Source organism: Paenibacillus sonchi (assembly GCF_016772475.1).
GTDB classification, from domain to species: Bacteria; Bacillota; Bacilli; order Paenibacillales; family Paenibacillaceae; genus Paenibacillus_AQ; species Paenibacillus_AQ sonchi.
The window spans coordinates 6336715-6567400 of sequence record NZ_CP068595.1 but is presented as its reverse complement, the minus strand read 5'-3'; the positions used below and the strand labels follow the sequence as shown (position 1 = coordinate 6567400).

At 49.5% G+C, this 230686-nt stretch carries 204 protein-coding genes and 12 pseudogenes (2 of these 216 running past the window's edge); 177 read left to right on the top strand and 39 right to left on the bottom strand.

The window, feature by feature from the left end; genetic code table 11:
• Positions 1-73, bottom strand: a pseudogene (locus JI735_RS29480) (DUF421 domain-containing protein); it reaches 574 nt to the left of the window's first position.
• A 254-nt stretch (positions 74-327) separates the two neighbouring features.
• On the opposite strand from JI735_RS29480, the gene lspA reads away from it, so the two are divergent.
• Positions 328-786 carry a signal peptidase II gene (gene lspA / locus JI735_RS29475; protein WP_039837167.1) on the top strand — a complete coding sequence of 153 codons (459 nt, stop codon included), beginning with the start codon at positions 328-330 and terminating at the stop codon, positions 784-786.
• Between the two features lie 15 nt (positions 787-801).
• On the opposite strand, the gene JI735_RS29470 is transcribed toward lspA, so the two are convergent.
• Positions 802-1971 carry an alpha/beta hydrolase gene (locus JI735_RS29470; RefSeq protein ID WP_039837168.1) on the bottom strand — a complete coding sequence of 390 codons (1170 nt, stop codon included), beginning with the start codon at positions 1969-1971 and terminating at the stop codon, positions 802-804.
• Positions 1972-2123: 152 nt separating this feature from the next.
• On the opposite strand from JI735_RS29470, the gene JI735_RS29465 reads away from it, so the two are divergent.
• The 8 genes and pseudogenes from JI735_RS29465 to JI735_RS29425 all read left to right on the top strand — a co-directional run bounded on the left by JI735_RS29465 (position 2124) and on the right by JI735_RS29425 (position 12803).
• Positions 2124-2717: a TetR/AcrR family transcriptional regulator gene (locus JI735_RS29465; RefSeq protein WP_039837170.1), complete on the top strand. Its 594-nt coding sequence runs from the start codon at positions 2124-2126 to the stop codon at positions 2715-2717.
• A gap of 225 nt (positions 2718-2942) precedes the next feature.
• Positions 2943-4802, top strand: a complete 1860-nt coding sequence (locus JI735_RS29460; protein ID WP_202677708.1) for an assimilatory sulfite reductase (NADPH) flavoprotein subunit — start codon at positions 2943-2945, stop codon at positions 4800-4802.
• Between the two features lie 38 nt (positions 4803-4840).
• Positions 4841-6565: an assimilatory sulfite reductase (NADPH) hemoprotein subunit gene (gene cysI / locus JI735_RS29455; RefSeq protein WP_039837174.1), complete on the top strand. Its 1725-nt coding sequence runs from the start codon at positions 4841-4843 to the stop codon at positions 6563-6565.
• 174 nt (positions 6566-6739) lie between these two features.
• Positions 6740-7486 (top strand): type I methionyl aminopeptidase, encoded by a 747-nt coding sequence (gene map / locus JI735_RS29450; RefSeq protein WP_039837175.1) that lies wholly within the window; start codon positions 6740-6742, stop codon positions 7484-7486.
• Between the two features lie 1168 nt (positions 7487-8654).
• A complete protein-coding gene (locus tag JI735_RS29445; RefSeq protein WP_051052038.1) occupies positions 8655-10085 on the top strand; it encodes a SpoIIE family protein phosphatase in 1431 nt (476 codons plus the stop codon).
• Between the two features lie 15 nt (positions 10086-10100).
• Positions 10101-10493, top strand: coding sequence for an ATP-binding protein (locus JI735_RS29440; RefSeq protein WP_039837176.1), 393 nt, complete (start codon positions 10101-10103; stop codon positions 10491-10493).
• 21 nt (positions 10494-10514) lie between these two features.
• Positions 10515-12532, top strand: a pseudogene (locus tag JI735_RS29435) (methyl-accepting chemotaxis protein).
• The gene (locus JI735_RS29425; RefSeq protein WP_020430715.1) at positions 12525-12803 is read left to right on the top strand and encodes an STAS domain-containing protein; all 279 of its coding nucleotides are present in this window, start codon (positions 12525-12527) and stop codon (positions 12801-12803) included. The pseudogene JI735_RS29435 and the gene JI735_RS29425 overlap by 8 nt, the downstream one beginning before the upstream one ends.
• A gap of 78 nt (positions 12804-12881) precedes the next feature.
• Here JI735_RS29425 and JI735_RS29420 read toward each other — a convergent pair whose 3' ends face one another.
• The 6 genes and pseudogenes from JI735_RS29420 to JI735_RS29395 all read right to left on the bottom strand — a co-directional run bounded on the left by JI735_RS29420 (position 12882) and on the right by JI735_RS29395 (position 21515).
• Positions 12882-13286, bottom strand: coding sequence for a CBS domain-containing protein (locus JI735_RS29420; protein ID WP_020430712.1), 405 nt, complete (start codon positions 13284-13286; stop codon positions 12882-12884).
• 85 nt (positions 13287-13371) lie between these two features.
• Positions 13372-16512: a hybrid sensor histidine kinase/response regulator gene (locus tag JI735_RS29415; protein WP_233476113.1), complete on the bottom strand. Its 3141-nt coding sequence runs from the start codon at positions 16510-16512 to the stop codon at positions 13372-13374.
• A 116-nt stretch (positions 16513-16628) separates the two neighbouring features.
• A pseudogene (locus JI735_RS29410) lies at positions 16629-17062 on the bottom strand (VOC family protein).
• 73 nt (positions 17063-17135) lie between these two features.
• Positions 17136-18041, bottom strand: coding sequence for a hypothetical protein (locus JI735_RS29405; protein ID WP_085979301.1), 906 nt, complete (start codon positions 18039-18041; stop codon positions 17136-17138).
• 62 nt (positions 18042-18103) lie between these two features.
• Complete coding sequence (locus JI735_RS29400) at positions 18104-19723, bottom strand: helix-turn-helix domain-containing protein (protein ID WP_039837178.1); 1620 nt, start codon at positions 19721-19723, stop codon at positions 18104-18106.
• The gene (locus JI735_RS29395; RefSeq protein WP_039837179.1) at positions 19710-21515 is read right to left on the bottom strand and encodes a sensor histidine kinase; all 1806 of its coding nucleotides are present in this window, start codon (positions 21513-21515) and stop codon (positions 19710-19712) included. The genes JI735_RS29400 and JI735_RS29395 overlap by 14 nt, the downstream gene beginning before the upstream one ends.
• 225 nt (positions 21516-21740) lie before the next feature.
• Here JI735_RS29395 and JI735_RS29390 point away from each other — a divergent pair, with 225 nt between their 5' ends.
• The 10 genes and pseudogenes from JI735_RS29390 to JI735_RS29345 all read left to right on the top strand — a co-directional run bounded on the left by JI735_RS29390 (position 21741) and on the right by JI735_RS29345 (position 37294).
• A complete protein-coding gene (locus JI735_RS29390) occupies positions 21741-22331 on the top strand; it encodes an extracellular solute-binding protein (RefSeq protein WP_157771429.1) in 591 nt (196 codons plus the stop codon).
• Positions 22332-22593: 262 nt separating this feature from the next.
• Complete coding sequence (locus tag JI735_RS29385) at positions 22594-23304, top strand: type 2 periplasmic-binding domain-containing protein (protein ID WP_202676693.1); 711 nt, start codon at positions 22594-22596, stop codon at positions 23302-23304.
• A gap of 75 nt (positions 23305-23379) precedes the next feature.
• Positions 23380-24288, top strand: coding sequence for an ABC transporter permease (locus JI735_RS29380; RefSeq protein WP_039837182.1), 909 nt, complete (start codon positions 23380-23382; stop codon positions 24286-24288).
• A 24-nt stretch (positions 24289-24312) separates the two neighbouring features.
• Entirely contained in the window at positions 24313-25182 is an 870-nt protein-coding gene (locus JI735_RS29375) for a carbohydrate ABC transporter permease (protein WP_039837183.1), read from the top strand.
• Between the two features lie 40 nt (positions 25183-25222).
• Positions 25223-27433 (top strand): alginate lyase family protein, encoded by a 2211-nt coding sequence (locus JI735_RS29370; protein WP_039837184.1) that lies wholly within the window; start codon positions 25223-25225, stop codon positions 27431-27433.
• Between the two features lie 263 nt (positions 27434-27696).
• Entirely contained in the window at positions 27697-28800 is a 1104-nt protein-coding gene (locus tag JI735_RS29365) for a winged helix DNA-binding domain-containing protein (protein WP_039837185.1), read from the top strand.
• A 302-nt stretch (positions 28801-29102) separates the two neighbouring features.
• The gene (locus JI735_RS29360) at positions 29103-30269 is read left to right on the top strand and encodes a cytochrome c oxidase subunit II (protein ID WP_039837187.1); all 1167 of its coding nucleotides are present in this window, start codon (positions 29103-29105) and stop codon (positions 30267-30269) included.
• Between the two features lie 13 nt (positions 30270-30282).
• Entirely contained in the window at positions 30283-34155 is a 3873-nt protein-coding gene (locus JI735_RS29355; RefSeq protein WP_202676692.1) for an ATP-binding protein, read from the top strand.
• 77 nt (positions 34156-34232) lie between these two features.
• Positions 34233-35705 (top strand): diguanylate cyclase, encoded by a 1473-nt coding sequence (locus tag JI735_RS29350; RefSeq protein ID WP_202676691.1) that lies wholly within the window; start codon positions 34233-34235, stop codon positions 35703-35705.
• A gap of 120 nt (positions 35706-35825) precedes the next feature.
• Positions 35826-37294 (top strand): annotated as a pseudogene (locus JI735_RS29345) (amino acid permease).
• A gap of 464 nt (positions 37295-37758) precedes the next feature.
• Here JI735_RS29345 and JI735_RS29340 read toward each other — a convergent pair.
• Both JI735_RS29340 and JI735_RS29335 read right to left on the bottom strand, forming a co-directional pair.
• Positions 37759-38319: an AAA family ATPase gene (locus tag JI735_RS29340; protein ID WP_020430678.1), complete on the bottom strand. Its 561-nt coding sequence runs from the start codon at positions 38317-38319 to the stop codon at positions 37759-37761.
• Positions 38316-38933, bottom strand: a complete 618-nt coding sequence (locus JI735_RS29335) for a TetR/AcrR family transcriptional regulator (RefSeq protein WP_051052039.1) — start codon at positions 38931-38933, stop codon at positions 38316-38318. The genes JI735_RS29340 and JI735_RS29335 overlap by 4 nt, the downstream gene beginning before the upstream one ends.
• Positions 38934-39172: 239 nt before the next feature.
• Here JI735_RS29335 and JI735_RS29330 point away from each other — a divergent pair.
• The 4 genes and pseudogenes from JI735_RS29330 to JI735_RS36475 all read left to right on the top strand — a co-directional run bounded on the left by JI735_RS29330 (position 39173) and on the right by JI735_RS36475 (position 42274).
• Positions 39173-40284 (top strand): annotated as a pseudogene (locus JI735_RS29330) (NADH:flavin oxidoreductase).
• A gap of 459 nt (positions 40285-40743) precedes the next feature.
• On the top strand, positions 40744-40869 hold the full coding sequence (locus tag JI735_RS37095; protein WP_267919022.1) for a hypothetical protein: 126 nt from the start codon (positions 40744-40746) through the stop codon (positions 40867-40869).
• A 180-nt stretch (positions 40870-41049) separates the two neighbouring features.
• Entirely contained in the window at positions 41050-41967 is a 918-nt protein-coding gene (locus tag JI735_RS29325; RefSeq protein WP_325175553.1) for an IS110 family RNA-guided transposase, read from the top strand.
• Positions 41968-42058: 91 nt separating this feature from the next.
• Positions 42059-42274 carry a hypothetical protein gene (locus JI735_RS36475; protein WP_233182827.1) on the top strand — a complete coding sequence of 72 codons (216 nt, stop codon included), beginning with the start codon at positions 42059-42061 and terminating at the stop codon, positions 42272-42274.
• A 349-nt stretch (positions 42275-42623) separates the two neighbouring features.
• Here JI735_RS36475 and JI735_RS29320 read toward each other — a convergent pair whose 3' ends face one another.
• Complete coding sequence (locus JI735_RS29320) at positions 42624-43316, bottom strand: hypothetical protein (RefSeq protein ID WP_039835206.1); 693 nt, start codon at positions 43314-43316, stop codon at positions 42624-42626.
• A gap of 158 nt (positions 43317-43474) precedes the next feature.
• Here JI735_RS29320 and JI735_RS29315 point away from each other — a divergent pair, with 158 nt between their 5' ends.
• Both JI735_RS29315 and JI735_RS29310 read left to right on the top strand, forming a co-directional pair.
• Positions 43475-44191 (top strand): response regulator transcription factor, encoded by a 717-nt coding sequence (locus JI735_RS29315; RefSeq protein WP_039835205.1) that lies wholly within the window; start codon positions 43475-43477, stop codon positions 44189-44191.
• Entirely contained in the window at positions 44188-45552 is a 1365-nt protein-coding gene (locus JI735_RS29310; RefSeq protein ID WP_233476110.1) for a sensor histidine kinase, read from the top strand. Before JI735_RS29315 ends, JI735_RS29310 begins: the two co-directional genes overlap by 4 nt.
• 52 nt (positions 45553-45604) lie before the next feature.
• Here the strand turns inward: JI735_RS29310 and JI735_RS29305 are convergent, their stop codons facing one another.
• Positions 45605-46642, bottom strand: a complete 1038-nt coding sequence (locus JI735_RS29305) for an asparaginase (protein ID WP_051051738.1) — start codon at positions 46640-46642, stop codon at positions 45605-45607.
• Positions 46643-46853: 211 nt separating this feature from the next.
• Here JI735_RS29305 and JI735_RS29300 point away from each other — a divergent pair, with 211 nt between their 5' ends.
• Positions 46854-47696: a GNAT family N-acetyltransferase gene (locus JI735_RS29300; RefSeq protein ID WP_039835203.1), complete on the top strand. Its 843-nt coding sequence runs from the start codon at positions 46854-46856 to the stop codon at positions 47694-47696.
• Positions 47693-47842: a hypothetical protein gene (locus JI735_RS36470; protein WP_233476109.1), complete on the top strand. Its 150-nt coding sequence runs from the start codon at positions 47693-47695 to the stop codon at positions 47840-47842. The genes JI735_RS29300 and JI735_RS36470 overlap by 4 nt, the downstream gene beginning before the upstream one ends.
• A gap of 45 nt (positions 47843-47887) precedes the next feature.
• On the opposite strand, the gene JI735_RS29295 is transcribed toward JI735_RS36470, so the two are convergent.
• A complete protein-coding gene (locus tag JI735_RS29295) occupies positions 47888-48271 on the bottom strand; it encodes a hypothetical protein (protein ID WP_039835202.1) in 384 nt (127 codons plus the stop codon).
• A 177-nt stretch (positions 48272-48448) separates the two neighbouring features.
• Between JI735_RS29295 and JI735_RS29290 the strand changes: the two genes are divergently transcribed.
• The 7 genes from JI735_RS29290 to JI735_RS29265 all read left to right on the top strand — a co-directional run bounded on the left by JI735_RS29290 (position 48449) and on the right by JI735_RS29265 (position 55582).
• A complete protein-coding gene (locus JI735_RS29290) occupies positions 48449-50035 on the top strand; it encodes a methyl-accepting chemotaxis protein (protein WP_039835201.1) in 1587 nt (528 codons plus the stop codon).
• 19 nt (positions 50036-50054) lie between these two features.
• Positions 50055-50483: a chemotaxis protein CheW gene (locus JI735_RS29285; protein ID WP_231869730.1), complete on the top strand. Its 429-nt coding sequence runs from the start codon at positions 50055-50057 to the stop codon at positions 50481-50483.
• Positions 50484-50501: 18 nt separating this feature from the next.
• The gene (locus JI735_RS36465) at positions 50502-51767 is read left to right on the top strand and encodes an Hpt domain-containing protein (protein ID WP_233476108.1); all 1266 of its coding nucleotides are present in this window, start codon (positions 50502-50504) and stop codon (positions 51765-51767) included.
• A gap of 23 nt (positions 51768-51790) precedes the next feature.
• Positions 51791-52489 carry a chemotaxis protein CheA gene (locus tag JI735_RS36460; protein WP_233476107.1) on the top strand — a complete coding sequence of 233 codons (699 nt, stop codon included), beginning with the start codon at positions 51791-51793 and terminating at the stop codon, positions 52487-52489.
• 463 nt (positions 52490-52952) lie between these two features.
• Positions 52953-53558: a hypothetical protein gene (locus JI735_RS29275; RefSeq protein WP_039835193.1), complete on the top strand. Its 606-nt coding sequence runs from the start codon at positions 52953-52955 to the stop codon at positions 53556-53558.
• 117 nt (positions 53559-53675) lie between these two features.
• A complete protein-coding gene (locus tag JI735_RS29270) occupies positions 53676-54599 on the top strand; it encodes a copper amine oxidase N-terminal domain-containing protein (protein ID WP_039835191.1) in 924 nt (307 codons plus the stop codon).
• A gap of 221 nt (positions 54600-54820) precedes the next feature.
• Entirely contained in the window at positions 54821-55582 is a 762-nt protein-coding gene (locus tag JI735_RS29265) for a CPBP family intramembrane glutamic endopeptidase (RefSeq protein ID WP_039835190.1), read from the top strand.
• Positions 55583-56398: 816 nt separating this feature from the next.
• On the opposite strand, the gene JI735_RS29260 is transcribed toward JI735_RS29265, so the two are convergent.
• The 3 genes from JI735_RS29260 to JI735_RS29250 form a co-directional block, all read right to left on the bottom strand.
• Complete coding sequence (locus JI735_RS29260) at positions 56399-57358, bottom strand: serine hydrolase domain-containing protein (RefSeq protein WP_039835188.1); 960 nt, start codon at positions 57356-57358, stop codon at positions 56399-56401.
• A gap of 189 nt (positions 57359-57547) precedes the next feature.
• Positions 57548-57709, bottom strand: coding sequence for a helix-turn-helix domain-containing protein (locus JI735_RS29255; RefSeq protein ID WP_020428542.1), 162 nt, complete (start codon positions 57707-57709; stop codon positions 57548-57550).
• Positions 57706-58215, bottom strand: a complete 510-nt coding sequence (locus tag JI735_RS29250) for a sigma-70 family RNA polymerase sigma factor (protein ID WP_233476106.1) — start codon at positions 58213-58215, stop codon at positions 57706-57708. The genes JI735_RS29255 and JI735_RS29250 overlap by 4 nt, the downstream gene beginning before the upstream one ends.
• A gap of 180 nt (positions 58216-58395) precedes the next feature.
• On the opposite strand from JI735_RS29250, the gene JI735_RS29245 reads away from it, so the two are divergent.
• From JI735_RS29245 to JI735_RS29040, 42 genes are all read left to right on the top strand, one after another.
• Positions 58396-58800 (top strand): hypothetical protein, encoded by a 405-nt coding sequence (locus JI735_RS29245; protein WP_039835187.1) that lies wholly within the window; start codon positions 58396-58398, stop codon positions 58798-58800.
• 92 nt (positions 58801-58892) lie between these two features.
• Positions 58893-65693: an HYR domain-containing protein gene (locus tag JI735_RS29240; RefSeq protein ID WP_202676690.1), complete on the top strand. Its 6801-nt coding sequence runs from the start codon at positions 58893-58895 to the stop codon at positions 65691-65693.
• A gap of 127 nt (positions 65694-65820) precedes the next feature.
• Positions 65821-66075, top strand: coding sequence for a hemolysin XhlA (locus JI735_RS29235; protein ID WP_211270503.1), 255 nt, complete (start codon positions 65821-65823; stop codon positions 66073-66075).
• 43 nt (positions 66076-66118) lie between these two features.
• The gene (locus JI735_RS29230; RefSeq protein ID WP_039837816.1) at positions 66119-66910 is read left to right on the top strand and encodes a DUF1906 domain-containing protein; all 792 of its coding nucleotides are present in this window, start codon (positions 66119-66121) and stop codon (positions 66908-66910) included.
• 64 nt (positions 66911-66974) lie between these two features.
• Positions 66975-68495: a hypothetical protein gene (locus JI735_RS29225; RefSeq protein ID WP_039837815.1), complete on the top strand. Its 1521-nt coding sequence runs from the start codon at positions 66975-66977 to the stop codon at positions 68493-68495.
• 167 nt (positions 68496-68662) lie between these two features.
• Positions 68663-72664, top strand: coding sequence for an HNH endonuclease (locus JI735_RS29220; RefSeq protein ID WP_233476105.1), 4002 nt, complete (start codon positions 68663-68665; stop codon positions 72662-72664).
• Positions 72665-72671: 7 nt separating this feature from the next.
• Positions 72672-73499, top strand: a complete 828-nt coding sequence (locus JI735_RS29215; protein WP_039837796.1) for a HEAT repeat domain-containing protein — start codon at positions 72672-72674, stop codon at positions 73497-73499.
• 4 nt (positions 73500-73503) lie between these two features.
• On the top strand, positions 73504-74100 hold the full coding sequence (locus JI735_RS29210) for a hypothetical protein (protein ID WP_039837795.1): 597 nt from the start codon (positions 73504-73506) through the stop codon (positions 74098-74100).
• A gap of 283 nt (positions 74101-74383) precedes the next feature.
• A complete protein-coding gene (locus tag JI735_RS29205) occupies positions 74384-74704 on the top strand; it encodes a DUF7716 domain-containing protein (RefSeq protein WP_046504571.1) in 321 nt (106 codons plus the stop codon).
• Positions 74705-75131: 427 nt separating this feature from the next.
• Positions 75132-75317, top strand: a complete 186-nt coding sequence (locus JI735_RS29200) for a hypothetical protein (RefSeq protein WP_202676689.1) — start codon at positions 75132-75134, stop codon at positions 75315-75317.
• A gap of 20 nt (positions 75318-75337) precedes the next feature.
• On the top strand, positions 75338-76030 hold the full coding sequence (locus tag JI735_RS29195; RefSeq protein ID WP_051052102.1) for an SMI1/KNR4 family protein: 693 nt from the start codon (positions 75338-75340) through the stop codon (positions 76028-76030).
• 264 nt (positions 76031-76294) lie between these two features.
• Positions 76295-76975, top strand: a complete 681-nt coding sequence (locus JI735_RS37555; RefSeq protein WP_325175552.1) for an SMI1/KNR4 family protein — start codon at positions 76295-76297, stop codon at positions 76973-76975.
• A 185-nt stretch (positions 76976-77160) separates the two neighbouring features.
• Positions 77161-77844, top strand: a complete 684-nt coding sequence (locus JI735_RS29185) for a hypothetical protein (protein WP_202676688.1) — start codon at positions 77161-77163, stop codon at positions 77842-77844.
• A gap of 38 nt (positions 77845-77882) precedes the next feature.
• Positions 77883-79241 carry an ATP-binding protein gene (locus JI735_RS29180; protein ID WP_233476530.1) on the top strand — a complete coding sequence of 453 codons (1359 nt, stop codon included), beginning with the start codon at positions 77883-77885 and terminating at the stop codon, positions 79239-79241.
• A 7-nt stretch (positions 79242-79248) separates the two neighbouring features.
• Positions 79249-79461: a hypothetical protein gene (locus JI735_RS29175; RefSeq protein ID WP_202676686.1), complete on the top strand. Its 213-nt coding sequence runs from the start codon at positions 79249-79251 to the stop codon at positions 79459-79461.
• Between the two features lie 2 nt (positions 79462-79463).
• Positions 79464-80036, top strand: a complete 573-nt coding sequence (locus tag JI735_RS29170) for a Pvc16 family protein (protein WP_020433767.1) — start codon at positions 79464-79466, stop codon at positions 80034-80036.
• A gap of 210 nt (positions 80037-80246) precedes the next feature.
• A complete protein-coding gene (locus JI735_RS29165) occupies positions 80247-81785 on the top strand; it encodes a phage tail sheath family protein (protein WP_039837788.1) in 1539 nt (512 codons plus the stop codon).
• 75 nt (positions 81786-81860) lie between these two features.
• Positions 81861-82253: a phage tail protein gene (locus JI735_RS29160; protein WP_233476104.1), complete on the top strand. Its 393-nt coding sequence runs from the start codon at positions 81861-81863 to the stop codon at positions 82251-82253.
• A 141-nt stretch (positions 82254-82394) separates the two neighbouring features.
• Positions 82395-82763, top strand: coding sequence for a hypothetical protein (locus JI735_RS29155; RefSeq protein ID WP_039791015.1), 369 nt, complete (start codon positions 82395-82397; stop codon positions 82761-82763).
• Positions 82748-82945 (top strand): DUF6760 family protein, encoded by a 198-nt coding sequence (locus tag JI735_RS37550; RefSeq protein ID WP_197545464.1) that lies wholly within the window; start codon positions 82748-82750, stop codon positions 82943-82945. The genes JI735_RS29155 and JI735_RS37550 overlap by 16 nt, the downstream gene beginning before the upstream one ends.
• Positions 82946-82954: 9 nt before the next feature.
• Positions 82955-83431 (top strand): phage tail protein, encoded by a 477-nt coding sequence (locus JI735_RS29145; protein ID WP_020433762.1) that lies wholly within the window; start codon positions 82955-82957, stop codon positions 83429-83431.
• Complete coding sequence (locus tag JI735_RS29140; RefSeq protein WP_202676685.1) at positions 83431-84957, top strand: hypothetical protein; 1527 nt, start codon at positions 83431-83433, stop codon at positions 84955-84957. Before JI735_RS29145 ends, JI735_RS29140 begins: the two co-directional genes overlap by 1 nt.
• A complete protein-coding gene (locus tag JI735_RS29135) occupies positions 84957-85568 on the top strand; it encodes a CIS tube protein (RefSeq protein ID WP_020433760.1) in 612 nt (203 codons plus the stop codon). Before JI735_RS29140 ends, JI735_RS29135 begins: the two co-directional genes overlap by 1 nt.
• 12 nt (positions 85569-85580) lie before the next feature.
• On the top strand, positions 85581-85937 hold the full coding sequence (locus JI735_RS29130) for a hypothetical protein (protein WP_202676684.1): 357 nt from the start codon (positions 85581-85583) through the stop codon (positions 85935-85937).
• Positions 85868-86230, top strand: coding sequence for a phage late control D family protein (locus tag JI735_RS29125; protein WP_233476103.1), 363 nt, complete (start codon positions 85868-85870; stop codon positions 86228-86230). The genes JI735_RS29130 and JI735_RS29125 overlap by 70 nt, the downstream gene beginning before the upstream one ends.
• A complete protein-coding gene (locus JI735_RS29120; RefSeq protein WP_202676682.1) occupies positions 86227-86622 on the top strand; it encodes a phage late control D family protein in 396 nt (131 codons plus the stop codon). Before JI735_RS29125 ends, JI735_RS29120 begins: the two co-directional genes overlap by 4 nt.
• A complete protein-coding gene (locus JI735_RS29115; RefSeq protein WP_202676681.1) occupies positions 86619-87068 on the top strand; it encodes a phage baseplate assembly protein V in 450 nt (149 codons plus the stop codon). The genes JI735_RS29120 and JI735_RS29115 overlap by 4 nt, the downstream gene beginning before the upstream one ends.
• 41 nt (positions 87069-87109) lie before the next feature.
• Positions 87110-87340, top strand: a complete 231-nt coding sequence (locus tag JI735_RS29110) for a hypothetical protein (protein WP_202676680.1) — start codon at positions 87110-87112, stop codon at positions 87338-87340.
• A gap of 15 nt (positions 87341-87355) precedes the next feature.
• Complete coding sequence (locus tag JI735_RS29105) at positions 87356-87751, top strand: PAAR domain-containing protein (protein ID WP_039837780.1); 396 nt, start codon at positions 87356-87358, stop codon at positions 87749-87751.
• 3 nt (positions 87752-87754) lie between these two features.
• On the top strand, positions 87755-88150 hold the full coding sequence (locus tag JI735_RS29100) for a GPW/gp25 family protein (RefSeq protein WP_039837779.1): 396 nt from the start codon (positions 87755-87757) through the stop codon (positions 88148-88150).
• Positions 88151-90068: 1918 nt separating this feature from the next.
• Complete coding sequence (locus JI735_RS29095) at positions 90069-91568, top strand: putative baseplate assembly protein (protein ID WP_202677705.1); 1500 nt, start codon at positions 90069-90071, stop codon at positions 91566-91568.
• Positions 91569-91654: 86 nt separating this feature from the next.
• Entirely contained in the window at positions 91655-91786 is a 132-nt protein-coding gene (locus JI735_RS37090) for a hypothetical protein (RefSeq protein WP_267919019.1), read from the top strand.
• 237 nt (positions 91787-92023) lie between these two features.
• On the top strand, positions 92024-92896 hold the full coding sequence (locus JI735_RS29090) for a baseplate J/gp47 family protein (protein ID WP_039837773.1): 873 nt from the start codon (positions 92024-92026) through the stop codon (positions 92894-92896).
• A gap of 112 nt (positions 92897-93008) precedes the next feature.
• On the top strand, positions 93009-93641 hold the full coding sequence (locus tag JI735_RS29085; protein WP_202676679.1) for a phage tail protein: 633 nt from the start codon (positions 93009-93011) through the stop codon (positions 93639-93641).
• A 27-nt stretch (positions 93642-93668) separates the two neighbouring features.
• A complete protein-coding gene (locus tag JI735_RS29080; protein ID WP_202676678.1) occupies positions 93669-95750 on the top strand; it encodes a hypothetical protein in 2082 nt (693 codons plus the stop codon).
• Positions 95747-96520, top strand: coding sequence for a tail fiber domain-containing protein (locus JI735_RS29075; RefSeq protein WP_202676677.1), 774 nt, complete (start codon positions 95747-95749; stop codon positions 96518-96520). The genes JI735_RS29080 and JI735_RS29075 overlap by 4 nt, the downstream gene beginning before the upstream one ends.
• A gap of 15 nt (positions 96521-96535) precedes the next feature.
• Positions 96536-96721, top strand: coding sequence for a hypothetical protein (locus JI735_RS29070; protein ID WP_231869728.1), 186 nt, complete (start codon positions 96536-96538; stop codon positions 96719-96721).
• 37 nt (positions 96722-96758) lie between these two features.
• A complete protein-coding gene (locus JI735_RS29065; RefSeq protein ID WP_202676676.1) occupies positions 96759-96923 on the top strand; it encodes a hypothetical protein in 165 nt (54 codons plus the stop codon).
• A complete protein-coding gene (locus tag JI735_RS29060; protein WP_202676675.1) occupies positions 96881-97177 on the top strand; it encodes a hypothetical protein in 297 nt (98 codons plus the stop codon). Before JI735_RS29065 ends, JI735_RS29060 begins: the two co-directional genes overlap by 43 nt.
• 675 nt (positions 97178-97852) lie before the next feature.
• A complete protein-coding gene (locus JI735_RS29050; RefSeq protein WP_233476102.1) occupies positions 97853-99433 on the top strand; it encodes a bactofilin family protein in 1581 nt (526 codons plus the stop codon).
• 5 nt (positions 99434-99438) lie between these two features.
• Entirely contained in the window at positions 99439-102633 is a 3195-nt protein-coding gene (locus tag JI735_RS29045) for a tail fiber domain-containing protein (RefSeq protein WP_202676672.1), read from the top strand.
• A 232-nt stretch (positions 102634-102865) separates the two neighbouring features.
• Positions 102866-103111, top strand: a complete 246-nt coding sequence (locus JI735_RS29040; RefSeq protein ID WP_039837758.1) for a hypothetical protein — start codon at positions 102866-102868, stop codon at positions 103109-103111.
• Positions 103112-103185: 74 nt separating this feature from the next.
• Here the strand turns inward: JI735_RS29040 and JI735_RS29035 are convergent, their stop codons facing one another.
• Positions 103186-104013, bottom strand: a complete 828-nt coding sequence (locus JI735_RS29035; RefSeq protein WP_051052100.1) for an SDR family oxidoreductase — start codon at positions 104011-104013, stop codon at positions 103186-103188.
• A gap of 141 nt (positions 104014-104154) precedes the next feature.
• Here JI735_RS29035 and JI735_RS29030 point away from each other — a divergent pair, with 141 nt between their 5' ends.
• From JI735_RS29030 to JI735_RS28995, 8 genes are all read left to right on the top strand, one after another.
• Complete coding sequence (locus JI735_RS29030) at positions 104155-104700, top strand: TetR/AcrR family transcriptional regulator (protein WP_202676671.1); 546 nt, start codon at positions 104155-104157, stop codon at positions 104698-104700.
• A gap of 199 nt (positions 104701-104899) precedes the next feature.
• Entirely contained in the window at positions 104900-105388 is a 489-nt protein-coding gene (locus JI735_RS29025) for a MarR family winged helix-turn-helix transcriptional regulator (protein WP_039837756.1), read from the top strand.
• 17 nt (positions 105389-105405) lie between these two features.
• The gene (locus JI735_RS29020) at positions 105406-105840 is read left to right on the top strand and encodes an alpha/beta hydrolase fold domain-containing protein (protein WP_233476101.1); all 435 of its coding nucleotides are present in this window, start codon (positions 105406-105408) and stop codon (positions 105838-105840) included.
• On the top strand, positions 105837-106820 hold the full coding sequence (locus tag JI735_RS29015; protein ID WP_039837754.1) for an amidohydrolase family protein: 984 nt from the start codon (positions 105837-105839) through the stop codon (positions 106818-106820). The genes JI735_RS29020 and JI735_RS29015 overlap by 4 nt, the downstream gene beginning before the upstream one ends.
• 202 nt (positions 106821-107022) lie before the next feature.
• Positions 107023-107940, top strand: coding sequence for an ABC transporter ATP-binding protein (locus JI735_RS29010; RefSeq protein ID WP_202676669.1), 918 nt, complete (start codon positions 107023-107025; stop codon positions 107938-107940).
• Between the two features lie 109 nt (positions 107941-108049).
• Entirely contained in the window at positions 108050-108805 is a 756-nt protein-coding gene (locus JI735_RS29005; RefSeq protein ID WP_325175650.1) for a YkoP family protein, read from the top strand.
• Positions 108717-109367, top strand: a complete 651-nt coding sequence (locus tag JI735_RS29000; protein ID WP_233476100.1) for a polysaccharide deacetylase family protein — start codon at positions 108717-108719, stop codon at positions 109365-109367. The genes JI735_RS29005 and JI735_RS29000 overlap by 89 nt, the downstream gene beginning before the upstream one ends.
• 205 nt (positions 109368-109572) lie before the next feature.
• Positions 109573-110133, top strand: coding sequence for a polymer-forming cytoskeletal protein (locus tag JI735_RS28995; protein WP_039837739.1), 561 nt, complete (start codon positions 109573-109575; stop codon positions 110131-110133).
• A 344-nt stretch (positions 110134-110477) separates the two neighbouring features.
• Here JI735_RS28995 and JI735_RS28990 read toward each other — a convergent pair whose 3' ends face one another.
• Positions 110478-111251 carry an AraC family transcriptional regulator gene (locus JI735_RS28990; RefSeq protein WP_039837737.1) on the bottom strand — a complete coding sequence of 258 codons (774 nt, stop codon included), beginning with the start codon at positions 111249-111251 and terminating at the stop codon, positions 110478-110480.
• Between the two features lie 19 nt (positions 111252-111270).
• Positions 111271-111852 (bottom strand): LysE family translocator, encoded by a 582-nt coding sequence (locus tag JI735_RS28985; RefSeq protein WP_039837736.1) that lies wholly within the window; start codon positions 111850-111852, stop codon positions 111271-111273.
• A 169-nt stretch (positions 111853-112021) separates the two neighbouring features.
• Here JI735_RS28985 and JI735_RS28980 point away from each other — a divergent pair, with 169 nt between their 5' ends.
• From JI735_RS28980 to JI735_RS28970, 3 genes are all read left to right on the top strand, one after another.
• Positions 112022-112912, top strand: coding sequence for an AraC family transcriptional regulator (locus tag JI735_RS28980; protein WP_039837735.1), 891 nt, complete (start codon positions 112022-112024; stop codon positions 112910-112912).
• A 108-nt stretch (positions 112913-113020) separates the two neighbouring features.
• Complete coding sequence (locus JI735_RS28975; RefSeq protein WP_085979306.1) at positions 113021-113503, top strand: DinB family protein; 483 nt, start codon at positions 113021-113023, stop codon at positions 113501-113503.
• A 269-nt stretch (positions 113504-113772) separates the two neighbouring features.
• A complete protein-coding gene (locus JI735_RS28970) occupies positions 113773-114768 on the top strand; it encodes a hypothetical protein (RefSeq protein ID WP_051052094.1) in 996 nt (331 codons plus the stop codon).
• Positions 114769-114841: 73 nt separating this feature from the next.
• On the opposite strand, the gene JI735_RS28965 is transcribed toward JI735_RS28970, so the two are convergent.
• Positions 114842-115237, bottom strand: coding sequence for a hypothetical protein (locus JI735_RS28965; protein WP_039837733.1), 396 nt, complete (start codon positions 115235-115237; stop codon positions 114842-114844).
• Between the two features lie 218 nt (positions 115238-115455).
• On the opposite strand from JI735_RS28965, the gene JI735_RS28960 reads away from it, so the two are divergent.
• The gene (locus tag JI735_RS28960) at positions 115456-116046 is read left to right on the top strand and encodes an isochorismatase family protein (protein WP_039837732.1); all 591 of its coding nucleotides are present in this window, start codon (positions 115456-115458) and stop codon (positions 116044-116046) included.
• A gap of 189 nt (positions 116047-116235) precedes the next feature.
• Complete coding sequence (locus tag JI735_RS28955) at positions 116236-117000, top strand: SDR family NAD(P)-dependent oxidoreductase (protein ID WP_039837730.1); 765 nt, start codon at positions 116236-116238, stop codon at positions 116998-117000.
• 101 nt (positions 117001-117101) lie between these two features.
• On the opposite strand, the gene JI735_RS28950 is transcribed toward JI735_RS28955, so the two are convergent.
• On the bottom strand, positions 117102-117515 hold the full coding sequence (locus JI735_RS28950; RefSeq protein WP_039837728.1) for a hypothetical protein: 414 nt from the start codon (positions 117513-117515) through the stop codon (positions 117102-117104).
• A 369-nt stretch (positions 117516-117884) separates the two neighbouring features.
• Between JI735_RS28950 and JI735_RS37085 the strand changes: the two genes are divergently transcribed.
• From JI735_RS37085 to JI735_RS28910, 9 genes are all read left to right on the top strand, one after another.
• Complete coding sequence (locus tag JI735_RS37085) at positions 117885-118019, top strand: hypothetical protein (RefSeq protein ID WP_267919018.1); 135 nt, start codon at positions 117885-117887, stop codon at positions 118017-118019.
• Between the two features lie 46 nt (positions 118020-118065).
• The gene (locus tag JI735_RS28945) at positions 118066-118518 is read left to right on the top strand and encodes a hypothetical protein (protein ID WP_039837726.1); all 453 of its coding nucleotides are present in this window, start codon (positions 118066-118068) and stop codon (positions 118516-118518) included.
• Between the two features lie 104 nt (positions 118519-118622).
• Positions 118623-119531: a WD40/YVTN/BNR-like repeat-containing protein gene (locus JI735_RS28940; protein ID WP_039837723.1), complete on the top strand. Its 909-nt coding sequence runs from the start codon at positions 118623-118625 to the stop codon at positions 119529-119531.
• Positions 119532-119801: 270 nt separating this feature from the next.
• The gene (locus tag JI735_RS28935) at positions 119802-120461 is read left to right on the top strand and encodes a hypothetical protein (RefSeq protein WP_039837722.1); all 660 of its coding nucleotides are present in this window, start codon (positions 119802-119804) and stop codon (positions 120459-120461) included.
• Positions 120462-120471: 10 nt separating this feature from the next.
• The gene (locus JI735_RS28930; RefSeq protein WP_039837743.1) at positions 120472-122178 is read left to right on the top strand and encodes a GMC family oxidoreductase N-terminal domain-containing protein; all 1707 of its coding nucleotides are present in this window, start codon (positions 120472-120474) and stop codon (positions 122176-122178) included.
• A 345-nt stretch (positions 122179-122523) separates the two neighbouring features.
• Positions 122524-124077, top strand: a complete 1554-nt coding sequence (locus JI735_RS28925; RefSeq protein ID WP_202676668.1) for a spore germination protein — start codon at positions 122524-122526, stop codon at positions 124075-124077.
• A 9-nt stretch (positions 124078-124086) separates the two neighbouring features.
• Entirely contained in the window at positions 124087-124347 is a 261-nt protein-coding gene (locus tag JI735_RS28920) for a Ger(x)C family spore germination protein (RefSeq protein ID WP_202676667.1), read from the top strand.
• The gene (locus JI735_RS28915; protein WP_233476099.1) at positions 124344-125264 is read left to right on the top strand and encodes a Ger(x)C family spore germination protein; all 921 of its coding nucleotides are present in this window, start codon (positions 124344-124346) and stop codon (positions 125262-125264) included. Before JI735_RS28920 ends, JI735_RS28915 begins: the two co-directional genes overlap by 4 nt.
• A gap of 27 nt (positions 125265-125291) precedes the next feature.
• Positions 125292-126401: a GerAB/ArcD/ProY family transporter gene (locus JI735_RS28910; protein WP_039837719.1), complete on the top strand. Its 1110-nt coding sequence runs from the start codon at positions 125292-125294 to the stop codon at positions 126399-126401.
• A 111-nt stretch (positions 126402-126512) separates the two neighbouring features.
• Here JI735_RS28910 and JI735_RS28905 read toward each other — a convergent pair whose 3' ends face one another.
• Together JI735_RS28905 and JI735_RS28900 are read right to left on the bottom strand one after the other, a co-directional pair.
• Entirely contained in the window at positions 126513-127844 is a 1332-nt protein-coding gene (locus tag JI735_RS28905) for a hypothetical protein (protein ID WP_039837718.1), read from the bottom strand.
• Between the two features lie 218 nt (positions 127845-128062).
• Complete coding sequence (locus tag JI735_RS28900) at positions 128063-129949, bottom strand: LTA synthase family protein (RefSeq protein WP_233476098.1); 1887 nt, start codon at positions 129947-129949, stop codon at positions 128063-128065.
• Between the two features lie 323 nt (positions 129950-130272).
• Between JI735_RS28900 and JI735_RS28895 the strand changes: the two genes are divergently transcribed.
• From JI735_RS28895 to JI735_RS36445, 12 genes are all read left to right on the top strand, one after another.
• Positions 130273-130962 carry a response regulator transcription factor gene (locus tag JI735_RS28895; protein ID WP_039837716.1) on the top strand — a complete coding sequence of 230 codons (690 nt, stop codon included), beginning with the start codon at positions 130273-130275 and terminating at the stop codon, positions 130960-130962.
• Positions 130959-131963 (top strand): sensor histidine kinase, encoded by a 1005-nt coding sequence (locus JI735_RS28890; protein ID WP_039837715.1) that lies wholly within the window; start codon positions 130959-130961, stop codon positions 131961-131963. Before JI735_RS28895 ends, JI735_RS28890 begins: the two co-directional genes overlap by 4 nt.
• A gap of 387 nt (positions 131964-132350) precedes the next feature.
• The gene (locus JI735_RS28885; RefSeq protein WP_039837714.1) at positions 132351-133103 is read left to right on the top strand and encodes an ABC transporter ATP-binding protein; all 753 of its coding nucleotides are present in this window, start codon (positions 132351-132353) and stop codon (positions 133101-133103) included.
• Positions 133100-135034 (top strand): FtsX-like permease family protein, encoded by a 1935-nt coding sequence (locus JI735_RS28880; protein ID WP_039837713.1) that lies wholly within the window; start codon positions 133100-133102, stop codon positions 135032-135034. The genes JI735_RS28885 and JI735_RS28880 overlap by 4 nt, the downstream gene beginning before the upstream one ends.
• A gap of 217 nt (positions 135035-135251) precedes the next feature.
• Complete coding sequence (locus JI735_RS28875; RefSeq protein ID WP_039837712.1) at positions 135252-136622, top strand: extracellular solute-binding protein; 1371 nt, start codon at positions 135252-135254, stop codon at positions 136620-136622.
• Between the two features lie 274 nt (positions 136623-136896).
• Positions 136897-138486 carry an extracellular solute-binding protein gene (locus JI735_RS28870; protein WP_233476097.1) on the top strand — a complete coding sequence of 530 codons (1590 nt, stop codon included), beginning with the start codon at positions 136897-136899 and terminating at the stop codon, positions 138484-138486.
• A 65-nt stretch (positions 138487-138551) separates the two neighbouring features.
• On the top strand, positions 138552-139484 hold the full coding sequence (locus JI735_RS28865) for an ABC transporter permease (protein ID WP_051052096.1): 933 nt from the start codon (positions 138552-138554) through the stop codon (positions 139482-139484).
• A complete protein-coding gene (locus tag JI735_RS28860) occupies positions 139478-140341 on the top strand; it encodes a carbohydrate ABC transporter permease (RefSeq protein WP_039837710.1) in 864 nt (287 codons plus the stop codon). Before JI735_RS28865 ends, JI735_RS28860 begins: the two co-directional genes overlap by 7 nt.
• Before the next feature lie 26 nt (positions 140342-140367).
• On the top strand, positions 140368-141375 hold the full coding sequence (locus JI735_RS28855) for a zinc-dependent alcohol dehydrogenase (protein ID WP_039837709.1): 1008 nt from the start codon (positions 140368-140370) through the stop codon (positions 141373-141375).
• A 25-nt stretch (positions 141376-141400) separates the two neighbouring features.
• Positions 141401-141937, top strand: a complete 537-nt coding sequence (locus JI735_RS36455; protein WP_233476096.1) for an NHL repeat-containing protein — start codon at positions 141401-141403, stop codon at positions 141935-141937.
• Positions 141934-143178, top strand: coding sequence for a hypothetical protein (locus JI735_RS36450; RefSeq protein ID WP_233476095.1), 1245 nt, complete (start codon positions 141934-141936; stop codon positions 143176-143178). Before JI735_RS36455 ends, JI735_RS36450 begins: the two co-directional genes overlap by 4 nt.
• Before the next feature lie 53 nt (positions 143179-143231).
• Positions 143232-144653 carry an NHL repeat-containing protein gene (locus tag JI735_RS36445; RefSeq protein ID WP_233476094.1) on the top strand — a complete coding sequence of 474 codons (1422 nt, stop codon included), beginning with the start codon at positions 143232-143234 and terminating at the stop codon, positions 144651-144653.
• 65 nt (positions 144654-144718) lie between these two features.
• Here JI735_RS36445 and JI735_RS28845 read toward each other — a convergent pair whose 3' ends face one another.
• From JI735_RS28845 to JI735_RS28835, 3 genes are all read right to left on the bottom strand, one after another.
• The gene (locus JI735_RS28845) at positions 144719-145528 is read right to left on the bottom strand and encodes a class I SAM-dependent methyltransferase (protein ID WP_039837708.1); all 810 of its coding nucleotides are present in this window, start codon (positions 145526-145528) and stop codon (positions 144719-144721) included.
• A gap of 199 nt (positions 145529-145727) precedes the next feature.
• On the bottom strand, positions 145728-146579 hold the full coding sequence (locus JI735_RS28840) for a DUF6544 family protein (protein WP_202676666.1): 852 nt from the start codon (positions 146577-146579) through the stop codon (positions 145728-145730).
• A 7-nt stretch (positions 146580-146586) separates the two neighbouring features.
• Entirely contained in the window at positions 146587-147051 is a 465-nt protein-coding gene (locus JI735_RS28835) for a MarR family winged helix-turn-helix transcriptional regulator (protein ID WP_039837703.1), read from the bottom strand.
• 291 nt (positions 147052-147342) lie between these two features.
• Between JI735_RS28835 and JI735_RS28830 the strand changes: the two genes are divergently transcribed.
• The 4 genes from JI735_RS28830 to JI735_RS28815 all read left to right on the top strand — a co-directional run bounded on the left by JI735_RS28830 (position 147343) and on the right by JI735_RS28815 (position 151146).
• Positions 147343-148368: an ATP-binding cassette domain-containing protein gene (locus tag JI735_RS28830; RefSeq protein WP_051052090.1), complete on the top strand. Its 1026-nt coding sequence runs from the start codon at positions 147343-147345 to the stop codon at positions 148366-148368.
• Positions 148365-149177 carry an ABC transporter permease gene (locus JI735_RS28825; protein ID WP_039837702.1) on the top strand — a complete coding sequence of 271 codons (813 nt, stop codon included), beginning with the start codon at positions 148365-148367 and terminating at the stop codon, positions 149175-149177. The genes JI735_RS28830 and JI735_RS28825 overlap by 4 nt, the downstream gene beginning before the upstream one ends.
• A gap of 209 nt (positions 149178-149386) precedes the next feature.
• On the top strand, positions 149387-149653 hold the full coding sequence (locus JI735_RS28820) for a DUF6809 family protein (RefSeq protein ID WP_039837701.1): 267 nt from the start codon (positions 149387-149389) through the stop codon (positions 149651-149653).
• Between the two features lie 734 nt (positions 149654-150387).
• Positions 150388-151146, top strand: coding sequence for a carbohydrate-binding protein (locus JI735_RS28815; RefSeq protein ID WP_233476528.1), 759 nt, complete (start codon positions 150388-150390; stop codon positions 151144-151146).
• Positions 151147-151279: 133 nt separating this feature from the next.
• Here the strand turns inward: JI735_RS28815 and JI735_RS36440 are convergent, their stop codons facing one another.
• A complete protein-coding gene (locus JI735_RS36440; RefSeq protein ID WP_342364523.1) occupies positions 151280-151858 on the bottom strand; it encodes an S-layer homology domain-containing protein in 579 nt (192 codons plus the stop codon).
• A gap of 318 nt (positions 151859-152176) precedes the next feature.
• Positions 152177-153241, bottom strand: a pseudogene (locus JI735_RS36435) (serine hydrolase domain-containing protein); the annotation flags it as partial.
• Between the two features lie 209 nt (positions 153242-153450).
• On the opposite strand from JI735_RS36435, the pseudogene JI735_RS28800 reads away from it, so the two are divergent.
• From JI735_RS28800 to JI735_RS28790, 3 genes and pseudogenes are all read left to right on the top strand, one after another.
• A pseudogene (locus tag JI735_RS28800) lies at positions 153451-153929 on the top strand (DUF6530 family protein).
• A gap of 22 nt (positions 153930-153951) precedes the next feature.
• Complete coding sequence (locus JI735_RS28795; protein ID WP_202676665.1) at positions 153952-155100, top strand: AAA family ATPase; 1149 nt, start codon at positions 153952-153954, stop codon at positions 155098-155100.
• Positions 155000-156160 (top strand): vWA domain-containing protein, encoded by a 1161-nt coding sequence (locus JI735_RS28790; RefSeq protein WP_233476093.1) that lies wholly within the window; start codon positions 155000-155002, stop codon positions 156158-156160. The genes JI735_RS28795 and JI735_RS28790 overlap by 101 nt, the downstream gene beginning before the upstream one ends.
• 352 nt (positions 156161-156512) lie before the next feature.
• Here the strand turns inward: JI735_RS28790 and JI735_RS28785 are convergent, their stop codons facing one another.
• Complete coding sequence (locus tag JI735_RS28785; protein ID WP_039837695.1) at positions 156513-157145, bottom strand: type 1 glutamine amidotransferase family protein; 633 nt, start codon at positions 157143-157145, stop codon at positions 156513-156515.
• 290 nt (positions 157146-157435) lie between these two features.
• Between JI735_RS28785 and JI735_RS28780 the strand changes: the two genes are divergently transcribed.
• Positions 157436-158257 (top strand): adenine nucleotide alpha hydrolase family protein, encoded by an 822-nt coding sequence (locus tag JI735_RS28780; RefSeq protein ID WP_039837693.1) that lies wholly within the window; start codon positions 157436-157438, stop codon positions 158255-158257.
• Positions 158257-158382, top strand: coding sequence for a hypothetical protein (locus JI735_RS37080; RefSeq protein WP_267919017.1), 126 nt, complete (start codon positions 158257-158259; stop codon positions 158380-158382). The genes JI735_RS28780 and JI735_RS37080 overlap by 1 nt, the downstream gene beginning before the upstream one ends.
• Positions 158383-158482: 100 nt before the next feature.
• Here the strand turns inward: JI735_RS37080 and JI735_RS28775 are convergent, their stop codons facing one another.
• Positions 158483-159304 carry a lipase family protein gene (locus tag JI735_RS28775; protein ID WP_039837691.1) on the bottom strand — a complete coding sequence of 274 codons (822 nt, stop codon included), beginning with the start codon at positions 159302-159304 and terminating at the stop codon, positions 158483-158485.
• A 176-nt stretch (positions 159305-159480) separates the two neighbouring features.
• On the opposite strand from JI735_RS28775, the gene JI735_RS28770 reads away from it, so the two are divergent.
• The gene (locus JI735_RS28770; RefSeq protein ID WP_083886865.1) at positions 159481-160014 is read left to right on the top strand and encodes a DinB family protein; all 534 of its coding nucleotides are present in this window, start codon (positions 159481-159483) and stop codon (positions 160012-160014) included.
• A gap of 202 nt (positions 160015-160216) precedes the next feature.
• Here JI735_RS28770 and JI735_RS28765 read toward each other — a convergent pair whose 3' ends face one another.
• Positions 160217-160654 carry a DUF6376 family protein gene (locus JI735_RS28765; protein ID WP_202676664.1) on the bottom strand — a complete coding sequence of 146 codons (438 nt, stop codon included), beginning with the start codon at positions 160652-160654 and terminating at the stop codon, positions 160217-160219.
• Between the two features lie 122 nt (positions 160655-160776).
• Here JI735_RS28765 and JI735_RS28760 point away from each other — a divergent pair, with 122 nt between their 5' ends.
• Entirely contained in the window at positions 160777-161334 is a 558-nt protein-coding gene (locus JI735_RS28760) for a cysteine hydrolase family protein (RefSeq protein WP_039837682.1), read from the top strand.
• A gap of 25 nt (positions 161335-161359) precedes the next feature.
• Here JI735_RS28760 and JI735_RS28755 read toward each other — a convergent pair whose 3' ends face one another.
• Entirely contained in the window at positions 161360-162637 is a 1278-nt protein-coding gene (locus JI735_RS28755) for an ATP-binding protein (RefSeq protein ID WP_039837680.1), read from the bottom strand.
• Positions 162638-162654: 17 nt separating this feature from the next.
• The gene (locus JI735_RS28750; protein WP_233476092.1) at positions 162655-163425 is read right to left on the bottom strand and encodes a LytR/AlgR family response regulator transcription factor; all 771 of its coding nucleotides are present in this window, start codon (positions 163423-163425) and stop codon (positions 162655-162657) included.
• A gap of 135 nt (positions 163426-163560) precedes the next feature.
• Here JI735_RS28750 and JI735_RS28745 point away from each other — a divergent pair, with 135 nt between their 5' ends.
• From JI735_RS28745 to JI735_RS28690, 12 genes are all read left to right on the top strand, one after another.
• Positions 163561-164139 (top strand): accessory gene regulator B family protein, encoded by a 579-nt coding sequence (locus JI735_RS28745; protein WP_039837678.1) that lies wholly within the window; start codon positions 163561-163563, stop codon positions 164137-164139.
• On the top strand, positions 164136-164279 hold the full coding sequence (locus tag JI735_RS28740; RefSeq protein WP_157771440.1) for a cyclic lactone autoinducer peptide: 144 nt from the start codon (positions 164136-164138) through the stop codon (positions 164277-164279). The genes JI735_RS28745 and JI735_RS28740 overlap by 4 nt, the downstream gene beginning before the upstream one ends.
• 39 nt (positions 164280-164318) lie before the next feature.
• Positions 164319-164597: a PqqD family protein gene (locus JI735_RS28735; protein ID WP_039837677.1), complete on the top strand. Its 279-nt coding sequence runs from the start codon at positions 164319-164321 to the stop codon at positions 164595-164597.
• 57 nt (positions 164598-164654) lie between these two features.
• Positions 164655-165701 carry a radical SAM/SPASM domain-containing protein gene (locus JI735_RS28730; protein WP_039837675.1) on the top strand — a complete coding sequence of 349 codons (1047 nt, stop codon included), beginning with the start codon at positions 164655-164657 and terminating at the stop codon, positions 165699-165701.
• A 256-nt stretch (positions 165702-165957) separates the two neighbouring features.
• Entirely contained in the window at positions 165958-167694 is a 1737-nt protein-coding gene (locus JI735_RS28725) for an ABC transporter ATP-binding protein (RefSeq protein ID WP_039837674.1), read from the top strand.
• On the top strand, positions 167691-169451 hold the full coding sequence (locus tag JI735_RS28720) for an ABC transporter ATP-binding protein (RefSeq protein ID WP_039837673.1): 1761 nt from the start codon (positions 167691-167693) through the stop codon (positions 169449-169451). The genes JI735_RS28725 and JI735_RS28720 overlap by 4 nt, the downstream gene beginning before the upstream one ends.
• Positions 169452-169559: 108 nt before the next feature.
• Positions 169560-169919, top strand: coding sequence for a BlaI/MecI/CopY family transcriptional regulator (locus JI735_RS28715; protein ID WP_039837672.1), 360 nt, complete (start codon positions 169560-169562; stop codon positions 169917-169919).
• 25 nt (positions 169920-169944) lie between these two features.
• Positions 169945-171345 carry a M56 family metallopeptidase gene (locus JI735_RS28710; RefSeq protein WP_051052084.1) on the top strand — a complete coding sequence of 467 codons (1401 nt, stop codon included), beginning with the start codon at positions 169945-169947 and terminating at the stop codon, positions 171343-171345.
• Positions 171346-171609: 264 nt separating this feature from the next.
• Positions 171610-173658 (top strand): methyl-accepting chemotaxis protein, encoded by a 2049-nt coding sequence (locus tag JI735_RS28705; RefSeq protein ID WP_039837671.1) that lies wholly within the window; start codon positions 171610-171612, stop codon positions 173656-173658.
• Positions 173659-173826: 168 nt separating this feature from the next.
• Positions 173827-175113, top strand: coding sequence for a winged helix-turn-helix domain-containing protein (locus JI735_RS28700; RefSeq protein WP_202676663.1), 1287 nt, complete (start codon positions 173827-173829; stop codon positions 175111-175113).
• On the top strand, positions 175059-176507 hold the full coding sequence (locus tag JI735_RS28695; protein ID WP_325175551.1) for a LuxR C-terminal-related transcriptional regulator: 1449 nt from the start codon (positions 175059-175061) through the stop codon (positions 176505-176507). Before JI735_RS28700 ends, JI735_RS28695 begins: the two co-directional genes overlap by 55 nt.
• A 111-nt stretch (positions 176508-176618) precedes the next feature.
• Positions 176619-177539 (top strand): NAD(P)-dependent alcohol dehydrogenase, encoded by a 921-nt coding sequence (locus tag JI735_RS28690; RefSeq protein ID WP_039837669.1) that lies wholly within the window; start codon positions 176619-176621, stop codon positions 177537-177539.
• A 60-nt stretch (positions 177540-177599) separates the two neighbouring features.
• On the opposite strand, the gene JI735_RS28685 is transcribed toward JI735_RS28690, so the two are convergent.
• Entirely contained in the window at positions 177600-178148 is a 549-nt protein-coding gene (locus tag JI735_RS28685) for a TetR/AcrR family transcriptional regulator (RefSeq protein ID WP_039837668.1), read from the bottom strand.
• A gap of 145 nt (positions 178149-178293) precedes the next feature.
• Between JI735_RS28685 and JI735_RS28680 the strand changes: the two genes are divergently transcribed.
• The 11 genes and pseudogenes from JI735_RS28680 to JI735_RS28635 all read left to right on the top strand — a co-directional run bounded on the left by JI735_RS28680 (position 178294) and on the right by JI735_RS28635 (position 188138).
• A complete protein-coding gene (locus tag JI735_RS28680; protein WP_039837667.1) occupies positions 178294-179211 on the top strand; it encodes a ketopantoate reductase family protein in 918 nt (305 codons plus the stop codon).
• 610 nt (positions 179212-179821) lie between these two features.
• On the top strand, positions 179822-180502 hold the full coding sequence (locus JI735_RS28675) for a GntR family transcriptional regulator (RefSeq protein WP_039837666.1): 681 nt from the start codon (positions 179822-179824) through the stop codon (positions 180500-180502).
• Between the two features lie 24 nt (positions 180503-180526).
• The gene (locus JI735_RS28670; protein WP_411830005.1) at positions 180527-181723 is read left to right on the top strand and encodes a trans-sulfuration enzyme family protein; all 1197 of its coding nucleotides are present in this window, start codon (positions 180527-180529) and stop codon (positions 181721-181723) included.
• Between the two features lie 27 nt (positions 181724-181750).
• Positions 181751-182917, top strand: coding sequence for an amidohydrolase (locus tag JI735_RS28665; protein ID WP_233183691.1), 1167 nt, complete (start codon positions 181751-181753; stop codon positions 182915-182917).
• A 34-nt stretch (positions 182918-182951) separates the two neighbouring features.
• A complete protein-coding gene (locus JI735_RS28660; RefSeq protein ID WP_039837664.1) occupies positions 182952-183995 on the top strand; it encodes a methionine ABC transporter ATP-binding protein in 1044 nt (347 codons plus the stop codon).
• Positions 183970-184628: pseudogene (locus JI735_RS28655) on the top strand (methionine ABC transporter permease). Before JI735_RS28660 ends, JI735_RS28655 begins: the two are co-directional and overlap by 26 nt.
• Before the next feature lie 31 nt (positions 184629-184659).
• Positions 184660-185205 (top strand): annotated as a pseudogene (locus tag JI735_RS37075) (uroporphyrinogen decarboxylase family protein); the annotation flags it as partial.
• A gap of 86 nt (positions 185206-185291) precedes the next feature.
• Positions 185292-185693 (top strand): uroporphyrinogen decarboxylase/cobalamine-independent methonine synthase family protein, encoded by a 402-nt coding sequence (locus JI735_RS37070; RefSeq protein WP_267919016.1) that lies wholly within the window; start codon positions 185292-185294, stop codon positions 185691-185693.
• Positions 185690-186538 (top strand): MetQ/NlpA family ABC transporter substrate-binding protein, encoded by an 849-nt coding sequence (locus JI735_RS28645; protein ID WP_202676662.1) that lies wholly within the window; start codon positions 185690-185692, stop codon positions 186536-186538. The genes JI735_RS37070 and JI735_RS28645 overlap by 4 nt, the downstream gene beginning before the upstream one ends.
• A 16-nt stretch (positions 186539-186554) precedes the next feature.
• Positions 186555-187361 carry a pyrroline-5-carboxylate reductase family protein gene (locus JI735_RS28640; RefSeq protein ID WP_325175550.1) on the top strand — a complete coding sequence of 269 codons (807 nt, stop codon included), beginning with the start codon at positions 186555-186557 and terminating at the stop codon, positions 187359-187361.
• Positions 187362-187364: 3 nt separating this feature from the next.
• Positions 187365-188138, top strand: coding sequence for a VOC family protein (locus JI735_RS28635; protein ID WP_202676660.1), 774 nt, complete (start codon positions 187365-187367; stop codon positions 188136-188138).
• A 109-nt stretch (positions 188139-188247) separates the two neighbouring features.
• Here the strand turns inward: JI735_RS28635 and JI735_RS28630 are convergent, their stop codons facing one another.
• Positions 188248-189162: an arginase family protein gene (locus tag JI735_RS28630; RefSeq protein ID WP_039837659.1), complete on the bottom strand. Its 915-nt coding sequence runs from the start codon at positions 189160-189162 to the stop codon at positions 188248-188250.
• Positions 189163-189267: 105 nt separating this feature from the next.
• Here JI735_RS28630 and JI735_RS28625 point away from each other — a divergent pair, with 105 nt between their 5' ends.
• The 9 genes and pseudogenes from JI735_RS28625 to JI735_RS28585 all read left to right on the top strand — a co-directional run bounded on the left by JI735_RS28625 (position 189268) and on the right by JI735_RS28585 (position 200801).
• Complete coding sequence (locus tag JI735_RS28625) at positions 189268-189615, top strand: winged helix-turn-helix transcriptional regulator (RefSeq protein WP_039837657.1); 348 nt, start codon at positions 189268-189270, stop codon at positions 189613-189615.
• 134 nt (positions 189616-189749) lie between these two features.
• Positions 189750-192920, top strand: coding sequence for a GNAT family N-acetyltransferase (locus tag JI735_RS28620; protein ID WP_039837655.1), 3171 nt, complete (start codon positions 189750-189752; stop codon positions 192918-192920).
• The gene (locus JI735_RS28615; protein WP_039837652.1) at positions 192907-193797 is read left to right on the top strand and encodes an amidohydrolase family protein; all 891 of its coding nucleotides are present in this window, start codon (positions 192907-192909) and stop codon (positions 193795-193797) included. Before JI735_RS28620 ends, JI735_RS28615 begins: the two co-directional genes overlap by 14 nt.
• Positions 193794-194327, top strand: a complete 534-nt coding sequence (locus tag JI735_RS28610) for a hypothetical protein (RefSeq protein WP_202676659.1) — start codon at positions 193794-193796, stop codon at positions 194325-194327. Before JI735_RS28615 ends, JI735_RS28610 begins: the two co-directional genes overlap by 4 nt.
• Positions 194327-194728, top strand: a complete 402-nt coding sequence (locus JI735_RS28605) for a hypothetical protein (RefSeq protein ID WP_202676658.1) — start codon at positions 194327-194329, stop codon at positions 194726-194728. Before JI735_RS28610 ends, JI735_RS28605 begins: the two co-directional genes overlap by 1 nt.
• A 97-nt stretch (positions 194729-194825) precedes the next feature.
• Positions 194826-196285: pseudogene (locus JI735_RS28600) on the top strand (protein adenylyltransferase SelO).
• A gap of 439 nt (positions 196286-196724) precedes the next feature.
• Positions 196725-197828 carry an IS200/IS605 family element RNA-guided endonuclease TnpB gene (gene tnpB, locus JI735_RS28595; RefSeq protein ID WP_039837645.1) on the top strand — a complete coding sequence of 368 codons (1104 nt, stop codon included), beginning with the start codon at positions 196725-196727 and terminating at the stop codon, positions 197826-197828.
• Positions 197829-197984: 156 nt separating this feature from the next.
• The gene (locus JI735_RS28590; protein ID WP_039837643.1) at positions 197985-199541 is read left to right on the top strand and encodes an ABC-F family ATP-binding cassette domain-containing protein; all 1557 of its coding nucleotides are present in this window, start codon (positions 197985-197987) and stop codon (positions 199539-199541) included.
• A 135-nt stretch (positions 199542-199676) separates the two neighbouring features.
• Positions 199677-200801 carry a PTS transporter subunit EIIC gene (locus JI735_RS28585; RefSeq protein ID WP_039837640.1) on the top strand — a complete coding sequence of 375 codons (1125 nt, stop codon included), beginning with the start codon at positions 199677-199679 and terminating at the stop codon, positions 200799-200801.
• A gap of 7 nt (positions 200802-200808) precedes the next feature.
• Here JI735_RS28585 and JI735_RS28580 read toward each other — a convergent pair whose 3' ends face one another.
• Genes JI735_RS28580 through JI735_RS28570 form a run of 3 tightly spaced genes read right to left on the bottom strand, consistent with a single transcriptional unit; the run spans position 200809 to position 204602 of the window.
• Positions 200809-201432: a response regulator transcription factor gene (locus JI735_RS28580; RefSeq protein ID WP_039837637.1), complete on the bottom strand. Its 624-nt coding sequence runs from the start codon at positions 201430-201432 to the stop codon at positions 200809-200811.
• Positions 201425-203767, bottom strand: a complete 2343-nt coding sequence (locus JI735_RS28575) for a sensor histidine kinase (protein WP_039837635.1) — start codon at positions 203765-203767, stop codon at positions 201425-201427. Before JI735_RS28575 ends, JI735_RS28580 begins: the two co-directional genes overlap by 8 nt.
• A gap of 31 nt (positions 203768-203798) precedes the next feature.
• Positions 203799-204602: a CPBP family intramembrane glutamic endopeptidase gene (locus JI735_RS28570; RefSeq protein ID WP_039837634.1), complete on the bottom strand. Its 804-nt coding sequence runs from the start codon at positions 204600-204602 to the stop codon at positions 203799-203801.
• Between the two features lie 207 nt (positions 204603-204809).
• Here JI735_RS28570 and JI735_RS28565 point away from each other — a divergent pair, with 207 nt between their 5' ends.
• From JI735_RS28565 to JI735_RS28525, 9 genes are all read left to right on the top strand, one after another.
• A complete protein-coding gene (locus JI735_RS28565) occupies positions 204810-205457 on the top strand; it encodes a hypothetical protein (protein WP_039837633.1) in 648 nt (215 codons plus the stop codon).
• Between the two features lie 32 nt (positions 205458-205489).
• Positions 205490-205798: an RNA polymerase alpha subunit C-terminal domain-containing protein gene (locus JI735_RS28560; RefSeq protein WP_039837632.1), complete on the top strand. Its 309-nt coding sequence runs from the start codon at positions 205490-205492 to the stop codon at positions 205796-205798.
• 157 nt (positions 205799-205955) lie between these two features.
• The gene (locus JI735_RS28555; protein WP_039837631.1) at positions 205956-206936 is read left to right on the top strand and encodes an aldo/keto reductase; all 981 of its coding nucleotides are present in this window, start codon (positions 205956-205958) and stop codon (positions 206934-206936) included.
• Positions 206937-207211: 275 nt separating this feature from the next.
• On the top strand, positions 207212-207925 hold the full coding sequence (locus JI735_RS28550) for a response regulator transcription factor (RefSeq protein WP_039837630.1): 714 nt from the start codon (positions 207212-207214) through the stop codon (positions 207923-207925).
• Between the two features lie 203 nt (positions 207926-208128).
• Positions 208129-212880 (top strand): carbohydrate binding domain-containing protein, encoded by a 4752-nt coding sequence (locus tag JI735_RS28545; protein WP_202676657.1) that lies wholly within the window; start codon positions 208129-208131, stop codon positions 212878-212880.
• A 304-nt stretch (positions 212881-213184) separates the two neighbouring features.
• The gene (locus tag JI735_RS28540; protein WP_039837622.1) at positions 213185-213481 is read left to right on the top strand and encodes a DUF6809 family protein; all 297 of its coding nucleotides are present in this window, start codon (positions 213185-213187) and stop codon (positions 213479-213481) included.
• 153 nt (positions 213482-213634) lie between these two features.
• Positions 213635-214213, top strand: coding sequence for a hypothetical protein (locus tag JI735_RS28535; RefSeq protein ID WP_039837621.1), 579 nt, complete (start codon positions 213635-213637; stop codon positions 214211-214213).
• Positions 214214-214505: 292 nt separating this feature from the next.
• On the top strand, positions 214506-215117 hold the full coding sequence (locus JI735_RS28530; protein WP_039837619.1) for a class I SAM-dependent methyltransferase: 612 nt from the start codon (positions 214506-214508) through the stop codon (positions 215115-215117).
• 18 nt (positions 215118-215135) lie between these two features.
• A complete protein-coding gene (locus tag JI735_RS28525) occupies positions 215136-215753 on the top strand; it encodes an HAD family hydrolase (RefSeq protein WP_039837618.1) in 618 nt (205 codons plus the stop codon).
• Between the two features lie 290 nt (positions 215754-216043).
• Here the strand turns inward: JI735_RS28525 and JI735_RS28520 are convergent, their stop codons facing one another.
• Entirely contained in the window at positions 216044-217201 is a 1158-nt protein-coding gene (locus tag JI735_RS28520; RefSeq protein ID WP_233476091.1) for a nucleotidyltransferase domain-containing protein, read from the bottom strand.
• 106 nt (positions 217202-217307) lie between these two features.
• Here JI735_RS28520 and JI735_RS28515 point away from each other — a divergent pair, with 106 nt between their 5' ends.
• The 15 genes and pseudogenes from JI735_RS28515 to JI735_RS28445 all read left to right on the top strand — a co-directional run.
• Positions 217308-217622, top strand: coding sequence for a hypothetical protein (locus JI735_RS28515; RefSeq protein WP_202676656.1), 315 nt, complete (start codon positions 217308-217310; stop codon positions 217620-217622).
• The gene (locus JI735_RS28510; protein WP_202676655.1) at positions 217577-217903 is read left to right on the top strand and encodes a GNAT family N-acetyltransferase; all 327 of its coding nucleotides are present in this window, start codon (positions 217577-217579) and stop codon (positions 217901-217903) included. Before JI735_RS28515 ends, JI735_RS28510 begins: the two co-directional genes overlap by 46 nt.
• Positions 217904-217923: 20 nt before the next feature.
• Entirely contained in the window at positions 217924-219165 is a 1242-nt protein-coding gene (locus JI735_RS28505; protein ID WP_051052078.1) for a pectin acetylesterase-family hydrolase, read from the top strand.
• Complete coding sequence (locus JI735_RS28500) at positions 219166-219378, top strand: hypothetical protein (RefSeq protein WP_039837616.1); 213 nt, start codon at positions 219166-219168, stop codon at positions 219376-219378.
• A gap of 40 nt (positions 219379-219418) precedes the next feature.
• Positions 219419-220930: a serine hydrolase domain-containing protein gene (locus JI735_RS28495; protein ID WP_039837615.1), complete on the top strand. Its 1512-nt coding sequence runs from the start codon at positions 219419-219421 to the stop codon at positions 220928-220930.
• A 215-nt stretch (positions 220931-221145) separates the two neighbouring features.
• Positions 221146-222069 (top strand): ABC transporter ATP-binding protein, encoded by a 924-nt coding sequence (locus JI735_RS28490; protein ID WP_039837614.1) that lies wholly within the window; start codon positions 221146-221148, stop codon positions 222067-222069.
• Entirely contained in the window at positions 222066-223001 is a 936-nt protein-coding gene (locus JI735_RS28485; RefSeq protein ID WP_039837612.1) for an ABC transporter permease, read from the top strand. The genes JI735_RS28490 and JI735_RS28485 overlap by 4 nt, the downstream gene beginning before the upstream one ends.
• Before the next feature lie 70 nt (positions 223002-223071).
• The gene (locus JI735_RS28480; RefSeq protein WP_083886854.1) at positions 223072-223788 is read left to right on the top strand and encodes a response regulator transcription factor; all 717 of its coding nucleotides are present in this window, start codon (positions 223072-223074) and stop codon (positions 223786-223788) included.
• A complete protein-coding gene (locus tag JI735_RS28475; protein WP_051052076.1) occupies positions 223785-224903 on the top strand; it encodes a sensor histidine kinase in 1119 nt (372 codons plus the stop codon). Before JI735_RS28480 ends, JI735_RS28475 begins: the two co-directional genes overlap by 4 nt.
• A gap of 102 nt (positions 224904-225005) precedes the next feature.
• A complete protein-coding gene (locus JI735_RS28470; RefSeq protein ID WP_039837610.1) occupies positions 225006-225824 on the top strand; it encodes a hypothetical protein in 819 nt (272 codons plus the stop codon).
• 51 nt (positions 225825-225875) lie between these two features.
• The gene (locus JI735_RS28465; RefSeq protein ID WP_202676654.1) at positions 225876-226046 is read left to right on the top strand and encodes a hypothetical protein; all 171 of its coding nucleotides are present in this window, start codon (positions 225876-225878) and stop codon (positions 226044-226046) included.
• Between the two features lie 301 nt (positions 226047-226347).
• Positions 226348-227852, top strand: a pseudogene (locus JI735_RS28460) (alpha/beta hydrolase family protein).
• Between the two features lie 317 nt (positions 227853-228169).
• Complete coding sequence (locus JI735_RS28455) at positions 228170-228724, top strand: MarR family winged helix-turn-helix transcriptional regulator (protein ID WP_039837606.1); 555 nt, start codon at positions 228170-228172, stop codon at positions 228722-228724.
• A gap of 63 nt (positions 228725-228787) precedes the next feature.
• A pseudogene (locus tag JI735_RS38175) lies at positions 228788-229057 on the top strand (MFS transporter); the annotation flags it as partial.
• Between the two features lie 330 nt (positions 229058-229387).
• Positions 229388-230686, top strand: partial view of a thioredoxin domain-containing protein gene (locus JI735_RS28445; protein ID WP_411830003.1) — the 5' portion only. The gene runs 810 nt beyond the window's last position; 1299 of the gene's 2109 nt are visible here — the first part of the coding sequence; its start codon is at positions 229388-229390; the stop codon falls past the right edge of the window.

The window sequence follows — 230686 nt, the reverse complement described above, 5'->3', positions numbered from 1 at the left end:
CAAGAATTACGGCCGAGATAAAGTCGAAAGGGGTTAAGGCGGAGATTTCCTTTTTGCCCAGCAATCTTGCCATAGCCCATAACCCGACAAATCCGGCTGTAAGCTTCACCAGTACGGATACATAATCCATGGAATCATCCTCCAGGCTCAAATGTTAACTTAAGAATGTTTAACCCATGCACTATCCGCTGTAACATGAAGGATCTGGCTGGTAGATGAGAAGTGAGGGAACTGAAGGATGATTCCAGGGCCTGTAATGTGATAAGCTGTGTTTAGTTAGTATCCATAGTCTTATTTATTTTTCCGGGTGCGGAGGGGGCGGCTATAATGCTATTTTATGTGATAACGATATTGGTCATCATCGCAGACCAGGCTGCCAAATGGGGGGTACGCTCCAATATGCAGCTTGGGGAGACCATTCAGGTGTGGAGCGGACATCTGCAATTTACATATTATGAGAACAGCGGGGCAGCGTTCAGCTCATTTCAGGGTTATGGCAAATATTTTGCCATCATTGCCGTGCTTTTTGTTGCCGGAATATTTTATTACCGGCGCAAAGGGGAGCTGCGCGGCCCCATTCTGGAAGCGGCCACCGGTTTCCTGGCCGGCGGGGCTGTCGGCAACGCCATTGACCGTGTTATTTACCACCAGGTAACTGATTTCCTGGTCTTCGGCAGCCGGGGAGGCATCCTGAATCTCGCAGACCTGGCGATCAACGCCGGAGGGCTTCTGGTTGTGGTGCACCTGCTGAAAGAACCGCTCAAGCGGGTTATGATCAGACGATAAAGAGCAAGGAGGAACTCACTCCTCCAATTGCTGCAGCCAGTGTAGCATCACGTCAATAGAAAGCCCAATATTTCCTACGTGACAGTGGTTCTGGGCCTGCTCCTTGCGCGTGAACAAACGGGTGGTCAGTGACCGTACAGAGGTGAGGGAGCCGATCTGCTCGCCAAACTGGACAAGGGGGATATAATGATCCTCCTGCGCCGCCAGAAGAAGAACATCCTGTGAGAGAAGCGGAGAAATCCCCGCTGTAGTATAGAGCATCGATTGCTTCAGAAATCCATACGGTGTCTGGCTTCCGGTCACATGCATCCCTTGCGTGATGCCCCATTCCAGCATCAGATTCTCTTTCATTAAACGGCTGAAGAGCGCGTTGATTTCCGCTTCATTTTCTTTTGCCATCAGTGTGCCGATGCTGTCCTCCAGCGGCCCCGTCTGTCTTAATAGAGCTTTGTAAAAGTCTGTACATATATCATCCGCCACCACCCTTTTGACCCTGTTGGTTTCATAAGCCGCAGCCCGCAGGGCCAGACAGCCGCCGAGAGATAAGCCGATCAGAGTCACCTCTTGTAAGTTAAAAAAATCCAACACCGTTGTTACCGGCTTCTCCCATTCATGGGTCATAGGCAAATGCCAGTCCTCCAGAGCAGCTCCTTGTCCGGGCCCGTCAAAGCAAACCACATCATAGCCCGCATCCTTGAACACCAGCGCCATCAAAAAGATTTCTTCGATATAGCTGTCAAATCCGCCGAACAGGACGATAGAACCCTTTGCCGGAGCTTCTGGCGAGAAACGGTAGGCGGAGAGAATACCTTTGCCATAGGGAATGTCAAAATGCTGGTCGTCTCCCACTTGATAATGTGCTCTTGTGAGAACGATGAATTGCTGGCGGGACGTATGCTTCAAGGGGTGGCCCTCCGGCATATAAAATTCGGCACCGCGCAGATAATTGGCAGCTTTGAGCTTTTTATCCGCTGCCACCGCCTGCTGTCCCAGCTTCAGACAGATTTCGATTAACTCCGCGTAATTATGAATGCCCGGGGCCGCTGCCCGCATTTCCTCAAGCATCTCCATATCATTAGTCCAGCTGTAGAACCGGTTCATTTGAAAATTGATACTGAAATCCGGATGAAGCTCCTCATAAAAGCCTACCGGAAAATCTGCTGTAGATCTTTGTCTCTCTGCCATACTTCAATCGCCTGCTTTCTCTATCGGATATAACGAACTATAATTTTCTGAGAGGCCGGCTGCAATGATTGATTCCTGGGTTTTTGACGGATAAAGGCCAATGCGGCTGCAAGTGTGGTGTATCGCGGAGATGATAGACGGAGGGAACGAATATGTCTAGAGAAACCGATTTGCGTGTAGTGAAGACGAAAAAACTGATCCGGGATGCGCTGGTCAGCTTAATCGCCGAAAAAGGGTTTGACAGCGTGACTGTTAATGATATCGCCGGCCGCGCCCAAATTAACCGTTCAACCTTTTACCTGCATTATACGGATAAGTATGAGCTTCTGGAGACAATCACCGCTGAAATTACCGGCAAGCTGATGGCACTCATTACTCCTGCTGCTCATGTGCAAGGGGGGCTTTTGGGCGTCGGGGATTTGACCCGTGATTTGGAAAAGATACTGGCAGCCATTGCTGAAGATGCACTCTTTTATCAGATCATGCTCAGCGGGCGGGGAGTCCACAGCTTTCGTTTCGACCTGGGAAACCTGCTTAAGCAAAAGCTGGATGAAGGGTTCCGGGAGCAGCCCTTAATCTCGAAGGATTTATTTGTTGAGCTGTTGTCTTCATTGTATCTGGGGGCGATTGCGTGGTGGCTGGATAACGGGATGAAATATTCGCCAGCTTTTATGGCCGGGCAGTTGGTGCAATTGATGACTATGGGCCCGGCTAAGGTCTCAGGACTGGTTTCAGGGCAAATTTAAGTATCATTTTATCTAATAGAAGTTATCATAAATTATAATGAAGCTGGTTAAATCAGAGCTTTTTACTCTGATTTAAGCGGCTTTTCTGTGTTTTATTGAATTTATTGGTTGTGTAGTCTGAATTTGGCGGGTTTGAGGCTCGTTGATCGTTTCATATAATTGTGATAGCCTGAATTCAAGATGTTAGAGGGAAGCAGATTTCATGCTGAGGAGAGGTCGATATTGTTGCAATTACAAGTTACGAACAGTCCTTTTAACGAGGAGCAGGTTGAGCTTCTTAACCGGCTTCTGCCGACACTGACGCAGACGCAGCAAATTTGGCTTGGCGGTTATATATCGGCATTGACATTGCAGGGAGCAGCAGCGGTTTCCGCCGCAGCCCCCGCTGTGCTTGCAGCTCCGTCCGCAAGCACGGCAGCCGCAGGAGGTGCGGCGGAGCCAGCCCGTTCCCGTGAAGTTACCGTGCTTTTCGGATCGCAGACCGGCAACTGCCAGCGCCTTGCCTCCAGCCTGTCGGGCAAGCTGAAGGAGCAAGGGTTCGAGATCACCGTGTCTGCAATGAACAGCTTTAAGCCCAATACGCTGAAGAAGGTGGAGAACCTGCTGATCCTGGTCAGCACTCATGGCGAGGGCGAACCGCCGGATAATGCGCGTTCATTTCATGAATTTCTTAATAGCAAAAGAGCACCCCGCTTGGAGCATTTGCGTTTTTCAGTGCTGGCACTCGGGGATACCTCTTATGAATTCTTTTGCCAGACCGGCAAGGATTTCGATCAGAGACTGGAAGAACTCGGCGGCCAGCGTCTGAGTCCACGCGTCGATTGCGATCTGGACTATGACGAGCCGGTCGCTGCGTGGATGGAGCAAGTGATTACCGCCCTTAACGGTGCCGGGAGCGCTCCGGCTATTGCTGAAGAAGCCGTGCTTGCGGCAGAGCATGCGGAATCCCTGCAATCGGCCTACTCGCGCAATCATCCTTTTCATGCTGAAGTACTGGAGAATCTCAACCTGAACGGCCGCGGCTCGGACCGGGAAACCCGTCATCTGGAGCTGTCGCTGGCAGGATCGAATATAACCTTTGAACCGGGCGACGCCCTGGGAGTCTACCCCGAGAACCATCCCCGCCTGGTAGCGGAGATTATTGCCGCTATGGGCTGGAATCCGGAGGAACCCGTTCCCCTGAACAAAAAAGGCGAAGAGGGCCCGCTGCGTGAAGCGCTCCTCCGCCATTATGAAATTACGGTCCTGACCAAACCGCTGCTGGAGCAGGCAGCGAAGCTGTCCCCGGCTGCCGGACTTCATGAGCTTCTGCTGCCGGACCGGGCACCGCAGCTCAAGGAATACATCCAGGGACGCGATCTGCTGGACCTGGTTCAAGACTTCTCGCCATGGGATGTGCCCGCCCGCAGCTTTGTAACGATTCTGCGCAAGCTGCCGGCCAGACTCTATTCCATTGCCAGCAGTTATAATGCCAATCCCGATGAGGTTCATTTCACCGTGCGTGCGGTACGGTACGAATCCCATGGACGTGAACGTTATGGCGTCTGCTCAGTGCACTGCGCCGAACGTGTGCAGCCGGGGGATACGCTGCCGATATACATTCAGAACAATCCCAATTTCAAGCTTCCGGCGAATCCCGAAGTGCCTGTAATCATGATCGGACCCGGTACGGGAGTTGCACCGTTCCGTTCGTTTTTGGAGGAACGGGAAGAGCAGGGTGCGGAAGGCAAGACATGGCTGTTCTACGGCGACCGTCATTTTGTGACGGACTTCCTGTACCAGACGGACTGGCAGCGGATGCTCAAGGACGGCGTGCTGACGAAGCTGGACGTGGCATTCTCCCGGGATACGGAAGAGAAGGTATACGTGCAGCACCGCATTCTGGAGCATAGCCGTGAGCTGTATACCTGGCTTCAGGAAGGCGCCCACGTCTATGTCTGCGGCGATGAGAAGCATATGGCTCATGACGTACATTCTGCGCTGATTAGTGTCATCCAAGCGGAGGGCGGACTTAGCCCTGAAGCGGCAGCGGCCTATCTGGACCATCTGCAGCAGGAGCAGCGCTACCAGCGCGATGTGTACTAATATTAACAAACAGTGAGTGCGGAAGGAGACTACCAGCAATGGCGAATAATGAATCAGCGGTGAAGCCTGTCGGCGGCCCGCCTAGCGATGTTGAACATATTAAGCTGGAGAGCAACTATCTGCGGGGAGCGCTTGTCGAGACGCTCAGGAACCCGATCACCGGGAGCCTTCCTGAAGATGACAACCGGCTGCTCAAGTTCCACGGCAGCTACATGCAGGATGACCGGGATTTGCGCAGTGAACGGGAACGCTCAAAGCTGGAGCCGGCCTTTCAGTTCATGCTGCGCGTTGTGGCACCGGGCGGTGTGGCTACCCCGGCACAGTGGCTGGTTATGGATGAGCTGGCCCGCAAATACGGGAACGGCACCTTGCGGCTGACTACCAGACAAGCTTTTCAAATGCACGGTGTACTCAAGTGGAATCTGAAAAAAACGATCAAGACCATTAATGATGCATTGATGACTACACTCGCTGCCTGTGGGGACGTCAACCGCAACGTGATGAGCGGTCCGAATCCGTACCAGTCGGAGGTCCACGCCGAGGTCTATGAGTGGGCACGCCGGATCAGCGATCATCTGTCGCCGCGCACGCCTGCCTATCATGAAATCTGGCTGGACGGCGAAAAGGTCGTGGACAGCAAAGAGGGCGTTGAGGTGGAGCCGATCTATGGCCCTGTCTATCTGCCGCGCAAATTCAAAATCGGCCTCGCCGTCCCTCCATCCAACGATGTCGATGTGTTCTCCCAGGATCTTGGCTTCATCGCTATTCTGGAAGACGGCAAGCTGGCGGGGTTCAATGTTACGGTTGGCGGCGGCATGGGGATGACTCATGGCGACACGAACACTTATCCGCAGCTTGGGCGGGTGATCGGCTTCTGCCGTCCTGAGCAGATGATAGATCTGGCAGAGAAGACCGTCACGATCCAGCGCGACTACGGCAACCGCTCCGTCCGCAAAAATGCCCGCTTCAAATACACCATCGACCGCCACGGTCTGGAATGGTTCACCGGCGAGCTGCAGCACCGGCTGGGCTGGGCGCTGGAACCGGCACGGTCCTATCACTTTGACCACAACGGAGACCGTTACGGGTGGGTAAAGGGTGTGAACGGCAAATGGAACCTGACCCTGTATATCCAGAGCGGACGGATTCAGGACACAGAAACCAGTCAGCTGATGACAGGCCTGCGGGAAATTGCCAAGATCCATGGCGGAGACTTCCGGCTGACCCCCAATCAGAATCTGGTTATCGCCAATGTCAGCAGCGTGAAGAAACGCAAGGTTGCAGAGCTCGCCAAGCAGTATGGATTGACGGATGGCGCACATCATTCGGCGCTGCGGCGGAGTGCAATGTCCTGTGTGGCGCTGCCGACCTGCGGGCTGGCCATGGCCGAAGCAGAGCGTTACCTTCCGCAGCTGCTGGATAAGCTGGAGCTGATCATTGACGAGGCGGGCCTGCGGGGTGAAGAAATCATCATCCGCATGACCGGCTGCCCGAATGGCTGCGCCAGACCGGCACTGGGCGAAATCTCGTTCATCGGGAAGGCTCCGGGCAGATACAATATGTATCTGGGAGCGGGCTTTACCGGGGACCGGCTCAATAAGCTCTACAAGGAAAACATCGATGAAAAGGAAATTCTGGAGACGCTTGAACCGATCATCCACCGCTATGCCAAGGAACGCCAGAGCGGCGAACACTTCGGGGACTTTGTAATCCGCAGCGGATATGTCAAGGCGGTTACCTCAGGACTCAACTTTCATGACTGAACCGCAAATGAACCCGTTCTCCTATTCTGGAGGGCGGGTTTGTTAATTTTGGAATAAGTAAGATTAAATTTGGATTTTCGGCGGTTATCTTACATAATATAGAGAAGTACCATCAAACCATATCCAAGAGCCATTATAGTAAGTAATGTGTTCTGTACAGAAGAGGCGAAACGAATGATCATCATGAAAACAATGGAAGAGATTGAAAAAATGCGGGCAGCCGGTAAAATTCTTGCGGAATGCCACCGGCAAATCGCTCAAATGATCAAACCCGGAATTACCACGTGGGAAATCGACCAGTTTGCCGAAAAATTCATTCTGTCCCAAGGGGCAACCCCGGAGCAGAAAGGCTATCACGGTTACCCTTATGCAACCTGCGCATCCGTAAATGATGTGATCTGCCATGGATTTCCGAAGCGGGAGGAGCTGAAGGACGGGGATATCGTAACCATTGATATGGTTGTGAACCTGAATGGCTGGCTGGCGGACTCGGCCTGGTCCTACGCTGTCGGCAATATCAGCGAACAGGCGGAGAAGCTGCTGAATACGACCAAAGAGTCTTTGTTCAAAGGCATTGAGCAAGCCGTCGCCGGCAACCGGATCGGGGATGTTGCCCATGCGGTACAGGTCTATGCCGAGTCGAACGGCTTCTCGGTCGTCCGTGACTTCATCGGGCACGGTATCGGCTCCGAGATGCATGAAGCGCCTGAGGTGCCGCATTACGGGCCTGCAGGCAAGGGACCGCGCATCAAAGAAGGCATGGTCTTCACGATTGAGCCTATGCTGAACACCGGAAGCTACCGCACCAAGGTGGATGCGGACGGGTGGACCGCCCGGACCATCGACGGCGGCCTGTCCGCACAGTATGAGCATACGCTGGCCATCACTCCGCAAGGCACCATGATCCTGACCGAGCTGTAAGCCGCACAGACCGAAACCCGGGCGTTCTCCTTCCAAGGAAGGAAGCGCACGGGTTTTTACTTGAAAGATAGGAATTTATATCTTGGAGGGGAAGCGGCTTACCCCTAATTAATTGTATTAGGAAATTATACAGTGTAAAAAATGTGGTATTCTGGAAGCCTCACAGGATATAAGCGATGCAGAAGGATTGGGCTCAATCCGCGGACTGTTGCGGACCGAGGAGCCCTTATTTTGCCAAAAACCTTACTTTTTCAGCAGTTACGGACTCAGGAGTCGTTATATCATTAGATGGAGCCTGGAATAAAGAGGAAAGGGAGAAATAAAGGCATCTCTGTCCGTTGTCCTGCGGAATAGACGAATCTTCTATCAATAAGGGCTTTCCTGTCCGTAACGGCTGCAGATAGATCGTGAAGGAATAGGGCGATCCGTCTTCAGCATGCCCCCGTTGATTTTGGAGCGGTGGGGAATCCCTGCGGCCGTTAGCCGAAGGGCAGCGTGCACGGAAACAACGGCGGAAAATATCGTTGCTGGGACGGCGAAGGCCGAGTTCTGAGAGATTAGCCGGTCTAAATATCCTAATTCCAACTAGCAATTACTTACCGGTTTCTTCGCAGGTGCTAGTTGGAAAAAGGGACTTTATTTTTCCGAAAATTAAGAAATCCTGAGATTGAAGTGGAAAAAGTAAACTTAATTAGGCTACTTTTCTTGAACAATGGCGAAATGGGCTGAATTAGTGACCCTTTTTCCACTTCATCTGCCCGAGGATAGGGTACTCCGGCAAATTAGTGTACCTTTTTCCACTTAAAGAGTTGCTGTAGGATCACGGGGAGTTGTTCTCCAGGTAACGCTAGAACAAAGGCGGCTGCGCTATCCCGTGGAGGATGGCACAGCCGTCTTTGTTCTAATATAAGCATTTATATACTTCACGCAATAAGTTATCCTTCTATTTCTCGCTGAAACGGGTACCGTCCTTATAAGGACGGTACCCGTTTCCACTTCTCTATACAGGACTACATCTGTTCAGCGTGAACGGCTGATGCTTTTTTTGACACGGATCGAGCTTCTGAGAGGTTTTTTTTGCTGTATGTGTCGGAATTCACGGCTGAATGCAATTGAAATGCATATAATGGGAAGACTTCAATAGCTGAATCAGAATAGAGGAAGAAATATGGCAGTAGATAAACAGTGCAAAAATCTGTACAGGAGCCCCAGCCCGGCACAGTGCATGGAGCATTACGGCTGCATTTATGAGAACAATCATCTGATCACCTTGCTGGTGGACCCTGCGGACGGTTCCATCACCGATGCCAACCGCGCAGCCTGTGAATTCTACGGGTATCCGCTCCGCATCTTCCGCAAGCTTCATATTACCGATCTGCAGGCGGATCAAACATCCGGGATGGTGAAATTCATCGAGCACGGGATGCCTGGCGGGGAACATGGCAGAAACAGGGTTTTTATGGACAAGCACCTGCTCGCGGGAGGCCAGCTGATCGATGTGGAGATTCACACCGGGATGATGTCCATGCTGGGGAAGTCATGCATTTATACAGTGATCCACGACATTAGTGAACGGGTGCGCTCAGAGCAGCGGCTCCGGGAGAGTGAGGAGCGGTACAGGGATCTGGTCGAGCTGTGCCCTGAAGCCATCCTGGTCTACAGCGGAGGCATGATTCTGTTTGCCAACAAGCAAAGTGAAAAAATGTTTGGCAAAAAGAAAAAAGAGATGATCGGCCAGAGGATTGAAGCTTTTTTCAGCGAGGAATACCTCAAAAGCGCCAAATATAAAAAGCTCATGGCCTGGGGGTCAACGGCCAAGGAGAGATTCCGCATTGAACAGCGGCTGATCCGTTATGACAACCGGATTTTTGATGTGGAGATTTCAGGGGTGCCGATCATTTATGAGGAAGAAAAAGCGCTGCAGCTGGTGCTGAGGGACATCACGGAGAGCAAAAAGGAAGTGGAGCGGGCGGTAAAGCTGCAGAATCACCGGCATACCGTAGTTTTTCCGCTGGAAGACAAGGCAGTGCTGGAGAAGCTGTATATTCCGGCAAGAACACTTAGCGGTGATTTCTTCATTTTTCATAAGATTGATGAGGAGCGGGTGATCGGCATGATCGGTGATGTGACCGGCAAGGGGATCACGGCCGCACTGAACATATCGGCTCTCCGGGTGCTGTTTGCGGATTGTCTGGAGGTTACCGTCGATCCGCTGCAGGCCATCAAGGAGCTGAACCAGAAGGCAATGGTGCATCTGGGCGAAGATTATATTGCCGGGTGCTGCTTTCAGCTTGATTTTGGAGCGGGTGTGCTGAAGGCGGCGGGTGCAGGGATTAATGAATTCATCTATGTGCCCAAGGATCAGGAGAGCCAATGCCTTACGGTCAGGGGCGCACCGCTTGGCATGTTCGGAAACAGCGAGTTTGAGGAGATCACCGTCCCCTTTTCCTCCGGTGACCGTTTTTGCTTTTACAGTGACGGGATGGAGCTTCTCTTTGGCACTCAGGAACTGAGCCGCAGCTATGAGTATCTGACCGACAAAGTTGCTGAGGCTTCGCTGCAGGATGACTGTACCTGGCTTAACCTGAGCATTAAATGAATGAAGGAGAGTATTATGAACGCTGTTCAAAAGGAAATTCGGCTCTATGGATTGGAGCAGCAGCAGAGAATCATCGACGGGATTATTCAGGAGCTTGGACTGGAGGACTATGCGTTTGATATTCGGCTGATTCTAATTGAGGCCATCACCAATGCCTACTATCACGGTAATCTTAGCGACTGCACCAAACCGATTATTGTCCGGTACCTGCTTAGCGGCAAGCGGCTTGAGCTCCAGGTCGAGGACTCCGGAGAAGGATCAGGGTCTCTGGTGTTCCCGGAAACGATCAGCGGTGATGAACTGCTGGATGAAGGCGGGAGAGGCCTGTACCTTATACGCTGCTTCTCCGACAAGGCAGAGATGATTCGCAACACCATGTACATAAGCAAGTGTGTATGTCCCTCGTAGACTGAAAAAGGAGAGAATCCTGTGAAATTAAGCTTGAAAGTAAAAATAAGCATCCTGCTGTTTCTGATTATCAGTGTGCCGTTGGCGATATCAGGCATTATATCCCATAATCTGGCCTCTAACGCACTGCAGCAGACCATTGAAGAGGAGCTGCGCGATACTACAGCCTCGGCAGCAAAGGCGGTGGATTCTGAACTGGAGGCTGTGGGGAGTTATCTTAGCATCGCGAGCAAAAATGATACTCTGGCAGCCTTTGCCGCCAACCCTGCCGGTGAGGCGGCCAAAAAACTGGCTCACACCTACATTTCCGGGATACAGCAGGATCATGCGAAGCTGCTGGAGTCGTTAATCATCGCCGGCACTGGCGGACAGGTGCTGCTTACCAGCAGCCCGGAGAATCCTGGCTTAGATGTCCGGGACCAGGATTATTTTCAGCAGGCCCTGCAGGGGAAAGAGGCAGTCAGTGAAGTCCTTTTCTCCAAAGAGAGCAACCAGCATATTGTCGCCATCGCCCGGCCGCTGGAGCACGATGGACACATTACCGGGGTGCTGATCGGAACGGTAGTGTTCAATTCCCTGTCATCACCAGTAGCCGAGGTCAAGATCGGTGACAGCGGATATGGATACATGACCGACCGGACGGGCCTGATTGTCTATCATCCTGACCAGGGCAAGATTCTGAAGGAGACGCTGGACAACAACAGCAACAAGGAATTGAATGCTCTCGTTCAGATCATGAAAAGCGGCAAGGCCTCCGACGGCTTCTACACCTATGAAGGCGTACATAAATATATGTCCTTCCAGCCTGCGGGGAATTGGGTAGTGGCCACTACCGCCAATGTGCAGGATTATATGGCCCCGGCAACGGAAATCCGCAACATGACACTGATCATTGTTATAGCCTTCATATTGATTGCCTTGCTGGTAGCCTATTTCTTCACTACGCGGAATATTGTGCATCCGATTATCAAGCTGGAACAAGCCATGTCCCGTGCCGGTGAAGGCAATCTGACCGTTCATACCTCCATCCGCTCGGGAGACGAGCTCCAGGAGCTGAGTGAATCTTTCAATACGATGATTGACAAGCAGAAGGCTATCATTGAAAAAGTAAGGGCAGGTTCAGTCTCCCTGACCTCCATGTCGGAAGAGATGGCTGCCTCTTCGGAGGAGATCAGCGCATCAATTCAGGAGATCAGCTCCAGTACCCAGGAAATTGCTGCCGGAGCGGAGAACAACAACCAATCGGTTGTAAATGCCTCCCAGGTGCTGGTGCAGCTCTCCAGTCTGGTCCAGATGGCCCAGAGCAAGGCGGCGGCTACTTCCGGCAATGCGGATGTCACCAATCAGGCGGCCCAGCGGGGAGAGCGCAGGTGATGGACACCGTTCAAGCGATGAACACCATCAGCAGCAGCACGCAGGAGACGGAAGAGCAGCTGCAGGCCGTTAGTGAGCTGTCGGACCAGGTATCCACAATCATCGGCACGATCAACGCGATTGCCCAGCAAACCAATCTGCTGGCACTCAATGCGGCGATTGAAGCGGCACGGGCAGGGGAACATGGCCGGGGCTTCAGTGTGGTAGCCGAAGAGGTGCGGAAGCTGTCGGATGAAACCCACAGGCAGGCGACGGAAATTTCGGCCCTGGTGAGCGACATGGTTTCGCGGATTACGCAGGCGGTAGATTCCATGAGAGGGGCAACGGAGGCGGTTGAAGGCGGTGTACGCGTGGTGACCGAGACGGATCATGCCTTTGTGCATATTATCAATTCCGTGGAGCTTATTACGGGCAGTGTCAAGGAGATTCTGGATATTACCCAGGACGAGGTGGCAACCTCCGACCAGATCATCAAGCTGATTGATTCCATGGGGTCCATTTCGGAACTGGCCGCCATCAATAGCGAGAATGTATCCAGTGCGACAGAGGAACAGGCGGCAACTGTTACAAACTTTGCAGCATCAGCCCAGGAAGTAAGCGCCATGGCGAATGAACTGGAGATTCTCGTAGAGAAATTTATAATCAGGGGTGAGCAGGTTGAGTGAGATTGTAATTGACATGCCGGAGATGTTCTCCGTGGAAGAGGCCAGTGAATTCAGAGAAAAGATCAGGGGGCATATTGACGGGGGGTTCTCCAGCTTTGTGCTTGATTTTGGCGGCTGCGCCTTTATCGACAGCACCGGGCTTGGCGTGATTGTCAGCTCTTACAAGAAATGCGTGGAGAATGGCGGCACCATTAAGCTTAAGGCACTGAATGCCAATGTGCTGAAGATTTTCGAGTTAACCAGATTGACCCATGTGTTTGAAATTTTATAAAAGCATACCTGCAACAGCAGCGGCTGCGCGTCCTCCGGAGGACAACGCAGCCGCTGCTGTATGCAGACCGGACACGAACTAATCGGTGATATTCCGGGTGTAATATTCAATGATATCTTTCCGGCGGATAATGCCCAGAAAGATTCCCTTGTCATCGACAACCGGGACGAAGTTCTGGTCAGCCGCCAGTGTCAGCATATCCTCCATCTGGGCGTGGATCTCGACGCTCTCGTTGTGTACATGCTGCTGAATTTCGCTTACGGTCACTTCACGCATATTCTCAAAATTCAGGCCGGCCGTATTCTTAAATTTCCACAATAAATCACCTTCGGATAGGGTTCCTACATATTTGCCTTCTTCATTAATAATCGGGATGGCTGAATAATAATGATGCTCCAGTTGTTCAAGGGCTTCCAGCATAGAGATCGAAGAGGTAATGTACGATACTTGGTCTTTGGGCAGCAAAAAGGCGGATATTTCCATAAGCATTAGCTCCTTTGCAGCTGATTTTTGCGATAACGGTATCCTTATTAAAACACAGATTGGCATGTAAACGCATATAAAAATGCTATTTACCCGGCTCCGGTATCGTAAAAGAGACAGAGGTTCCTTGTCCCGGCTCACTCTGAATAGACAGTCCGCGGCCATACAATTGGGTCAGACGGCGGTTGGTATTGAGCAGGCCGATCCCCCTGCTGAATTTGCGGGAATTGTCCAGGAGGTGGCTGACCTGTTCCTGCGTCATGCCTTTCCCGTTGTCCCTGACCTCGAAAGAAGTGAAGCCTCCGCTGCTGCGAATGCGGATGGTCAGCAGGCCGCCGCGCGAGCGGCTCAGCAGACCGTGTCTGACCGCGTTCTCAACCAGAGGCTGCAGCGTGAGCGGCGGAAGTGAAGTGTTAATCCCGTCCTCAATGTCCCATTCGACGGCCAGCCTTTCTTCGAACCGGGCTTGCTCAATATACACATAAGCCCGGACCAGTTCCAGTTCATGGGAGAGCGCAACCCGCTGATGCGAGTTCATATAATCGAAGCTGATCCGCAAATAGGAGGAGAACGCCTCGCTGAGATCACGCATTTTGGCAGTATCGATTTCGCTTAAAGCCATAATTGAATTTAAAGTGTTGAACAAAAAATGCGGCTGAATCTGCGCCTGGAGATAGGCGGCTTCCATGCGCAGCATCTCATCAATGGATTGCTTCAGCCCCGTCAGCGACCGGACTCTGTATTTCAGCTCCAGCCCGTCAACCGGTTTGACCAGATAATCGTTCGCACCGGACAGAAATCCGGTATAAATGTCCTCAGGCCGTGTGCGGGCCGTCAGCAGCAGAATGGGCAGCTCCGATAATGAAAAACGCTCACGAACGATTCGCGTCAGCTCATAGCCGGAGATGTGCGGCATCATCACGTCGGCGATCAGAAGATCCCATTGCTCGGTTCCCAGCAGGTTCAAGGCTTCATGAGCGCCCAGCGCGGTCCTGATATTGTAATTCTCTGAAGAGAGAATACTGGCCAGTACCTTGAGGTTAACGGAATCATCATCCACGGCCAGAATATGGATCCGGCGGCCAGCCCCTTCTGATTCTCCGGTATGCGCAGCACTCCAGATCGTAGACAAGTCCGCGAGAGGGCTGTGCGCCGGAACGGAAGGTCTGAGCGGCTCCGTATTCTTCGGCATTTCTTGGCCGGAGAGCGCGGAAGCAGGCTGGTCTGTTCCCTTTGCCAAGGGGAGAGTGAAGGTGAACTCCGAGCCTTGACCTGGTTGTGAACGGACCGTCAGGGTTCCATGATGAAGCTCAACGAGCTGTTTACAGATGCTCAGCCCGAGGCCGATTCCGCCGCCATCATTAATCCCCTGCTGCCCTTGTTCATAGCGCTTGAATATACGGCTGAGTGTCTCCTCATCCATACCGGCTCCTGTATCGGCAACATGAATGAGCATTTGCTTGCCCTGCGTTTCAGCAGATACAGCTATACTGCCTTCAATCGTATATTTGACTGCATTGTGCAGCAGATTGAATAGAATCTGGACCAGACGCTTCTCGTCTGCGAACACTGGGGGAAGAGAGTCAGCAATGTTGTTTTTTAATGTGAGTGCCCGGCCCTCTGTCATAAATTCGAACATATCAATCACGCCGGAGACCAGCGACTGGATAGACAGCGGCTCCCGCTGCAGTTCAATTTGTTTATCCTGAAGCCGGGTTACATCCAGAAGGTCGTTGAGCAGATGTGACATCCGGCGGCTGATGGTCAGGAGCAGATCCATGTCCTGGACACTTTTTGGGTCCATCACCGAATGTTCCTTGGCGGCGACAGTCTGGGCAATACTGATAATGCCGTGAAGCGGTGTTCTCAGCTCATGTGAAGTATTCGCCAGGAATTGGTCTTTTAGACGGTCATTTTCCTGCAGCTGCCGGTTCAGCTTGATGTTTTCTTCCGAATTCCGGAAATAACGCTTGAACCAATAGGCGGAGAAACCGATGATTGCCGCAATAATATCAACGGGATAAAAGAAGTTGCTGGTATTTCCCCTGGATTCAACAACACCCCAAAGCACACTGGACAGGATGGCGACCGCGGCAAACAGCAGAAATACGGCGTCCTCTTGTTTCCCCAGCACCATCTGCACAATCTTCCAGACTACGCCGGCCACCGGGAGCAGATACAAAATACTGAACAAGAGAATCGTGTGAAAAATGATTTCTGCAGGCATAACCACAATAAAAGCCGAATATAGACCCAGCACCGCAGCATAACTTTTGAAAAGAATTCCGGTATGGGGTCTTCGTCTTCCAGAGAAGCTTTGTGACAGCTGCAGCATAAAATAAGACAGCCACATATAAGACAAAAGCTTGATTTTCAACAGCCAGGTATAATTAATCGGCAGCCAGAGCCTCAGCAGAATATCATTATCCGAGATAATGGAAATGCCGACTGCGACCAGAAGCAGGAAAAAAAGTAAAAAGACATTTTGCCGGTTAAAGCAATATAAGATCCCTGCATACAAAGCGTGCAGCAGCAGAATAATGAATGCGACCAGTTGAAAGCCAATGGAATACCAGCGCTCGGTGTCTATCGCAGCCTGTGTACCGAAGCGGATGGAACGGACGATGCCCCCTTTCTGGGGATGGTCGAAATTGGAGACACGGACGAGCAGCTCAATCTCCCGGTGATCTCCGGCAATATAAGTAGCAGTGTAAGAAGGGGCATCGGGTATATAATCTTCCTTGCTTTCGGCTAGCCGGCCTACAGAGGGCTCCTTCTGCCCGTTAATCTCAATCTCCGAAGCTGCCTGAATGCGCTGAATCCAGAAGCCGTAAGGCTCATCCAGAGGTGTGCCGGTCAGAATCCGCAGTTTGTAGGTGCCGGTACCAAAGGAAGCATGCCCTTCTTCCGGAAAACCGTTTCTCCAGTCCCCTGGAACCATGGCATAATGCCGCCTGGTGTCAGGCTGCGGGAAGTCCTTGTGCGTTAGTAATTCGTCCGGGTAAAATTCCCACTCCCCATCCAGCGGAATGGAACGGGAGTCCCCGATTTGGAAGCTGCGCAAATCCAGCACGCCCTGAACCGCCTGCGGATGATCCGGAGCAACATACGTGGTGAACCACAGGTAGCGTATCGCCGACAGGACGGCCAGATACAGCAGGACAATGACCATATTTTTCAGAAAAAAAGTAAAGGGCTTCTTCATCATAAATTTTTTATTCCACATTAATCGGATGTTTTCCTCTTTCTAAGTACACTTTAGAAGCCATTAAAAAAGGATACAGCATCCCTGGAATTGCCCAGAGAGCTATATCCTGACCTTAGTAGAATGAAGAATAGAGCTTAAGCGTTGCCGGCGCCCTGGCCGTTATCATGACTCAGCTGCCAGATGATCCCGAATTTGTCCTTAAGGCTGCCGTAGCATTTGCTCCAAAAGGTTTCCTGCAGCTCCATGATGACATTACCGCCTTCTTTTAGCTTGTTGAACCAGTCCTTGATTTTGCCGGCATCGTCATTGGTCAGAGTAAGGTTGACGTTGTTCCCTTCCACATAAGGCATGCCAGGGAAAACATCCGAGAACATCACGGGACTGCCGTCAATAAACAGCATGGCGTGCATCACCAGATGTTTGGCCTCCTCCGGAAGAGGGTGGGAAGGGTCTGGGGTGCTTCTCCAAAGGTCATAATCCGTGGGGCTTCTGTTCCAAATACTTCGGCATAAAACTCCACAGCTTCACGGGCATTCCCATTAAAATTGAAATACACATTAATTGCCACAGCCTTCACTCCTCTTAGATTGTTAATGTAAGGCAAGCGCTTGATTTCCACATTGTATCATGTGCCTGTCCATTTAGAAATATACAGAACCTTTGAGTATGCCGTCAACCCATTCATAACACTGCTGCAATTGATCCTCAGTGATCAGGTCGGAGCGGTGCTCGAACATGATTTTTACCCGGCTGTTTTCCCCGCGGATGATCTGCAAATACTCGGCAATAGGTGCCCAGCCGTCCTGCACACTAAGCTCCGGCAGCACCGGATAATGGGAGTTCTGGACCGTTGGATTGACTTGAGCCGTGGAGAGATGGATCAGCCCGGCATATTTGGCATATTTCCGTAAGACAGCTTTCGCGTCAAACCGGGGATCAAGCTTGTCCTGCAGATGCAGTCTGGCGGTATCCAGGCACAATTGAATCTGCGGGTACTTCAGCAGCAGCTTTTCAAAAAAATCATGTTCGTAAACATAACGGTTCAAGGCATCGAATTCAAGAATAGGTGTAAAATGATATTCCCTGCTCCTGAGGTCCAGCCACTCAAACAAGGATTCACTGCGTTCAATCAGCCCGCTTAAGGTGCACTCACTTTCAAATATGTATTCGCGGCGGTCCCCGAACCTCCACAGCTTCCAGTCTACGCGGTCATCCAGAATGACCGGCTTCGGATAATGAAACAATATATATTCCGGCTTCAGCACGGTTAAATATTCAAGCTCAGTCCGAATCTGCTCAAAGGCAGCCTCGCGTTCGTCCGGGTCAGAAGAGAGGAACAGAGCATCCCTTATGGCTGAACCGTTCGCCCGGAACGGAAAATGAACGCCTACACGAAAGCCTTTACTTTTTGATTCCTCCATTAAATGGCGGCAGTCTTCATCTCCCGGGAAGGAGCAGGCTTCAATGCCGTAGAAGGCAGCCTTGAAATCCCGGTGATATTTGTGGAAGTCATATCCCCCGTATTGCCCAATCATGAACTGGTGCAACCCGATTCACCTCGCATAAAGTTAATATCATCCAAGCCGAAGCGCGCCCGCCCCGGCTTGATTCATCTGGACGTTGCCGCCCCGTTCCGGCGGTAATCGGAAGGGGAGACGCCAGTCTCTTTTTTGAATATCCGGTTAAAAGACCGGTAATTCTCAAATCCGATGGATTCGGAAATTTCGAAGGTTTTGTGATCGGTGGTGAGCAGCAGCAGCTTCGCCTTCTCAATGCGCAGGCGGGTCAGATATTGAACGAAGCTTTCGCCAACGGCTTTTTTGAACATGGAACTGAAATAGGGGACGCTGTAATTAATTGAAGCGGCCAGTTCCTCCAGCCTGTAAGGATAGCTGAGATCTTCCCGCATGTGCTGGATAATCCTTGAAATGGAGGAGTCAATTTTTTTGCCGCCCTCCTGCAGCTGTTGAAGCTTGTGGAAGTAGGCGCAAGTCGTGTCGTGTACGGAGCCAAAGGTTTGGCACAGCTCCAGCTTTTTGCGCAGGGCCGCTTCCAGCTCCGCACCCCCTTCGGCTCCGGTGACGGTATGGCTCATGTCCAGAAAAACTCTCAGGTACAGAGACTTAATCTGCTCCGGTTCCCAGCCATGCTCTATGGCCTGGCGGAATAAAGAGCTGCGTTCCTGCTCCAGCGCGGCAGCGCTCAGATGCGGCTCCAGCAGCGCCTTCTTGAGCACCTTGCTCCAGAACCGGCTCACCGGTTCCGGGATGCGCTGAAAGAAAGCCAACTGTTCCCATTCCTCGATGGCAATGCTCTCATCGGAGCGGTAAAAGAAAGGGTAGGGGGCAGAGGCTAAACGTTTGAGCGCCTCCGGCCGTCCCTGCAGTCCTTGCTCGAATCTGCACTGAAGGGCGAAGCATTTCATTTTGAGATTCGCGGCAAAGGACTCCAGCACCTGCCCTAGAAATCCCGGGCGCTCCAGCTTCAGGGCATCGGTATAGACGGCCAGGAAACGCCCTTTGTCGAGTGCGATCACCTTGTGTGCGCCTATGCTGCCCAGCAGCTCTTTCAGCACGTTGACGCCGGCGAACTGCCACAGCTTCAGTTCCTCGATCTGGCCGATCGGGAAGCGCAGGGAGCCCCGGTCCAGCTCCAGCAGCAGCACCTTGAACCGGCCTTCCTTAAGCGGGAGCTGCGATTCCTCCAGCGTGCGCAGCCATTTGGCTTCGGCTGCGGGATTCAGCAGCATGTCCAGAAACAGGCTCTGCTCAATCTCAACTTCGCTCAGCCGGACCTGCTGTTCCAACTGGAACTGCTTTTCCCGCGTTTCATCAATCGAATGAACCTGGGAAGCCAGCTGCTCCATCGTCCTGGTCAACAGTCCGGGATCAGAAAGGCAGTCATCCTTGATCAGGTAGGAGGCAGCTTTCAGATGAATGGCCTGCTGGGCGTAATGGAAATCCTGATGACAGGTAAGAATGATGATTTGCGGCGGGCGTTCCCCGCTTTTTTCAATTTCACGGAGCATCTCCAGCCCGTTCATTCCCGGCATCGTGATATCGGTTACGATTAACTCCGGTTTATGCTCCAGGAACAGCTCCAGTCCGTCCTGCCCGTCTTCCGCTTCGCCGACAAGGGTGAACAGGTCGCCCCGCTCTTCAATGAAATGGCGGAATACGGTTCTTGCCGGAATCTCGTCTTCCACGAGGACTACTTTATAGTGGTTCATGATGCTCCTCCTTCACAAGAACAGTCTCCAGCGGCAGTGTGATACGGATGGTCAGACCTTCTCCGGGGGGGCTGAGGAGCAGAATCTGCGCGGCATTCCCGAACAGCAGCTTCATCCGCATCCATACATTCTGCAGCCCGATATTCTCTGTGGACTCTTCCCGGAGCAAGTGAAGCTGCAGGGTCCCCAGCCCGGCCTCCTCCAGTCCAACACCATCATCGCTCACTTCAATGACGATATGATTTTGTAGAGAATCGGTAAAAACATGAACCTTAATATGCCCTTCAGCCGTTTTGTTCGGAAGAATGCCGTGGAAAACGGAGTTTTCAATCAGCGGCTGAAGGCTGAGCTTCGGAATCTGCATGCTCCGCAGCGGCTCCTCAATTTCGGCCTCCAGATGGACTTGGCACTTGTACCGCATATTGAGCAACCCGACGTAATCCGCGAGATAATCAAGCTCTTGCTGCAGCTGCACCGTCTGCTCATAATTTTCCATGGAATACCGGAGCAGCGCAACCAGCCGGCCCATCAGTGTGTTGATCTTTTCATAATCCTTCATCATGGCGAACATGCGGATAGTGTTGAGAGTATTGTACATGAAATGCGGGTTGATCTGCGATTGCAGCGCCCGGATTTCCAGCTTGCGCTTCAGCTCCTCCGAATCATGGAGATCTGCCAGCAGATCCTGAATGCGGACAGCCATGGTATTAAGCATCCGGCCCAGGTCGCCGATTTCATTGTTGGCAAAATGAGTGACCCGGGCATCGAAATGGCCTTTTTTGATCGCATCGACCTGCCGTTTCACCGCCTGGAGCGGCCGGTATAACTGATAACCGAACCCGACAACGCATAGCGCGCCGAGAAACACCAGAATCCCCAGAAAGTAAGCTACGGTTCTGCGGATGATTTCGGCGCTGGCGGTCAGCTCCTTGGACGGTATCTCTGAAACCACAATCCAGTTGTCATAGGTGGATGTCTGCTTGACAGAGACAATGGAAGAGCCGACCGCGAATTGATTCGGCCGGTCCAGCTCTTTCCAGTGCTTGAGAATATTCTGCACCCGCCCGGTATCTTCCTTCGGCTCCAGTCTGCTGGTCGTGGCAATTGTCATCCCGTCATCGGTCAAAAGGGAGATAGACCCCCGGTTGCCCAGCTGAATGTTCTCAATCTGCCGCTGGTATTGGTCATTGCTCATTGAGATCAGCAGAACCCCTTTCAGATCCTCATACAAGTCAAAGGGGACGCGTGAAATATAATAGGTTGAAGAATCCAGAATCGCAAGGTCCGGCAGAGCGTGCTTGTCCAGGAACAGATTAGCCTTCCCTGAGGACAAATAGGCTTCGATCAGCGGCCGGTAGGGAGAATCCTCAAGCATGGCCGGGGCTTCCGTGGAAGAGAGGACTTCCCCCGTAATGGCTGAATACACCTGCAGCCCTTCCACGTTCCCTATAATCGCCGAGGCGTTGCTGAGCACGGAGATCAGTTCTTTTTTACGGACAACCTCTTCGAAATATTGGGCCGACGGCGACACCAGTGCGCTCTGAATGGAAGAAATGCGTGAATACTGCTCGCTCAGCTCCCGCAGCCTGGTCATGGTTAATTCAATCCGGTCCACGACCTGGTTGACGAGCTGGGCGTTCAAGCGGTTTACCTGTTTCTCCACAGTATTACTGGAGACGCTTACAGAAATAATGGACAAGACAATCAGAGGAATTACTGAAATGGCGAGCATCACCAGAATCATTTTGAAATAAAAGCTCCGGCGCAGAAAGCTGAAGAAGGTTGAACTCACAGGAACCACTTCCGTTACTTGGTTTTAGACTGGGGATGGCGGATAAGCTATCCTGTAATTATTATAGTACATTGAAGGATGGCTATGGAACACAGATTCCGGCGGATCTTAAAAACGGTTACACATTGGCGCGAATCCGGCATGTTCACAAGATACGCTGTCTTCTATAATCCAAAGTGTAAGGACGATGTAAACGCAAACAATACAAGCAAACGGGGGATGACAATGGATTTCAAAAGAAAGCTTGTACCGCTTGTGGCAACAGCGGCATTGATGGTAACCACACTTGCAGGCTGCTCCGGCAGCAATAATTCCGCAGCGGAAAGCTCTGCTTCACCGGAAGGGACCGCTAAGTCAGAAACCGGCAGTCAAAAGGCCAGCATTAAGGCGATGACCATACTGTTCGGGAACCCGCCTGCAACGGAAAACAACAAAGCCCTGGAGGATCTGGAGAAGCGGGGCAATGTAGACCTGGATGTGACCTTCGTGCCGTCCGAGGCTTACACTGACAAGCTCTCCGTAGCCGTATCGGCAGGCAACTCTTATGATTTGCTGCTGATGGATGGCGGAAAGGACGACAAGTTCAGCAACCTTGTGAAGATGGGGGCCTTCCATGATCTGACTCCTTATATTGAGAAAACTAAGAATATCAGCCAGATCGATGATACAGTCTGGAATGGAATCAAAGTCGATGGCAAGTTATACGGAATTCCCCGGCCGCGGGGCCTGTATGGCGGAGGGGAAGCCAATATCCTGATCGCAAGGACTGGCTGGACAAATACAACCTGGCTGTACCGAAGACAATGGATGAGCTGACCAATGCCCTTGCAGTATTCAAGGAAAAGGACCCGGCGGGCGGGGGAAAACCATAACGTTCTCAATCTACGCTGTAGATGGCATCAACAGCCCTGGACCATTTGCCGGTGTAGCGCCGATACAATTCGCCTTCGGCATCCCGAATATCTGGAAGCTGGATAACGGGAAGGCCGTCCGCGACTTTCAGACGCCTGAATACAAGGCTTTTCTGGAATGGCTCAAGGATTCCTGGAGCAAAGGGCTGATTGATAAAGATGCGCCGGTGCTCAAAAACCAGGGGCAGGCGCGCAGCAAGTTTTTGGCCGGTACGGCAGGCGCCTTTGTGGGGAATGTGAGCGATATGGCTGAGACCAATATTGAAAAGCTGAAGCAGACTGATCCGAACGCCGAAATCGCCATTGTCGATGTCCTGGAAGGTGCAAACGGGCAAAAAGGTGTCGCGGTACTTGGCGGATACTACGGCCTGTGGGCCATTCCAAGTTCTGTAAAGGAGGACAAGGTTCAGCAAATTGTGGATTTCCTCGATTTCTCAGCCTCCGAGGAGAATGTAGCGTTCTCCAAAGCGGGAGTGACCGGAATCCATTCCAGTGATTTTAAAGAGGGAATTGCTGTGCAGACAGAGGAACAGAAAAAACAGTACGATTTGGATAAACCGAGCCAATTTGTGCTGGAAAACAGAGTCGACCCTTACGTATATGCCGGCTCCAAGGATCCGGAGATTCTGAAGGCTCAAAAGGCTACTCTGGATGTCATCAGCAAGGCTGGAATCGAAAATCCGTTCCTCAGCTACAACTCGGCAACCGCGAGCAAAAATCCGGACAGCTACAAAAAAATGAGCGCCGTGATGACGAAGTATGTGCTGGGCGAAGGCACTTGGGATGATGTGCAGAAAGAAATTGATGCCTGGACGAACGGCACAGGTGCGCAGATTACCAAAGACCTGCTGGACCAGTACAATGCAGAGCATAAATAAGTAAAACTAAAGATACACGGAGGCGAAGGAGGGGGACTCCCCTTTCTTTTGCCCATGGATAAGGAGGTTTGACCTGTGCAGAGAACTTTGCGTCCTAAACGTTTCAATCAATTGTGGCCCTTTTACTTACTGGCGGCACCGGGAATTCTCTATTTTGTAATTTTCCATTACATCCCGATGTCGGGATTGGTGCTGGCTTTCAAGGAATACAGCCCGTTTAAAGGCATTATAAACAGCCCTTGGGTAGGGCTGGATAATTTCAGACAGTTTTTCGGAACTTCCGATTTCTATATTTTGCTGAAAAATACACTGCTGATCAGCCTGCTGAACCTCGTTATTTATTTTCCCTTTACGATTATTCTCTCCCTGCTGCTGAACGAACTGCGGCTGAAGGTGTTCAAGCGGGTGTCGCAGACCATTGTGTATCTGCCCCACTTTCTGTCCTGGGTGGTTATTTACGGGATTACCATCTCCTTCTTCGGCCCATCGGGAGTGATTAATCACTACTTAACTGAATGGTTTGGCGGCAGCGCCAATTTCCTGGTCAGCAACGAATGGTTCCGTCCGCTGGTTATATTCCAGTCCATTTGGAAGGATGCGGGCTGGGGGACCATTATATTCCTGGCGGCGCTTGCCGGGATCAACCCTGAACAGTATGAAGCAGCCAAAGTGGATGGCGCGAACCGGTTTCAAAATATCTGGCATATTACGCTGCCCGGCATCAAAAGCACTATCGTCATTTTGCTGCTGCTCCGTCTCGGCTCATCCATGGATTCCAACTTTATGCAAATCTTCCTGATGACCAACAGCCTCAACCTGGATGTCTCCAATGTGTTCGATCTGTTCGTCTACCATATCGGTCTGGAGCAGTTCAACTACAGCTTCGCGATTACGGTAGGCATGTTCAAATCCGTTGCCAGTCTGATCCTTGTCCTCGGGGCCAACTATGCGGCAAAGCTTCTTGGAGAAGAAGGCATATTCTAGAACTAGAACAGGAGTGGAGACGTTATGAAGCTGCGCGTAACATGGTTTGACAGCCTGATTGTAGTGATTATCTGCTTGATCAGCTTGCTGGTGATATTGCCTTTTCTGTACATTATCGCGGTATCCTTTAGTCCGCCCGGCGACTCGCTCGCAGGGAACTTCTTCATCTGGCCCAAGCATTGGACGCTGGATGCGTACTCCTATCTGCTGAATGCGGATACCTTCCTGACTTCGGTCAGAAACTCTGTTGTGATTACAGTGATGGGAACCCTCTTAAGTCTGTTTGTATCGATTACACTGGCATATGCACTATCCAAAAAGTTTTTGCCCGGCCGGCGGATTATGCTGCTGTTCATTTTCTTCACTATGATCTTCCACGGCGGCATGATTCCCAGCTATCTGGTGGTTAAAAATCTCGGTTTGATTGATTCCTACTGGGCTGTGGTGCTTCCCGCGGCGTCCAGTGCTTTTAATATCATGGTTATCCGCTCCTTCTTCCAGAGCCTCCCTGAAAGCCTGGATGAAGCGGCCAGAATTGACGGTGCGGGAGAGTTCAGAATACTATACTCGATTGTGCTTCCGCTGTCCAAACCGATTATCGCCACATTTACGCTGTTTTTTATGGTGCAGTTCTGGAACGAGTTCTTTTCCGCCGTTATCTACTTAAATGATACGTCGCGCTGGCCGATTCAGCCGCTTCTCCGGCAGATGGTGGCGATCAGCGCCTCCAATATTTCGGCAGAGGCCGCAGTGGATGCGCAGCTGGCCGCTAATCTCGGGCCCAATGTGCAAAATGCTGCAATCCTGCTGGCGATGCTGCCGATTGTGATCGTGTACCCGTTCCTGCAAAAGTATTTTGCCAAAGGAGCTATGCTGGGCTCGATTAAGGAATAAATGCGGATAAGCTCCGCTGGACAAAAAGGTGATGATCCCAATGACTGTTGGTTATAAAGATTTGCGGCACAATCCCGCCTACACAAGACCGCAGATGTCTGATGATGAATTCTTAAAAACGATGCTGGATCTGGATAGACCGGAGCTTGCAGAGGTGGCCGCCCAGCTGCATGAGGGCAACGTCTCTGGGGCAAGGGATGCCTATCTGGAGGTTATTGCATCCGGTAACACCGGAAGATATTACTTTGATGTGAGGGATGTTCCCGGCCTCATGGCATACGCGGTGAACAGCTACAGCCAAGAGGAGGAAGCCAAGCTAGACATTGCTGAGGCCGATCGGATTGCCGAGGGCGATATCCCGCTGTTCAAAGGCAAAAGAGTGGCTTTTCCGAAGGGAACCTATGATTGGAACAGCTGGCTGTACGACAGCTCGCAGTATCAGCTGCATCTGACGCGGTTTGTCTATGTCAAACGTCTGGCCAGAGCGTATGCGCTGACCGGCGATGCGAAATACGCCAAATGCTTCAATGACATGATGAGCCATTTCATTGACGATAACCCGATGCCGGTGGACGGTACCTTCCGGGCCGAGCATTCCACCTGGGACCCTCTTTCTGTCGGGGTGCGGCTGTTTATGCTGCCGGAAGCCTTCATCACGTTCTTCAGTTCTCCTTCATTTGAGCCTCAAGTCAAGCTGAAGCTGATTAAATCTTTTCATGAACACGGCCAATATGTCCGCAAATATCATGCCACTCATGGCAATCATGTCTGCATGCAGCTTCGCGGATTAATCCAGACGGCTCTGCTTCTGCCGGAGCTGAAGGATTCGGCAGAATGGCTGGAATACGGTATGCGTGAAATGCCCGGGTATATCCGGCAGAATGTGTACCCGGACGGTGTGCAGTTTGAAGGCAGCCCCAACTATCATCTGGTTGTGATGCGTGATCTGTATGAGCTGGTGGCGCTGTTCCACAAGCTCGGCATCGCTGCCGGTGAATATCAGGAAATTCTGGAGAACATGTTCGTTGTCATGATGCATCTGCTGGCTCCGGACGGACAATTGGTCAAATTCGGCGATACCGACCAGCAGGTAGCCAGTGAACTGCGCAATGTTATGAGCCTGGGGGCATACCTGTATCAGCGCAGCGATTTCAAGGCCCTTGGACATGAGCGGCTGCCGTTCTCCCTAATCTGGAGAGTGGGGCCGGAAGCTGTGGAGAACTATAATCAGCTGAAGGCGGAGGACCCGGCAGAAACGGCAGCCTGCTTTCCAGCCGGGGGATATTTGACCTCCCGGCAGGGCTGGAAGCATACCGACATGTACATGGCGATGCGGGCGGGCGTTGGAGTAGGCGGACATGCCCATTCCGATGCGCTCAGCCTGGTGCTCTACGCCGGCGGGCGTGAGTTGCTGGCGGATTCAGGAATGGGGCTGTTCGAATGGAATAAGGAGCGTAAATATGTAGTATCTACGCGTGCCCATAATACAGTGGTTGTAGACGGACAGGATCAGCATGTCCGCAGCTTCCACTGGAATACGCCGGCTACCGCTGCCTGCCGGATCTGGGATTTTCAGACGAATGAACAATATGACTATACCTTTGCCAGCCATTACGGCTATACCCGGTATGATGACCCGGTGGTTCATTCCCGCAAGGTTCTCTTCGTCAAGAACAGCTACTGGCTGATCGTGGATCTGTTTGAAGCGAAAGGGCAGCACCGTTATGAGCAGTACTTTCATCTGCCGCCCGGCGGAGTGGCGTACGATTGCCGCACCGGGGAGGTATCTACACAACTGGAGGATGCCAATCTGCTGCTGGTGCATCCGTCTGCCGGACAGGAAACGGATCAGCTGTCCGTGGAGCCGGGACTGGTCTTCAAGCAGGGCAATTATTATGATCATCCGGTGGTGAAGCGTTCCTTGACCGCTGCGGGAAGAACGGTCATTGCAACACTTGCCGTTCCGTTCGGAACCGCAAAACCCAAAGTGAAGGTCGAACGCCTGCCCGCCCGGAGGAACGGGGCAGAACTATCCGCTGTAGAGGCAACCGCCCTGCGTATTGTAATGGAAGACAGAGTGGATGAAATCTGCTTATACCATAACAGCTTTAACGTGGAGGGATACCTCGATCATACCGGCAATATTATTGCGGAACCGCTGCTGCCCCGCAAGATCGAGCCGGAAGCATTGGAGTTTGCCGGTGCCGCCTACAGCCAGGATGTTATTGTTATATCGAACCGAACAGAATAGCTGAGCTTAACTCAGGCACACCCATTCCGCTAAGGAGTGGGTGTTTGCATTTTTTTGCGCGAAATTACCTCTGATGGCGCAGACGGTCGAACTGGCGGAATGAGAGGTAGAATTAACTGCACCCGGCTGTAACTTTATCGGTTTCCGCCGGATTTCCGATGGACAAGCTGCGGATGGTTTCAATATACTGGAGGAAAGTATTGGATGGGTACGGAAAGCGGCCATTTCAGCTTAGGTTGTATCCGGTAAAGGGGATTAGAAGGATGAATACTAACATCGCATACCGCAGGCTGGCTAACCAGCTGATCAACAGCCCTGGCTCTCTTGAGCCGGAGGAAGTTGTCCGGAAACTGGGTGCGCTTCAGGCACAGGATTATCTGCAGGCAGTATGGGCCGTTGGCCTGCGCACGCCTTCAGCAACCCTGGCCGGGGTTGAACGGGCGATCGCTGATGGAAAGATTGTGCTGACCTGGACACTCCGTGGAACGATACATTGCGTGCCGCCGGAGGATGTGAAATGGCTGCTTCAGCTGAGCGGGCCCCGTCTGCTTAAGCAAGCTGTGCGGAGAATGGCGCAATTGGAGCTGGATGAAAGAACGCTGGAGCGGTCAAGAGAAATCATCTATAACGCACTCAAGAACGGCGGAAGTATACGGCGTCCCGATTTGCTTGCCCTGCTTGAAGGCGAAGGCATCCGCACCGATGGACAGCGGGGCTATCATATTTTGTGGCACAGCGCGTACAGCGGTCTGATCTGCTTCGGCCCCCGGAGCGGCAAACAGCAGACCTTTGTCCTGCTCGACAAGTGGGTGGAGCACTCCCGGGAGCTGTCCTTCGAGGAATCACTATCGGAGCTGGCCTTGCGCTATTTTACTGCCCATGGACCGGCGACCGTCAAGGATTTGGCCTGGTGGGCCGGAATCACGCTAACGGAGGCCAGGGCAGGGCTTGACGCAGTAAAGCCTGAACTCATATCTGAAATCATTTCAGGCACTGAGTACTGGATGCCGGCGGCATCTGCGGCCGAGACACAATTCCCCTCTAAAGAGGTTCATTTGCTGCCCGGTTTTGATGAATATATTCTTGGCTACAATGACCGCAGTGCTGTGCTTGAACCGGAGACGGCACCGCGCATTGTTCCTGGCAATAACGGTGTATTTCTGCCGACGATTGCCGCGGACGGCCAGATCCTCGGCACCTGGAAACGGACCGTCAAGTCAAAGGGCGTTGAGCTAAATTTCAGCCCGTTTGAACCGCTGGAACGCAAATGGGAGGAGAAGCTTATGCAGGCCGCTGAACGGTATGCCGCCTTTTTAGGACTCCCTGTGTTAAAGACAGTATTTGAAAAGGAGTACACAGCCCGATGACCCAGTTGGTGGAGGTGTAACGATGGTCGCAGTGAAAGCTGCCATCTGCGGCCAGCCGATGGGACGAGGTTGTGAAGCTGCTCCGGGCTCCCGGAAATACTGGCAATTCTGAAGCTAAATAAACCGGCGTTCCGCAGCCATATTTCTGGCATCTGGAACGTCTTTTTGCTAGTTTGGCTGACAGGTCCGCCGGAAAAAGGTAGAAAGGCAAACTAACCAGGCAGGAATAATCTGGGCGGACATCGAATAGTTCCGGTTATCAACACAACTCGACTTTTCCATACATAAGAGGGGTTATGGCCATGCTGAGAAAAAACAAGATATTGTTCCTGATTGTGACGTTTGGTTTGATTTTTCTGCTCCCTTTGATCGGCAGCTTGTCCAAGTGGAAGGGGCTTCCGCCCGGCTATGGCGATTTTCCCGCACAAAAAGTGGAGGCAGACCCCGGCTTCAGCCTGCTGTACTTTTCCCTGGCTTGTATTGTCGCACTGGTAATTACGCTGATTCTGGTTTTTCCCCGCTGGTTTGGCTTTAAAAAGATCAAGGAGGAGCCTGCCCCGAAAGACGGTGCAACCCCATTCCCGGTCTGGTTCTGGTGGAGCCTGCCTGTGCTTGCTGTGAGCTGGTTCCTGATGTGGGCACGGGTCAAGCTCGTCATTTCCCTCGAATATTACACCTTTGTCCCCTTATGGTGGTCATTCATTCTAATTCTGGACGGGCTGGTGTACAAAAGAAATAAAGGGGCGTCCATCATTTCACGCAAGCCTCATCTCATGCAGCTGCTGGCTGTGGTGTCCTGCTTCAGCTGGTTTGCTTTTGAATTTCTGAATTTTTTTGTGATCGAGAACTGGTACTACCCGAATGATAAAGTATTCTCGGGCTTCGGCAATGTGTTCTGGTTTTCCCTCTCCTATACAACGGTACTCCCTGCTATCTTCGAGTGGTACCTGCTGCTCAAGACCTTCAGTGCATTCAGGAACCGCTATAAAAATGGACCGAAATTTAACGTCTCCCGGACATTTCTGATCCTTTATTATGTGCTGGGGCTGATTTTGGCTTTTGGTATGGGGTATTATCCTTATGTGCTGTTCTGGGTGCTGTGGGTAGCGCTGGTCCCGATGCTCTCTGCCGCCATGGCGCTTGCCGGTTTCTGGACACCCTTTACTCCGGTTAAGAACGGAGACTGGTCCAGTGTCATCCTGATTGGACTTGCCACGCTGTTTAACGGATTTTTCTGGGAGTTCTGGAACTTCGGAAGCGAGTGGTTCCATGATTCCCTGCCGACCAATCCCAACTACTGGAAATATTCAGTCCCTTATCTGGACAAAATTCATATTTTCTCCGAGATGCCGGTACTGGGCTATTTCGGGTATCTCTTTTTTGGACTGAACTGCTGGATTATCTGGCTGATTGCCGCCTATATTTTTAAATTTAATGCGGATATTGATGTGACGGGAGATCAGAGCTAAAGGTGGAGTGGGTATGGTTGCTTTGGGCCAATATGAGATAGTGGAAACGATTTCCGATCAATATACAAAATCCATTTACAGAAGCATCGACCCCTTAACCGGTGAATCGGTAATCCTGAAGGTTCTTAAATCAGAGTTTAGCGGAACTGAAGAAGTGATGCGTTTTAAGCAGGAATACAAGCTCCTTATGGAGCTTAGTGCAAGTATACCGGGTGTCATCAGGCCCTGCAGGCTGGAGGAGCAAAACGGCTCTTATGTAATGGTGCTGGAGGATATCCGCGGCCGGTCGCTGAAACGGATTATGGCGGAAGACCCGCCGGACCAGGAGGCGCTGCTGCAGCTTGCGGTGAGAATCGTAGATATTCTTGGGGCGATTCATGAACGGAGCGTCATCCACAAGGATATCAAGCCTTCCAATATCATCTGGAACAGGGAAGAAAACCGTGTACAGATCATTGATTTTGGTCTTGCCGTGAAGCTGTCCAGGGAAAAACGGGATTACCAGAACAGCGGTGTGCTGGAGGGGAGCCTGCAGTATATTTCACCTGAGCAGACGGGCAGAATGAACCGCAATATCGATTACCGCAGCGATTATTACTCCCTCGGAGTAGTTCTCTATGAGATGATGACGGGAATGAAGCCTTATGATGCCGGTGAGATGCTGGAGCAGATCTACTCCATTATTGCCAAAGAAGCAGTACCGCCCCATAAGACAAGCGGAGGCAGGGTCTCAAAAAGTCTGTCGGCGGTGATTATGAAGCTGATGGAAAAGTCCTCGGAGGACCGGTACCGCAGCGCATATGGCATAAAGGCCGACCTGATGAAATGTCTGGCTGGCCGGGAGAGCTTTGTGGTTGGTGCCGAAGACCGGATGAACATTTTCCGGATTCCGCAGAAATTATACGGGCGGGAGCAGGAGCTTGGACGCCTCGTGGAAGCTTTCCGCCGGAGTGTCAGGGGCAGCTCGCAGCTGATGCTGGTGACAGGTGAGGCCGGTGTGGGCAAAACCGCTTTGGTGCATGAACTGCACCGGCACATAAGCCAGGAGAAGGGTCTGTTCGCGGAAGGAAAGTTTGACCAGTACAACCAAAACATTCCCTACAGCGCACTGATCCAGGCTTTCCGGCGGATGATCAGCCAGCTGATGGATAGTCCCGATGAGGAGTATAAGGCGCATATCCAGCGTTCCTTAACCAGAGCGCTGGACGGAAATGGCAACCTGATTGCCGCTCTTATCCCGGAGCTGGCTGGCTGGATTGGCGTTCAGCCGGAGATGGAGCCGCTGAATCCGGCCGAAGAAACGAACCGCTTCTATCTTACTTTTGCCAGGTTCATCGAAGGGATTACCCATAATGAGAGACCGCTGGTCCTGTTCCTGGATGATGTGCAGTGGGCCGATTATTCCAGTCTGCAGCTTGTCGGGAAGCTGGTGCTTGAATCTCAGCTGCACAAAGTGCTTATCGTCTGCTCCTACCGCCAGCATGAAATCCATGAGGGCCATCCGCTGTTCGGGGTCATCGCTGCCATTGACAAAAATCACGAGGCTGCCCAAATTGTTTTGAATTCTTTAAGCGCAGAAAAAGTAGGCTGCCTTGTAGCTGAAACCCTCTATACTACTCCCCTCCGCGTGCAGGAGCTTACAGAAGTGATTTTTAAGCGGACCAAAGGCAACGCCTTTTTTGTAAATGAAATTATGAAGGATTTGTACAAGAACGGTTATTTGTATTTCGATGAGGTTACAGGGGGCTGGAACTGGCAGCTTGAGCAGATCATCGGCTTGCCGGTCAACGACAGCGTTGTGGATTTCCTGATGCTGAAGCAGCAGGAGCTGCCGGGGAACGTGCAGAGAATTCTGATGCTGTGCGCTGCTGTGGGGAATGTATTTGATTTTGGTCTATTGGCGCTGATTGCTGACGAACCTCTTGAAGTGGTTGCCCAGGCCATTGCAATAGCCGTTGAGGAGGAATTCATAATTCCTGAAGAGCACCGCTATGTACTGATTTCCAGCTTCCTGGCAGAGCCGGGGGAGGAAGGCCTGCGGAATCTGGATCTCCGGTTTAAATTCGCCCATGACCGGATTCAGCAGGCCTTTTACCAAATGCTTGACAGCGGTGAAAGCGGTGCTCTGCATCTGGCTATAGGCCGGCTGCTGCTGGAGCGGCTGGCTCCGGGGGAAGCGGACGGTATTATCGTCGATATCGCCGCCCATCTGAATAAAGGACTGGACAAACTGGTCTCAAAGGAGGATTTCGGTCAAGTCACCGGGATCAATCTAAGAGCCGCCCGGAAAGCCAAGGCAGCTTTTGGGTATGACTCGGCTTTTAAGCTGCTGGAAGTGAATATCAGCCTCCTTAAGGAGGAAGCCTGGGAAGAGAATGGGCCGCAAACGGCGGAAATTTATCAGCTGTATGCGGAATGCGGATATCTGACCCATCAGGTGGAGGCAGCCGATTCGGCGTGTGCGGTGCTGATCCGGCATACCCGGGACCGGCTTGCCCTCGCCCAAATCTATGAAATGCAGGCTAATCACTATATGTACCTGGGAATGATGAAAGAATCTATTGCGTCGGGCCGGCTGGGGTTAGCTGTAATGGGCGTTCCCATTCCTGCCCGTGTGGGGATGGCTTCTGTCCTGGGGGAGCTTGTGAAGATCAAAACCGCGCTGCGGGGTAGAACCGCCGAGAACCTGTTCGAAGCGGGCGAGATGAAAGATCCGGAGATGAAGCTCGTGATGCGGCTGCTGATCAACTTTATTCCGCCAGCCTTTATTTCCGGAGAAACATCCCTGTTCGGGCTGGTCGTTCTGAAGAAGGTGGGACTAACGCTGAAGTATGGAAATGCTCCGGAGTCAGCTCTTGCGTTTATCGGCTATGCCATGCTCCTGTCCGGTTTTGGAGATTCCAAGGGAGCTTTTGACTATGGGCGTTTGGGGATCCGCATCAACGACAAATTCAATGATCTGCAGTGGAAAGGGGCAGCGTATGTATTATACACCTTGTTCTGCCATACTTGGACCGAGCCTTGGGACACTCTACAGGAGTGGTATACCACTTCTATAGATGCCAGCCTGCGGACAGGAGATCTGCTCTATCTGGCTCATTCCTGCTTCTATGTGAATCTCTGGAATCCGGGGATGGATATTGCGGCGAATCTGCAGGAAAGCTCCAGAATGACCGCTATGATTGAAAAAACCAAATACAAAGAGTCCCTCGCCACCGCGCAGCTGTCCCGCCAATATCTGCTGAATCTGGCAGGGGAGCTGGACAACCGCCTTTCCTTTGACAGCGCAGATTTTAGTGAAGCGTCCTATCTGAGGGAGCTGGAAGCTGCCAAATATTATTCAGGAATTGCCATTTATTATATTTATAAAATGAAGCTTTTGTTCACCTATGAGAACTACAGCGAGGCACTGGCCTGTATCGACAAAGCTTACCCGATCATCGGCACGCTTGCCGGGTCTGCTTTTATGGAGGAATTCGCCCTCTACACCTTCCTGAACTTGGCCTATGCCTATAAGGATTTAGGCGCAAACCGGAAGAGACAGGCCAAAGCCAGAATGCGCAAGGAATACCGCCGGATCCGTAAGTGGGCCAGACACGCCCCGCAAACCTTCCGCCAGCACGAAATGCTGATGAAGGCGGAATGGGCCAGAATCGCAGGCAGGGATGATGAAGCGGGGCAGTATTACGATTGTGCCATCGAGGCCAGTGAGCAGAGCGGCTTCGTGCGGTACAAGGCGCTGACCAGTGAGTTGGCCGCCCGTTTTTATTACCGGAAAGACTTCAAGGAATTCGCCGGCTATCTGCTGAGACAGTCAGAATATTATTATTCTGTCTGGGGGCGAAGGGGAAAATTGCGTTTATTCATGAGCGCTACCCGGATCTGATCAGAAGGATCAGCACCAAGGAGTTCCTGCATGGCCGGACTGTTACGGATTATACTGAAAGTCTGGACATTAACTCCATGCTGCTGGCTTCGCAGGCCATCTCCAAGGAAATCGGGCTGAGCAATCTGCTGGAGGCCCTGATGGAAATCGTCATCAAAAATGCCGGAGCGCAAAGAGGCTGCATCCTCATGACCTCTAAGACGAACCTGCTTGTGGAAGGCGAATATCGTCCGAAGGAGGACAAGATTACTGTAGCGGTGCATGACCGGACCAGATACGATCATCTGCCTTATGCGATCCTGAAGCAGGTGGAAGAGAGCCGTGAGAGTGTGATCTACAACGACGCGTTTTCTGAAACTCCATTCGTCAATGAACCTTATATTGTAAAACACCGGCCTAAATCGATGGTCTGCATGCCGCTGATCAACCAAAACAAGACCATTGCGGTCATTTATCTGGAAAACAACCTGGTGACGGGCGTGTTCACCAAGGAGCGGATGAAGATTATCAATCTGCTGTCCCGGGAAATGGTCTTTTCACTGGAAAATGCGACGCTCTATTCGGAGCTGGAGCGGTCGGAGGAGAAATACCGCGAGCTGGTCAATAACATGCAGGACGGTATTTTTATTACCCAAGATCAAATCTGCAGATATGTCAATGAGGCTTTGGCGCAGATGCTCGGCTATGAGACCGAAGAAATGGTGGGGCAGCCTTTTGAGCAATTCGTCAGTCTTCCAGAGCGGGAGAAGGTGACACATTACTATACCCGCCGGATGGAGGGGAAACAGGCCCCTTTTGAATATGAAACGAAATTAATGCATAAGGATCAGGTCCGTGAGGTGATTGTCATCCATAAGGTCACACGGATTAACTATATGAACCGGCCGGCTATACAGGGTACCGTCAAGGATATCACGGAACGGAAAAAGGCGGAGCAGGAGCTGCTGCGGCATAAAGAGCATCTGGAGGAGCTGGTCGCCGAGCGCACCAGGGAGCTGGAGCTGAACAATGAGGAATTGAATAAGTACATTGAGCTGATCGAACAGATATCCATCACCGATGAGCTGACTGGCTTGTACAACCGCAGATATTTCAACAAGCTGTTCCTGGAGGAAGTGGAGAAGGCTGCAGCAAACAAGCGGCATCTGACTTATCTGATGCTCGATATTGATTATTTCAAAAAATACAATGATACCTATGGCCATTATGAGGGCGATTCGGTATTGCGGCGGGTCGGAACCCTCCTGCAGGAGCTGGCGGCGCGTGCCAATGGGTATGCCTTCCGGCTCGGCGGTGAAGAATTCGGTATCGTCGTCAGCGGCTTCACCCCCCGCCAGTCGCGTGAATATGCCGAGAGCATCCGGAGAAGCATTGCCGACCTGCGGATAGAGCACGCGCTTAGCACGGATTATGGAATCATTACGGTATCAATTGGTGTCGCTGCCGTCTATGTGGACAATGTCCGTGAAGAGGATATTTACAAGCTTGGCGATGATGCCCTGTACCAATCCAAAGCCCAAGGCAGGAACTGCGTAACGATGTTTCAATAGCCTGAAGGAGACAAACTTCTAATGGATATAACGTCATCAGTCGGCAGCTGTTAAATTTCCATGGGTAAATTCCCCGCTTATTGCAGATACTCTCCATAAAAAGAGCGGGGAGGCAGCTGTATGGGGAAAGAGGAAAAAGGACTATCGGTGTGGGGGCTGACGATGCTTGCGCTGGGAACGGTGGTTGGCGGCTCATTTTTTCTGGGCTCGTCGGTGGCGATCCGCGCAGCAGGGCCGTCTGTGCTGCTGTCCTATGTGATTGGAGGCATACTCGTTTATTTCATTTTGTCCGCCCTGTCGGAAATGACAGTGGCGAATCCGGTAGCGGGGTCCTTCCGGACCTATACCGAGCAGGCCTTTGGCCGGGGGCGGGCTTCACGGTCGGGTGGGTCTATTGGACAGGCCTTGTACTAGCTATGTCCAGTGAAGCTACAGCGGTGTCCATCCTGCTGCGCGGCTGGTTTCCCGCTTTGCCGCTTGTGCTGCTTGGATCAGGGATCATCGCGGGAGTGACGCTGCTCAACCTGCTGGGCGCCAAACGGCTGAGCAGGCTGGAGAGCGGACTCGCTGCGTTTAAGCTGCTTGCCATTGCCGCTTTTGTGCTGATTGCTGCGGCTCTGATCACAGGCTTCGGCACCAGAGGCGCTGGTGGAGTAGGCCTTGATGTTGTGCGCGGGCAGAGCTTATTTCCGGGCGGGATTGCCGGAATCGCCGGAAGCATGCTGATGGTCATGTTTACCTACGCAGGCTTCGAGGTGCTTGGACTGGCGGCCTCGGAGACGGGGAATCCGGGTGTAACGATTCCCAGGGCGATCCGGTATACCATTGTGCTCCTGGTCGGATTGTATTTGGCAGCCATCATTGGGCTGTTCCTGCTGCTGCCTCCGGCCCGGGTATCCGAGCAGGTTAGTCCGTTCGTGTCGGCGTTAAGCCTATACGGGCTTGGCTGGACCGGGACGGTCATGAATATTGTCCTGGTATCCGCTATCCTGTCCACCATGCTGGCTTCAGTATTCGGCCTGGGCCGGATGCTCCGCTCCCTGGCGGAAGAAGGGCATACTCCCGCATGGATGCGGGACCATGCAGACATTCCCTACCGGGGAATTCTTATCTCCGGCGGCGCGATGCTGGCGGGACTCTGGCTCGGAATGCTGCTGCCGCAGGGCGTATATCTCTTTCTGGTCAGCTCCGGAGGCTTCTCGCTGCTGTTCTCCTATGTCATTATCATGGCCAGCCACTACCGGCTGCGCAAGCGCCATGGCGGTCCGCTGATCAGGCAGCATGGGCTGCGCGGATATCCTTACACCTCATGGATTGCCATAGTAAGCCTGGTGGCGATTCTGGCCAGCATGCCGCTGATCCCCGGCCAGGGCGGAGGACTTGCTGCGGGTGTGATGTTTGTTGTGTTGTTTGCAGGAATCTATGGGCTCGGAGCCTTGCGGAAGGCCAGGGAAACCGGCAGGTATCAGAGACGGCCCCTGCAGGTGCCAGCGGCAAGGGCGCAGATGGAGGCTGCAGAAGAGCTGGAAGGGAAGCAGGAGCGGGGACAGGGGATAAAAAAAGGTGCGGGGATAAAGCAAGGAAAGTAAAAAGGTGCAGGGCCGGGAGTGTGGTCAGTAAGAGGTACGCACAAATGTGCGTGCCTCTTTACGGTGAGTAGGAACTCATGATTTACTGCCAGGGCGGGAAATTTAAAGGGGCCAAATGGGATTGCAATCCAATCGTGCTGTTATCGTGCTTAACCTGTGATTCGCAGAGGGCCTTGGTGTTCAAAAGGTTGAAGGGGGAGGAAGACAGGGCTCTGCGGGAAAGTGGAGTGGAATAAGTAAACTTAAATTAGCCTCTAAGCGCTCGACTGAGGAAATAGTGGGAATTAGTAAACTTATTTTAAGTGAATTCACCCGTAAGGATGGAAATCAGCCGGATTAGTTGTCCTTTTTCCCACTAAAGCTTGTCGGGAACCGGGATGGGGAAGATTTAAGTTCCCTTTTTCCACTTGGGCTCTGCCACGACGGAGCTGAAGGAGAGGATGGAATGGGGAAGCGCCACTTCCTCACAAGTTTTGAGCAATATCCACAATTTTTTGCAAAGTAGCTGGAACTTCACTACTATCCTTAATCACAAACAAATAGTCCGCTTCATCTTCTGCCGGTGCTATAACATCCCCATGATCAGTTTCGGCTTGCTGCCGGAGAAGCACTTCTTCAAAGGTAGACGCACTCCTGAAAATAGCTGTACTCCGCTGACTGCCGGCTACCCGGGCTTCAAGAATCTGATCGGGAATATCAAAATGAACAAGTACGCGCACAAAACCTTCGGGTTGAAAATATTCGAGCAAATCCAAACGGCCTTTGCGGCCGCGGTTTGCGTTGCATAAGATGAGATGCAAATCGGTTTCGTGGACTGCATAATCAATAATTGTCCGAGAGATGGCGTTTTTAAGGGTGTTGGCTCCTTGTTTTGGCAGCATGCTCTTATAATAGGTGTTGATAAATTCAGCATGGGTATCCCGGTCAATTACGACTGAGTTGTGCAGGTGCTGCTCTAATTTTTGGGCAAAAGTAGTTTTTCCGCTATGTGTTTTCCCGACAGTAATGATCACTAATCTCTTCATTTGTACCTCTCCATTCCCGCATGATTGCCCAAGGGATGCAGGAAGCGGACTCCACCTGCAATCAGCTGCACTATTCTTTGGGCCAAGGCTGCCGGAGATTCTTTTCTTCCTTCCATATTCCAGCGGTAGGTTAAGCCATAGACGGACCAGCTTATCATGGTTGCTGCCGTTTCGACCTCTTTCAGATCCGCAGTGTCTGCTGCTCTAGTGAGTAGCTGAAGCAAGAGGCTCTCCAGCTGGAGCTTAATATTTTCTTCGATCATCAGGGCTACTGAATCATATTTCTTAACGCAATGGCGGCTTGATTCATGATAAGCACACAAGGCAAGGATCAGCTTCTGAAGCGACTCTTCTGTCAAAGGTGCCTCTGCATCAATTTTGTCAAGCACAAGCTGGCTGAATGCTTCCGAGAGCATGGCTTCAAGCAGTGCATATTTATCCGAAAAATGCGCATAAAACGTAGCACGGTTAATAGTAGCGCTGCTAGTTATATCACTAATTGTTATGGAGTTGAAGTCCTTGCTGTTTAACTGCCGGATGAAGGCGTCCAGAATTAATTGCCGTGTCCGGATGACGCGCGGATCTTTGGGGTTGGGCGGCAGCACACTGGCCATCTTCTGAACCCTCCTTTCATAAAAGAAAATATCCCTTCTTATTATAAGCATCTGTTGTTTTGACAACAAATGATTTCTTTGTGTGCGACAGTTTCTTTCAGCTTTTGCTTAAACAACAAATCCGGCGGATTGTTGGTTGAAGGGCAGTCTGCTGCTTGTTACACTTGCTTTCATATCCCGCCGGGAATCAACTTTTACATTGATGCCTAGGCACACAAAACTTGTAGGAGGCGTTGTAATTGAGCAATGAGCAGCAGCACATTCATTCACTGGAAGCCTTGTTTGAACCGTATAAGGTTCAAAAATTAACCATACCTGCCCGGATCGTAATGTCGCCGATGGCGCGGGCTTTTTCACCCGGGGTGTTCCCGGAGAGGATGTCGCCGCATATTACCGCCGCCGTGCGGAGAATGAGGTGGGACTTATTATCACGGAAGGTGTCGTTATTGACCATCCGGCGGCCAGCAGTGAGCCGAAACTGCCGAGCATCTATGGGGAAGCTGCTATGAACGGCTGGAGAGAAGTCGTCCGGCAGGTGCATGAAGCCGGAGGTACTATTTTTCCGCAGCTTGTGCATATGGGAATGATTCGCCCAATGGGAGCTGAGCCCTTCCCGGAAGCCCCGTCAGTTGGCCCGTCCGGGCTGGATCTGGAAGGCAGACAGGTGACCGAACCCATGACAGAAGAAGAAATTGCGGGCGTTATTCAGGCATTTGCCAATGCGGCAGCGAATGCCAAGCAGATAGGTTTTGACGGTGTTGAGCTTCATGGTGCGCACGGTTTTCTGATCGACCAGTTCTTCTGGGAAAAAACCAATCAGCGCACAGACCGCTATGGCGGTGATTTTCTCAAGCGTACCCAATTCGCTGTCCAGGTAGTTCAGGCCGTCCGCGCCGCAGTAGGGCCGGATTATCCGGTCTCTATGCGGCTGTCCCAATGGAAAATGGGGGATTACGCTGCGAAGCTGGTAGATACCCCGGAACAGCTGGAGCAATTTCTGAATGTGCTGGTGAAGGCAGGTGTGGATATTTTCCATATCTCAACGCGCCGTTTCTGGGACCCGGAGTTTGAAGGTTCAGAGCTTAGCTTGGCCGGATGGGTTAAGAAACTCAGCGGGAAAACAACCATTACGGTTGGCTCCGTCGGGATGGAGGACGAGCCGTCAGAAGATGGAGAGGCGGGCCGGCATGGGCTGGAAGAGCTGCAGAAACGGCTGGAGCGTCATGAATTTGATCTTATCGCCGTAGGCCGTGCACTGCTCGGCGATCCGGCTTGGGCCAAGAAAATACGCGAAGGACGGATGGACGAGATTAAGGCTTTTACACCGGAAGCAACTGCTGTACTGTTCTAATTTGTACGCAGATCAGCGTCTGAAATTCGCCGGATTTTGACACAGCGAGCAACTGTTAATAACATAACAAGCAGATCAATGCACCCAGCCTTGATCTGCTTTTGTTTTTTTTATTGTATTAGGAAATTATACAGTGTAAAAAAGTATGGATATCTTGGAAGCCTCACAGGATATAAGCGATGCAGAAGGATTGGGCTCCATCCGCAGACTGAAGCGGACCGAGGAGCCCTTATTTTACCAAAAATCTTGTTTTTTCAGCGGTTACGGACCGAGGAGCCGTTATATCGTTCAATTGAGCCTGAAATAAAGGGGAAAGGGAGAAATAAAGGCAACTCAGTCTGTAGTCCTGCGGAATAGCCGAATCTTCTATCTATAACGGCTCTCCTGTCCGTAACGGTTGCGGATCGATCATGAAGGAATAGGGCGATCCGTCTTTACCGGCTTCTTCGCAGGTGCTAGTTGGAAAAAGGGAACTTATTTTTCCGAAAATCAAGAAATCCTGAGATTGAAGTGGAAAAAGTAAACCTAATCACCCATGGCCTGGCGGCCACCGTCGGTCATGAAAATCAGGTGAAGTCAGAGTGAATATTTGGTAAAATAGTGCCGTGGATCAGAGGTCGATTCAATATTGGTGAAACATCCCGAAACCTAATCTGACCCACTGCAACGACGAGGATCGCCGAGTGTTGCCACGAGCACGTGTATAAAATTTTATCTCTTTAGGTTGCATGATCCACGCATACTTTTGGCTTGGAGGTAGGGAATATGGATGCCATTCGTGAACGTTGTGCCGGGTTGGATATTCATCAGGAGACAGTGGTGGTTTGTCTGCTGAGTGGCCCCCTGGAGAAGAGACCCAGGTCGGTGACCGAGACGTTTGGAACCACAACCCGTGAGCTTTTGAGATTACAGGAGTGGCTGGAGCAGCAGGGATGTACCGAGATTGCCATGGAAAGTACAGGGGTCTTTTGGAAACCCGTATGGAACATTCTGGAGAGCACCTGTACGATCACGCTGGCCAACCCGCATCGTATCCGCAATATGCCCGGGAAGAAGACTGACGTCAAGGATGCCGAGTGGATCGCCAAGCTCCACCGTTGTGGCTTGATTGAGGGAAGCTTTGTCCCGGACGAGCCCATCCGCGATTTGCGTGACCTTACCCGGTATCTGCGCAAACTTAAGCAAAACGCGACGCAAGAAAAGAACCGGATTCACAAAATTCTACAAGATGCCAACCTTAAACTGACCACGTATGTCTCCGATCTTTTTGGCGTTTCCGGGCGTGCGCTACTGGACTCGATGGTGAATGGCGAAGTGCTGGATGTGCATGAGGTCCGCAAGCTGGTTCATACCCGGCTGAAGATGAAGGTGCCTTCCCTTGTGGAGGCATTGAACGGCCGACTGCGCCTGCATCACCGGAAGATGATCCGGCGTCATTTGGAACATTTGCAGTATCTGGAGAGTGAAATCCAGACGTTGGAAGCTGAAATTGAGGAGCTAGTGCAGCCATACATGAAGGAAATTGAACTGCTGGATACCGTTCCAGGCGTGAGCACCGATGCGGCGGCGAGCATCGTGGCGGAACTGGGTACCGACATGTCTCCTTTTCCAAGCGAAGCCCACCTGGCCTCTTGGGTGGGGGTGTGTCCAGCCAACCATGAGAGTGCCGGTAAAAAAAAGTAAAAAGAACAAACGCGGGAACCGAGGTCTGAAAGCCGTACTCGTCCAGTGTGCTTGGGCGGCGAGTAAGTCCAAGAATAATCGGCTTTCCGCCATGTACAGTCGGATCGTGAAACGGGCAGGAAAACAGAAAGCCATCATCGCATTAGCCCATGCGATGATCCGAATCATGTATGTGATGCTTCGGGATAAAGTCCCCTATACAGAGCTCGGGACGGAATATCTGAACACCCCAGAGCAGACCGCAAACTACCTGATTAAAAAACTTCAAAAGCTAGGCTACCAAGTGGAACTGACACCTACCACATGATAACCACTTTTTAAAAAAATGAAGTTCCGATTTAGGGAATCTTTAAAGCGAAATTCACTTTCGAGCTGTGAAGCGGAAAAGTTATTTTCGTATAAAAGCGAAATTCACTTTCGAGCTGTGAAGCGGAAAAGTTATTTTCGTATAAATTGGGTCACTCCGGCAAATTAGTGTCCCTTTTTCCACTTAAAGAGTTGCCGTAGGATTCACAAGGGGTCGTTCTCTAGGTAACGCTAGAACCAACCAAGACGGCTGCGCTGTCCCGTGGAGCACGGCACAGCCGTTTTGGTTCAAATATAATTTATATGCTTCACGCTAATAAATTATCCTTCTACTTGTTTTCCGCTATAGCTTAGCTCTTACTTGTTGGCTCGATGCCTTCCAGCTGGCTGACCAGTATTTTGTACTGCTTCAGCAGTTCGCTCAGGGATTGCTTAATCGCGGCGGCATCCTTGGACTCTATGGCTTCGGATAGTTCCGTTTGTGCGGTAATGAGGGCAATATCTGTAGCGGAAGGTCCTGCAGCCTCAGTTCTTGTTGCAGTTCCCCTTTCGCTTACATCGACGGCAGCAGACACCGCTTTATGCATACCATTCTCAGTACGCTCTATGGCAATAGGGGCAGGGATCAGGTTATCCGGGTTCACTCCAGGAGTCGCAGCAACTGCCTGACCTGTAACAATAGCTTTTGCCTGCGGATTTGACGAAGCATCCCCATCGGGCAGCGGAATTGCATTTACAACCTGCGGGTTATTAGTAACAACCACGCTAAGCCCGGTAATTTTTTCATATTTGGCCAGAACATCCTTCCATGCTTGCGCGGTATCCGGTGCATAGGTTGCGACCAGGTCCAGTAGTCCCGGAAATGCAGCTGTGATAAAAATCGAATCGACTGGTTTAACCGCGCTCACTGTAACAGAGATTTCCGTGTTCTTTGATCCGCCTGTTGGTGTTCCGTTATCCGCATCTGCGAATACCGGACTGGCTACTGCGGAGAGCAGCAGGGTGGAAAGGGCGATTTTTCTCAGCTTCAAGTTGTAGTTCATGTTCTTAACACTCCTTGTTCGTGGTTTGTCTTACAGGCCTAACTATACCGGGCGGCTGTGGCACAATATTGGTGGCTTTGTGGAAAAAGAATGGCATTCCTCTCCATGCCCGCAGGGCTTGATATAATGAAGCAGAGAAACCCCTGGAGGTCTATGAGATGAACAACAATGCAGTGATTGCGATTGTGGAGGATGACGAGAATATACGCCATTTAGTCGAGGCATATTTGCACAAGGAGAATTACAGTACTGTGGGCCTGGGAAGTGCTGAAGAGGCGATAGAGTTCTGGAAAAGCAGTCCGCCGAAGATGTGGGTTCTGGATATCATGCTGCCGGGTATGGATGGCTACGAGCTATGCCGGAGAATCCGGGATGAAGCTGAGGTGCCGATCATCATGATCTCTGCCAAAGATAACGAGGTCGATAAAATCCTCGGCTTCGAGCTGGGCAGCGACGACTATCTGGTGAAGCCTTTCAGTCCCCGGGAGCTGGTAGCCCGCATCAAGCGCCAGCTGGAGCGCTGGGACAAGCTGGGTCAAGACGGAGGGCTCGACACAGGCAAACGGGCGGAAGAGATGAAGATCATGCTTGGCAGGCTCCAGATCATGCCGGAGGAGCGGCGTGTGTTCTGGGACAAGACAGAAGTAGAGCTTACGAGCAAGGAGTTCCAGATGCTGAAGGTGTTCGCGGAGCATCCGAACCGGGCGTTTACCCGGGAGGAGCTGCTGTCCTGTGTATGGGGGGATGATTATTTCGGCAGCGACCGGGCGGTGGACCATCTCATTAAACGGATGCGCAAAAAGATAGACGGCCTGCCGCTGGAATCCGTCTGGGGACATGGCTACCGCATGCGGGAAGGGCAGGTGCAGGAATGAAAATGAAGCTGGTTCATCAGATCAACTTGGCTTTTGCAGCGTCCATGATCCTTGTTCTTTCAATTACTGCTGTGCTGATTCATTATGTTCTGCTGGATCATTTTATAGGCGTGGAGCGGGATGGGCTGCGTACGCTGGGCGCATCGATGACAGCCACTATGGCAACTCAGCCTGATGCTTATTTGGAGGCTGCGGTACCTGCTTCAGCTGTTACTGTTCCCTATTCTGCAGCTTCTACGGACGTGGCGGCGATTTTCACCGATCAGCAGGGGAATATTATATCCGGCAGCGTCCCTGCGCTGGCTGCTCCGTCCGGAATCGCTGCTAAAGCGAGGCCTGTCCAGACGATAAATATGCAGAGCATATGGAGCGGCGAGGATTCCCGGTTCCTTGTTCAAGTCAATGCCATTCCGCAAGGCAAGCTGACACTGCTGACGCCTATGAGCAAAATAAAGACGATTGAGCAGGCGCTCCTAAAAAGAATGATTCTCGTATTTGCTGCAGGCGCTGTGCTGATGCTCTTGTTCAGCCTGTTCATTACCCGTAAATTGATTAATCCGCTGATCCGCCTGCGCGAGGAACTGAAAAAAGTCAAAAGCCGCCGTTTCTCCGAGGTCGGACTGATCAGAGCCGGTGGAGAAATCGGAGCCGTTGCAGAGACCGTATATGAGATGGCAGGAGAGTTGAACCGGTTCAACCGGGTGCAGAAACAGTTTTTTCAGAATGCTTCTCATGAGCTGAAGTCTCCGCTAATGTCTATATCGGGTTATGCGGAAGGGATTCGGGACGGAGTATTTGAAGGCGAAGCGGTTGTGAAAGGACTGGATATTATCCTCGGCGAGACCAGCCGCCTGCGGAATCTGGTTACAGAAATGACGCTGCTGGCCAAGCTGGATAGTGAAGAGGATATTTACCGGCCCGCTGAGGTCTGTCTGCAGGAGCTGCTGGAGGATGCGGTAGAGCGGATCAACCCTTTGCTGGTTAAAAGGAACCTCGTACTGCATACGGCTTTTTCCGGAGAACCTCTGATTGTTGCTGCCGACCGTGATAAACTGCTTCAGGCGCTCCTGAATGTACTGAACAACGCTGCACGTTATGCTGGCGGGTCTATTGAAATTCAAGCTGTCAGAACAAATGGAACGATTATCCTGCAAGTTACGGATGACGGCCCAGGGATTCCGGAGGAATTGCTGCCTTCGCTGTTCCACCGTTTTGTCAAAGGCAAGGATGGAGAATCCGGGCTGGGTCTTGCGATCTCGCGGGCGATTGTGGAGCGCGGAGGCGGAAGGATACAGGCGGGCAACCGCCAATCTGGGGGTGCCCTGTTCTCATTTGAATTCCCGGTTGCCCATTCAGCGTGAATATACAACAACCGCCCGTGAGTGTTCACGGGCGGTTTGCTATTATCTTAGCCTAGTATTCGTTGAACATTGCAGCGATTTCCTCATAACCCGTTGTTTGGGTCAGCGCCAGCGAGAGCAGGATTCGTGCCTTTTGCGGCACGAGGCTGTTGCAGGGAATCGAATTGGCAGAAAGGTCGATATAGGAATCCTTCAGCGTAATGCCGCTGGAAATCCGCGAGCAGCGGACAACGGGGATATCGTTATTTTTGAGCTCGCCGACTTTATCGATCCAGGGTTTGCTGTAGAGGCCTCCGCCTGCTCCGGCAATGACAATGCCTTTGGAGAGGGTAGCCAGATAATCCAGAATACCCGGATCAGCATCTACATGGAAATAGGCTACGGACACCTGCGGCAGCTGTTCCAGGGCAGAAATGTCGAACTGGGCGGCGGTGGTATGCTTTTTGAGCGATCTGGTGTAGAAAAAAGCCTCGCTGTCCCGCATATAGCCGAGACATCCAAAATCCCGTTCATCAAAGGCATTGGCCTTAAAGGTGTTGACCTTCTGCACATCCCGGCCACTGTAGATCCCTTCGGCAAACACAACCATGACGCCTTGGCCGGAAGCTTCCGGGTTGGCCGCCAGAGCTACCGACTGGTACAAATTCAGCGGTCCATCCGGACTGATGGCCGTAGCCGGGCGCATGGAGCCGGTAATGATGACCGGTTTGTCCGTTTTGATTACGAGATTAAGAAAGTACGACGTTTCGTCCAGGGTATCCGTGCCGTGTGTGATCACAAAACCATGCACATCTTCACGGAGTGCCAGGGTGTTGATCAGGGCCGCCAGGGTCAGCCAGTGCTCACTGGTTATATCGGCGCTGCACAGATTGCTGACCTGTACTCCTGCGCAATTGGCTACACGTTCAAGATGGGGGACACTGTCCAGCAAATCCTGTATCGACAGAGCACCAGGCTCGTAATTCAAGGTTTTATGCGCTTCGCCGCTGCCTGCAATAGTACCCCCGGTGGCGAGAATGACCACATTTTTGAGGCTCGGATTATAGGAAGGGGAGGCTGTAAAATTCACTTCTGGAACTGGAATAATCATCGCTTATATCCTTTCAAGTCAGATCATTTTTTAATAGAACTAATTAATAGAAATTGGCTGAATGTATTATAACATACGATTAACGGTGTAAGGCTGTTTTTTAATCCCATTATTGATATGAGACGTATCCTTCCAAACTTTCCAACCCATAGTGCAAATCAGAATATAGTATACTGAGGAAAATTACTAAACTTCTGAAAGGGGCTAAAAGATGATTGAACTGGAGGTTCAAGACTATTACAAAGGGTTGCCTGCGCTGGATCAAGTGAAAATAAATACACTTTTTGCCAGGGCTGTGCTGGAGCAGCGTATTCCGGGGAAAGTGTATGCCGACAGCAAAGAAAAGCCGGGTGCGTTCTATGTCGTCCATCCTTATGGAATGTCATTGGTCTATGGAGCTGCTGCGAATCCGGATTTTCATCACCGGTTGTCGGATTACATAACGGGCAGAGGGGAAAACCGCATACAGGCAGAGTGGCTGCAGGGAGACCCGGCCGGAGACTGGAGTGAGCGGATCGATGCTATAGCTGCTGCGCATAACAGCACATTGCCGGCAGGCGGCAGGGAATCCGGTCAGGACAATTACCGGGCCATAGAAAAAAATACCAGAGTGAATTTCAGCTTTGACCGTGAAGCCTATTGTGCAGCACGGGCGCAGTTCTTCAAGCAGGAGGCAGACCTGGTACGAACGGGAAAAGAGCATTTTTTTGCTCAGACCGGTTCAGTGCTTCCGCGTTTTTTTTGGCGGGATGAAGAACATTTTGTGGCTGAAGGCGCCGGCTACAGTATCCTGGAGGATGGCGGGGTTGCTTCTACTGCATTTTCGTCCTGTATCACGGCGGATCAGCTCGAAATCGGGATAGAGACAGCGGAAGCTTCACGGGGAAAAGGGTATGCATTTACCGTATGCGCCGCGTTGATCGATTATTGCCTTGACCATCGTCTGGAGCCGGTATGGGCCTGCCGCCTGGAGAATCAGGGGTCTTATTATCTGGCACAGAAGCTGGGCTTCAAGCCGTCGCTGACGCTGCCTTATTACCGGCTCGCATTGTGAAGGGACTGACAACGGATCATGCAAGAAGACTAGAATTTATCACAACTACCCATTTTCTGGATACGTACCTCAAGGGGAATTCGCAAATTCTGGATCTTGGTGCCGGATCAGGATACATGCATCCGGGAATGTCTGAGGGTTCTTAGACCGGGCGGTCTGCTTGCCGCAGCATATGTGAATAGATTGTTTATTTACCCGCATCTTGTCAAAAGTGATCCCGGCTTCCTTAACACCAGGTGGATACAATCGATTTTGGAGGAGAAACAGATTTCCTCGACGGAAGCGGATTGCTTTTGGACAGACGCTTTTTTTTCACACTCCCGGTGAAATTGAGGCATTAATTGAAGCCGCCCTTTCTCCATGAAATACAGCCGGTATAGCGCCAGCGTTTCCCCGCTGAACTGGCTGCTGTGCAGCGCCATGGCGGCCAGCTTCTGATCGAAGCAGCTGGTAATATCGATGACCGTATTCGGTTCCGAGGTAAGGTAGAATCCCAGCGCTTGTTTATTTATAACTTTTTCGCATTTATTGTAAAGAGAAATATCAATAATAATGTAACCGTTTACAATATACATATGGGATACACAATAGGGTAGACTGGGGGATTAATTAAATTTTACTATAGTTAAAATTAACTATTAAAATTTTTGCGAAAAATGTCGAAAGATAGCTAAGATGTCTCGGTGGCATGCCAGGGGAGGAGGTATGTCCATCAGCTGGACGCAACAACGTTAACCTTAGGGGGAATTCAAATGAAATGGTTCGGTAATTTGAAGACAGCAACAAAAATCATTTCCGCGTTTTTGATTGTATCCTTGATTCTCGCGGGACTTGGCGTGTTTTCGATCTTCTCGCTGCGCAGTGCCAACGCGAACATGAAAGAGATGTATAACAACAACCTGATTTCAGTCCGGGATTTATCGGCTGCCCAAATCAAGTACCAGAGCATTAGAGTAGCCCTGCGGGATATGAGCATTGCAACAGCTGTTGAGGAAATATCCGGCTACAAGGAGCAGATCGAAAAAGCAACCGGGGAAATTGAGAAGTATTTTAACAATTACCGGCCGCTTGCTACTACTCCGAAAGAGCAGGAGCTGCTGGGTAATTTTGATAAAGAATATGAGATTTACATGAAAATGTTTAGCCAGGGGCTGATTTTAGCAGAGAAAGAGGACCCGACTGAATTTAATGCATTTAGATTGCATCTGGCGCAGCAAGGAGAAAAAGTCGTTGTCTATATGAATGGTTTAATTGATGAGAATGTGCGGCTCGCAGACGAAACGAACAAACACTCCGAGGATACGTATTCCTCCGCGCTGGTCTTGACCATCTCTGTAGTGATCGGGGCGGTAATTGTCAGCATTCTTATTGGTTATGTTATTGCCAGATCGATCTCAAGACCGCTGATAGTGATGCTGGGATTGGCTTCCGAGGTGGCAAACGGCAATCTGACCCAACAGGCAGAAATCACAACCAAGGATGAAGTGGGACAGCTGGCCAGTGCGCTGAACCGGATGGTTAATAATTTGAAGGATCTGATTAATGGCATCGTGATGAATTCGCAGAGTGTTGCCGCTTCTTCCGAGGAAATTTCCGCGAGCACCCAAGAGATCGCCAGTACCAGCACAACCCAGTCTGCGGCATCCGCAAGTATTACCGAATTGTTCAAAGAGCTGTCTCTGGCAATCAACTCAGTGGCAGCAAGTGCGGAGGAAGCTGCCGAGCTGTCCAATGATACGGTAAGAACAGCACGTGAAGGCGGTTATGTGGTGGAAACCTCGCTGCAGGGAATGCAGGCCGTAAATCACCAGATGACACAGCTGGAAGAGGACTCCCGCAAAATCGGCGATATCATCGAGGTGATTGACGATATTGCCGAGCAGACCAATCTTCTGGCACTGAATGCAGCCATTGAAGCTGCCCGTGCCGGGGAGCAGGGCCGCGGCTTCGCAGTTGTAGCAGATGAGGTGCGCAAACTGGCGGAGCGGAGCAGTGACGCAACCAAGGAAATCACCAAGATCATTAAAGCCATGCAGGAGAATACCAAACAAAGTGTCCGGGCTGTTGCCGAAAGTGTTGAGCAATCATCGATGACCAGTCAGGCTTTTGAGCAAATTATCAGCATGGTGAACTCGTCCTCGCTCAAGGTGAATGAAATTGCTGCGGCTTGTGAAGAGGAATCCGCTCAAGCGGCCGAAGTGATGAACTCGGTTGAATCCATCGCGGCCTCCAGTGAAGAATCAGCCGCTGTATCGGAAGAGACGGCAGCGACCTGCCAGTCACTGGCCCAGCTCGCTGAGGAGCTTGCCCAGTCCGCAGCCGCGTTCAAAACCCACTAACCTACAGACTGAAGGTGTTATGATGTCAACGCTGCAGAAGGAACAATATATAGAGCTTGCCGTAGGCCAGGAAACGTGCGCCATCCGCATCGAGGAAGTGCATGAAATTATCAAAATGCTCACCATTACGGACATTCCCTTCAGCCGGAATGAAGTGAAGGGGGTCGTCAATCTTCGCGGCAAAGTAGTCTGCGTGATGAGTCTGCGTAATCTGCTGGGCATGTCTGATGAGCCGTATACCCGGGCCACACGGATTGTGGTGGTCCGTTACCGGGATGAATTTGTGGGACTCATTGTAGACAAGGTGAATAAAGTTACCACTTATGGAGAAATACATCCTCCTTCCAGTGGACAAGGCCGGGGCCGGGAAGGGGTATTTCTGGGCATCGGTCAACGAGAGGACCAGCTGATCGGCATTCTGAAGCTTGAGGAAATATTGGGCGGTTAGGAAGGAGAAGGATTGATAATGATGGAGCTGTCTGCCTACCGCGATATTTTTATCGAAGAGTTGAACGATCAGCTGGAACGGATGGACCAGTCGCTGCTGGCCTTGGAGCAATCGCCGTCCGCAGAGCTGATTCAGACCATTTTCCGTGCTGCGCATACCATTAAAGGGTCTTCTTCCACCATGGGCTTCAAGGAAATGAGTGACTTGACCCACGAAGTGGAATTTATCCTCGAATGGGTACGGGAAAAGAAACCGGAGATCACCTCCGTGCTGATTGACACCTTGTTCCGTGCGCTGGATGCGATGAAGCTGCTGCGGACAGAGTATATCAGCGGCAGTGAATATACCAACTGCAGCAGTGTGGTGTCCGAGATCAAGGCACTGCTCGGCAAGCCTGCCGAACCGGAGCGGTACAGGCTCCCGGTTCTGAACGCTGCGGAGACGCTTCTGGCGGAGGCGGCTGTGGGCGCAGGAGAGCAGCTGATCGCTGTAAGCATCACGCTGAAGGAAGACTGTCTGATGAAGGCTGCAAGACATTTTATCCTGCTGCAGCGGATGGAGGCCCTGTGCGGAACGGTCATATCTGTCTCTCTTGCCCCGGTGGTAACTCCAGGTACCGATGAAGATGAACGTTACGGCCAATTTACCGTTGTGGCTGCCACGCTGAAGGAGCTCCAGGTGATTCAGGACCAGCTTGGTGACGATTCAGATATTCAGCATTTGCACATTGCTCCATATAAGATCAAGCTGTCCAAAGAAGCGGAAAGGATGCTTGATGCTCCCGATACGTCTGCCCAGCAGGCGAACCCGAAGGCCGAGGAGCGCGGGAAAGGCACCCATCCAACGGTGAGGGTAAACGTGGAGCGGCTGGATCATCTGATGAATCTGGTTGGTGAGCTGCTGATTGAGCAGACCTCCCTGGCCGATCTCAGCGCAGCCGGCCAGCGTTCAGACCCGGCCAGAGTTCTTCCGGACATTAGCAGCGTATCGGATCACATGGGCAGTATTATCAAGGAACTTCAAGAAGGTGTCATGAAGACGCGAATGCTGCCCATTGATCAGCTGTTCAGCCGTTTCCCCCGGCTTGTCCGGGATCTGGCCCAGAAGCTGGACAAGGACATTGAGCTGGTGATCCAGGGCGGTGAAACTGAACTGGACCGGATGATTATCGAAGAGCTAAGTGATCCCCTGATCCACTTGATCCGCAACAGTGCGGACCACGGGATCGAGAGTCCCGGGTACGCATCTCTGAAGGGAAGCCGGCTAAGGGCAGGATCACCCTGACTTCTTTCCATGAAGAGAACCATGTGGTCATCCGCCTGGAAGACGACGGGCAAGGCATCGACGCGGGGAGAATCAAAGCATCGGCACTCGGCAAAGGAATCATTACCGAAGAGCAGGCCGGTTACTTGACCGCCCAGGAGGCGGTCCATCTGATCTTTGAGCCCGGATTCTCGACGGCTTCAGCGGTCAGTGAAGTCTCCGGCCGGGGGGTCGGCATGGATATTGTTCGCAGTCAGATCGGACGGCTGAATGGTATTATCGATATCGAAACAGAGCCGGGCAAAGGGACCGTCTTCACGATCCGGCTCCCGCTCACGCTGGCCATTATCAAGGGACTGCTTGTGAAGGTTGCCGGCCGGGTCCTGATTCTCCCAATGTACAATGTTGCCGAAATTGTGCGCATTGCCCCGGAAGAAATTCAGGTCGTTCAGGGAGAGCAGGCGATAATCAACCACGGGCGGATTGTGCCGCTCTCCTGGCTGAGGGACAAGCTGCATTATCCCCGGGCGGAACGGAGCACCAGGACTATCCCGCTGGTCATCGTCAGATCTGTCGATAAGATCGCCGCTTTTGCTGTAGATGAGATTATCGGCAACCAGGAGGTTGTCATTAAGTCTCTAGGAGCTTATCTGGGAACCCTGAACCATCTCTCGGGAGCGACTATCCTTGGAAATGGCCGGGTTGCGCTCATCCTGGATGCCGCTTACCTGGTAAGCCATTAATTCAATAGACACTTGGAGCTGTCAGGTAAATAGCCGGAAGGACGCAGTGAAATGCTGTGTTATCCTTCCGGCTTTTTACCGTTTAGGAATTTATGCAATGCTAAATAATGTGGATATCTTGGAAGCTTCAGGTGCTATAGGCGGTGCAGGAGGAGCTTGACAAGAACCTTTCGCATGTCTGACGGCAGCGGGGTGACCGGGCACTGGAAAGTATATGTCACCACCGAGGACGGGCATAAGATCGATATCAATGTTGAAGCGGGCCAGCACTAGGCAAGTCAAGAAACGGGCAGTTCCTCTACCTTTTAGAGGTGAATCCTGTAAGTGCCAGCAAAAAAGTAGGTTGTATTATGATTACTAAAATTTCCCTAATAATCGAGAGGATGATTAGTGGTAACGAAAGTGAGGACACACAATCGTTGCTTTGTCCTTAATCCTCATCTCATATTATGGAGGAATTTATATGTCAACACCCAGACCCGAGACAACACTTCGTGTATTTGCTACAAACGCTAGCTATATTGGCATCAAAGGCAGTATAAAGATTCCAACAACCTTGAATGTTTCAGGAGGTTATGTCGATTGGTATTTTGGGCTTGGTAACGCGATCGTAGAGGCTGGCATTTCGTATACAGGTACCAAATTCCGTACACCTATTAAGATTACATCTCCTGGCGGAGAACCAATAATTGGTACAAGTCAAGATGATATCACTGGTATTATTCCAGGTGCTACTGTTCCTATTCAGTTGTTGCATGACAGAGTGAATCATACTATTTCTGTCTGGATTAATGGTGTGAAGATATGGAATTCCATTTCTATTCTTGACTCACATGGGAATGACGTACTGGGGAGTGCCAGCACTGCTAAAATGGTTTTCGGTCTTGATGACCAAGGGGCTTCCAGCTATAGCTTAGGAAGCTTCACATTGCTTAAACTCCAGAAGACGGATGGTACTTGGATTGATTGGAATAGCAGCGTTCCTTATACTCCATTGCCCAGCGGTTCGGCATCTAGTTTTAATCTGAACTCTTATGTCCCACTGAGTGCGTCTTTAAACGCAAACTAAATAAGTAATAATAACAATACCTACACAGAAATGTGTAGGTATTGTTATTTAATGAAACTTTTTACCATAAATAAGCGTCTAATAAAAAGTGACAATAAAAACAAGGAGGTCCATTGTATGAATAAAAGACAAATCCTATCAGGAACTCTTGCTGCATTTTTAAGCTTAATGCCATTGACTGATGTATTTGCTGCGAACACTCCTTCAATTATCGTTAATAGTAAAGCTGTGAAGACAGAGGTCATTCCAATACTTAAAAATGGGGTTACATTAGTTCCAGTAAAAACTATAAGCGAACTTCCCAATACAACAATATCCTGGGACAATGCATCAAAGACAGTAACTGTAGTCAATAAGATAACGCAGCAGAAGTCAACATTCAAATTAAATAGCAAATATGTCATGATTGGTAATGAGCGCAAAGAAATTCAGGTTCCTGTTTCTATTATTAATGGCAGAGTCTTTGTTCCGCTTCGGGTTATCAGTGAAGCATCTGGAGCTGTTGTCGTTTGGGAACAACAAAAACAAACTGTGTATATCGCTAAACCAACAAATCAAACCATTAAAGATCTGGAGTCGAGCGACTTGTCCGTCAGAAGAAAAGCTGCAGTTTCCGGGACACCAAAAGTTGATGCCCTGACCTCTCCTTCTGCTGATCGTAAGGTAAATAACAATGACGTTTTTTATTTTCCAAAAGGTGAATCTAATCAATACTTCTATTTATACGGTGATGTAATCGAATATCATCAAATAAAAAACAACATCGATTACAAGACTTGGCAGGCTAACATTGGTACCTCGAATGATTCCATTCAGCTCATAAATAACAAAGAAGGCTTAGCTTTCAAAGGAAATGTTGGTGTTTTATCGGAAGAGGGAATACGGCCTAAAATTACTGGTGAGTACGTATACTATAACATGAACATTATGGGCGGGATTGCTAGGTACGGACTAGTCAATTCGGAAGGCAAGGTTACTGAGCTGGGGATGAACGATGATATCACTTCAATAAAGGACTTTTTTATAATACCTAATGAATAACACTTTTAGAATCACTGGAAAGTATATGTCACCACCGAGGACGGGCATAAGATCGATATCAGTGTTGAAGCGGGCCAGCACTAGGCAAGTCAAGAAACGGGCAACCCTGCCTGCATCTTGGCTTTTTTTAATAGAATAATTTCAAGGGAAGTATTACAATTAATCCATTATTGACCTCATAGGCCAATAAAAACAGCAAATGATTATAAAGGAGACGAGCTATGAAAGAGCACTTGGCAAAAAGAGGACATCCGGTTTTATTTTCACTCATGCTGGGCGTAGTACTGACACTGCTGGTATCGGTAGCTTCAGCGGCAGCGAGCATCATGGAGCTTGACGACACGGGGGTCCGCTTCGCCCAGGCGTGCGCTTTTTTCCTTATGGCCGTGATTGTTACGGTGTACATGAGCAGAAGCAGCAGGCCGCGTGGCAGCTACGGATTCAAAAGGTTCGATGGGGTAAAGGAAAAGCGTGCGCTTTATTACATTCCATTGCTGGTCATCGTGCTGATTCAGCCGGCCATGGCCGGGATTAACACCAGGCTTTCCTGGATCGAGGTGGGGAGTATTCTTCTGCTGACCGTCTGTGTCGGTTTTACAGAAGAAACGATTTTCCGGGGGATCATCCGGGAGAAGCTCCGGTTCAAGGGACCTGTATTTTATATTGTTTTTTCTTCAGTGTTTTTTGGCATCCTGCATATGGCCAATGCGCTGAACGGAACCGATCTTATACATATTGTTCTTCAAGTGATCAATGCGCTGCTGCTGGGCTGTATTCTGGCGCTGTTAATTGAAACAACGGACAACATCATTCCTTTGATTGCATTCCATTTTATTTATGATGCGTTTGCTATGGTTTGCAATGAAAATCCGGATATGGAAATTCCGGCAGTTGCTCTATTAAATATCCTGTATCTGCTGTATGGAATCTATCTAATTGCCGTGCTATTGCGGAGAAACAAAGCTCAGAGCTTGTCTATGTAAAAAAATAAAGCGGTCAGCAGACAGGAGTATTCCTGCGGGCTGGCCGTTTTTTCTGGACTTAGATTTTGGAAATGAAAACGCAACCAAAACGAACTAAACTTCAGCAATTCTTAGGCTTGGGAAGATCAGGCAAGGAAATGGCGAATTTTCAGGAAATAGGAGGGAATATACAGGCTTTTGAAGTTTTAAATTTTATCCTTTATGCGCTAGAATGTAGACATCACCACAGGAACCACCTAAGCAAAGATCAGGGGTTACCCGGGTGACTGTCTCATTCCTGAAATTTAGAAATGAATGTAGGAAAGGAGAGAATCCAATGTACTGAGTTAGCGAAGCATGCCGGAATCGGCTGCGGGTAGAAGGGTGGACGTGACAACATCTTTCGGCAGACCGTGGGGATGCGGGTAATCAAACAGCAAATCTTTAGTAAAGGAAAAAGCTATTCATTCAAGCAAGAGCCATCTTGCCGAAGAAAGAGCGTGATTCCGTTGAAAAAGGTTAGCGAAGCGTACAAATACGATATTCACAACAGGAAAAACGCCGGTGAAAACGTTTTTCGTGGAATCGTGTACGCGGGAATTCACCCCCATATGCAGGACATGGATTAATGCTCCGGACAGGAGAGTACGGGTAAAACAGTAAGTTAATATGAGAACAATTACCATGTCAGGGATATGGCTTGTTACTTGGAGGAAATGATAGAAATTGAATACAGGAGTCAGCACATAATCCCCGTTGCCTTATTACTTAAGGTTAACGGGGATTTATGCGTACATAGTGAGGATCAACCAAAGGAAACGGCGTGCACACAGGCATCTACAGCCAGTCGGGATTCACAAGCAGAGGCGCAATGTGTTCGCTGAAGACATCCGCAGGCGGATTGTTTTTGCCGCGCTTGTTATCCTGAGTCAGAACGACGACCATCTGTGGCTCCGGCAATACGTATACAAATTGTCCGGCATACCCCCTGGCGTAATAAAATTGCATGGCGGCTGGAGGCTCCCCGTCACTTGCAGCATGAGGATAGGAATCTGTCCACCAATGCCAGCCGTACCCTCCGCGGCGGGGAGCTTCTGCATGCATTGCCGTTGTCACTGAACGTGCAAGCCTCTCCCGCGAAATCAGCTGCGCCCCGTCCCAGCGCCCTTGCTGCAAATAGAGCTGTCCAAATTTCAACAGAGCTGACGGCCGCAGCTGAAGCCCGAATCCGCCTGTATGAATGCCTTGAGGATCAGCCTCCCATTGATATTCCTCAATTCCAAGCGGTCCGAACAAATATTGCTCGGCAAACCGTGCCGTAGTCATCCCCGAGGCTTGAACCAGAATGGCGGATAAGAGCTGCGATATGCCGGAGTTGTACTCCATGCGTGTCCCCGGAGTATCCGCGAGCGGCTGTTCCAGCACATATTCCACCCAATCGGGGGAGCGGGTCATCTTGGGGAAGGAATTCAGCCCGCCGAATTCACTCCAGCGGAAACCGGCAGACAGGGTCAGCAGATGTTCCAGGGTTATCTCCTGTTTGCGCGTGTCCGTGTCCCGGCGGAGCTGCGGGAAAAATTCGGCAACCCTTGACGAAGGGTCCGGCAGCAGCCCTTGATCCATTGCAATGCAGATCAGCGAGGAAAGCACGCTTTTGGTACAGGAGTTGATCTTGGCAATCCCGGAAGCGGTGCGGTCATCCCGGTAATGCTCAAATCTAAGCTCGCCCCGGGTGCTGATCAGGCAGCTTCTCAGATTCAGCGGGGCAATGGCTTGTTGTAATGTCATCTGATTCATCCGGCTCATCCTTTCATAAGACGTATCATACCATTGGTTCATATAATACCCCAATAGGCTTGCGGACAACCGGCATCATAGTAAAAGCTGCCCGGAGCACCTCCGGACAGCTTTGTATAATGAATTTCCAGTCGCACTGACAGCTTCAGGTGGAGAGCGTGTACGAAATGAATATTCTTGTTTTTAGCTTCATAGATCCTGATAAACAATATTTATAAGTTCGATCTTCAAGGTCTGGATGGCCTCTTCCCGGGGCAGCATAATGAACTTGGACAAATATTCGATATCTACCGAGAAAAGACTTAGGATATCCTCCATGGATTCTTTGTCACCGTTTTGCGCTTTTTTCACTGTTTCGACGAAATGATGAGATATTCCTTCAGGATTTCTAGCCCCTTGCGCTTCCATTTGCTAACCCCCTGTTGAGTCATATGTAACTCTCTCGCAACCTCGTGTTCCGCCATTCCTTCAATCACCGTTTTTTTAATGATATACCTGCATTTCTCCCAAGGAATCGTTTCCAGAAGCTCGTCCACAAACAGCTCTGAAATCACCATGGTCTCAAAGCTGCTGTCGGAGCCGCTGTCATACAGCTGATTGTCATACAGCGGGCTGCTTTCCCGAATCAGCTGAATGCGAGTTTTGTACTGGATTCTCCATGCTGAACGTTTTAACAGTTTTCTGCAGGTTTCAAGTAGCTCGTCATCATAGGTAATCATGACTACTCCCCCATTTCCAGTTTTGCAAAAATAGATTGGCCAGTGCAGCCTGTTCCCCCAGGCCTGATCCCCGTATGCCGCCGCAGAGTACAATGCAACTATAGTTGCACTCCCGCTTGCAGCTGCATGGCGGATCAACTGATTTCTCTCCTTATATAACAAGTAGAATATTCCATAGATTCCACAACTATCAAAAACATAAATTTACATGATTACTATTTTTATTCGAATAGTTGTAAAAATAATCTTTCAATTACCATTATTTACGATGGTAAATAAGATTCGATTGTCGAAATTTCATTTTTGGAGGCGATAGGGATGGAGGACTATTTTACACCGGAAATCATCAATACCATTCTTACTGTGCTGGTTATTCCGCTGCTGGGTTTAATGGCAAAAGCAATGGTGTCATATACCAGACGCGAAATAGCCCATCTGGAAGAAAAGATAGGAGCCGAGGCCGTGAACACGCTGCTGAACCGGGCAGGGGATGCGATTGAGTCCGCGGTGATTGCGGTGAACCAGACGTTCGTGGAGGCGCTGAAACAGCAGGGTTCTTTTGATGCGGCGGCGATGGAGAAGGCGTTCAAGCTGGCTAAAGAAAAGGCTATGGCCCTATTGGGGGAAACGGCCAAAACGGAGCTGAGCCTTATCCTCGGTGATCTCGAAGCCTGGATTGAAACCAAAATAGAAGTTTATGTGAACCGGAATAAACAGTTGTAAAAACCTGTCCGGATTTCCCTTTGATTAGTAAAGGAGGGGCAAATCTTCGCCAGGATCGATAGCTCATCACAAAAAAAGTTAGGGGATGCATGATGAAACATTCGAAAAGAAAAGTAAAGCATGTGCAGCAAGGAAGGTTAGGCATCATCACCAAATGGCTGTGCCTTTTGCTCCTGATCTTGTTGCTGGCTCCCGGGGCTGTGTTTGGATCAGGGAAAATGTTCCTGAACGGCCCGTCGGGTGCGGAGGCAGGAAAAGTGTATGCAGCGGTGTATGATACAGAATCTCCCGCTAAACAGACGGTCAGAAATTCAGTCTACCAATCCGTATATGATTCAGTGTACGGGCTGGACCCGACACTCGGAGTCATCCTGCACCACGGTGCCTATCAGATGAACCTGCTTGCCGTCCGTGATGTGGAAGGGTCAATGACCGCGGTGTCACCGCTGCTCCAGCAGATCCGATTGTCCCAGGCTTCGGGTGTCATTCCGGGCGGACGCGGGTTTATGCTTCCGCAGGTGGTAGCTGTCAAGGATCTGGCAGGCAACCCGCTTGCCGGGGTTCCTGTTACTTTTACAGCTTCTGAAGACAGCACGATCACAGCAGTTATGCGGGGGCTTAACAGCACTGGAATCACAGTTTTAACGGATGACAACGGGTATGCCTCTGCAGCCAACACTTTTACGGGTTATGCGGGGGAAGGGTATCAGGTCTACTCTAAGAGTACCGGTGTCATTAAGACACTGGATGTAAAAGCCACGGTCCCGGGTCTGCAGCCGGTCACCTTCAAGGTGGAAATCGGTGCCGTAGGCTCCAATCTGATCGATACCACGCCGCCCGCGATTATGGCAACGGCGCGAACCGATGCCGGAGCTCCTTACATTGCCGGAACATGGACCAACCATTCCGTGACGGTTCATTACTCGGCAACCGATACTTTATCCGCGATTAAATCGTTGACCCCCGATCAGAGCTTTACCGCTGAAGGAGCGGGGCAGATGGCAACGGGTAAAGCTGTCGACAGCGCAGCTTCGAGTGATGAGGATAAGAACCATTATTCCACCACGACCTTTGGACCCATTAACATTGATAAAAGCGCCCCGGTTACGACGGTAACTGCGCCGGGAGCGGAATCCGGCAGCTGGAGCCACGATAAGGTGCAGCTTCATTTGGCCGCAGAGGACCCGTATTCAGGTGTCGACTCCCTCTATTATAAGCTGGGTGAGAATGACGCCGTGAAAACGGCAGGCAGCAGTGCAGATGTTGAGATTAACCAAGAAGGAACAACTACGGTCACCTATTGGGCTGTGGATAAAACCGGGAATGCGGAAGCTGCCCAGACAGCAACCGTTAAAATCGATAAAAGCGGTCCGGTCATGTCCAGCATTCTTAGCCCTGAGGCGAATGCAAAAGGCTGGAACAGCACCGATGTTACGGTTTCCCTCACGGCCTCGGATGTAAACTCGGGGGTTAAGGAAATTCACTATACTCTGGGTGCAGCCGGAGAAGAGAAGATTGTTGCGGGAACAACGGCAACATTTGCTGTCCAGACTGAAGGGATCACGCCACTTGCGTTCTGGGCTGTAGACCAGGCAGGAAACAGTACTCCTGTACAAAAGACTGAAGTGAAGATAGACAAAACGGTTCCGGTAGTCACTGTACCGGCAGACATCACGATGGAGGCAAAGGGGATTCGAACGTCTGTCGATATTGGGCAAGCCTCCGTGAAGGATATTTCGGTCCCTGATGTATCCATCTCAAACGATGCCCCGGCGGATTATCCGATCGGAACAACAACCGTGAAATGGACTGCTGTGGACCCGGTAGGGAACACCTCCTCGCAGGTGCAGAAAATCACGGTGAAGGATACCACCAAGCCTGTGCTTACCGTGCAGGGGGATATTGTGGTTGAAGCGACTGCTGTAAAAACACCGGTTGTGGTCACCGGGGCATCGGCAACCGATATTTTCCCGGTCATTGTGGTCAATGATGCTCCGAAGGAATTCCCTATCGGCACGACAAAGGTCACATGGACGGCTACAGATGCGAACAGCAACGTTATTACAGCTACGCAAAAGGTAATTGTCGTCGATACGGTTAAGCCTGTACTGACGATACCTGCGAACATCACCAAGGAAGCTGAAGGCAGAAGAACTGCGGTTTTCATGGGTACGGCGACAGCGGAAGATATTTTTAAAGTGAATATCACCAATAATGCACCGGCAGACTTTCCGGTAGGGACGACCGAAGTCAGCTGGACGGCTAAAGACGAGAACGGGAATGTCTCTACAGCCAAGCAATTGATTACGGTTAAAGATACAACCAAGCCTGTAATGGTCATTCCGCAGGACATCACCATCGAGGCAACCAGTCCGCGGATGGAGCTGGAGATTGGAAAGGCTCAGGTTACAGATTTGTTCGATGTGCTGGTCATCAATAATGCCCCGGAATATTTTAAGGTAGGGGTTACCAAGGTGACCTGGACGGCTACTGACGAGCATGGCAATATCACGAGTGCGGATCAGAATGTTACCGTTATCGACAGTATTGACCCAGTGCTCACCGTGCCTAAGGATGTCTCAGCAGAAGCCACTGGAATCAAGACGCCGGTGGAACTGGGAGAGGCAACAGCTACGGATATTTTTAAGGTCATTGTTACCAATAATGCCCCGGATAGCTATACTGTCGGAAAAACGATCGTGACCTGGACAGCTACCGACGAGAATGGCAACGTCACCAAGAAAACGCAGACAGTTACCATTACTGATACCACCAAGCCGCTGGTTACGCTGCCAAGCGATAAGACGGCAGAAGCGACCGGGGAAAGAACAAAGGTAGACATCGGCAAGCCGGTGGTGACGGAAATATTCCCGGTGACCATTACCCATAATGCACCGGCGGATTTCCCGCTGGGAACGACGGAAGTGACCTGGACGGTTACCGATGAGAATGGCAATGCGACCATAGGCACGCAAAAGATCAAGATAGTAGATACGACTAAACCTAAGCTCACAGCGCCTGCGGATCTCACCGTAGAGGCGACGGCGGTCAGATCCAAAGTCTCCCTTGGCCAGCCCGTTGTGACAGATTTGTTCAAAGTTACTGTCATTAATGATGCGCCAATTGACTTTCCGGTAGGGGTTACCAAGGTGACCTGGATGGCTACGGATGCGAGCGGCAATGTGGCTATTAGCACACAGAATGTAAAGGTTATAGATTCTACCAATCCAAAACTCTATATGCCTGAGGATGTCCGGGTTGAAGCCACTGCCGTTAGAACACCGGTCCAGATTGGCATTGCCACGGCCACGGATATTTTTCCGGTTGTGATCACCAGCAATGCGCCGGCAGATTATCCGGTCGGTACGACTGAAGTCACCTGGACGGCCACGGATGCCAACGGAAATATGACAGCAGGCAAACAAAAAGTGACTGTGGTCGATACAACACTCCCGGTGCTGAAGGTTCCGGCAGATATCAGCACAGAAGCTACAGCGGTTAACACACCTGTCAACATTGGACAGGCGACGGCAACCGATTTGTTTGCAGTAACGATTACAAGCAATGCTCCGGCAAGCTATCCGCTGGGCAAAACGATTGTGACCTGGAAAGCCACCGACGCGAATGGCAATATCAGCAGCGAAACACAGACCATAACAATAGTAGATACAACCGCACCCTCAATCGCAGAAATCGCGGATCTGACGGTGGAGGCAAGCGGCCGGGAAACGCAGGTTCAGCTCGCGGTCCCGGAAGTAACGGATATTTTCGGAATTGCTGCCATGACTAGTGACGCTCCGGCTGCATTTCCTATCGGTGCTACAGAGGTGACTTGGACGGCTAAGGATAAGAACGGCAACCTGTCGACCCGCAAGCAGAAGGTTATTGTGGCGGATACGACAAAGCCGGTTCTGAGCGTGCCGGAGGATGTGCAGGCAGAGGCTTCAGCATTACAGACACCTGTCGAGATCGGGACGGCGACAGCGACGGATTTATTCGCTGTTACTGTAAAAAGCAATGCCCCTGCGTCCTATCCATTAGGCGTAACCGAAGTGATCTGGACAGCTACGGATGAGCATGGCAATGTGTCCACAGGCGTGCAGAAGATTACTGTGACAGATACCACGAAGCCGGTGCTGACTGTGCCGGAAGATCTGGAAGTGGAAGCCACGGCCGTGAAGACCCCTGTAAAGATCGGTCAAGCGGCAGCGACAGATATTTATAAAGTTACGATTACCAGTAACGCTCCGGAAGCCTATCTTTTGGGGGTAACGGAAGTCATTTGGACCGCGGCCGATGCGAACGGAAATGTGTCCACGAAGGTGCAGAAGATCAAGGTTGTAGATACGACGAAGCCGGTGCTCACCGTGCCGGAGGACCAGACTGTAGAAGCTACGGCGGTCAAGACTCCAGTGGAGATTGGTATGGCGGCGGTGACGGATATTTTCAAATATACTCTCGTAAATAATGCCCCGGAAGCCTATCCGCTGGGTACAACCGAGGTCACCTGGACGGCCACGGATGTGAACGGAAATGTGTCCACGATGGTGCAGAAGATCAAGGTCGTGGATACAACGAAGCCGGTGCTTACTGTGCCGGAGGACAAGACTGTAGAAGCCACGGCGGTCAAAACTCCAGTGGAGATTGGTCAGGCGTCGTCGTCGGATATTTTCAAATTTACGCTTGTAAATGATGCCCCGGAAGCTTATCCGCTGGGTACAACCGAGGTCACCTGGACGGCCACGGATGAGAACGGAAATGTGTCCACGAAGGTGCAGAAGATCAAGGTCGTGGATACGACGAAGCCGGTGCTCACCGTGCCGGAGGACAAGACTGTAGAAGCCACGGCGGTCAAGACTCCGGTGGAGATTGGCATGGCGGCGGCATCGGATATTTTCAAATTTACGCTTGTAAATGATGCCCCGGAAGCTTATCCGCTGGGTACAACCGAGGTCACCTGGACGGCCACGGATGTGAATGGCAATAAGACCACTGGGGTGCAGCGCATTACCGTTGTGGATACCACACAGCCAGTGCTGAAATTCAAAGGCTCCCTGAATCTGACCAAGGAAGCAACCGCCCTGGCAACGCCAGTGGAGCTGGAAGTGCCTGAGGTGCTGGAGCTGTTCCCATTCACATTAACTACAGATGCTCCAGGGTATGGCGATGAACATCCGGTCACTTCAGGGGATCACATCACAGCGAAGTTCCTGCTGGGAACAACAAAGGTCACCTGGACGGCTAAGGATGCCAACGGAAATGCCATGATTGGAATTGTAACGGTGACCATAACGGATACGGTCAAGCCCGTGCTCAAGCTGCCGGCAGACATCACTTTAGAAGCAACTGCAGTGAAGACACCGGTTGAGATTGGCCAAGCCACAGCAACAGATATCTATGATGTGACCGTCACCAGCAACGCTCCAGAGGATTACCCGCTGGGGACAACGGAAGTCACCTGGACGGCAAAAGATGCCAACGGCAATGTAACCACAGGCGTGCAGAAGATCACGGTGGTGGATACCACGAAACCGGGTCTGATCTTACCGGTTGATAAGACGGTCGAAGCGACCGCGCTGAAGACACCGGTGGAAATTGGCTTGGCGACAGGCACGGACATTTTCAAGGTAACCGTCACCAGCAACGCTCCAGAGGATTATGCGCTGGGCACTACAGAAGTGAAGTGGACGGCAACCGATGTCAACGGCAATGTAACCACAGGCGTGCAGAAGATCACGGTGGTGGATACCACGAAACCGGGTCTGATCTTACCGGTTGATAAGACGGTCGAGGCGACCGGACTCAAGACACCGGTGGAAATTGGCTTGGCGACAGGCACGGACATTTTCAAGGTAACCGTCACCAGCAACGCTCCAGAGGATTATGCGCTGGGCACTACAGAAGTGAAGTGGACGGCAACCGATGTCAACGGCAATGTAACCACAGGCGTGCAGAAGATCACGGTGGTGGATACCACGAAACCGGGTCTGATCTTACCGGTTGATAAGACGGTCGAGGCGACCGGGCTTAAGACTCCGGTGGAAATTGGCCAAGCAAAGGGAACGGACATTTTCAAAGTAACCGTCACCAGCAATGCTCCAGAGGATTATCCGCTGGGTACTACAGAAGTGAAATGGACAGCAACTGATGAGAACGGCAATGTAACCACAGGCGTGCAGAAGATCACAGTGGTGGATACAACGAAGCCGGTGCTGAAAGCACCAGCGGACATAGCTGCCGCAGCGACAGGGGTCAAAACTCCTGTATCCTTGGGTCAAGCCACAGTGAGCGATATTTTCGGATACACATTAGAGAATGATGCTCCTGCGGATGGTTTCCCGGTTGGAAAAACAGCTGTTACCTGGACCGCTACCGATGCGAACGGAAATGTATCTACGGCAGTCCAGTACGTAACCGTTACTCAGGTATTCAAAGTCCAATCGTATAACGGCAACAGAAACAGTGTCACAAGTAAGATTTCACCAAGAATCTCCTTCGAGAACACCAGCGGCAGCACCATTCAGCTCTCAAACATTAAGATCAGATATTACTACACCATTGATGGAGAGAAAATGCAGGGCTTCTATTCCGATTATTCACGGGTATCGGGGTCCAGCAGCAGAAACATTCTATCCTACACCGAGGGAAGCTTTCAAAAGACTGCAAGCAGGAACGGAAGCGATTATTATCTGGAGATCAGCTTCTCCAGCGGTGCCGGAAGCTTGAAGCCGGGTGAAAAAGTGCAAATCCAGTGCACGTTCTGGAAATCTAATTTTTCCGCCTATACACAGACTAACGATTATTCCTTCAACACATGGGCTACAGATTATACAGACACCAATAAAATCACGGTTTACTCCTCAGGCAAGCTGATTGCAGGTATGGAACCGTAAGCATGTAAGTGCATTATTGTAACAGCATCCAGGCTGCTGTCCGGCACAAATGGCTGCAGCCTGGAGTCTATATTCATTATTGAGAGATCAACCAGCTCCATTCCGGGGGTACGATATGCCAGATGACATGAACGAAATTCTTCAACGGTTGACCCGCGTAGAAACAAAGCTTGATATTATGAACAGCGCCAGGGATATCGCACTTGAAGCGATGCAGAGCAGTAAATCGGCGCATCTGCGTGTGGATGAGATGCGGGATGAGCTGGCCAGATTGAAGGTACGGCAAGGGGAGAGCCAGCGGTGGCTGGTGGGAACCATCATCAGCAGTGCCGGGCTATTTATTGCGGCTGCCGGGCTTTTGCTGAAAATAATAATCGGATAGCAGGAAAAGACAGCCAGATGTTGTGAAAAGGAGATGCTGGAGAATGGCCAAGGGGTTTGATTGCGCGGCACCGCTGACGAAGACATTAGCGAAGAAGTTCCGGGAGGGCGGATATGAATTCGCCTGCCGTTACCTCGTGCCGTCGGGCTGGAAAAGACTTACCAAGTCAGAGGCAGCGGCCATCAGCGCAGGCGGACTGCAAATAGTCTCTGTGTTTGAGACGACCGCTAACCGTGCGCTGGGCGGCCGCGCTGCGGGTCTGACTGACGGGGCGGCCGCTGCTCAAACGGCGCTGGCTGTAGGACAGCCTGCAGGAAGCCGGATCTACTTTGCCGTAGATTTCGATGCTTCAGCGAAGCAGATGGACACGATAATTCAGTATCTTAAGGCAGCAGGTGAAGCCGCCCGGAATTTTCGGACTGGCGTTTACGGCAGCGCGGCGGTTGTTGAGGCAGCGATGGCGGCCAAAGCCTGCACAGGGTTCTGGCAGACCTATGCCTGGAGCAAGGGCCGGAAGGCGGAGGGGATTCACATCTATCAGTACGACAATGGCCCCAAAGGGCTGGGGCAGCCGATTTATGGTGTGAATGTGGATTTGAATCAGTCCAGCGGCGATGTGGGGTGGTGGAACACGCTGACTACGATCCAACAGCCGGACGGCTGCGCCGGGGAGGTGAATGATTACATGCTGAATAAGGAGGATGCCAACAAGATCATTGCCTTCATTCAAGCCGCCTACATGGCTGCAGGCAGTGCGGAGTCCAGAACAGAATTCCACCGCCTGGCAGATGAACTGCGCAAAGCATCGGGACAGGCAGTGGACGGGGAGAAGTAGGAGGCTGGCGTTTATTTGTTAGTATTTATCTTTTATCAGACTATAAAAAGAAAGAGGTTAACCCATGGACGATACTTTAGGAGTGTATATTTCACTATATGGAGTTAAACCAAACGGAGAGGATCAATCCGCAAATATTAATCTGGCGCTTGCTTCGGGCAACACTAAATTTATTTTTCCAAAAGGCATCATAAGAGTCGATAAAAAAATTCAAATTAATAATCGGGCTGTAGAATTTATCGGCCACAACAACGGAAGAAGTCAGGAGAACGCAACCATTCTTGAGTTTTATGGAGAAGGTGAGTTTATTAGTCTTGGAAATTCATCTACTCCTGGTTTCTCTGGTCAACAGGGATTTACTTTAAGACAGATTTCTCTAATCTATAAAGGCTCAAGTAGAGGCAATCTAAAAAACCCGTTCGCTGTGAGTGCATCAAACGGATGGTATGGAACAGGAACCTATGGAATACGAGATTGGAGAGGCGGAGGAATAAAGTTAATTGATGCTCAAATTGAACACTTTGAATACGGGGTATGGGGTACTCAAAGTGATATCAACCGGTTTAACAATCTCCAGCTTTTTTATAATAAGTGTGCAATTTATATGGAAGAAAAAAGCGACCAGTTTCTAGGCGAAGGGCTATATACTTTCGGTAACGATAATACGATTACTATGGTGAATTGTACGGGAGGAAGGTTCTTAAATTGTCAATTTGTTAAGGAAGGTTCTCAAGGCACCTATCCGGTTGAGCTTAACGGATGTTTCTCCATGCTGTTTGCCGGAAACTGGTATGAATCCACAGGGAATTATGGGGCAACCGTTCCTGCGTATATTAGGCTGGGCGCAAGTTCAGAATGTAGAAATATTGTAATTCGGTCAAGCACATTAGCTGTTGGTGATAAAATAAACGGGACCGTACCACAAGTGAACTATTTTATAGAAGTTGTTACAGGCAGATCAATAGTGATAGATGAGGCAGGCGGCTATCTAAGAAATTTAAAAAAATTAGTGGGCTTTTCAGGAGGATCTTCAATCCAAGATGTATATGTTAAGTTAGCTAATACGGTTCCCTATTCTGATGGGAAATACCATGACGAGAACGGGACTGGAAGAGCAGCTATTTTAATTGAGCAACACGATGAGAACGGCAAAACTGTAATGGGGCTAACCAGAACAAAAGCTCAAGCTGGTTCGGTTCAACGTTTAACAGGCGGCTTATGGACAAGGATCGCATTAGATAAAAGCGCCTTTGATGAGCTTGGTGAATTTGATAACGTCAACTATCAATGGACAGCAAAACATACCGGATACTATCGCATTACATCGCTGCAGATGACAGGTGTTCAACAGGCTGGAAATAGACTTCAGCTTGCTTTATTTTTAAATACGGGTGATTCAACGGGTGGAACACCTTGGACTTTTCTGGATGACCGAACGAGTCCGGTTACAGGAGGGGGAGCCGTATCCGGTTCAGTAGAAGTAAAAGTTAATGCAGGGTATAAAATTGATTTAAGAATGTTATCTACTAATGACACAACTTTGCTGGGCGGAAGTTCTAATTATTTGATTATTACTCGGATTTAGTTCGAAATCAGTTACAGATAAATATGCCCGCTTACGGCCACCTGGGGGTGGCTTTTATTATTTTTGTTATGAAATAAAAATAGATTTATTTGTCATCCCGGCTGTAAAAATCGCTATAGATTTTACATCTTCTATAGAATCGATTTTTTACAGAGGGGGGACTCAGCTTGCAGACCCAAGCAACCGCGACCAAGGAGAAAGAGAACACTTCGGGCAGCCACAAACCTTACAGCAATCCACTGACGTTCGTACGGCCAGCCGCAACAAAGCTACCGGACCCGGTAGAGATTATCCGGCGTGTCCGTCAAAATCCGGCTTCTTTGAGCCGGGAAGACAAGCTGGCGCTCCAGCGTACCTTAGGCAACCGTGCCGTGGTTCAATTGTTATCCAGCCTGAAGGATGGGCCTAAGGATGAGAAAAAAACAGATAACTCAGCAGAGGCGTCAAAGGGCGGACAAGGACAGGGAAGCCCGGAAAATACTCCGGCTGAGCGGGAGCCTGCTTTTACGGAACCGGCACAAGCAAAGCTAAAACCGCTTAGCGCTCAGACTGAACCGAAGGCGCAGCAGAATGAAAAGCCCCGCAATATAGCAAAGGTTAGCTCTGCACTCAAAGAGCAGAGTAAACCTTTGGCGAAAAGTTCACCTTCGGGCGCTAAAGCGGGTAAAGGAAAAGCAGATGAAGAGCGGCCGGACGGAAAAGAGAAAGCAGCAGCTCCTCAGGCTACAGAAACTGGGAAAGCGCAAGCGGCCGAAGCCCAAGATGCGAAGAATGTGAACGAAGGCAAAGAGTCCAAGGGAGCAAAGGAAGCAAAGTCAGAAAAAAAATCCAAGGCGGAGGATTCCAAAGGGGAATCCGCACAGAAGGGAGCACCGAAGGAACCATCCTTGGGTGAGGCCTTGGGCGCGTTGGCGGGAGAGGGGAAGGAAGAGCCGGCCAAGGCTAAGAAGGTGAACATCCACGGGGAAGATCCGGGGCAAATTCTCGGTCAGCTGACCCATGTTCAGCCCACAGAGCTCGGGGATGCCTATGCCCAGGCTGTGGATGTATCCGCAGGCGCATTAGCGAAGCAGAAGCAGAAGACCCGGCAGGGGCTGCCGGTGATTCCGACCCCTACGGGACTCAAGGGAAAAGTGCTGCAAGCCCGGAGAAAAATAGCGCCGCTGAAACATGACGTTCCGGACGGCTATAAGAGCGAACGGTCTGGCGGAAGCGCGCAACCAGGAAATCTTGGGCGAATGGACATCGGGTCTTCAGGATCAGGCGGGAATCCGGAAGCCATGTTGGGCGAAATCCGTTCTGCTGCAGCGGTGCCGCCGGAAATCAGCCTGACAGGCGAGGCGGACCCGTCCCAGCTTGAAGGCTTCAGCCAGGAGGCCTCCCAGCAGGTAGGAGCAGCCAAGCGGGCGGAGATGGGCCAGATCAGCAGTCCGTTTGGTGAAAATGACATCTATCCCGAGCCGGACGGCTCCACCCTGAAAGCCGCAGAGCTGCAAGGAGGCCATGCCCCGGGAGCCAAAAAGCTGCCTGTGCTGGGAGTGCCGGCGGACATGACTGCCGGGCTGAATCACAGCCTCGCTCCGGAAATGAAAAAGCAGCTGGGGGCCAAGCAGGCTGAATACGGCAAGGAGAAAGCAGCGTTCGACAGCAAGGTGCAGCGCTCCAAAGCAGACAGCCACGCCCAAATCCAGCAGGCGGAGGCCGAGGCCAAGGACAAGCAGCTTAACCAGCAGGCCGGGGCGAAGGCGGAAGTGGATCATCTGCGCGGCGAATGGAAAAACGAGCTGGATGCGGCCGAAGCCGACTATGCCGGTCAGGCTGGAGCCGCAGCGCAGCAGAAAAAAGGCGAGATCAACAGCGTCCGGGCGGAAAAAGAGCGCGAAGCGCAGAAAAAGCAGTCCGAAGCTGAACGGGAAGCCACCCAGGCCTACAGCAAAGCCAAGAAGGAAGCCGACGGAAAACACGAGGAAGAAAAAGCGAAGGAAGAGAAGAAGGGCGGCTTCCTCGGCTGGGTCAAAGACAAGCTCGAAGCAGTGGTCGAAGTGGTTAAAAAGGCAGTTACCTTTATTTTCGAAGGCCTCCGGAAAGCGGTTAAGTTTATTTTTGACAAAGCCAAGCAAGCCGTGCTGGGCATTATTGAACTGGGCCGCAAGCTGATCACCACGCTGATTAAAGGCCTGGGAACGCTGCTCAAAAAGCTGGTTTCGGTTGTTTTTGCCAAATTCCCTGGCATCGCCGCCAAAATATGCAGCAAAATTGACGGAGTCGTCAACAATGCGGTAAAGGCTGTCAACCAGCTGGCGCAGAAGCTCAAAACCAAAGTCACACAGGTTATGGATTTCCTGGCCGCCAAGGTGGATCAGGCGCTGGCTGCGGTGCAGAACTTCTACACCAAGCTGATCTCAACGTTAGGCCATCTTCTCATTGCTACCTTTCTGGATGTACTGTCACGGATTGGGGCGCTCGGCAAGGCGGCCAAGCGTTCGCTCAGCCATTTGGAAGGCAAGATGTGGGAGTATTTGCTGGGTGTGGACATCTCCAAGCCTATGGGGGCAGGAGCGGCCGAAGGCGGCGCCGGGCCACAGGCACAGGAGGAAGGTCAGGCTGCGGACGAGAAGCTTACGGCAGATGACATCGAAATGGAGTCGGTTGAAGAAGGAGAGCTGGACCCGGCGCTGGTGCAGGAAGCGAACCTTAAGGACGGGGAAACGAAGCAGCTTCCAGGCAGCAGCAAGCCGGCTACGATGGACAGCATTATGGCGGATTTTGATACCGGAAAAGCGGAGCAAAGCGTTGGCGGCAAGATCGCCGACGGCGCGAAGCTTCGTGCCAGCAATGCGAAAATGTTGTTTGACCAGATGAAATCGTATGTAATAAAATGGATGAAGAGTAATGGATTGAAGCTTTTGGCGGCCATCGCGGGGATATTGGTTGGCGTCGTCGCTGCCGAGATCCTCACAGGCGGGGCGATCACTGCCGCCCTTCCGATGATTATGAATCTCATCACCCTGTACCTGCAAGCAGATGCGATCAAATCCGTCGCCCAGACCCTGGTCCAAGCCTCTGGTTATATTGGCACCTACCTGAGCCAGGGCTGGCAGAAGATGATCGAGCCTGCGGCCATCGCGCTCGCCACCGCACTTGCCATGGGACTGGTTGAGCTGGCGATGGAGCTCGGGTTCAAGGCGATTGGCAAAGGGCTGAACAAAGCCGGAAAAGCCGTAAAAAACAGCATCGGAGCCGCCGGTGCGGGAGTGAGGAAGGCAGCAGGTGCAGGAGTAAAGGGCATCAAGAGCCTGCTGAAATCCGGAGCCAAGCTTGCCTCCAAGAGCGGCAGCATGATCATCCGGAGCGGCAAAATCGTGATCAAGAGCCTGCAGAAAGGGCTCATGAAGGGGGCCAAAAAGCTCAGAGTCCTGCTGGACCGGGTTCTGCAGAGGTTTAAGTTTAAGAAGTTTAAGCTGGAGCGTAAGGGCAAGCATATCCGTCTTTATGGCGAGGTTAATCCTTGGGTGCTGCTGATTGACGGTGAGTTGCGGGACATCGATGAGAAGCAACTTGAAAAGGAATTAAAGCAGCTTGAACTCGATGGTAAGAAGCCGATCAGTCTTAACGATGCGGAATATAGTAAACTTAGCAACCTAGAAGATTCAAGGCTTAAAACTATCTCAAATAGTGCAGATGGGGATAAGAGCAAAATTGATTTTGATAGTCTTAACGATGCTGTAGACGGCAACAGTAAAAAGAAGGTTACTGGGGAGACTAAAAGCACTAAGACTGGTAAGAAGATTCACAAGGAACGTGCAGACGAGCGTCGTACAAGTGGTGAGTACGATACAGTTAATGAGCCATTGAAGGATAAAGACGGGAATGACATTAAAGTTCCAAAAAGAATTGACGAAGAAGGTAATCCTTCAATTAAATATCAAAAAGCTATACCTGATGCTGTTCAAGGACCTCCAAAAGGAAATATTATTGATGATAAACCATTAGGGCGGCCAATTTCAAAAGACAAGCAAGAGATTCGCAGGTTTATTGATGCGTACACTATAAAATATGGAGAACCACCTAAACAGATAATTATAGAACGTTATGATCCACAGACAGGTGCTTCGGCAGGACAAGAGTTTTTTAATCCAGATGATTTTATGACGCACCAAAAAGGATGAGATACTAATGTACCTAGTATATGATAAAAATAATATGCAAGTAACAATCACCGATGAACAATTATTAGAAGCCTATAAACAAAAAGGTGAAGAGTTGCCCATTGAATTAATAATTGCTATGGGAGCTTCACACAATAAAATGTATGTTCCTAGATTACAAGAAGCTCTATATCATCAAACGATGCGAGTAAGAATCAAAACTATGCATAGCCTTCTCAGTATAGGTGATACTGATAGTCTCGACGCATTAAGAATAAAAGAGCAATCCATACCAGAAGAAGATTTCCTTTCATCTATCAGCGAAAAGGCAATTCTTCAATCTATAATCATCCGACTGGAGAATGGGCCTGAAGGTGCTGAAAAAGCATTTTTTAATGAGGGGGTTCATCCTGCAGTTAAAAACAAATTATTGTATAACTACTCAAGTACGATGATTCTAACACTTGAAGATGTACAGTTTGTAATTAAGGCACTAGAAGCATATGTGAATAAAAGTGAATCCTGGATGCTAAAGTTGAAAAAAACGAGCTATGAGGATGCTATTATTAAGGGTTTAGAGTCACTATGGAGAGCTTCCGAACAAAAAAAACCACTAATGGATTATGTCAGCAGTGTGTTTATTGAGAAATTAGTTGGAATAGGTTCTCAAATTTTAAAAATGAAAATAGATTCTTACGCAAAGGAGGTTATAGTAATATTTGCGAAATACTTAAAACCCCCATACGCTTATAGCATGTTAGAACCATTAGTAAATAGTAGCATTAGGGGCGACATAAAAAGGGAACTGGAAAAAACCCTGCAAATCCTTCAAATGGATAAAAGGAAGGAGGATTGAGTATATGGGGATGGAGCACAAGTGTTTTTTATTTGATACAGTTAATTTCAATAAAGAACTAAGAGAAATTATTATCCTATCTGGTGGAACAAATAATTCAGATGTCCTTATAAAATTTATAAATTCAAATCTTTCTAAAATCTGTTCGCCATATACGGGTGAGTCACTGACAGTAGATTGGGAGGATGAATTAGAGAACGGTAGCATTCAAGAACTATGCGATTTTGCAATGACAAAGTATTATTCACCAGATGAGGAAGATGGACTCTCTTATGCATGGGATGCCTTACTAGAATCGTTACGTAATTTGACTATGAATTTTAAGACGGAAATTTACATTCTCGGCAGTCCCTTAGAATCGGAGTCCTTTATACTTGATCCTGGTGGGATGGGGTTAGGGTTCGTGTATTTAGAGGATATTCCTGTTATTTACTCGGAACTAGTCGGACTAAAACAATGTTTTATGGAAAATTGCTTGACAAGCTTAAGCAACGTACTATACGAAATAGATGAAACTGAGTTAATCCATGCTTATGATAAACTTGTATTTATCTATAAAACAGCCAAAGAGATGGAGCGCGGTTTGTTAATAACTTTTTAAGGCAAACTCCAGTGCAACATGCATCAGAGACTCAGTCAGATATACACTAGGCCACAAGGTGCCCTGCACCAGACTCGGTCTAGTTTTTTCTTTCTCATGGCAACCTAAGTAGCTGCTGAGATCATCACTGCCGCCCTTCAGATGATTATGAATTTTATCACACTGTACCTGCAAGCAGATGCGATTAAATCTGTCGCCCAGACCTTGGTCCAAGCCTCTGGGTTAGATGATTTCTACAATAATTCAGCGCTTTTCTAGAAGAGTGCATTTAGGGGAGAATAAAATGGAGAAACTTATTACATTGAAAAAAATACTAAATAATATTGAACAATTCGAGTGGTCAGATGCTTTATTTCTTCCAGCTGATGAAACATGGGATTTAGATACAAAAGGTGCTATAATCGATCCAGATGATGTAGAGGATGACAGTGATGAAGTGCCTGAATTTGCTAAGAAAAATAATTTAATGTACGCTTTAGACATTCAAACTATAAAAGGAATAATTAAAAATGCTTTAGTACAAAAGGTTGAATGTACAGATGAAGATTTAATCGAGGCCTTTTTATATTATTATGATAATGACGCTTTTATAGTAACAAAATAAATAATAAATCGACTTTGAAAATGATTAGGATATTATGCTTATGTGGAGTTTAAATTGACCTTGGTTGGCTATAGGCCTTCCAAGGTTTCTTTTTTGTCGGGGCTAATTAGTACAATTCCTGACCAACAACGATTATAAGTAAAGCACTATCAAAATTCTCTCCCCAGTTGTAATCCCTCTTCCCAAAATAAGCTCGGTACTTCATGCTCCGATATCTGGAAGCCAATAAAAGTAAAATCCGATTTGTCGTGGGGTGAACTGCCAGGGATTTGTATGACAGAGAGGCGGAGCCATCTTTGTCACAGAGCTTTAGCCAGAGAAGCATCACATTATTGAGATTGGCTGCAAGCTGGATTTTGATACCCGGAAAAGCTGAGCAAAGCCTTGGCGGCAAAACGCCGACGGCGCGTTGCTACACGCTAATAATGTGAAAATGGTGTTTGACCCGTTTAAATCGCAACTAATAAAATGGATGATGAATAAAGGATGGAAGCTTTTTCCGGCCATCACCGGGATATTGGTCGGCGTAGTCGCTGCTGAGATGAGAAATTCTAATAATCAAAAAGAGTTAAAAAGATCTGTAAATGAAAATAGTAATTATTCAAATAAATAATAAAGGAGCTAAGATATCGAATGAAAGAGATAAGCGAACAGTTTAACCTTATAGAAGAACATTTATATACTATTGGATTACCAAGTAGAGACGTAGTTTACTCTGAAGTTGATATTACAAAAATTGAGGAAAAATACAACATTTCATTTCCTGAGATATATAAACTTTTTGTACTTAAATACGGAAATTCTAAATTTGAACAAGAAGTGATTTATAAATCATTAGAATTATCGCCTTGTACAGATAAAAATGGTTTTAATGCTTTTGATTCATTTTTTGGTTTTGATGGTGGCTTGGATGACGTGAGTAATAAAATTAATCAGTACTATGAAAGGATCCCCAGTTCTTTAATACCAATTGCAGACGATGGTAAAGGGAATCTTATATGTATTGGTGTCAAGGATGGGTTCTATGAGAAAATTTATTTTTGGTATCACGAAAATGAATTGATTGCAAATCTAATGCTGAATGAAAAAAAATACGGAAATATTAGTTTAGATGATTATTGGGAAAACGTTTTTTTAGTTTCAGATAGTTTTGTTGATTTTATAAGAAGTTTTGAAGTTGAACAGGTAGAAGAAGGCCAAAAAGTTGAATTGAAAATTGTAAAAGAAAGAATGAATACTGACTTTATAGCTAATATGTTAGCCGCTAGAGCAGAATTGGAGGCTAAAGAAAAGGAAAGAAAGGATAAGAAAAATGGCAAGGGCTGAAATTAGGCTATAGGATGCTCTATAAGATTTTCTCAACCTTAACCTTTGTTAGTGCTAATACTCACAGGTCGATTCCAGTCCAATGACTGAATAATCGACCTTATTTTTTCTTTTTCGTCTAAATAACTCTTCAGGGGGAATCTTCCAATTATCATCAACCTGATCACCCTGTACCTGCAAGCAGATGCGATCAAATCCGTCGCCCAGACCCTGGTCCAAGCCTCTGGTTATATTGGCACCTACCTGAGCCAGGGCTGGCAGAAAATGATCGAGCCTGCGGCCATCGCGCTCGCCACCGCACTTGCCATGGGACTGGTTGAGCTGGCGATGGAGCTCGGGTTCAAGGCGATTGGCAAAGGGCTGAACAAGGCCGGAAAAGCCGTAAAAAAACAGCATCGGAGCCGCTGGTGCGTGAGTGTAATTTTAGAGCTAAGTACTGGAGAAAGAGAGCTAAGGAAACTACAGTTACTGAGCATGATGATTTTATACTCTGGAGGGAAAAAAATGATTTATGAAAAGCTAGAGAGTTTAATTCAAGAGAATTCTGACGAGGGCGATTTTACGGGTGGAATTACTGCAGAAGAAGTGATAAGAATTGAATACGCCTTAAATGTTGAATTCCCACAAAGCTACAGATGGTTCTTGGAAAACTATGGTTCGGGCGGGCTGTTTGGCGTAGATATACTTGGTTGTGGTAAATCTGCTCCTTCAGTTGTTTCAAAAACAGAAAAACTTCGAAATCTTGGAATGCCGTATGGATATATTGTCATTGAGGATTGTGAAGAGTTTTTTTATTGTCTTGATACTACTGATATTTCGAATGAGGAGTGTTCTGTAATATCTTGGGATAGAATGTCAGGGTTTAATGGAAAACGCGCCGATAATTTTTATGAGTTCTTGTTCGAAAGACTTAGTGACGCTAAAGAGAATTGGGAGGAAGACTAGCAGATTAATAACATGAAACTATAGTGGTTTGGCCACCCCGGTGTGAACGCACCGGGATGGCTTTTCTTTTGCTTTTTTTCTCCGAAATAACACTATTAAAATTCCCCTCCCCCAGTTGTAAACCCCCTCCCCAAACTTACTTTATATATGAACAAGAAAATATAGAGTGAGGACATAAACAGGCGATGAAATTCAAAAAATTGGCCAGAACCTTTCGTCAGGAAACACCGGAAGCCGGGTGTGCAGAACGAGAAGCTGCACCTGTCCTTGATCCAGCGCCCGCTCATACTCTGGTTCTTGACGCCTCTCCCGGACAGGAGAGCTGCGAGCCCGCCCAACCCTACACCTCCAACCACGAACATCTGGCGGAGGAGCTCCAGCGTCTGGATCTTCGGCTCAAGCTCAGCATGCTTGAGGCTGGGCAGCTTGACTCCGAGCTGGCTCTCATGAACGGGGAGATCCGCAGCCTGCTGGATGCCCAGTCAGCGGATGAGGACGACGGGAATCTCCTAACCGTAAAGCTAAGCATGCTGGAGCAGCGCATCGCTGCCAGGCTGGAGGCCAGCAGCGGGCAAGAGGTCCAGCTGATGCTGCCGCAGGTGGCCTCCTCGCTGAACCTGTCCGGGCTTGAGGTAAGTATCCTTGTGGCTTGCCTCGCGCCTGAGCTGGACCGGAAATATGCGCGCATTTACGCTTTTCTGCAGAATGATATGTCAGATCAGCGTCCTACGGCCGGCTTTGTCCTGGGATTGTTTACCGGGTCAGCGGAAGAGAGACTAGCGGCACGTCTGCTCTTTGACGCGAATGCGCCGCTGATGAAGCTCCTGCTGGAGCGGAGGGGGAATACGGCGACAGCCGCATACCGCTGATTGCCAGACCCCTGAAGCTGGAGGATTGGACGGTGAATATGCTGCTCGGCTATGAGGTGCTGGACGAGCGCTTGGCGAAGGTAGCGAGCCTCAGCACTCTGGCGATTCCGCAGCAGGCCGGCTTTCCTGAAGAGCTGGAGCAGAGCCTGCTGCGGTTTGTGAAGCATTACAGCAGCGGCAAGGAACGCAGAACCGGCAGCCTGCTGTACTGCAGCGGCCCGGATGAAGCCGGAAAGCTGAGCGGCATCAGAGAAGTCTGCGGCAAGCTGGGGTTATCCGTACTGGTTGCCGATATGGAGAAGCTGCTGCTTCCCGAGGCGGATTTCAGCGAAATACTGAGGCTGCTTGGACGGCATACGCTGCTGGAGAACGCGGCCCTCTGCTTCACAGGTTTCGACAGCATAGTGACAGAGGATGACCGCCACCTGCTGAAACGGCGGCTTTTGATGGAGATGCTGGAGGCTTATGTGCCTCTAACCTTTATCCTTGGGGAAGCACAGTGGGGGATAAGCTTAACCGGGGTCCAATTGAATTTCATGCAGATTGACTTCCCTGTTCCCGATGAGGCAGCGCGCAAGCAGGCGTGGACCACCTTCGGCCAGGAATACCGGCTGTCTCCACAGATGGATCTGGCAGATATCAGCGGCAGCTTCCGCTTTACTTCCGGACAGATCCGGGCCGCGCTGGCCGGTGGCGAGAATATCGCCGTATGGAATGGCTCCAGCGGGGCCGAGGTTAGCGTGAGTGACCTGTACCAGGCATGTTACTTCCAGTCCAGCCGCAAAATCCAGGCGCTGGCGACGAAGATCCGCGCCATGTATACCTGGGACATGCTGGTGCTCCCCGGCGAGCAGCTAAGCCAGCTGCGGGAAATCTGCCGCCAGGTGAAGTACCGTCCGCTGGTCTATGGAGAGTGGGGCTTTGCGGGACGGCTGTCTCTGGGCAGGGGGCTTAACATCCTGTTTTCCGGACCTCCCGGCTCCGGGAAGACAATGGCAGCCGAGGTGATCGCGACGGAGCTGAACCTGGAAATCTACAAAATCGATGTCTCGCAGATTGTGAGCAAATACATCGGGGAGACGGAGAAGAATTTGTCGCGGATTTTTGACGAAGCCGAGACCTCCAACGCCATTCTCTTTTTTGATGAAGCCGATGCCTTGTTCGGCAAGCGTTCAGAGGTCAAGGATGCCCATGACCGGTATGCGAATGTGGAAATCAGCTATTTGCTGCAGAAGATGGAGGAGTATACGGGGATCGTGATTCTGGCGACCAATTTGAATCAGAACCTGGACGATGCCTTTGCGCGCAGACTGCATTTCAAGCTGGAGTTCCCGTTCCCGGAAAAAAAGCAGCGCGGGCTGATCTGGCGGGGATGTTCCCCGGGGAGCGCCGCTTGATCCTGACATGGACTATGATTTCATGGCCGACAAGTTCATCCTGGCCGGCGGCAATATCAAGAACATTGCCTTGAACGCCGCCTTTTACGCCGCGCATGAGGGCTGTCCCATCGGGATGAAGCAGATCATGCTGGCCGCCAAGCGGGAATATCTCAAGCTGGGCAGAACCTTTTTGCAATCGGATTATGCCCCGTATCACAAACTGATCGAGGTGAAATAAGCATGGCCGTGGATACCGGTACGGTAATAAGAGATGTCAGCACCAGCCTGAAGGCACTGCTGAAGGCGAATGTACCTGAGCTGAACGATGACAGCTTCATCAGCTTCGGCTCTCCAAGCGACATTGACAGCTCGACGATGAAGCTCTCGATGTGCCTGTATTATTTGAGCCACAGCCCGAGCATGCGCAACAGTGAGAAGGAAGAGATCGGCGGCACGAACGAGTTCTTGTATCCGCCGGCTTATCTGGATTTATATTATCTGCTCACCCCCTATGCCAAGGACAGAGAAACCGAGCAGCTTATACTGGGCAGAATCTTTCAGCTGTTCCATGAGCACCCGGTGCTTAGCGGCTCCGACCTGAGAGGCAATCTTGCCGAATGCGGCAATGAGAAGATCCGGATCTCCTATAACAACCTGACCATTCAGGATATTAAGCAGCTATGGGAGGTTTTTCCCGGGAAGCCGGCCAAGGTGAGCCTGTCCTATCTGGTATCGCCGGTAAGGCTGCCTGCGGATAAGAAGATCATAATTCCACGGGTACAGGTAAAGGATCTGGGCATTCACCCCATTTAAATAGACAGGCCCAGGTTTCTTCTTTGAAAGGAGTGATTCATGGAGGGAACCCGCTGCAAGGCATCCAAAAAAGCGGATTTTCCGCAAAATTCAGCAGATGCTGCAAAAGAAGCATATGCGAACAAAACTTAGGCATATGCTTTCGAAGCGAGTTTTGCCGAAGCAATCTCAACGCAGCATATGCGAACAAAACTTTTAGGAGGGTATGAGATGGCAAATTATTTATCGCCAGGCGTGTATGTAGAGGAAGTCTCAAGCGGTGTCAAGCCGATTGCCGGCGTAGGCACATCTGTAGGGGCGTTTGTAGGGATCGCAGAAAAAGGTGTGATCGGCAAAGCGGTGCTAATCACGAATTGGAGCCAATTCGTCAATGAATTCGGCCAATTTATCCCGAATGGCTATCTGGCTTATGCCGTGTATAACTTTTTTGCGGAAGGAGGCACCTCCTGCTACGTGGTAAGAGCGGCTTCTAAGGATATTCAGCCTGCATCTCTAACCATCAAAGACACGGATAACCTGGATCTGTTCAAGGTGGTTGCACGCTCGGAAGGAAAATGGGGCAACCGGATTTCGGTGAAGATCAGCCAGTCCTCCAACAAGCAGCAGTTTGGCTTCAAAATGGTTGTCCAGTATTTGCTGGACAGCAGCTTCAACGATGAATACACCGGGGAAGATGAAGACGGCAAAATCGTCGAGGTTTTTGATAACATGCTGCTGATCAATTTTGAGGAGAAGGTGAATCAGGTTTCCGCATTTGTCAGTGTGAAGCCGCTGGTCGATCTGACCATTCTGGAAAATATGGAAAAAACACCGGCCTTCAACGAAACAGCCCTGTCGCTCAGCGGCGGTGTGAACGGAATGTCTCCGATCGATTTCCTGGGGGATTCAGCCAGCCGGGCGGGTATCCACGCTTTTGACACCATTGACGGCATCAACATTGTGGCTGCTCCGGACCTTGCGGATATGGCTTATAGCCGGGGCACGATCCTGGACATGCTCAATTACTGCAAGCTGAGAAAAGACTGCATCTTCATTGTTGACCCTCCGCACGGGCTGAGTCCGCTGGAAGTAAAGGATTTCAAGGAAGGTGCAGGCAACTATTCCGGCAATTCGTTCAATACTTCTTACGGTGCCCTGTACTATCCTTGGGTCTACATTAACGATCCGCTCACAGGCAAGCAAAAGCTCGTGCCGCCGTCAGGCGCAATTGCCGGTACTTATGCTTATGTCGATTCCGTGCGCGGTGTCCACAAAGCACCCGCAGGTACAACGGACGGCTATCTTGATTCCGTGGTTGGCATTGAGAAAATCATCACCAAAGCGGAGCAGGAGCTGCTCAATCCGGACGGCATCAACGTGATCCGCTCCCTGCCGGAAGGCATTTGCGTATGGGGGGCCAGAACCCTGTCCTCCGATTCCGAATGGAATTATGTCAACGTCCGGCGTCTGCTGATGTATATTGAGGAATCGCTGGATGAGGGCAGCCAATGGGTTGTTTTTGAACCGAATGATCCCAGCCTGTGGGGCAAGGTGAAGCGCAACCTGACAGCTTTCCTGACGCGGGTCTGGAGAGACGGAGCCTTGTACGGGACTACGCAGGAAGAAGCCTTTTTCGTCAAAGTGGACGAGGAGAACAATCCTCCTTCTGTGCGGGATGTCGGCCAGCTGATTATTGAAGTCGGCGTGGCACCGGTCAAGCCTGCGGAATTCGTAGTCATTCGGGTCAGCCAAAAAACCCTATCCAAATAAGAGATTGAGAGGAGATTTATTCTATGGCAACCGGCAAAAGATTGGACCCCTGACCGCAATTACCGCTTCCGCGTTGTGATTGACGGCATTCAAACCGCAGCATTTGCTGACGCGACAATTCCGGATACCTCTACAGAAGCTGTGGATTACCGCGAGGGCATAGATGCTCCGCATGCACGCAAGCTGTCGGGACTGACCAAATTCGGGAACATCACCTTGAAAAAGGGTCTTACCGACTCCCTGGAGCTCTACAACTGGCGCAAGTCGATTGAAGACAAGGGGGCACTGAAAAACCGCAAGAGCTTGTCGATTATCCTGGTGGATGAAGAAGGCAATGACAAGGCGCAGTGGGATATCCTCGAAGCCTGGCCGATCAAATATGATGTCAGCGCATTAAGCGCCAAGGGAAACGAAGTCTCCGTAGAATCGATGGAACTGGTGCATGAAGGTGTGCGCAGAGTGAAATAGTTTCCTTCCCTCATTCTCGCTTAGAATTTGATGCAATACGCCAAAACATGAAATGGACGGTATGGGGATCAAATTCACCGGTGGGAATGCCGGACGGAAGCATAGGCACGGGAATTTTCAGAAGAAGAAGCGAGGGAGAACATGGAACTTTTGCAAACGGAATTCAGCTTTACGCTGCCTAAAGGATATGTGGATGAAGCAGGCACGCTGCATAAGCAGGGCACCATGCGTCTGGCAACTGCTGCGGATGAAATTACACCGCTCCGGGATTCCCGGGTCCAGCAGAACCCGGCTTATCTGACGGTGATTCTGCTCTCCAGAGTGGTAACCAGCCTGGGCGGGCTCAGCATGATCACGCCGAGAGTAATTGAAGAGCTGTACACTTCGGATTTTGCTTATTTGCAGGATATGTATAACCGGATTAATCAGAACGGCTCCAATACGGTTCATACAAAATGCCCCAAATGCGAGCAGCCGTTTGAGCTTGAACTGGAATCGCCGGGGGAATAGTCGGCTACCCCCTTGACCGCCTCTACGAGGAGGTAGCCTTTCTAACCTACTATCTGCATTGGGACTATGCGGCTGTGCTGAACCTGGAGCATCCTGAACGGAACCGCTGGTGCAGTGAAGTCAGCAAAATCAACCAAAAGCTGGGTGGCGGGGAAGAGAAGAAGAACTTCTTTGAGGCTTAGGAGGATAACATGAAGGCAAATATTTTAAATATCGGCGCGAAAAGCAATTGGGTGCCCGGTTACAGGGAAGATCCCTATCTTGCCTTTAACTTCATTGTGGAGATCGACGGGATCTCTGTCGCCGGGTTCTCCGAGGTTTCCGGCCTTAGTATTGAGACCCAGGTGGAACGCAAAACATTCGGCGGAGAGAATCATAAGGAATTTGTTTTTCTCGGACAGACCAAATACTCAGATCTGACGCTGAAAAATGGGGTCACCAACGACGAATATCTGTGGAACTGGTATCAGAATGTGGTTAATGGAGTGGTCAAACGGCGCAGCGGGTCCATCTGTCTGCTGGATCATTCTGGCACGCCAAAAGTGTGGTGGAACTTTATCGAGGCTTGTCCCATCAAGTGGGAAGGACCGGCATTCAGCGCCAGCAGCAGTGCGGTGGCGGTGGAGAGTCTGGTTCTGACCCATAACGGGCTGTACAGGTACCGGTAATGATCCGGAGCATTCGGACAACGGCTTCCCCTGCCAACGACAAGCAAATGGATTTCATCCAGGCCATTCTGGGGAAGTACGGCATAACCCGACGGCGGAGCCGGTTTCAGAGCCTGATCCTGCGGCAATATCCTTTGCTGTTCGCGGAGCCGGAAGCAGTCAAGCCTGCTGATACGGTTATTAATAACATTCATCCTGTTAAGGAAATGCATATTCATCATTCCATTTATCCTCCCATAACGCAGGTTATGACGGGTCCGGGGACAGTAAACCGAGTGCTGTACACCACTCAAGGCAGCGGTGGAGCTGGAATCGGCAGTGTACAAGGCAAAAGCCGCCCGGCTGCCGGAAACCAGAACCTCATCCATGGATTACAGGGGAGAGTGTGGAAGCAGCAAAACACTGGACATCCTGTAACAAGGGGATATCGTACTCTTGATCCTGCCGGAAGTGCAGTGGAGTCCGTAACCGTTCAGGTTGCCAAGAGGAATCAGGAGCGGACAGATGGCACGCCGTTGTCTTACCTTCCGCCAATGCCGGCAGCGGCTCCGGCCGGAACGGATCTGGCAGGACGGCGCATTGGAAGCAGACTTGTGCCTTATTCCGGAGATTCCCGGCAGAGGGAATCCCTTACGGGCAGGGTGCCTCAGCATATGCCCGCAGCTCATGGTCAGCTGCAGACGCTGCGGACCTACATCCTGCATCAAAGCGTTGACACTGTAAACATTGAGCAGCCTATGAGGCAGAGGCTTGATCCGGCGGCGATCCGGCATGATCAGGCTGGGCCGCCAACAATGGCGCTGAGCCATCGCGGGGCAGGCTCAGGCTTAGCCGGGGCAGCAGTGGAAGCACAGCCTGGCACTCCATCCTTCAGGCCAAGTCCAGGCCCCCGGTCCTTGGTAAGCCCCAATCTTCACCTGGGCTTAGGACAGAGGCTGGCGGCTGCGCTGGACAAGCTGGAGAGCCGGTCTGAGCGTCTGAACCCGCTGTCCGCTGAACCTGCGGCAGTGCATGACGGGCTGCAGCAGCCGGACGTCCTGCCCCTTCAGCTTCTTGCGGTTCCGTCAGAACCCCGGTCGATGGTTCAGCGGCATTCTTCCGCCCGGTTAAGCAGCGCAGTACGGCCAGCATATACAGGGGGCTTACTTTCAGTTGCACCACAGAATGGCTTGATCCACATAGCCAAGGGGCAAGCGGTGCCTTCGCCTCCGAAGGGAAGAGGTCCCGGAGGCAGGCTCATCACAGCCAGGCCTGAACAAGAAGAATACCTTCAGCCCGCAGGCAGATACAGCAGCCTTATTCTGCGGAAACCAGCACCCAAGGCTGCCCGGCCGGAGCCGGTTCAGCAGTGGCCGGAGCCGGTTCCTCAGGAACGGGCTGCCCCGCCTGCTTCCCAGTCTTTCCCCAAGGCAGCGGCCCCTGCTGCAAAAATGGATGCTGCGGAGCTGAGTCAGCTGGCTGAACGGGTCTATCAGGTGCTCGAAAAGAAAATGGCGGTCCGCAAGGATCGGAGGGGGCTTAGATAATGGCGGAGAAAGCGAAGATTATTCCTCTGGATATGCCCGTTGGAGCCATTGAGGTGATGTTCAACCCCAATGAGTACACCGTTTCCTTCGAAGGGAAATATACCGGGGAGAAGAATAACAAGCAATTCCAAATCACGGAAACCCCTGAACTCAAGGTTTCTTTATTCTATGACACTTATGAGAAGCGCACGGATGTGCGCAAGAAGACCAAGCTGCTAACCTCGCTGCTTGACCCCAAAGTAAGCGGAAAAAATACGAAAAAGCCGCCGGTGTGCCTGTTTGTGTGGGGCGGGTTCACCTACCGCGGCCTTCTCAGCAAGATCGAGCAGAAGTTCACGATGTTCATGGAGAACGGCACACCGGTCCGCTCTCTGCTCGATGTTACCTTTATCACAGAAGAGTCGGACAAAACCGTTGAAGACAACCGGGGTCTGAATGCCTGCCGGAAGCTGTGGGTAGTCAAAAGCGGGGACCGGCTGGATCTGATCGCCAATGAAGCGCTGAAGGAGCCTCTGGCGTGGCGCAGGATTGCCGAGCTGAACAAGATTGTCAATCCAATCGGCTTTCCTGGAAAAAACGATATCGGGAGGACCTTGGTCATCCCGGATTAAGGCGGGGATTGCATGGGCACCAGTGTAGCGAATTATAAGGTTGAGCTGAATGGAAGCAAGCTGTCCGCAGAACTGGCTGCGGCGGTGGAGGGGGTCACGCTGGAAGATGAGATTAATCTGCCGGCTTTATTTTCCATTCAGATGAATATGGTCAATTCCGGGAGCGGCATGTGGCGGGGAACCGATCTCAAGAGTATCAAGCCGGGGGACAAGGTGAAGCTTTCACTTGGACTCGACAAGCTCCAGCCGATGATCAGCGGGGAGATTACCGCGCTGGATCTGAATTTTGGGAGCATTCCGTGCTGGACATCCGCGGGTACGACCTGCTGCACAGGCTTCGCATGGGAACGAGAAGCAAAGCTTTTCTGAAGAAAAAGGACAGCGACATCGCTTCAGAGATCGCCAAAGAGCATGGACTGACCCCTGTGGTAGACGATACTGGAACCGTGTATCCCTACATATTCCAGAATAATCAGAGCAATTACGAGTTTCTGCTAGAACGGGCGGCCATGCTCGATTATGAGCTCTATGCGGATGACAAGAAGCTGTATTTCGTCAAGTCAAGGTCGGTGAAAGCCCCCGGTCTGCCGGAGCTGAGCTTCAAGAAGGATTTTGAACGGCTGAGTCTGGAGCTGCGGGCGCTTACCCGGGGAGCAAAGTGAAGGTAAAGGGCTGGGACGTGAAGGAAAAGAAGGAGCTGGAAGCCGAAGCGAAGACCGGAGACGAGACGACCAAGATGGGCGGGACAGAATCCGGCTTTTCTTTAAGCGCCAAAGCTATTGAGGAATCGCCGGTCGCCATCATGGCGGAGCATCTGCTCGATATGAGCGAGGCCAAAACATTGGCTTCCGCCGCCTACAACAGCCGCCTGCGCGACTTCATCGCCGGTGAGGGCATGTGCTGGGGAAATCCGCAGCTCCGGGCAGGCCAGACAGTGAAGCTGCTCGGCCTGGGCGACCGCTTCAGCGGCATCTATTATATTGTATCCACGGTTCACAAGATAGACAGCAAGGGTTATACAACGACTTTTAGGGTAAAGAGGACTGGCCTATGAATGAGGGACCTGGAATTACCAATTTTGCCGACAGCATGATTAACGAGGGACGCATCTTCGGAGTGATGGTGGGAATTGTCATTAACAATGACTCCGCGAACCATGCGGATAAACCCGGACCCGGCCGGGTAAAGGTAAAGATCCCGCTGATGGGCATGCCGGAATCCAACTGGGCCCGGATGGCTTCATGGATGGCCGGGAAGGAGCGGGGGGCTTTTTGCCTGCCTGAGGTGGATGATGAGGTGCTGGTGGTTTTTGAGAATGGAGATGTCAACCGCCCCTATGTGATCGGGTCCTTGTGGAACGGGAAGGATACACCGCCGGAGACCAACAAGGACGGCAAAAACAATATCCGTATGTTCAAATCCCGCAGCGGACACATTCTGCAGTTTGCCGATACCGAGGGAAAGAGAACATTACGCTTACTTCCGCCAAAGGTCATGTAATCAAGCTGGATGACAAAAGCGGCGCCGAGCAGATCCAGATCATGGATAAATCAGGGAAGAACAAAATCGTCATCGATTCCAAAGCGAATAAGCTGTCGGTCCTGTCCGGACAGGATATCGAAATATCCGCCCCCGGCGGGAAGCTGTCCCTCTCCGCGAAAACGATTGAAATGAAATCATCGGCGGACACCAGGATTGAAGCTTCGGCGGGGATGGATGTCAAAGCAGCGGCCAGCATGACGATCAAAGGGGCTACGGTCAATATCAATTAGAGAGGAGCTTCATACATGGGACAGCCTGCCGCGAAAAAGGGCGACCGCATTCTGGCCACCGATACGCATATCGTGATGCTTCCTGCCGGTCCGGCGCCCGTTCCGACGCCGTTGCCCCATCCTTTTACGGGCATTCTGGACGGCGCGCTTAGCGCAAATGTCAAGATTATGGGGCAGCCGGCAGCTACAGTGGATTCCACGGCCACGAATACACCGGCACATGTTCCGCAGGGAGGCCCTTTTCAAAAGCCTCCAACCAATCAGGGGAAAATCATCGCCGGAAGCGTTAGCGTAAAAATCAACGGAAAAATGGCCGCCAGAAACAGCGATCCGGCGCTGACATGCAATGATCCGGCCGATCTGCCGGTAGGCAAGGTGGTTGCGGCAGGAACGGTCTTAATAGGAGGCTGAATTATGGAAGTTGTAGATTTTTTGGGACGGGGCTGGAAATATCCCTTCGCTGTCCATAGAGGGAGCATCAATTCTTCAGATGGAGAAGATTCCATCCGGGAATCCATCCTCCTGATTCTTTCAACCGCCCGCGGCGAACGGGTCATGCGGCCGGATTTCGGCTGCAGGCTGAACGAGCTGGTGTTCTCGCCTAATACGATGAGCACCGCTACGCTGCTGAGGAGCTTTATTGAAGAAGCGCTGCAGAACTGGGAGCCGCGGATCGAAGTGGACGATATTACCGTCACGCCGCGCTCCGACCAGTCTCAGCTGGAGGTGTCCATTGACTATTCAATCAGGGCCAGCAACAGCAAATATAATCTGGTCTATCCATTCTTCCTTGAAAGCGTGGGGAAATAATGCCAAACAAAGTGCCTACCATTGACAAGCGGAATCAGGAACAGCTGGTTCCGGAGCTAAGACGCTTAATCTACCAATACTGCAGCAGGGAATGGACGGATCTGACGGAGCTGGAAGCAGACAAGAAGGTGGATGCGCTGGTCCATATTTTTACCCAAATGATGGGCAAAGTCATCGGCCGGCTGAACCAGGCGCCCGAGAAAAATTTCATTTCCTTTCTGAATCTGATCGGCATTCATCCGACACCGCCCAGATCAGCCAAAGTACCGCTGCTCTTTAAGCAGAAGCCTGATGCGGATACCATCAGCACGATTCCGGCAGGGACGCGGGTATCCGCCCAGCCCGAGAATCAGGCAGAGGTGATTTTTGAAACCGAAAAGGATTTGACGGTCATCCAGCCCCGGCTGGTCCGGGCCGTAAGCCTTGATCCCGAAGAAGACCAGTGGAGCAATCAGGATTATCTTTTTGCTGAGGAGCCTTCCGGACAAAGGGCCAAGTTGTTCAAAGGCGATTCGACGGTGGTCCACAGGCTGTACCTGGGACATTCGGAGCTTCTCGGGTTCGAAGAAGCGGGCAGCCGCTTGTCGGTTTACTTCAACAAGCCGGAAGCAGCCCTGGCTCTGGCTCCGGATGCGCCAGGAGGGGCCGGAGGTCTGCCCGATATGGACTGGTTCTGCTTCGATGAAGAGGGGAATACCGTACAGCTGTCGCCGTCAATGACCGGGATTAAGGAAGATTCTGCCTGGAGGGCGGTGGTTCAGTTTGATCATCTGTCCGGGGTTCATGCGAAGACAATTGCCGGGTACGAGCAAGCGGAGCGTTTGCGGGAATGGTCCAATAAGTGGATATTTGCCGAGCTGAAGACACCCATAACCGCCGCCGCTCTGATGCCGGATATCGAAGATATCCGCTTGGAGCTGAAGCTGGTGAGCCCGGTGCCGCTGATGCCGGATATGGCGGTCAACAACGGCACTTCGCTGGATATGGGCAAGGATTATTATCCATTTGGAGACAAGCCCAAAGTGAACGACACCTTCTATATCGCGTGCAGCGAGGCCTTCTCCAAACCGGGTTCCCGGATTACGCTGAAGATTGAGCTGTCTGATCCGGAAATCAGCAAGCTGCCGGATACCCCTTATGTGAGACTCGGCTGGGAGTACTGGAACGGCAAGGAATGGCTCGGTATCGGCAGCCTGGAAGAGACGCTGGACGGAGAAGCTGCGGCTGCAGGCGGCAGTACGCGCAGCAGCGCCTGCCTTACCGGAAGTGGAATGCTCAGCTTCCAGTGTCCGGGGATCAAGCCGCTGACGCTGAACGGGGAAGAGCGCTACTGGATTCGTGCCCGCATCACCGGCGGGAATTATGGTGAGGAAGCGAAATATGAATACCAGGATGAAGAGGTCAAGCTCGGGGAGGGAAGCATCAAGGTAGCCCAGCTGAAGGTTACACAAGCAACCTATGCTCCCCCTTCCATCCGCAGGCTCAGCATTGCTTACAGCCATACGCTGGAGGGGCACCCGCAAACGGTGCTCACGGAGAACAATTTCAGCTTTGCGGACAAAACGGCTGCCTGTCTGGCGGAAGGGGAATATTTCAAACCTTTTTACCCTTGTGCAGAGCTTGAGCCTACGTTCTATCTGGGCTTTGACCGTGACATCAGCAACCTGCCGGTATCGCTCTTTTTTCCGTTAAACGGGGAACAGCTGAGGCGTCCGGTTGTGGCTTGGGAGTATTGGGACGGCAGAAGATGGCTGACGCTAAGTGTAAATGACGAGATCAGGGGCTTCACCCGGAGGGAAATTCTGCAGTTTGCCGTTCCAACGGATATCGCTAAACGCCCGCTGTTCGGAACAGAGCAGTATTGGATCCGTGCCCGGCTGGATGAGGGACGTTTTGAGATCTTTCCCAGGTCGATGCTATCTTTGCTAATGCGGTATGGGCCCGCAATTCCAATTCGGTTGCCGGTGAGATCCCCGGCTCCAGCAACGGCGAAGAGAACCAGAGCTTCCAATTATCCAAGACGCCTGTGCTGCCCGGACAGTGTCTTCGGGTCCGGGAGGCGCCGGGGCAAGGCGAGTGGGTGCCGTGGGAGGAAGTCGACACTTTTTCCTTGTCTGCCTCGGACGGAAGGCACTATATGCTGGACAGAAGCAGCGGGACGATCATCTTCGGGGACGGAAGAAACGGCATGATCCCGCCGACCGGAACCGGCAATATTGAGTGCGACTATAAGTATGGCGGCGGATCAGCCGGTAATGTTGCCGCAGGAGCGGTAACCAAGATATGGGACAGCTTCAGCTGGCTGGATTCGGTGACTAATCCGGTGGCGGCGGACGGCGGCTTTGACCAGGAGGCGGCGGAGCAGGCTCAAATCCGCGGGCCGCATACGCTGAAAAGCTGGGACAGAGGCGTTACCGCCGAGGACATAGAATGGCTGGTGCGTGAGGCGATGCCCCAGATTGCCAAGGTGAAATGCCTTGGCGCCATGAACCGTGATCTGGAATTCGTTCCGGGCACAGCCACAATCATTGTGGTGCCGGAAACGGATGAGCCAAAGCCGGTCCCCAGCCAGGAATTGCTCAGTGAAATTGAAGCCTATCTGTGCGAACGGACCTCGGCGCCGCTGGACACGAGTGATCCGGGAATTGAAGTGATTGGCCCGGATTACGTGCGGATCGGAGTGGAGGCCGCTGTAGCATTTACCTCCGTAGAACAGCGGAAGGTGGCGGAGGGACGGATTATTGACAACCTGAAGCAGTTTTTTCATCCCCTCTATGGCGGAGACAGGGCTGCGGGTTGGGAGCTGGGACAGAACCTGTATGTTTCCGAGGTCTATGCTGTGATCAAAAATACACCGGGTGTGGATTATGTATCCGGCATTGTCATCAAGGCTTCGGTACAGTGCTTTACGGCAAGTCTTGAACCCCTGGAAAACGGGCCTTATAAACCTCTGGCTGCTTACCCGAAGTACAGTGCGGTCCGTTCTGACGACAACTCTATTCAATTTGCGCTTGCCGAGCGGGTAGAGGCCGGAAGCGAAGTGAAATCGCTGGTGCTTAAGGGGTTCAAGGAGAATGGAAAGATCAGGCTCCGCTACAGAACTTATGAGCCGGTTGAGCTGATTGTCGTATCGATCGACGGGGACATCCTGGAATGCCAGACTCTGGACGGGCAACCGCTGGAGTACAGCTATCCTGAAGGCAGCGACCTTGAATTCGACATCACCGATGATTTAACAGTCCGCACCTATATACTTAACGGGCTGGCTTCAGGTGCTGAATCGTTTTTTGTGAAAATCGCCGTCTTTGAGCCGAAGGATATTGTCTTCTTAAGCAAGACGGATGAGTATGTCAACACCACCCCCTCAAGATTCGCAGCATCCACTCTGATAACATTTTCCTTGAAGAGGATGAGCTGATCTATGGCGGGACGCATCTGATCAACAAACCGGAAGAGCACATCTTCCCGTATCTTCTGGATAAGAACACAGGCCTGCTGCATGATTTGACCGGAACCACGGAAGACTGCCAGCTTGCAGCCATCCTTAAGGAGGAGCGGAAGTTTCTGACCGGCCTTAAGGAAGCGCCAGGGACAGCGGCACGGTGCCGCTATTGTTTTCCGGAGGAGCAGCCATAAAAAAACCTGTATAAGTTGAACTTGAAAAATAAAAAGGGCAGAAGTGACGGAGGGGAAGTTTGGAACTGTAGGAGCGAACGCGTCCGCCTTTGTCTCCGGATTTCAACCGCTAACAGCAGTATGAATCAGGAAATCCGGAGACAACAGTGGCCGGAAGTCCAAACATTCCCCGCAGTTACGACCCTACCCGATATAAAAATCTAAACTTTAACTTATACAACAAAGGAGGAAGAACCCATGCCGCTTCCAGTACCCAACCTGGACGATCTTGGCTTTGATGAGCTAGTGGCGGATGCCAAAACGCTGATCCCGCTCTACGATCCGGATTGGACGAATTATAATCCCTCCGACCCCGGCATCACACTGATTGAGCTGTTTGCATGGTTCAGCGAAATGGTTCTCTACCGGATTGACCAGGTGACGGAAGAGAGCCAGCTGCAGTTCCTCAAGCTGCTGGGTGTTGCCCTGGCAGAAGAGGAGGAGCTGACAAGCGGGATACGGCGCGGGGTGAAGCAGTTCTCGGAGTGCTACAGAGCCGTAACGGCAGCGGATTTTCAGCTGTTGGCCAAGCAGAGCCTGCTGGATATTCCGGGCATTCTGGACACCTATCCCGATCTTGCGGTGCGCACTCTCTGTCTGATCAATACAGATATGGAGAACGGCACCGGAGTGAACAAAGAGGCTTTCGGTCATGTCTCTGTGGTATTGATTCTCCAGACGGATAATCAGAAGGATCTGCTGCGAGAAATGACACAGATCAAGCAGAGGGTCAAAGCTTATCTGGACGCCCGCAAGCTGCTGACCACGCGTGTCCATGTGGTCGAGCCCGATTACCGGGATATCGTGATCGAGATGACGGTGTCCGCCAAGGACAAAAGTATCGGCAGCACGGTTATCGACAGTATTACACGTTTTCTAGATCCGGTAAGCGGGGGAGAGGAAGGCCGGGGCTGGCTTCCGGGCAGAAAGCTGTATGCCTCTGATCTGTACCATCTCGTAGAAGGCATATCCGGGATCGATCATGTTACGAGTGTAGCGCTGGACTCCCCCGACCTGCTGCCGTTCCAGTTATTTAAGCTGAAGGACCTGAAAGTTGAGGTGGAATCGTGAGCAGCCAGAACGATTATAGCTACGTGCAGTACCTTCCCAGAGTATTTCAGCAGAAAGCAGGGGAATCGGACGAACAATTTTTCTGGGCCGGTTCCTGAAGGCCTTTGAAGCCATGCTCTCCGGTAAAACAGGAGCGGCCGGGGAAGAGTCGGTCGGGATTGAAGCACTGCTGGATGGACTGCATCAGTATTTTGATCCCGGCAGGGCCCCCTCCCAGTTTCTGCCCTGGCTCGCAGGCTGGGTAGGCCTGGAGCTGGAAGAAGGCCTCGAATATGACGGGGAACAGGATAACCGGGACCGTGCGCTTGCCCCTATGCAGATTCTCCCGCTTCCTGCGGCCCGCAGCACCGTCAACCGCAATCTGATCAGCAGCATTGTCCAGCTCTACAAAAAACGCGGAACGCTGGACGGGCTGGCGGAATATTTGCAGGTCTACGCGGGAGAAGAGGCCGCCATTCAGATCAATGATTACGAAGAGCCTGTCCGCTGCGGCATCGGGCAGCGTGTAGGAATCAATACCATGGTGGGGGCGGCGGAGCCGAGCTATTTCTCCGTTCATGTCATCCTTCCCGCATACAGCCGGAGCATCCTGCAGAACAAAGTGCAAATTCTGCAAGAGGTGATCCGGAAGGAAAAACCTTTTTACACCAATTCCAGCTTGAATATTGAAGTTCCGAAAATGTGCCTGGGGGTGTACGGGCGTGTTGGAATGGAGACCTTGCTCGGGGGTATGACAGAGAATTAGAAGATAGAGAACGGAGGCAAGTAAATCATGGGAAAAGAATTTGCAAGAATGCGTTACTTTGACGGGCTCTTCCTGAATGCGGAAGATTACAAGCTGGACCAGAATTTCTACCTGCGTTTGCAGCGGCTGCATAACCGTTACCTGCATACCTGGGGCATTGTCTGCGGGCTGAAGGTGCTTCCTGTGCTGGATCCCGGAGAATACATGAAGGTAAAGATAGCCGAAGGGCTGGCTTTGAATCAGGTAGTGATTGAAGATGCTGCGACGAAGAAGAAAGAGAGCATCAGCCAGGAAATCCTCATCTATGAGGGACATCCCGACAATCCGGTGGATCTGTCCGAATATAACGCCAACGAGACCATCTATATTTGGGTCAGCTATGAAGAGATGGAGACTGACCGCAATATTGAGCGGGGCCAGGGAGAGAAGATTCATATCTGGGAGCGGGGACGGATCAGCCACGGTACCAAGAAGCCTGACAGCTCTGAACATATTGTTCTCGCCCGGATCGTCCCGCGCAAGGACAGCAATGGAATCGTAATCGACAGCGCATGTATTTTCGACTACGACAGTGACGTTGCCCGTACGCCGCTCCGGACCTACGCAGGTGCAGCGGGCAAAAAGATGGTTACAGAGAAGCTGATTATCAAAGCAAAAAGCGAAGACAGCATCGACAATATGGAGCTGAATGAAGAAACGCTGGCTGGTATGCCTGCGGTATATACGCTCCAGGAAGGCAAGGTGCTGGAGGTCAGCGCACCGGAGACGCGTTTTACCGGGGCGCTTAACATCGCCGGAGATTTAACGCTCCAGGGTGAGCTTATTCTGCAGAGCAAGGATAAATCGCAAAGTGAAATGCGGATTATGAACAGCTTCGTGGAGGTCAACAGTCCCAACACGGATGATCCAGATTATGAGTTTCCGGGACCGCGGGATGGCGGGCTTGAGGTATACCGTGGCGACGGAGGCATCCATGATGCCCGGATTGTATGGGTGGAGGCCGATCAATGCTTCAAGGCCGGACTTGGCACCGATCTCAAAAAAATTGCCTACGGCAACGAGTGGGACAGCCTGATCAAATATGAGTTCGCCGACCTGCTGCACAGACACAGCAAGCTGTCGTCGCCGGGCGGATCGTCGTTTGGCTTCAACAGCTCCGGCAAGCTGTTCAGCGATGCGGATCTGGCGCTCAAGGACGGGGCAACCTTCTGGCTTAAGGGTACGAACCCGGACACGATTGACAGCTCGCATGGTCTCGGCTGGTTCGGAGCCGGCAAGCCTTTTGCCGCATCTGAAGTGGACGGGCCTGTATTATTCGGGAACAGCGGCGGGGTTCTGGGCACTAGAACGGCCAACAGCGACGGGTCCCGGACCGACCGGCCGGTCCTCTCCTGGAACAAGGCCGGCTATGTCGGAATCGGCCCCCGGAAGGCGCTGGAGGATTCCCTGGATATCGACGGCAGCCTGCGTATCCTCAGCGGCAGGAATCCTGTCCGCTTCACCTCTGTGTGGTCGGGATTTCCGGACAATCAGATTAACGGCGCAGAGATCAGCAATGACATTACCAATCACAAAGCACTGATGATTGTAGGCAACCAGTCAGCCGGACAGGGAAGAAAGGTTGCCATCTGGGACCGCCTCGATGTGAACGGATTTCTGTACGTGAACGGTGTTATGCAGACTGCCCAGGAAATCATTCCAAGTGCAGGCAAAGGCGAGCACAACGGCATCATCTTCCCGGCGAATCCGGGCGGCGGCGGTGCAGATCTGGCATGGATCAAATATTATCCCCGCATCGGCGAGGATTGCACGCTGGAGATTGGCACCTCCAATGATGCCAATGACCACATCTCGCTGAATGCCTCCGGCAATGTAGGCGTCGGAACACTGACCCCGGCAGATAAGCTGGATGTGGCCGGGGAGCTGCGTGTCCTGAGCGGCAAGAATCCGATCCGCTTCACCTCGGCCTGGTCGGGATTCCCGGATCAGGCTCATAATCAGGCGGAGATCAGCAATGATACCACCACTTACAAATCCTTGATGCTGATCGGCAACTCGTCCTCCCGGACGGCAAACGGAAGGTTGCGGTCTGGGATCAGCTGGATGTGAACGGATTCCTGCAGGTGAACGGAAGCGCCCGCATTGCAGGGGATCTGCAGATCACAGGAAGCATCAAGACCGATGTGTTCAACTTCGACGGAAGATTTAAAAAGCTGGATGTAGCAGATAATTTTGCGGCGTATGTACGCTGTGCTGACTTCTACATCGGCTATTCCGGACGCCGTGGAGCTCCCGGCAGAGCCTTGGTGGATAATGGAAACCACCTGGTGCTCAATTATGGAAATGACTGGTCGTACGCCTCGGTTCACAGCAGCCTTGAAGTGAAAAATGCCCTGATCCCCAGTGCGGGCAGCGGCAATAACGGGATTATCTTCCCTTCCGATCCCGGCGGCGGCAGCGGCGACTCGGCTTGGATCAAGTTCTACCCGACCAGCGGGGAAAACTGCGTGCTGGATATCGGTGTATCCAATGATGCCGGGGACCGCATTTATCTTCATGCCAGCGGCGGTGTCTATGCCAACGGCAGCATGTACTGGTGGTCCTCACGCGAGCTGAAGGACAACATCGCCGATATTCCCGTCAAAGAAGCGAAGCAGCTGCTCGACGGGCTGAACCCGGTTTCTTTTAAATACAAAGGAAGCACGAAGGAAAAAACGCTTGGTTTTATCGCTGAAGAGGTGCCGGCGGTTCTGGCCGACCCTGACCAGCGGGCCATCAGCGGGATGGATATCATCGCCGTTCTGACCAGTGTGGTGAAAGACCAGCAGAAGGCTATAACCAGAATGCAAAAACAAATCGCAACCCTGCAGGGTGCCTAAAAATTGGAGGATGAAATGATGAAGGAACAACTGGAAGCGCGCATGAATGAACTGAAGGCAGAACTCGAATCCGGCCGGCAAATGATGCAGGAGCTGGATGAGAAACGCAGCAATCTGGGGTATGCCATGACACGGATCAGCGGGGCCATCCAGGTGCTGGAGGAATTGTCTGCCGGCGAAGAGGAGTCCGTTCAAGACTGAATAAGCTGTAACTATGAAAGCCGGGAGGAGTGGGATTGTGCCAAAGGATATGAAACGCATGAATTATTTCAACGGGCTGCTGCTTAAGGAAGAGGACTTAACACTGGATCAGGATTATCATAAGCGCGCACGCGGGCTGCATAACCGTTATTTCCATAATTGGGGGTCGTCACCGGGCTTAAGGTCAATCCAAAAGAGCTGACCAAAGTAGAGATTGATCCGGGGTTTGCCCTGAACCGGATCACGGACCCGGACAACAATGAAGAGATCAGCCAGGAAATTCTGGTCAGTGACACCCATCCGAATCGTGTGCTGGATCTGTCCGGATACAGCACCTCGGATCAGATCTATATTTCAGTCAGCTACATGGAAGAGCTGGCAGACCCCGACCTGCTCAAGGGGGGCGGGAAAAAATTCATGTGTGGGAAAAAGCGGATATCAAGGCCAGCTCCCTGAAGCCTAAGGATGTGCGCAAGGACATCCTGTTAGGCCGTGTAACCCTGAAGCATAATCAGGACGGAGCGCTTAGCATCGACCAGATTTATGATACTGACGTGGACGGAACGCAACTTGTAACCAGAGCCATAGGCGGAGAAACGCTTAAGGCTGACAAAATTATTGTCGGATCCAAGGATGATCCGGACCAGCCCTTCTTGAGCAACTCCGTTAAAGAGGATGGAAAAGAGGGAAACAAGCTCAATGTTCACGCAGCCTTGACTGAATTTACGGGCAATCTGAGAACCGGTGCGATCAGCTCCTACGGAGCCTTGGATGTAAACGGCGAGCTTGCTGTCACTGCCGGCAGTGAGCAGGTGTTCAAGGTTAATGATTCCGGGGACGTGGATATGTCGGGTTCCGTTGCCGTAGCCGGATCTTTCTCTGCCAAAAGCGGGATTGAAGTCAGCGGAGGCATGGCTGTACTGGATGTGCCTCAGGTCATGGTGGGCGGAAATATGGTTACGCTCAACAAAAATGCCAGTAAGGAGAACAATAGCGGCTTTGAAGTCATCCGCAAGGACGAGCCCAGCGCCAAGCTGCTGTGGGATGAAAAGAGCAAAGGGTGGATGATTGGAACCGATGTGAAGGAGGGGATGCGGCCAGCGGCATGTTCCATGTCGCCTATGGAGCAGAGTGGGAGCAGCTGCATGGCGGCTCACTTGCCGATGGCCTGCATTCCCACAGTCAGCTGCATTCGGCGGACGGGAAGCCGGCTCTCCGCACCGATGCGCAGGGCAACATCCAGATCGACCAGACACTGACCGTGTCAGGGAGCCTGGTGTCCAAGCAGGACGGGCTGGAGGTCTTCCGGGAGAGACACTGCCTAATGCCAAGATTGCCTGGAACGAGAAGGCGAAGTCCTGGCAGATCGGCACGGCAAACGGAGACATGACGGATATCCCGGACGGGAAGCAGTGGGAAGAGCTGACCGGCGGAACCGGCAACGCGGATGCCCTGCATACCCACAGACAATTCCATAATGAGGATAAAAGCCTGCTGGCCCTGGAAATTGGTGCTGACGGAAATGTAAATATTCCGCATGAGCTGATGGTCGGCGAGACGCTTACGGTCAACAAGCTGATTGTCAGGGAAGAAGAGGTAGTCGTCAAGAAAGTGGAGCAGGAGGTGGCGGACAGCTTCCTGACCGTGAACAAGGCAGACAATGATGCAGTGCTTGGCAGTAAAGGGGGCCTGGACGTATACCGGGGCATAAAGAATCCGAAAGCCCGTATGGAATGGAATGAGGCGGAGCGCAAGTGGAAAATCGGACTCGAAGGCAGCATGTCCGACATTCCGTATGGAACCAAATGGGATTCACTGACGAACGGCTCGCTGGCCGATGCGGCACACAAGCACAGTGCGCTCAGCACACCGTCAGGGGGAACGATCCTCTCCGCCGATGAACAGGGGAAGGTGTCTGCTTCCGGGAGTCTGGAGATTGGCGGAACCCTGAAGGGCCAGGGCAATGCTGAGCTCAAGGCTGATCTGAATGTGGGCGGCTCTGCTACCATCGAGGGCAACCTGACGGTAAAGGGCAAGACCACCTATGTGGACAAAGTAGATCTGGTTGTCGCCAGCAACCGGATTGAACTGAACAAATCCGAAAGCAACGGCTCCATCTTGAACCAGAGCAGCATTGACGTCTACCGGGGGAAGCAGAAACCGAGCGCCAGGCTGGTCTGGAACGAAACGGACGGCAGATGGAAGCTGGGGCTGGGAGATGAGCTGTCCAATATTGCGTACGGCAGCAATTGGGATGCGCTGACCGGAGGCGTGAGCTCGGATGCGGATGGCCTGCACCGGCATAATTCTCTAAGTGACAGCAAGGGCAACACTGTAATCCAGGCTACTGCCAAGGGCGATATTGAGATTACGAACAGCGCGGAGGTACAGGGAACACTTACTGTCGACAACGGTGCGGATATCAGCGGCGGGCTGGCGGTGCAAGGTCAGCTTAAGGTCGACGGCAACCTGATTGTCAAAGGTACCACGACTACTGTTGAGCGTGAAGACCTGGTCGTTACCAATAATGTGATCGAGATTAACAAGTTCAAAGGCGAGACGCCGCCCGCGAATGAGAGCGGGATTGAGGTCTACCGGGGGAATCGCAGCCTGCCGCCAGAATTATCTGGAACGAGAGTGAACGCAAATGGAAGGTTGGCACAGGCAGCGCTCTGGAAAATATCGCAAGCGGCAGCTCCTGGGACAAGCTGACGCAAATGGCGAGTGCGGATTCCCTGCACACCCACAGCCAGATCTACAATCCGCAGACCGATATACTGGCACTAAGCGCCAGTGCCGAGGGGGATGTGGATGTCCATCATGATCTGACCGTCGGCAGCAATCTTACAGTGGCCGGAGATCTGGAAGTCCGGGGGACTTCTGCCAGCATCACTACGGACGAGTTGGACATCGGCAGTCCATGGGTCACGATCAATAAGGATGGCGGTGAGGTCTCTTCACTTTCCGGCGGCGGATTGGAAATCTACCGGGGACCCAACCAGCCTGCTGCCAAGATTTCCTGGGACGAGACTAAGGATGAGTGGCAGCTTGCAACGCCTACAGAACCTGCTGCAATGGTTGTTGATACATCAGGTAATGTCAATGTATCCGGTGGACTGAAGGCTGCCAACGCCAGTGTCCTTGGTGCGGTGACCGCTGCCAGTGCAGCTATTGCCGGAACGGTGACCGTTGGTGATGGTCTTGAAGTACTCCAGGGAACGGAGACGAGTGCACAGATCAAATGGGCAAAGGACCGCTGGAAGCTGGGAACCGCAGGCAAAACTGTACTTAGCCTGACCCGCAGCGGCAAAGTGGGTGTGGGCACAGATAATCCTACTGAAGTTCTGGATGTGGCCGGCAAGGCTGTTTTCCGGACAGAGGCGGAAATCGCCGGAGCAGCAACGTTTTCGGGCAAGGTCACTGCCCATGGCGAAGCGACATTCGAAGGAGACGCTGCATTTAATAAGGCGATTCATGCGGCAGATCTTGCGGTAAGCAAAAATGCAGTCGTGGCCGGCAATGTTGTTGCGGGCGGCTTCGAGGCTCCGCGCGGGCTGGACAGCAGCGGCAAGGAACTGCCGAATGCGCGGATCGTCTGGAATAACGTGCAGAAGGCCTGGTTCTATGGCGACGGAGTTACGCTCTCGGAATTCGGCACGGGCAAAGGCGGCCAGAACAAGCTCTACAACGCGCTTGGTGATACCATTGCCCTGTTCGCGGATTCGGAAGGCAGAGTAGGGATCGGAACCAATACCCCGCTGGCACTTATGGATGTCAAGATTAAGGGGGGGCTCACGGCTTTCAGCGTAACCGGAGCAGGAAATGTCGGTATCGGGACCTATGATCCGAAATCAAAGCTCGATGTGCAGGGCGACACAGCGGTTGCGGGAACCCTCACAGCGGTTAATGCCGTCATCTCCAAGGATCTGACCGTAACAGGCAATCTGACTGTGAACGGCGATACAGTGATGATCAATGCAGCTACCCTGGAAGTTGAAGACAACATTATTAGAGTGAATAAGTATGCACCCCAAGCAACGCCGGTTGTCAAAAATGCCGGGCTGGAGGTATTCCGCGGCGGGACCGCGCTCCCGGCCCAACTGATCTGGGATGAAACTGCCGATGAATGGCAGGCCGGTGTCCCGAATGCCCTGAAGGCTATCGAGTTCAAAGGCCATACCCATCCGGAGTTCGCCGAATTGTCCGGCGCATTTACCGTAGTTTCCGGAAATGTCGGGATCGGCACCCCGGCGCCGGCCGCCAAGCTGGATGTCAACGGCAATGTGGCCGTTTCCGGCAAGCTGACCGCTGTAGACGCCGCTGCCAGCGGGACATTAACGGCCAAGGATGCCGCAGTTACGGGAACACTGACTGCTAAGGATGCGAATCTGAGCGGTACGGCAGCATTTAAAGACGCCGCAGTCAACGGCACATTTACGGCGAAAGATGCCGCAGTCAGCGGTGTATTGACCGCGAAGGAGGCAACGGTCAGCAATGCATTGACGGCGAAGGATGCAACGGTCAGCGGTGTATTGACCGCGAAGGATGCAGCCATCAGCGGCAGCCTTACCCTCGGCCAGGGCATTGCCGTGGACAGGGGAGCCGACCCGAAAGCGCAGCTTCTCTGGGACGAATCCACAGATGCCTGGCAGGCTGGGGTAGCCGGAAGTATGAAGCAGCTTTCGTACAGCGGCCACACCCATCCGGAGCTGACGGCTCTGACCGGTGTGCTGAAGATAGCCTCCGGGAATCTCGGGATTGGCACCGCAGCGCCAACCGCCAAGCTGGATGTGAACGGCAATGCGGTTGTCTCAGGTAAACTGACCGTTGTTGACACAGCCATCAGCGGTACCTTGACTGCCAAAGACGCAACGGTCAGCGGCAGCCTTACCCTCAGCCAGGGCATTGCCGTGGAGAGGGGAACCGATCCGAAAGCACAAATTCTGTGGAATGAAGCGCTGGATGAGTGGCAGGTTGGCGTAGCAGGCAGCCTGAAGCAGCTTTCGTACAGCGGCCATACACACCAGGAGCTTTCAGACCTGAGCGCTGTGCTGAAGATCGCTTCCGGCAATCTCGGGATTGGCACCGCCACACCGGCTGCCAAGCTGGATGTCAACGGCAATGCGGCAGTGTCCGGGAAGCTGACGGTGGCCGACGCGGCAGTAAGCGGTACCTTGACAGCAAAGGACGCAGCACTAACCGGAGTGCTGACCGTGAAGGATGCATCTCTAAGTGGAACATTGACGGTTCCAAATGCAACAGTGTCCGCCACGCTGACAGCGAAAGACGCTGCGGTTAGCAATAAACTGACCGCCAAGGATGCTGTCATCAGCGGCAGTCTGGCGGTTAGCCAAGGCATTGAAGTCGGCCGCGGAACGGACAAAAAGGCCCGGATCGCCTGGAACGCAGCTAATAATGTATGGCAAGCCGGAATCGAAGGCGATTTGCAGACCTTAGTCTGCAAGGATCACGTTTATGATGAGCTGATTCAGGTAGCGGGCGCGGTGACCGTGGACTCCAGCAGCAATGTAGGGATCGGCAAAACCCCAACCGACGATTACAAGCTGGATGTGAACGGCAACCTGCGGGCGACCAATTTCGCCCAGACCTCTTCCAGAACCTTCAAGGAGAACATCGCCAGCCTTCCGGTGAAAAAAGCCCTGGAGCTGCTGAACAAGCTGAAGCCTGTTACCTTCAACTACAAAGCGGAAAATGCCAAGAAACAGAATATCGGCTTCATCGCCGAGGACGTTCCGCAAATCTTCTCGACCACGGATCACAAGTCCGTTGTTCTGATGGATATCATCGCTGTGCTGACTACCGTTGTGCAGAAGCAGCAGAAGGAAGCCCAGGATATGCGGAAGCAGGTTAATGAACTTCAGGTTCAGGTAAAAGCCCTCGCAGGCGCATAACCGATAGGCGCTTGTAAGAACAGATTAAGCAGCTCCTTCAGCCATAGTGCTGTGGGGCTGCTTTGTTTTTTTATAATTAGTAAACACGCAGCCTACTGAGCGAAAAATACCTTTGAATTATGCACAGGCAGGCTTCTCATAATATTCTCACCAGCTAATCAGCCCTGGACTGCCATTTTGCAAAGTTGAAGTGTAGAATGGTCAGTAGATGAACGCCGCAGGAGGAACAGGGATGTCAAAAGAGTATTCGCGCACCTATATTGAGAGTGTAAAGCTGGAGCTGCTGAGCAGGCTTGGCCTGAAGCAGGTCTATTATAAGGGTCAGGCAGGCGATGATTTGCTCTATGAAGCCACAGGTTTTGACAAAAAGACCCAGCATCGATTCTGCGTCAGAACCAGAACCGGGACCGTTGACGAATTCGTGGCCGGGAAATGGATGAAGGTCCGCAGCTTTGAGATCAAGAGCAAAGAGCAATAAGACTTGAAATCCGAAAACAACAAAGCCGCCTAACCCGCGATCTAATGGGATAGACGGCTTTTTTATGCTGCAATCTACATAGAGAAATCGTTGCCGAGATACACGTTCGGCGCAGTCAGATACAGCTCACGGACCACTACATTCTGCGGCTGCTGCAGCGCGTAGACTACAGCTCTTGCTATATCATCGCCGCTCAAAAAGGTCTGGCCCATGGCCCCGCTAATCCGTGCAATCAGCTCTTCCGGCAGGTGGTCCCCCTGCTTGTATTCGACCTCCATCCCCAGCTTGCGGGCTAGCTGTACAACTGCCTCCGGTTCAAGGTTCCGTCCAAAGTTGGTGGCTACAGCACCGGGAAGAATCGTTGTTATCTGAATCGGCTCTTGGGCCAGCTCACGTGTCAAGGCTTGTCCGATTGCATTCACCATATGTTTGGTGGCGCTGTAGAAATCCCTTCCCGGTTCGTAGGCGTTGCCTGAGGAAATATTAATAATATGGCCTGGGGCGCCGCCTTCATTCAGCCGCATGGCCTGGACAGCTGCCTGCGAGCCGGCCAGAAGTGCCAAGATATTGACATCGATCATCTCCCGCCAGTCCTCCACCTTCGTATCGACAATATTCCCATGGATATGCAGGCCGGCATTGTTGACCATGATATCCAAATGACCGGTCTGCGTCCGGGTTTGGCGGATAAAATCCTGCAGCCTGCCGGTATCCCGGAGATCAAATGCGCTGCAGGTGGCTTGCCCGCCTGCCACTTCGATTTGCGACTTCACCTCTTCCAGTTGTTCCCGGCTTCTTCCAGTGATGAAGACATGCACACCTTGTGCTGCAAGCCGGGTGGCGATGGCGCGTCCAATGCCGCTGGATGCCCCGGTAATGACGGCTGTTTTATGATTTAACATGCTGTTTCCTCCTTTATGTTATGAACAATGTGTTGATTTATGAACCATGTGTTTATTATAATCAGGGTAAAATACACTTACAATAATCACTATTTTGAATAGTGTTCATTAAGGTTGTAGTGGAGAAATGGAGGGGCTTTTATGGAAAAAGCCGCTGATCTGCGGGTGATCCGCACGAAGAAGCTGATTGATGAAGCGTTTCTGTCACTTGTTGAGGAGAAAGGGCTGGAAAGTGTGAATGTTAGAAGTCTGACCTCTAAGGCAGGGATTAACCGCGGCACCTTCTATCTGCATTATCAGGATATTTATGATCTGATGGAGAAGATGGAGGATCAGATTATTGAAGAGATGAACGCTCTGCCAGCCCGGAGCATACCTGAACAGCTGCTTGGCAGCGGAAGTGTAGAAGAGCCTTTTCCCTCGATTGTGGAATTTATCCGCTTTATGAACGGGCGGCACCGGTTTTTTGCTATTTTTTTCGCCCAGGAAGGCATCTCATTTGGAAAAAGACTAAGAACACTGATTCACAGCCGCATGTATGAGAAGCTTCCCCGGCAGGCCATGAATCCGGACGCCTTGGCGGTCCCGGACGAATATATTGTCGCATATTTCAGCTCAGCGCATTTTGGGGTCATCCGGCACTGGTTTGAATCGGGGAGAACACTCCCCCGGAGCAGGTGGCGCTGATCTTAACCCGCCTCGTCCGCGACGGCCCGCTGCTGACCGCGCTGAACCGTAAGCCGGAACAGCCACAGAAGTGAATTCCCTTCACCAGTACAGGATAACCGCCTCTATTTATCTGGAATAATATTCATAAAAATAAGTTGACTGAATCAACTTATCGGAGTATAACATAGTTGACTGGATCAACCATGGAGGCGGTAAAATGGAGCTTTTAACACTCGCAAGAAATGTAGGAATACTCCACAGGCAAACTCAGACGTATATTGCGGCTATTGGCAGCACTCTGGATATCAGCTTCTCGGAGTGTATCCTTCTGATGAACATTTACGGCAATGAGGGTATCACCCAGGAAGAACTGTCCGCCCTGTTGTTTATTGATAAGGCGGCAACGGCTAGATCGCTTCAATCTCTTGAGAAGAAGGGGGTGATCAGGCGGGAGACGAAAAATGAGGATAGAAGAGCCAAGAAACTTTTTGTTACGGATAAAGGAACAGAATTTCAAGCGTATTTCTTCAACCGTCTGGAAGCATGGGAGAAGGTTACAACCGGAGGAATGGATGAAGAGGCAAAGGACCAGGTCTTTAAGGGGCTGAAGAGGATGGCGGAGCAATCCATGCGGGCAGACCTAAGTGACTGTCAACAATCCAAGGAAGAAGGCCATAAGTATGCCATTGAACCCGAAACTGAATAAATTGCTGGAGACTGATTTTGCACAAATTCAAGCTTGTGTATCAGGTCATCATTAACGCAATGCTGGATTTGCCGGGAGTCACAGAACCTAAATCGCGCGTGGAGAATGCGGAAGGCTATAGACTGACCACCAAAGGCATCGAATGGTTTGTGTCCCGGTACTTGAATGAAGCAAGCGAGGCCCGGAGCCCTCTGGCTTCACCGCTGCTTGCTGAGTATCTTGGAGAGCTTCCTCCCGCTTGCGTGATTACCTCAGAATATGATCCGTTGAGAGATGAAGGGGAGATGTATGCGCAGCGGCTCATTGCGGCAGGAGTTGATGTTTGCTTAAAAAGATACAACGGGGTCATTCATGGTTTTTTTAACATGCAGGAGACTTTGGAGGAAGCGCAGGATGCCCTGGCGCTGGTCTGTGCGATGCTGGCGGAAGCATTCGGGAAGGAGCTGCAATGATGGCTGGTATCCAGGAATTGCGTGCAAGTAAAATCGATCTTCACAGCCATTATCTGCCTTCAGCCTACAGAGAGGCATTGCTGAAACATACCGGACCCAATCCCGATGGGTTTCCAACTCCCGTCTGGAATGCGGACCTTCATTTGGAGGCGATGGAGCAATTGGGGATTGCGGTCTCGCTATTGTCTTTGTCTTCTCCCCATATTCATTGGGGAGACAGAGAAGCTGCCAGAGAATTGGCCCGGAGGGTAAACGAGGACGGTGCGGAGCTTGTGCGGAAATATCCCGGGAAGTTTGGCTTGCTGGCCTCATTGCCTGTGCCGGAGATTTCCGATTCCATTGCAGAGATTAAATACGCTATGGATGTGCTGCATGCTGACGGTTTTACACTGCCTACCCATGCGCTGGGAGTATATCTGGGCAATCCCTGCCTGCATGATATCTTTGACGAGCTGAACACACGTAAAGCCATTGTCGCACTTCATCCCAATAGACCCACGCTTGTCCCGGAGCATGTTCTGGAAAGATTGCCTGCCCCGATGATGGAGTTTTTCTTCGATACGACCCGCACAGTAATGAACCTTATCTTCACAGGGACCTTAAGCCGCTTTCCCGACATCACTTACATTATCCCGCATGCCGGTGCGTTCCTGCCGGTACTTGCCGACCGGATTGCACCGGCGCTGCATATGATGCCTTCGATATTCGGTGAGCACACGGAGGATGCCGGGTTGGATATCTACGCCTCACTAAAAGGACTTTATTATGACCTTGCCGGCGCTTGTCTGCCCAGACAGCTGGGCAACCTGCTGCAATTGATTGGGACGGACCATCTCTTGTATGGCAGCGACTATCCGTATACCCCGGCTGATGCCTGCAAATCTTTAGCGGACGGTCTGGAGGGGACTGGTTTGCTGACGGATGAAGCGCGCTGTCAAATCTATGGTGAGAATGCGTTGCGTTTGTTTCCAGAGCTGTAACGGCTTCTTCTGAGATTCCGGCTTGTTTTGCATGTATCCGCTTTGATCATAGGATCAAGGCGTTTTTTTATTGTATGGGAATTTGGCAATGTCATCTCTCCAGCTTAAGAATTATGTAAGGTTCAGGTAATAAAAAAGAAAATTCTGCTGTGTACAATAAGAGCCAGGAAGACAAACGAAGAAGCCAAAGGGGATATCGGGAATGACAACCATATTGCGGACATGGGAGCTAACCAAGGAGTATCAAGGCAAAGAGGTTGTTAGCGGCGTGAACATGAATATTAAGCAAGGCGAAATTTACGGGTTCCTGGGACCGAACGGAGCGGGTAAAACCACGGTAATGAAAATGATCACCAATCTGGTGAAGCCGACAGAGGGGTTTATCGAATTTTTTGGAGTGAGCATGACAGACCATTCCTATGAATTGCTGAAGCGCATGGGCTGTATTATTGAAAATCCGGTGTTCTACGACAAGCTGACGGCGAGAGAAAATCTCCAGCTGCACGGGGAGTACATGGGGTACTACAATGTGAAGGCCATGGAAGAAGCACTGGAGCTGGTCAAGCTGAAGGATGTGGACAAAAAGCCGGTCAAGCAGTTCTCCCTGGGGATGAAGCAGCGGCTGGGCATTGCCCGGGCGCTAATGACCAAGCCGGAGCTGCTTATTCTGGATGAGCCGATCAACGGGCTGGACCCCATGGGCATCAAGGAAATGCGTGAAGTGTTCCGCATGCTGAGCCGGGAATATGGAATGACGCTGCTGATCTCCAGCCACCTTCTGGGGGAGGTTGAACAGGTTGCCGACACCATCGGCGTGATCTTTGAGGGAATTTTGCTGGAGGAAGTGGCGATGGACAGAATCCGCAGCCGGAACACGCCATACATCGAGCTGATTACCGGAGAGAGCGGCAAAGCGGTGTATGTGCTGGAGCACAAGCTGGGCCTCACCAACTTCAAGATGCTGAACCCCCGGACGATCCGCATTTACGATGCCGTGCAGCAGCTTGAACTGAATAAAGCCCTGATAGAAGCGGATGTGGAGCTGGAAAGCCTGAGTAAAAAAAATCATTCGCTGGAAGATCATTTTGTGGAACTGATGGGGTGGGGAGGCATTGCTTAATTTCATTTTTTAATTTTCAGGCAGTGAATAATCATCCGTAAGCGTCAAACAGAGGAAAGGTGAATATTGAAAATAAAATATATTAGTTGTTATAGGAAGGATGAATGAAGTGGAACTAAAAATCGGAAAAAGTATGGTGCAGTCCCTCTGGATGGCCTGGGAAAAGGTGTTTGCGCTGGGCTCACATTTTCGCGGAGCCGGTACCTCCCGTTTTGGGATTTGCAGCGTAATGCTCAAAAAACACAGAGGGAAAGCTATTATATGCCAGGACTCTACAGTGATTCATGACGGGGAATGGGTAGGAGAGCTGCACCTTGATAACGGAAGTATTCTGAAGCTGATAAAGTCCGAAGGTTCGGACCGGGCTGCACTGCGGACGGCAAGAATGCTGCGGCAATCCATGCGCCAGATCAATGAAGCCTTCGAATCGCAGTCAGAGTTCAAGCAGGTCAAGGCGCTCCTGGGGATTACGCTGCTGCACCGGGGAATCACGCATGGTCTGGGCTTTGAGCAGCAGGCGATGCAGCCGGGATTGTTCAGACGGATGACCACGATCTATCTCCGCCTGCTGTTGTCAGCATTGCACCCGGAGGGGAAAAACAGAATCGGCCAACGCACCGATCAGCTCGTCCCGATGCTGCTGATCCATTCGCGCGCTTCACTGAAAGACCGTTTTTCCCCGGACAGAAGCTGCCGGGATAAATACATATCCGCTTTAAGGAGGAACTATGCTCTCACATCTGACTATTGGAATCATCAGCATCTTTATTCTATATATGTTACTCCCCAGTCTGATTACACGGCTGGCGGGGTATGGCGTCATGCGCCGGGGGACGTCTCCCAGGGAGGTGGCTTTCACCTTTGATGATGGGCCGCATCCGGAATATACCCCCAGATTGCTGGATCTTCTGGCACAGCATAAAGTAAAAGCCACCTTTTTCGTCCTTGGTTCGCAAGCGGAACGATATCCTGAGCTGATCAGGAGAATGGACCGGGAAGGGCATCAGATTGGCATTCATAATTATATACATACCTCCAACTGGCTCATGCTGCCCGGCACCATCCGCAGGGGGCATCTGAAGCGGACTGCAGATATTGTGGAGTCAATCATCGGGACCCGGCCTGATTATTACCGTCCGCCTTGGGGATTGATCAATATGTTCGACTTCTTTCGCCTGAAGCAGTACCGGATTGTGCTGTGGTCGCTGATGGCACATGACTGGAGCCGGAAGAAATGTCAGACTTCCCTCCGCTCAACACTGTTAAACCGTATCCGGGACGGGTCTATTATTGTGCTGCATGACAGCGGAGATACGCTGGGGGCGGACGGAAATGCTCCTCATTATATGCTGCAGGCTCTGGAGGAAGTGCTGAACCAGCTGAAGGCCAGAAACCTGAAATGTGTCCGGGTGGACGAAATGGCTTAACCTGGGACAAGTGTTCCGTTTGGATGAATAAGATCATTCGCTGCGTAGGATTTCATAATTTTTGCATAAAAGCGACTTCACTGCCAAATATATTGAATTTGCATAATAAAAAAATGATAGACACAAATTTGTGAAATTTATCACGTTGTTATTATTAAAATTTTAATATATAATATGAATATACCAAAAAACAGGGGGAATTGTTGTGAAGCTAGTAAAAGGATTGATTGTTGCAGGTGTGGCGGCAGCGTTGCTGTCGGGTTGTGGAAATAATAAGGATAAAGCCAATGAAGCGGCAAGCGCAGCACCGTCTGCAAGTGCGGCGGCTGAAACTACAGATGCACAAAGCACAGCGTCCATCGTAAACCAAGCGGATGCTTTTACCAAAGCAGTAAGTGCTGAAGGCAACTGGATCGTAGCGATTCTGAATGACCTCACCGTAGACACCGATGTGGTTGTCGCCGGGGAATTCCATGACAAAGGCAAAGCAGAAAATGCCATCTACCGCAAACTGGCTCTGTATGCTCAGGATGCAGATCACAAAATCACTGCCAGCTACACACTGACTGCCCCTAAGGTGACTGTTCAGAGTGAAAACTTCAAAGTGCAGGGCGGAACAATCAAAGGTGACGTTTATGTAGAAGCCAAAGGCTTTACGCTCGACAAAACCGCAACAATCGACGGCAACCTCTACTTTAAGAGCGATGATCTGAAAACAAGTGCTGTCCTCGAAGGTAAAGTAACCGGCGAAACAGCCGTTAAATAATTCAGGTTCTGAACAACAGCTATCATTTCATCTTCTAAAAAATGCCTGTAGACCGTACCCGATTAGGGTTCAAATCTGCAGGCTTTTTTTGTATAAAAGGGACCCTCAGGTGAAATGAAATATAAGTATACTACAGAAGGCGGTCATAACGGGAGCGGAACCCTGTCAGATGCCCAGTCGCCATCCCCTATATATAATCTGGGTTCCTCCGGGGGAACGGGTCCATCGCCGACCAGAATTCTGTGGTGAACATGCACGTGGAATGGGATGGTGGTACGGAAGAAATGGAGTTGATGCCTGTAAACCCACGGAAGTAGGGCTTGGGTATCCGGGTAACAAGAGGGCTAACTAAGCTGCGACATATATTCATAAGCCGTGATTCCGAACATGCTTTTGAAATGACGGTTGAGATGGGTCAGATCGGCAAAGCCGTAATCCGCCACAGCTGCATATATATCTCTTGAATGTTCAATAGCCTGTTTGGCACGCTCCACCTTGCAGTTCAGAAAAAATTGATAAGGGGAGATGCCGGCATGGCTTTTGAACTCACGGATAAACTGATATTTGGACAGGCCAAATTCTTGACAAAGGTCATCGAGCTTCAGCACTTGATCCATGTGGGAGTTCATCATTTCTTTCGCTTTTTGCACAAAAGCATTGTTCTTCCTCCTCGGTGCGGCGATCTCCGTCTTCGACAGAAGTCCTCCCAGCCTGAACAGCAGCTCACTGGACCAAGCATCATCTGTGCCGTTGCGGATCGATTGGTTCAAGCTTAGGATGCAGGAAGCCAAATCGGCATCGTAGACAATTGGGGAGTTGAAGCGCAATTCCTGACCCCCGAGAATCTCAGCGAACAGGTCCGGTTTGATGTACAGCATTACATAATCAATGCCCTCCCTGTCATAGGAGCTGCCGTCATGATACTGTTCACGGTTGAACAGCATGACGCCATTTTTATGGGAAGCCTGAAAGCTGCCCTCCAGGTTATACTGCTGAATCCCGCGCAGGGTTACTCCGACGGCATACTCCTCATGGCAATGCTTTTTGTAAGTGAAATCGGTAAAGCTTGCTGACAAGGACAGGATATCTGCCGATTTGGCATAGTTGAATTTCTCCACGGAACTCACCTCCAAGGCTTTATAGAATCCCTGACACCATCACTGCGGAATACACGAGAAACAGTGCCATCAGGGTATTGAACAACCGGTGATGCTGCTGCAGCAAATTTTTGAAGACAGCGCCGCAAACCACCCAGGTTACAAACGCCAGAAATCCGATAACTGTAATCATCACCACAAACAGAAATGAAGCCGAAGCCGAAGGATAATAAGGCAGGACATAGCTGGGAATAACGGTTAAGGTGAACAGCAGCACCTTCGGGTTGATTAGCTGCATAAGCAGGCCTGAGGCAAAATTAGCAGTCTGCACAGGTGCGGCTTCCGCACGCCCCATCCGATAGATTTGATAGGCCAGGTAGAGCATATACAGACTGCCGACAATCTGCATGATGACCAGTATATCCGGTATTATGCCGGCAAGCACATGATTAAGCAAGGCAGAAGCGGCAAGCAGCAGACCAAAGGCGATCGTTGCTCCCCAGACGTATTCCATGGTTTTTTTGGCACCGTGATGCTGCACAGATGATAAAATAACTATATTGGTAGGCCCGGGTGTGAATGTAACCACAATACAGTAAATAATGAAGGATGCGATGTTCATAATGACCCCCTATACAAGTAGTCACATGAATATACACCCTGTTGCGGAATGGCTATAGTATATTATTGCAGCGTCCAATAAAGGAAGCACCCGTCAAATCTGTGCACGAACTGTCGGAACCGGGTCCTGAAAGGCTGTTATTCTAGGTTCGAGGGGAGGATTCAACAGCATGAACGTACTTGAGAACATGAACGATGCATTATCCTACATTGAAGATCATCTCACAGAAGAGATTGATTTTAAAGAGGTGACAAGGCGGGCATTATGCTCCGAATATCATTTCAAGCGGATGTTTTCATTCCTTGCCGGGGTGCCGCTCTCGGAGTATATCCGCCGCAGACGCCTTACGATTGCCGCATTCGAGCTGCAGCAAAGCCAGCTGCGGATCATCGACGTGGCGGTGCATGTCGGATACAGTTCACCGGATGCGTTCACGAAGGCGTTCCAGCTTTTTCATGGAGTGACTCCCTCTGAAGCGCGAGCGGGCAGTCCCTCTCTGAAGTCCTTCCCCCGGATGACTTTTCAGTTGACCATAAGAGGAGGCAGTGAAATGAATTACCGTATCGAGGAAAAAAAGGCGTTTCGTATTGTCGGGCTGAAGAAAAGGGTTCCCATTCAATTCAGCGGTGTGAACCCGGAGATTGCCGCCATGGCGCAAAGCCTGAACCTGCAGATGATCACCGAGCTGAAGCAGCTGTCGAATACCGATCCGGCGGGGATCATCAGCGCATCGGTCAATTTCTCCGAGGGCCGTATGGAAGAAAAAGGGGAGCTGGATCATTACATCGGGGTTGCTACAACACTGGAAGGTCCGGAGCCTTATGCGCAGCTTGAGGTTGCCGCTTCTACATGGGCTGTATTTGAAGCCGTCGGGCCTTTTCCGGATACTCTCCAGAATATTTGGGGCCGGATTTACTCCGAATGGTTCCCTTCTTCCAGCTACGAGCTAGTGGAGGGGCCGGAAATATTATGGAATGAGAGCCAGGACACGGCCTCGCCCACGTACAGAAGTGAAATATGGATACCTGTTCAAGCTTCGGGCCTGAATTCAGGTATCTAACCATTGGCGGTATTCTTTAACTAAAAACATTCTTTGGCTCCAGCCCTCAAGCTCAGTATGGTATGGTTAGATTGTAATCATCAACAGCAAGAGTGAGGTGTTATGGGATTGGTTCAAGCCAAGGAAGTATTGAGCAACCAGTTGCTCGCGAACGCAAATGACCCCAGCTGGTATGTGACCTTCACAGCATCCGTGCAGGGTTTAAGTGAAGAAGAGGCTGCATGGAAGGCGGATGAAGACAGCAACAGCATTGCCGAGCTGGTCCAGCATCTGCTGTACTGGAATCAGACCTGGCAGACCCGGTACCGGGAGGCCAGTGTTCATGCCGTGCCATCTGTGGAGAGCAACAACCATACGTTTGCGGTTCCCCCGGATCTTTCATTTGAGCAGCTTCAAACCCGGTTGCTGGCGGTGCTGTTGGATTGGCAGAGCCTGTTAACCGAAGCGCAGCTGGCAGAAGATGTACGCGAATTCCCCGGCAGCCAGTGGTGGGAAATCGTCGGGAATGTGACCACCCACAATGCTTACCATATCGGGCAGATCGTATTTATACGCAAGCTGCAAAAGAGCTGGAAGCGGAGTGGTCGATAGAATAAGAGATACATGAAAGAGCATCTCGATTTTACGAGGTGCTCTTTTTATACTGGTACATATCATAATAATACTTGAAAAAAATATACACTCTACCACTCAGGAAAACTTTCCTTAACCGTGATATGGAGTTCATATCCTCGATTTAAATCCACATATTTCCTCAATAACCCTTAAGTGTAATGTAAATTTCTGTCGAGAAACAGACTGTTTGTTCGCCTTTATTTAGTGTAGGCTTGATGCATACATATTGAAGGAGATGAAGGTTTGTGAAGAGTTGGAAGAGAAGATTAGGGTTGAGTGGTCTTATTTTAATTATAGCTATATCATTTTTTGGAATTCAAAAAAATACATTTGCTGCTACTGTTGGTAGTAGCCAATTAAAAAAGCCTGAGACCGGATGGAAGCGAATAATTGATTCTAATCCCCTAATTACTTATAAAGGGACATGGATACAGTATACCAATAAAGAGTACAGTACAGGATCGGCACACGCCACATTAATTGATGGATCATCGTCGTCTTTCTGGTTTAAGGGTAATAAACTGAGAGTTCTTGGATCAAGGAATTTAAATAAGTCTAAAACTATGAAAATACAGATTGATGATGCTACATATTTTTACTCTGCCTATGGAAAAGCTCAAACAGATACTTTATTATTTGAAAAGACTGGATTAGATAATACGGATCACCAAGTAACAATAACCTATCAAAAGGAGACTTCTCAAGATTTTGTTTTAAGTGCATTTGATATAAGTGATAGTGGAGCATTAATTCCAGAGCCTACAAAAGCCCCAGAGCCTTCTGCGACACCTGAACCAACTATCGATCCAACAGCGACACCAACGCCAGAACCAACCGTTGAGCCTACGGCTACACCGGAACCGACATCTGCTCCGACTACCGAACCAACTGTTGAGCCTACGGCTACACCGGAACCGACATCTGCGCCGACTACCGAACCAACCGTTGAGCCTACGGCTACACCGTCCACAACCCCGTCACCGACTCCAGAGCAGCCGACAGGCCACCGCGCAATCCTGGTTGTGACGATGAACACCGGTCTTGAGAAAGAATTTGACCTGAGCATGGAAGAAGTGAGTTCTTTTATAGATTGGTACGAGAAAAAACAGTCCGGTACAGGAACGGCATCCTATGCGATAAATAAACACAATAATAACAAAGGTCCGTTCACCAGTCGCAAAGAATATGTGATATTCGATAAGATCCTCACGTTCAGCGTGGACGAATATTCTGCAGAATAGCTTAACACAGTATTCTAACAAGAAAATAACGCAAGCACTGTGCCCTGCCAGTATTGGCGGGGTATTTTATTTATCATTCAATCATCCCCATCTCACGCAGCCGGTGCTTGATCACTTCGATTTTCCCTTTTCGTTCTTCTTTCGTTATATATTCTTCCTCCAATAATCTCAATATTTCTAAATTAATTATAAGACTGGGATTGTTTGAAATTCGCCGTAGCAGCCCAAAGAGCAAATTACACTCACTGCGCTCAAGTCCATTAATAATGCCAACTTTACTATACTGAATGTCCAGTATATCCCCAATCCGCTCATATCCTGCCAGGGTGAGACTTTTTAACATTTTGTTTACGGGAGTCCTTTTTTCACCGGGTTTTACTGCTAATTTGATATGACTAACTGGGAGTCCTTCACACGCTTTATGTATCATGAACCTGTCTCTTAAGGTGCCTTGGAGTTCTTTGGTCATCTGATATCACCTCAATAAAAATATATGGTCAACATAACATTCTCAATAAGTGAATTAATAGTTGTAAAATATTACAGTTCGTTATCGCTCCAGAATGGAGGCGCCTGCTGGATCATGAGCAGCGGACGCTGATATAATGTGAATACCTGTCATCCTGAGGGAAACCATGAAGCTGTTATTGATCAAATAAAGAGGACGAAAAGGAGCGTGTAACGACAATGGAAAATGTAAAAGAGCCTGAAGAATTAAACGCGGCAACTACTGCGCTTGTGGTGATTGACTTGCAGAACGGGATTGCCAGCATTGGTCGGGAGCTGCATCCCTATCCGGTGGAGCAGGTGATCCGTAATGCAGACAATCTGGTGAGGGCTTTTACGGAGAAAGGTGCTTTTGTGGTGCTGGTAAGAGTCTCTACACTTGACGGGAAAGATATGCTTAAACCCAAGACGGATTTGCAAGTAAGCCCGCCGCAGTACCCTGAAGGCTGGGACCAGATTGTGCCTGAATTAGCCAAATATCAGGGGACGTACACCCTTACCAAACATCAATGGGGAGCGTTTTTCGGGACAGACCTCGACCTCCAGCTCCGCCGGCGCGGGATTCGTACAATCGTACTTTGTGGTATATCTACCTCCATCGGTGTGGATACCACCGCAAGAGAAGCTTATCAACTGGGTTATGACCAGGTTTTTGTCGAAGATGCCATGGGTGCTTCCAGCCGGGAGGAACATGAGTTTGTCTGCAAAACGATCTTTTCCCGGATTGGACGGATTCGGACGAGCGCAGAAGCGGCTGCCTCATTAACATAACACGCTGGTGGAGAGGATAAGACTTTTATATGAGAACGGTCGGTAAAATAATTCTTTACTGATCGTTCTCATTATGTTAAGATGATTTCGAGAGCAGGAGATCAATTTTTTTTGATGATAATAGAATGATCGTTCCCATAAAGACCTCAATCGGCTCTAGAGAACGAATCGGAAAAGGAGAAATGGACAATGGGTAAATTGGACGGGAAAGTAGCTTTTATTACCGGAGGGAATAGCGGTATCGGGCTGGCCACTGCAAAATTATTCGTAAACGAAGGAGCTAAAGTAGTGATTACCGGACGGAACCAGGACACTCTAAATGCGGCAGTTGAGGAGCTTGGCGCTGCGAACGCACTTGGGGTTCAAGCAGACACTACTGACCCTGCAAGTCTGGAACAGGCGGTTGCGGCTGCGGTAGAGAGATTTGGTGCGCTGGATGTGGTATTTGCAAATGCCGGGATTTCAGGCTACACCCCTGTTGGGGGAACGGAGTTCTCCCTTTTCGAGAAGGTGCTGAGAACGAACGTCACAGGCGTATTTTTCACCGTTCAGGCGGCTGTTCCTCACTTGAAGGAGGGGGCTTCCGTGATCTTGAACAGCTCAGTCATGGCGAATGGGGGCAGTCCGGGCAGATCTGCCTATGCAGCCAGCAAAGGAGCGGTCAGCAGCATGGCAAGAGTGATGGTGTCAGAGCTGGCACCGCGCGGAATTCGTGTGAATACAATCTCTCCCGGGGCCACGAGGACGCCAATCTGGGGAAACTCTGAAGGTTTGGCCGCCAAAGAAGCAGGACTCACCCGTTCAGTTCCGCTGAAGCGCTTGGGCGAACCGGAGGAAATTGCTGAGGTAGCCGTATTTTTGGCATCAGATGCGGCTTCTTACGTCAACGGAGCGGATATTGGTGTCGATGGCGGTTCAGGCTCTTCTCCATTCGGAGCTCCTATCTATCAGTAAGGGATTGTCGTTCTAATGAGCACAGAACAATAAATCCGGGGATGCCTATAGGGCATCTCTTTTTGCTATTATGGGAATAGAGTGGAAGGGCTACCCACCGCCTACTCTATGCTTTTGAGAGCTTTTTCTATTTTAGCCCCGTATGTTGTTTCATTTATTTCTGGTGTACGGAATTTCGAAGCAACGCTGCTGTAATAAAAAACTAAGTAATTTCCAGCTTGATAAACAATAGGCGCGTGGGAACTCAAAAGCTGGGTGCTCTCATCAAAATGCTTTTTTCCAGCATCTCGTTCTTCTGTGGAATCAAATTCGTAAACGCTTATTATCTCCTCGTTAGGCAGTTGGTAGCTGCTGGGTTGAATGCCTTCAAGGTTCATGTTCGAAGATGAATCCGTTGGAGTAACGTTCTCTTCAATTGAACTGATGGCTTCATATGCAGAAGAATATCCTTGTTGAGATGAACATGCACTCAGAAATAAGAAGCTTATAAGTATAACAAAAAAGAATTTCTTCATGGTCTCCCCCCCATAGCAACGTTATTATTAATATAGCCAAATACATAAGCATGATCAAACAAATGTTATAATAAGGTAAATCACAGTGCAGGAGGCGAAAGGAGCATGATTACCGGGTTGTCCAGGCATTACCGCTGCTGGCCATATGCTGGGTGGCAGTGTCTTGTGACCCAGGCGGGACGCCTGAATCCGTATCTGTTGCGTTGCCCCACAAGCTGACTTCTGAGCAGGCGGGCAAGTTGATTACGGCAAACATAAATGAAGCCTCTTCCCGAAATGGTACGGCTCATTGGACCGACATCACACCCCCGGATATTTGGGAGCAAACCGGGCATCAGCTTTTTAAAAATATAGAAGAGACTTAAAGGCATGGATAATAACAAAGCCAGTTTCGATGTATTGCGTACATACCCCACGACTAAGGATATTGAGAAAATGACTCTAGTAAAAGAAGGGGAACTGGTATGGGAAAATAGTGAATTCTTTAATATTCCTGAAAAATGAACCTAAGTGAATGAGAGAATAACGAATGCGGATTAGGGGGATATCCTTGTTTCATCCTGTAAGTCTTTTGGTACCGCTGTTGATTCTGCTGCCCAATCTGCTGTTTTTCCAATTTGAACCTCAGAACATGCCTGACAGGACAACAAGAAATCGCCTTTTTACCGGGGCTGAATTCATCGGGCGGATGGGAGTGATTATTGTTCCGCTTTTTTATTCCCTGCATATGCAGATCGGGTTGGAGGTCCTTGCACTGATTGTTATGCTGCTTTCGCTGGGCATTTACTATTACGGTTGGGGCAGATATTTCAGGAATGGAAGACCATACAGGCTGTTGTTTACACCGCTTATGGGGATTCCCGTACCTCTGGCGTTAAGCCCGGTTCTTTATTTTCTGTCTGCTTCCGTAATCCTGCACTCCGGCTATTTATTAATCTTCAGCCTTATTCTTGGAGCGGGGCATATTCCCGCCAGTCTAAGTGACTATCGAAGAAATGCGTAAAACTTAATAGAATAGTAATCCGGCTGTGACCCGACTAAGAGCTGCACATTTCATGGTTTAGTTTATCTTTACAGTGACATGGGAATAGATTGGGAGGAAAAATGATGCGGAAAGGTTTACTTTTGAAAACACACTGGATTGCAGCAGTTGTATTGATGGCCTTGGCAGGGATATGGGGCTCCGGCATAAGCGAAGGCAGCGGTTCAAAAATCAAACCTGGCACTGTCTACACACGCAACTCGGCAGGAGAGCAGGTGATTGCCTATAATGCGGGCCATTTGTATACGCAGGATAAGGATGGTCATGTCATAATTTCATACAATAACGGCAAATCCAAGGTGAAGGCTCCGCTAACCTTGAATCCGGGTTATGACGAGGAGTCGGGTATGAGCGCAGATGGATCAGGGTTCTTTATTTCCACGGATAAAACAGCCATTGTGTATGGAGGCTCCAGGGCAATTCCGGTTCAGGTGCTTATTACCAACGATCAGGGGAAGACCTGGAATACCTACCCGGTGACCAAAGAGATCACAGGCACCACCAAAAACATCGGGTTCATTACCCGAAATGACGGCTGGATGGTACTCAGCAGCTTCAAAGGGATGGGCAGTGAAGACCATTATCTCTACAAAACGAGGGATGGCGGGAAGACCTGGAGCGAAGTGAAGGGAAACGCCAATGAAGTGTATGCAAGAGTATTAACCGGAGCAGGCTTTGCAAATGACAAGATCGGTTTTATGGGGTTCAGATATGAGACGGACTTCCAGCCGGCCGTTTGCTGGACGCAGGATGGAGGTAAAAGCTGGACCAAGCTTCATCTCAAACTGCCTGGCGGCTTTGAAGAGTATAGCCTGACGCCGCTGTCTCCGGTATTCGATGGTGCACGGGGACAGTTCCCGGTACAGCTCAGCAAGGATGGCGCGAGTAACGTTGTGGGTACGATATATTTGACCAGCAGCAATTACGGCAAGACATGGAAGTATCAAAAGCTGGTGCGAAACCTGAGTCCATAGGGTAAAGGGGCTGTCCCAAAAGTAGTTTTTCTACTAGTAGAGACAGCCCCTTCTCATTTTCAAAACCACATGTTCATAAAAACGGGTACCCGACAGGTAATCACCTGCGGATACTCGTTTTTTGTTTAACTATAGGATTGGAAGCGTTAGCTGAGCTGTTCTAAGCTGCTGATTGCTGAATCGAGTCTGAAAGATCCTCCTGGCGAATAGATATAGGTGATGCGGGTTTTAGTTGAATGACCCATACCTGTCACTAAAGGGGGAATTAGTATGCATCCGTCTGCAATCTATGCTGCAACAGTGGATTCCCATACCTTTGCAACATTTAGAGCACTTGTTGAGGCAATTATTCCTGATTCACCAGTGTCTGCCACATATTCGCCAGAGCTGACTGCAGGAGCAGCTGATTTGTGCATTCACGAGTATATGATCTGGGAGCTGGACCACAGCCTTTCCCTTGTACTGGGATTTGGTTTGACGGACATTCCATTGTCTTGTTCCACCGCAGGATTGCTTAATGTTGGTGCCGTCCATTTAGCCGCCTCAAGACAGCTGCAGCATCCTCCTAATCCTCTTCTCTGGGAGAGCGGACCATTCACTGCAATATCCCGGAATGACCGGATTAGTGTTCTCGCCATGCTGGAGCAAGGGAATATCGATCCTGGAGTTTTGCCTCCTCCATACCGGAACGATTTGGGGTTTACCCGGTATATGATTGACTTTCTTAACCGGCAAACGATGTTTGGCAACTATTCGGAGTGGTCGGCATACGGGACGACCCGGCTAAGGACACCGACCGAACGAAGGCTGGAATATTTCCCGGTCTCATGGAAGCAGGCGGAATATCCCGGAGTTGTGCCGGGCTACAGGGCGCTCCTTGGCTACATGCTGACCATCGAACGCAAGGGAGGGGAATCCACCATTGTATGATGCAGATGCAATGTTCGATGCCGACGTAATCGTTATTGGGTCCGGCGGTGGAGGCGCCGTTGCGGCGAAGGAGCTTGGAGAAGCAGGATTGAAAGTGCTGGTATTGGAAGCCGGCCCATGGTACGGAAACAAACAATGGGCGAATCCGAACAGCGAGCGGGGCGGAGAGTGGAGCTCCGATTATAAGGATTTGGATGTAGGGATATACAAGAAGATCTTCAATGCATATGAAAACAATATGAATGATTTGGTGTCCGGCGTATTCCGTTTTGGGCCTGCCGACCGCCGCCGTACACCTTGGCACCGGGTCATGCGCCAGAAAGGTGAAATCTGGCAGCTATCTGGAGTAGGGGGAACGACCCAGCTTTATTGGTCGCAGTCACCGCGCGCTTTCCCCCTTGCGGTCGACAATATTTGGCCGATCAGCTATCGGGAGCTGATTCCTTATTACGAAAAGGCCGAAGCCACGCTGCCGGTCCAGTTCGCGCCTACAACGCCCAAAGAAGAGCTATTTTACTACGGTGCCAAAAAAGCAGGCTGGCCGCTGATTCCGACGTTGAACGTTACGACTCCGGGGTACCGCCCGAATCCGAATGCCATTCTGCCAACCAACGAACATCTGATGGACCAGAGTTACTCGCTCGAGCAATTATCCAACATGGAAGGCTGCACCCTGAAGGGAAACTGCGTCAACGGATGCACGACCGGTTCTTCGGTAGACAAAATTGCCAAACGAAGTACCCTTGTCAGCTACGTTCCACTCGCACTCAAAACCGGAAACGTTGCAATCCGGCCGAACTCCTTCGTGATCAAGCTCTTGACGGCGCAAGATCCGAAAGAAGGACTTCGCGCAACTGGTGTGCAGTTTCGGGATACATGGACGGGAGAAATCGGCGAGTTAACGGCTAGAACGGTTGTTATGGCCGCTGGCTGCATCGAATCTCCGCGTCTCTGGCTGAATTCGGGATTACCCTATAATGAATGGGTGGGAAGAGGACTAACCAATCATTGCTTTGACTGGGTTGCAGGCGTTTTCGATGAAAAGGATCTAATGCGCATTATGGGCCTGCCGGCTGTCTATCCGTACGCCGGACATACTTCGGGGGCCAGGGTTGATATTCCGGGAACCGGTATTTTTCAAGTCTCTTGCCTAAGCCCGGGGCTAATGTCCTTCTTGACCTATGGGTTCAGTGAAGCGGGATATGACGCTCTTAATCCGCCGGAGCCGGGAGCGCCGTGGGATATTCACGGCCGTGTCGTCGGTCCTCAGCTCAAAGAGCTGATGATGAACTATTCCCGGACGATGAGCATACTGATCCTTACGGATGACGAGACACTCTATCGTAACAGGGTACAGGTCGATCCACTCCTGAAAGACGAGAACGGTCCGATTCCGATCATGTATTATACCCCTAGCCCGAAGACACTGAAGAGGAGGGATCAACTGGCGAGATACGCTTCGGAAACGCTGAAGCAAGCCGGTGCCAGAAAGATTATCCGTTCAGATACCCCCTTTGGCTCCATGATCCATCTCGAAAGCACGATGCGGATGGGATATGTCACCGATACGAACTGTGAGGCTTATCAAGTGAGGCGCCTGTTCATAGCCGACAACAGTGTGCATTTCAATGGCATCGGCGGCCCTAACCCTACTCTCACGACACAAGCGCTGGCTACCCGGACGGCAGAGAAGATTGTCACTAAGTATTTCAGCTAACCACCCATTGCGGTGGCATAATACAGGACGGCTCCTGATAAAGCGATAATAAGCAAAAAGGCGGCTGCTTTTCCGAGCACTTTCATTTTTCTTGCACCCCTTCCATATGCATTCTTTTGTTATGCATGAAGTATGCACAGCGGCAGGGAAAATATACCTTAATGGAGCCCCACCAAGGGACTATCTCAAATGCTTTGGAAAAAGCATAAGGGGATAGCCCCTTTTTTGAAATTCAATAATTTATTTCTGTATCGCTGCTTCGGAAGCATATGCTCCTTTTTAAGGACGGCATAGCCGTTTTCACTTGCCTCTAACTCATGGTATTTTATTCCGAATAATCCAATAATGGATGGGGAAGATTATGTTTTGATAGGAGGAGCATATGAGAACGAAAAAAGAGTAACTGATCCTTTCGGAAACAAACTGAAAGAATTAGATAAAATAATTGAGTTGAAGATTTCCAGCGAACTGGATGACAATGAAACGGCCCTCGCTCAATTGTTTGCCAATTGCTCCGATCTAGTCGTGCGCAAACTTCATATGTTTGGCTCCATTCCGGGTATGGTCGTTTATCTGGATGTATTAGTTGACGATCAACTTTGGGATGACGGTTTCTTGGAGCCTTTGATGCAGCCCGAAGCAGCGTCCAGCAGCAGCTCCTCCCACATCTATGAAATACTGAACTTCAAATTGGCTTCCATCGTACAACCCCGTATCGCCGCGAATATGAATGAAGTCGTTCAAAGCATCGTTAGGGGAGAAGTCGTTCTATTCACCCAATCCTCCACGGAGGCGTTCTCCTTTGGGCTCAAAGGCAAGCTGCATCGTCCGCTTGAGGAACCGGCAACGGAGGCAGTCATTCGCGGTCCGCGATACGGTTTTATCGAGAAACTCGACATCAACCTTGCCCTCATTCGCCATCGGCTCCGGACGCCCCGGCTAAAGACGGAGAAGCTCTCTGCAGGAAGGCTTTCCCAGACTGACGTGATGATTGTATACATTGAAAATCTAGCAGAACAAAGCGTAGTTGAAGAGGTGAAAAAACGGATATCCAGCATCGATATGGACAGTGTGCTGGAATCCGGCTATATCGAGGAAATGATTAGCGACCGTCCCTATTCACCCTTTCCCCTGATGCAGGCAACTCAACGGCCCGATTTGGTTTCAGGTTCTCTGATCGAAGGTAAAATTGCGGTCCTGATTGACGGTTCGCCGAATGTGCTCGTTCTCCCGATCACATTCTGGTTTGGTTTTCAGACAGCCGAGGACTATTATACTAATTTCATATACGTTACGATGCTACGATGGCTCAGATATCTGTTTGCCTTTTTAGCGATGGCGCTCCCTGCCATATTTATTGCGATCACGACCTTCCATCAGGAAATGATCCCGACAAGCTTGGCCCTCAGCCTTGCAGCGGCGCGGGAAGTTGTCCCCTTTCCAGCAATAGCGGAAGGATTGATCATGGAAATTACCTTTGAGGCGCTGCGCGAGGCAGGTATCCGCCTTCCCCGTCCAGTAGGCCAGACGATCAGCATTGTGGGCGCACTTGTCATTGGACAGGCTGCCGTTCAGGCAGGTATTATTTCCGCTCCCCAGATCATCGTCGTATCCGTTACAGGTATTGCTTCCTTTCTCATCCCGAACCCGGGCATGAGCCAGGCGATCAGTATTATACGGTTTCCGCTTATGCTTCTCGCTGCAAGCTTCGGTCTGTATGGAGTTGGGATTGGCTTGATTTGCGTCTTGATCCATCTGGTAACCCTGAAATCCTTCGGTGTTCCCTATATGACACCAATTGCACCGTTTAACCCCACAGGACTAACGGATACTTTGATCCGTGCCCCATGGCGGGTAATGCGGAGGCGTCAAAAGCAAACACAGCGAAGAATGGAGTGAAAGGAGCAAATGACCAGAATACTCCGGACATTCAGGTTCCTGGTTATTTTCGTTATTCTCGGATTGACGACCGGCTGCTGGGACCGCAATGAAATGGACGATCTCGCTTTGGTTATAGCAAGCGGAATTGATCTTACAGATGACGGACAGCTCGAAATCACCCTTCAGATCGCCCTTCCAACGGGAATCCCCAGTGCCGTACAGTCCGGGGGAGCGGCAAGAAATCAGTCATCGTCATCTCGGCCAGCGGGAGGAACTCATCGGAAGTGACAGGGAAACTGCAGCAGCAATTGTCTCGTGCCATCTATTTTGGGCATAGAGGCGTCATCATTTTCGGAGAACAATTCGCCCGGCATGGTATCAATCAGGTAGTGGATACATTTACCAGATTTCCTGAGAGCCGCTCCAATAGTTATGTGCTAACAACTTATGGAGGGACAGCCAAAGAAATTTTGAACACCCCCTATCAGCTTGAACTCATTCCGGGTATCGGTATCAACAAAATTCAATCCAGCAAATTAAGCTTTCCTGTCAAAATCGACGAATTCTTGAATGCTCTATCCTCACAAGACAGATCACCGGTTACCGCTGCCATAAGGGTCATTCATAAAGATACTGATAAGGAAACGTTCACGATTGACCGGGCTGCAGTTTACCATAGAAATCAACTATCCGGATACTTGTCATCCGACGAATTAAAACTATTGCGCTGGTGGACAGGGCGGGGACACCATTTGAGGTTTACTGTGCAAGTGGAACCTGAGAACGAACAATACGGAGGGGCCGTAGGTGTTGAACTGCTGCAAAGCGGCATGAAAATGCACTTGGTAATCAAGAATGGCCTCCCCGAAGTAAAGGTCTCGTTACATGCCACCGTCCGGGTGATCGATAACGATTCGAAGCTGGACCTGAGCAAAGTGAATCATATGAAACATGTCGAAACCTTGTTGTCGAAGCAAATTCAAAGCGAGGCAGAGAGCATGTTAACGCATGTGCAAAAAGTGCTCCAGTCGGATATCCTCGGCATCGGAGAGGATGTCCACATCGAGTATCCGTATGCCTGGAAAAAAATGAAGGATGAATGGCTTGATATTTTTCCTGAGGTTCCCGTGACTGTCGATGCCCACATCAAGATTGAACGAACGGGCAAAACGCACTCCCCCGCACATAAAGAAAAAACGGACTGACTATCAACCGGAAGAGGGCTCTTTGCGATGAAGATGAAATTGAAGGGTATACAGGTTTTCTGGATCATCCTTATCATGGATCTCGGGATGACATTGGTCATGACGGTCACCCCAAGCCTACAGGCAAAACAGGATGCGTGGATTTCCGTTATCGTTGCCGGAGGTATCGCTACGCTGATCGCACTCTTGGCGACGCAAGCCGCAAAGCTATACCCTGGGCAGACGTTTTTTGAATACAGTCATTTGATTCTTGGAAAATGGATCGGCAAAGCTGTAATCGTAATTTATTTGGTTCAATGGTATACGATTACTCCGATAATTCTCCGCCAATTCTCCGATTTGGTCCAAGTCATGCTGCTTCACGGGACACCGAAAGAAGCGGTCATGCTTCTGATGATCTTCGTGATTGTCTATGCAAACTACGCAGGCGGAATTGAAGGCATTGCCCGCTGCGGCGAGGTTCTGGGGCCGATCATCTTGCTCATGATTGGCCTTGTCCTGATCGCTAGCGCCAACAATATCCAATGGAGGAACATCCTCCCGGTCTATGCGGATAGCGGAATGACGGGAATACTGGGTGGAGCGCTGGCACCAGCCTCCTACCTCGGTCATTCTGTTGAATACCTTATGTTTGCCGCATTTTTGACCCAGCAGCGCAAGGGGGCGTTGTACACGTTCGGGGCCGTCTTGGCCTCGGTATTCTTTGTACTGATAACAACGCTGATGGTGATCTTCACTTTAGGGGTCAATCTTTCCTCTAACACGTGGTACCCTTTTTTCGAAATGACCAAAAAAATATCACTGTTCGGCTTTATCGATAATTTCGATGCGATTCCGGTCGTCATATGGCTCGCCAGCGTATTCGTCAAATTTGCTGTAATGCTCTTCCTGATGAGCTATGGCACCGCCCAATTTTTGCATGTCCGCAACTGGAGGAACCTGATTTGGTACATTGCCCCGGTTATGTTTGTATTTGCGTTAATTCCCCAAGATGTAACGGAGGCGACTTCAAATTATTTGCAGCGTTACTGGGTGCCGTTTGCGATGCCGGTGAATATGCTCGGCTTGCCCTTACTCTTGCTTGTAGTAGGTAAATGGAGACAAAGGAAACGGCCGGCTGCTGCGGATCATGCTTAAAACCGTATGTTCAGAGGAGAACAGAGGGCTATCCCAAGCAGCCATTTCATGGCTTTTGGGACAGCCCTTTTACTTTTAACAGCTTAATTTTTCTAATGGAGTTTCATAAAATCAATCACTGCCAAACTTAAGCAGGAGGACGTCATAATCGTTGTTGGACAGATACGAACCGGTAACAACATATCCGCCATCACTGGTAGCTGCGACGCTTCTGCCTATTTCGCCTGTGTCGCCAAAACTATAGGTATTCGACCATTGCGTGTTTCCGGCGCCGTCAATTTTCAACATCAGCAGATCTTCCTTGTACACGGCAGGAGTAATAAACCCTGTCACTACAAAGTTGCCATCCTTTGCAAGCTTGATGTCATTGGCAAAATCGCCGTTGGTCGCATGGAACTGCCGGCTCCAGCTTTGACTGCCGGACGTACTGACTTTGGTAACAAAGATATTATAAACTTGAGGATTATTGGGTAGATCAATATTATTGATGGACCCGGCTGCCACATAACCGCTTGAGGTTGCAGCAACGCCGTTCAGCATGGAATAGCGGTCCAGCGTAGATTCAAATACAGTGTTTCCGCTTCCATTTACTTTCACCATTAAGCCATACATCCGTTGAGCCGTTCCCGGATTAATAATTTCGGAGACCGTTTTATATCCGACTGCTACATAACCGCCATCCGGTGTCACAGCCACCCCGTAAAAACGGTCCTCAAGGTTATCCTTGCCGAAGGTCCGGGTCCATTGGATATTGCCGTTTGTATCTACCTTCAGCATATAAGCGTCGTTGGAATTACTGCTGCTTTCCTTGGTGCCGACAACGATATATCCACCGTCAGTGCCAAGCTCCATAGCCTGGGCCTCTTCCTTGACCGGCCCTCCGTAGGTTTTCGACCATTGAACCGTACCGCTTGCATCGGTCTTGATCAGAACGACATCTGAAGAGCCGCTGGCATTGCTTGTCCCGGCAATCATATAACCGCCATCGCTGGTTGCCCGCACTTCAGCTCCAGATTCGGCTCCTTTTCCCCCGTAAGCGTATGCCCACTGCAGAGTTTGAGCAGCGTCTGTCTTGGCAAATATGATATCTTCATTTCCATTCACGGTGGTTGAGCCGGTGTACACGTAGCCGCCATCGCTCGTTTGCACGACGGAATAACCGAAATCACGTGGCGAGAAATTATAATTTTTGGCTGCTTGCAGCTGAGGCGGCAGCAGACTTGCCGCTTGCTGGGATGGTATTGCCTTTTGGCCCGTATCTACTGAATTGCTCTGATCCAACAAATCAATAACTTTAATATCAGCCTTCTGTGCAATTTCTTGACTTTCGCTTTGTGGAAGAATGTTGTTGGCTGGAAGTTGGGCTTCCTCTGCAAATGCTAATTGCGACGAAAACAACATAGTGACGGCCAGTGACGAGATAACAGAAATTGACTTTCGCATAACCAAACACCTCCAAGTTTTATTTTTAACACTAAGGGAAATATTCCCAAATCAATTCTATTCTTTTTTTATGATAAATCTACCATCTATATTATAATAATTGAATATTTTGTTAAATTTACAAATATAGAGGTGTCGTTTGGACAATAAAAAAACCACCTCGATTACGAAGTGGGCTTTGCTGCGCTATGTATTGCTGTTTTGGCCAAAAGAGAGACTTAATTTTCTTCGCCTTTTACTTCTCTGTCAGGCAATTGGGTTACATAGCTGTCAGACAGGTGAAGCAGCTCCAGCGCGCGGTTGAATTCATCTTCTGTAGCTTGCAGAGGTTTCGTGCCGTCACCGGATAACGTATAATGCTGGCCATCCTTGAATCCGCTGCCGGACAGAAAAAGCTCTTCATTATTTACAAATGAGCCTGTCGGCAAATAATAGCGCTGTGGAAGCAGGTTATATGCGGATTGATTCAACAGATCCTGTCCGAAATGAATATGGCTGTCAAGGGATACCCCTAACAGATTGGATACCGTTGGTAAAATATCCACCTGCCCGCCTAATTGTTCCTTCACGCTAGGCGCCGTTAATCCCGGGGAGGCGATGATCAGCGGAATATTAATCAAATCGCGTTCCGTATATTTATGATTCAGAATTTCCTCCAATAAGACATGATCCTCTTCCTTGAGGGAGAAAATGGGCAGTCCCCGGTGATCGCCGTACAACATGATTAAGCTGTTATCCCATACACCATTTTGCTTAAGCTCATCGATAAACTGGCCAAGTGCATAGTCAGCGTAATTCTGGGCACGAATGTAATTTCCGACAAGCGTTCCTTCAAAGCGTTCCGGCAGCGCCATCTTGTATTTATCTTCGGGAATGGAGAACGGATTATGCGATGACATCGAGATCACGTGGGAATAGAACGGCTGGCTTCTCTGGTCCATTCTCGCCAGTTCTGCGGATGTCTTCTTGTACAGAATTTCATCGGAAGCCCCGTAGAATACCTTATCGTCTTCACCAAAAAAGGATTTGTCATAATAACGGTCAAACCCCAAAGCTTTGTACAGCTCTCCACGGTTCCAGAAGTCTACATCATTGGTATGAAACGTTGCCGTGTCGTACCCTTGCGCCTGCAGCAGCTTGGGCAGGCTGGGAAGCTCCTTGGGAGCATAGATGTCGGTAGCCGGTCCATCCGGTGGAACATAGAAGGAAGTGTTCACGATAAATTCCGCATCCGAGGTATTGCCTTGACCGACCTGCTGGTAAAAACGCGGAAAGTAAAAGTTTCCTGCGGCCAGCTTGTTCATATTAGGAGTAATCTCTTGTCCATCGATGGACAGATTAATCAGGAAATTTTGAAAAGACTCCATTTGAATGATAATCAGATTTTTTCCCTTGGCAGCACCGAACAGGGCCGGGTTGGATTGCGCCTGAATGCCCTTTTTTTGATCGATGGCAGCTTGTGTGATTTGGGAGAGTTCAATTTGCTCTTCTTTATGCTCTGCAAGCAGGGCGTAGGCTTCATAATTAAGAATTCCCATTTGCTCGGCTTGAACCGTTTCATTCATACTGGCCTGATTCGGGAAAATATTCATCATACAAATGATCAGGGAAATGCAGAACAGGGCAGCAACCGCTTTGCGGTTGCTCTGGCGCGACATGGCTTTTTTCCAGGCGACGGCCTTTTTCCGGCTGAACATCACCAGGCTAATGATAATGATGTCCAGAAAAATCAGCATATACTGCGGGTGGAGCACCGAAAATATGCTTTTCTTCACCGCTCCAACCTGTTTGGCCTGACCGATGACCTGAGAAGTGGCAATAATGCCAAAATGATTATGATAGACAATCAAAGAGAAAAACAAAACCGTAATCAATAAATTGACAATCATGTAGATAGCGATTTTCCGTTTGGTGGCGAACCATTCAATCAGGCAGAATATCAGCAGGATGAACGGGATTTCTTTCAGCCATGTTGTCCAGGTAGGACCATCCTCGAACAAGTAATACCAGGCAAAATAGCTTTTCGCAAGCATGATCAGCGAGAAAAAAGTATGGATCTTTTGCTGAGTGTACGTCGTTCCTTCAACCGCATTTCTTATGCGCATCCTTTTCTATATAATTAGTTCATTCTATTACATGAAAGCGATCAAAATCAACTAGATTAGGAGCCAGATTTTGCATAATAAATGACTATTGTTCGATTACAATATGTGGAACATATGTTACAGCATCACTCTTCAAAAGAATATTGCAACAATACACATACATGCGGAGGGAATGGCAGGAATTCCTTGGCAGAACAACGGGGACCGCAGCAGCAAATTGGTTAATTGCGAAACAAGGAGGCCTAACCCAATCTACAGCTTCTATGTTAAAATAACCCTGGATTCAATATCTGCGCTGGAAGATTTGAAACGAGGTGGCTGTATTGTTCAAAATAATGCTGATTGAGGACGATGTTACGCTGTTTGGCGAGATTAAGGAGCGGTTGTCCCAATGGTCGTATGAGGTATACGGCATTTCCGATTTCGGGAAGGTCCTTCAGGAGTTTACGGCGGCGAAGCCTGAACTGGTCATTGTTGACATCCAGCTTCCCCAGTTCGACGGGTTCCATTGGTGCCGGATCCTGCGCGCGCATTCCAATGTGCCGATTATTGTTCTGTCCTCCCGCGACCACCCGAGCGATATGGTTATGTCGATGCAGTTCGGAGCAGATGACTTTATCCAGAAGCCGTTCCATTTCGAAGTGCTTATCGCCAAAATCCAGGCCACGCTGCGCCGGGTGTATAACTACAGCACCGAGCGGACCGAGCTGAAGACATGGCGTGGGGCAACGATTGAATATGTGAAGAATACGATAACGGGGGAACGCGGGTCTGCCCTGCTGACGAAGAATGAAATGTTAATCCTCAAAATACTGGTGGAGAGTAAGGACCGGATCGTTGAGCGTGAAGAGCTGATCAGAAAACTGTGGGATAATGAGCATTTTGTGAGCGACAACACCCTGACCGTAAATGTGAACCGGCTGCGTAAAAAACTGGAGCCGCTGGGTCTGGATGCATATATAGAAACCAAGGTGGGGCAAGGCTATATGGCTACCGAAGAGGCGCTGGTATGATAAGAAAATACATAAAGGAGAAGTTAAGCTGGCTCCTTCTGCTTGCCGGGCTGCAGATCATTTTTTTGTTCGTGGCTTATGTGGATTCTTCCATTCCGTTCTTGTCCGTATTGTACATTGTCGGACTGAACATCATGGTATGTACAGCTTTTGTGTTTCTCCGGTATCACAAGGAAACCCGTTTTTATCAACGGATGTGCGCTTGGGACGAGGTATATGATCTGAGCACCTTCAAGGAAGCGAACAGTCCATTCGAAAGGATGGTGCAGGAGGCAGTAAATGCTCAAACCGAACGTTACAGACGGGAGTCCTCAGCAAATTTTCAACTGCTTGAACAGGAGAAGGACGATTTGCTGTCCTGGATTCATGAGGTCAAAACTCCGCTTACGGCCATGCAGCTGATGATCGAACGGCTGACGGATGAGACGCTGAAGCCGAAATTAATGTACGAATGGCTGCGGGTTCATCATTTGCTGGACCAGCAGCTTCATCAGAAACGGATTCCGTTCATGCGCAACGATCTGTATATCGAGATGATCCGGCTTGAACCCGTCCTGAATAAAGAGATTCAGGCGCTGAAATCCTGGTGTATCCCCAAAAGAATCGGTTTTGATGTTGACCTTGCCGTCGAAGAGGTACTTACGGATGGCAAATGGCTTGGGTTTATTCTTAGGCAGCTGCTTACAAATGCCGTAAAATATAGTGAAAACTCCGATATTCTCATTCAGAGCAGAGAAACGGCGGGCCACACCGTGCTAATCATTGAAGATCATGGTAGAGGAATTGACCCCAAAGATTTACCGCGGATATATGATAAAGGCTTTACTTCTACCACCGGGCGCCAAGAGGGAGCCGCCACAGGCATGGGACTCTACCTGACCAAACAGGTGGCGGAGCCGCTGCAGATCGGCATTCATGCAGATTCAATGCTTGGCGAAGGCACTGCGTTTACCTTGACTTTTCCGCGTAAAAATGACTTTTTGCGCATTACGGGCATGTGACAACAATGTCACATGCCTTTTCGTTTTGTTCGGCGAAACGCAGGATAATATAACGCAACCCGCTTATGATAGATTTAAAGAGATCAGACATAGTGCAACATCAGATGATCGAGGTGTTTTGATCTTAATCTTTTTAGATCAGACATAGTGCAACATCAGATGATCAAAGGGTTTATCCAGGTACCGCTGCAGTTAAGCGGGTCCCGCAGGGACGGCAAGCGATCCTGCTCCCCACATTCCCAAGTCCAGCCAGTCTGAACGCCTACGCTAATTGCACTTCACCGGGTGTCCAGAGGGCGGAGCCCTTGGGGCCCTCCCTTGGCTAAGGGAGGGTTTGGGAGGGATCGAAATTTTTAGGGATCGAAATTTCTTTAGGAGTGAACACCAATGATTCTGGAAGCGAACAAAATTTATAAAACGTATGGCAACAAATTCAACAGGCAGGAAGTGCTGAAAGGAATCGACCTTCAAGTCAGCAAAGGCGAGTTCGTCGGCATTATGGGGGCTTCCGGTTCGGGAAAAACCACCCTGCTGAACGTCCTTTCCTCCATTGACCGGGTAAGTCAGGGAACGATTGAAATCGAAGGCAAGGAATTTACGCGGATGAAGGAGAAGCAGCTGGCGGAATTCCGCAAACGGCATCTGGGCTTTATTTTTCAGGAATATAATCTGCTGGACACCTTGACCGTCAAAGAAAATGTGCTGCTGCCGCTCTCGATCACCGGCATATCCAAGAAAGAAGCCCACCAGAAGTTCGAGCAGGTGGCAGGCGAGCTGGGGATCTACGAATTGAAAGATAAATACCCGGCGGAAATCTCCGGCGGACAGAAACAGCGGACCTCTGCGGCACGGGCGTTTATCCATGATCCGAGCATTATTTTTGCAGATGAGCCTACCGGTGCGCTTGATTCCAAGTCTGCCTCCGACCTATTGAACAAGCTTGCCGACATGAATACGAAACACCAGGCCACGATTGTGATGGTCACCCATGATGCGATTGCTGCCAGCTATTGCAGCCGGGTAGTGTTTATCCGCGACGGTCAAATTTATACGCAGCTGAATAAAGGCGATGAAGCACGGCAGTCCTTTTTCAACGATATTATGAAGACCCAGAGTGTATTGGGCGGTGTCCAGCAATGAGCCTGAACTATATTATCCTGCGCAATCTGCGGAAAAACATCAAAAACTATTATCTGTACGTCTTCGCGCTGGTCTTCGGGGTGGCACTGTATTTCTCTTTTGTTACACTGAAGTATGATCCATCCATGGATGAAGTCGCCGGTTCGATTAAAGGGGGAGCCTCCATCGGCGCATCTTCGGTGCTGCTGGTGGCCATAGTCGCCATTTTCCTGTTGTATGCCAATACGATCTTCATTAAGCGGCGCAGCCGCGAGATCGGGCTGTTTCAACTGATCGGACTGACGAAGGGGAAAATCTTCAAGCTGTTAAGCGCCGAGAACCTGATCCTGTATTTCGGGTCCATGCTCCTTGGGATTGGTGCCGGGTTTGCGGTGTCGCGGCTGATTCTGATGATTTTGTTCAAAATTCTGGCGATTGAATCCGTGGCCAAGCTCCGTTTTTCACTGGATGCGCTGCAGCAGACCGTGATCGTCTTTGCCGTGATATATCTGCTGATCATGCTGATGAACTACACATTTATTCAAGCACAGAGCATTCTGTCCCTGTTCAAGGTCAGTTCCACCGCACAGGAGCGCGTCCGGAAAATGCCGCTGTGGGAGATTGTCTTCGGCCTGCTCGGCATCGGCTGTATCGCGTCTGGTTATTATTTATCGACCCTGCTCTTCAACGGAAAAATAAACGACATGACCGGGCTGATGATCTCGATGATAGTTATCCTGGGACTGGTTATTATCGGCACGTACCTGTTCTACAAAGGCTCGGTCAGCTTTGTGTTCAACGCCATCCGCAAGAGTAAACAGGGCTACCTCACCATTAATGAGGTGCTCTCGCTCTCGTCCATTATGTTCCGGATGAAGTCAAATGCGCTGCTGCTGACGATCATTACTACCGTGTCCGCGCTGGCTATCGGTCTGTTGTCACTTAGTTATATCTCGTATTATTCGGCGGAGGCGACAGCCAAGGAAAGCTCACCTCACGACTTCGGGTTTGCCCGGGTAGAAGCCAAAGAGCGGTTTGTGCAGGCACTGGATAAGGCGCAATTCAAATACAGCGAAGTCCATATGCAGCCCGTCCCGGTGGAAGTCGATGCTTCGCAAATTATGGAGAAGGATTTCAAAGACACGATCATTTCTACTCTCGTAGTCAGTGACAGCAGTGTGGAGGGGATCGATCTAAAGCCCGGGGAAGCACGGCTTATGGGATATAACAGTGCTTTGAATACTCTTATGTCTCTGAAGGAAACTGGTGAGATTGGCTTTAAAAGCAGCAACGGTACGGTAAAGCAGCAGCTCACAGGTATCTCCAAGAAAGCGATTTTGCCTTATTATTACAGCAAAGGCGCCGGAGTGTTTGTGGTCGATGAAACGGTTTATGAAGAGCTGGCTCAGGGGGTGAACCCCAAGCTGCAAAGTGCTGAGGGAGCGCCAGCAGCAGATTACTTCGGGATAGAGCTTGCTGAACGTTCGCAGCTAAAAAACGCAAATCAAATTTTTGTGGATCAGAAGCCGGATGAGATGAGCATCTCGCAGTATGAATATGAAATGAACCAGCGGAGGAGTATGGGGCTCATTATGTTTATAGTCGGATTCCTGGGTTTGACCTTCCTGATCACCTCCGGCTGTATTCTGTACTTTAAGCAGATGGATGAGGGGGAGGAAGAAAAGGCAGGCTACACCATTCTGCGGAAACTGGGCTTTACCCAGGGTGATCTCTTGCGCGGTATTCAATTCAAGCAATTATTCAATTTTGGCATCCCGCTGGTCGTTGGCCTGAGCCACAGCTATTTCGCCGTCAAATCCGGCTGGTTCTTCTTCGGCACGGAAATGCTCACCCCGATGATCATGGTCATGCTGCTGTACACAGTGCTGTATTCCATTTTTGGCTTCCTGTCGGTTCTGTATTACAAGCGGGTCATTAGCGAGTCGTTGTGACCAAAAAGCATATATTGGGAAAGAAAAGTGGAGGAGCCCGCCTTGCAGCGGCTCCTTTTTCGTTTGTTCCACAGGAATAGTTGATTTAAAAGTGAACTAATTTACGCACAGAGTGGAAATTTGGTTCATATCTGGTATAATAAAAAATAATATTCAGGAAATATATTGCAATACAGCTATAACACAATTGATGAAAAAGGATAGGTGGAAACAGCCCATGGCGAAAATTGATCGTCATACTTTTCAGACCAAAACCAGACATATGTCTGCCGATCTGAAGCAAAAAATCAACTCGGGGGCTTACAGTCCGGGAGAATACCTGCCTTCCGAGCTGGCACTGACAGAGCTGTACAAATTAAGCAAAAATTCCGTGAGGTACGTTCTGGATGAGCTTGTCCAGGAGGGATTGATTATTAAAATTCCCCGGGTGGGCACACAGGTGGCAAAATCTATTGCCAAGGAAACCATCCGCTTTGGCGTATATCCCTCGTTGTATAAGGAAGCAGGGATGGAGGAACTGATTAAGCGGTTCCACGAGAACTATCCGCATATTCATGTGGAAACGATTGAGCTTCCATATGTGAGTTCAGACAGCATCGCCAATCTCATCAAGCTGGGGATTGTGGATGTGTTAACCGTCAACCTGCAGGATATGTACCAATTCAAGGAGAGAAAGTCCCTGGATTTGTTTGCCGGCCAGGATCGGCACGACAATATATACCCTTTTCTTACAACTTATTTTGAGAAGGAACCGGGGGTTGTGGCAGCCCAGCCTTTCGTGTACTCGCCCGTTATTTTGTGTTACAACAAGGAGCACCTGAAGGAGAAAAGACTGGGAGAACCGAACAGCAGCTGGAGCTGGGATGAGCTGGCAACGCTGCTCCGGGAGCTTAAGGCGCCTCATCGCTACAGCATCGCTTTTCAGCTGTTTTCCATGAACCGGTGGCCGATTTTCTGGATGCAAAATGAGGACGATCCGGCTTCGGCTGATTACAATCCGCCTCAGGACGGAACCGGCTTGCCTACAGAAGGGTTGCGCTGGCTCAGGGATCTTGTGACGGAGGAAGGAATATTTCCCCTGGCCCTGGCTCAGGGTGAATTCGAAGCTGAGAAATTGTTTAGAGAGCAGAAGGTATCGGTCATGCTCACCACGTATTACATGCTGAATGAGCTGAAGAATGCGGATTTTTCCTTTGATATTGCTCAGCTGCCGCATTTTAAGAATGATAAGACACTCCTTCTGTCCACAGGCATTGCTCTCAGTTCAGAATCGGGGCATAAGGAACCGGCGGCCTGTTTTGTGAATTATCTCACTTCTGATGAGGCGCAGACCTATATCAGACAGCACACCTACAGTTTACCTGCGAGCAGATACATTACGGAAACGGTTTCCGTAGATATGATTAACAAACCGTCCAGGCTGGAGCTGCACCGTGACTACAGTTCAAAATACACGACGTACCACGACCTGTCTATGTCCATTGAAACCCTGATCCGATTCGGAGAAAGCCTGAAGCAATATATGTCTTATTTAACGGATGAAGAGGGACTTGCTGAAGTACTGCTGCCCGCCAAAAGCCTTAATTGATAAAAAAACGCATAGCAGCTTCAATAAAAGCACTGCCATTGGGGAGTGCTTTTTTTGAATTTATATGAACCACAAAAGAACCAGTTGACAGATATCGTGGTGTATGATAATTTCTTATTGAAAAATATGAACCACACATGATCCAAATGACTGAGGGTTAATAAGGAGCTAATTAACGGCTTACCTGAAGTGGAGGGGGAGAGTTTTCGTCGTCTTTTCTTAAGGAACCCTGTATCCGTTTTCATTGGTAGTTTACATGAAGGAGGAACGTTTAATGATGCTGAAAAAAAGGATTTCCATCGTGCTTGCGGCCACTCTTTTTTCCTCGATTCTTGCCGCATGCGGCAGCAGTACGGACAAAGGCGGTTCTGCCGCCCTGCCTTCACAGGAGCCCGGACAATACGGAGATACGGGCACTTTGACCCTGCCGCTGGTAGATAAACCGACCACTATTACTTACATGCTGCCCAGCAATGCCAAAGATCTCGGTCCGGGCAAGCTGGTGGTCCAGGAGCTTGAGAAGCGGACCGGCATTAAAGTGGATTTTCAGACCTATTCCCCGCAAACCTATCAGGACAAATTAAAAGTCATTGTCGCCTCCGGCAAGCTTCCCGACATTTTTACAGGGTTAAAACCGGCCGAACTCAAAAAAATCGGTAAACAAAACGGCGTGGTTGCCATCAATAAATACGCCGATCAGCTCCCTAACTTCAAAAAGCTGTATATGGAAGAAAACGACTGGGTCCTCAAATCCTTTGGCGATGAAGCCGGCGATATATACACCTGGCCGATATATAATCTGAACCGCAAAGTGAATCACGGATTCATGTTCAGAAAAGATATCTTTGATGAACTTGGCATTAAAGAATGGACGAACACCGACGAGTTTTACGAAGCTCTGAAAAAAGTAAAAGCAGCTTACCCCGATTCTTACCCGTACGCGTCAAAAAGCCTGGCCAATATTTTCCGGGATTGGGCCTTCGGCTGGGGACTCGGCAACACGGATCAGTACCCGGCCTATTACGATGAAAAAGACGGCACCTGGAAGTACGCCGCAGTCCAGCAAGCGCATAAGGACATGCTCGATTTCATGAAAAAGCTGTACAACGAAAAACTGCTGGACCCGGAATTTTTGACGGATACCCAGGACTCCTGGACCACCAAGATGACGACAGACAAATCGTTTGTCACGTTTGACTGGATCGGCCGCCTTGATCTCTTTTACAACCAGATCAAAGAGCAGAATCCGGACTATGACCTCAGGTATGCCAATCCCGTCGGACCGACCGGCAATGTCAGAACGCTGCCTGAGGTTTCGGATTTCAGCGTCGCCGTGGCCAAAAACAAAAATACGGAAGCCTCGCTCAAACTGCTCGACTACCTGACCAGTCCATCCGGAAGCGAACTTATGACCATCGGTGTGGAGGGGGTTAACTTCGAATGGGGAGAGGACGGATTTCCGGTATACCCTGAACTGAAGGATCTTCCGCTTGTGGATATCACCGTGCTGGAGGACCGTTATGCGATGTGGCTGGAAGGAGCGTACCTGAGACCGGACCACCGGAGCATTTACTATCGTTTCTCGGAAAAAGAGCAGGAAGCCCAGGATAAAATCGTGAAGGCGGATCGTTTCGAGCCGCTTGATCCGATCCTTAATTTTACCGACGAGGAAACCTCCAAGATCGCCGAGCTGCAGACCTCACTGCAAAAATCCGCCGAGGAATTTAATGCGAAATATATCCTTGATGCGGGTTATGGAGAAGCCCAGTGGGCGGATTTCCAAACCAAATTGAGCCGTAGCGGCGTGGAGGAACTGATGTCGATCTACAATGAAGCCCAAAAAAGATACGATGAGTCCAAATAAAAGGTCTTAGGTCTTGAATTAAAGGGAGGGGACAAGGCATGGAACATCCGGCAGCTAACCAAACAATGCACAAGAAGAGCTCCAGAAGCCGTCTTGGAACGACGTGGAACCATATCAAACGCGACAGGCAGCTGCTTCTGCTGTTTCTTCCCTGCATCCTGTTTTACGTCGTCTTTCGTTACGGGCCCTTATATGGACTGATTATAGCCTTCAAGGACTACAGCGTATTTTCGGGAGTGCTTGGCAGCGAATGGGTGGGATTTGAGCATTTCATCACATTTTTTACGAACCATGACTTCTGGATGCTGTTCCGCAACACGCTGCTCCTTGGGCTGTATACGCTCATTTTCGGTTTTCCTTTTCCAATCCTGCTGGCCCTTCTGCTGAACGAAGTCAGAAACAAATGGGTAAAAAAATCCGTTCAAACCTTCAGTTATTTTCCGGCATTTTTGTCCGTTGTCATCATCAGCAGCATGATCATTGATTTCCTGTCTCCCAATCACGGTATTTTGAACCAAATGCTGGCCGCGTTCGGATTCGAGAAAAAATACTTTCTGGTTGATCCGGGCTGGTTCCGTCCGATTTACGTCATTTCGGAAATTTGGGCAAATACGGGGTACGAATCGATCATTTATCTGGCAGCGATTGCGGGAATCAGTCCTACGCTCTATGAAGCGGCCAAGGTGGACGGCGCCAGCCGGTTCCATATGATCCGTCATATTACGCTGCCGGGGTTGTTTCCCACGATGCTCATCATGTTCATCCTCAAAACCGGCTCCATGATTCGTGTCGGCTATGAAAAAGTACTGCTGCTGTACAACCCGATGACATATGACGTAGCGGACGTATTTTCAACTTATGTATACCGCAAAGGACTGCTTGAATCCAATTACAGTTACGCAGCCGCGGTAGGGCTGTTTGAAGCACTCGTGGCAATGGTGATGCTGCTGTCCGCGAATGCGGTCAGCAAACGGCTGGGAGGGAACGGATTATGGTAGGAGAACGCAAAATATCTTGGTTTGGTGTCATCAATACGCTGATCCTCGCTCTGGTTGCTGTAGCCACACTCTATCCCATCCTGTATATTACGGCCATCTCTTTAAGCGATACGGTGTCGGTCGTTCAAGGCAAGGTTTTTCTATTTCCGAAAGGGCTTAACTTTGAGGCCTACGGCGAGGTGCTTAAGAATGACACGATTCCAAGAGCCTATCTGAATTCTGTCTTTTATACAGCGCTTGGCACGTTCGTGAACTTGCTCTTTACTGCGGTGGCAGCTTATCCCCTGTCCCAAAAAGGTTTTTTTGGAAGAAAGTTTTTTATGACAGCGATTGTGCTGACGATGTTCCTGAATCCCGGCATTATTCCGACTTATGTGGTCGTACAGCAGCTGGGGTTGACGGATTCGGTTTGGGCCCTTGTGCTTCCCAACGCCATCTGGACGATGGAACTGATCATTCTGAAAAGCTTTTACGAAAACATGTCCACCCAAATACGGGAAGCTGCCCTGATTGATGGAGCGTCCGAATACCGGATTCTGTTCAATATCGTCATTCCCTTATCCAAGCCTGCGCTTGCGTCCATCGGTCTTTTTTATTTCATGGGGCACTGGAACAGCTTTTTCCTGCCGCTGATTTACTTAAACGATGCGGATAAATATCCTTTGCAGGTCGTGCTGCGGGATATGCTGATCTACAGCGCAGAAAATGACGCGGGACTCGTGGATCGTTCGGCTCTGGCCCCTCAATCGATTAAAAACGCAACCATTGTGCTGTCCATGATCCCTGTTCTCCTTATCTATCCATTTGCCCAGAAGTATTTCGCTAAAGGGGTGATGCTCGGTTCAGAAAAAGGCTGAATAGACATAAGGAGGAGCCATATCAAATGAAAATCGTTGCTGCGAAGGAAGGAAAAGTTGCCATACTTCAAGCGGATATACCGGACCTGAACAAACGGCATGTCCAAGTGAGAACCGAATATTCGGGGATTAGTCCGGGTACGGAGCTGAGCTCAATCAAGAGATCCGGATTATCTCCCGTATCTCTTGGCTATAGTGCCGTTGGGATTGTGGAACAGACGGGAGGTGAGGTCAGGGATTTTCATCCGGGAGACCGGGTAGCTTGTTACGGTGTGCCTTACGTCAGACATGCAGAGGTGATTTCGGTGCCCACCAATCTAGTCACCAAAGTGCCGCATCATGTCAATCCTGAGGAGGCGGCATTTACAGGGCTCGGGGCCATTGCCATACATGCGTTGCGTACAGCTGACGTGAGGTTCGGTGACAAGGTGCTTGTCGTCGGACTGGGTATCCTCGGTAATCTTGTGGCCCAAATTGCTTCTGCCGCTGCATGCCATACTGCTGCATATGATCTGAGCGAAGACCGGGTGCAGCTGCTTCAGGGACAAATGGGCATTACATCAGGCTTTTCAAGTGAAGCGGAAGTGGAACATTTTGTGATGAACGAGACGGGTGGAGCCGGCTTCGATTCCATCCTCCTATGTGCTGGCGGCCCCGGCGAAGCGCTGATTAACAAGTCGCTGGAGTGGCTTCGGGACCTGGGGAAAATCGTGATCGTCGGGGATTTGTCCATGGAGTTTTCAAGAGATCTGATGTTTCGCAAGGAAGCGCAGATTCTTATCTCAAGAGCGGGCGGCCCGGGAAGATACGATATGCGTTACGAGGAAGACAATCAGGATTATCCTATCGGTTTCGTGCGGTGGACGGAAGGAAGAAATATGGACGAGTATGTAAGGCTGCTTGCTGATAAGCGGATTACGGTAAGTCCTGCGATCACGCACAGGTTTGCGCTGGAAGAGGCGCCTGCAGCCTATGGAATTTATCAATCCGGCCCGGCTCAAGGAGCCCTGGCCACGTTGATCAAGTATGTTTAATGACATGAAGAAGGGGAGATAAGTGATGAAAAAGCCTTTTTTCAACCTGATCACCATGTTCATGAGCTGTTTCCTTGTATTAGTGATGTATCCCGTACAGCCTGCTCCTGCCGCAGCGGAGGAATCCAGACTTTCTCAAAAAAACTTCGGCGAACCCGAAAAATTGCTTGTTCCCAACAACTACACGGTAGCTGTGTTTAATGGAGCTGTCGGCTACGAGGACGGCAAGCCTGTAATGTATGCGACGAGTAAAGGAAAGCCGGGTTATCTGAATGTGATTGACCTCGAAGAGTATAAACTGCTCCGGACCGTTTCTCTTGCGCCATCCGAAAGCTCTTGGGCTCATACCGTTGCCCCAAACGGTACGCTCTATGTGGCGGCCGAAGGAGCGGGTGCGAGATTATGGGAGTATTCTCCAGTCACGCACGAGGCCGTTCAAGTGGCTGAATTTGCGGGGCAGTCCGTCTCCAACAGCATAACGACGGATGAACAAGGAAGAGTCTACGTTGGAACGTACCCCGGGGGAAAGTATGGCAGTATGACCCTGCCACCAAGCAGGTGAGGGATTACGGACGCGTCATCGGCGCGCTTGATCAAGAATACGTCCGCTCCATTGCTTATCAGGGAGGATATATTTATGCCGGAACGGCCCATAAACAGATCGTGCGCGTGGACCTGAACACGGGAGAAAAAACGGATATTGCAGCTTCACTAACCGTTAAAAATGATACGGTATACGATTTAAGTACGATTGATAACCGTTATTTGTTCGCCCGTTATACGGACGGAAGCGGCATACCGGGTGAAGGCTACATCTACGATACGGCAACAGGATCATGGCTTGATGTAGAGCTTCAGCAGGTCACCGGCCTTCATGCAGCCGACTCGGTGGGTGGAAAGCTGTATTATATGTCAGAGAAAAAACTGAAAACCTTTGACCTGGCAACGCATCAGGTAGAAGAAACCGGTATGATCTATGAAAGCGGATTCAGAGGGGCGGATTGGGTAGAGTTCAACAATCCCGAGCTTCCAGGAAAAACGCTGGTCACCGTCCGCTATGACGGCGGGGTAGCTATGCTGAATATCGATACAAAAAAGGTAATTGTAAAGCCGCCGATTATCCCGGGATTGCCGGGCGTGGTCAACCGGCTTCAAAGCGTATCGGATACACAGCTGATCACAACGGGTTCTCAAGCCAGATCCTCGCTGGTGGATTTAGAGAGCATGACGGCAAAACCTTTCAGCATAGGTCAGGCGGATAGTGTGTACCCGATTGGAAACAAAGTCTATATGGGGGTCTACCCGGAAGGCGGCTTATACGTTTATGATCTGAATCAAGAGCCGGGAAGCACGAATCCGCAGCGGCTCGCGGTACTCGGAAATGATCAGGAACGGCTTGTGCATATGTCTGAAGGGGAGGGTAAACTGTTTATTTCTACTATCTCCGGTTACGGTACGCTGGGAGGATCGCTTACGGTCCATGATACAGCGACAGGGGAAACCAAAGTCCACCGTAATGTGGTCCAGAATCAGAGTGTGCTCAGTACCGCTTATGTAAACGGAAAGATTTTCGGATCTACGACCATCAGGGGCGGACTGGGTTCCACGCCAAGCGAGCAGGAGGCCAAGATCTTCGTGTGGGATGTCCAGAAGGAGCAAAAGATCACGGAGTTTACCCTGGATATTCCCGAACTTACCGATCCTATTTTCATAGGGGATCTGTCTCTCGGACCGGATGGGCTGATCTGGGGGCATCCTATGAATATATTTTTGCGATCGATCCGGACACGTACAAGCTTGTAAAATATAAAAAAATCTATCCACAGCTTTATTACACCCAGTGGCACCATCATCCGATGCGCTGGTCTGAAGACGGGCTTCTGTATGTGCTGTTCAATAACAAACTGACAGTGATCGATCCCGAAACCCTTGAATTCAGAACACTGACAGATGCATCAAGATTTGATCTTGGAAGAGACGGGAATCTTTATTTCACCGATCTCGCAACGAATACTATTCTCTATAGAATCAAGATCGATGGAGAGATTGTGCCTGAACCGCCGGGTCTGCCTTTGCCGGTCAACAATGCCGGAGTGGAGCAAGCGCCGGAGGGAAGCGGCAAACTGCCGGGCTGGACTTCTTTGTTTGCGACCAGCGGGGATGTGCATTTTGAGCGGAGCGGCGATAAGAGCTATGCGGGTGATTACAGCCTCCACACCACGGATCTGATCCGTACCGCCTCTGTGGCGGTGCAAAGCGATCCAATCGCTTTGTCTCCGGGAAAAGAGTATAGTGCAAGTACTCAAGTCTACATCGAATCTGGCCAGCCCGGATTAATGTTCAGATTCTATAATGCTGAGGGGCAGACGTTGTCCACTTTGGAAACGCATCTGGATGAATCGCGGCTCCGCCAGTGGCAAAAAGTAACTCTTCGAGGTACAGCACCGGAAGGGGCAGCTTACGCCAGAATTATCGCGGTTACAAGCCGTTATAATATCTCATCCGCTTACTATGACGACTTTTCCGTAGTTGAAAAGGATAATACTGCTCCCTTGACGGAAGCTGCCGTGAATCCACAGCCCAATGATCAGGGCTGGCACAATGAAGATGTTTCCATTACGTTGAACTCGGAAGGGGCAACCTCCCTTTTCTACGAGTCTAAGGGGGCTGAGAGCATTGATCAGCGTGAGGCTGCAGGCAGCAGCACGGAGTTCACAGTAAGCGCAGAAGGTGTAACGGAAGTAACTTATTGGGCAAAATCCGCTTATGGCGTGCCCGGGGTGCCTTCTACTATTGAACTCAAGATCGACAAAACAGCGCCCGTAATCGAATTTTCAGGAGAACCCGTTTATGAAGTAGATGATGTGATCCGGATCGAATGCTTCGCTCAGGATGCATTATCAGGAATTGCTTCAAGTGATTGCGATGCTGTGCTTGCAGACAGCCCCGCCTATCTGGCGGGTATTGGGGAGCATTTGGTTGATGCATCCGTGAGTGATATCGCCGGGAACTCTGTACAATCCTCTTTTTCTTATGAAGTGATCCTGACCTATGAAGGCATTGCAGGGCTTATTGACCAGTTCCTCGCTCATGATCCATTGCTGGCTGGGCGGCTTAAGGAGCAGCTGACGTTAGCACAAAGCGCGGACGAAGCGGGTAACGAGGGAGGAAAAAAAGGTGCAATCAACGGATTTATTTATCAAGTGCAAGCCATGAGTGGCAAGGGATTAGCTCAAGATCATGCCGGGCTGCTGGTACAGTTCGGAACCCAAATTTAACTTCATGTGAAGCCGCCGCAATGGCGGCTTTTTCCAACTTTCGCTTGGAGTTGCTGAAGGAACCTTTATAGTTTTCTTGCTTTGAATACAAAAGTTACAGGAAGCATCTTTGCTTTTTTTGCAAAATCACTGTTATCGTTCCGCGATTGCATAATTTCCTCATCAGATTCCTCAATCATTTGCTCAATTACAAATCCCGCTTTAGAGAGCGCATTCACATAGGTTGAAAGTTTACGGTCCGATAAGGTTAGCGTACTTTCATCAAGGGATACCGAATACCAGGATTCATCAAAATAACTTTTCTTGAAGACTAGCCTATTATTTTCCGCAACAACACATTTATGAATAGGATGAGACCAGCTGAAAATAAATACGCCGTCTTTTTTCAGGTAAGAAGCGATCCGGCCAAAAGTGGCCTCAAGGTCGGTGGTCCAGCCTATGGCATAAACCGAATAAACGAAGTCAAAATAATCCTCCGGTATACCACATTCTTCCTCCATAGGAGAACAGATCAATGTTGCTGAAAGGCCGCGCGACTTCAAAAGCTGCCGGGTTTTTTCGATTTGTTTTTCTGATATATCTGTACCCCAAAGCTCAGATGCTTTGCGTTCCCCCAGATATTGCAAGGATTCACCGCTTCCACAGCCTATTTCCAGCAGCTTTTTTCCTGCGACATCGCCAAAAAGCCGGCATTTTTCTTCGGAGACAAATGCTCCATACAAAGGAAGCGCGGTTGCTCCTAAGATTTCATTTCCTTTTGTATCCCAAAAGCTGCTGTTTGTTTTATGTATAGCATTCTTGTCCATGTCGACCGAAATGGCGCGGCCAACCTCGCCAGCACCTATAATGTTTGTTCTAACCGTATTGTTGTCCATGCCGGTACCATCCCCCAATATAAATAATACATAAGCCTAAAATTGAACACGAACAGGCTGCGTTGTTAATCCCACAGTAATGTACCATTTTCCTAAGAATAATTCTACCTAAAATCTTCCATACACCCCTATAAAAACTGATCAAGCGGCTTAAGTTGGAATGGTTTGCCCTATACCGTTTTGTCCTGGCGGCGCTTTTCTATTTAATCGTCATACTGTAACTATACTCCACCCGAAAATTCCTGCTGTCAAAATAGACGAGATCTCCGCTGTCATAATGCCACACTGCCTGCAGGCGGGTAGGTTGTCTAATGCCGTCAATCCGCTTGTAATCCTTCATTAGCGCCGACCATCTCACCCGCTGTTTGGAGCCGTCCATTCCGACGGCGGTGCGGTCGTCCGTCGTGAAGGACAGGCATTCCCCGTTGTCGCTGAAACTGAAGATGCCGCCTGCGGTAGTGCCGTAACAGGCAATCGCCGCGCGGGCATGAGTATCGTCAATGGGCTCCCAAGTAATGCAGCTCTGTATAGCGGCGCTTGGCAGCAAGAGCGCTTCCGACAAAAAGGTGACCAGACACGCCTGATCCATCTCTCCGCCCTGCTGGTTGAATAGAGTGAACATCTTCGCCAGAACGCCCTTCATGCTGCCTTTTCCCTCGACATAGGTATCCAGGCCTTGAAAAGGAATCCCGTACATAGAAGTTTCTATCAGGGCAATTCTGGCTGGATGCTCACTGAAATTATACTGCGTGTAATCTATCTGAATCGCCGGTTTCTTGGGGGACAGGATGAAGTCTACCCCTTTGAATACGGCTTTCATCGAGGACATTTGGGGTGTGCCGGTCCATCCGCTGCTTTCGAAATATTTCCGGACAGGGGAAGGCAGAGGCTTCCAATCTTCGCTTGTGAACACATCGTTAGAGGCGGCGGCAGCAGAGAGGCCGTTGTCTGCGAGCCGCAGAAACTCGGCTTTGGTGCGCGAATAGGGAATATGGAAGAATATCGTCACACCAACAGTGATGCTGACAAGGATAACCAGTAAAAGAATCATCAAATATCTACTCCTTTTCCGGATCAGATGCGTCCGTTTCCATGCGGGCGATGTTCTCTGTAAGCCGGGTCAATCCGCGGAACAGGCCACGGGTTAACTCTGCGTCGAAGGATTGAAACAGAGCCTTCATAAACTGGGCTTCCCGTCCGCTTCTCCCCGCAAAATATACCCTGCATTTATCGGTAAGCTGAATCCGAAGAACGCGTGCATCCCGGCTATCCTTGGTCAGCGTTACAAATCCCTGCTGTTCGAGCAGGAGAGCCATCTTCTTCACATTCTGCCTGGAGCTTCCGATCATCGCGGATACATCGCTCAGGGTGGGAGCGGGTGAACCGCTCTTCAAAATGACTGCGATCAGCAGCCACTGCTTCATGGTCATTTGGTCATCCAATTGATCGCCTAATACCTGCAGGCGGTTGGCAAGTGTGAGAACAGCGCCAAGGATGTAAGCCTGCTGCTCTTTTTCCTCCATATGATTCATCTCCTTACATCAGAATGGTAACCTATTACGTTTTTATTATATGTAATAGGTTACCTTTTTGTCTATATACAAACCAAATCACATAACTGTCTTATCCCCAGCCCATTGTGGTCTGCTCTACATCCAGAGACCGAGATGAAAATGCGTTTGGAGACCGTTAACCGGCATATCCGATAGGATTATAATGAAGCAGCACTGAACGGAGTACATACCAAGTTTATATTCAGTTTAAAAAGGCGGTTTATGATCCATCTATATTAGCTTTCTAGGAGGAATGGCAAAATGAGTCAAATCAAGAAACAACCGCTGCAAACCAAAGATTGGGCCATTGAGGCGCACGGGCTTGTCAAAGTTTTTGGAGACAACCGGGCAGTGGACGGGGTAGACCTGCAAGTGGCCACGGGTTCGATTTACGGAGTGCTGGGGCCAAACGGCGCAGGCAAGACTACAGCGATCCGGATGCTGGCGACATTATTAAGACCGGATGGCGGTTCCGCGAAGGTGTTCGGGCATGATGTGGTGAAGGAGCCGCAGATTGTGCGCCAGCTGATTGGAGTGACCGGACAATATGCGTCAGTGGATGAGTCGCTCAGCGCAACCGAGAATCTGGTGATTTTCTCCCGACTGCTGGGTCTGGGGCGTGCGGAAGCACGCCGCAAGGCTGAGGAGCTGCTGGAGGAATTCGGTTTGACCGAAGCTGCCAAACGTCCGCTCAAAAATTTCTCCGGCGGGATGCGCCGGCGGCTGGATTTGGCCGCCAGCCTGATTGCGCAGCCGCCGCTCATTTTCCTGGATGAGCCGACGACTGGCCTGGACCCCCGCACCCGCAACCAGATGTGGGAGACGATCCGGCGGTTGATCCAGTCCGGTTCAACGGTTTTGTTGACCACACAATACCTGGAAGAAGCAGACCAGCTGGCTGACCGGATCGCGGTCATTGATCATGGCCATGTGGTTGCAGAGGGTACGGTAGATGAGCTGAAATCATCAGTAGGCACTTCGTCCCTGCAATTAAGAGTTCAGAATCTGCGGGACATTGGCATTGCCCGTCAGACGGTAGAGCGGATGCTGAGAGTACAGACCAGTATATCAGCGGAAGCCGCGAAGATTACGGCACCTCTGGGAAATGTTGACCGGGTGGCGGATCTGCTGATTGCACTGCGTGAGGCAGGGATTTCATTGGCGGAGCTGAGTGTGCAGAAGCCAACGCTCGACGAGGTTTTCCTGAGCATCACGGGCCACGGGGTAGAAGAAAAGTCAGCTCCGGCTTCGGCCGAATTCATTCAAGCGGAGGGTCAAACCGTATGAGTACAATGATAAAACCAGGCGCCCAGCGCCAACTGAAAAACCACACCAGCTTCGGACAGTCGGTACGCAATTCACTGACAATGGCCTACCGGGGGATGCTCAAAATCAAACGCACACCCGAGCAGCTGTTCGACGTCACGTTTCAGCCGATTATTTTTACCCTGATGTTTACGTATATTTTTGGTGGGGCCATCTCTGGAGATGTCCAGAATTATTTGCCGATGATCATCCCCGGAATCCTCGTTCAGACCGTCATCACGACCTCGATTGTGACAGGTGTTCAACTGCGTGAGGATATGGAAAAAGGGGTCTTTGACCGCTTCAAGTCCCTGCCGATCTCGCGGATAGCCCCGCTTGCCGGAGCCTTGCTGGCGGATACGGTCCGGTATACGATTGCAACTGTGCTTACTTTTGCGATGGGGTATGTGATGGGACTGCGTCCTGAAGGCGGACTCGGGCATGTTGCCATGGCCGGTGTGCTGGTCATTATCTGCTCCTGGGCGATCAGCTGGATCTTTGCTTTCTTCGGCGTTATTGCACGTACAGCTTCCAGTGTACAGGGAATCTCCATGATTGTGCTGTTCCCGCTCACCTTCCTCTCCAACGCTTTTGTACCGGTCGATACCATGCCCGACTGGCTTCAGTGGTTCGTCAAAATGAACCCGATCTCGCATTTGGTCACAGCCGTCCGCGATCTGGTCAACTCGGGAACCATGGGCTCGGACCTGGTCTTTTCCCTGGCCGGCGCCGCTGTCATTGTGGCGATCTTTGCACCGATCACGGTGCGTGCATATATGCGCCGTACGTAAGGGATAAAAATATCTATGGAGAAGAAAAGATAATATCTGGTTATTATAAGAAAACGGCTGCAGCCTGATTGCTCAGTCGTTTTTTTGTTGCGCTCGCTCTGTTAGTATTGGTCCAACTATGCTGTATGCGAAAATCGCATAAATATCAATATATTTATCCGTAAAAAGTATACTTGGAGTAAACTGCTGTACGTCAGGAGGTTGTAGAAGTGAAAAGTATCTTGGAGGATATGTATTACGGGAATTTGCGGCCTGATGAGTCTATAAAATCTGCTGATCCAAGAGCCAAGCAGCTTCATCAGGAGGTCATGATGTTAATGGACAATTACCAAAAGAAGCTAGCGGCGGCAGAATTCGAAGAAATCGAAAGACTGCTGGATCTCGTTGGTGAGCTTAACTCCATGCATGCGGCCGCAGCTTTTGTTCAAGGATACCGGATGGGGGCATTAATGATAACGGAGGTATATTGCGGATAAGAATATAAAATAAGGAGGGAAGCGGGTTTATCCAAAAGCTTCCCTTGTCCGAAACGATTTAAAGTTCAAAGCTCAGACAGCGCTCGCCGGCATTCAATTGCACTTTATACAATAGATGATCCTTATATCAGCGGAAAAATGGGATCTGTTGCACTCTGTACAGCAGAATCGGGCTAAAAGGGCGCTTTTGACTCCAAATCAAGAAATCTACTGCACGAAATACAGCAGAATGCGTTTCACCGTAAAACTCTCAGCTATCTATTGTACAAAGTGCAATCACTGAAGATTTCCAGTTCAACTTATATAAGTTGGCTAAACTTTCGTACCTGAAAAATTGTCTTAAACCTTTGAATCGTCGTGGAACACCAGGAAGGAGCTAACTATCAAATTAACTCATCTAAAAATATGGTTTAAAAAAACCCCGGAGACGTATGTCGACAGCCTTCAAGGGAATTTTTGCGCTGCTTTTCTGCGCTTTTGACCTTTTATGACAAAATAACCCTTATATTTACATGTTAAAATTGTTACTTATTTACTATATACATATATATTTACTAAAGTTATCCTATAAATAGGAAATGATTAACATTTCCGCAAATTACAGCTTGGTTTCGAAGTGTCAAAGGAGGAATGAAAAAGACAAAAAAGTGTACAAAATGTATGTGTCTCATCCTAGTCGGCTCAAGACTCTGCTGTAAAAATTTGAAATTAGAGGAGCGAGAACTGTGAAAGCAATGAAAAAACTATTTGCTGGATTGATGATGTTTACTCTGATTTTTGGTGTATCCTTTGTGGGATCGGCATTTGCCAGCGGTGATGAGGTTAAGCTTATTGACTCGGATGTTAGCGTTATTTATAAACCCGGATATGTCGGATTCAGCGGAAATATTGATGTAGCGAATCTGGGACCCGTGAAAAATGTCACTGTCCATTACACGACAGATAACACCACTTGGTATAATACGAGTGCGAATTATGTAGGACCGTCGGATGGAACCCGTGAGAAATGGCATTTTGGCATTTCCAGAACTGATGCTTCAACAGATCATAACGAGTTGAAGAATCTGAGCTTCATTAAATTCGCAATTGAATACGAAGTGAATGGCCAGGTCTATTGGGATAACAACGGGGGAGCGAATTATTACAATGAAGTCAATCATAATGTTCCCCTGAGTTCCGTGATTTTGGGAGCACCAAATGTGGTTAACGCCAAAAGTACTCTGAACAAAGGTGAATTTAGCGGAACCATCTATGTGAAAAACCTGGATCCGACGAAAACAGTAAAAGTAACGTACACAACGGACAACTGGGCAACGACTCAAGAGGGCTTCGCTACTTACAATGGCTCCTTGAATAATTTCAATAGTGTTGAAAGATGGAGCTACAGTATTAATGTTCCGGGTGCCACAGATGTTAAATATACGGTTTCGTATACAGCTGGCGGACAAACGTATTTGGATAATAACTATGGCCATAATTACGAGGTCAACTAATTCATTTTAAAATGCAGCTGAAAGAGGATCACGGGCGGATTATTCCGCTTTGTGATCCTTTTTTTTGCGGATGACCAGCAAGCAGACCGTCTTGATCCGCTTGTTTTAATTCGCCTCAGCTATATATCAGTAACTAAAAAAGCTTTTGAACAAGCTTGTAGATCAATTCCGCTGCTTCCTTGTTCAGCATTGGATCCTTCGGTCTATACTCCAGCGGTCCGCCTGCGGCCTGGACGTCAGGGCCGAATAGTTGTTGTCCCGCAATGTACTGTACCCCTTCGGATGCCCAGGGGGAGGCGGGGGTTTTCAGGTCGGCTTTTACGGGATCAGCATTCAGCGAGATCTTGACCATCCGCCAGATGAAGGTAGCTGCTTGCTCGCGTGTCAACGGCTGGTTAGGGCCAAAGATGCTGCCGGGGAGTCCCTGAACAATCCCGTAATCAACCGCCGTCTGGATTACAGCTTCATAGGGGCTGCCTTTCGTGTCAGAAAATACAGATGGCCGTGTAGAAAGCTGGAACCCCGCCAGTGGCATAATTTGTGAGAGAAACTGGCCTCGCGTTACCGCCTTGTCCGGTTTGAATTCGTTTGTGCCGCCCGGAATAGCCCCAAGCTGAACCAGGTAATAAATAGATTTGGCATAAGGATAGTTTACCGGGACATCGCTGAATATGGGGGGCACGGGGATCTTCTCCGCCCAGCTGTCTGTCATGTTGTAGGAAAAGTAGGTAATGTTCCCGTCCGCATCCGATTTAAAACCGGTAGGGGTTCCTTCTTCGTCATAGAACAGCAAATCGTCCGCCTGGCGCAAGGTATGGGTGCCCAAAGCATCGCGCACGATCAAGGCACCGTCTGTTGCCGTAATGTCATAACGCAATACAGGTGTGCGCAGATGGCGGTACAGTCCCTCAAACCGTAGGAGCTGCTGCTTATCCGGTGCCGGCTTCAGAAAAGCCGGTCCAGCATCCGTTCTAGGGAAATAACGGCTCATGAACTGCTCAAAGAAAGGAAGCCGCAGGTTGCCTTTGTCACTGTTCAAGGCAAGGAACATACCGGTGTTCTGCCCGGGCAGCAGCCATAGATTGGAATGGAAGCCCGATAAATCGCTGCCTTTTTCTACGACTGTATACCCGTTGTAATCTTTCGGATAGTTCATCTCAAAGGCATAGCCGGCACCCGGAATGTCCGGATGGATCGTGACGCTTGTATGCTCCATTGCTTTTACTGAAGCTTCCGTCAGGAACCGCCCATCTCCGGCTTGCCCGTTGTGTAGCATTGCGAGCATGAACCTGGCCATATCGCCACCCGTAGAGAACATCCCTCCTTGCGGAGAGTTGTCAGGCACGTTCTTGATTTGCTCTAGCTGCTCAAGATTGTTGTCATAGGGAGTGGCGATGGCTTGCTTTACCTCGTCGTTGAAAATAAAGCTGCTGCTGTCCATACCGAGCGGGTTGAAAATATTTTTGCTGACATAATCCTGAAAAGGCAGTCCGGACACTTGCTCGATGATTTACCCCTGCAAAGTAAATGCGAAGTTGTCGTAACGGAAAACTTCCCCCGGCTTGCGCACAACAGTAGGCATCATGTCATTCAGGTAATTCCTAAGTGAATAAGACTTATCGGAATCAACGTTGTCCGCATTGTCAAAGCCAGTCGTATGGGTCATCAGATGCTTCAGTGTAAGCGGTGCTCCCGTTGTATTCGGGATTTTCATATCCGGCAGGTAGGTTTGGACATCCTTGTCCAGATCAACCTTTCCGGCTTCAGCCAGCTGCATAATGCCTGCAGCAGTGAACAGCTTGGATACAGAAGCCAGGCGAAAGAGTGTTGTATCCGCGTCAACCGGCCGCTTTGCAGCAATGTCTGCATAACCGTAGCCTTTGTTCAGGAGCACCTGTCCGTCCTTGACGATGACCAGCAGGGCGCCTGCCAATTGTTCTTTGACCTCCTTTTGTTCAAAAAATTGCGTTGCAAAGGCTTCGATCCCGGCTTTGTCCAGCTTTACGGCCGAAGGGGACGCTGGCGGGTCGGCCGCAGCAACTACAGACGGGAGGAACAGGGTGGTAGTGAAGATGAGTATAATGAGTTTTTTCATAGGTAATCTCCTTTTTTATGATTTGACGATAGGAAGATGGGGACGCACTGCATCATAAAAATTGCGGGTTGTACTCCTGTTTTTCTCGGTGCGGATCAAGAATTTGAAGTCTCGCCGTTGACAAAAGCAAAACAGAGGATTATTATGGTTTTAAATTTAGTAAATTAGTAATTTAGTAAATTAGTAAATAAAAATTGGAGCGTGTACAAATGAAAATTCCAACAACGTTAAAACATAAACCTGTAGTCGTATCAGAAGATTATGAGCAAGTGGACGGCCGGTATGCCCGGAATACGGATGCGAAGGGTCTCTCTCTGGGACTGGCCCAGTGGAATGACCGGGGGAAGGTTGATATTTCAGCAAAAGTATGGAGACATACGGGGAGAAATGGTCGAGACAGTCCGAGGAGCTGCCGATGCACCGTGTTCTGGACCTTGCCATTCTGATCTGCAGCAGCAGCTTATATTTTCAGGATGCCTACCGGTTTCCGAAAATGTATGACCCGGAGAACCCGGTAATTGACCGTATCGGGCTGCAGGGGGATGCCATGAGTGTATCCGTGTGCGCGGACAATCCCATGATTGATAATGATATCAAGCTGTTTGCCCAGGCGCTTAGTGATGATGGAGAAATGATTGGAGAACGGCTGCGCGTATTGTCCCGGCTGTTGAAAGACATGGGGTATTAAAGCCTTAAAGAGGTGAGAGGGTATGAGCAAGCAAGAAACAACTATGCTGTCTCCAGCAAGACAACTGACCCGTGCAGAGCAGGAGCTGGTCTGGAATAAGCCGTTGTCTCATAAAGTCAGCGAAGAAGAGAAGCGAATCTGTAGTGAAATCAGGCGCAACTGGAACCGCGGGGAACTGAAAATCGCCAATATCCTGCTGGAAGGGGATGCCGGCTCCGGAAAAACACAGCTTGCAAAGGCACTGTCCGCTGAGTTGGGATTGCCTTATACGAAGGTGACCTGCTTCGCGGATATGGATAAATCGGATATTATCGGGGCGATTCTGCCGGTCATCCCGGAAGAAGATCTGCAGAAGCTGGAGCCTGCGGAGCAAGCCGTCTGGAACGCATTATATGAAAATGACGGTTTTCAGAGCACCGCTGAAATCTTGATGAATGTGCTGGGGATCAGCCGGGAGCAGGCCGCCTCTAAGCTGAAACTGCTGCTGGCGAATGCCGGGCAGAACAGCGGTGACGAAGCGGTTGAATATCGTTTTTACCCTTCGGAGATCGTCAGAGCCTATCAGCAAGGTTATCTTCTGGAGATTCAGGAACCTACCGTTATCCGGGATGCCGCGGTGCTCATGGCGCTTAACTCGGCCCTGGAACTGGACGGGAGCATTAATCTTCCGACAGGAATTATACGCCGGCACCCGGATTTTATCGCGGTCATTACGACCAACCGCAGTTATGCAGGAACCAGGCCGCTGAATGAAGCTCTGCGTGACCGGGTTCAGCATACCGAGAAGATGGATCTGCCCGCCAAAGAGATCATGATTGAACGGGCCGTCTCCAAAACCGGCTATACGGATGAACGGGTGTTGGGTGTACTGGCAGAGATCATTATGGTTCTGGACAGCACAGCCCGGGCGAATGCGATTAAAGGTGTGGCGGGGATGCGTTCTTTTTTCTATTGGGCGGATGCGGTTGCCGGCGGAGCTTCAGCCACAGAATCCCTTTATCATAAAGTCATCTACAAGATCACAACCGATTCCGAAGAAATCAAGCTGCTGGAAGAAGCCTTACGAAGCCATGGCTTGTTCTCGGGTCTTGATGAAATCGAACGGGAAGGTAAAAAAAAGAATCGTTGCGGAACTGGAGCTAAAAGCATGGGGGGACATCGGCGATACTGATTTTGACCCTGGCAAGGAGGAAGAGGAACAGGGGGTTGCGCTGAAAAAATCTGCGGACAGCGACAAAAGCACAGCCGAATTTCCTGATTCTTCAACCGAAATGGAACGCTCAGATACCGAAGAAGACGGTGCTCCCAGAGTTCATCAGGCAAACCCTGAGCTGAAGTCAGAAGAAGCGAGACAGCAAGAGCGGGACTTCCGCAAAAAGCTGAACCGCGAGGCCAGAGAGACAGTGTCTGCTTCCATCCACAGCAAGATCAAACTCATTGTTCACCGTCCGGATTTTGATTTGGAATCCAAGCGTGAATATCAGAGTCTGAGCAGGGAGCTCTTGCCTGTTGTCAGAGAAATTGCCAGGAAAACCATGCCGCTGCTCGCACATGATGACTCTTTTGATTTTGGGAAACATCAGTATTATGGCAGTAAATTTCAGGCGGACAGCATTGCTTACCGTGATTTCAGGTATTTTGCGAAGAAACGGCCGCCAACCGACTCTCCCTCCCTGGCGGTCGGTGTTAGAGTGGACGAATCGGCATCCATGTCGGCTTTTGGAAGATTGGAGGCTGCCAAACAGGCGGTCATCGCCGTGTACGAGTTTTGTCAGCTTTGCCGGATTCCGGTGTTGATCTACGGGGATACAGCAGATGTCTCCAGGCTGGAGCAGATGTCCATGTACGCCTATGCGGATTTTGAGCACCCGGATGCCAATGACCGGTTCAGACTCATGGGAATTCGTGCCAGAAGCAATAATCGTGACGGGATGGCATTGAGAGTTATGGCAGACCGGTTAGCTGGCTCAGCAGCGCAGACCCGGTTGCTGATCAGCATCAGTGACGGACAGCCCAAGGCCATGGAGGATTATACCGGTTCCTTGGCCGTCCAGGACATGCAGCAGACCTTGGCCTACTATGAACGCAAGGGAGTTACATTTCTTGCAGCCGCCATTGGCCAGGACAAGGATGTCATTCATGACATCTACGGGAGCGACAGATTCCTGGACATCTCCCATTTGCCGGAGCTGCCCGCACAACTGGTCCGGATGATTGCCCGGTATTTATGATTTTATTCTATATAGAGTGAACTTGAAAAACGAACAAAAGGGCAAGGGCTGGAGGGGAAGTTTGGATACTTACGGAGCGAATGCGTCCGCCTAAAAGCTTTCCGTAGGAAAGCTCGCTATCTTCAGCATAGGCAGTCTGCGGATTTCCACCGCGAACAGCGGTACAAATCAAGAAATCTGCAGATGGGCAGCGGCCGGAAGTCCAAACATTCACCGTAGTCCCGACGAAGTCCCTAATGTAAAGATCTTAAGTTCACTCTATATACTGTGGAACTAGACAACGGCAGAAATGCCGTTGCTGAAGTTCCTGCTCTGGTCTATCCAGAATACCCATATAAGTCTATTTCATAAGCTATCTATTAATTGAACTCATTAGCTGGAAGAAGTATTCAGGTTGATGAGTCTTATTCAGGTTATACCATGAATGCAGTGTATCCGGCGCAAATACATCTAATTGCTTCAGGACTTCCACCGCAAATTCCAGGGGAGCTACTCCTGAGGCAGTAACCAGATTTGTATCCGCTGCTGCAGGTCCCGGCTCATAAAATTTTTCTCCTTTATACTGAGGACAAACCATTTTCAAATACTCTAAGTCATTGCTTGTATGCGTTCTGGAATCCAGGTACCCCATATTCGCCAGTCCCTCGGTTGCACCGCAAATGGCAGCAACAATAGCGCCTAGCTTTAAAGCTTCGCCAACTTTTTTCAAGACAGGTTGATGAACAGGTTCTCCCCAAGTATTTCCCCCAGGTAAAATTAATAGATCTTTACTCTCAAAAGTGCACTCATCAAGGGATATATCCGGTTGTATGCGCAGTCCTCCCATCGTAGTAATAATTTCTTTATCAGCTCCTACGGTAACTACTTTTATAGGGGCTACATCTGTTTTGAAATATCTTCCTGTGTTTAGCTCAGCAATTAAATATCCATACTCCCAGTCTGACATTGTATTCAATACATAGAGATAAGCTTTTTGGGTTTGCATCCAATAACACTCCATTCACATTTGATATAACCTATTATAAAATCACTTCCCTGACAGCTAACGTCAGGGAAAAGATTTGTTTGCTGAAATTTTTATCTCCAACAGAGCTTCATTATGTATCTTGTTGGGCAGATTTATTTTCCCGATTGGGAGGTACCATTGATTAAAGTGACAACGATCACTTCATGAAATGGAAAAATAAAGAATAATTAGGAGGATAACTCATTTTTAAAAATAACCTACCGAAAATTGTGTGCATATAATTACTATTATTAAAGGAGGAAGAGGGATTGAAGCTGGATTTAGATGGCATCCAAGCTGACTCTCTGGTGGATATGTTGAAGGCATCATTCACCCTAGAGAATTGGGACAGCATCATCCTGATTGCAGATAAGCTTCACGAGGAGATTAATAACATATACCAGACAAACCAGCAGAAACGTGCATCCGGCAGATCAGTGAATATATTTCAACTGAAGAGGAGTGTGGTGTACTATTTCGGGTACAGTATGTGCCTAAAGGGGATTGCGCTTCAGAAACTGGGCAAGTATGTAGAAGCAAGAGCGTGTATTGACAGGTATTCAGAATTAGGCTGGATTAATGGCATGGATGCAAGAGGTTTGGATGAGGTAGAATATTACCGGAATATAGCGGTAGCTAACAGATATGTAGTGGATCTCAGCGAGGGAAATAAAGATGTGCTGGAATACTACGTATCCTATATCAGACAAAATAACGATGAAATTCTCCCTGGGATTATACATATTTTGGAATCATCTATTCTCCATAATTTTAGAGTCGATGTGATTCTGGAAGAATTTATGGATAAAATTTTTGAAGAAGCTGAATATTATAAACAGAATAGAAACATTCGGTACTTTATAGATTGTGTATATCTTTTGTCTCTATATTATTCTAAAAATGGGAAAATAAGTGATTCCATAAATAACACTCTGTATGTTTTGACAACAAGTGTTAGTCTTAATGATAACAAAGGGTTCCGCAAAGCTGCTGCCCTCTACGAATCATTAAGAGGACAAGCAACAGCTGAACAACAGGAGCAATACAGCAAGCTTATGAATAAAATTCTTGAAGAGAGGGAGTTAAGCTGATGAAAAGAGGATTGCTCTTAATGATCGCTTCACTTATTCTTGCCGGTTCGGGTATTGTCACTTCCACTGTCAGCGCAAAGGGCAGTACAAACGGGAATACAAATATCGGGTATGTTACCCCCTGAGTCATGGCGTCGATCACTAATCCCGTTTAGAATGGACACAAAAAACGTAAAGCTCTGCCGGCCGCTAGGGTCTGCAGGGCTTTTTTAATCCATGCAGGGGTTAAGCCCTAATCGCTGCTTGAGGGGGCACTTCCAGGACCGGACAAAAATCCGGATTTGAGGTGCAGAGCTGGCGGCTGAATTCCGGCCGGAGCATGGAGAGCTCTTCGAAATAACTGCCGAGTGCATGATTCAGGCTGACGGAACCTTTTTGAAACGAAAGGGGGTAGAACTCTCTGACATGACTGTAATAATACCGTTTGTCCCGCTTGGGCAGCTTGAAGATCGAGGGCGGAACATAGGCGGCAGCGTCAAAAAGATTGGCAATACGGTGGCTGTTCGGTACATAGCGGGTACTGGCTTTTGCGAAGGCTGGATCACCCGCACGGGGTGAACCATACGTATACAGATGCGGTGTGCGGAAAGAAGTGTTGGCAGCAACATCAGGCGCGCATAGTGTGGCCAGTGCTCCGCCGAGGCTGTGACCTGTAATATATAGTCTTTTGCCGGAGGATAACCGGGAGAGTGCGGAGTGAATCCCGCTTCGGGCTGAGGTATATATGTTGGTGAAGCCGCGGTGGGTCAGACAGTCTTCCTTGATATATTTGAACTTTTTTTGCGTGGCATTGGCGTTGGAGATCCAGTTGGCTGTTGAGCTGCTCCCGCGGAAGGCGACTATGATCTCTTCTGGAGATTCGATAATGAACCCGAACCGTTCCCACACTTGTCCTAACGATTTTGCATGAATGGTGTGAGTGACCGAATAGCCAGCTGGAACGGTGAATGAACCGTCCGCATGATTAAACTGGGCATAGGTCTGTCCGCAGACAGCTGCCAGAAAGATGGCCCGTTCTTCAAAAGCCTGATTATTGCTCACATGCATCCCGCCCTTCCCTCTAATCTATGTATGTCAAGAGCACAGGATGGGTGCCTGTCGCTGGAAGAAAAAATGTTCTAAAAATGTTTCTACCATTTTCTGTATCAGTCTATATGGTAAAATGATTGCAATGACCCTACAGGTTATGTGGGGAGAACAATGCTATCAAGGGAGGATATTAAATGATGCACAACGATAAGCTCTATCTAATTACAGATATTCCCGGGTATTCACCACAAATCAGCCGTTTGATCTCTATGATGAATTACGCAAGATTTACAACTATTGAATCTGTTAAAGGACTGAGTGTTGACCAGTTGGATTATTTGATCGATTCTCAGAGCAATTCAATCGGTGGGTTATTATTACATTTTGCCGCTGTAGAATATGCTTATCAAGTTGAAACCTTTGAAGGAAGAGACTTAACTGAAGAAGAACTGGCCAGATGGGGAGCGGCGTTAAATTTAGGTGAAGAAGGACGAGCGCAAATTAAGGGCAATGAATTGAGTTATTATATGGACCAGTTGGATGCAGTAAGACGGACGACGCTGGAATGGTTCCAGACTGTGGATGACGAGTGGTTATACAAGGAAGAACCATTCTGGGGTGATCAACCGGCAAACTACTATTTTATGTGGTTTCATGTTTTTGAAGATGAGATTAACCACAGAGGACAGATCCGAATGATCCGTAAAAGATGTGAGGTTACAGGATAAAAGGAGAAAGCTCAGGCTGTATGTTACAGTGACGAATTTGGCTGAAGGCCGGTGATGCTGTGGAATTCGAACTCAGCATTTGACGCAGACCATTCACCGATGGATAGGAGAAGGGAGTAAATAAGTGGAAATAGAGCTGCTGCTGGCAAAAAAACGCTCAAGACATGTACTGCCATGCCTTGAGCGCTCATATCTGCTGTTATTACGGGGTCAACTGGGTGATCTGATTCAACAGCTCGCTTACCTTGTTGATCGTCTCGGGAATGCCTGTTGATTCAAAGGCGGCTTTTCCTTGTTCCAGGTTGGTTATTGCCTGATCCAGTCCTTGCTGCAGCGTTTCATTGTACCCCACAATCGATTGGTGCAGGTCTGCTGCATATTCAGGAACCTGAAGACCAGCATATTGGACGACCTGTTCCTTGAGCGCAGCGAGCCTGTCTGTCAATGCCTCCCTGGCCTGCGGATCTGTAGCAGCATCGGCAGCCAGTGTATCCATTTCTTGTCCGAACTCTGTTAATGTTTGCATATAAGAAGCTGTATCGGTGGCAAAATTAACGCTGTTTCCCACCTTTTCCGCAAACCCGCAACCCGGTACAACCAGCAAGATGAACAGCAGAAGACTTAACCCGTATTTCTTCATTAGCATCACTCCTCTTGAGTTATCGTATGTGCCAAGTTTACTGTAGTTCATACGGCCTGGGGCGCTCCAGGTTGCGGGAAATTTAGGCGGATCTCAATTTGTGCTTGAAAGGGGAAAACCACTTGAACCAGGTATTATTAATCATCGATGCGCAGCAGGAACTAATGGATGGGAACCAAAAGGAAAGTGCGGTATTTCATAAAGAACAGCTTATCCAAACGATCAATAAAGTGATTGAAAAAGCCAAACAATCCGGTATTAAGACTGTATTTGTCAGGGATCTTGATGTCGCCGGGGGAAAAGATGCGGGTTTTCAGGTGCACAATGAAATTCATATGCCTGCTGATGCCAAGGTGTTTGATAAAAAGGCAACGAATGCTTTTCACGGGACCGGGCTTCTGCCTTATTTAAAAGAGCAGCAGGTTGAACATGTAGTCATTATGGGCTGTAAAACACAGCATTGTATCGATACCGCTGTCCGGACGGCTACCGTCAGTCATTTCGATGTCACCTTGGTTGGCGATGGACATTCTACAACAGACAGTGATGTCCTGAGCGCAGAACAAATCATCAGGCATCATAACAGTACGCTGCACGGACACTATAATGTCGAACACTTTTCGCTGGTCAGAGGGTCGGAGGAAGATCTGTTCCATCCAACCCATGACTCATACAGATAATGTATTATGATGATGAAGATTTTTATTAAATAGAACCGCTGATCTTTGGAAAAGGAAGCACCACCACGGTTTCGAATTTTCCGTTTTTGGCCGTGGTTTTTAAATGACCGCCATATTTGTCGGCAGTCCGCTGCACATTGCTTAAACCGATTCCGTGCAGCCCGGGATTTTCTTTCCGGGTTTGGGTCTCTGGCGTGGAGGGATCGGCCATGGAATTGCCAACATAAATAACGAGTGCATTGTTGTTGGAATGGATATGGAGATGAATGAACCTGTTTTCGGTCCCGCTGACCTGCTGTGCGGCTTCTATGGCATTATCCAGAAGGTTTCCTAAAACAATGCATAAATCATAGCGGTCAATGTTAATTTCTGCAGCGGTAATATGGATTTTGTGTTCCATGGCAATCCGGCGGTCATAAGCGATGCTAAGTGCATTGCTGATTAAGGCATCAATCGCCAGGTTGCCGGTGGTCACTTTTTGGCAGGAAGCTTCTATTTGAAGCAATATCCTGTTGATATGTTCAATGCCTTCCTGAGCATGGCCTTCTTCAATACAGGCACGTATGTATACTAAATGCTTATTGGTATCATGAATAATTCGTTTGATGCCCATAAATGAATGTACCGTCTGCTTGTAGCTGATATCCTGGGCGTCCATTTGTCTTTGCAGCCGGTAATTCACCTCCGCCAGCCTGAAAATTTCAATCATCCTGTCGAACAGGAAGATGATCAGAAAATTGATGCCGAGAATACCGATAACGGACAGGATGTACCAAAGATTTATTCTGGAGTAAAAAAACAGCGTATTCAAAATGAGCAGGCTTATTAAGATAATCAGCGTCATGATGAAGTAGTAGCTTTTACTGATTTTATAGTCCTGCCCCCGCTTGATAAAACGGATGACGGTGATGAACAGCAGTATAATCAAAGCGGAAATGAACAGGATGAGCAGGCGCTGCTCCAGCCTGGATAATTGGTTCGCCCCGTGGGCCGGGCGGATGGCAAGGATCAGGCAATAAGACAGCGATTCCGCGATGAATCCCAGGATAACGTACAAGGCGCTGAAAATCATCTGGGAACCGGGCCGGACAGGGTAGAGCCGGGCAATCAGAAAGGTACTGGTCATGGACAAAAGTCCGGTGATGGGCATGGGGAAAAAGGAAACGGACGATGTGAACAAGATCGCTCCGGCCAGTACATAATGAAGTATAATGATCTGCAGCTTCCGGCCCGGAGTATGAAAGAGAACCGAAAAGTAACGGTTCAACAGAATCAATTCCAGCAAAGTTGTCCCCGTAAACAATGCAGTAGGCAGTATGGCTACCCTCTCCCTTGTAATTCTTCCAGCACGTATTGAGCATAGACATCCTTGATGGCCTTCGATTGGGAACGGCCAACGGGGTATTCTTCATCATTGGACATCACAACGGAGGTGGCGGTAAATCTGCGGACATGCTCCAGATTAACGATAATGGAACGGTGAATCATCAGGAACAGGCTGCCCAGCTTATCCGAATACTCCTGTAGCGTGCCGTTTATGATGTACTCTTGAGTTGCTGTTATTACTTTAAGCTTGTTTTGGGCCAGCGAATGCTTGATTTTGACCATGGCGATAATTTCGGGCTTTCTTAATACGATTTGCCCGTCTTCCACTTTGATGGTGAAAAAACGGTTCAAGGAAGAAATGATGTAGCTGCACAGCTTCAGTGTTTTTTTCTTGAACAATTCATAGGTTACCGGTTTGAGCAGGTACTGAAAGGTTTGAACATCAAAGCTTTCCATCATGTATTCGGGATAGCTGGTCAAAAACATAATTTGTACGTCACGGTCTGGTAAGGAACGGATTTGCCGGGCTGTCTCAAGCCCGCTAATGCCGGTCATTTCGACATCCAGAATCAGCAGATGATAGGCATACTCCCCTTGCATTGCTTTATAGTGCTGCAGGAGCATTTCGCCGGAGGGAAAATAATGGACATCAAATGAATAGTTTGTCGTTACCGAAAGTTGTAAAAAATACCGCTGCAGCTCGTTGCGGACCCCGACTTCATCATCGCACACCCCCACGTGGAACAAATCTCTCTCTCCTCTCATCTCATCTAGTAAAGTTATGTAAGATTTGGAAGCATATCTGACAAAAGAATGCGTTTGCATGTCCTATTATACCATTAACATACATAATGTTCCATTTAATTAACAAATGCGCTATATTCGATTTGGGGGATGTGAATGATAGAGTATATTGTGAAACTAATCACGCTGCGAAGCGTCCAGCAAGGCATTGTGGAAGAAAAGAATGCGCCGGTCATCCGCTACGGGCTGCAGGCCATGATCGAGGTTACAATCATCGCCATGTCCATGATCGCCATCTCGGTCTGGTTCAGCCGGATACCTGAAGCGCTGGCCTGGCTGGGAGCCGTTATCGGGTGCCGGAGCTTTGGCGGAGGTTATCATGCGAAATCGTTCAAGGCCTGTTATTTCATTTCAGTCACTATTTTCATAACAACCCTGGCATTTGTGGATATACTGCCTCCCCTGTGGGTGAGCTCTATTGTGATCCTGTTTATTGGGGGCTCTGTGGTTCTGTTTGCCTGCTTGAACGTGATGTCCCGGCAGGGTGGACAAGCGGATACAAACGGCCGCCGCACACTGCAGAAGATATCTGTTACTGTACATATTTCATTTTATGCTTTTGTCCTGTCTATGATTTTGCTGCAGCTGGCCGGCACCGCCGTTTTGGCTAGTCTATGCGGCTGCCTCATTTCTCAGCTTTCCGCGCTGATCCAATTAAAGGGGGAGAATCAATGAAAATGGTCCAATGGCCTTTGAAATCGCTTACGATGCTGGCCGGAATGTTCGCTGTGCTGGGTGCCAACACAACCTGCTGGTGGATTGCCCATGAGCCGGAAATGCCGGAAGAAGTAAAAAAATTGCAAAAGCTGCAATAAAGCAACATTTCGTTTAATTACCTGTGAGGATGTGAGTCAATGAACGCAAATACGCTATTGTCCAAAGTGAATGTGATCAATGAGGATTTAGGCGAGGAATCGCTGGTGCTGGACCGCAATAACGAGATGTTCTTTTTGAACCAGACCGCCAAATATTTATGGGAACACTGCAACGGGAGAACTGTTTCTGAAGTAGCCAGCTTGCTCTATGACCAATGCCTGGATAAGGATGGACTAGAGTTAAGCGATATTATCACGGACTGTCTTGGCGCATTTGAAGAACTGGAGCAACGAGGATTTGTGAAAATCAGGAAATGAGGTGCTAGTGTGGAATTTTTGTCGCCAGCCGAAAGTTTTAAATTAGGCGGTTGTTATTTGGAAATCACCTCCAATTGCAACCTGCGCTGTCTGCATTGCTATAACGAATCCGGTGTATTGCAAAGCCAGATTGATAAGCCGACCTTCATGAATATCATTAATGCTCTGCCGGATGATCCCGATACAAGCATTACCATTTCCGGAGGAGAGCCGACCACGCATCCTGAATTCTGGGATTTTATGGATGAACTGCAAAAAAAGCATTTTGGCATGGTGCTGGTGATCACGAACGGCACCTTTATTACAAAGGAAGTAGCCGAGAAATTTGCCTCCTATAAAGTTTCCATTCAATTAAGCTTAAACGGCTCGCGCGCTGAAATACATGACCAATTATGCGGACGCGGCAGCTTTAACAAAACGATGCAGGGCTTGGATCATTTAATCGAAGCCGGCATGAGCGAACGCATTCTGATCCGCAGCGTGCTTACCAGCTTCAACAAAGATGATATCGTGAATCTGCTGAAAATGGTCGCTGATAAAAAGATACCCCAGGCCGAGATTGCCGGCTTGAGCAGCCTGGGCCGAAGTGAAAATAATAAAAATGACTTGTATCTGGACATCCTGGAGAAATCCGCGCTCGTGGAGAGTCTGGAGATAAATGCGGAAATTGTGGACCTGATCAACAGCGGTGTCAAAATTACCCTACCTGATGATTTTACAGGAGGCTGTCCTTTGTTGAACAGCATTACCGAAGAGGATGATAGAATTCCTTTAACACCACGAATTGACTCTTCCGGGAATGTATTTCTGTGCCAATTATTTACCGATGTCCAGTATGCGATCGGAAATGTCAATCAGACCAGCCTGTCGTCGATGCTGCAATCCCCTGAGATGATTAATCTGATCCGTTTTTTTCAAGTAGGCCAGACCTATATGAACAAGTGCCAGACCTGTATTTGGAATCACAATTGCGGCAAAGGCTGTGTGGCAATCGCCGTGGCCAACGGGGGATCCATCCAGGATACCGATGGCTGCTGCAAAGCGAGAACGAAATATTATGTATCCGAGCTGAACAAAAACAGAAAAACATTGGTGCCCCAGTAATAATAGGGAGCCACTTGAAAGGAGGTGAATAAAATGAGCTATATCAGACCGTTGATTGAAAAAGCAAGCGCTGATTCCATGATCACTCCTACTGGGTGTACTTCAGGCTTCAGTTGTCCAAAAACTTTCAATTGCAGCAATTATACTTGCAAGAATAACTTTAAGTGCGGTAACTGGTCGTAATATCCATACTTTCAAAAGAACATGGTTATTCTACATAATCATGTTCTTTTCTTTGAAAGGCAGGGGATACCCCTTGAAAGAATACATATGGTTCTTAAAGATCTACTTCAGACATCAGCCGGTGACTATGGTATCCATTCTCCTGCTCTACATATTAATGTACTCGCTGCAGCCTCTGGAGCTGCTTCTGATCCAGCGGATCATTGTCAGCCTTGGCCATCAGTCTGAAATTCTTGCCATCGCCGGACTTATCCTCGCCTATATCCTCGTATATTCATTGAAGAATATCCAATATTCTTTTTCACTTCTGTTCATAGAATTGCTGGAGAACAAGGTCGGTGCAATGCTGCAAAGAAGTCTGTTCGATGCAATTGCCAAGGCAGATTTATGCAAATTGGACCAGGCGGATTATCTGCTTCAAATCGAAAGGGCTAAAGATACGGTATGGTTTAAACTTACCAATGCCGTTAATGACGTGTTTCATTTTCTGGGGTCCGTTGCCGGCTTTTGTATGTCTGCGCTGATTATCGTCAGGCTGGGTGTTCTCTATTTACTGGCATTTATTGTGCTTGGACTGCTCTACAACTATTTTGTGAAGAAAAACACGAAAGAACATATCGATTTGATGAAGAAGCAGGAGCACGAGGACCGCAAATTGAAGTATTTGAGCAATCTTATGCAGGACAGAAGCAACCAGAAAGAAATCAGAAGCTTCAAAATTTTCGATTGGCTGGAAGCGAAACGGCTTAGCAAATTTGACGAGATCAGGGACATCGATCTGGCCTTCAGCAAAAAATGGACGGTAATCGGCTGTGTATGGTCGGGGCTGATGATTGGTCTGGAAAATAGCATTTTGCTGGTGATGTGTTATGGTGTGGCACTGACAACGCTGACAGTCGATCAACTGATTGTGCTGAGCCAGGGCCAGGGGCAGATCATTGTTGGCATCAATGCCTTTGCGGAGTTTTTCTCCCAAGCCCAAAAAAATAAAATCTATATCAAAGAATTCAGAGAGCTGATCACACCTGAGGAATCCGGGATTCCGGCCGGGCCGGACGCTGCCTTAGCCAGAGCCAAAACGGTTATGGAGCTGCAGCATGTGTCTTTCTCGTATGGCGATCATTCCGCTGCATTAAAGGATATCAATCTGCGCGTCGGCAAAGGCGAAAGCATCGTGCTCGTTGGTGAGAACGGCAGCGGGAAAAGCACCTTGGCCAAAGTTATGGCCGGCCTGCTTAAGCCTGCTGAAGGCATCGTCCGGAAGAATTGTGCGACCGCCACCGCTGCATTTCAGGATTATGCCAAATTTGAATTTTCTGTACGGGATAATGTCGGTATAGGCGATGTAACCCGTATTAATGACAACGATAAAATCAAAGAAGCAACCATAAAAGGCCAGATCAACCATGTCATTGAGCAGTATCCTAAGCGGCTGGACACGGTATTGGGCAAAAAATTCGATGCCGACGGCATCGACATGTCGGAAGGGCAGTGGCAGAAAGTGGCGATCAGCCGGGCGTTTATGCGCGATGCTGATTTTATCATCTTCGATGAACCGTCTGCCTCTTTGGATGCGTTGTCGGAGATCCAGCAATTCAACAATATCGGTAAATATTTTCGCGGCAAAAGTGTTGTCCTGGTCTCGCACAGAATCGGAATCGCCAAGCTGGCCGACAGAATCGTATTTATGAAGCACGGGGAGATCGTAGAAGAGGGCACCCATGCCGAGCTGATGCAGCTGAATGGCGAATACTGCAGTTTCTTTATGAATCAGGCCAAATGGTACGATACGGGAGATCAGGTCATATGAAAAATAAATTGCTGATTCATGTCCGCAACATTATGATGATCGTCAAGCTGTTTTGCACCAAAGAGCTATACTTTTCATTGGCGCTTATGGCGTTCAGTGCGCTGCTGGCCCCCCTCGGTACCTGGCTGTATAAGCTTTTGATCGATGACCTCGCTTTCGTTCATTCGGCATCCGCAGTGACACAAAAGCTGGTTGTCATTATCGCCGGTTATACCGTGCTGAAGATCATCCTTGAATGGTTTGAGCATATTACGGCACATATCAATAACCGCCTGAAATATAATATTAACCGGGAATTTATCAGACAAGTGAACAAGAAGCTGTCTGTTATTTCGATGGAGCAATTGGAGAATCCGGCAGTGTATGATCTGCTCGACAGGGTGCAGTCCAATGTCAATAAAGGGATATTATCCTACATCAACAACTCTTTATCTGTGGTCCTTCCTGTATTCTCCATCATCTCCTACATTCTGCTGCTGATTAACATCAATCTGTATTTCCCCTTGATCGCGGTGCTCGCTACGGTCCCTTATTTGCTGCTGATGAATGCACAGGGAAAGAAGAGCTATTTTCAAGCCGTTGAACAAAGCAAGCCGCTGCGCCGTTTAAACTATATGTACGATGTGCTGACAAGCAGACGTTATGCCAAGGAGATCCGGATGTTCGGGCTGATTGACTATTTCAATGACCGGACCGAAGCGATCCGGAAGGATGTATGGAAAGAGAAGTTCAAATTGCTGCTGCATTATACGCTGGGAGGCGCTTTTATTGATATATTCCGGAACGTTGCGCTGGGAATCTGTCTGTTGATGACCTGTATAGGCGTTCTGGAGAACCGGATGAGTATTGGTGATGTGATGCTGGTAATCACTTCAATGCAAGCCATAACAGACGGTTTGAGCGGTATGGTCAATAAAATCAGTTCGATGAACAATTATACGTTCTATATAGAAGACATGATGAACTTTTTGGATCTCCCTGAAGATACCGGCAGCGGACACAAGAAAATTGTTGAGTCACCAACCATTCAATTCAGACATGTCGATTTCAAATATCCCAATAGCCAGACCCGTACCTTGAAAAATATTGATATCACGATAAAAAAAGGCGAGAAAATTGCCCTGGTTGGGGAGAACGGATGCGGCAAGACCACTTTTATTAATGTGCTTCTGGGCCTGTACAAGCCGACTTCAGGTGAAGTATTGGTCGGAGGTGAACCATTGGCTGACGTGATTGATGATTTCCGGACGATGACGGTCTGCGTATTCCAAAATTTCATCAAATATCAGCTTTCGGTAGCGGACAATATCAAAGCGGGGAATTTCGGAGAAGATTTTCACAAGCAATCTTTGCAGATCTTCAGTATGGATTCCTTTATTGATAACCTCCCGCAGGGGCTGGACACCCAGCTTGGGCAGCTGGAGAATAACGATGTGGAGTTGTCTGGCGGCCAATGGCAGAGACTGGCCATCGCAAGGGCGCTCAGCCGGGCAGAAACAGAAATTCTGATTATGGATGAACCTACAGCCAGCCTGGACCCCAAAGTGGAAACACAGATCTATGAGGAATTCTCGGCGCTGTGTGAAAATAAAACGGCGATAATGATCTCACACCGTTTAGGCGTGACCAGACTGTGCGATACAATCTATGTATTTGACCAGGGTGAAATCTGTGAATTTGGATCGCATGCCGAACTGATGAACCGGAGGGGGAAATATTATCAGATGTATTCGGCACAAAGCTATTTATACGCCTGATCCTTTTGGAATAAAAAAGAATTAACAGGATATAATTGACAATTGGTGACTACTGGAGTAGTATTGACTCGTGACTACTTCAGTAGTCAATTCGAGGGAGGCTGGTACATGGAGCTCAAACTGTATGATTCCGAGTTAAAAGTGATGGACATTTTGTGGAGAGAAGGGATGCTGGCGGCAGGCGATCTGGCGGCGGTCTTGAACCGGGAAACGGGCTGGAACAGAAATACGACCTACACGGTAATCAAAAAGCTGATCGTCAAGGGAGCCATCCAGCGGACCGATCCGGGCTTTGTCTGCACAGCTCTGATTCCCAAAGAACAGGTGCAGACTTATGAAACGAAGGAATTGATCAACAAAATGTACAATGGTTCGGCGGGGATGTTTTTTTCGGCGTTCCTCAATGAGAAGAACCTGAGCAAAGAAGACATCGACAAACTGAAAAAAATTGTGGAAAGCTTAAGCTGAGGCGGCGATGGTGGATATCCTACGGATGAGTATTTCGGCGAGTGTGCTGATCGTTCTTGTTATCCTGCTGCGGTCTTTGGCTATCCACAAATTACCCAGGCTGCTATTTCTCATTCTGTGGGGAATTGTGGTCGCCAGACTGCTGGTCCCAGTTTCTTTTCCTATTCTTCCGCAGTTATTCCCGCCGGCTGAAATTGCTGATCCGACCATCAGTGTGAATGCACATACAGCAGCAGTATTCCAGTTGCCCGGTCCAACTGTCCTGAACAGCGGGATGCTGACCCGTGAGGTTGAGGTCCCGGCAGATTCAGGCGGGGGGCCGGAGCCGGAGCCGATGCCGGAGCTTCTGAATACCTTGTGGCTCGGGGGTGCTGCTCTACTGCTTATGGCGATAGTGGTGATCTATTACAGAAGCAAAAGGGAGCTGCGGACAGCGCTGCCTCTGCAGGGGAGCCATCCCGTTATCGAAGCCTGGTTAGCCAAACATCCATTGCGGCGGACCTTGACGATATTGACCTATGACCGGATGGATACGCCGATCACCTTCGGAATATTGCACCCGAAGATTATTTTGCCCAAATCACTCGATACCGGCAACGAATCCGCAATGGATTATATTCTCACTCATGAATACATGCACATCAGACACTTTGATGCGGTGTGGAAATTGGCCGCGGCCGCTGTCCTATGCCTGCACTGGTTCAATCCGCTGGTCTGGCTGATGTATCTCTACCTGAACCGGGATTTGGAAATGGTGTGCGATGCCAGAGTGATCCACAGGCTTGGTGCCGAACACAAGGCGGACTACGCTTTATGTCTCTTGGCGGTGGCAGAACAAAAAGGGAAATTCACTCCCCTGTACAGTGGCTTCAGCAAAAATGCGACTAAAGAAAGGATCGTGTCAATCATGAAATTGAAAAAATTGACGGTATTGACGGCAGCTATTTCGCTCGTTTTAATATTGGGAGCGGTGTCTGCATTTGCAGACCAATCCAGCGGGGCAGAAAGCAGCGCCAATACTGAAAACTCTGTTGAAATGAACGCTGTAGAAAGCGAAGGCAACGCCGGCGGGCCTGATTCTGCCGCTGCGTCAGCCTCTTCGCAAGACGGAACCGTGAGCGACTTTAACTACGATGCACTGAAGGATTATGTGGCCTATGGACTGGCGTATGACAAAGCCCAAGACAGATTTTTGTACAATGGCAAGCATATCCGGCTGTTCCTGGACCAGGATCTTAAAAATGAAGGAAAGTTCAATAAATTTTATTTTGACGGGGACGGTACGGCCGATTTCAAAGTCGTCAGGGATAAAGACAACAAGGTAACTAAAATTACTGAAGTGGATGAACATGAACTCCAGGTTTTAGCCAAGGGGTACGGGTTTGAACTTACTCAGGATGGCCTGAAATTTGAAAATGCAAACTAAGGCAGCCTCCAACAGCTTGCCGAAGGGATTGGCGCATAACATAAGGTAAGCACTGTTTCTTGAATATACAGATCATTGCCGGGGGAGTTTTCTATAGCTGCTCCGGTTTTTTTATGTATCAACCGAGGACACTCATAACTTTAGTCGTAAGCTGAATGGGAAGGTTGAAGGAAATGTTAAAAAGTACCTCTAAAAAACATGTCGGACAATGTCGATGTATTACATAGGTTAGTTAACTATCATCAGGAAATGAGGCCGTAATAGATGCAACTAAGAAGCATTAAAGCAAAAACACTACTTCTCATTATGCCGCTTTTACTTGTAATTGTTATTGGAGTATCTTCTGCAGTAATCTTTAAATCCCATAGTTTATTGCTTGATCAGACGGAGAACAGCATGGAGGAGCAACTGGCAAATACCAGTCAAAGCATTCAGAATCGGATAACCTCTCACGGTAGAGTGCCGGAAACAATAGCAAAATCCATTCAAGGTCATTACAGCAAGCTGAGCCTGAAGGATTATGATGCGACTCTCAAGAACTCACTGGAAATCAACAAAGATACCTTCGGTGTAGGCATTTATTTTGAGCCTAATTTATATAAGGCTGATACAAAGTTTGTTTCTTCCTATGCCTTTCGCGATCAGAATCAATTAACCATTACACATGACTATAGTGACCCCAGCTACAATTATCCAGCACAAGCATGGTATAAAATTGCAACCAATCAAAAACAAATACAATATACTGCCCCTTTCTATGATGAAAAAACGAAGTCAACCATGGTTACGGCGTCAGTTCCTGTATATGATGATCAAGAACGGTTCGTTGCAGTAGCAACTGGAGACATAAATTTGGATACAGTGCAAAATATCATCTCAGAGACACTTGTAGGTGACAGTGGATGGGCGTTTATGCTTGATAAAGACGGTACTTATTTAGCCGGACCTGAGACAGATAAAATCATGAGGGTAAAACTTCAGGACGAGCAGGACCCAGTCGTATCCGCTTTAGCGAAAACTATTTTGCAAGATGGAAAGGGCGCTGCAACCTATACCTCTTCAGAAGGACTCGTTCATGTCTATTTCACAAAGCTGGAGCAGACAGACTGGATCGTTGCTCTAGCTTTGCCGGATCAAGAGCTTAAAGAAAAAGTGAATTCATTGTTGTTGCAGACTCTGATCTTTCTAATCATTGGCATGGTCCTGATTGTAGTGGTTATTCTACTCTACACTCGTAACTTGACCGCTCATACGAATCGTGTAAATTCTATGGCCGAGCATTTGGCTCAAGGGGATTTCACATATTCCATTGAGGTAAAAACGAAAGATGAATTTGGTAAGATGGCAGAAAATTTGAATTATACAAGCGACCTTCTGAATAAAATGATGGGTAAAGTCACCGAACATTCCTTGCACGTTGCCTCTACAGCGGAAGAGTTGATGGCGAGTGCAGACCAGACAAGTGTAGTGGCTGAGGATATTGCCAATACGATTCAAGCAGTGGCTGCCGGTGCCGAGACGCAGCTTGCGGGAACACAAGAAAGCGCTAGGTCTCTTGAGGAACTGGCAATGGGCATCCAACGGATTTCTGAGTCTTCGTCCGTTCTGCATGACGCTTCACAAAACACCTCACAGCAGGCGGAGCAGGGGAATAAGATCATTCAGCAGGCAGTCCATGATATGAACGAAGCCAATCATTCTGTCTCAGTCACGGCTTCGCATATGGAGCAGCTCAGAGAGCGTTCCATAGATATAGGCAATATAATCAATGTGATAAGCGGGATAAGTACACAAACCAATCTGCTGTCCTTGAATGCCGGGATTGAAGCAGCGCGCGCTGGCGAGCATGGCAAGGGATTTGCTGTAGTTGCTGCGGAAATTCGTAAGCTATCCGAACAAACCAAAGATTCTGCTGGGAAGGTTCGAGAGATTATTGAAGAAATGCAAGGGGAGACGCAAGCTGCGGTACAATCGGTTGAAATCGGAACGAAAGCGGTTCATTCCAGCACTGTGCTCGTGGAACACGCAGGAAAAGCATTCAACGGAATTGTACTGGAAATTCAACAAATTGTTAACCAAATTCAGGAGGTCTCTGCAGTTTCCGAGCAAATGTCTGCCGGCTCCCAGCAAATAAGCGCTACTATGGATGAGCTTGCCCGCATTTCTGGAGAAGCGTCAGATGCCACCCAAAATGTTGCTGCAGCCAGTGAACAACAGCAGGCTTCCATGGAGGAGGTTTCATTCTCCGCTAAATCATTAAGTTCCATGGTTCAGGAACTGCAGAACTTGCTTGAGCAATTCAAGATTAAATAAACTTGAAGCAACGGCAGAATCCGAGAACCCGGAAAAAATAGAAATATTCCTCCTTGTGAAAATCGGCCTCCCCTTCAATTATCCGCTGATGCAGATCATGCAGGAATAACGCCTCAAATGAAAGCTGCTTTGTTGACGCTGTAGGAAGGCAATTATTATAATCTAGCTATGACAATAACCATCGTATCTGCCAAACTGTTTATCCCCCCGGCCAGGTTAAAATCCGTTGTCCGCCCGCGTCTGCTGGAGCGGCTTAACGGGAGCCTGCAAGGCAAGCTGACTATCCTCTCGGCCGCTGCCGGTTATGGTAAAACTACACTCGCCAGTGAATGGCTCGCTGTCTGCGGACGCAGAGCCGCTTGGCTGTCGCTGGATGCGGGAGACAATGATCCTGCACGTTTTCTCACGTATCTGTTCGCCGCTTGCCGGTCAATCGGGGTGAACATCGGGGAGGGGGTATTTGCTGTGCTTCAATCCCCGCAACCACCGCCAGTCGAATCACTGTTGACGGCACTCCTGAATGAAATTGCCTCTGTAACTGATCCTTCCGTACTTGTACTTGATGATTACCATGTGATTCATGCCGAACCCGTTAACCAAGCCGTTGCTTTTCTGCTTGAACATCTGCCGCCGCAGATGCATCTGGTCATCGCCACACGCGAAGACCCGGCGCTGCCTTTGCCAAGACTCCGGGTTCGGCATCAATTGACTGAGCTGCGCGCTGCAGACCTGCGGTTCAACGCCTCCGAAGCTGCTGAATTTCTGGGCGGGGTGATGGGTCTCACGCTTTCCGCTGAAGATGTCATGCTCCTTGAATCCCGCACCGAAGGCTGGATTGCCGGCCTGCAATTGGCCGCTCTCTCCATGCAGGGGCGCAAAGACACCACCAGCTTCATCCATTCGTTCACCGGCAGCCATAAGTTTGTCCTGGATTATCTGATCGAAGAAGTGCTGCAGCAGCAGCCCGCAAGCATTCAGGCTTTTTTGCAGTTCACATCGGTTCTGGACAAAATGTGCGGCCCGCTGTGTGATGCTGTTCTTGGTAATGACTCCGAAGGAGCACCCCGTTCTACCGGACAACGGACCTTAGAGTATCTTGAACATGCGAATCTGTTCCTCATCCCTTTGGACAATGAAAGACGCTGGTACCGCTATCACCATCTCTTCGCGGATTTGCTGCGGGAGCGGCTGTATCACGGTCTCTACCCGTCAGAAGGGGGAGAGGTAAAAACCGTTTCTGAATTACATCTCCGGGCCAGTCAGTGGTATGAGGACAACGGTTTTGAACTTGAAGCGTTTCATCATGCAGCCGCTGCCGGAGATACCAGACGCGCCGCCCGGTTGATAGAAGGTGAGGGGATGCCGCTGCTTTTTCGCGGAGCAGTAACTCCTGTACTGAATTGGCTGCAATCCTTGCCGGGGAAGAACTGGCTGCGATTCCTTCATTGTGGGTGATGTATGCCTCCGCACTCCTGATGACGGGGCGGCTATCCAGTGTTGAACAGAAGCTGCAAGCCGCCGAACAAGCGCTGCACGGTGCCGTGCTGGACGAGAAAACCCGTGATCTTATAGGACATATTGCCTCCATACGTGCTACGCTCGCCGTCAGCAAACATCAGGCTGGTCCCATTGCTGCTGAGTCGCGCCGCGCCTTGGAATATCTGCACCCTGACAATCTGCCGGTCCGCGCAGCGGCTGCATGGACGCTGGGGTATGCTTATCAGCTCCAAGGAGAGCGCGGCTTGGCCGGTGCAGCTTATAACGAAGCCTTGTCGGTCAGCAAAAGGATTGGACATGTCATGATCACGATTATGGCGACTCTTGGCCAGGGAAATATACAGGAAGCCGAGAACCGGTTACCGGCTGCGGCTGGGAGCTATCTGCAGGTGCTGGAATGGGCAGGTGATCCGCCGCTCCCGGTCGCTTGCGAAGCGCACCTGGGATTAGCGCGGATCTATTATGAATGGAACGAATGGGACACGGCTATGATGCATGGTCAACAGAGCATTCTGCTTGCCGGGCAATTTGAAGACAGTGACCGGGGGGTTGCAGGAAAAGTATTGCTCGCAAAGCTGAAGCTTGCGCGGGGAGCGGTGAGCGAAGCGGCCGCGATTCTGGAGCAAGCGGACGATTCCGCCCGCCAGCGTCAATACTGGACACAGATTCCCCATATTGCGGCTGTGCAGGTGCCGGTAATGCTTCATCAAGGGAATCTGGAGGCGGCCGCTATCCTCGCGGAGCAACACGGGCTTCCCCTTAGCCAGGCCAAGGTAAATCTGGCTCTCGGAGACACTGCTGCCGCATTGGCGGTGCTGGAGCCGGTGCTTAGGCAAACGGCGGTCAAGGGCCGCCAAGACGAACGGCTGAAGGGCATGATTCTCTATGCGGCTGCACTTTATAAGTGTGGAGATAAATCCGGGGCGGCGCATACACTGGCCGATGCTATGAGGATTGCTGAGCCGGGCGGATGTATCCGGAGCTTTGTCGATGAGGGGCCGGAAGCCGAAAGGCTGCTGCGCGGGTCAGAGGTTCCTGGGGAAATGCTGGACTACCGGAGGAAGCTGCTGGCTGCATTTGCAGCGGAGACACCGGAGACACCACCCTCCAGCCAAACGGGGGCCTCCCGGCATCAGGTCCGGCCAGATCAGCCCCTTTTCGAAAAACTGAGCAGGCGGGAGCTCGAAATACTGCAGCTCATTGCCCAAGGCCTCTCGAACCGCGAAATTGGGGACCGGATGTTTCTTGCACTCAGTACCGTTAAGGGCTATAACCGCAATATCTTTGACAAACTTCAGGTTTCGCGGCGCACGGAGGCGATAGCGCGGGCACGTATGCTGGGTTTATTGTAAAGTCCGCAATTGCTAATCCGCAGCTTTTTAACTAAAACCATACTTTAGTATCTACATGACTTTCCCCGCTGAAGCTATACTTATTGAAAATCGACATCCGGGAGGAAACTCATGAAAGCCATGGTATGCTCAAAATACGGTTCACCGGAAAATCTGCACCTCATAGAGATGGAAAAACCCGTCCCGAAGCGCAAAGATCTGCTGATCAAGGTTCATGCGTCAACTGTAACCGCAGGGGATATTAGAGTACGGACGTTTAAGAGTCCTGTCCTGCTATGGCTGCCAATGCGTCTTGTTTTAGGTCTCAGCAAACCCAGGAAACCTGTTCTGGGTGTGGAATTAGCCGGTGAAGTTGTAGCCGTAGGCAGTGAAGTCACGCGCTTCAAGCCAGGCGACCCGGTTTATGCCTTAACGGGGATGCGCTTTGGCGGACACGCTGAGTATGCCTGTCTGTCTGAAGACGCAATGGTGAGCATCAAACCGGCCAATACGACCTTTGAGGAAGCTGCCTCAACGCTTTTTGGGGGAACCACGGCACTCTATTTTCTCAGAAAAGCGAACATCCAAAAGGGACAAAAGGTTCTGATCTATGGAGCATCAGGCACAGTAGGGACATTCGCGCTGCAGCTTGCAAGGCACTTTGGGGCAGAAGTTGACGGGGTATGCAGCACAGCAAATCTGGAATGGGTGAAATCGCTGGGTGCCTCTCAGGTAATTGACTACACGGCTGAAGATTGTACCCAAAGAGGTCAGCAGTATGACATCATCTTCGATGCCGTTGGCAAACTCCCCAAATCCGGCTGCAAAAAAGCGCTGAAGCCAAACGGATCATACGTCACCGTAGATGGGCAGGGAATGGCCAAGGTACGCATCCAGGATCTGCAGCTTCTCACAGAACTGATGGAGACGGGGAACATTAAATCGGTGATCGACCGGTACTATCCGTTAGAACAACTGGCTGAAGCTCACCGGTATGTGGAACAAGGGCATAAGAAGGGCAGTGTAGTCATCAGGGTAGGTCACAATGTGTAAACTGGCTTATGCGAGCTTTTTTTGTTGTACTACAATGATTGGGTTTGAATGGTAAATTTATTATTTAGAATAGGGCGTAACGCCCTTTGTATACAGGTTGTCCACTAACTTGAAAAATTCTGCTGACGATAAATCCTTTTCTCGCCGGAGCCAAAGACGAAATAAAGAAAGGGATGTGGAGAGGTAAAACTCAATCAAGTACGGCGTGATGGAATGGTTTTGCGGAAAATTAAAATCCAATCTACCCAAGGTGATTTCTCTTTTTAAGCGTTCTAAAAAACGAGTGCTTCCGTAATCGCCCAGGAGGGCATTGAGAATCGAAAGATACTCCCTTTTGTCCAAACAATGGAGCGCATTTTGGACCGTGTGCATAGATAACTCTTTTTTCGCCAATTCTTCTTTTATGTAGTTCAATAAATTATTTTCAACAAAGTCTAACAGTTCGTAAATATCAGAAAAGTATTGATAAAATGTACTGCGGTTATATCCTGACTTATTCGCAAGCTCTTGAATGGAGATTTTTTCAATCGGCTTTTGGCTGTATAACTCACAAAAAACATCTATAAACATTTGTTTTGTTTTCTCCGTTGTTTCGGGCTGTTTTTTCATTTTATCCTCCTATTCGAACAAGAATATCATCCGACAAATAATAAAAAACTGATGGTTGATAAAGGAATAATAAAGATCTATCATCGCATTATACAACATGTTGTCTGATGATTAAAAGAAAATGTTGAAAAATAGGGGGGGTTTTATGTCAGCAAAATATAGAGTTTTAATTTTTGGTGCAGGTGTTATAGGCAGCGCATACGCAATCAAATTCATTGAAGCAGGGATTGACGTCACTCTGTTTGCGCGTTCTAATAGATTTACAACATTGAAAGAAAATGGCCTGCAATATAATGAAAAAGGTGCGGTTAAATCTATAAAAGTAAATGTCATTGATACGCTTGAAAATGATGATGTATATGATTTTATTTTCATTACAGTTCGTTACGATCGATCCGAATCAGCGTTGTTAGCATTAAAAGACAATCAAAGCAAAAATATTGTTACGATGATTAGCAATTCAAATGGATTTTCTTCGTGGCTGGATATTGTTGGAGATAGACTTTTACCAGCTTTCCCTGGCGCCGGCGGACAGATTAAAGATGGAATTTTGTATGCCCGGTTTCCACCAAAAGTTCTAGTGGCTACTATGTTTGGAGAAATTAGTGGTTTAGTGACAGAACGTACAGAAAACCTCGCAAAATTATTTAAAACAGCAAAACTTCCCTACGCAATTAATCAGGATATGAAAGCTTATCTAATCACACATTCAGTATCTGACATTGCTATGATTAGTGTTTTACATTCTGAAGATAAGATCATTGATGAAAAAAAAGCTAAAACCAGAAAAAAGGCACATAAAATAACAATCACTTTAAAAACGTATTTAAAGGCAATCCAAAAAGCCGGCATTGCTATTAATCCATCTGCACTTAAAATTGTGCTAAAATTCCCTAATTTGATTTTGGATTTTTTCTTTATGATATGGCTACGGACTAAAATGGTTAAGGATATGATGTTGCCGGATTATGCGATTAGCGCAAACAATGAAATGGTGCAGTTGAATAACGACTTATTGAAGTTTTTAAATCAAAATGATATCGATCTGGAAATACATGCTTAGTGATTTCCGTTCGTCCAGGATCAAAAATGACATCATAACGGTCATCCATGAGCATCAATTGAAAAAAATAAAAATGAAAAGAGGGTGTCCGGGAACTGATTGTCGCCAACGGATTCGCCAACACACAGGGTGGTCCGGCGCAGCGGATGCACCTCGATGTCACGCGTGCCAGACCTTGAACTCATTTAGAGATTTAAAACTACCCAAAAGGAATAGGCAATATCGCCCAAAGACACTAACCCTTCGTTAGTGTCTTTTTATGCTTCGCACTTTATTTTCGCAGGATGCACAGTACCTGAATAGCAAGCCGGAACATAAGCCGCTATACATTCCGACCCGCTTTTAATGTTACTTTATATTACATTATTTTCGAGGTTATGAGTTAAAAGAGCGTTTTCTAAAAAAAATATGGCGAAATGTGACGAAAAATGACATGAAAGTATAGACAAAATGATTTTCAATCGGTATTATAAGCCTAAATCTACAAACCGCAACGAAATAGGAAAGAGAGAGGTGGGACTTCAGCAATAATTGTATACAATTATACAATTACACAAATGCACAATGAAGTGCTTGGAGTTAGAAATTGCGATATAGAGGAGAAGCGCCGATGAGCAGCTCAATGTTACGGACACGCAGGTTGTCCAAGGATAACACCTATTTTGAACTGAAGCAGAAGATCATTGACAATGAACTGAAACCAGGCCAGAACGTGCATGAAGAAAACCTTGCCGCACTGCTCGGCGTCAGCCGTACTCCCTTGCGGGAGGCGATTCAACGATTGGAGAATGAGGATTTTCTAGTCCGCCAGCCAAACGGCAGGCTGAAGGTAGCGCCGGTTACTGTGGAAGAGCTGGAAGAGATCTTTCTTGTCCGCGGCATGCTGGAAGGGCATATTGCCAAAAATGCCGCCAAAAACGCCACTCCGCAAGATATTCAACATATGACGGCGATGGTGGAAAAAACGAATCAATCCCTGCATTTAGGCTCCGATAAGGATGCTCTCCCGTTTGGCTTTGAATTTCATGATTATTTATCGGAAATAAGCGGCCTGCATACTTTTGAAAGAATATTGAGCCAGCTCCGGGATCATACGCTCCGCTATTGCCGCTATGTCTCCCTGCACGGAGAATGGAATTCGCAGGCCTATGAAGAGCATAGCCTGATTCTGCAGAGGATCGTTGAGCGGGATGAAGAAGGCGCGGAAAAAGTGATGCAGGACCACATCTCGAACAGCTTGTCCACGGCGCTGAAACGTCTAAAAACGGTGGACGAAACCAGAAAGGACTGAGCCACAATGCAAGCAGAATGGAAGATGGACACAAGGATTATTCATGAGAGCCAGTCCCCCGATCCCCTGACAGGCGCCATTTCCCAAAGTGTTATCCCTGCGGTTGCCTATGCGTTTCCTGATGCTGAAACAGCGGCATCCGTGGTGGCAGGTGAAGCGGAAGGCGTGTATTACGGCAGATACGGGAATCCGACCTCGCGCACGCTGGAGAAAAAGATCGCCGCACTGGAAGGCGGTGAAGACGCGTTGGGAGTTTCCAGCGGAATGGCCGCCATCTCCATTGCCCTGCTTGGCTTCCTGAAGCATGGAGATCATGTCCTGGTAACAAAGGATGTGTACGGCGGCACCTATAACTTCTTAACTTCCCTCGCACCACGTTTCGGTATCGAATGCGACTTTGTTGACTGTACGGATACTGCCGCAATGCTCCAGGCGATTAAGCCCAATACGAAAGCTGTCTATATCGAAACACCCTCCAACCCGAAGCTGACGATCCTTGATATCAAGCAAATTACCCAAGCCTGCAAGCTGCATAAGCTTCCCGTTATCGTTGACAACACCTTCATGAGCCCTTGTCTGCAAAAGCCTTTGGAGCTGGGAGCCGATGTTGTGGTGCATAGTGCCACTAAATATATCAACGGCCATGGGGATGTGCTGGCCGGATTCGTCGTAGGCAGCAAAGACGTGATCCGTTTTATGCGAAAAAGGCTGATGGGCGATTTGGGGCAGAATCTGAACGCCTGGGATTCATTTCTGATTCTGAGAGGGATGAAGACGATGGCCCTGCGGGTCGAAAGGCACTGCAGCAATGCCCAGACAGTCGCTGAATTTCTGGAGGCCCATCCTTCGATAGAAAGAGTATACTATCCGGGTCTGGAATCCCACCCCCAGCACAAACTGGCTCTTGCGCAGATGAAAGGCATGGGCGGTATCGTCTCGTTCGAAGTCAAGGGAGGGCTGACAGAAGGGAAAAAGCTGATCAACTCGCTTAAGCTGGCGATGATTTCCTTCAGCCTGGGAGATCCGGAGACGCTGGTGCAGCATCCGGCCTCTATGACCCATGCTTCCATTCCGCAGAAGGAGCGGGTTCAATTCGGGATCACGGACGGGTTGATCCGTGTTTCGGTCGGGCTGGAGGATGTGCACGATATTATCGCAGATTTCGAGCAAGCGCTGGCGGCGTTGTTTCCTTATTCGGAGCAGAACTCCATTTCTAAATAAAATATGGCCTATACAAGGGGAAAAAGGATGCCGGTGAAACCGCAGGATGAAATGATGCAAGTTCTGGAGCAACACCTGATTGACGTTCGCAGAAGTCTGCATCGCGAGCCGGAATTATCTTACGAAGAATTTATGACAACGGACAAGCTGCGGACATGGCTGGCCGAGGCTCATATTTCCGTCTTGGATCTTCCTTTGCCAACGGGGCTTATTGCCCAGGTCGGGCAGAACGAAGGGCCGACGGTGGCGATCCGCTGCGATATCGATGCCCTTCCGGTTGAGGAACAGACCGGGTTGCCGTTTGCGTCGGAAATTCCGGGGAAAATGCACGCTTGCGGGCACGATTTTCATACAGCGGTCATTCTGGGAGCTGCGATGCTGCTGAAAGCCCGTGAAGCCGAGCTGCCGGGCAGAGTGAAGATTTTGTTTCAACCAGCAGAGGAAACAGGTCATGGCGCCGAGAGCGTGCTCGCTTCGGGAGGACTGGGCGATGTGGCCGCGATATTCGGGCTGCATAACTCGCCGGAGCTGCCGACGGGAACCTTCGGAACGAGAACTGGGCCTTTAACGGCGGGTGTCGACCGGTTTGAAATTTCGGTGGAAGGGATAGGCGCTCATGCCGCCACTCCGGAGAATGGAGTGGATGCGATCGTAACGGCAGCTCAGATCATTACCGCCCTCCAAACCATCGTCAGCCGTCAATACGGTGCCAGGGAAACGGTAGTGCTGAGTGTCACCCGGATCAATGGCGGCCATACCTGGAACGTACTGCCGGAACGGGTGGAACTGGAGGGAACCGTCCGCACTTATAATGAAGAAATTCGTGCAAGCATGCCGGAGAAGATCACCCGGATCATTGAAGGCATCGCCGGAGCCGCCGGAGCGAAGGCGCGGCTGCATTGGGCTCCGGGGCCGCCGGCGACGATCAATGACGGCGTCTGGGCAGACTTCACCAAAGAGATCGCCGGTCAGGCCGGATATGAGGTACACGATATCCCGCCGCAAATGGGTGGAGAGGATTTTGCGCTGTATTTGCAGCAAATCCCGGGCGCTTTTGTAAACATCGGCACGGGTCCCGCTTATGCACTGCATCATCCGCGTTTCGACGTGGACGAAGCCGCTCTGCTGCCTGCCGCCCGTTATTTTGCGCTCCTGGCTGAGCGGGCGCTGGTACAGCTGAAGGAGCAGGCTTAGCCCCAGAACATTTAATGAAAGGAGCGGAATGGTGATGATCGAATTAAGAGACGTTTACAAGACGTATCTTCGCAAGGGAATCTCGAATGATGCCATTAAGGGAGTTCAGCTGAAGGTTGAGAAAGGAGATATCTTCGGAGTGATCGGCTATAGCGGCGCAGGCAAGAGCACGCTGATCCGGCTGGTCAATTATTTGGAAAGGCCGACGAAGGGACAGGTGTTCGTCGACGGGCATGATTTGGGAGCGTACAGCGATAAAGAGCTGCGTGCCGCCAAAAAAAATATCGGCATGATCTTTCAGCATTTTAACCTGCTGGAATCTAAAAAAGTCTTTGACAATGTGGCAATCCCCCTTGTGCTGCTGAAAAAGAATAAAAACGAGATTCACCAGCGCGTCATGGAACTGCTCGAGTTCGTGGGCCTGAGCGACAAGGCCGGCAGCTATCCGAGCGAATTGTCGGGAGGACAGAAGCAGCGGGTGGGAATTGCCCGTGCGCTGGCTTCGAACCCTTCAGTGCTGCTATGCGATGAAGCGACCTCGGCGCTGGACCCGCAGACGACCCGCTCTATTTTACAATTGCTCAAGAAGATTAACGCGGAATATCATATTACGATCATGATTATTACCCATGAAATGTCTGTAATACAGGAGATTTGCAATAAGGTGGCGGTGATGGAAGGCGGCCGGATCATTGAGCAGGGCAGCGTGCTGGAGGTATTCGGGCATCCGCAGCATCCGACGACACAAAATTTTGTGAGCACGGTTATTCAGACCAGCATGACAAGCAGTATGCGAAAAACATTGACTACAGATGAGGGAAGCCGCATGTACAAGCTGGAATTCTTCGGGGAACGCGCCTCGGAGCCGGTATTGTACGAGCTGATCCGGTCCAGTGATGTCAAGGTCAATATTCTGTTTGCCAATATGACGGAGATTCAGGACACCACCCTGGGGACGATGATCATTCAACTTAAGGGGAATTCAGAGGAAATGGACAAGGCACTGGATTTCCTGAAGCGTAGAGAAATCGATTTGGAGGAGGTGGACAAACATGTTCTCAACAACAGTGACCAGTGAGCAGTTTATACAAGCGATCATCGATACGGTCTATATGGTGGGGATGTCCTTGTTCGCAGGCTCGCTGATCGGGATCCCCATCGGCATCCTGCTCGTCGTTACCCGTCCCGGGGTGTTCTGGAGAACAAGCTGCTGTATACCTTGCTCAATCCGGTCATTAACATCATTCGTTCTCTGCCCTTTATCATTTTGCTGGTGGCGATTATTCCGTTCACCCGGATGATTGTCCACACGTCCATCGGGACGAACGCCGCAATCGTGCCGCTCATCCTGTATATCGCGCCGTATATCGGACGTCTGGTCGAAAACTCCCTGCTTGAGGTGAATCCGGGCATTATGGAAGCGGCGGAATCGATGGGTGCCACACCGTTTCAGGTTATCCGCTTCTTCTTGCTGCCGGAGGCTGTCGGCTCACTGGTTCTGTCCTTGACTACTGCAACCATCGGATTGATTGGCGCAACGGCGATGGCCGGAACGGTCGGCGGCGGCGGTGTCGGAGACTTGGCGATTGTGTACGGGTACCAACGGTTTGACACTGTGGTTGTAGTTGCGACAGTGGTGATACTTGTTATTTTCGTACAGGGAATTCAATCTTTGGGCAACTCGCTGGCGAGAAAGATCCGCCGGTATTAGGAACTGTCCTAACAAAAAGGAGGCAAACAAAGTGAGTACATGGAGCAGACAGGAACGGTTTCAGGCCATTTTATCGGGGGAGCGGGCGGACCGGCCCATCGTCAGCGGCTGGCGCCATTTTATTGACAAGGAGCAGAACGCGGATGATCTGGCCGGGACGACCATCGCTTTTACCAGGCAATATGATTGGGACTGGGTGAAGATCAACCCCAGAGCCACCTATTTGGCTGAAGCTTGGGGAAATGAATATGATTTCGGCCATTATCAGACTGTATTTCCCCGGCAGCTTACAACGGTGGTTCCGGCAGCAGCCCGGCTGTGGCAGCTTGAAGCGAAAAAAGCCACACAATCACCTCCGCTATTGGAGCAGCTTGAAGCTGTAGCCAAAATCCGCCGGGGGCTGCCGGATACCCCCTTAATCCAGACCGTCTTCTCCCCGCTGACAGTGCTGCTGTTTATTGTCGGGCGTTCCGCTTATGTGTACCCGACCGTGTTCGGCATCGAACAGCCGGTGACCCTGGAATCGCTGTTCCAAGAGCACCGGGCGGCGGTGCATCATGCACTGCATGCGATTGCCCTGACCATGGCCGATTATGTGCAGGAGCTGAAGCGGGCCGGATCAGACGGCTTGTTCTATGCGGTGACGGGGACTGCACACCCGGGATGTTCGATGAGCCGTCATTCAACGAATTTTCGAGACCTTATGACAGTATTGTATTGGACGCTGCCGGCTACGGAAAAAATGTGCTCCATACCTGTGGGGCTTATGCACATCCCGAGCGGTTCAACGACTATCCGGTGGACGGGATCAGCTGGGATACGAAGGCTGAAGGAAACCCGGGTCTGGAAGCTGCTGTGACAGCGACGAAGGTTGGGGGAGTCGATCACGCTCTTTTTGCCGCAAACGACATCGCGCAAATTCAGCAGCAGGCTTCGGAAGCGCTGCGTCAGATGAAGGACCAACCGTTTATACTCGCTCCCAACTGCGCGATTCCGCTGAGTGTTACCGACGAAGCACTGGTACAGTTAAAAAAATCTGTATTTGAAGGAGAGATCCGTGTATGAAAAAAGCAATGTCCCTGTTCCTGATTGGTTTCGTTCTGGTACTGACAGCTTGCGGTGCCAACAATGCGGCGGATAACTCGAAAGCCGGAGCTGCAGAAGATGAGAAGAAGGAGATTGTTGTAGGGTTTGGGGTCGGCACTTATGAAGAGCAGTTCCGCCAAGCGATTCTGCCGATTCTGGAGAAGCAGGGCTACAAGGTGGATATTAAGACCTTCTCGCAAAATATGCAGGTCAACCCGGCTATGAAGGAAGGCACCATCGATGCGAGCATCTTCCAGAGTACAGCGTATATGGAAGCTATCAACGGCGAAATTGGCGCGGATATGGTAGGAATCGCTTATGTGCCTGGCGCACCGCAAGGGATCTATTCTGTCAAGCACACTACGCTTGACGATGTGAAGGACGGCACAACGGTGGCCGTTCCCAATGACCCTGTTAACCAGGAACGGGCGCTCCGCATTCTGGAAGAATTGGGCTGGGTCAAGATTAAAGAAGGCTCGAACCTGGCGGACTTCAACATCAACAACATGGAGCCGGATAAATATAAGATCGATATCAAGATTCTCGACCCCGCGCAAATTATGGTGTCCCTGCAGGATGTGGATTACGGCGTGATTAACGGGAATTACATCGCCAGCGCCGGCAAGAAGATTACCGACGCGCTCAAAATTGAAAATACGCCTATGCAGCACCGCATCATCGTATCCGTGAACCGGAAGGACGAGAATACGCAGTGGGCCAAGGATCTGAAGGCTGCCTATGAGTCCAAGGAGTTTGAAGAATATATTACCGGTTTGGAGAAATACGACGGATTCATTCTGCCGGAAGCGTGGAAGAACAATTAATCAGAGGGGGAAGACATTGATCGAGCAACGGATTCATTTTATCGGAGGCGGACAGATGGCCGAGGCCATTATCCGGGCCATCACGGCCAATCAGATCATTGCCGCCGGCCGGATCAGTGTTACGGATATCAATGAGGCACGTCTTCAGGTGTTGACCAATGCTTATGGAGTAGATACGGGCCGGAGCCAGGAAACGTATCTTGCTGAAGCCGGGCTGATCGTACTCGCCGTCCGGCCGCAGGATACACTGGACGAACTGGGACAAGCTGTAACCCGGCTCGCTGCGCCCGATGCCGTGATCGTTTCGATCGTGGCCGGCTTGACGCTGGAAAAGCTGGCCGGAGTTTTCGGGGCCGGACGGCCGATCGTCAGGGTCATTCCAAATACGCTGACGGATACGGGGTACGGCTACAGCGGGGTCGTCCTGAACGCTAATGCATCGCGGGAGCAAGTGGACGAGTTCCTGCTTGGCTTCGGCAAAGTCCAGTATATGGAGGAAACGTTTCTGGATATTTTTACCGGATACGGTGTGGCCGGGCCCAACTACATCTATTATTTCATTGAATCTCTTGTGGATGCTGGTGTACTGGCGGGATTGCCGCGTGAGCAGGCCTGGAATGTCGCGCTGGAGAATATGGCTGGAGCCGTGCTTATGCTGCGGCAGACGGGGCTGCATCCGAGACAGCTGCTGGACATCAATAACTCACCGGGCGGGGTGGGGATGCACGGTCTGTACGAACTGAACAACAGCGATTTCGCGGCCGGACTGCAGCGCAGCGTAATGGCAGCGGTCAAGCGAACGACTGAACTGGGAGCGAAATAGACGATGGCGAGCAAACAATGGGATCACTTGGTTCATTACATCAACAATTTAGACCATGTCATCGAGGTCTTCGGGGAGAAGGGTCTGATTGCCTTTAAGGGAGGTTCCCATAAGGACTGGGGCACTTTCAATACGTTAAGCTACTTCGGTCTGACTTACATCGAGTTTCTGGGGATTGAATCGCCCGAATTGGCCCGGTCCACCGGGTACAACCTGGTTGTCCGGGATGTCGTTGCCGCTTTGCCTGAGCATGAAGTGCTGAGCCGGGTGGTGATCCGCACCGACGATATTGAGGAAATGGCAGCATCGTTAACCGCAGAGGGCTTAAGCTTGTCGCCCATTATGGACGGCAAACGCCTGGATATGTCCGGCAGCTTGATCGAATGGCGCATGATGACCATTGCCGGAGATTTCGGCGGGCTGGTCTATCCGTTTATTATTCAGTGGAAAGGAACGGATGAAGAGCGGTTGGCCAGGCTGACGGCTTCCGGCATTGTCCGGCCTCATCCTGCAGGCCGGGTCGGGATCAGGCGGGCGGTCTTCCGCGTGTCGGACCCCGCCGCTGCTGCCGGACACTGGGCGGATTTGTTTGGCCTGGAGGTTGTGAAGTCAACGGATACATCCGCTGTCTTGCAGATCGGAGACAAGTTCTACGATTTCGTCAAAGGGGAGGAGAACCGGTTCATGCAGGTGATCCTGGACACGGACTCTGAACTTCTGGGGGGACAAACTATCCGGATTGGCGAAGGGGAGTATGTGTTCCAGACTTCGGATTAACAGACGGATGTACAACAAAGCGCGCTCCAATGCCTCGGCAGGGAGCACGCTTTTGTTGTATTTTCATAATTAAGCAGATGATTGTTCTATACAAATCCGGTATATGACCTTACGTATTCAGAATAGGTATTTCTCTGAGCAGATTTTTCAGGTTAATCGAATCCCATGGCATATGCTCCGTTATCCCTAATCCAACTACATCTGTTGCTTCCGATAGTTCTTTTATCAGTTTCAATAGCAGAGGCATTTGCATTGTTCCCGCAGGAGAATAATTATAAGGAGCTTCAGGATTGGCAAATAATAAAGAACGGAATGCCTTTGGATCAAGCACATCCAGATCGAGGTGGATAGCCAGGTGCTTAATACTGTTTTCCTTAATCCACTCTTTTATAGATTCAGTACTGTTCGTTAGCTCTTGGGTTCCGGCAGTTTGTATGCCCAGTCGCTGAATCATCTCTGTATCTTGTTCTTCAGGAGCTATGCCCAGTCTCTGAAACGCCTCTGAAATCACTTCTATTTCTTTCTCTGTAGGAGCAGCTAATCCCGCGATAAAGACATGTTCAGGTTTTAGCGGAATTTTCACATGCCTTGCAAATTCCTCATCTCCTTCTCCCAAAAGATTCCCGAGAGGCAAAGTATGTCCGTTGTCATACCCGGCATATCTGACTAAGTCACTGTGAGCATCGATCCAGATTAAACCCAATTCCCCGCCATACCGTTCGTTTAAATAGGCAAATGGAGCTTGTTCGACTAAGCAGTCGCCGCCAAACATTACAATACGGTCCGGCTTATGGGCATCGATGAGATGCCGGGCAGCCTCTAATTGCTCAAGCAGCTGTGTTCTTCCATACATGCCGTTCTCGTTGTGCAGAGGGGTTCCATCATAGGCTTGAACGGGTACTTGAATAAGGGGTTGCTCATTGTCCGGAGCCAGCCAGGCAAGCAGTTCGGCACCAAAAGAGTAGTTTGGATTGTTCCCTCCTTGCCACTCTGGCATTAACAGACGGATTGTTTTTTTGGTCATTTCTTGCTCTCCTTTACATCAAAGTATGGTTAGTATAAACTGGGCACAAATAAAAAAGTAGTACGCACTAATATGATAGGTACTACCCGAAAGGATAGTGTGAATATGAGTATGGCCGAATATAAAGGCAAAGTTAAAAATGTTCAAGATACACCCTTTGGTTATACATTGTCAGTTATCGGCGGCAAATGGAAGATGGTTATTATATACCTCCTGGCAGAAAATCAACCGGTCCGATTTAATGATCTGAAAAGACAGATAGGTGCTATTACTTATAAAACTTTGAGTTCACAGCTCAAAGAATTAGAAGCGGATGGTATGGTGATCCGGAAGGAGTATCCTCAAGTGCCGCCTAAAGTTGAATACAGTCTCACAGATAAAGCGGAAACGCTATTACCCGTCTTGGAGGGATTGTGTGAGTGGGGAACAAAAAACCAGAATAGGGGAGAATGAGAAAAAGTAGAGTTACTATGAGCTTGGAGCAAAGTTAGTCATATTCTTCCATCCCATAGTATAATATGATCTAGCACCACAGAACCAATCTGTTATTTTTGACATTGTGTAATTGAAAATAAGGAGATGAATGCATGGCAAATACCGTTGCGGAGCAAGTCCGGATTATCGAATATGACCCTTCTTACGCGGGAGCGCTTGCAGAAATGTGGATACGCAGCAGTGACAGCTGGGGCGGCGGGACCATCCAGAAAACAAAGGACAGCGTCCTCCGGATGATGGAGGTATCGTCTCATCTTCATGCCTTTCTTGCTGTTGACGGCGGGGAGGTTGTCGGCTTTTGCAGCTTCTCGCACTACCATCAGGATGAAGGCGCGATGTATGTACCGTTGTTGAATGTCCGCCCTGATTATCACGGCTGTAAGGTCGGCCGCAATCTGATTCTGAAAGCTGTCCGCCAGACGGTAGAAGCGGGCTGGCCGCGGCTCGATTTATTTACCTGGGCAGGCAATACCAAGGCTGTACCGATGTACAAGAAATGCGGGTTCTTCTGGGAAAAAAATGACGATTACGTCCACCTCATGAACTTCATTCCGACTATTTTACAGACTGAAGCCCTGGCTCCTTACTTCGAGGTGCTGGATTGGTACGCCGACAGTACGCGTGAGCTGAGGATTGAGCCGGATGGCCGCTCAGCGCACGGTTTTGATTTCCTGGATTACACTTGGCGCAAGGGAGCGCTTGCCTTACGGGCAGAATTTGAGAAGACCGGACGCGGGCTGACCGCGCTGGATACGCCGGATTATGCAATTTCTACACATATCGATGATCATGATCTCGTATTCGGTTCCGCCTATAAGGTTCAGTATCGTATCGAAAACCGCTCGGCCGCTGCCATGACGATTGAGATCAAGGGCCAGAATAATAAATGTATCCGTTATGCCCTGGATGTCTCCCAAACGATTGCTCCGGGTGAAACCGTAATGATAGAAGGAGAATTTGAGCTGGACCCGGTCCTGGAAGAGCAGAACAACAAGAAGACCCATCCTGTGGTTATGAGCACATGGGCCATCAATGGCAAGCGGGCCGAATTCCGCATTGGCATCGCACCGAAATTCCCGGTCAAGATGAAGGTTGCACTGCAAGCGGGCGAGCTGTATCCGGGTACTCCGGCCATGCTGTACCTGAATGCAGAGAATCATTTTGCCACGGAAGCAGAGTTCTCCTTCGACTGGCCGGAGACGGATATCGTGGAATGGGCGAACCGTACGGTGCGCTTCACGGTACCGGCGAAAGGCAAGGCGGCTATACCCGCACCATTCAGACTGCGGTCCTATGGACTTTTATCACATGAGGTAGAGGTAACGGCGGTCCCCGCCGGACACAAAGTAGTCACCTTCACAAGCAAGCTCTCCGCTTTGCTCAAAGGCACGCAGGGCCGGTACGGAGGGCAGAACGGGGATCAGTGGGTCGCCGTAAACGGGGCATTCTCGCTGCATATGAACAAGCTGGATAACAATATGTGGATCGAGTATCCCGGTTCCAGCCACAATTTCCGGTGGAGCTATCCGAAGCTGGGCAAGCCGTTCTCACAGGAATTCTCCAAAAAGCAGGCTGCAGAAGTGAAAATCTATGCCGAAGGGGAGAGTCAGGTTCTTGAAGCCCTATACGAGTCTGAGGATTTCTCCGGCCTGCAGATCAAGTCGGTGGCCAAGCTGTCCGCAAACGGTATTGCCAGATTCCATTATGAAATTTGCAATACCAGCAGCAGAGTGCTGGAAGAGAACATGCACTTGCTGACGAATTTTATTTTCTTCGGGAGCCGGTTCATCCTGCCGTACCAGGGCCGTTATGTCGATATGGGCAACTCCTACTCCAGCGATCCTGCGAATTGGGATAGCGCTAAAATTACAGAAAACTGGCTGTTCTCCAAGGAAGAGAACGTTACTTGCGGGATCTGTTGGGACCCTTCCCTGAAGCTGCTCCGCTCAGATTATCCGCTCGGCTTGGAGCATGAGCTTGGCCGGATTGCTGCCGGAGCCGCAGTGAAAACGAACCCGGTTATATTTGCGCTGAATTCCTTCCTCAAGTGGTCTGATTTCCGCTCCTTTGCCCGGAAATTGTCCACCCCGGTTGTTCCGCTGCTGGACAATCACCTGGAACTGGTAGTCGGCGGCGGCAATCCGTTTGCAGCAGGGTTGCTGAGCGCGGAGCTGATCGAACGAAAGATGGCACCGCTTGCCGGGAGACTCGAACTGCATGTACAAGAAGGTGGGGAACCTGAACGGCAACTGGCTGTGGTTGAACTGGACCGGGAACAGCACCTCCATTCAGCCCATGTTGAGATTTCTACTGAGAACAAGAATGGCCACGGGCAAGGCGAACCGGTCCGGAAGCTCCGGGCCGTCTACCACGGCGAGGATTGGATTCAGGAGCGTTCGGGACTGTGGTTCCCTCAGACAGACGGTAACGTCACTTGTGAAATAGAAGAGAGCGCAGCAGGTCCTGTGTATACGGTGAACAACGGGATTCTTTCCATAGCGGCTGCGCCAGGCTTTGGCAGTGTGGTGCATTCCTTGAAGCACAACGGCGCAGAATGGCTGGATACTTCGTACCCGGAACCGGTCCCGCATTCCTGGTGGAACCCTTGGCATGGCGGGCTTGGTGTGGATATCCCCCGTTTAGGCGGATTCAGCCGGGAGCAGGAGCCGAGAAACACGGATTGGGCAGAGCGGGAGGACCGGTACGGCAATGTCTGGAAGGGCCTGCGTGTTACTACCAGCATCACGAAGCACGAAGTGAACCGGGGAATAGTCCTCCATCAGCATTACCTTATGCTGCCGGGTGTTCCTGTGCTCTGTGTGCAGCATTCCGTGACCAACGGAAGCGGCGAAGCGCTGCCGCATTATTCGTTCGCCGATGATAACTTCTTCAAACCATCGCCTGAGGTCTTCTCAGAAGGATGGGTAGAAGTCCCGGGGCAAGGGCGTTTTTTGCTCGGCAAACTGGAGGCACAGCTTCAATCCAAGGGGCTTTTGCGGATCGGCGCGGCTTCCCGTCAGGATATGCTGCAGGTGGTGAGCAGTTATCCTAATCAAAGCTCAGCAGTTTATGTGAATAACAAGGGGATCTGTCAGGGTGTAGATTATCAGCTTTCTCTTCTGAACGGGGAAACGCTTTGGACACAGCCGACCTTTCTGGTCTTGGGACCCGTTGCATTGAACCCGGAAGATGTCCGGGGTTTGCTTAATCTAAGCTTTGCAGATACAGCAGACGAAAAGGAGGCTTTACATGCCGATCATTGATATTCATATCCATCTGTCAGACATCGACAGCTTCCATCGGACAGCAAGTGATCTATCCAAAGTTGATTACACTGCGGCCGGCCTCAAGGCCGAGTTTGACAAAAACGATGTCATTCTCGGCATCGGAATGGGGGTCACGGAGCAGACGAAGGGAGCTTTTCCCGATTCCGGTTCACCCAATCCTATGGGTCTTGATCTGGAGGAAGAGGTTCCTTCATTCCTGATGGAATGTGTCGGCATCAATCCAAACCGGCTGGCCGGGGGGCAGGCCCAGGAGGAGCTTGACCGGATCGAAGCGCGGATGCAGGCGCCGGAGGTAGCGGGAATCAAGCTGTATGCCGGATATTACCATTATTATGTCCATGACAAGATCTATGCTCCGGTCTATGAGCTGGCGGCTAAGTACAGCTTGCCCGTCGTGATTCATACCGGCGACACCTACTCGATGAACGGATTGCTGAAGTACTCGCATCCGCTCACTGTAGATGAATTGGCCTATCAGCAGCGCGGCGTTAACTTTATGATCTGTCATCTGGGAGATCCCTGGGTGATGGATGCTGCTGAAGTGGTGGCCAAGAACCCCAACGTGTACGCCGATTTGTCCGGCCTCGTCGTCGGTGACCGGCCTCATTTTGAACGGTTCATGAAGGAAGCGCTGTTCATGGATCATTTCCGCCGGGCGCTGGTCTATTGTGATCATTATGAGAAAATGCTGTTCGGAACCGACTGGCCGCTGGCGCCAATCGGTCTGTACGCAGAATTTATCCGCAGGCTCGTCCCCGAGCAGCATCACGAAAAGGTATTCTACCGGAATGCCTTTGAGCTATTTCCGCGTATCGGCCAGCGGATCGCGGAGCTTAGGAAGGAGTCCTTATGAAACAAACAACGTTCACCAAAAAAATAGCTGCCAGCCTGGGTGTCATTCTGTTCCTGACGAGTGCCGGAATTGCCGGTTCCGGGGCCCTCCCGAACCGGACTGCGGCCGCAGCAGCGAAGTCTTCTTCAGCGTTCCTCCTGTTTGAACAGAGAGTGAAGCAGCCTTCCTCCCTAAGTCTGGCCCAAGGCACCTTGGTTAACCGAATAGATGAAATGACGCCCGGAGAGGCTAATATCGCGGTCCTGCATTTGGAAAATGGCCTAAAAGCCTATCTGCCCACAGCCGCCAAACGTATGAATACACCCGCTATTCAAAAGGACATCAAGAGCATTTATACCAAAGGGATGCCCATGGTGCTGGCACGTACCAAAGTGAAGCAATTGCAGACCCGCATTGTTCTGCAGGACTTGTCTGCCATGGACTATAAGCTTGAAGCCGGGGGGGCCGCTTTTATCCGGTCATGGAATACAAAAGCTTCAAAGCGTTCAAGCCTTATCTCACCAAAGATTTGCAGGCTTATTTTGAGCTGATGGCTGCCGGGTCGGAGCAGCCGTCCGCAGTGGATGGGACTTTGCTGATCGACTGGTACAAAGTCGCAGACCGGGCGCTGGAGTACGAAACCTTTCTGCAAACCTACCCAACCTCCAACCGTGCTGCGGCTGTGAAGGAAGCTTTTGGCGTGGCGAAGAAATATGTTTTTTACGGCTCCCCGAACACGCCGCTGTTTGACAATAAGACACAGATGATAAGTGAAGAAGCGGCAATCGCTTATGAGAATACACTGTCCGAAGCAGGGCCTGAGCAGATTGAGGCCAGTCCGCTGTTGACCCAGCTTAATGATTTCCTGGTGCTGCTGGAGAAGAACGGCGATAAAAAAACTCAGGCTGTTAGGGATTATTTGAAATCCTTACAGGTGCCGGGAACCCCTTAAAGATAAGAGAACAGTTCCGGATTGGGAAGGGCATAATAAATGGGCACCAGTGCAAACTACTAAGAAATTGAAGCACAACAGAAAAAAAGGAGACATTATGACGGTGGATACAGGATGGAGCTTCGACAACAGCTATGCCAGACTGCCGGAATCATTGTTTACACGAGTCAAGCCAACGCCAGTCCGTTTACCGGAGCTGATCATTTTTAATGACCCGCTGGCGTCAGCCCTGGGGTTGAACGGCCCGGCGCTGCGCAGCGATAAGGGCACTGCGGTTTTTGCAGGCAATGAGATTCCCGAAGGGGCGGAGCCGCTTGCACAAGCATATGCCGGGCATCAATTCGGGCATTTTACGATGCTGGGTGACGGCAGAGCCGTGCTGATTGGCGAACAAATCACTCCACAGGGAATGCGGGTTGACATCCAGCTTAAGGGGTCAGGCAGAACGCCTTACTCCCGGCGGGGGGATGGCCGTGCGGCTCTTGGGCCCATGCTCCGCGAATACATGATCAGTGAAGCCATGCATGGGTTTGGCATTCCAACAACCCGCAGTCTGGCCGTAGCCGCTACCGGTGAGCCGGTCATCCGGGATACCGAGCAGCCGGGAGCTGTTCTCACCCGGGTGGCTGCCAGCCATCTGCGGGTCGGGACGTTTCAATACGCTGCCGCAAGAGGCATTACCGGGGATCTCCGGGCCCTGGCAGATTACACTTTGCAAAGACATTATCCGGAAGCTGAAGGTGCAGCTAACCGTTATCTTTCCCTGCTTCACGAAGTGGTTAAACGCCAGGCGGCACTGATTGCCAAATGGCAGCTCGTTGGTTTTGTTCACGGGGTAATGAACACGGACAACATGGCCCTTAGCGGAGAAACCATTGATTATGGCCCGTGTGCCTTTTTGGACACCTATGATCCTGAGACGGTATTTAGCTCCATTGACCAACACGGCCGGTATGCCTATGGTAACCAGCCCCAAATTGCTGCCTGGAATCTCGCAAGGTTTGCCGAAACTCTGCTGCCGCTGCTGCATGACGACGAGTCCCAGGCGGTCCGGCTGGCCGAGGAGGCAATTTCCGATTTTACTGAGCGGTATTACCGGAACTGGCTCGCGGGAATGAGGGCAAAGCTGGGACTCTATAACGAAGAACAGCAGGATGAAGCTTTGATTGAGGAACTTCTTGGCATGATGCACAAGCATCGTGCGGACTATACCAATACCTTCCGTGCCTTAACGTTAGGCAAGCTGGCAGACAGAGAGCTGTTTGACAGTAAGGAATTTGCCGGGTGGCATCAGCAGTGGGAGGCCAGACTGGGCAGACAGAAGGAATCGCAAGACGCTTCCAGGCAGCTGATGCGCAGCAGCAACCCGGCCCTGATCCCCCGTAACCACCGGGTAGAGGAGGCTCTGGAAGCGGCGGTAGAACGTGAAGACTTCAGTGTGATGGAGCGTTTTCTGGGGTGCTTTCGAACCCTTACGCCTACTCTCCCGAACAGGAGGAGTACTCGACACTGCCAGAAAGTTGCTCCAGTCCTTACCGGACCTTCTGCGGTACCTGATTCAAATTTTAGTGATTTTGATTGATCTGTAAGCCGATATGTTCGCCAGCCCATACCGGAGCAGCAACATGAGAAGGTGTTTCATTCTAATGCCATTGGGCTGTTCTTGCGTATACTTCATCTTGAGATGAATCGGTGCTGGACACGACGAACCCTTAGATACGTCGTGTCCGGCATTTTTCTTTGAAAACAAACAAAAACACCGATATTTAGAGAGAATAACTCGAATTAATTTTTAACATCTGTTATCCTTTAACTTGTGATGGACAACATAGGATAGGGTGTGTAAAGTGTTACTGAGTGATATCAATATCTGCTAACAGAAATGCTGGATCAGATGGCTACAGGTATCATTTTTAACTATGGGTTGATTACTTAGCAAACATAGAGAGGAACAGATCCGGCAAAACATTCTACATCAAAAAGTTAGGTGAAAATGATGTTAGTAAATAAAGCCTACAAATTCCGTATCTATCCCAACCCCGAACAAGAAGTCCTCATCGCTAAAACTATTGGATGCTGCCGGTATGTGTTCAATCACTTCTTAGCCAAGTGGAAGGATACCTTTGAAACCACAGGGAATGGATTAAATTATCTTTCCTGTTCTTCTGAACTGCCGAATTTGAAGAAGGAACTCCCTTGGTTAAAAGAAGTAGATAGCATTGCGATTCAATCGTCTGTGAAGAACCTTGCGGATGCTTTCACTCGGTTTTTCAAAAAACAAAACGATGCCCCCTGTTTCAAGTCCAAAAAGAACAAGGTTCAGGCGTATACCACCAAACACACCAATGGAAACATTGCAGTGAACGGGAACCGCATTAAGTTACCGAAGCTTGGCGTGGTTCGTTTCGCAAAGTCCAGAGAAATTGAAGGCCGGATCCAATCCGCTACGATCCGGCGCAATCCTTCAGGAAAATACTTTGTCTCGTTGTTGGTAGAAACCGAGGTGCAAGCCTTGCCCTCAACAAACCTAGAGGTCGGAATTGACGTGGGGCTAAAGGATTTCGCTATTCTATCGAATGGCGAAGTGTTTGTAAATCCTAAATTTCTACGGAAAATGGAACAAAAACTCATTCGGGAGCAGCGGATCTTATCCAGACGGTCAAAAGGCTCTTCAAACTGGAATCAACAACGTGTTAAAGTAGCTCGAATCCATGAACGTATAGCCAATGCAAGAACAGATTACTTGCAAAAGATTTCAACACAACTTGTCAAAAACCACGACCTGATTGTGATTGAAGATTTGCAAGTCTCTAACATGATGAAAAATCATAAGCTGGCGAAAGCGATTAGCGAGGTCTCCTGGTATCAATTCCGAACCCTGCTTGAATATAAAGCCAAGTGGTATGGACGTCAGGTCATTACTGTAGGTAAAACCTTTGCCTCCTCGCAGTTATGTTCGTGTTGCGGATTCAAAAACAAAGACGTAAAGGATCTGAACCTGCGTCAATGGACGTGTACAAATTGCGGAACCCATCATGATCGGGATTATAATGCAAGCCTGAATATTCTAGCTGAAGGAAAAAGACTGCTTACGGTGTAATGATTACACAAACTGTCGGAACGACAGGGATAGCTTGGTGGTACATCCTGTACTCATTCTGTTCAGTAGAACGGACTACCCAAGAATCTTGTGGCTCTAGCCATAAGAGGTTCAAAATATGACGAGATACTGTATAAAGGAAAAGGTGTTTAACTCATGAGTATACTAAATGTAGAACGGCTGAGTCACGGGTTTGGCGACCGCGCGATTTTCAGCGATGTATCCTTCCGCCTGCTAAAAGGCGAACATATCGGCCTGATCGGCGCAAACGGTGAAGGGAAATCCACCTTCATGAACATCATTACGGGCAAACTCCAGCCGGACGAAGGCAAAGTCGAATGGGCAAAACGGATGCGGGCGGGCTACTTGGACCAGCATGCGGTGCTGACGAAGGGACAATCGATTCGCGATGTTCTGCGCGGGGCGTTTCAATATCTCTTCGATATGGAGCAAGAGATGAACGACATGTACGGCAGAATGGGAGATGTGTCCCCAGAGGAACTGGAACAGCTGCTGGAGGATGTCGGAACGATTCAGGACACACTGACAAGCCAGGATTTCTATATGATCGACGCCAAAATCGACGAAACTGCCCGCGGGCTGGGTCTTACGGACATCGGTTTAGATAAGGATGTGCATGATCTCAGCGGAGGTCAACGGACCAAGGTACTCCTGGCCAAACTGCTGCTGGAGAAACCGGACATATTGCTGCTTGACGAACCTACGAACTATCTCGATGAGCAGCATATCGTATGGCTAAAGCGCTATTTGCAGGAATACGAAAATGCCTTCATTTTGATTTCACATGACATTCCATTCCTGAACAGCGTCATCAACCTGATCTACCACATGGAGAATCAATCGCTGACGCGGTATGTGGGGGATTACGAGTATTTCCAGCAGGTGTACGAGGCGAAAAAGTCGCAGCTTGAATCCGCCTTTAAACGTCAGCAGCAGGAAATTGCCGATCTGAAGGACTTCGTTGCGCGGAACAAAGCCAGCGTGGCTACGCGGAATATGGCGATGTCCCGGCAGAAGAAGCTGGACAAGATGGAGGTTATCGAGCTCGCCAGGGAGAAACCGAAGCCGCAATTCAACTTCAAGGCCGCGCGCACTTCCGGCAAGCTGATTTTTGAAACCAAAGATCTCGTGATCGGCTACGATTCCCCGCTGTCCAGACCGCTGAACCTGCAAATGGAACGCGGACAAAAAATTGCGCTTGTCGGTGCCAACGGGATCGGTAAGACCACGCTGCTGCGCAGCATTCTCGGCCAAATTCCGGCGATTTCTGGTTCAGCCAGACTCGGCGACCTGCTGGAAACCGGTTATTTCGAGCAGGAAATCAAGGGAACGAACTACAATACCTGTATTGAAGAGATTTGGGCGGAGTTCCCGTCCTTTACGCAATTTGAAATTCGGGCGGCACTTGCCAAATGCGGTCTGACGACCCAGCATATTGAGAGCAAGATTGCGGTCCTGAGCGGCGGCGAGAAAGCCAAAGTCCGTCTGTGCAAACTCATCAACCGCGAGACGAATCTGCTTGTGCTGGACGAACCGACCAACCATCTCGATGTGGATGCGAAGGACGAGCTGCAGCGTGCGCTTAAGGCGTATAAGGGCAGCATTTTGCTAATCTCCCACGAACCCGAATTTTACCGCGATATCGTAACGGATACATGGAACTGCGAGTCTTGGACGACGAAAGTGTTTTAACGGCTGGCAATAAGGCTGGTCTGGACGGTGACCCGTAAGAGGAAGGCTTGAACAAGTGACCTTCTTACGGGTCATTTGTGTTGAGTTATACGGGAAGTCCGGCCACATATAAAGCAAAGAGTGCAGGGGGAAATTATGGAAGTACATAATCAGGAAACGTCTGTAGAGCAGTCAAAAAGGAGTGCGGTCAATATCATTATTGACGGTATCTCCGGCATCTTTCTTCCAATTGTCAATATTCTGAGCGCGGCGGGCATTATGAAAGGGCTATTGGCCGGTGCGGCGGCGCTGAAGCTGGTCAGCACAACGGAGGGTACTTATACTGTGCTGAACGCGATGGCGGACAGTCTGTTCTACTATCTTCCTATGCTTCTGGCGTATACAGCAGCCCGTAAATTCAAGGCCAATCCTTATACCGCCGTTGTGATTGCCGGGGTGCTGCTGTACCCGAGTCTGACCACCCGGTTTGCAGACCATGAGACGATAAGGTTGTTCGGCATGGGAGTGACTTCCGTCAATTATCCGGCGAGTGCCATTCCCATCATTCTCGCAGTAGGCTTTCTGGTATATGTCGAACGTATCTGCATCAAAGTATTGCCCGAGGTCATTCGGGAGTTCTTCACTCCTTTGATCTCGATAGTTGTGGTGTCATCTGCTACGCTGCTGGTGTTCGGGCCGGCGGGCTCGCTTGCCGGGGACGTGCTCGCCCAAGGCTACCACCTGGTGTATCATTTCAGTCCGGTTGGAGCGGGAATAGTTCTGGGCGCAATGATTCAGCCGATGGTTATCTTTGGCTTGCACTGGAGTCTGGTGCCCCTGGCGATCAACAATATCAACTTGATCGGTTACGATACCATTCTGGCCCTGATGGGCCCGGCTGCCTTTGCGCAGGCGGGGGCGGCGCTCGCGGTTTTCTTCAAAGCCAAAGACAAGAAGTTCAAAACCTTAAGCTTATCCGCCTCCATCTCCGCTTTATTCGGAGTCACCGAGCCTGCAATGTTCGGTGTGAATTTGCCTATGCGCAAGCCGATGATTGCCGTCTGCTGTGCCGGAGCCATCGGCGGCGGAATGGCCGGGATGTTTGGCTCGTCTGCGATCTCTTTCGCTTTTCCGGGACTGGCAACCTTGCCCGCCTACCTGGGAGACGGGTTCGGCGGCTTCCTGATTGCCTGCACGGCAGGCTTCCTGATCGCACTGATTGCCACGCTGCTCGTGAAGCTGGGGCCTGAACTTGAACGGATGCAAGCACTAAGTAAATGATGAGGATTCATAGCAGGGAAGGCCCCAAGATCCCCAATTCATAACCTTTGGCGACAGCGCCAACCCGCGACTTCACCCCCAGCTTCTGAAGAATGGCTGTCAGGTGATATTCAACGGTTCGCTGGCTGATCGCGAGGTCCCGGGCAATCTCCCGGTTGTTCATTTCTCTGGCCACCCGCAGCAGCACTTCCCGTTCCACCGGCGTAAGTTTGTCTTGTGCAGTAGTGTTGAATATCCGTTCCGGGACCAGCAGATGTCCGGACATACTCTGCCTTATTGCATTTATAATCTGCGCATAGGAAGCTTGCTTGGACAAATAAGCGTTCACCCCAAGCTCGTAAGCCTTGCGGTAAAATTCATCGTAGGTATAACCCGACAGCATAATAATTTTTAGAGAGGAGCCATAATCCTTTTTCAATAATTTGGCCAGACTGAAGCCATCCAGGTGGGGCAGAGACACATCAAGGACCAGCACATCCGGCTTCAAAACACCGATTTGCTCCAGCAGGTGCCGCGGGTCCGCAAAGGCTTCAATCACACGGATATCCTGTTCCTGCTCCAAGCGGGCTCGCAATGAATCCATAACCAAGGGATGATCATCGATTAATATAACCCGGATACTGTCATCCATATTGTTGTACCTCCTGGGAGTTGTAATGCTGCGGCCGAAGCCGTATGGTGATCACGGCCCCTTTTCCGGGCCTGGACTGGATGTCCAGCTCGCCGCCCAAATGCCCGATCTGGCTGCTGACGGAGATGAGTCCGAGATGACTGCCATTCATAAAGCTGCTCTGTTCTGAAAAAGCGGTGGCGTCAAAACCTTTGCCATTATCGCTGACGGTGCAGCATATGCCTTCTGCCGGTATATGTATGAAGCGGATATCGAGCTGACTGGCTTCGGCATGTTTTTGTACATTAAGAACCAGTTCGCGTATGATCCGGAACAGGTTGGATTTTAAGATGGAGTCGGGCGGGGTTTCGCCGCCCCAGCGATAATCAAGCGATACGTTAAGCCCGCTCTGCTCTTTGACAGTCCGCAGCAGCCAAAGCAGGGAGGCTTCCAAATCGGCTTTGTCTACGATGTGGGGATACAGTTCATCGCACAGCTGCCGGATTTCCTGCTGCGAAGTGTACAGGCACTTGAGCCAGGAAGCCATACGCCTGGCGTTCACCGTTCCCTGATCGGCCAGCTCCTCCAAGTCCCGGGACAAGAAGATCAGGTTCTGAAGCAGATGATCGTGCAGACGGTACGAGAGGCGGATACGTTCAGCTTGCTGGGCTTCCAGCAGCAGGTAATTCGCTGCGCGGATGCCGCTGACATCACGCTTATACGCTGCATTTTGCTCCTTAGTATGTAGAAATTCCTTGTATATTCCAGACAACAGCCCAGCATTCAGGAGCAGCCGGACGCATTCATGGCCAACCTCTTCAATCAACTGCTTCTCCTCGGCGGAGAACATGGACAGATTCCGTTTGGGTCCCACGCACAGATAGCCTTCTCCGGCATTTTCCTCCCCGCCGGCAAGAGAAACCACATGTTCAAAATCATAGGTTCGTACCCAATGGCTTCGATCCAATAAGCGGTTGTCTTGTCCGGTTGCGGGATTCCCGTGCACCATATCCCCGTATTTCTTTGTACCATGAAAGATCGGCTGCTTATCTTGAGCCTCCTGCCAAACCATAACAATCCCTTCCACATCTACAATATGGTGCAGCATTTCACCCATCATACTGAGAATATCCTGAATATTCCGCTTGCTTGCTGCTTGAATCGAGAGTTTATAGGTTTGGTGTTCCAGCCATTTTTTCCGTCCCTCTGCGTGCCTCTTCGACCTTTGGACAAGGTTCCGGTACACCCAGGTTCCGGCAACGAAGCAGATAAATAAACCGGAGACTCCAAAGGGATCCCTGACCAGGTGCGCCAGAGCCAACAGTACAAATACGCCTCCGAAGTAGACAGTATGAATGAACAGGCGGGGCAGGTACAACTGCATGTCCAACATGCTCCGTTTGTTCAAAATATACAGGAGAATAACAGACAGCGGTACGAGGCCGATGAGGGCATACTCAGGGGCAATAACATACCTGTCACCCCATATATTCGGGAGGGCATACAGCAACAGAAAAGGCAGAAGGCTGGTGACCAGTCCGGCAGCGAGGACTAACGCATGGTTTTTCTCTACCCTGTCCAATGATCTCCAATATAATGCGACTGTCAACAGGAGCAGCAGCAGCACCAGCAGAAGGACAAGATGGAGTGTTCCCCGGAACCAGCCGGGAATCTGAGGCTGAGCTACCGCCCAGAGGGCACAGCAGGAGAGCAGCACACTAAGCACCCGGAATGCGGTCAGCGCCCTTGCCCAGGTCCGGGGTACAGCACGCAGCACAAACGATACGCAGAAAGAAAAAAGCAAATAAGGCAGCCAGAGAGAAGAGAGGGCAAGAATCCAATTCGATACAGCCATCTCTGTTGAATACACGGCCAGAATAACCAGTGCCATGACATAATTCATAAGAGAGAACTTGCGCACCGTGGAGGAGCCGGGATTTGCCCGGTAGGCCAGCCAGGAAATGGAGAGCAGCAATACTTCAAGCAGCATGGAAAACAGGCTTTTCCAAACGTCGGTGTTCGATGCTGTAAATTGCAATTCATAGACCGAACCATCCCTGTGCAGGAGGGTCGCCGTGCTGACATTGGTGAGGGAGGTTTGGGTGTGGCCTGTGTACTTGGCTTCGGCGGCAATGCCGTCAACGGACACCATCCGGTCTCCCTGCTGCACTTGTCCCAGCGCTGCTTTGCCTGAAGGGTCCACGCGGATTACCCGCCAGCCTGCTTCGCCGCGCCCCAGGACTGCTCCAATATAGGGATGCTGAATCGTCTCCCGGTGAACATACACGGCTATGAGTAGAAAAAAAGCGGCAAGCGTTGCGGCGAGTAAAGCGGGCTTTCTACGGTTCGGATACATGAGCATTTCCTCTTTCGTTCATCTTTCAGAATTATACGCCAACGAGATAAAGCGTAACTGCACCCCAGACGGTGTTGATGTAGATATGAAATAAAATAGCTCCATACAAGTTCTTGCGCAGCTTCACCAGAATCTCACAAGGAATCACTACGGCGAGCGGAATAAAAGCCCAATTCATCGGCGCTTGCCACATGTGATAAAACTGGAACAGCACACTGACAATCAGCCAGTCAAAGCGGAGGCGGCCGATCTTCTTCAGCAAAAATCCGCGGAAATACATTTCCTCTCCGATAAAATTCCCAATCAGCCCGATTACCAAGAGCGGCCAGGGAAAATCATAGTAGCCTTGATGATAGATATGCCATTCTCCCATCCGCAGCGCGGGTATAGAATCCAAGAAGGCGGACAAGGGCGGGAACATCCATTTCATATAGGGCAGGGAGAGGACGGTGAAAATAATAGTGATTATTGGAAGAATCACGAGAAGCCCCTTGGCATCCCCTTTTCGGAATCCGAGATATGTAAACGTCTGCTTCCAGGTCAGCTTATCCACAAATTTTAGCATGAATAATGGAAAAAAAATATGCCATCCGCTGGCCATCACAGCCAGCACAAGAAACTGGATGTAGTGACTGGATAGACCTGTGAGTTCCATGAGCCGGGGGCGGAGCGGATAGATCAGCAAATACGCCAAGAAGCCGGGCAGGATGGCGCAGGATAAATAAAACAGAATGCTTCGGCGGCTGGCTGCTTGATGCTGGCGAAGAAAACTTTCATATTCAGGGTCACGATTTACAAAAAAGGCGGTAACTCTACGGGTCCAATGGGTTGTCATAACGAACGCTCCTTGTGCCAGGTAATGTGGTCACAAGGAGAATAGCATACGGCTGATATTCCGGTATCCGTATCCTGCGCCGTATTCGAGGGGAGTCACGCCTTATTTTTGCGCGGTCACGCAAAATGTACAGCATTTTCCTATAAAGGATATTATGAAATAATAATAAGCGAACGATTGATTATTATGGAAAAGAGCTGAAGTCATATGAAGCAAAACATCGGCGTGATCAGGTTCGGTGGAATTGCCTTGATTCTTTCCGGCATACTTTTTTTGGCCCAATATTTGTTTCTTCTGCCCATGCCCAGTCCCCCGCTTACGGATGCAGAGCTGATGGCATGGCTGCGGGAATGGCGGTTCAATCTATCCATGGCGGATGAATTGTTGTTCTTCGCCACATTATTGTTGATCCCTTCAATTGTTGCAGTGTACCGGCTATTGGTGAAAGTGGAACCTGTCAAAGCATCGCTGGGCTGCGGTCTGCTTGCGGTTGTCATCCCTGTCCATCTATTCCTGGTCATTATCCTGGGGCGGCTGGTCTATCCGGTGTATGATCTTGAGCTCCCGCCAGACATTTACAAGCTTGTTCTAAGCATCTACTATGGGGGTATGCACTCTGCAGCTCTTATATTAGGTGCAGCAGCCATCGTATTGTGTTTTGTAGTCAGAAAAAGTGTAATGGGCAAGCCTGTAGCCTATTTAGGGCTCGTGGCAGGGATCTTGGAGCTCGTCAGCTCCTATTCCTGGCTGATTGGCACCGCATTGATGGTTGTGTGCCAGCTGGTGTTCTCCGCATGGCTGGTCCTGCTCGGGTTAAGAATGCTGGGCAGATCGAAGGAAGCTTTAGGATCATAGCAGCCTATCTCCAATACGAGAGGAAGATTTCCATGCCAGATCAACAAGGAAGCTTAAGGACCTGTGAGAAAGGGCATACCTACCGTAAAAAATCAGATTGTCCCGCCTGCCCGGTCTGTGAGCAGGAACGGAAGCCGAAGGATGGTTTTATGTCCCTGCTGGCCGCTCCGGTGAGACGGGCGCTGGAGCGTGAGGGCATCGCAACGCTGCAGGAGCTTTCCGCTTATACCGAGAAGGCTATTTTGAAGCTGCACGGAATTGGCCCATCCTCCATGCCGAAGCTCAGACAAGCGTTGGCGGAAGAGGGTCTGGCTTTTAAGAAAGCTGATTCTGATAATTAATAATCTTCTGTTGCTGGCTTCGGGTCCTTAAATCTTAATGCAGATTTTCACTAATCGCTCTATTTATGAATTTATTAAAATGCTTGCCTTAGAGTTCACTTTAAGGAGTAAACTGCTTTAAGAAGGAAACATCTCAACGGGAAAGTGAGGAACTCTAATGGAAATTGTAAAGCTTGGAAATACGGGCCTGGATGTCTCCCGGCTGTGCCTGGGCTGTATGAGCTTTGGTGAAGCAGATCGATGGGTCCATCCCTGGGTACTGGATGAAGACCGCAGTCGTATTATTATCAAACAAGCCCTTGAACTGGGTATCAATTTTTTTGACACGGCGAACGTATATTCAGATGGAACAAGCGAGGAAATTGTGGGCCGGGCTTTGAAGGATTATGCCCATCGGGATGAAATTGTCCTGGCGACGAAAGTACATTTCCGTATGCATCAAGGTCCTAATGGGGCCGGACTTTCCCGGAAGGCGATCATGAGTGAAATCGATAAAAGCCTGAAGCGGCTGGGAACCGATTATGTGGACCTGTACCAGATTCACCGCTGGGATCACCATACGCCGATCGAAGAGACGATGGAAGCCCTGCATGATGTAGTTAAGGCCGGGAAGGCAAGATACATTGGGGCTTCAGCCATGTTCGCATGGCAGTTCCTGAAGGCACTGCATGTTGCTGAAAAACATGGATGGACCCGGTTCGTATCGATGCAGAATCATTTGAACCTCTTATACCGTGAAGAGGAGAGGGAGATGCTCCCGCTATGCAAGGAAGAAAAAATCGCTGTCATTCCCTATAGCCCGCTGGCCTCTGGCAGATTGACGCGGGACTGGTCCGAATCCACACACCGCTCCGAGACTGACCAGGTCCAGAAATCCAAATACGATGCAACGGCAAATACTGACCGCCTGATTGCAGAACAGGTTGCAGCAATCGCCGAACAACGCGGCGTTCCACGCGCTCAAGTTGCCCTAGCCTGGTTATTGCAGAAAGAACCCGTGACCGCCCCCATTATCGGCGCTACCAAAAGCACCCATCTCGATGATGCGGCAGCCGCGCTGTCCATCACGCTAACACCCGAAGAAATCGCTTCGCTGGAAGAGCCGTATGTTCCGCATCCGGTGGTTGGTGCTCTATAAAAGAATCAGCGGCAGCCATGGACGTGAAAACCAGTCCCGGACTGCCGCTGTTTTTTTGGAGGCTAACGTTATCAATGGAAACAATTGAAAGCCGGTTTGTCAGGTTATAATCTTAATTGTGGTTTATATAGTTGCATTATTCGACAGAAAATGATATTTATGTATGTATATAACAGGACTTTATGCACGCTCTAAAGTTCACCTTGTAATGTTAATATCTACAATAAGTTATTATTTAGAAAGCGCTTTCTAAAATAATGAAAGGAGAAAAATGAATGCGGGAAAAAATCATAATCATTGATGATGATACTGAAACTCGCAAGTTATTGGTTCAATCCTTACTAAAGCATGGATATGAAGCTGTTGGTTATGCCCATAGCGGACAAGCATTGGTCAGCTTCATTCATTCTCACGATCCTGATTTAATTATTCTTGAACTGTCAATGCCAGGGGCGGGCGGCTTGAACTTATGCACGGAATTGCGCAAATTCAGTGATAAACCAGTGCTTTATACAAGTCATCAAACCGATGATTATCTCAGGATTGAAGCCTTGAACCGGGGGGCAGATGATTTTATTGCCAAACCCTACAGCTTTGAAGTATTGCTTGCCCGAATCAGAGCACACCTCCGCAGGTATAAACGGGCTTTTCCTGTTAATCAGCGTCATTTGATACTCTATCCAGGCCTGCAGATTGATCCTACTACCCACTCAGTAATCGCCTATGGCAGGGAAGTCTCTTTATCTTCTAAAGAATTCCGACTCCTTGTTGTTCTGGCAAAAAATCCGAACCGCGTATTTCCCACCGAAACCTTATATGATCTGATTTGGAATGACATGAAGCAAGGGGACATACGAACCGTCATGGTTCATATTTATAACTTGCGGCAAAAAATCGAGAAAACCCCGAGTGAACCGCTATATATCCATACGGTCAGAGGTGCTGGCTATAAATTTAACGGATCGGTTTTTATAGAATCTGTGGATTAAAACACCGCTTATTGAATAATCTATAACTTTTCTTAAAAACAATTTCATTACTTTAACTAGACTTTAACATAAGTTGGTAATATGGACTCAAGTGCAAACGGTTGCAATCCACAAAATCCAGCTTTTTTAGTAGTATACCGCCGGCTGGTTTTCGGATCACGCCACTCGTTTCATACCAAAAGGTCCAGGAGGAGAAAAAGCTAATGGTAAAAAAAAGTTGCAAAGTTTTACTAAGCATGATGCTGCTCTGCTCAATGCTATGGAGCGTTGCAGTATTGCCAGCGGGCCAAGCAACAGCAGCCACAGTATCCCCCACAGCAACGGACACAGCGCCAGCAGCAGCAACCAGCAGCGGCGGACAGCAGCAAGAAGCAAGCCCATTCAGCTGGGATAATGCAAACGTTTACTTCGTCATGACAGACCGTTTCAACAACGGTAATACCAGCAATGACGGCGCTTATGGCAGACCTAAGACAGATGCCTGGGGATCGGATGTGGGTACATTCCACGGCGGAGATATTAAAGGTTTGACCCAGAAGCTGGAAGAAGGCTATTTCACAGACCTGGGTACAAATGCAATTTGGATCACAGCGCCTTGGGAACAAATGCACGGCTGGGTAGGCGGTAAAGATGGTGACTTTGCTCACTATGGCTACCATGGCTATTATGCACTTGATTTTACTGCAATGGATAAGAGCATGGGTACCATTGCTGAAATGCGCGAGTTCGTTGACCTCGCTCATGCCAAAGGAATTCGTGTTGTCCTTGACGTGGTTATGAACCATGTTGCTTATCCGACACTTGTGGATATGGCGGAATACGGATACGGTGACCGCGGCGGACTCGCCGGGAACTGGACTCCGAACAAGGGCCAGGGCCAGAACTGGCACACGCATAATAACATTATGAACACCAATAATTCCAGTGCATGGGCTTCCTGGTGGGGCAGCAGTTGGATTCGCGCCAACAATATTGCGGGTTACGATCAATGCGGCGGCAGCGATCAGACGCTGTGCGTAGGGTTCCTGCCTGATATCAAGACCGAATCCACTGGTGGCACCGGCTTGCCGCCGGTACTGAAGACGAAGTTCAACAAAGAAGCAAGCGGTTATGACAACTGGATCGTTCCGGCTGCCAAGCAATACCGCAAAGACCTGAACATCGCCCCTAAGGATTACATGATCAAATGGCTGTCTTCATGGGTTGAAGAATTCGGAATTGATGGTTTCCGTATCGATACTGCGAAGCATGTTCAAATAGATAGATGGAAAGAACTCAAAACAAGCGCAAGCAGTTCCCTTGCGAAATGGAGACAGAACAACCCGACGAAACCGGGAGCAGATTGGACAGATAACTTCTGGATGACCGGGGAGGTTTGGGGTCATGGCCTTGGAAGAAGCAATTATTTCGATAACGGGTTTGATTCCTTAATCAACTTCTCCTTCCAAGGCTCAAATATGAGCGACCTGGAAGGTCTTTTCTCCCGCTATGCAAGTGAATTAAACGGCGATCTGCCTAATTACAATATGCTCAACTATCTTTCTTCCCACGATAAAGGGTTGTACAACCGCGGAAACCTGATTCAGGCAGGTACCGCGCTTCTGCTTCTCCCGGGCGGAGTGCAAACCTTCTATGGAGATGAAACAGCAAGACCGTTCGGGCCTACCGGCTCTGACCAGGATCAAGGCTCGCGTTCACAGATGAACTGGAGCGGCATGAACCAAAGTGTTCTGTCACACTGGCAGAAGCTTGGACAATTCAGAAACAATCACATTGCGGTAGGCGCAGGAACGCATAAGAAAATTGCGGACGGTCCGTATACGTTCTCACGCACCTATGAGAAAGATGATGTTCTGGATAAAGTAGTCGTGGCTACAGGAGCTTCGGGAACTGTGGATGTGAATGTATCCGGCATCTTCCCGGATGGGACTACTGTGCGTGATGCTTACACGAAAAACGAAGCGGTTGTAAGCGGAGGCAAGGCCAAATTTACCGCTGGAACCAACGGTGTTATTCTGATTGAAAATGTTGGCGTAAACAAGAAGTTCCCGGTTCTGACTGCTTCACCCGCAGGCGGCAAATTCAAAACCGAAACGACCACTGTAACGCTGTCAATCAAGAATGCGGACAGCGGCAAGTACACGCTGGATGGCAGTAATCCGGTTAACGGGACTGCATTTACCAATGGAACAACAATCACGATTGGCGCAGACATGGCCATTAATGACACGAAAACGCTGAAGATGTACGCTGTGAATGAAAATGGCGAAGGTACTGCTTCGTACGAGTTCACGAAGGGCGATCCTAACGCCAAGCTGGATGTCTACTTCAAGAAACCGTCCGGATGGGGAACACCATCCGTCTACTTCTATGACACAGCACCAAAGGATAATGACCCAACCTGGGCTACAGCTCCAGCTATGACAAGTGCTGGCGGAGACTGGTATGTCTACAGCTTTGACAAAGCTGAACAAGCTAAGATTATCTTTAAAGACGCTACTGGCAAACAATGGCCTGCCCAAAACCAGGCTGGATTCACCAGAACAACAACAGGCTGGTATGACGGAAGCGTGTGGTCCGATACAGATCCGCGTGTCGTAACTAAACCGACGGCTCCATCCAACCTGGCTAGTTCTGTGAAAACAGACAAGACAGTAACATTGACGTGGAATGCGTCCACCGACACCTCCGGAATTGCCGGATACGACGTATACCGCAACAATGCGAAGGTTGGATCGTCGACAACAACAACGTATAAGGATACAGGCTTGACTGCAGAAACAACGTATACCTATAAAGTGATTGCTAAGAGCCAATCCGGCGGCACATCCGATCCAAGTAATGAGATCAGCGTTAAGACTTTGCCGTCTGGACAAGGCAATGACAACACCGCTACGATTTACTACAAAAAAGGATACGCAACTCCTTACATTCACTACCGTGCTGAAGGTGGCAACTGGACAGCCGCTCCTGGCGTGAAAATGGAGAATTCCGAAATTCCTGGGTATGCTGTGCACACGATTGACCTGGGGACCTCGGCAGCACGCGCAGAGGTTGCTTTCAACAATGGCAGCGGTCAATGGGACAGCAACAATCAGAAGAACTATTTCTTCAACAAAGGCGACAATACCTATGATTCGGGTAAAGTGACTGCCGGTAAACCGGGAACTCCAAATCAGGGCAATAAAGTTACCGTTTATTACAAAGAGGGCTGGACAAATGTTAACATCCATTATCGCGCCGAGGGTGGTACATGGACATCCGCTCCAGGCTTGAAGATGGAGAATGACCCGTTGAATCCTGGCTACAAAAAAATAACGGTCGATATTGGAACCGCCAGCCGTCTGGAAGCTTGCTTTAATAACGGAAGCAACGTTTGGGACAGCAACGGTCAGAAGAACTACTTCTTCAACACAGGCGACAATATTTACATTCCCGGCAACAACAATGCCGCTGGGCAAGTGAAGCTTGGGGAGAAGCCGGCAGGTTCCGATTCGGCTGCTCCTTCAATCCCTGCTAACCTGGCTGGCAATCTCAGCAGTGGAACTCCAAAGACGGTCACTTTGACTTGGAGTGCTTCTACTGACAATGTTGGCGTAGCAGATTACCAAATTACCCGAAAGGCTGGTACAAGCACGGAGACATTTACGGTGAAGGCGACAACTTTTATCGACAGCACAGTGAAGGAAGGTACGACTTACAAGTACCAGGTCCGCGCCCGTGATGCTGCAAGTAATTTCTCCGCTAACAGCAATGAAGTAACCATCGAAGTACCGGGCGCTGGTGATATCATCGCACCTTCGGCGCCAACAAATGTAAAAGGTACAGCAACTTCTGCCAGTGTTGCCCTTCAGTGGACCGCTTCAACGGATAATGTGGCGGTAGCAGGTTACGAGATCTATCGTGGCGCAGTAAAAGTAGGAACATCAACAACGCCTGCATTCACGGACACCGGTTTGGCTGAAGAAACATCGTATAACTACACGGTAAAAGCTTTCGATGCTGCAAATAACTTCTCAGCAGCAAGCGCTGAGCTTACAGTGGTGACATTGAAAGGAACGATCGTTATTCCTGGCGGGGACAAGCCATATTCCACTAACCCTTCATTTGGTAAACGCGTATCCGTTCCAATCACAATAGATGGAACCAACAGTGGTGAATGGACAGATGACATGCTGATTGCGATCGATATGGCCGGTGATGATCCGCGTACGCTTGGCAGCAACTGGTCGCTTCATGAATCGCCAATGGACCTGAGCCATCTGTGGGCAGCATGGGACAACGAGTTCCTGTATCTGGCTTGGCAGTATGTAGATGTTACAGACATCGTTGATCCTGCTAATGCTGGTTCGGCAGGCGGTACACCGATCCGCTCCATGGATATGCCGCAGACGATTGCTATGGATACGATTCGTGGTGCAGGTGCAACACATGATATGTGGAAGAAAAATGGAAAACAACCGATCTGGGGCGGGCTGGACCTTCCCGATTATCAATTCAACATCGCTTCGAATATGTTCCACTCGGGTTACCTTTCCAGAGCCGTAAACGGTGTGTTCCCGGTCGACGATGGCGGGGTGAACTATAAGACAGGAGCTGCAGCAGGCATTACCGTTAAATTTGCTAAAGGTAAAGGTTATACTTCCCTGTGGGGAGTAAAAGATGCTGATGATGTTAATGATCCAAGCAAGCTCTTCAACTTCATGGCGCTTGGCCACGATTCCAATCGTGACACTTTCTATGAAGCGAAAATTCCGCTCAGCGCACTCGGAAATCCGGATATGGAGAACGCGGGTATCGGCGTAATGCTGCACCAAGGCGAATTCTCGCCAATGGATACCCTTCCAAATGATCCAGCGACTTCCGATACGCCAGGGATATCGGATTCCAACTCCCCTAAAGAGTGGAGTGACATCGATTTATTGACTGCTCCGTTCGCACGTATCGGCAAATAATCGCCGACGGCTATTATTGAATTACAATTCCCCGCAACAACACAAAGAGGTCAGCCAGTATTTTGGCTGATCTCTTTTCTAGTGGCAGCACTTTAATGTGGCAAGCGGAGTATACGGAGATAAGGCTTCACGCGAGAAAAGAGTACATGTTAATCGGCCAAACGAAGTGGATTTTACCATGGAATAAAAAGTATTAGTGATTACATCGCTAAAATGCAATGTAATGCCTCTTGATAAAGTATGCTACAGCAAAGGGACACTGTTTGTCCGAGAGCATATTTTAGCTAAACATAGGAGGAAAATCATGGGCAGTATATTGGAAGCCTTGTTCTATGGCAACATCAGGCCTGACGAAGGCATACACCCTAAGCATTCCGAATACCACGAGCTTAACCTAAAGATTTCTTCGTTAATCAATGCCTATCACAAGAAGTTGTCCCCGGAAGAGTACGATGAGCTGGAAAAGTTAATTGACCTATTGGGGCAAAGTACCTCCATGTATTCAGCTGCCGCATATAAGGAAGGGTTTCGGCTGGGGACGTTAATGATGATTGAGGTGATGGGGGCCGGGGAGAAGGGTGCTGGAGGTTTGGGAGAATAGACTAGAAGACTCATGTTGTGAGGGAGTAATAGTGTTAAGCAGGAAATATGATATTATCATAGTAAAGACTGCAGTAAATGTAAGATGAAGGATAAAACTAATGATTAAAATCATTGGGCGATTAACAAGATTGGATTATGCGAGGTGTGAGTAATGGATCAAATCACAGCACAACGTTATTTTTATTACTTCATTAGAAATAAAAAAGATGAGCAATCCCTTGTAGCATTTGAGCAGTGGGTGTATGAACATGATGAATTAGAAGAGATTTTTGGTGAGAAGGAATACTTCGAACTAATCTCCAGAAACTACAAGGACAAATATGCATTTGATGAAACGGAGAAGCAAATCAGAAGAATGATCCATTTTGGCCCGTTTGAACAAGAACGAATCATCTTAAAGTTAGATGACCTATTAACGAATGAGGATGAAACAGAGCAATTGGAAACGTTGGAAATATTGTATGATGATTATTGTGACGGCTACACCTTTCTGAGGTATATTGCTTTAACCTATATTACAACTTCGGATGAATACAAGGAAATTCTTAAAGAAGAGTCTTTGGAAAATCAAAGTTACATGGACAGCATAAGGAAAGAGGCAGTCAGATTGCTCGGGTTCTTATGTAGTAAAGAGATTCTTATTGACGAGGAACACGAATATTATGACTACCGGGCAGAAAAAGATAGGATTGAAATACATAGTATTGATGAGATGCTTGGGGCTCTGTAGAGTTGAAAGTCAATGCATGGAGATGAAATGACTGGCCGTTTTCCTGAAGAACATAGGAAGGGACAACTATTTGCGGTTAAATTCTTTTGGTTTTTACAAGTATTATCTAAAATTGGTATACTAAAGCTGTTGGCGGTTTTTAAAATTTTTCCTGGTTTCTCCAAGACCATAACATACATATTGAGAACCCGCAGGTGGTTATTGATTCAATAGTTGAAATACTTAAAAAACAGAGAAAACGGGCCTATTAAGCTAAACACTATCAATTATGGAATGAGCTGATCAGCGAAAGATGGATAAACAGCGGTTGATAAATATTTTTGACAGACAGGCCACCCAATATGACAAAAAAAGAGAAGATCCCAAACAACAGCGCTGGCGGCAGAATCTTATTGGTCATGCGAAGGGCAATGTGCTTGAACTTGCAGTAGGCACAGGTGCTAATTTTCCGTTTTATCCTCCGGAAGTCAAGATTACTGCAGCGGACTTTAGTAAGGCAATGATTGACAAAGCACGGCAGGCAGCAAACTACCATCATCTGAACGCCGAATTTATCTGTTCCGATATGGAGGAAATCAACTTTTCCGATCAGTCGTTTGATACCATTGTTTCTACATTATCCTTTTGCAGCTATAAGAATCCGCTAAGGATGTTGGATAAAGTCAACCGCTGGTGTAAACCGGACGGGGTAATCCTGTTCATGGAGCATGGGCTCAGTTCTAACTTTATGGTAGCTGTTATGCAAAAAGCACTTAATCCGCTGCTATATCGTGTTTATGGATGCCATCATACAAGAGATATTATTGGACTGATCCAGGAGTCACGTATGCAAATCGACAAAGTGGAAAGCCACTGGCTGGATATGGTTCATCTGATTTGGGCGAAACCAACAATAAATAACTAAAAGTTAGGAGAATTTTAAATGGATAGCATGATCTTTGATCTGGATGGAACGTTATGGGATTCCTTGGATGTTGTTGCAGATGTATGGAACAGAGTACTGAGCGAAAATAAAGGGAGCATAGGGGTAGTAACAAAGGAAGATTTAAGAGGAATTATGGGTCTGCAAGCAGATGAGGCCGGCCGAAAAATGTTTCCTGGCTTAGATGAAGAGGCACAGCAAAAGATTTTAGGACAGTGTTATGATGCGGAGTGTGTGAGCCTGGCTGAACAAGGCGGAAGGTTATTTGAACAGTTGGAAGAGGTCCTTAAAGTTTTATCTGCAAAATATAAGCTGTTCATTGTGAGTAATTGCCAAGAGGGATATATTGAAGCTTTTTATGAATATCATCAATTACAAAAATATTTCGTAGACTTTGAGAATCCGGGGAGAACCGGCCTGTCCAAAGGGGAGAATATCAAACTGATTATGGAAAGAAATAACTTAACGAGCCCTGTTTATGTAGGGGATACGGAGGGAGATCTGAAGGCTGCAAGATATGCCGGGATTCCTTTCGTATTTGCAAGCTACGGGTTTGGAGAAGTTAGTGATTATGATTATATCATTAATAGTTTCGAGGGGCTTTTGGAGCTGTTTTAGCTAGCGTTTTTGTACGAAAGGGAGATAACCTTGAAAATTAGCACACAGGTTTATGTCAAAGGAAGCATAGAAGCTGCTGATTTCTATTGTAAAGCCTTTGGTTTAGAAAAAAGCGTGAAGAAGCTGTTCGAAGGGCATTTGATGTATTGAGCAACGGGGGAAGGTTATTGATTCTTTGGGTCCATGCGACTGGAACAGGTATTGTGCAAATCTGATTGATAAATATGGCGTGTTCTGGTGGATAGCCATTTAACAAAGGGAAGCCGGGTAGCCGGCTTCCCGAATCTATGTTATACGCTGCCGCCCATAAAACTTTTGGTTAACTCTTCAATAGATTCATAGCGGGCAACTTCCCTGCCGACTTTTTTATATTCATCAAGGTATTCGTCCATAATTTCCATAAAACGTTCCTGAAAAGTTTCCAGCGCATCCGCCGAGAAATGCTTCATGACATCGAACTTCGCGGTTCCCCGGCTAACCAGCATCTCATCCAGAAAATCCTGAGCGCTTAGCGCGGTAAGAAAGGCGTATGACTTATCCTTGGCCTGTGTGCTGGCAATGATCTTATTTCTCTGATTGGACCACATTTCTTCATATGTGCCTTTTAGATTATCATAGGTTGGAACCGGAGGTTCAACCAGTTCCGCTTGCATTTGATCATAAAGCACTGTTGTATTTTTCAATAGACGGAAGGCCATACTTCTGAGTTCTTCCACCGACCGGGCATTTACCAGGTCCAGATAAGTTTGTTCGAAATGATGGGGCAAATATTTCAAGGGGCGCAGTTCTTCCAGATATCGCTTGATCCCTTGCTGAAAGAAAGTATTATTGAGACAATTAATCGCGTTGAAAAGCTCAAGAGCCAGATTGCCTGCCGCATAACGGACAGCACCGGTTTCCTCTGCCAACAAAGCTTCTGCATAGGATTGCTTTGCCATACAGATATACGCCTGTGCCCTGGCAAGGGAGGTTTCGCCAATGGGCTTGGCCAGTTCATCAAGCGCCTTTTGCTGATAACCTTTCAATCTCTCCAAAAATTCGGGTTTTGCACAGTAAAGCACCTTCATATGGATAAGCGAAGAAACCATGGGACTTTCCAGATTCGCCTGCTGTTCAATGCGCGTATTCCACGGAGAGCAGTATAGATCATAACCGACATCGTCCAAGATAAAGCAAGATGATATCTCCCAGCCTCTGTCGGTATTGTTGATGATGATCAGATCCAGGTCGCTTTTTTCATGAAAATCACCCGTTACAAATGAGCCCGAGAGCGCTATAATGGCGATGTCTTCCGGAAAATCACGTCTTACGCGCTCAATGACCATGTTGATGAGCCGTTCGTTTTTTTCAAGCAATTTATGTTTCGTATGTTCATCCATAGTGTATAACCCCTTTAGTATGTTCGCCAGTATTTGCCACTCCAATATAACATGAGATGGATGCATCATACCGATACTAAATGGTTATAGTTAATTTTGGTCCATAGGCGCATTGATACGGCTGGTGTTCCCGTAAGAAGCAGAGAGGAATTGTTGAAGAGCGGAGATGATGGGGATGATGAGGATTCAAAATATAGAATTTAAAAGCTTAAGCCTGGATGATTTGCGGCCGGGCCTGCTGGATTCCTTCAACAGATTTCAACGGGTGACCCGTGCCTGGCGCACAGTAGAAGGGGAGCGGAAGCTGGTCGATGCACCGTTCATTGACAACTGGGACGCTGCAACCAAAAACGAAATCATTGCCGAGGATTTTCATAGATGTATTCATAATGGGGGAAGGTCATATGTGCTGTACATAACGGGCAAATCGCCGCGTTTGCCGCATTGCTGCGCAAGCTGTTCGGCAGTGCGCAGCAGTATGCGGATTTAATGCAGCTGCATGTCTCCATGGATTTCCGCCATGCCGGGCTTGGAAGAAGCTTGTTTATGATGGCGGCACAGCAGGCTGAAGCGTGGGGTGCGCAGAAGCTGTATATCTCAGCGCATTCCGCGGAAGAAACACAGGCTTTTTACCGGGCATTGGGCTGTGTTGATGCGGTGGAGATTAACGCGCATCATGTGGCGCTGGAGCCGTTTGATATACAGATGGAGTATGTGATTGGCCGGGATAAGGAATTCAGAATTAAGTTGGGTTATGTGCAGCAGCTTTAAGCAAGGAGGGATCAGGGGAAATGAAGAGGAAAACCGGTAAATGGCTGAAGATTTCATTGGTAGCGCTGCTGGCCATAATCCTGGCGGGAGCGGGCGTAGTGTATGCCTTTGTCATTAAACGGCCGACACAGATTGCCGAGTACGCCGATACGAAGCCTCATAAGTGGAACAGGGTGGAATTGGGCGGAAACGTCCGTTCAAGCGACGGCTCGGAATATTATCTGCTGACCAAAAAAGGGAGCAGCCGCAACTGGATTATTTTTTTCTCCGGCGGCGGGGTTAGCTGGGATGCCCCCAGCGCGGCTAACCCGATGAAAATTACCAACATTCTCACGGGAAAAGATCCCGGCAATTACTTTGCGAGTGTGCCTTTTTACATGCTGACCCTGCTGGACGGCATCATGGCGGACCGGCCGGAGAACCCCTTCCGGGAGTGGAATGTCGCATATATTCCTTATTCGACCGGCGATTTCCATATCGGCAACCGTATCGCCAAATACCCGGAGAAGGATGGCAGCAGCCTTATTGTCAATTATAACGGCAAAAATAATGTGCAAAGCAGTCTGGACTGGATTTACGAACATGCCGTTCAGCCGGATAAACTGCTGATTGCCGGAGAGAGCGCCGGCGGCTTCGGGTCGGCCTTCTGGGCGCGCGAAATCGCCGGGCATTACAAAGATGCCGAAATTTATCAATATTCGGACAGTTCTTTTTTGTACAGCGACAAATGGCCTGGGATCGTTGATAACGAATGGCATGCCGATTTCAAGGAGAACTTCGGTTATCCGGCGGCTGCGGACCTGATCGGCGCGGCGGTTAGAGGCAATAGCCGTCAAATGGCGGACGGGACGGTGTTTTTGCAATCCTATTCTTTGTACGATGAAATTTTGACCCATTTTGAGAATAAAATCAACGATAAAGCCCCGGTCTCCAGCCAAAGCGATGCAGCCGCCTGGTCTAGAAGGATGACGTCAGCGGTCCGGGAATTGGCCGAAACCCTTCCGAATTATGTTTATTTTGTGACCGATGACGGGCTGGATGCCAAAAAAGGAACCACCTCGCATACCTTCGCGACCCGGGACGTATTATTCAAGACAGAGGAAGACGGGGTGCGGCTGGCGGATTGGCTGGATGATATCATCAACAAACGGCAGAAATATTCCGTTGGCGGTAAGTTATTGTCTGCTCCGGCGGATGAAGGGGAGCGGACGGAAAAAAAGGGCACTCCAGAAGAGAACGGTGGTACGAAAGGGGGCGAATAGGTGGGCGGATTCAGGGAACCAGGCGGATTTTTTGACTTTTTCAGTGAAGTACCGGTGTTCTTCAGGCTGATTATCGTCGCTATTTTTTTGGTGGTAATCAGTGTATTCGCCTGTTTTTTAATGAAACTTCTGCTGATGTTTTGGCAGGAGTTTTTGATTTGGAGGCAAGATGTATATTTGAAGGGAATGGGGGAGATCGAACGTCTAAATTAAAAAGAGCACTGCGTGTTTAGAAAAGAGGGGGATTTTGAACTTGAAGATAATTAGGAGAAAAGGAACTATAGCTGCAGTAGGTATAATCCTGCTGATCGTGATTATCACTACTATTGCCTGTTGGCATGGGATTGGAACTTTATTTGCATCAGGGAAATATGATAATGAGCAAAACATGGTGGAAACCATCATGGACAAAACAGCGACTCCAGGCGTAGCTATCGTATCATCTAAGCAGGGCAAATCAGAATTTAAGGTATACGGCTACGCCGATGTTGATCAAAAAAAGCAGGTCACTGAAGAATCGTTGTTTGAATTGGGCTCGACCACCAAGGCGTTTACGGCTCTGGCTATAATTTTGTTACAAGAAGAGGGAGCCTTAGCTTATTCCGATTATATTTCAGATTATCTTCCATGGTTTGCGCCAACCTATAAAGGAGAGAAAACTAAGATTTCGATTAACCAGCTGTTGGCTCATACAAGCGGTATACCGTCATGGAGCATCAGGTTAATTCCAGAAGGTATTGCTGAGGGAATGCTTGGAACAACCATACATAAGATTTCAGACATTGCATTAGATACATATCCCGGGACTGAGCATCTGTATGCAACTGTTAATTATGATATTTTAGCAATGATTATTGAACAAGTTACAGGCATAAGCTATCAGGATTATGTGACTCAACACATACTGGTTCCGCTGGGGATGACAGACAGTTATTTTTCAACAGGACAGGAAAAGAAACCGGATCAGCTTACCCAAGGCTATCGCGTGTTTTTTGGAAAAAGCTTAGCATATAATGCCCCCAGATATTACGGGAATATTGCTGCGGGATATTTGGTAACGAATATAAAGGATTTGGAGCATTGGATCAACGCCCAGATGGGAATAAGCGATGTACCGGATAATCTGAAGAACGCCATTCAACAATCTCATGAGGTTGACATCCGGGCAGCCGGATATGAAGCTAAGAACCAATACTATTCCTTCGGATGGAACAATGACCGGGTCAACCGGGTGATTAGTCATAGCGGAAGTAACCCGAATTATTCCTCTCAGGTCATTATCGACCTGGAGCGGCAGGAGGCGGTATTCGCACTGGCTAATTTGAATTCAACTGCACCCTCGCTGATTGCTAAGAATAAGTATGAGCAAATGAATGGGAATCCAATGCACAACTTCAAATATGACGATAGCTACATAATAATTGATTTGGTATCATCGTTCCTGGTCCTGTTAGCCGCTATTGGCATTACTCTTAAGGTTATTAAACTAACCGGAGTGAAAAACCAAAACATAATAGATGAAAATGCTAGACGCAGGAAAAGAATCAGGGCTCGTATTACTCTGCTCTTTAGAGCACTGCTGTTGGTAGTGGTGCTGATCTGGCCTTATCTGTTGAACTACAATTACAATATGATTAGCGTATGGATGTCCTATTCAGTATTGTTGTCGATGGGGCTTGCTGCTATTAGCTGCATGTTATCCATTATCTTGGCTTGTATCAACTGCTCATGCTTGAAAAAAAGTTGTTATAAGTTGATCGACTGAATGAAGACTTCGTGTTCTCCTTTGAGCCTTTCCCCGCCTGAAAACAGAAAAGGAAAAATAACTACTTCGGGTCAAGTTGACTCGAAGTTATTTTCGCTCTTTGCAATGTTTATGGCATGTTTGTTCCCCGTTTACCTTCCGTTTATTTTCGCTTTTTATAATTTGCTTGAAATTGCCGGAAAGGTTTTTTAGCCCGATAGAAAGGAAATGAATTTATGAATCAGACACTGGTAGTACAGTTCCAACACGCAACAAAAAGAATCGGAAAAAAGACGATCGTGGACGATCTTTCGTTCGATATTCCAGCCGGAGAAGTATTTGGTTTCTTAGGCCCCAACGGAGCAGGGAAAACGACCACTATTCGCATGATGGTAGGACTGATCAAGATCAGTCAGGGAGAAATTCTCATTATGGGACACAGTATTATCAAAGACTTCAACAAGGCGATTCGGAATGTAGGAGCTATTGTTGAAAATCCGGATTTGTATAAATATTTGACAGGGTATCAAAATTTAAAGCATTATGCACGGATGGCTCCCGGCGTTACCAAAACCCGTATTGAAGAAATTGTGGAGCTCGTTGGGCTAAAGGACAGAATTCACGACAAAGTAAGAACCTATTCTTTAGGCATGAGGCAACGACTCGGTATCGCTCAAGCCCTTCTGCATCGTCCATCCCTTCTTATTTTGGATGAGCCGACGAACGGGCTTGATCCCGCCGGGATTCACGAATTGCGTAACTACTTGAAAAGACTCGCTCATGAAGAAGGCGTAGCTGTTTTTGTTTCAAGCCATTTACTTTCCGAAATGGAATTGATGTGTGATCGAGTGGGTGTTCTGCAAAATGGAAAGCTGGTCCGTATTCAAAGCATACGAGACTTTGTCCATAGCGGAAATTCTCATGTTTGCGTCACCATTGAACCTTCCCAAATTGAACAGGCAAAAAGGCTGATAGCCACTTTAAATAAGGCAACCCTGCCGGCAAGACAGCCGGGGCAGTTATTGATTCCGTTGAACAAAGATGAAATACCAACCGTCAATAAGCTCCTCATGCAAGCAGGCATCCAAGTATACAGCATTCAAGTACAAGAGCAGTCTTTGGAAGAAAAATTTTTAGAGATAACGGAGAGAAAAAAATGATCGGACTGGTTGCCAACGAAAGCATGAAAATATACAGTCGAAAATTGACATGGATTTTTCTGTTGTTGCTTTTTGCCATCACTACTGGTTCTTCGATCTTAGGTAAAATCAACAACACGAATTCCCAAGATTGGCGGGCTGAAACAACACAAGTCGTCCAGCAGTATGAAGAACGTTTAAAAATTACGGAGCTATCCCCTACGTTACGTGCCGATGCAGAAAACAAGCTGAAGATTGCAAAATATCGCTTGGAAAACAACTTACCTGAACCCTCTAATAATCCTTGGGCAGCTTTGCTCACTTTCTCCGGCTTAATCGAAATGGTTGTCGTTTTCGCAATTATCATTGCTGCGGATATGGTAGCCGGCGAATATTCAAACGGAACGATGAAACTCTTGCTGATCCGCCCGCACAGCCGCGCTAAAATTCTGTTTTCCAAATATATCGCTGTGTCTCTGTTTGCCATCGTTATGCTGATGCTATTGGTTATATGCGGTTATGCTGCGAACGCTTTGTTTTATGGATTGGGCAACATCCACACGACTGATTTATTTTTGAACCAGCATGGACAAGTTGTACAACTGAATGTTTTGGTACAGATCATAAAAATGTACGGTTTAAGTATTTTCCCGGTCATGGGCTATGTCACCCTCGCTTTCGCAGTATCGACGGTTTTGCAGAGCAGTGTCTTAGCGCTCGGAATATCGTTATTTATTATGATCGTGGGCAATTCCATGATTGAAGCAACAGCAAAAATGGAATGGTTAAAGTACCTTCCTTTTGCTAACAGCGACATAAGCCTGTACATTTACCATCTTCCAGCCAGACCCGAAATGACGCTGAACTTTTCCATCGCCGTGTTGCTTGTATACATTGCTGCACTGACACTTCTAAGCTGGTTCGTATTCAAGAAACGCGACGTATCGATCTAGTGGTCATGTAATACATTTCGTTAGATAATAGAAAATAGAGACCACCCTAGCGAGAAAGGAGGAAGGAAGGTTGCGTTTACAAAAAATACTCATCATTGATGACGAACCCGGCATTGTCAAGATGCTGGAAACCATCCTTCGCAAGGAGGGTTATACGGCCATCAGCAGTGCTTTTACGGGTCAGGAAGCCTTGGAAAAAATAAGCCATCATCCGTATGACCTGATTGTATTGGATGTTATGTTACCTGATACGGACGGATTCCAATTGTGTCAAAAAATCCGTCAGTATACCGCCGTCCCTATTCTATTTCTTACTGCCCGCTCAAGTGATTTGGATAAATTGACCGGACTTGGGATTGGAGGGGACGATTATATTACAAAGCCGTTTAATCCTTTGGAAGTTGCCGCACGGATCCATGTCCAGTTTCGAAGGTTAGAACAATATCAGGCTGCTGCCCAGACAACAGAGATTTATCGCTTCGGTTCTGTTGTCATTGATAAGAAAGCTGCTCAATTATGGGTGAATGGAGAGGAAATTTCTTGCCCGGCTAAAGAATTTGAGCTTCTCCTATTCATGGCTGACCACCCCAATCAGATATTTACCGCAGGGCAATTGTATGAGCATGTATGGGGCTACGACAGCATCGGAGACGAGAAGACGGTTGCCATTCATATCATGCGCCTACGTAAAAAAATCGAGCAAGATGCAAAACAGCCATCTCTGATCGTTACTCTAAGAGGTATTGGCTACAAGTTTGTCCCTCCCAAACAGGGTGACTTGATATGAGAGTGAATTTTACAAATGGCAAGTTGGTGGTCCGTTTTACATTGAGCTTTATTGTACATCAGATCCTGTTGTTCCTGACCGTCTCGTTGCCGGCGGTTTTCTATATTGTTGTGCTGAGGCAACCGGAAAAGCTCTTTTTCGTTAATCTGACAACAGGAATCATTATTACGGCTTACTTTCTGTATTGTTTGTTTTATGGCTATTATGTTGCGCGGCCGATGGCTGATATTTTAGTAAAAATCAAAAAGTTATCATGCGGGGAGTTTCTGGTTCATGACAGGAAAAAACGTTATTTCTCCCTTTCCAGCCGTCTTTACAGGGAGGTCTACGCCAATCTTGAATCTCTTTCCCTGACCTTGCAGGAAAATGAACGTAAACGGCAAAAGTTTGAACAGTTGAGACAGGATTGGGCGGCAGGCGTCACTCATGATTTGAAGACCCCATTGTCTTATATCTCGGGTTATACGGACATGCTTTTATCAGATGAACATGAATGGAACAAAGATGAGAAAAAAGAGTTTTTGCAATTGATTCGGAATAAGTCAACCTATATGGAAGAACTTATTAATGACCTTGGAATTGCCTTCCAGATGGATCAGTCAACTGGTTTTAAGTTTTCCTCACAAAAAATTGAGCTGGTGGAGTTCATTCGCAGAACGGTTGCTGAAGCAGCAAATATGCCTCTGAATAAGGCAAATCACTTTGAAATATTGGGTGGAGAAGAGCCCCTTTATGTAATGGGGGATGCCGGGTTGCTGAAAAGAGCCTTTTCAAACCTTTTTGTAAATGCAGTTGTTCATAATTTAGCGGGTACATCCATAATTGTACACATACATGGTAATTCTCATGTCCAGGTACAGATCACAGATAACGGACAAGGAATGGATGAACAAAGTATCGCCTGTCTATTTGACAGGTATTATCGGGGGACTTCAACGGATACCCCCACAGGCAGTACCGGATTAGGAATGGCGATTGTAAAGCAGATCATCACCGCACATCAAGGAACCATCGATGTCAAAAGTAAAGTAGGTCATGGCACTTCGGTTACCGTTCAATTGCCTCACAGTAAATGTGAAAGGCAGTTCGTACCATACCCAAATGGTATAATATAGGTGTAATGTGATAGGAAGGAGGACAAAGATATATGGCTCATAAGTATGTCTTTAACCAAATATCGGGAAATGAAGTAGAAATAAATTTAGGAGGAAACCATTATGACAAACCCTAGCATGAAAAAAGCCGCAATTATTTTGAGTTTTTCAATTGTTACAGCTGTATTTTCCGGTCAAGCCTGGGCTGAGCAAGGTACAAGTACTTCAACTCCTGCTAACGTAACGAGTTCAGATCGCAGTAATCCTTATGAGGTTGCGGGCATCAACGATCCAGCGGAATTTACGACTTATTTTGCAAAATTACAGAAAGCAGTTAAGGGCAACAACCCAGCAGAAGTGGCAGATTTGATCTCCTATCCACTGAATTTAAACAAAGACAACAAAAAATATGTTTTTTATAACAAAAATGAATTTATTAAGAAATATGATCGTATCTTTACTTCCCGTGTACGTGAAAATCTGCTGGCTCAAAAAGCCGATAAGGTGTTTGTGAACTACCAAGGGATTATGGTTGGAGATGGAGATTTGTGGATTGGTAAACAAAACAATAAACTTGGAGTTATTGCGGTTAATATCATTAACAATCCATATGAAGTCGCAGGCATCAACGATCCAATCGTATTTGAGCATAACTTCAGTTTGCTCCAGAAAAACGTTAAAGAAGGGAAAAAATCCGAAGTAGCCAATTTGATGGTGTACCCGTTGAAAGTGAATCATAACGGAAAAACCATGCAAATCAAAACCAAGAAGGATTTTATTGCCAAATACGACAAAATCATAACTGCTAAAGTTAAGAAGGCATTATTAGCGCAAAAAGCCGATAAAGTATTTGTCAATTGGAAAGGTGTCATGATTGGTAAAGGAGAACTGTGGATTGGACAGTTTGGGGAGCAGGTTGGTGTGTTTGTTATAAACCAGTAATTGAAAACTCATAATCCGGTGAACTGGTTCCCTTGGTCGGAGGAAGTTCTTGTGTTTAATATAGCAATAAAAGAACTTCCTAAAAGGAGACAAAATATACAGTTTGCTAATCCAAGTTGCAACATTGCAATCTTCCATAATGAAGGATTTGTAGAACACGAAATTGATGTAGAAGTTCAGCGGGCCGTTGTTCTTTGTCAGTTCAGCATAAATACCTTTTGAGCATCTTCAGGGCGGATTCCGGATTGCGGCAATGATAAACCCGTTCACCCATGTTGTCCATGGCCTTAGAATGTTGGCACAAAGAACAACGATAGATTGGCATCAATTGTTTTCTACGGGAGGACTTCTCTTTGTCTTTGGTGCAATTAGCTTTATTGTAGCTGTCCATTTTTTAAAACAATTGTGTGAAACAAACAACCTTACAAGCGTGTAAGGCAATTGTCATCTAGATCAATAGTATCAACCTAGCTGCTTCTCTATACTAATCCATTGAAAGGATTATTTTTAAGGGGGAGTTGGCGTGAGGTTTTTTGAGATTCTGTTATTCTTTTCAAGTGCTTGTTTATTTGCACTTCTGTTCATTTTCAATCAACGTATCCAAAGATCAGCTTTGCTCCTGACAAGCGGAGCAGGCTCCATTTTTTTAGTGATACATTTGCTTGTCGAAGGATACAGGGTTCAGCTTTTATTTTTATACGGGTTTACGATCCTGATGCTTCTGCTTTCGCTTAGAGACGTTTTCATAACGCCGAAAGCCGTTCGGACTGCCTCGCGAATCCGTAGGGTGCTGGGCCGTCTTTTTATCGTGATTGGGCTAATCGCAACGGGGTGCTTCCTCTATGTGTTTCCCGTATTCGACATTCCGGCGCCAACCGGCAAGTTGAAGGTAGGCACGCAAGTCTTTCATTTCACTGATCCAAGCCGGGAGGAGACATTTGGCAAAACCGCGACAGGCAAGAGGGAGTTGATGGTTCAGGTATGGTATCCGGCTCAAGCTGGCACCGGCAAATATGCTCCCTTTATTCCCGATACCCCAATTTTATGTTATATGGCCGCGAACTATGGCCTTCCCGGGTTTACTTTTGAACATCTGAAGTACGTATCCAGTCATGCTTATTCAGGGGCCGAAGTCTCTTCGGCACAGACTTCATACCCGCTGATCCTTGCGAATCCCGGCAACGGCTCCTCCAGGTTCCTCCACACGTCGCAAGCCGAAAATCTCGCGAGTCACGGATATATCGTGGCAGTGATCGACCACACCTACAATACATTTGCAACCGAGTTTCCGGACGGCCGAATCACGACCAGCACAACCGACGACTTATTCTCGCCCGACCATGACTACCGGACGGAAAGCGGAAATCGCGACAAGTTGGGAAAAGTTTTAACCGGCGATGTGGTGTTTGCGCTGGACCAATTCGAGCTCATCCAATCGGGGCAGATTCCAAGTCATTTAAAAGGGAAGATTGATCTCGGCCATGTCGGGGTGTTCGGTCATTCCATCGGCGGAGCGACGGCCTATGACGCATCTTACGATCCGCGAATCGCGGTTGGCATAGACTTGGATGGAGGGCTTTATCGGCTGCGTGACAGAGAGGGTCTGCAAAAGCCGTTTTTGTTCATCAACTCGGAAAGCGAATTCGAAAGATTAAAAATGGTGATGGATAACCGGGTCTACACGGATGCAGAGCTTAAGCGTATGGGCTCAACAAGAGAGTGGAATGACCAGGTAACGGAAGATAAAAAGCTGGAGCTTGAACGGATGCGCGAAACGGTCGGCGAAGGGGACAATTCCTCTATATCGAAAAAACGGAGCATTTAAACTTTACCGACGTACAGTTCATTTCTCCAATTTTCAAAATGCTGGGCATTACAGGAAAGATTGCGCCCGAAAGAGCGGACTCCGTTATCAATGCCTATATACTGGATTTCTTTGATATGTATCTGAAAAATCAAGGCGGAAGCTTAATGAAAGGACCGGATAGCCGCTTTCCGGAGGTGAAATTCGTAACCTCGCTTTTATAAATTACAGAATAAGCTACCGATTTTGATATGCTCCCCTTCAAGCAGACAGGTTTGATAAATAAACCGGTACTTGAAGGGGAGTTTTTTTATTTCTGTTTAGACCAAATGAGAGTTCTTTGTGAGGAATTAGAGCCCTGTAGATATATTTTTTGAATGTTATCAAAATCATTATTAATTGAAATATTAAAATCTCCAGCTGATCCATTCAATGATAATGGACTTCCTTTTATTTCTTAATCCGGTTTGCAAAAATAAAGAAATCAGTTATATTCAATGTAATTAGATAATCTAACTATAGGAGTAAGGAGGTATACAAATTGAAAAGAAAGCCTGCCAAGGAATATATGACTGAGCAACAATTACCGAGACTTGGAACGTTCCCTTATCTGAAGTTGATGGAGCGTACAGCCTCATCCGATACTAATCTAAAATCAGCGCATCTTGGACTGCTTATGCTGTGGCTTGGAGATAATATTTTAGACATGGTGGATATTGATTTAGCTGCTTTTGACATCACGGAGAGCAAGTTGGATCTATTACTCCTATTATCCCTTCACGCAGATCAGGAGTTGGTTACACCTTCATCCTTAGCAGACCGATTGGGGATTCGCCGGTCGTCCGTAACGTCCTTGTTAATATGGCTGGAGAAAAGAAATTTAATTGTTCGTGAACCGTATGCCAAGGACGGCCGCATGACTCACGTTCGTATTAGCGCTGAAGGGATTACGCTTGTGAATCAAATATTGCCTACGTTCTGGTCTACGTGCGCATCCCTTGTTGATGAATTAGATAAAGAGGAGCTAACGGTGTTCCAAAATGTATTGGTTAAACTAAATGCAAGCTTAGAAAAACGACTTGGATCGGGCAGATAATTTTTTGTCATATAGTTAGATAATCTAATTACATTCGAACAAATTTTATAATTGAGGTGTAATATGAACAATCCAATCAATGCTGCGGCTACAAATAGAAATTACCCACTTATGACCATCATTCTTTGCTGGACTGGCCTTGTAGTTATGTCCAGTTTATATGTAACGATTCCGCTAATTACATTGTTTGCACAGCTTTTTGAAGTTTCCACGACGAATGCCGCTGCCAGTAGCGCTTGCCTACGCGGTGGAGATGTATCCAGCGGAAAACGGGTAACTACTATTGGTTTTATTAGTACTGGATTTCTGATTGCAGGTATCGTTGGGCAAGTGGGTGGTAAGATGCGCGGGATTGCTGTCTCCGTATATACTTTTATATTGTTTACAGGCACAAGCTTCGGTCCGATTATCTCGCTTCAATTGATGAATCATGCAAGTTTTTTAATTACGTTTCTTCTCTTGGCATGTATTCTGTCCATTGGGTTGCTAGCAGCATGTCTTATTCATCATGAAGAGGCAGGGGAGTAACATAGTCAGAATATTTGTGATTAATAAACAAAAAAAGATAAAAATAATGCAGCAGTAGCGCCCTCCCCTGCCAATTTGGGTAAACTATCCCTAGACAACACTTTACCCAAATTATCCGAAATGAGGGGACGCCAGGTGACAACTCATAAAACACCCAATAGATTAGCGAATGAAAAATCACCCTACCTGCTCCAACACGCCCATAACCCTGTGGATTGGTATCCATGGGGCGAAGAGGCTTTTGCTAAGGCCCAGTCTGAGAACAAGCCGATCTTCTTATCAGTCGGCTATTCGACTTGCCATTGGTGTCACGTAATGGAAAGAGAATCCTTCGAGGATCAGGAAGTCGCTAAGCTCCTTAATGATCATTATGTCGCCATCAAGGTGGACCGCGAGGAGCGGCCGGATATTGATGCGCTGTATATGTCGGTGTGTCAGGCGCTGACGGGGAGCGGGGGGTGGCCGCTGACGGTGCTGCTGACGCCGGAGAAGAAGCCATTTTATGCGGGGACGTATTTTCCGAAGCGGCAGATGTTCGGGCGCATTGGGCTGATGGAGGTGCTGGAGCAGATTCACCGCAAATGGGAGCAGGACGGCGAAGCGCTGGACCAGCTCGGAGACGAGCTGCTGGCGGATCTCCAGTCGCTGGACCGCAAAAATGCCGGACATGCCGGAGAAGGCGGGGCAGGAGTTCCCGGAGAGGAGCTGCTGCATGAAGCGTATGCGCTGTACCGCCGCCAGTTCGATGAAGAATACGGGGGGTTCGGCAATGCGCCGAAGTTTCCTTCGCCGCATAATCTGTCTTTTCTGCTGGCGTACAGCCAGATGTATAACCAGCCGGAAGCACTGCGTATGGTAGAGAAGACGCTGGAGTCGATGTACCGGGGCGGCATGTACGATCATGTAGGTTATGGGTTCTCGCGTTATTCCACGGACCGGGAGTGGCTGGTGCCGCATTTTGAGAAAATGCTTTACGACAATGCGCTTCTGGCTATTGCTTATTTGGAAGCGTTCCAGATCACGGGGAAACCGCTCTATGCAGAGGTCGCCGAGCAGATCTTTACGTATGTGCAACGTGATATGACGTCGCCGGAAGGGGCTTTCTACTCTGCGGAGGATGCCGATTCCGAAGGGGTGGAAGGGAAGTTCTACGTCTTCTCCCGTGAGGAGATCGAGGAGGCGCTTGGCCTGGAGGATATGCACTCCTATTGCCATGTGTACGGAATTACACCTGAGGGGAATTTTGAGGGTGCGAATATCCCGAATCTGCTGCAAGGGTTGCCGGACGACATGGCGGAACGGATGGGCATGAACCCGCTGGGATTGCGGACCCGGATGGAGGAATGGCGCGAGAAGCTGTTCGCTTACCGGGAGCAGCGCATTCATCCGTCGAAGGATGATAAGGTGCTCACATCCTGGAACGGGCTGATGATC

What these genes read in the sequence shown, in the direction of transcription:
- lspA (WP_039837167.1), top strand. Translation starts at nt 328, where the DNA reads ATGCTATTTTATGTGATAACGATATTGGTCATCATCGCAGACCAGGCT.
- JI735_RS29470 (WP_039837168.1), bottom strand. Translation starts at nt 1,971, where the DNA reads ATGGCAGAGAGACAAAGATCTACAGCAGATTTTCCGGTAGGCTTTTAT.
- JI735_RS29465 (WP_039837170.1), top strand. Translation starts at nt 2,124, where the DNA reads ATGTCTAGAGAAACCGATTTGCGTGTAGTGAAGACGAAAAAACTGATC.
- cysI (WP_039837174.1), top strand. Translation starts at nt 4,841, where the DNA reads ATGGCGAATAATGAATCAGCGGTGAAGCCTGTCGGCGGCCCGCCTAGC.
- map (WP_039837175.1), top strand. Translation starts at nt 6,740, where the DNA reads ATGATCATCATGAAAACAATGGAAGAGATTGAAAAAATGCGGGCAGCC.
- JI735_RS29445 (WP_051052038.1), top strand. Translation starts at nt 8,655, where the DNA reads ATGGCAGTAGATAAACAGTGCAAAAATCTGTACAGGAGCCCCAGCCCG.
- JI735_RS29440 (WP_039837176.1), top strand. Translation starts at nt 10,101, where the DNA reads ATGAACGCTGTTCAAAAGGAAATTCGGCTCTATGGATTGGAGCAGCAG.
- JI735_RS29420 (WP_020430712.1), bottom strand. Translation starts at nt 13,286, where the DNA reads ATGGAAATATCCGCCTTTTTGCTGCCCAAAGACCAAGTATCGTACATT.
- JI735_RS29415 (WP_233476113.1), bottom strand. Translation starts at nt 16,512, where the DNA reads ATGTGGAATAAAAAATTTATGATGAAGAAGCCCTTTACTTTTTTTCTG.
- JI735_RS29400 (WP_039837178.1), bottom strand. Translation starts at nt 19,723, where the DNA reads ATGAACCACTATAAAGTAGTCCTCGTGGAAGACGAGATTCCGGCAAGA.
- JI735_RS29390 (WP_157771429.1), top strand. Translation starts at nt 21,741, where the DNA reads ATGGATTTCAAAAGAAAGCTTGTACCGCTTGTGGCAACAGCGGCATTG.
- JI735_RS29375 (WP_039837183.1), top strand. Translation starts at nt 24,313, where the DNA reads ATGAAGCTGCGCGTAACATGGTTTGACAGCCTGATTGTAGTGATTATC.
- JI735_RS29370 (WP_039837184.1), top strand. Translation starts at nt 25,223, where the DNA reads ATGACTGTTGGTTATAAAGATTTGCGGCACAATCCCGCCTACACAAGA.
- JI735_RS29365 (WP_039837185.1), top strand. Translation starts at nt 27,697, where the DNA reads ATGAATACTAACATCGCATACCGCAGGCTGGCTAACCAGCTGATCAAC.
- JI735_RS29360 (WP_039837187.1), top strand. Translation starts at nt 29,103, where the DNA reads ATGCTGAGAAAAAACAAGATATTGTTCCTGATTGTGACGTTTGGTTTG.
- JI735_RS29355 (WP_202676692.1), top strand. Translation starts at nt 30,283, where the DNA reads ATGGTTGCTTTGGGCCAATATGAGATAGTGGAAACGATTTCCGATCAA.
- JI735_RS29350 (WP_202676691.1), top strand. Translation starts at nt 34,233, where the DNA reads ATGCTGCTGGCTTCGCAGGCCATCTCCAAGGAAATCGGGCTGAGCAAT.
- JI735_RS29340 (WP_020430678.1), bottom strand. Translation starts at nt 38,319, where the DNA reads ATGAAGAGATTAGTGATCATTACTGTCGGGAAAACACATAGCGGAAAA.
- JI735_RS29335 (WP_051052039.1), bottom strand. Translation starts at nt 38,933, where the DNA reads ATGGCCAGTGTGCTGCCGCCCAACCCCAAAGATCCGCGCGTCATCCGG.
- JI735_RS29325 (WP_325175553.1), top strand. Translation starts at nt 41,050, where the DNA reads ATGGATGCCATTCGTGAACGTTGTGCCGGGTTGGATATTCATCAGGAG.
- JI735_RS36475 (WP_233182827.1), top strand. Translation starts at nt 42,059, where the DNA reads ATGTACAGTCGGATCGTGAAACGGGCAGGAAAACAGAAAGCCATCATC.
- JI735_RS29320 (WP_039835206.1), bottom strand. Translation starts at nt 43,316, where the DNA reads ATGAACTACAACTTGAAGCTGAGAAAAATCGCCCTTTCCACCCTGCTG.
- JI735_RS29315 (WP_039835205.1), top strand. Translation starts at nt 43,475, where the DNA reads ATGAACAACAATGCAGTGATTGCGATTGTGGAGGATGACGAGAATATA.
- JI735_RS29310 (WP_233476110.1), top strand. Translation starts at nt 44,188, where the DNA reads ATGAAAATGAAGCTGGTTCATCAGATCAACTTGGCTTTTGCAGCGTCC.
- JI735_RS29305 (WP_051051738.1), bottom strand. Translation starts at nt 46,642, where the DNA reads ATGATTATTCCAGTTCCAGAAGTGAATTTTACAGCCTCCCCTTCCTAT.
- JI735_RS29300 (WP_039835203.1), top strand. Translation starts at nt 46,854, where the DNA reads ATGATTGAACTGGAGGTTCAAGACTATTACAAAGGGTTGCCTGCGCTG.
- JI735_RS29295 (WP_039835202.1), bottom strand. Translation starts at nt 48,271, where the DNA reads ATGTATATTGTAAACGGTTACATTATTATTGATATTTCTCTTTACAAT.
- JI735_RS29290 (WP_039835201.1), top strand. Translation starts at nt 48,449, where the DNA reads ATGAAATGGTTCGGTAATTTGAAGACAGCAACAAAAATCATTTCCGCG.
- JI735_RS29285 (WP_231869730.1), top strand. Translation starts at nt 50,055, where the DNA reads ATGATGTCAACGCTGCAGAAGGAACAATATATAGAGCTTGCCGTAGGC.
- JI735_RS36465 (WP_233476108.1), top strand. Translation starts at nt 50,502, where the DNA reads ATGATGGAGCTGTCTGCCTACCGCGATATTTTTATCGAAGAGTTGAAC.
- JI735_RS29275 (WP_039835193.1), top strand. Translation starts at nt 52,953, where the DNA reads ATGTCAACACCCAGACCCGAGACAACACTTCGTGTATTTGCTACAAAC.
- JI735_RS29270 (WP_039835191.1), top strand. Translation starts at nt 53,676, where the DNA reads ATGAATAAAAGACAAATCCTATCAGGAACTCTTGCTGCATTTTTAAGC.
- JI735_RS29265 (WP_039835190.1), top strand. Translation starts at nt 54,821, where the DNA reads ATGAAAGAGCACTTGGCAAAAAGAGGACATCCGGTTTTATTTTCACTC.
- JI735_RS29260 (WP_039835188.1), bottom strand. Translation starts at nt 57,358, where the DNA reads ATGAATCAGATGACATTACAACAAGCCATTGCCCCGCTGAATCTGAGA.
- JI735_RS29245 (WP_039835187.1), top strand. Translation starts at nt 58,396, where the DNA reads ATGGAGGACTATTTTACACCGGAAATCATCAATACCATTCTTACTGTG.
- JI735_RS29240 (WP_202676690.1), top strand. Translation starts at nt 58,893, where the DNA reads ATGAAACATTCGAAAAGAAAAGTAAAGCATGTGCAGCAAGGAAGGTTA.
- JI735_RS29235 (WP_211270503.1), top strand. Translation starts at nt 65,821, where the DNA reads ATGAACGAAATTCTTCAACGGTTGACCCGCGTAGAAACAAAGCTTGAT.
- JI735_RS29230 (WP_039837816.1), top strand. Translation starts at nt 66,119, where the DNA reads ATGGCCAAGGGGTTTGATTGCGCGGCACCGCTGACGAAGACATTAGCG.
- JI735_RS29225 (WP_039837815.1), top strand. Translation starts at nt 66,975, where the DNA reads ATGGACGATACTTTAGGAGTGTATATTTCACTATATGGAGTTAAACCA.
- JI735_RS29215 (WP_039837796.1), top strand. Translation starts at nt 72,672, where the DNA reads ATGTACCTAGTATATGATAAAAATAATATGCAAGTAACAATCACCGAT.
- JI735_RS29210 (WP_039837795.1), top strand. Translation starts at nt 73,504, where the DNA reads ATGGGGATGGAGCACAAGTGTTTTTTATTTGATACAGTTAATTTCAAT.
- JI735_RS29205 (WP_046504571.1), top strand. Translation starts at nt 74,384, where the DNA reads ATGGAGAAACTTATTACATTGAAAAAAATACTAAATAATATTGAACAA.
- JI735_RS29195 (WP_051052102.1), top strand. Translation starts at nt 75,338, where the DNA reads ATGAAAGAGATAAGCGAACAGTTTAACCTTATAGAAGAACATTTATAT.
- JI735_RS37555 (WP_325175552.1), top strand. Translation starts at nt 76,295, where the DNA reads ATGATCGAGCCTGCGGCCATCGCGCTCGCCACCGCACTTGCCATGGGA.
- JI735_RS29185 (WP_202676688.1), top strand. Translation starts at nt 77,161, where the DNA reads ATGAAATTCAAAAAATTGGCCAGAACCTTTCGTCAGGAAACACCGGAA.
- JI735_RS29180 (WP_233476530.1), top strand. Translation starts at nt 77,883, where the DNA reads ATGCTGCTCGGCTATGAGGTGCTGGACGAGCGCTTGGCGAAGGTAGCG.
- JI735_RS29175 (WP_202676686.1), top strand. Translation starts at nt 79,249, where the DNA reads ATGGACTATGATTTCATGGCCGACAAGTTCATCCTGGCCGGCGGCAAT.
- JI735_RS29170 (WP_020433767.1), top strand. Translation starts at nt 79,464, where the DNA reads ATGGCCGTGGATACCGGTACGGTAATAAGAGATGTCAGCACCAGCCTG.
- JI735_RS29165 (WP_039837788.1), top strand. Translation starts at nt 80,247, where the DNA reads ATGGCAAATTATTTATCGCCAGGCGTGTATGTAGAGGAAGTCTCAAGC.
- JI735_RS29155 (WP_039791015.1), top strand. Translation starts at nt 82,395, where the DNA reads ATGGAACTTTTGCAAACGGAATTCAGCTTTACGCTGCCTAAAGGATAT.
- JI735_RS29145 (WP_020433762.1), top strand. Translation starts at nt 82,955, where the DNA reads ATGAAGGCAAATATTTTAAATATCGGCGCGAAAAGCAATTGGGTGCCC.
- JI735_RS29140 (WP_202676685.1), top strand. Translation starts at nt 83,431, where the DNA reads ATGATCCGGAGCATTCGGACAACGGCTTCCCCTGCCAACGACAAGCAA.
- JI735_RS29135 (WP_020433760.1), top strand. Translation starts at nt 84,957, where the DNA reads ATGGCGGAGAAAGCGAAGATTATTCCTCTGGATATGCCCGTTGGAGCC.
- JI735_RS29130 (WP_202676684.1), top strand. Translation starts at nt 85,581, where the DNA reads ATGGGCACCAGTGTAGCGAATTATAAGGTTGAGCTGAATGGAAGCAAG.
- JI735_RS29115 (WP_202676681.1), top strand. Translation starts at nt 86,619, where the DNA reads ATGAATGAGGGACCTGGAATTACCAATTTTGCCGACAGCATGATTAAC.
- JI735_RS29110 (WP_202676680.1), top strand. Translation starts at nt 87,110, where the DNA reads ATGGATAAATCAGGGAAGAACAAAATCGTCATCGATTCCAAAGCGAAT.
- JI735_RS29105 (WP_039837780.1), top strand. Translation starts at nt 87,356, where the DNA reads ATGGGACAGCCTGCCGCGAAAAAGGGCGACCGCATTCTGGCCACCGAT.
- JI735_RS29100 (WP_039837779.1), top strand. Translation starts at nt 87,755, where the DNA reads ATGGAAGTTGTAGATTTTTTGGGACGGGGCTGGAAATATCCCTTCGCT.
- JI735_RS29090 (WP_039837773.1), top strand. Translation starts at nt 92,024, where the DNA reads ATGCCGCTTCCAGTACCCAACCTGGACGATCTTGGCTTTGATGAGCTA.
- JI735_RS29085 (WP_202676679.1), top strand. Translation starts at nt 93,009, where the DNA reads ATGCTCTCCGGTAAAACAGGAGCGGCCGGGGAAGAGTCGGTCGGGATT.
- JI735_RS29080 (WP_202676678.1), top strand. Translation starts at nt 93,669, where the DNA reads ATGGGAAAAGAATTTGCAAGAATGCGTTACTTTGACGGGCTCTTCCTG.
- JI735_RS29070 (WP_231869728.1), top strand. Translation starts at nt 96,536, where the DNA reads ATGATGAAGGAACAACTGGAAGCGCGCATGAATGAACTGAAGGCAGAA.
- JI735_RS29045 (WP_202676672.1), top strand. Translation starts at nt 99,439, where the DNA reads ATGGCGAGTGCGGATTCCCTGCACACCCACAGCCAGATCTACAATCCG.
- JI735_RS29040 (WP_039837758.1), top strand. Translation starts at nt 102,866, where the DNA reads ATGTCAAAAGAGTATTCGCGCACCTATATTGAGAGTGTAAAGCTGGAG.
- JI735_RS29035 (WP_051052100.1), bottom strand. Translation starts at nt 104,013, where the DNA reads ATGTTAAATCATAAAACAGCCGTCATTACCGGGGCATCCAGCGGCATT.
- JI735_RS29030 (WP_202676671.1), top strand. Translation starts at nt 104,155, where the DNA reads ATGGAAAAAGCCGCTGATCTGCGGGTGATCCGCACGAAGAAGCTGATT.
- JI735_RS29025 (WP_039837756.1), top strand. Translation starts at nt 104,900, where the DNA reads ATGGAGCTTTTAACACTCGCAAGAAATGTAGGAATACTCCACAGGCAA.
- JI735_RS29015 (WP_039837754.1), top strand. Translation starts at nt 105,837, where the DNA reads ATGATGGCTGGTATCCAGGAATTGCGTGCAAGTAAAATCGATCTTCAC.
- JI735_RS29010 (WP_202676669.1), top strand. Translation starts at nt 107,023, where the DNA reads ATGACAACCATATTGCGGACATGGGAGCTAACCAAGGAGTATCAAGGC.
- JI735_RS29000 (WP_233476100.1), top strand. Translation starts at nt 108,717, where the DNA reads ATGTTACTCCCCAGTCTGATTACACGGCTGGCGGGGTATGGCGTCATG.
- JI735_RS28985 (WP_039837736.1), bottom strand. Translation starts at nt 111,852, where the DNA reads ATGAACATCGCATCCTTCATTATTTACTGTATTGTGGTTACATTCACA.
- JI735_RS28980 (WP_039837735.1), top strand. Translation starts at nt 112,022, where the DNA reads ATGAACGTACTTGAGAACATGAACGATGCATTATCCTACATTGAAGAT.
- JI735_RS28965 (WP_039837733.1), bottom strand. Translation starts at nt 115,237, where the DNA reads ATGACCAAAGAACTCCAAGGCACCTTAAGAGACAGGTTCATGATACAT.
- JI735_RS28960 (WP_039837732.1), top strand. Translation starts at nt 115,456, where the DNA reads ATGGAAAATGTAAAAGAGCCTGAAGAATTAAACGCGGCAACTACTGCG.
- JI735_RS28955 (WP_039837730.1), top strand. Translation starts at nt 116,236, where the DNA reads ATGGGTAAATTGGACGGGAAAGTAGCTTTTATTACCGGAGGGAATAGC.
- JI735_RS28950 (WP_039837728.1), bottom strand. Translation starts at nt 117,515, where the DNA reads ATGAAGAAATTCTTTTTTGTTATACTTATAAGCTTCTTATTTCTGAGT.
- JI735_RS37085 (WP_267919018.1), top strand. Translation starts at nt 117,885, where the DNA reads ATGGATAATAACAAAGCCAGTTTCGATGTATTGCGTACATACCCCACG.
- JI735_RS28940 (WP_039837723.1), top strand. Translation starts at nt 118,623, where the DNA reads ATGCGGAAAGGTTTACTTTTGAAAACACACTGGATTGCAGCAGTTGTA.
- JI735_RS28935 (WP_039837722.1), top strand. Translation starts at nt 119,802, where the DNA reads ATGCATCCGTCTGCAATCTATGCTGCAACAGTGGATTCCCATACCTTT.
- JI735_RS28930 (WP_039837743.1), top strand. Translation starts at nt 120,472, where the DNA reads ATGTTCGATGCCGACGTAATCGTTATTGGGTCCGGCGGTGGAGGCGCC.
- JI735_RS28925 (WP_202676668.1), top strand. Translation starts at nt 122,524, where the DNA reads ATGGATGGGGAAGATTATGTTTTGATAGGAGGAGCATATGAGAACGAA.
- JI735_RS28920 (WP_202676667.1), top strand. Translation starts at nt 124,087, where the DNA reads ATGACCAGAATACTCCGGACATTCAGGTTCCTGGTTATTTTCGTTATT.
- JI735_RS28910 (WP_039837719.1), top strand. Translation starts at nt 125,292, where the DNA reads ATGAAGATGAAATTGAAGGGTATACAGGTTTTCTGGATCATCCTTATC.
- JI735_RS28905 (WP_039837718.1), bottom strand. Translation starts at nt 127,844, where the DNA reads ATGCGAAAGTCAATTTCTGTTATCTCGTCACTGGCCGTCACTATGTTG.
- JI735_RS28900 (WP_233476098.1), bottom strand. Translation starts at nt 129,949, where the DNA reads ATGCGCATAAGAAATGCGGTTGAAGGAACGACGTACACTCAGCAAAAG.
- JI735_RS28890 (WP_039837715.1), top strand. Translation starts at nt 130,959, where the DNA reads ATGATAAGAAAATACATAAAGGAGAAGTTAAGCTGGCTCCTTCTGCTT.
- JI735_RS28885 (WP_039837714.1), top strand. Translation starts at nt 132,351, where the DNA reads ATGATTCTGGAAGCGAACAAAATTTATAAAACGTATGGCAACAAATTC.
- JI735_RS28880 (WP_039837713.1), top strand. Translation starts at nt 133,100, where the DNA reads ATGAGCCTGAACTATATTATCCTGCGCAATCTGCGGAAAAACATCAAA.
- JI735_RS28875 (WP_039837712.1), top strand. Translation starts at nt 135,252, where the DNA reads ATGGCGAAAATTGATCGTCATACTTTTCAGACCAAAACCAGACATATG.
- JI735_RS28870 (WP_233476097.1), top strand. Translation starts at nt 136,897, where the DNA reads ATGATGCTGAAAAAAAGGATTTCCATCGTGCTTGCGGCCACTCTTTTT.
- JI735_RS28865 (WP_051052096.1), top strand. Translation starts at nt 138,552, where the DNA reads ATGCACAAGAAGAGCTCCAGAAGCCGTCTTGGAACGACGTGGAACCAT.
- JI735_RS28860 (WP_039837710.1), top strand. Translation starts at nt 139,478, where the DNA reads ATGGTAGGAGAACGCAAAATATCTTGGTTTGGTGTCATCAATACGCTG.
- JI735_RS28855 (WP_039837709.1), top strand. Translation starts at nt 140,368, where the DNA reads ATGAAAATCGTTGCTGCGAAGGAAGGAAAAGTTGCCATACTTCAAGCG.
- JI735_RS36455 (WP_233476096.1), top strand. Translation starts at nt 141,401, where the DNA reads ATGAAAAAGCCTTTTTTCAACCTGATCACCATGTTCATGAGCTGTTTC.
- JI735_RS36445 (WP_233476094.1), top strand. Translation starts at nt 143,232, where the DNA reads ATGCGCTGGTCTGAAGACGGGCTTCTGTATGTGCTGTTCAATAACAAA.
- JI735_RS28845 (WP_039837708.1), bottom strand. Translation starts at nt 145,528, where the DNA reads ATGGACAACAATACGGTTAGAACAAACATTATAGGTGCTGGCGAGGTT.
- JI735_RS28840 (WP_202676666.1), bottom strand. Translation starts at nt 146,579, where the DNA reads ATGATTCTTTTACTGGTTATCCTTGTCAGCATCACTGTTGGTGTGACG.
- JI735_RS28835 (WP_039837703.1), bottom strand. Translation starts at nt 147,051, where the DNA reads ATGGAGGAAAAAGAGCAGCAGGCTTACATCCTTGGCGCTGTTCTCACA.
- JI735_RS28830 (WP_051052090.1), top strand. Translation starts at nt 147,343, where the DNA reads ATGAGTCAAATCAAGAAACAACCGCTGCAAACCAAAGATTGGGCCATT.
- JI735_RS28825 (WP_039837702.1), top strand. Translation starts at nt 148,365, where the DNA reads ATGAGTACAATGATAAAACCAGGCGCCCAGCGCCAACTGAAAAACCAC.
- JI735_RS28815 (WP_233476528.1), top strand. Translation starts at nt 150,388, where the DNA reads ATGAAAAAACTATTTGCTGGATTGATGATGTTTACTCTGATTTTTGGT.
- JI735_RS36440 (WP_342364523.1), bottom strand. Translation starts at nt 151,858, where the DNA reads ATGACAGACAGCTGGGCGGAGAAGATCCCCGTGCCCCCCATATTCAGC.
- JI735_RS28795 (WP_202676665.1), top strand. Translation starts at nt 153,952, where the DNA reads ATGAGCAAGCAAGAAACAACTATGCTGTCTCCAGCAAGACAACTGACC.
- JI735_RS28790 (WP_233476093.1), top strand. Translation starts at nt 155,000, where the DNA reads ATGGCTTGTTCTCGGGTCTTGATGAAATCGAACGGGAAGGTAAAAAAA.
- JI735_RS28785 (WP_039837695.1), bottom strand. Translation starts at nt 157,145, where the DNA reads ATGCAAACCCAAAAAGCTTATCTCTATGTATTGAATACAATGTCAGAC.
- JI735_RS37080 (WP_267919017.1), top strand. Translation starts at nt 158,257, where the DNA reads ATGAAAAGAGGATTGCTCTTAATGATCGCTTCACTTATTCTTGCCGGT.
- JI735_RS28775 (WP_039837691.1), bottom strand. Translation starts at nt 159,304, where the DNA reads ATGCATGTGAGCAATAATCAGGCTTTTGAAGAACGGGCCATCTTTCTG.
- JI735_RS28770 (WP_083886865.1), top strand. Translation starts at nt 159,481, where the DNA reads ATGATGCACAACGATAAGCTCTATCTAATTACAGATATTCCCGGGTAT.
- JI735_RS28765 (WP_202676664.1), bottom strand. Translation starts at nt 160,654, where the DNA reads ATGAAGAAATACGGGTTAAGTCTTCTGCTGTTCATCTTGCTGGTTGTA.
- JI735_RS28750 (WP_233476092.1), bottom strand. Translation starts at nt 163,425, where the DNA reads ATGAGAGGAGAGAGAGATTTGTTCCACGTGGGGGTGTGCGATGATGAA.
- JI735_RS28745 (WP_039837678.1), top strand. Translation starts at nt 163,561, where the DNA reads ATGATAGAGTATATTGTGAAACTAATCACGCTGCGAAGCGTCCAGCAA.
- JI735_RS28740 (WP_157771440.1), top strand. Translation starts at nt 164,136, where the DNA reads ATGAAAATGGTCCAATGGCCTTTGAAATCGCTTACGATGCTGGCCGGA.
- JI735_RS28735 (WP_039837677.1), top strand. Translation starts at nt 164,319, where the DNA reads ATGAACGCAAATACGCTATTGTCCAAAGTGAATGTGATCAATGAGGAT.
- JI735_RS28720 (WP_039837673.1), top strand. Translation starts at nt 167,691, where the DNA reads ATGAAAAATAAATTGCTGATTCATGTCCGCAACATTATGATGATCGTC.
- JI735_RS28715 (WP_039837672.1), top strand. Translation starts at nt 169,560, where the DNA reads ATGGAGCTCAAACTGTATGATTCCGAGTTAAAAGTGATGGACATTTTG.
- JI735_RS28710 (WP_051052084.1), top strand. Translation starts at nt 169,945, where the DNA reads ATGAGTATTTCGGCGAGTGTGCTGATCGTTCTTGTTATCCTGCTGCGG.
- JI735_RS28705 (WP_039837671.1), top strand. Translation starts at nt 171,610, where the DNA reads ATGCAACTAAGAAGCATTAAAGCAAAAACACTACTTCTCATTATGCCG.
- JI735_RS28700 (WP_202676663.1), top strand. Translation starts at nt 173,827, where the DNA reads ATGACAATAACCATCGTATCTGCCAAACTGTTTATCCCCCCGGCCAGG.
- JI735_RS28690 (WP_039837669.1), top strand. Translation starts at nt 176,619, where the DNA reads ATGAAAGCCATGGTATGCTCAAAATACGGTTCACCGGAAAATCTGCAC.
- JI735_RS28685 (WP_039837668.1), bottom strand. Translation starts at nt 178,148, where the DNA reads ATGAAAAAACAGCCCGAAACAACGGAGAAAACAAAACAAATGTTTATA.
- JI735_RS28680 (WP_039837667.1), top strand. Translation starts at nt 178,294, where the DNA reads ATGTCAGCAAAATATAGAGTTTTAATTTTTGGTGCAGGTGTTATAGGC.
- JI735_RS28675 (WP_039837666.1), top strand. Translation starts at nt 179,822, where the DNA reads ATGAGCAGCTCAATGTTACGGACACGCAGGTTGTCCAAGGATAACACC.
- JI735_RS28670 (WP_411830005.1), top strand. Translation starts at nt 180,527, where the DNA reads ATGGACACAAGGATTATTCATGAGAGCCAGTCCCCCGATCCCCTGACA.
- JI735_RS28665 (WP_233183691.1), top strand. Translation starts at nt 181,751, where the DNA reads ATGCCGGTGAAACCGCAGGATGAAATGATGCAAGTTCTGGAGCAACAC.
- JI735_RS28660 (WP_039837664.1), top strand. Translation starts at nt 182,952, where the DNA reads ATGATCGAATTAAGAGACGTTTACAAGACGTATCTTCGCAAGGGAATC.
- JI735_RS37070 (WP_267919016.1), top strand. Translation starts at nt 185,292, where the DNA reads ATGTTCGATGAGCCGTCATTCAACGAATTTTCGAGACCTTATGACAGT.
- JI735_RS28645 (WP_202676662.1), top strand. Translation starts at nt 185,690, where the DNA reads ATGAAAAAAGCAATGTCCCTGTTCCTGATTGGTTTCGTTCTGGTACTG.
- JI735_RS28635 (WP_202676660.1), top strand. Translation starts at nt 187,365, where the DNA reads ATGGCGAGCAAACAATGGGATCACTTGGTTCATTACATCAACAATTTA.
- JI735_RS28630 (WP_039837659.1), bottom strand. Translation starts at nt 189,162, where the DNA reads ATGACCAAAAAAACAATCCGTCTGTTAATGCCAGAGTGGCAAGGAGGG.
- JI735_RS28625 (WP_039837657.1), top strand. Translation starts at nt 189,268, where the DNA reads ATGAGTATGGCCGAATATAAAGGCAAAGTTAAAAATGTTCAAGATACA.
- JI735_RS28620 (WP_039837655.1), top strand. Translation starts at nt 189,750, where the DNA reads ATGGCAAATACCGTTGCGGAGCAAGTCCGGATTATCGAATATGACCCT.
- JI735_RS28615 (WP_039837652.1), top strand. Translation starts at nt 192,907, where the DNA reads ATGCCGATCATTGATATTCATATCCATCTGTCAGACATCGACAGCTTC.
- JI735_RS28610 (WP_202676659.1), top strand. Translation starts at nt 193,794, where the DNA reads ATGAAACAAACAACGTTCACCAAAAAAATAGCTGCCAGCCTGGGTGTC.
- JI735_RS28605 (WP_202676658.1), top strand. Translation starts at nt 194,327, where the DNA reads ATGGCTGCCGGGTCGGAGCAGCCGTCCGCAGTGGATGGGACTTTGCTG.
- tnpB (WP_039837645.1), top strand. Translation starts at nt 196,725, where the DNA reads ATGTTAGTAAATAAAGCCTACAAATTCCGTATCTATCCCAACCCCGAA.
- JI735_RS28590 (WP_039837643.1), top strand. Translation starts at nt 197,985, where the DNA reads ATGAGTATACTAAATGTAGAACGGCTGAGTCACGGGTTTGGCGACCGC.
- JI735_RS28585 (WP_039837640.1), top strand. Translation starts at nt 199,677, where the DNA reads ATGGAAGTACATAATCAGGAAACGTCTGTAGAGCAGTCAAAAAGGAGT.
- JI735_RS28580 (WP_039837637.1), bottom strand. Translation starts at nt 201,432, where the DNA reads ATGGATGACAGTATCCGGGTTATATTAATCGATGATCATCCCTTGGTT.
- JI735_RS28575 (WP_039837635.1), bottom strand. Translation starts at nt 203,767, where the DNA reads ATGTATCCGAACCGTAGAAAGCCCGCTTTACTCGCCGCAACGCTTGCC.
- JI735_RS28570 (WP_039837634.1), bottom strand. Translation starts at nt 204,602, where the DNA reads ATGACAACCCATTGGACCCGTAGAGTTACCGCCTTTTTTGTAAATCGT.
- JI735_RS28565 (WP_039837633.1), top strand. Translation starts at nt 204,810, where the DNA reads ATGAAGCAAAACATCGGCGTGATCAGGTTCGGTGGAATTGCCTTGATT.
- JI735_RS28560 (WP_039837632.1), top strand. Translation starts at nt 205,490, where the DNA reads ATGCCAGATCAACAAGGAAGCTTAAGGACCTGTGAGAAAGGGCATACC.
- JI735_RS28555 (WP_039837631.1), top strand. Translation starts at nt 205,956, where the DNA reads ATGGAAATTGTAAAGCTTGGAAATACGGGCCTGGATGTCTCCCGGCTG.
- JI735_RS28550 (WP_039837630.1), top strand. Translation starts at nt 207,212, where the DNA reads ATGCGGGAAAAAATCATAATCATTGATGATGATACTGAAACTCGCAAG.
- JI735_RS28545 (WP_202676657.1), top strand. Translation starts at nt 208,129, where the DNA reads ATGGTAAAAAAAAGTTGCAAAGTTTTACTAAGCATGATGCTGCTCTGC.
- JI735_RS28540 (WP_039837622.1), top strand. Translation starts at nt 213,185, where the DNA reads ATGGGCAGTATATTGGAAGCCTTGTTCTATGGCAACATCAGGCCTGAC.
- JI735_RS28535 (WP_039837621.1), top strand. Translation starts at nt 213,635, where the DNA reads ATGGATCAAATCACAGCACAACGTTATTTTTATTACTTCATTAGAAAT.
- JI735_RS28530 (WP_039837619.1), top strand. Translation starts at nt 214,506, where the DNA reads ATGGATAAACAGCGGTTGATAAATATTTTTGACAGACAGGCCACCCAA.
- JI735_RS28525 (WP_039837618.1), top strand. Translation starts at nt 215,136, where the DNA reads ATGGATAGCATGATCTTTGATCTGGATGGAACGTTATGGGATTCCTTG.
- JI735_RS28520 (WP_233476091.1), bottom strand. Translation starts at nt 217,201, where the DNA reads ATGATGCATCCATCTCATGTTATATTGGAGTGGCAAATACTGGCGAAC.
- JI735_RS28515 (WP_202676656.1), top strand. Translation starts at nt 217,308, where the DNA reads ATGATGAGGATTCAAAATATAGAATTTAAAAGCTTAAGCCTGGATGAT.
- JI735_RS28505 (WP_051052078.1), top strand. Translation starts at nt 217,924, where the DNA reads ATGAAGAGGAAAACCGGTAAATGGCTGAAGATTTCATTGGTAGCGCTG.
- JI735_RS28490 (WP_039837614.1), top strand. Translation starts at nt 221,146, where the DNA reads ATGAATCAGACACTGGTAGTACAGTTCCAACACGCAACAAAAAGAATC.
- JI735_RS28485 (WP_039837612.1), top strand. Translation starts at nt 222,066, where the DNA reads ATGATCGGACTGGTTGCCAACGAAAGCATGAAAATATACAGTCGAAAA.
- JI735_RS28475 (WP_051052076.1), top strand. Translation starts at nt 223,785, where the DNA reads ATGAGAGTGAATTTTACAAATGGCAAGTTGGTGGTCCGTTTTACATTG.
- JI735_RS28470 (WP_039837610.1), top strand. Translation starts at nt 225,006, where the DNA reads ATGACAAACCCTAGCATGAAAAAAGCCGCAATTATTTTGAGTTTTTCA.